This is a genomic window from Methylocystis sp. IM3 (genome assembly GCF_038070105.1).
Classification (GTDB): domain Bacteria; phylum Pseudomonadota; class Alphaproteobacteria; order Rhizobiales; family Beijerinckiaceae; genus Methylocystis.
Genome location: NZ_JBBPBZ010000002.1, coordinates 981375 through 1202630, shown reverse-complemented (window position 1 = coordinate 1202630; position 221256 = coordinate 981375). Strand labels below are relative to the sequence as shown.

Here is a 221256-nt window from a genome sequence, read left to right as displayed (position 1 = left end):
TCACTGATGATACACGGCGGCGCGGGTGCAATCGACGCGCCGGAACGCTACGCGCCATCGTTGCGCCGGATCGTCGAGACCGGCGCCGGGCTGCTCGAGAAAGGGGCGAGCGCCCTCGACGCGGTCACCCGCTGCGTCGCCCTTTTGGAGGATGATCCGCTATTCAACGCCGGGCGCGGCGCGGTGCTGAATGCGGCGGGGGAAAGCTGCTGCGACGCCTCCATCATGGATGGCCGCAACCTCGCAGCTGGAGCCGTCGCGGGGGTCAAGGGGGTGCGAAACCCCGTGCTGCTGGCTCGCCTTGTAATGGAAAAGACCCCGCATGTTTTCCTGATCGGCCCCGGCGCCGAGAATTTCGGGCGCGCCCATGGAATCGCTTTCGAAGAGCAGGATTATTTCGTCACCCCGGAGAGGCGGGCGCAGCTCGCCCGCGCGAAGGCGCGGCGTCAGATGTCGCTCGATCACGCCGACCCCCTGAGCGGCAAGCTCGGAACGGTCGGCGCGGTCGCGCGCGATAGCGCGGGCGATCTCGCCGCGGCGACTTCGACCGGCGGCCTTGTCAATCAGATGAGCGGACGCGTCGGCGATTCGCCGGTTATCGGGGCCGGAGTTTACGCCGACAACGCCTCCTGCGCGATTTCCTGCACGGGTGCAGGCGAGGATTTCCTGCGCACGTCGCTGGCCCGCACCGCCGCGCTTCTTGTTGAAAAACATGGACTTTCTGCCCCGCAGGCGGCGCAGGAGGCAATATCCTATCTCGTGCGCAAGGTGCGGGGCTCGGGCGGGCTCATCATCGTGGATCGCGACGGCAGGTGTGGCGCCGCCCGCTCGACGCCCGGCCTGCTGATTGCGCAGGCGGAAAACGGGATCGTTCGGGTTGGCATGGAGGCGCAGACATCAGCTTGACTGTCGAGCGCCACAGGAGGAGCCGCGGGAAGACGCTTCACGCGGCTTCTCCCGTCAAGTCAGCTAATTGTAAAAGGCCACGCAGACCCGGCGGCCCTCGTAATCCCAGCCCCATTTCGCGCAGCGCTGGGGCGGAGCTGTCGCGGCGCCCACGACCGCGCCCGTCGCCGCGCCGATCGCGGCGCCCGCGAGGGTGCCGCCCGCGCGGCCATCGGAGGCGAGCGCGCCGATGCCCGCGCCGCCCAGACCGCCGATCACGGCGCCGCCTGCGGCGCGCTCGCCCGGCGAATTGCAGCCCATCAGCGGCGCCGTCATGGCGACCGCCGCGGTCAGCAGCAGAACCTTCTTCATGCCTGTCTCCCGTTGGAGGATGACGCCCGAGGCGCGTTTGCCTGCGCCTGTCGAAGCGCGGCCGAAGGTTAAAGAAGGGGCGCGGCGATCGCTGTCGCCCAAATGCAACACGCCTGAGAATCCCCGCCTTCCCGGGCGCGCCCCGTTTGGGCGAGGATGAGAAGCCGCTGCGGGCCTTGGGCTTTGAGGCCAAATTTGCTAGCAGCAGGCGTTAGAGACATTCAGCAAAGGACAGGAAATGGACGCCGCCACTCGCGCCGAGGAATTTCGCCGCCGTCTGGACGCGGCCGCCGTGGCGACGGAAGCGACGCTGGACGCGCTTCTCTCGCCGACCGCGCTGCCGGACGAAATCACGCGGCCGGCGCGCTTGCTCGAGGCCATGCGCTACACAACGCTCGGCGGCGGAAAACGGCTGCGCCCCTTTCTGGTCATCGAAAGCGCGCGCCTCTTCGGGATCGAGGGCCCGGCCGCGCTGCGCACGGCCTGCGCGCTGGAAATGATCCATTGTTATTCGCTCGTCCACGACGATCTCCCGGCGATGGACGACGACGATCTGCGCCGGGGCCGCCCCACGGCGCATAAGGCCTTCGACGAGGCGACGGCCATTCTCGCGGGGGACGGGCTTCTCACCTACGCCTTCGACGTCGTCGCCGACCCGGCGACTCACGCCGACGCCGGTCTGCGCGCTGCGCTGGTGCTGGCGCTGGCGCGGGCCGCGGGGCTCGGCGGCATGGTTGGCGGCCAGGCGCTCGATCTTGCCGCGGAGACCGCCGCGACGCCGCTCGATCAGGCCGCGACGCTCGAGATGCAGGCCATGAAGACGGGCGCGCTCCTGCGGTTCGCCGTGGACGCCGGCGCCATCCTCGGCGCCGCCACGCCTGAGCAGGCCGAGGCGTTGCGGCGCTACGGCAAGGCGCTGGGCGCCGCCTTCCAGATCGCTGATGACATTCTGGACGCCGAGGGCGACACGGCGGCGCTCGGAAAACGCGCCGGCAAGGACGCAGAGCGCGGCAAGGCGACCCTCGTCGGGCTTCTCGGGCTCGAGGCCGCAAAGGCGCGCTGCGACGCGCTCGTCGATGAAGCGACTACGGCCCTCGCCGCCACGGGACTCGGCGACCGCACAGACACTCTGGCGGAAGCGGCGCGGTTCGTCGCCGCCAGACGCAGCTAAAGCGGCCGCCGATGTCGAGGGCGCCCGACGAAGACGCAAAAGGCCGGTCCCCGCTCCTTGCGCCATGGCGTATCCTCCGCGCCCATTACCGTCTGGCGCTCTGCGGCGTCGCCGGCGTCGCGATCGGCTGGGCGCTGCCCGCCACGGTCGACCGGTCCGCACTGGCGCTCGAATGGGCGCCCATGGAGCTCAGCGCGGTCACCCGCGGACTCATCGGCTGGGACGCCGCGATCCTCTTCTATCTGTTCGCAGCCGCGCGCATGATCATGCGTTCGACCCACGAGTCGATCCGCCGGCGTGCGATCCTGTCGGATGAAGGGCGCACCGCAGTTCTCCTTCTCACCGGCACGGCGACCTGCGTGGCCATCGGCGCGATCATCGCCGAACTCGGGCAATCGAAGAACCTGTTCTCCGATGAGAAGGGAGCGCATGTCACATTGGCGATCATGACGGTTTTCGGCTCATGGGCCTTCATGCATCTGATCTTCGCCTTCCATTACGCGCACGAATATTACAGCGAGGAGGCGATTGCGCCGCATATGGCGGCGGCGGCGCGCGGCGGTCTGCATTTTCCCAATACGCAGACGCCCCAATACATTGACTTCCTCTATTTCTCTTACGTGGTCGGGGTCGCCTGCCAGACGGCCGACGTCGAGATCTGTTCACGTACTATGCGCGCCGTCGCGCTGGTGCATGGCGTGGTGTCGTTCTTCTTCAATACCACCATACTGGCGCTGATGGTGAACATCTCCAGCCAGTTTGTTTGAACAGATGATCAAGTCGGCGTCTCAGGAAACGCGCGCCTGCCCCGCAATCCGTTCCTAACGCGCAAGCCTATCGAGAATAGACAAGACAGCCCTGAACCCCAGGAAACAGGCAAGAGTCGAGATGCTCAAATTAACGAGCGCTTGTCGTATATTGCCCATGCGGCGCAGGCGCATAAGTTCCGCCTGCAGCAAGAGCAAGGACACCACCACCGCGAAGACCAGGAGCGAAATATTTAATATCATTCACGAAGATCCTCTTCGCGTCGTTTTTACCGGGAGAGGCAATATTAACCTTAGCATTTTGCGTCATTCGTCGAAATAGACAAAATAGTCGCGGCGTCTCGGGCATCTCTAGTTTGTGGATCAACTATAACAATCGAGCGCCGCATCGTTGGCGGAAGCCTGAATCTGGATGGCGCATCATGGCGTTAGCCGCAAAAAGCCAAAGGATGAAAGCGATTGTCGTCGGCTCCGCCGGCAATCTGGTCGAATGGTACGACTTTTACGTCTATTCGGCCTTTTCGCTCTATTTTGCCGATGCTTTCTTTCCCGGCGACGATCCCCTGGCGCAGATGCTCTCGGCATCGGGGGTTTTTGCCCTTGGATTTTTCATGCGCCCGATTGGCGCCCTTGTCTTCGGCCGCATCGGCGACGGTCGCGGACGGCGACAGGCGCTGATGCTTTCCGTGCTGCTGATGTGCGCCGGCTCGCTCATCATTGCGCTAGCGCCGACATACGCGGCCATCGGCGCCGGAGCGCCGGCGCTGCTCCTCTTCGCAAGACTCCTTCAGGGCGTCAGCCTCGGCGGAGAATATGGGTCGAGCGCTGCTTATCTTGCCGAAACCGCGCCGGGCTCTCACCGCGGTTTCTATTCGAGCTTTCAATATGTGACAATGATCGCGGGACAGCTTCTCGCGCTCGTCGTGCTGCTTTTGATCCAGAATATATTCCTCGACGAGCAGGCGCTCCGCGAATGGGGCTGGCGCATTCCTTTCGTCATAGGCGCTCTGCTCGCGGTCGTGATCCTGCGAATGCGCCGCGACCTTGCCGAGACGCCCGCCTACGAGGCTCTGGATCAAAAATCCCGCAAGGGTTCGCTCGAGGGGCTGCTGGCCCACAAGCGCGAGACCGCGACGGTCGTCGGCCTGACGCTCGGCGGCACCGTCGCCTTCTATGTCTATACGACCTACATGCAGAAATTCCTGAAGCTTTCGGCGGGCCTCTCCGCTGCCGAGACGACCTGGATTTCAGCGGGCTCGCTTCTCTTCGCGCTTCTTCTGCAACCGCTTTATGGCGCGCTGTCGGATCGCATCGGGCGCAGGCCCATGCTTGTCGCCTTCGGCGTGTTGGGAACGCTCTTCACCACGCCCCTGCTCATGGCGATCGAAAAGACCCGCGACGCCTGGACGGCTTTCGCGCTCGTTTGCCTGGCCTGGCTGATCGTCGGGCTGTACACTTCGATAAACGCCGTGGTGAAAGCCGAACTATTTCCCGCCGCCATCCGCGTCACGGGCGTCGCCCTGCCCTATGCCGCGACCGTCTCGCTCTTCGGCGGTTCGGCCGAATATGTGGCGCTTTGGCTGAAATCGCGAGGTCATGAAAGCTGGTTCTACTGGTATGCGAGCGCTGCAATTTTCGTGTCGCTCGTCGTTTACGCAACGATGCCAGAGACGAAGAAGAGTCCGCGTATCTGAACAACCGCGATGGAACCGCGGCTCGACCGCCACTTTCAAGAGCGCGCCAATGCATGAATTGGCTCTGACCGAACACATTGTCGACATCCTGGAAGACGAGGCGCGCAAGCAGGGCTTCAGCCGGGTTCGCGTCGTAAGACTGAGGGTCGGCGCCTTGGCCCATGTGGAGCCGGAAGCGCTGAGTTTTTGCTTCGACGCCGTCTCCCGCGGCTCGATTGCGGAAGGCGCGAAGCTGGACATCATCCGCGCGCCGGGCGAAGGTTGGTGTCTCGATTGCGGGAAAAGCGTCCCGCTGACGGAACGGTTTGGACCCTGTCCGGGCTGCGGCGGGCGGCATGTGCAGATGACGTCGGGCGACGAGCTGCGCATCGAGGAGCTGGAGGTCGACTGATGTGCGCTGTGTGCGGCTGCGGAACGGCCTCGATCGACGCGGTGGAAGGACAAGCTGACAAAGAGGGGCCGGCGCTCGCGGGGCGCGGCGACGCACATCCTCGCCATCATCATGACGACAGCCATCGTCACGACCACCATCACGACCATGCGCATGGCGCCCTCGCGCACGACCACGCGCAGGGCGAATTGCTTGACTTCGGCGCGGGGATCGCCGGGGTCCATGCGCCGGGATTGAGCCAGGACCGCATCATCCGCATCGAGCGCGACATTCTGTCCAAGAACGACGCGCTTGCGCGTGAAAACCGCAGCCGTCTCGCCGCAAGGGGCGTGCTCGCCCTCAATCTCGTTTCGAGCCCCGGCTCGGGCAAGACGAGCCTGCTCGTGCGCGCGATTGGCGATTTGCAACGTAAGCATCCCGTCGCGGTCATCGAGGGCGACCAGCAGACCTCGAACGACGCCGAGCGCATCCGGGCGACCGGCGCGCCGGCGATCCAGATCAACACGGGAAAGGGCTGCCACCTCGACGCCCATATGGTCGGCCACGCGCTGGACCGTCTCACGCTGCCCGAGAATGGCGTTTTGTTCATCGAAAACGTCGGCAATCTCGTCTGCCCCGCGGCCTTCGACCTCGGCGAGGCGCACAAGATCGTCGTGCTTTCGGTGACGGAGGGGGAAGAAAAGCCGCTCAAATATCCCGACATGTTCGCCGCCGCCGATCTCATGCTGCTGAACAAGTCCGACCTCCTGCCGCATCTCTCCTTCGATGTCGGCGCGTGCCTCGCCAATGCGCTGAGGGTCAATCCACGGCTACAGACGCTCGTCGTCTCGGCCACGACCGGCGAGGGCCTGGCTGCGCTTTACGCCTGGATCGAGGCGCGCATCGTGCGGGCGGCCGCCGGAGCGGGCTGACGCATGGCGCGCGTGGAGCCTCGGGAGGCGTTGCGCGACTCTTCGGATCGGCTGCGCCTGCGCGTGCGCGGGGCCGTGCAGGGCGTGGGCTTTCGGCCTTTCGCTCGGCAGATCGCCATGCGCTACGGACTGTCCGGCTTCGTGCGAAACGACGCCGACGGCGTGCTCATGGAGATTGAAGGCGCGCGCTGCGACGCCTTTCTCGCCGCCTTGCGCGATGAAGCGCCGCCCCTCGCGACAATCGACGCCATCCAGGTGGAGCGACTGGAGACGCGCGGCGACGCCGAGACTTTCAAAATCGTCGAGAGCGTCGGCGGCAAGACGACGACGCGCATGGTCGCCGACGCCGCGACATGCCCCGCCTGTCTCGACGATCTCTTCGACGCCTCGGGCAGGTTCCACCTCTATCCCTTCGTGACATGCACCCAGTGCGGGCCGCGCTTCACGATCACGTCCGCCCTGCCCTATGATCGGACGCGGACCTCGATGGCCGCCTTTCCCCCGTGTCCCGCCTGCGAGGCGGATTATGGCGACCCCGGCAGCCGCCGCTTCCATGCCGAGGCCATCGCCTGTCCGCGCTGCGGCCCGCGGCTCGATCACGATGTCGAAACGATCGTCGCCGCCCTACGGCAGGGGGCCATTGTGGCGCTGAAAGGGATCGGCGGCTATCATCTGATGTGCGACGCGCGCAACGAGGACGCCGTCGCGTCGCTGCGCCGGCGAAAGCAACGCGACGCCAAGCCCTTCGCCGTCATGGCCGCCAATCTCGCCTCCGTCGAGATTTTCGCCGCGCCCTCATCCGCGGAGCGCGCGCTGCTCGCGCATTCCGCCGCTCCGATCGTGCTGATCGAGTCTCCAGGCGCGCTCGCCCCCTCAGTGGCGCCCGGATTGCGGCGCATCGGCGTCATGCTGCCCTATGCGCCGCTGCACCATCTTCTCTTTCACGCCGCCGCGGGCTCCCCGTCCTCGACGGAGTGGCGCACGGCGGCGCATGAATTCGCGCTGGTGGCGACGAGCGCAAACCCCGGCGGCGAACCGCTCGTGACGGACGACGACGACGCCCGGCGTCGGCTTGCCGGCGTCGCCGATCTCATCGTCGGCCACGACCGCGCCATCGTCGCGCGCGCGGACGATTCCGTCATGCGCGTGGTCGACGGCGCGCCGACCTTTCTGCGCCGCGCGCGCGGTTTCGTTCCCGATCCGGTCGATCTCGGTACGGACGGTCCCTGCGTCGTCGCGCTCGGCGGGGGTCTCAAAACGACGATAACTGTCACGCGTGGACGCGAAGCCTTCGTCTCCCAGCACATCGGCGACCTGGACGACGTCGAAAGCGCCCGCTTTTTCGAAGAATGCCTTCGCCATCTGGTCTCGATTTTGGATGTTGCGCCGGAGTCCGTCGCTTGTGATCTCCATCCGGACTTCTTCTCGACCCGCCTGGCCGAGGACATGGGTCCGCCCTTGCTGCGCGTGCAGCATCACGCCGCCCATGTCGGGGCCATCGCCGCGGAGCACGGGATCGGGACGCCCGTTCTCGGCGTCGCGCTCGACGGCTATGGGATGGGCGACGACGGCGGCGCCTGGGGCGGCGAACTCATGTTGCTCGAGGGCGCGCGCTGGACCCGCCTCGGCCATCTTGCGCCCCTTCCCCTGCCCGGCGGCGATCGCGCGGCGCGCGAACCCTGGCGCATGGGCGTCGCCGCGCTCGCGGCGATCGGGCGCCTTGACCTTGCCGACAAGCTTTTTCCGCGAGAGCCGCGCGTCGCGAGGCTCGCGGATCGGCTGCGGCGCAGCGCGACGCCGACGACGACCAGCATGGGACGGCTGTTCGACGCCGCCGCGGCGCTCGCCGGAATTTGCCTCGAACAGGGCTACGAAGGACAGGCCGCCATGGCGTTCGAGGCGCTGGCGCGCGCGCCCCGAAAGCCGGAAAGGGGCTTCTTGCTCGAAAACGGCGTTCTCGATTTCTCGCCCGTCCTGTCCGAAATCGCGCAAGGCGGGCTCGATCGGCGCGAAGCGTCGGAATATTTTCACGGCGCGGTCATAGATGGCTGCGCCGCCTGGATCGAGGCGCAGGCGCGGACGCGCGGCCTGACGCGGGTGGCGCTCGGCGGAGGCTGCATGATGAATCTGATCCTGGCCGAAGGCCTGAGCGACGCGCTGCGCGCGCGCGGGCTCTCGCCGATGCTTGCGCGCAAGGCGCCGTGCAACGACGGCGGCCTGTCGCTCGGGCAAGCGGCGATCGCGCGGGCAGCCTTGCAGAGCATGAAACAGAAAGAGAGCGCGGCATGTGTCTAGCGATCCCCGTGCGCGTCACGGAGCTTCTTCCCGACGATATGGCGAAGGTGTCGCTCGACGGCGTCTCCAAGACCATCTCCGTCGCGCTTCTCGATGGTCTCAGCGTCGGCGACTATGTGATCCTGCACGTTGGCTTTGCGCTCTCGAAAGTGGACGCGACGGAAGCCGAGCGCACCCTGGCCATGATCAGGGAAATCGCAGGATCGGCGCAATGAAATATGTGGACGAATTTCGCGACGGCGCGCTCGCGCGCGGCCTTGCGCGGCGCCTCGCGGAGATCGCCCGGCCGGATCGCGACTATCGGTTCATGGAGTTCTGCGGCGGCCATACGCATGCGATTTCCCGCTACGGCCTCGAAGATCTCTTGCCCGCCAATGTGCGCATGATTCATGGCCCCGGTTGTCCGGTCTGCGTTCTGCCCGTTGGACGCATCGATGCGGCGATCGCTCTCGCCCGTGATCCTGCGATGACGCTGTGCACTTACGCCGACCTCATGCGCGTGCCGGCGACGGGAGGCGACAGCCTCATGAAGGCCAAGGCGGCGGGCGCCGACATCAGGATGGTCTATTCCACGCTCGACGCCATACGCATCGCCGAGACGGAGCCAGGGCGGGAGGTGGCGTTCTTCGCCATCGGTTTCGAGACGACGACGCCGCCGACCGCCCTCGCCATCCGTCTCGCCGCGAGAAGGAAGCTTCGCAACTTCTCCATCTTCTGCAATCACGTGCTGACCCCCGCCGCCATGCGGGCCATTCTGAAAAGCGGCGGCGCGGGACCCGATCTCGACGGATTCGTGGGACCCTCGCACGTCTCCGCCGTTATCGGCGTCAGGCCCTATGGCTTCGTCGCGGAGGAATTCGGCAAGCCCGTCGTCATCGCGGGGTTCGAGCCGCTCGACGTCATGCAGGCCATCATCATGCTGACGCAACAAGTCAACGACGGCCGCCGCGAGGTCGAAAATCAGTACTGCCGCGCGGTTTCCATCGAAGGAAACCTGAAAGCTCAGGGCGAGATGCGCGATATTTTCGAATTGCGCGAGAGCTTCGAATGGCGGGGCCTCGGGATGGTCGAAGCGAGCGCGCTGCGGCTGCGGGACGCCTACGCCTTTTATGACGCCGAGCGCCGGTTCGGAATAAGGACGCCGACCGCGCGCGACAATCCCGCCTGCGCGTGCGGGGCGATCCTGCGCGGCGCGAAACGTCCGCAGGATTGCAAGCTGTTCGGCACTGTGTGCACGCCGGAGACGCCGATCGGCTCCTGCATGGTGTCCTCTGAAGGCGCCTGCGCCGCGCAGTGGACCTATCGGCGCTTCCGGGAGCAGCCCACGACGACGGCCGCCGAGAGGATGGCCTCGTGACGCGGGAGAAGGCCTGGCGCCGCAGACTGGATCTGCGGAACGGCCGCGTCGATCTTTCGCATGGTGCCGGCGGCCGGGCCATGGGCCAGCTGATCGCCGAAATATTCCATGCCGCTTTCGATAACGACTGGCTCAGGCAGGGCGACGATCAATCCATCTTCGAGACGCCCAGGGGCCGCATGGCGATGACGACGGACGCCTTTGTGGTCTCGCCCTTGTTCTTCCCCGGCGGCGACATTGGCTCGCTCGCCGTTCACGGCGCGATCAACGATGTCGCCATGTGCGGCGCGCGGCCGCTCTATCTCTCCGCAAGTTTTATCATCGAGGAGGGGTTTGCGCTCGCCGATCTCGCGCGCATTGCGCAAAGCATGGGCGCCGCCTCGCGCGACGCCGGCGTGCCGGTCATTACAGGCGACACCAAGGTCGTGGAGCGCGGCAAGGCCGACGGCGTGTTCATTACCACGGCCGCCGTGGGGCTCGTGCCGGAAGGGCTCGAACTCTCCGGCGACAAGGCGCGACCGGGCGATGTCCTTTTGCTCTCGGGCTCGATCGGCGACCACGGCGTCGCCATCATGTCGAAGCGCGAAAATCTCGAGTTCGATTGCGATATCCTGTCGGATTCCGCGGCATTGCACGGCCTCGTCGCGACGATGGTCGCCGCCGCGGGTTCGTCGCTTCGCCTCATGCGCGATCCGACTCGTGGGGGTCTCGCTGCGACCCTCAATGAAATCGCCCAGCAATCGGGCGTCGGGTTCCGCATCGAAGAAGCCGCCATTCCGGTGCGGCCGGAGGTCGCGGCCGCCTGTCACCTGCTCGGGCTCGATCCGCTCAATGTCGCCAATGAAGGCAAGCTCGTCGCGGTCGTCTCCGCCGACGCCGCCGAGACGCTGCTCGGGGCGATGCGCGCCCATCCGCTCGGCCGCAGCGCCGCCATCATCGGCGCCGCCGTGGAGGATGACCGGCGCTTCGTCCAGATGACCTCGTCCTTCGGCGGCTCCCGCATCGTGGACTGGCTCGCGGGTGAGCAATTGCCGCGGATTTGCTAATCACAAAAATTCAGACCCGCGCCAGGCTTGGCGCGGGTCGACCTACCACAAACGATTAACTGGCGTTCATCAATTCATCAGAGCGCCCTGGCGTTGCAGCAGCGAGCCATGCACCCAGCCTTCAAGGCCGTCGAAATCGACCTTGCACCAGCCCTGGAGCCAGGTGGTCGTGCATTTCTTCACATCAACCTGGCTGTTCGGCGTCAGAACGCCAACCACAGAGTAGCTCTGTCCCGGCCCGCTGCGCATATAGGCGGCGTTGTTCGTGACAATAGGGGCGACAATCACGTCATTGCCTGAGGGGGCAAGCGTGTTCGCGTTAACAAAACCGTCGATGCCCTGATATTTCACATGACACCAATTGGCTTTCCAGCCAGCATTACAATTGACGACGTCGACCTCGCCGCCAACAGGGATGCGCCCGAGAACCGGGTAGGAATTGCCCGGACCCTTGTGGATCGTCGCAATGCTTGCAAGCGTATCGGCGATCGCCGAGGAGCCGGACAGGACAACGGCGAATGCTGCACATGCCGCCCATAAGCTCGATTTTCTCATTCCATTCCTCCCTTGATACAATGTTTACACAGTTCAAAGAAGTCGGCGCTTTCCTGCGGTAAAGCAAGACGCGGGGTGGCCATTTTGATCAACAACCGCCAATCAACCTTAAAAGGTAAAATGCCAATCTTCAACGCGCTCGATTTCGCGCGATCATGGATGATCGGTTTTTCGGAGGGCCAGCCCTGGTCGAGAACTCGGAGTTCTCGCGCCGCGCTGGTGGTACGGGACCGCGGCGACGGCTCTGAACGGCTTTGTCATCCGAACGCAATGCCTATCGGACGCCGCGCTGCCGAGAGGCGCTTTGGGAAAACCGCGCCGGACCAAACATCAAAGAAGAGATGAAGCATGAAAACACGAGATTGCCATGGAGTTTAATATCTTGACTGCGTCGACGCTCCATCAGCTTTCCATTCGACCGCATAAAGGCTTGCTGGAATGTTTTATTCGAATATCATGACAAAATGGACATGGAGCAGAAACAGAAACGTGTTCAAGGGTCATGGAAAGACACGGCAGAACAGATTTTTTACGTTTTTTCATCGACGACCTGCCTACAGCAGTGGCGATGTTCGATCGGGAGATGCGCTACCTTGCCGCGAGTGGCAGGTGGATCGACGATTATAGCCTGCCAACGCCCATCAAAGGGCTGCGCCATTACGACCTTTTTCCCGAAATCCCGGAGCGCTGGAAAGAACTTCACAGAAGGGCGTTAGCCGGAGAGTGCTTCAGCGCGGCAGACGAACGGTTTGATCGCGCAGACGGCGTGGTTCAATATGTCAGTTGGTCGCTACGGCCGTGGCGCGATGCGAGCGGAGAAATCGGCGGCATTGTCATCGCCTCGGAAGACGTCACCAAACAGAAGCTGTCCCACGAAGCCCTGCGGGAGAGCGAAGAGCGGTTCCGGGCGCTTGTCTTCGCCACATCCCAGGTGCTCTGGACAACCGGCCCGGATGGCCTGGTTACCAAGGAAAAAGTGCACCCTACGTGGCTCCAGTTCACCGGTCAGACAGTCGCGCAAGCCGCCGGGTGGGGCTGGCTCGAAGCGATCCATCCCGACGACCGTGCGCGCGTCGAACCCGTTTGGCGGCGCGCAGTCGAAACGAAGACGCTCTACGTCGTGGATTATCGGGTGCGTCGGTGCGATGGCGAATATCGGTGGATGGCCGCAAAAGGGGTCCCACTGCTATACCCCGATGGCAAAGTGCGTGAATGGATCGGCGCGAACACCGACATCAGCGAGCGTGAATTCGCCATTCAAGCCCTGCATGAGGCCAACCAGCGCAAAGATGAATTTTTGGCGACGCTGGGGCACGAACTACGAACGCCGCTCGCGACGATCCAACTAGCAATGGATGTAATGGGAAATGATTCGACCATAAACAAGAAATTCCAGACATTGTTTTCGAGGATGCAGAGACAGGTCCGGCATCTGACCAGGGTGGTGGAAGACATTTTCCAAGTGTCACGCATGGCATGCGGGCAAATCGATCTCAGGAAGGAACAGCGCGATCTCAATGAGATGGTGGCTCTCATCGAGGACTCTCACAAGGCCCAGTTCGAAAAGAAAGGCATAAAGCTGAACGTCATTCTCGCAGACAAGGCGTTGCCAATCAGTTGCGACGATGTTCGGATTAGCACCCAAGCAATCAGCAATCTCCTGGATAACGCCGCCAAATATACTGATCCAGGCGGGACGGTCGATTTGACCGTTTCACGCCAGGCCGACGAGGCATTGGTGAGTGTGCGCGACACCGGCGTCGGCGTTCGACCCGAGCAGATCAAATGGATCTTCGGACTGTTCAATCAAATGAAAAACGGTTCTGACAGAACTCATGAGGGGATCGGGATCGGCTTGGCGCTCGCACGAAAACTTATCGAACTGCATGACGGAACAATCGAAGCAAAAAGCGAGGGTTTGGGAAGAGGGAGTGAATTCATGGTTCGCCTCCCCCTGGCAATTCCCTGAGACTGCGGCAAGAAAGACGGCCAAAGCGAGCAGATAGGCCCGCAATAAAGATGCGCCGGGGCGTCGAGCGCGCGACGTGGCGCATTCGTCCTGATGGCGGCAATGGCTTCGCCTGTTTCAGCAAAGCTGAAGCGCCGCCGTGACAAATTGCTCCCGTGCGCCGGAAATGCGGTTCATTGTCGGAGAACCGAGAGGCTGCGAGACGGCGCGTCCTCAATTATCCAGGAAGCTTCGGAGCTTCCGGCTTCGGCTCGGATGTTTGAGCTTCCTGAGCGCCTTCGCCTCGATCTGGCGAATGCGTTCGCGCGTCACCGAGAACTGCTGCCCCACTTCCTCGAGCGTATGGTCGGTGTTCATGCCGATGCCGAAACGCATGCGCAGCACGCGCTCCTCGCGCGGCGTGAGAGAGGCGAGGACGCGAGTCGTCGTCTCGCGCAGATTGGACTGGATCGCCGAGTCGATGGGCAGAATAGCGTTCTTGTCCTCGATGAAATCGCCGAGATGCGAATCCTCCTCGTCGCCGATCGGCGTCTCGAGCGAGATCGGCTCCTTGGCGATCTTGAGGACCTTGCGCACCTTCTCGAGCGGCATGGCGAGCTTTTCGGCAAGTTCCTCCGGCGTCGGCTCGCGGCCGATTTCATGCAACATCTGACGCGACGTGCGAACGATCTTGTTGATCGTCTCGATCATGTGCACGGGGATGCGGATCGTGCGCGCCTGATCCGCGATCGAGCGCGTGATCGCCTGCCTGATCCACCAGGTGGCGTAGGTCGAGAACTTGTAGCCGCGGCGATATTCGAACTTGTCCACCGCCTTCATCAGGCCGATGTTGCCTTCCTGAATGAGGTCGAGGAACTGAAGGCCGCGGTTCGTATATTTCTTGGCGATGGAGATGACGAGGCGCAGATTGGCCTCGACCATTTCCTTCTTCGCCTGACGCGCCTCGCGCTCGCCCTTCTGCACCATGTGCACGATCTTGCGGAACTCGGAGATTTCGAGGCCCGTCTCGGTCGCCAGCGCATGGATCTCGGCGCGCAAATCCTTGATGCGGTCCTTCTCCTCGGCGACGAATTCCTTCCAGCCCCGCGAACCGAGCTTTGCGACGCGCATCACCCATTTCGGATCGAGTTCCGAGCCGTGAAACTTGTCGATGAAATCCTCGCGCGCGACGCCATGGCTGTCGGCGAGACGCAACAGCTTCGTCTCATAGCCGATCAGGCGCTTGTTAATGTCGTAAAGTTGCTCGACCAGCGCCTCGATGCGGTTCTGGTTGAGCGACAGGGACTTCACGTCCGTGACAATCTCTTTCTTTAACTGTTTGTATTTGCGCTCCTGCGCGGGCGTCAGCGTCTCGTTCTTGAGCTTGTTCTCGACATTCTGGTCCTGAAGGCGGCGCAGCTTCTTGTAGGCGTCGGCGACGCGCGCGAAGGTCTCCAGAACGCGCGGCTTGAGCTCCGCCTCCATGGCCGAGAGCGACACGGAATTTTCCATGTCCTCCTCTTCCTCGAAGGATTCCTCGGCGGGCGCGCCCTCGGCGAGCCCGGCCGGCGGCGTGCGCGGGGCGGTGGCGGGGGCCATTTCATCGCCCTCCTCTTCCTCGCCCGCGGCCTTGGCCGCCTTGCCCTCCGGTCCGGCGTAGGTCGCCTCGAGATCGATGATGTCGCGCAGCAGAACCTTTCCGGCCTCGAGCTCCTCGCGCCAGATGATGATGGCCTGGAAGGTCAGCGGGCTCTCGCAGAGGCCGGCGATCATGGCCTCGCGTCCGGCTTCGATCCGCTTGGCGATGGCGATTTCGCCCTCGCGGGAGAGCAGCTCGACCGAGCCCATTTCCCGCAGATACATGCGGACGGGGTCATCTGTGCGATCGGCGGGCTCGGAGGCGCGGGTCGCGACGGCGGTCGTCCGCGTGCTCTCGACGAGGTCGCCGCTCTCGGCCTCCTCCTCTTCCGCGGCCTGCTCCTCCTCCACGTCGTCAGGATCGTCGCCCTCGGAGACGGTGATGCCCATCTCGGACAGCATGGCGTAAACGTCCTCGATCTGGTCCGAAGACACCTCTTCGGACGGAAGGACGGCGTTCAACTCGGCGTAGGTGACGAAGCCGCGCTTCTTGGCGAGCTTGATCATCCGCTTGACGGCGGCGTCATTGAGATCGAGAAGCGGACCGTCGGCGGCGTCTACTGTCGCGGCGGCCTCGTTTTCGATCTTGTCTTCGTCTTTCTTGGCCATTCACAGCTCCACATGGTCCGCCCGCCGCCCTCCCTCACGGGGGTGCGGCGCGGACCTCGAACCTCTTCGACATGTTCCGGAGACTGCCAGCTCCGGCCCCTCCCCCGTTCGGCGCCGCGGCGGACGGCCTCGCGCCGATAGTCCTCACATTGCTCTTGGGGTCTTAACGCCCCGCTAACCACATTCAAATTGCGCTGTGGCCCCAGAAGTCAAAGCGCGCGCGTCGACCGTCCTGAAGAGGCGCCGAAACCCTCGAGGGCCGCCTCAGCGCCATCTAGGGCGGTGAGCTGCGTGTGGATATCCTTCAGGCGCGCCAAATCATGCTCGCTGGAATTTTCGGCCAGTCGGGCCTCAACTGCGCGAAGCTCCTTATTTAGCGCCCAAAAACGCCGATGCAAGACCAAAGCCTGACGCAGGCTTTCCGCCGCGTCGGCCGGAGCCGCGTCGGGGCGCACGCTCCAGAGCGCTGCATGGGCGACCATGCCGGAGAGGCGGCCGGCGACGGCGGCGAGCCCCGCCTCCTCGAGCGCCCGCAAGAGATCGGCGCGCGCGCCGCCGCCCGCCTCGGCGAAGCGCAGCAGGGCGTCGCGCAAAGCCGAGGCGTCGGGCGAAGCGAATTCGAGGCCCGCCACGTCTTCGAGCTGCGCCGCGAGCACCTCCGGGTGGTTCATCAAGATGAGCAGGATCAGCGCGTCCCGCGGCGCAATCGGCGCCTTGACGCCACGAAAGAGTGGCGAATTGGCGAGCGCCGCGCTGATTCGGACCGGACCGCCCTCCGACTCGCCCCGGCGGGAGAAAGCGCGGCGACGAGGCGAAAAGTCGCGCCCCCGCCCCGGAGCCGCAGGCGCGGGGCCGAGAAGGCGCGCCAGCCGGTCGCTCAATTCCTGGCCATAGTAGCGGCGCAGCGTCTCGTCGCCGATCTGGGCCGCGACCTCCCGCAAGCGGCGCTCCAGCCCCGCGCGCCGTTCGGGCGTGTCGAGCGGCGCGCCTTGCGTTTCGCGCACCCAGAGCAGATCGACGAGCGGCAGCGGCTTGTCGAGGGCCTGCGCCACCGCCGCCGGGCCGCCGGCGCGCAACAACTCGTCCGGGTCCTGTCCGTCCGGAAGGAGCGCGAAGCGCAGCGTCCGGCCGGGGCCAATGAGCGGCAGCGCCGTGTCCACGGCGCGATAGGCGGCCTTGAGCCCTGCCTTGTCGCCGTCGAAACAGAGGATCGGCTCCTCCGCCATGCGCCACAGCAGTTGGCACTGATCCGCCGTCAGCGCCGTCCCGAGCGGCGCGACGGCATGGGGGAAGCCCGCCGCCGTGAGGGCGATCACGTCCATATAGCCCTCGACCGCGATCACCGCGCCGGCGTCATGCGCGGCCTTGCGGGCGTTGTGCAGATTGTAGAGCGTCGCGCCCTTGTGGAAGAGCGGGGTCTCGGGGGAGTTCAGATATTTGGCCTGGGCGTCGGCCTCCAATGCGCGTCCGCCGAAGGCGATGACCCTGCCGGCGCGGTCGCAGATCGGGAACATCAGGCGGTTGCGGAACCGGTCGTAGGGAACCGCAATGTCGGGGCCGTGGATCAGCAGCCCGGCCTCGATCATCGTCTCGGCCGTCGCGCCCTTGCCGGCGAGATGGTCGCGCAGCGCGTGCCGGTCGGGCGGCGCATAGCCGAGCCGGAATTTGTCGCGGGAGACGGCCGAGACCTGCCGGCGGTCGAGATAGGTCCGCGCCTCTCGACCGGCGGGGCTCGCGAGCTGCTTTTGGAAGAATTCGGCCGCCCATTCGAGCGCCTCGCCGAGGCTCGCGCGGCGCACGTCCTGCTCGCGCTCCTCCCGCGTCTCGACGGGCATGGGAAGGCCCGCCAGCGCCGCCAGCCGCTCCACCGCCTCGGGGAAGGTCAGTCCCTCCGTCTCCATCAGGAAGGCGAAGCCGTCCCCATGCTTGCCCGAGGAGAAATCGTGAAAGAAGCCCTTCTGGTCGTTCACGTAGAAGGAAGGCGTCTTCTCGGCGTTGAAGGGCGACAGCCCGCGCCACTCGCGCCCTTCCTTCTTGAGCTTCACCTTCTGACGCACGACCTCCGACACGGGAACGCGCGCCCGGATTTCGTCGAGGAAGGTGGGAGAGAAACGCATGGGCGGCTTTTAACACAGGAGCGCCGAGAATCATCCTGCGAGCCCGAGCGCGAGGGGCTCGGGGGCCGGCCACCGCGAGACGGCGGCGCCGCAATCGGGCGCGGCCGTCTCATTCCCAGAATTTGACGAGCTTGAACGGTTCGGTCACGTCGGGGGTGTTGTTGATGAGCGTATCGTAATTGAGCGGTCCGCTGAAGGTCAGCCGCCAGGTCGGCGGCTCGACGGGATGGCCATGCACATCCATCACGCCCACCCCGCAATTGGCCGCTGAAGCCGGCACGTTGATCAGGCCGTTGCAGGCTTGATACAGCGGGTCCGTGGGAATGAGCGACCCATAGCCGTATGCGATCGCCTGCGAGCGGGAATTGAACATGTTGAAGACGTCGAGCTGCAGCTTCCAGCCGTCCTTCCAGCGGTAGCCGGCGCGGGCGTTGACCACGCCGATCGCGGGGCTTTGCAAGAAACCGTCGGCGGTCAGGGGGCGCTGCGAAATGTAGCGATATTTGAACGCGCTGAACCAGCCCGTCGACTCGCCGAACTCCACCACCGCCGTCGCCACGATCGGCGGCGCGTTCACCAGATAATTGCCCGGCGCATTGCCGAGGAAGGTCCCCCACGCGATGCTGTCAGGCTGAAGCAGCTGCTGGTAGAGGGCGGCCTGTTCCTGGTCGAAGCCGATGAAGCGCGAATAGGTCGCGGTGACGTCGCCCTCGAAGCTCAACCACGACAGCGGCCGGTAGTGATTGGTGAACTCGACGCCGAGGCGCCGGCTCGGCGGTCCGAAGACGGTATTGCCCGAGTCGCCGGCGAAGACGTTTTCCGATCTCAGCTGAATCCAGAACAGCGTCAGCGCCGACTCGAGCCGGTCGATCGCCTTGGTCTTGACGCCGACTTCCGCCGCGGTCGAGGGGGACAGCAGCGGACGCTTGGCGACCCACAGATAGCCGAGATCGTCCGTCGCTTCGTTGGTGGAATAATTCTGCGTCGTGCCGCGCGCGTCGGTCGAGTGGAAGCCGCGGCCGAAATTCAGGTAGAAATCCGTCTTGTCGTCGAAGGGATTGATGATGACCGAGGCTTTCGGGCTGATGAGCTGCGCCGCGCTGGCGCCGCTGTTGTACGGCGCGGTCCAGAGCTTCACCGGCTGCGCCGGGTCTTCGTTGAGATAGCCGACGATCGGAGCGGCGTATGGCGATTGCAGGCCGTTGACGCTGGCCCAGTAATAGTCGTAGCGCGCGCCGACGATCGTCGTGAGCCAGGGCGCCCATTTGGTCTTCACGTCCGTCAGGAGGCTCATATTGCCTTCCGCCACGGCGTCGTTGCGGATGGCGTCGTAGGCCGCGCGGCGGAAGGTGTCCTGCAGGCCGACGCGAATGTCGTCCCAGCGCGTCTGATAGCCGAAGCGAAGCTCGGACGGAAAGTCGAGAAAATTGAACCTGATGCCGTGGATGCCGTTCGAGCCCAGAATGGTGCGGCGGTCGAACTGACGGAACTGGTCGCCCAACACCGGATTGGTGAGGAAATAGGTGAAGTTGTTGTAGAGCTCCAGCGTCGAATGGATCGCATAGGCGTTGACGCGGGAATAGTTGTTCTCGCCTTCCCGGTTCCAGTGGCCGGACAGGCTGAAGCGCGTGGTGTCGCCGCCGTCCGTCGGGCTGAGGGAGCCCCATCGCGAGATGAGCCCCGTATCGACGGCCCGAAGCGGAAGCTGGTCCGTGGAGGTCCAGTGGTTGGCGTAGGCCATGCCGGTCACGCCGAAGCCATTGGCCTCGTCGCCGCGCGAGTAGCGCATCACGGCGTTGATCTTGCGGACATTGTTCGGCACGACCCAGGGGCCGTTGTAGATCGTCGCCTCGGCCGCGCCCAGAATGTCGCCGCCCATGAAGCTCCAGGACTTCATGCCGAACTGGCGGCCATAGCCGAATTCGCCGGCGCTCGACGTGAAGACGCCCTGCGGCACTCTCTTCAGATATTGCATCCGGATGGTGCCGGCGTTCGAGAAATCGCCGTCTTCGACATTGTAGGGGCCCTTGCGCGCATCGACCGAGGCGAGCAGCTCGGGCATGACAAAATTCGCGTCCGCATAGCCCTGGCCATGACCATGCGTGCGCATGTTGAGCGGCATGTCGTCGAGATAGAGCGCAAGATCGGTGCCGTGATCGAGGTCGAAGCCGCGCAGATAATATTGGTTCGCCTTGCCCTCGCCGCTGTGCTGGGTGACCGCGAGACCCGGCACGATTTCGAGCGCCTCGCCCGGCCGGTAGAAGGGGATGGCGTTGACCTGGCCGCCGGTAAAGAACCGCTCGCTCGACGAGGTCATCTGCTTCGGGCCGGTCGGATAATCGATCTTCGGGCCGAGCGCGGTGTCCTGCTCCGTGCTGGGCTCCACCGGTCCCGGCGCCGGTTGAGCGGCCACCACCGCGGGAACCGCGCGCACCGGAGCCTGAGTTCGCGGCGCCGGCTTGCTCGCCACCCGGCGCGGCTGACGCCCGCCAACGTTGATCGTCGGCAGGGTTGCCTGCGCAAAAGCCTCGCCTGCGCAACAGGCGGCCAGGAGCGCGGCGAGGGAGATTTGCGTGCGGCGGGCGAACATCCTGGCGGTCTCCACAAATTGGCGCAGCTATTTTTTTCTTTGCCTTACGCTGATTTGAGCGGTCGTGCGCGCCTGCGCCTCTATTGGCGAAGAGGCGTTCTCTCCGCAGAGAGCCATGGACCTGACCTCGGACTTTGCTTTGGGCGGTTCATTGTCGCTCCCGACGGTCGTTGTGATTTTTCCGAAAATTTGTCTTACGGGGGACGCGACTGTCAATCGGGCCGCCAAGAATTGGCGGGCGAGTAACTTTTTTGCAACAGAAGCTTAAGGAGGTATTAATCATGAGCGTGCGGGTGGTCCGGCGCGGTCTGGCTGGCCGCCGGATCGCCGTCTTCCGCCTCGGCCGGGACAACGACAAGCTGGCCGTAGCGCACGCCGCGCTCGCCGATCAGATGGCTGGCGAAGTGTTCGACCTCGGATTTCTGGCCCTTGAGCAGCGAGACCTCCAGGCAGCTCGAGGCGTCGAGATGCACATGCAGCGTCGCAATGGACATGTCGGCGTGGGTGTGGTGGTCGTGGACGAGCTTCCTGGAGAGCTGGCGCGTCTCGTGGTCATAGACATAGACCAGCGCTGCGATGCAGGGCCGCGCATGGTCGTCGGCCCTGGGCTCTTTGAGCAGGCCGGCGCGCACGAGATCGCGCACCGCCTCGGAACGGTTCTGATGCCCGCCCGCCTCCATGTAGCGATCGAGCGCGCTCATCAGCTCGTCGTCTATCGTCACCGTCACGCGCTGCATCGCCGCCCCTGCTCCGGCCCGTCGCCTCTTACGCTTTCTACCGGCCAGCGCCGTCGCCCGCAACGAAGCTTTGTTTACACGGTCTTGTCCGGGCCCTGCGCCTTTGGCATGGTGCGCGCCAACCAAAACAAAAGGAAACGTTGAAGATGACGGGGTTCTGGAGGAGGCTGGCCGCCTCGGCGCTGTTGTGCGTCGGCGCGGTCGTGGGAATGGCGGCGCCCGCTCTGGCGCATACGCCCGATATATCGACGGGCAAGATCGCCCCGGCCGGCGAGCGCGTCTATGTCGTGGACGTTGGCTTCCTCGCCACCGATCTCGAGCGCATGTTCCAGGAGACGATGGACGAGCGCGCGAGCGTCGATCTGTCGCCGCCCGGCGTGCTGGAGGAGGAGATCGGCAAATTCGTCGGCAAGCGCGTCGCCATGCGCGACGAGACGGGCCGCGCCTGCATGGCCAAGGTCGAGAAGGCGGGCGAGGACCCGACCAACCAGGACAGCGCGCTCGTCGTCATGCGCTTCGACTGCTCGGGAACGACCGGCAAGGTCTTCTATGACCCGACCAAGCTGCTGGCGGCGCAGGGGTCGAAAGGCAAGCACCTCATCTCTCTGACGGGGACGCCAAACGCCGGCGAGACCATGCGCTATCCGCAGGACCCGCCGCTCGACCTCGCGCAGCCCATGGAGACGACGGCGCAGCTGATGAAGAAGTTCTTCGAGGCCGGCGTCGAACATATCGTCACCGGCTACGACCATCTGTGCTTCCTCTTCGCGCTGATCCTCTGGGCCCATCGCGTCTGGCCGGTGGTGAAGATCGTCACGGCCTTCACCATCTCCCACTCGATCACGCTGTCGCTCGCGGCGCTCAACATCGTCACCCTGCCCTCGACGCTGACGGAGGCGCTGATCGCTCTGTCGATCGTTTACGTCGCGGCGGAGAACTTCTGGTCGAAGAACGTCGACAAGAGGTGGCGCAACACCTTCCTCTTCGGCTTCATCCACGGCTTCGGCTTCGCCTCGGCCCTCACCGAAATGGGCGTGCCGCAGGGCGCCGTCGTGCCGGCGCTCGCCGCCTTCAACATCGGCGTCGAGGCGGGCCAGATCGCCATTGTGATGGCCGTGCTGCCGGTGCTGCTCTACATCGACCGCCACACCGACGGAAAACGCCACGACAAGCTCGTCTATGCGCTGTCCGCGCTCATCGGCCTATTCGGCGCCTTCTGGTTCCTGCAGCGCATCGGCGTGATCCCCGGCGCCTGACCGGAACAAAAACAAAGCGCGGATGGCGAGCCATCCGCGCTTCGAAACGACAGTAAAAAGCCCGGCCTTATTTCTTGGCCAGAAGCTCTTCCACCTTGGCCGCGCCCTGCTTGGTGAGCGCAATGACGCGCGGCGTCGCCCAGGCGATGAACTCCTTCGTCAGCCTCACCGCCATGCAGCCGACCATCGTCACCGTTTCGACCGTCTTGTCGAACCAGGGGAGCATGGGGCTGTCCGCCGGGATCTTCGCGCGCAGCCAGGCGACGGCGGCCTTGGTCTTCTCGGTGGCGAGCGCCGTGAGCAGCGCGACCGGGTCGGCCGAAGGCGTATTTTCGATCGCGGCGCGCAGGCGCGCGATCTCCTCGGCCGCCTCGTCGGCGCGGCGATTGGCGTCGTCGGCCAGGCGGGTCAGATTCTGCACCAGCGCCGTAGCGGAGGCTTTCTCCTGGGCGAGCCGGTCGCGCTCGGCGGCGGCCGCGGCAAGCTGCTCTTTCAGTTCGTCCCGCTCCTTGGCGTAGACGTTGGCCTTGGCGACAATCTCCGCTCTTTCGAAATTCTGGCGGTCGCGATCGCCCCGGATCGCTTTCAGCTGCTCCCGAAGGCTCTCGAGCTCGGCGCGGGTGACTGTCTCTTCAGGTTGCGCAAGTGATTCGTCGGACATGTCCGTCTCCTTGATGCGGTTGCGCAACGCGGGTTGCGGCGGAAAGGCGGGGAAGCGGTTCGGCTTCGAGAAACGCTCGTCAACGAGATCAAGGAATATGGTTAATTTTTTGATTACGGCCAAATCGTCTTTTTTCGGAACGCTCAGGCTTGCGCCTGTCGTTTTGGCTCGCTCCAAAGGTTAACGCGCCCGCGCCGCGCCTTGATAATGTTGCAGCAGGGCGGCGCACTCACGGGGCGCGGCGAGGCATTTGTCGCGTGCGGCGGCGACGAGGGCGTCCGCCCCCGCCTGAGCCAGCTCCCGCGCGCCCAGTTCGACCGGCGCCCGCCGCTGGGATTTGGCTGCCGCTGAACTCGCCCGCGACTGCGTTGAATCTGACGGGCCCTCGGCCCCGCGCCAGCCGAGCGCGAACAGTACGAGCGCGATGCAAGCGACGCATTTGAGGAGAAAAAACAAGGGCTGATCTCCGCCGGATCGGGCGCCTGAGAGAACACGCCGTCCGTAACCTTTGTCGCGCTCGGGGATTGAGCAGAAGTAAACGCGCCCCCGCCTCGCAAAATGGCAGGGAGACAACCAAAATAAAACCTTTGCTCTTGCGCCGACGCCAGAGGGCCGTCCTCGCGCAGAACCGCTCAGCACTCATTAAGACTGCTCAGCCACCTTCCTGTCGAGCAGGAGCGCGCCGTTGCGTATTTTGGTTACCCAATCGATGTCCCCGGAAGGTCCGTTGCGTTTTCTCGACCATCTCATCCACGAAAGCGCGGGCGGAAACCCGCTCGAACGCGCGCGCCATCGCTTCTTCATGCTGCCGCGCCTCCTTTTTGCCGGCTGCGCGCTCGCCAGCGCGCCAATGTGGCTCTTCGTCTACGGGCCGCCGACGCCTCACGAGGCCTTGATCTTCCTTCTTGCGCAGACGCCGCTCGTCGCCGTCGCCGCGTTCGCGCGCACGGGTCGGCTCGTCCTTGCGCAGAGCATCTCCATTTTCGGCTGGCTCGCCTTGTCCTCGGCGCTCTATGCGGGCGCGGGCGCAACAGGCCCCGCCGTGGCCTCACTGACCATCGCGCTCGTGGAAGCCGCGCTGGCGGCCCCGGGCGTCGCGCCGATCGTCCTCGCCGAGGCGGCGGCCATCGCCGCGATCACGGCGGGTCTCGCTGTGAAAGACTTCGGCGGCCTCGACCTTTCCGCAGCTTTCCCGATCTTCGCCGCGCCGCTCATCCTCTACGCCGCCTTTCTCGCGCGCTGCGCCGTGCGCGCCGAGAGCGGCGAGAAAAACCCGGCCGAAGCGGCGAGCGCGCGGGATCTGCGCCTGCTCACCGGCGCGCTCGGCGACATCGTCCTGCATCTCGACCGCAGCGGCGCCGTCGTCGCGCCCATCGGCGACGCGCACAAGTCCTATGGGCTGGAGCGCGGCGACCTCGTCGGGCGCGGCTTCTTTCAGAGGGTTCACATCGGCGACCGTCCGGCTTTTCTCAAGCTCGTCTCGGACGCCGCCGCGCAAGGCGCGCCCTGCGCCGCCGTTCTGCGCGTCCAGGTCGGGCTCGCGCCTTCGGCTTCGGGCGACTACGCCGAGCCGGTGTTCAACAATTTCGAGGCGCGCATGCGCCGCGCGGATGCAACGGCCGGGGAGACGGACGGATCGACGGCTCCCGTCGTCTGCCTTCTGCGTGACGTGACGGCGCAGACGCGCGCGGAAGAGGCCATCGCGGCGGCGCGGGCGGAGAGCGCGCGCGCCGCCGCGATGAAGGAGCGCTTCCTCGCCAATGTCAGCCATGAATTGCGTACGCCGCTCAACGCGATCATCGGCTTTTCGGAGATGCTCGCCAATCCGGCGCTCTCGCCCGCGGATCCGGTCAAGCAGCGCGAATATGCGCGCATCGTCGCGGATTCGGGCAATCACCTGCTTCAGATCGTCAACACGATCCTCGACATGTCCAAGATCGAGGCGGGCGCGATGCAGCTCAACCCTGAGCCCTTCTCGCTCCCCGAGCTTCTCGACCAGTGCTGCGACATGATGCAGCTCAAGGCCGACGAAGGCGGCGTGCGGCTCCTGCGCGACTACGGCCGCGACTCGGCGCAGCTCGTCGCCGACAAGCGCGCCTGCAAGCAGATCACGCTCAATCTTCTGTCGAATGCGGTGAAATTCACGCCGGCCGGCGGTCGTGTGAGCGTGCGCGTCGCGCCCGAGGGCAACCTCCTGTCCCTGACGGTGGCCGACACCGGCATCGGCATTGCGCCGACCGATCTCCCGCGTCTCGGCGACCCCTTCTTTCAGGCGAGCGCCACGCACGGCCGCGCCTATGAAGGCACCGGGCTCGGCCTTTCCGTCGTGCGCGGTCTCGTCGGGCTGCACGGCGGCGCCATCGTCATCGAAAGTGCGCCGAAGAAGGGCGCGGCCGTGACGGTGCGTCTGCCGCTCGACTGCCGCGCGCTCGCGTCTGCCCCTGGCTCTGCCTCCGGGGCCGCCGCCAGGATCGAAACCATTCCGCGCCATGGCGCCGCTTTTGGCGCGGTCATTCGCCACGACGAAGAGACGGTGAAGAAAATTGCGTGACGTTTCTCTCAGCGACCAGAGGTTCGACGACTTCCCCGAGGAACGCGCCGCGTCGCCCAAGCGCCGCGGGGCGGGCGCCGCCCCCTCCCCCGCGCGGGCGCCCAAGAAAAAGCCCGCGCGCGGCGGCATGTTCGAGAAGCGCCGCCTCGGCGTCCTGACGCTCGTCGGCATCGGCGGCCTCGCCCTCGTCGGCGTGCCGATGAACGCGCTGTTCTTCCAGGACGGCCGCCATCCCGCACCCCTCTTCTCGGCGCATGTGGTCACGCCCGAGAAGAGCCCCGTCGCGGAAACGCCGACGCCGCCGGCCCGCCCGGCGAAAATCGAAGCCGCCGCGCGCGAGGCCGAGGCCGTCAAGACCGAGGCGGCGCCCCGGATCGGCCCGAAGGCCGCAGCAAAGCCGGAGCCCGCGAAGGTCGATCCGCTCGCGGCGCTCCTGAAAACCGACCCCGCCCCCGCTGCCAAGCCGGAAAAGAAGCAGCCTGCCGCGAGCCGGGACCAGATCGGCTCGCTGCTCGGAAGCGACGCCAAAAAGTCCCCCGCCGCCCCGGCCGAAACGCCGGCGGCGGGGCCCGACCGCAATGTGCTCTCCGCGCAGCGCGCCCTGCAACGGCTCGGCTATGTGGTGAAGCCGGACGGGATCATGAGCCCTGGCCTACGCAAGACCATCGCGAAGTTCGAGCAGGACAACGGCCTCTCCGCCACGGGCGAACTCACGCCAAAGGTCGTGAAGGCCATCGCCGCGAAGGCGGGGGCGGGGGCGGGGCGCCCTCAGTGACGGGCTTGGACCAGAGGCGCGTCGCGCACTAAGTTGGGCTGATGCGTCTACGATCCGACATTTTTGCCGCCGCCCTCATCCGCCGGGCCGAAGCGCAAGGCGCCGTCGCCATGCTGCGCCGGCGCGGCTCGGCCGAGGCCGGCGCCCTTTTCATCAAGCTCGATCGGCTCGACGGCCGCGCGGCCGTCTATGGTCCCGCCCCGCAAAGCGAGGCGCTGCCGGAGGGCGTGGATCGTCTTTTTTCCAAGGTCCATGCGGGCGATTGGGTCGATTCCGCCGAGGCGGAGGCGCGCCTCAAGCGTGAGATCATGTTCGACCCCGACCTCTGGATCATCGAGATCGAAGACCGCGACGGGCGCGTCTTCGTCGATCTCGCCGCCTGAGCCTCTCACGCGGACCGATCGGCCTTGCGCAGCGGCGCGGGGCCGAGAACCTGCGCCGGACGCCGCCAGCCGGGCGCCGCCGCGAGATCGTCGCGTCCGCTCACGCGCCGTGCGGCCTCGCGCTCGCCTTTCAGCCCGCCGACAGTCGCGGCAATGATCTGCGTTGCGGCGCGCTGCGGAATGGCGCGCACGAGCGCAGAGAGCGTGGGCGCCCGGTTCGCCTCCTGAGCCAGGAAGATGCGGGAGGCCGCATCGGGATCGACGCCGAGCGCCGCCAGCGCCAGCGCCAGCGGTTCGCCCTGCGCGTCGGATAGGATCGCCGCGGCGCGCTCCCGGCGACAGTCGAGGGCTTCGGCGAGGATCGCCACCATGCCCGCGCGGTCGCTTTCCAGGGCGGCGGCCTCGAGCCGCACGGCAAGCGCCGGATCGGCGGGGCGGCGATCCGCCTTCCCTGTGGCCAGCGCCCGCCGGCATGCGTTCAGGATGATGTCCGTACGCTCGTGGCGCGTCGCGGCGAGAAAGAGGCCCTCGGCCTCGCCGCTGAAATCGTCGCGGTCGAGCAGGATGCGCCCCAGGCTCAGATCGTCGCGCGCCGCCAGGGCGAGCGCGCGCCGCGCGCCCGCGTCGAGCCGGAGGCTCCAGTTGGCGGCGAGGGCGCGAAAGGTTTCGGCTTCGCCACGCTGAATGAGCGCGTCGACGACATCTCGATCGAGCTCGGCGCGTCGGGCGACCGCGCAGGCAAGAGGCGCGCCGCCCTGCGCGGCGGCCAGCAGATCGGCGCGCGGGAGGGCGGGAGCAAATTGCAGGGCAAGCTCGGCGCAAGGCCCGCCCTTGGCGAGAAGACACGGAAAGACCGACGCCGGCGTCTCGGGATGCATGCATAAGGGACGGGCGATGCGCGCCGCGGCGTTGGCGTCGACGATATCGATGAGGCCAAGCGCAAGTTGTTCGAATTGCTTGATGTCGCCAATCGGATGTATCTGCCGCGCGACAAACTGGTCGACGATGGCGCCAAGAAGCGCGGCATGGTCGATCCGTCGCCCTGACATATCTCGATGCATGGATCGGCTACTCACTCGAACGCTTACGCAACTGGAGGAGAGAGACTAGCCCCGGGTCGTTAGCGGAACATTAACCCTCGCCGCCCCCTAATTCCGTTCAGAGTTGATTCATTTTGGACCAAAGCCGCCACGAAGAGGTCGACATGGGGGAGGTCATCGCCTTCGGATTGCGTGGGAACATCCCGCGCCGTGTGAGCGAGCCGCGCACCGGCGACGCTCAAATATTGTTCTTCCTCGGCGTGCGCTACCTGCGCATGGACGAGACGCCCGCCCTCGAGACGCACACGCCGGGCCGGGGGCCGCAGGGCGGCAAGAAGCGCAAGAGCCGCGCCAGGGGCTGAGGGAGCGTGATCTTGGCCATGGCGCCGGCCGACGACTCGCATTAAGGTCTCGTCGCGGGGGTCGGGATGAGCGACGCACGGGCGGCTGAACATCGGGAGCTTGGCGGCGGCGTTGTTTCGATCGCGCCGCGCCTCTACTGGCCGCCGGAGGCGCTACGGCGCGCCTACGCCGAGGAAGTCGAACTCAGGCGGCCCTTTCTGTGGCGCGCAGTCGGCGCCATTGGCGGCGTGGTCCTCTATTTCAGCGCCAACCGCGAGCCTTCGCTCACCCTTTGCTTCGGGGCGCTCGCCAGTGTCGTCCTGATCGCCTTTCTCACCCGCCGCCACGCGCGCGCCCATGGACTTTTTCTCGCCCTCGCCTTCGTGGCGGCCGGCTTTGCCGCGGGAGCCTGGCGCACGGCGCGGGTCGCGGCGCCGGTCGTCGCAAGGACGGGCGTCGGCGAATTGACGGGATTCGTCGAAGAGATCGACCTGCGCGCCAGCGGCGCGCGCTTCATCCTGCGCGTCGCGAGTGCGGAGGGTTTTTTGAATGATGTTGCGCCCGCGCGCGTGCGCCTCACAATGCGCGGCGAGCCGCATTTCGCCGCGGGCGACTTTATCGCCCTGAAGGCGCGGCTTCTGCCGCCCGCGCGGGCGGCGCTGCCGGGCGGCTATGATTTTGCGCGGGACGCCTATTTCGCGCGGATCGGCGGCGTCGGCAGCGCGCTCGGCCGCATCGAGACCATGCCGCCCCCCGATCCGGCGCCGGTGTCGCTACGTTTTTTCGCCGGGGTCGACCGCGTGCGAAATGCGCTCGCGCTGCGCGTCGACAGGACGATCGGCGGCGACGCCGGCGCGATTGCCGCGGCCATGGTCACGGGCAAGCGCGACTTTCTGTCCGAGAATGCCAAAGATCTCATCCGGCGCGCCGGCATTTTTCACATCGTCACGATCTCCGGCATCCAGATGACGCTCGTCGCCGGCATTTTCTTCGTCGGCCTGCGCCGTCTGCTCGCGACGTCGCAGACGCTCGCCCTCAACTATCCCATCAAGAAATGGGCGGCGGCGCTCGCCATCGTCGGCGCAATTCTGTACGACATCGCCACCGGCTCGCGCGTCGGGACGGAGCGCGCGCTGATCATGACGCTGATCATGCTCGCCGCCGTGCTGTTCGATCGGCCGTCGCTCTCCATGCGCAATCTCGCGCTCGCGGCCTTCTTCGTCGTCGCCTTCGAACCGGAGGCGATATTGGGCGCAAGCTTCCAGCTCTCCTTCGCGGCTGTCGCGGCGCTCATCGCCGTCTATGAATGGCGGGGCCAGCGTCTCGCCCACAGCCGCTCGGGGACGGCGCCTTCCCCGCCCGGACGTTTTGTGGAGTGGCGCGAAATTCTGGCCGAGCGTCTTTTGCATGGCCCTGGCGCGCTCGTGGTCGCGACGCTCTGCGCCACTTCCGCGACCGCCTCCTTCATGGCCTATGACTTCCACGAGATCAGCCCCTATGTGCTGATCGGCAATCCTCTGACGCTCGCCGTCATCGAGTTTTTCGCCGTGCCTTGCGCGCTTCTCGGCGCCGCGCTCTACCCCTTCGGGCTCGACGGCTTCATCTGGCGCTGGCTGGAGATGGGCATCCATCTCGTCACATGGCTTGCCGGCCTCATCGCCAGCGCGCCCGGCGCCAGCCTTCAGGTGAAGGCTTTCGCGCCCTGGGCGATCGTCTTTCTTGCCCTCGCCGTGCTCTCCGCGGTGCTCTGGCGGACCAGCGCGCTGCGCGCCACGGCCATTCCGCTGGCGCTGATCGGGCTCCTCGGCGCCAGGAGCGGCGCCGGATTCGATCTCGCCATCCCCGCGTCGGGAGACGCAGCGGCGATCCGTCTCGCCTCGGGAGAACTCGCTTTGCTCGCCAGGAGGCCCGGCGCCTTCGCGGCGGAACAATGGCTGCGCGCCGACGCCGACGGCCGAAGCGTCGTCGAAGCGAAAGACGGGACCGCTTGCGACGATTACGGATGCGTAGCCCGTCTGGCGGACGGGCGTTTTGTGGCGCTCGTCACCGCGCGCGGCGCTTTTCTCGAAGATTGCGCGCGGGCGGCGATCGTCGTCACGCCGCTGCGCGCGCCCGAAGGCTGCGGCGCGCCGCTCGTCATCGACCGTATCAGGCTCGCGGAAACGGGGGCCGTGTCCTTGCAGTTCGCCAAGGAAGGCGGCGTCCTGTGGACGACCGCGCGCGGGGTCGACGAGGACCGGCCCTGGTCTCCCCGCCCGCCGCCCGCGACCGGGCGCGCCGCGGCGCCCGAGGATGAGGAGAGCGAGGAAGCGGAACTCTCGGAACCGATGGAATGAACCACAGCGGCGCGAAAGCGTCGCGTCCCAGTCAAAACGACGGGGTTTGCGAGGGAGCGGAGCCGCCCCGCCCGCCTCACGTCGTCCGCCCGCGAGAAGCGGGATGGGCGAACCCCTTCAGAGCCGATATGACTATCCCTGTAAATCAGAGGGAAAGGTTCAATATTTCCGCAACAGGCTGACGAGCTTGCCCTGGATTCGCACCTTGTCGGGGCCAAAAATCCGGGTCTCATAGGCGGGATTGGCCGCTTCCAGCGCGATGGAGGCGCCGCGCTTGCGCAGCCGCTTCAGCGTCGCCTCCTCGTCCTCGATCAGCGCCACGACGATGTCGCCCGAGTCCGCGTGATCCTGCTTCTTGATGACGACCGTGTCGCCATCGAGAATGCCGGCCTCGATCATCGAATCGCCGCGCACCTCGAGCGCGAAATGCTCCCCATTCGAGAGCATGTCGGGCGGCATGCTGATCGTATGGCTGCGGCTCTGAATAGCCGAGATCGGCGTGCCCGCCGCGATGCGCCCCATGACGGGGATCGCCACCGGTTGATTGCCCGACTCCTCGCGTTCGCTCAGTGGGCGGACGCGACCGAGATTGCCCTGAATCACCGCTGGCGCAAATTTGCCCCCACGGGAGCCGGCGCCGCCCCTGGGCGTCGCGGACTCGGGCAGACGCAGCACTTCGAGCGCACGGGCGCGATTGGGCAGACGGCGGATGAAGCCCCGCTCCTCGAGGGCGAGAATGAGCCGATGGATGCCGGATTTGGATCGCAGATCGAGCGCGTCCTTCATCTCGTCGAAAGAGGGCGGAACGCCCGATTCCTTTAGCCGCTCATGAATGAAACGCAGCAGATCGCTCTGCTTTTTCGTCAGCATGGAACGCCCCTGTCGCCACGGTGACAGCCCCTTGAGAGCAGTCGCGCGTTACAAACAAATCATGAACGATTCTTAGACGTTCCCTTTGCGTTCCGCAAGGGCAAATGCGGCAGGGCGGTCGCCAGGAAAAGCCTCGCGCGCGCCGGCGAAGCGACGCCCGCCCGCTATTTCTTCAGCTTCAGCGCCCGCTTGATCGAAGACGTCGGACCATCGTCGGCGGTGGCGGCGAGCGCCGACATGTCCCGGCGCGTATCCGTCGACAGCGCCCGCGCGACGCTCGTCGTTTCCGCCGGGCGGGCCGGCGTCGCCGCCTTGGCGGCGGCCATGGTCACGACCGGCGATTTCGCGGCGAGCGGCGCAGGCTTGCCGCCGCGCGCCGCCTTGTCCTCGAGCGCGATCTCCTCCGGCGGCGCGACCGCCTCGGGCCGGCTCGTCTCGGCGACCTTGGAAAGGAAGCTCGGATGCATGCCGCCGTCCTGATACACGACGCGCACCGGCTTCACCTCCTGCGAAAGCTCGGCAATTTTCGCCTCGTCCTTCGCGGCCTTGGCGGAGACGCTGGCGACGATCTCGGGGTCCTGCCTGAGCGGCGGACAGGCGGAAAGCGGATCCAGATGCCCGTCCGATTCGGCGTTGAAGACATAGCGACGGCCACAGAAGGCGACCTGCGGCTCCTCCTTCGTCACCTCGAAGTGGTCGCTGCCTTCCTTGAGGTTCTTCCAGAAACCGATGTTGGGGTCGAGCCGGTGCTTGGCCAAATTGTCCGCTGTCATGCGGAATGGAAACGACTGCATCTGAATCGAGCGCTGGCCGCCCTCGAAGGAGGAGCGCGCGACGGCGTAGATTTCGGCGATCTGCGCGTCCGTCATGGAGAAGCAGCCCGCCGAGGAGCAGGCGCCGTGCACCATGATGGTGCCGCCGGTATGGCCCAGCGCCCTGTCGAGCTGGTTGGGATAGCCGACGTTGAAGGACAGATAATAGGACGAATTGGGATTCATCTGCGCCGGGCTGATCGAATAGAAGCCCTCCGGCACCTGACGGTCGCCCTCGCGCGTCTTGGGTCCGAGCTGGCCCGACCAGCGGCACATGGGATAGGTCTTGAGATGGACGTATTTGCCGTCGGCGCCCATCTTCCAGATCTCGAGCTCGGCCTCTTTCTTGTAGGCGCGGATCAGCATGGGCGATTCCTTGCTGGCGCCGACTTTCTCCATGAGGGCGAGGGTCTCGCGCGGGATCGGCGCGAGGGAGCGATGGGACAATCCGCTGTCCTGGCAGGCGGCAAGTGAGAGCGCGACAAGAGACAGCGCGGCGAAGGCGGCGGCCGATACGGCCGGCTTCAGGACCCGGTATGTCATGCTCTCGAGCTCCCTTCAGCGTCCCTGCCCGCCGCTCACGCAAGCCGACGGGCGAGGGCCTCCCAGCCCATCTGGCTGCTTAGTCCCAACATTGGGCGACAAAGTGTTCGTGGCGCCTCTGGAGGGGTTGGAACAAGAGCTTTTTACGCATTTACCTTAACGCTTCTCGTCGAGCTTGCGCCCCATATTGAGAAACTTTTCGGCGCGGGCGTGACGCAACTGCTCGCGCGACAGATTGGTCAGGCGCGAAAGCTCCAGCGAGACCGCGTCGCCGACGGCAGCAATGGCGGCGGCGGGATCACGATGGGCGCCGCCCGCAGGCTCCGCGACGATCAGGTCGATGATCCCGAATTTCAGCAGATCCTGCGCGGTGATCTTCATGCTGGTCGCGGCGTCCTGCGCCCTGGCCGAATCGCGCCACAGGATCGAGGCCGACGCCTCGGGCGAGGCGACGGTGTAAACCGCGTGCTCGAGCATCAGCACCTTGTTGGCGGCCGCGATGGCGATGGCCCCGCCCGAGCCGCCCTCCCCCACCACGACCGCGACATTGGGGACGCCAAGCTGAAGCGAGGCGTCCGTCGAGCGGGCGATGGCCTCGGCCTGGCCGCGCTCCTCGGCGTCGATGCCCGGAAAGGCGCCGGCGGTATCGACGAGCGAGATAACCGGCAGGCCGAAACGGTCGGCGAGCTCCATGAGGCGAACGGCCTTGCGATATCCCTCGGGGCGCGCCATGCCAAAATTGTGGTGCAGGCGGCTCGCCGTGTCGGAGCCCTTCTCCTGACCGATGATGCAGACCGGCTCCCCCCGGAAGCGGCCGAAGCCGCCGACGATGGCCGAATCCTCGCCGAAGAAGCGGTCGCCGGCGAGCGGCGTGAATTCGGTGACGAGCTGCTTGACGTAATCCGAGAAATGCGGCCGCTGGGGATGGCGCGCGACCTGAATCTTCTGCCAGGGCGTCAGGCCCGCATAGAGATCCGCGAGCGCCTTGGCGGCCTTCGCCTCGAGCTTGGTCAGCTCCTCGGCGATAGACACCCCTTCGCCTTTCTCGGCCAGCGTGCGCAGCTCCTCCACCTTGGTTTCGAGTTCGGCGACGGGCTTTTCGAAGTCGAGATAGGAGCGCATGGACGAGGGGGATTCCTTGCTTGAAAGCCTTCGGGCAGCCGGGGGCGGCTTCGCGCGCGCAAACTCGCCGCTCGGCGCTACGAAGTCAAGAAAAGGACGGCGCCGGGCTCGAACCAGCTTTGTGTAGCATCATCCACACATCGAAGTCGCTGGCGGGCGGGAATGGCGAGAGACACGAAAAAAGGCGCGAAAAGCGAGGTCCTTTCCATGCGCATGGACCCGGCGACGCGCTTCCTTGTGGATTTCGTCGCCAGATGCAAGGGACAAAGCATCTCGACGGTGGTGGAAAGAGCCATTCAGGAAACGGCAGACAGGATCAATCTTGCCGACGATCCCCGGACGGGGGAAATCAAATGGACGCATTTCTGGCATATCAACGAAGGCGTCCGCTCGCTGAAAATGTGGTCGGAGAAGAAGCTCTACCCGAACTATGAGGAGCAGTTCATCGTTTCCTTCGCCAACATGCACTGGCCGTTCTTCTACGTGACGGAAAAACGGACAGCCTACAAGGAAGCCTATATCGACATCATCTGGCCGCAGATCGACGAATTCGCAGAGATTTGGCGCAACACGCGGACGACGGACAGATGGGCGGCCGGAAGAGCCATGCGCACCGCTATTCTGAACGCCGGCGTTCAGCCGCCCGACTGGCCCCCGAAGCCGCCGGCGCCGCCCCCGGCGGCGGCCCAGAAGAACCCGCCCGGCCAGTCCGGCGAGGGCAAGGCTTCCTGATCGCAGTTGATCACCGCGCCGGTCGCGGTAGAAACACCCCAAAAAGGGAGTCCACCGCCTTGAGCTCGACCCGTCCCGCCGAAAGCCGTTTCGTCGCCGCCGCCGACGGTCTCCGTCTGCATTATCTCGATTACCCGGCGCCGGATGCGGCGCGCCTGCCGCTCGTCTGCCTGCCGGGCCTCGCGCGCACGGCCGATGATTTCTGGCGCGTGGCCGAGGCCGCGCGGGAGCGGCGGGTGCTCGCGCTCGATTATCGCGGGCGCGGGCGATCGGCGTGGGACAAGGACTGGCGCCGTTACGATCTCGATGTCGAGCAGGACGATATTTTCACGGTTCTCGTCGAGGCCGGCGTGACGCAGGCGGTTTTTCTCGGCACGTCGCGCGGCGGGCTGCATACGATGCGCATCGCGCAGGCGCGGCCCTCGCTGGTGCGCGCGGCGATTCTCAACGACATCGGCCCGAAGATCGAGAAGGACGGGCTTCTGCGCATCAAGCGCTATGTCGGCAAGCTGCCGCCGCTCTCGCGGCTCGCCGAGGCGATCGCGCTCATGCGCATGACGGCCGCGCCGCAATTCACGGGCGTCAGCGCCGAGGAATGGGAGATCTATGCGCGCCAGACCTTCGTCGAGACGGAGGGGCGAGTCGAGCTCCGCTATGATCCGGCGCTCAACCACACGCTCGACGCCGTCACGCCGGACGCGGAATTCGAGGAATTCTGGGAGCCCTTCGCGACGCTGTCGAAAGTCCCGATCCTCGCCCTGCGCGGCGAGACAAGCGATATTCTTTCTCAGGACGTCTTCAACGAAATGGCCCGACGCGCGCCGCTCCTCGAGCGTCATACCGTGCCGGGACAGGGCCATGCGCCGCTGCTCCTCGATCAGCCGACCCTTGCGCGCATCATGGCGTTCCTCGACGCCTGTCCCTGATCAGGGCGCATAGCCCTGCGCCTGATTGAGGCGCGAGATCGCCGCGCCGACGGCGACCGTCGTCGCCGCCTGGGCCCGCTGGGCGTCGAGCTGAAGCTGGCGGATCCGGTAAAAGTCGAGACCGCCGATTTCGCCCAGCGCAAAGGATTTGCGCGACAGTTCGAACTGTTCGTTGGCCACGGCGAGCCGCTTGTCGGCCAATCCCGCGGCGCGGCGCGCGGCGGCGAGATTGGCGCGGGCCGCGGCAATGTCGGCGAGCACGACGCGCTTGGCCTTTTCATAATCCGCCCGCGCGCGAGTCATTTCGGCGTAGGCCTCTGCGCGCCTCGGCTCCTGGCGCCCGTCCGTCGGTAGAGGGATGCGGAGGCGAACGCCGACCGTGGTGGCGTTGGTGAGCTGATCGGTGATCGGCTGCGAGAGGTCGGTCGAATATTGCCGGTTGTGCTCCTGCCGCCCAAAGACGGCGACGTCGGGGCTCTCGATCGGCGTCGCCTCGACGAGCTGGGCCTGAGCTTCGGCGCGGCGGAGCGCCGCGATCGGCGTGCGCAGCGCCGGATGATCCTCGATGTCGCCGGCGGGCTTCAGGGTTTCGAGCGTTCCGTCGGGCGGCGCGCCGCCGGTGAGCGCCTGATAGTTCACCCGCGCCACTTTTTCCGCGCCCTCCGCCTGCGCGAGCTCCGTTTCGGCGGCGAGCAGTTCGTTCTTCGCGAGCAGCGCGTCGGCCTCGGCCGCGTCGCCGAGCTCCACGCGCCGCGTCATGTCGGCGCCGATCTCGCGCGCCGTCGCCACGCGATTGCGCGCCACGCCCGCCTCCCGCACGGCGCGCTGGGCGTTCCACCAGGCGTCGCGCAACAGGCCCGCGACATCGAGGCGCCGCAAAGCGATGCGCTCCTCCACCTCTATGGCGCCCGTGGCGACTGTCGTCTCCATGGCGTCGCGCTGGCCGGGCAGCCACAGCGGCAGGCCGGCCTCGACCTCCGTTTCATTGTAATTTCGCAGATTTCCCGCGACCGCGTTGCGCTGCGTGCTCCCCAGATAGGGCGACCCCGGCGAGATCGAGCGCGTCGTGGCGTAGCGCGAGGTCACCGCGCCGAGCTGGGCCGCGAGCCCGACGCTCTGCGCGTCGATCGCCACGGCCATGTCGAGATGGCGCACGAGCTGATGGCCGAGTGGCTTCTTGCCCCGCTTCTCGACAGGCTGATCGCCCTTAACCGTCACTGCGCCGCGCGCCTTCGGCCCCGCGAGCACCGGGGCGGCAGGCGCGCAAAGCGCGGCGGCGACGAAGAGCGCCACGCGTCTCATGTACGGACCATGCGATGGGCGAGGCGGTTGCGTTTGGCGCGCAGACGCCAGCCGACGGCGCGATCATAGAGGATCGGCAACAGCACGAGCGTCAGCGCGGTCGCGGAAATCAGCCCGCCGATCACGACGATGGCGAGCGGGCGCTGAATCTCGGCGCCCGGCCCCGTGGCGAAGAGGAAGGGAATGAGGCCGAAGGCCGCGATGGTCGCGGTCAGCATGACAGGGCGCATGCGCCGCCGCGCGCCCTCGACGACGGCTTCGCGGGTCGTGCGGTTCCCCTCCGAGACCAGCTTGTTGATGTAGGAGATCAGCACCACGCCATTCAGCACGGCGATGCCGATGAGCGCGATGAAGCCGACCGACGCCGGAACCGAGAGGAATTCGCCCGAGAGCCAGAGCCCGAGAATGCCGCCGATCGCGGCGAAAGGCACGTTGCAGAAGACGAGCGTCGCCTGCAGCGCGGAGTTGAATGTGAAATAGAGCAAGAGGAAAATCAGCGCCAAAGCGATGGGCACGACGATGGCGAGCCGCGCGGAGGCGCGTTGCTGGTTCTCGAACTGCCCGCCCCATTGATAGCTGTAGCCCTTGGGCGTCTTCACATGCCGCGCGACGGCGGCTTTCGCTTCGTCCACGAAGCCGACGAGATCGCGCCCCTCGACATTGGCGAGGACGGTCGCGAAGCGACGGCCATCCTCGCGGATGACCTGGATGGGGCCGTTCTCCGCCTGCACCTCGGCAAGCTGGGAGAGCTCCACGACCTTGCCGTCGTTGGAGACCATGGGCAGGCGCGCGAAATCGACCGACGACCGCCGCGAGGTTTCGGAGCCGCGAATGACGAGCGGCGTGCGGATCGGGCCTTCGAGCACGATGCCGACCTGCTGACCGTCGACCCAGACGCGCAGGGCGTCCTGAATCTCGCCGGCGTTGAGGCCGAAGCGCCCGGCCGCCAGCCGGTCGACGCGCGCGGTGAGATAGCGCATGCCGTCGTTCTGGAGTCCGAACACATCGCGCGCGCCGGGGATTTTCTTGAGCTCCGCCGTCACCTCGCGGGTCAGGCGGTTGAGTTCGTTGATGTCGTCGCCAAAGATCTTCACGACCACGTCGCCGCGCGCGCCGATGATCATCTCCTGCACGCGCATGTCGATCGGCTGCGAAAACGCGTATGAAATGCCGGGAATGGCGTCGAGGACCTGGCGGATTTCGCCCACGAGCCAGTCCATGCCGTGCCCGCGCCACTCTTTCTGCGGAGCGAGCGTGAGGAAATTATCCGTCTCGTTGAGCCCGACGGGATCAATGCCCAATTCGTCGGCGCCGGCGCGGGCCATCATGCCTTTCACTTCCGGCATTTTCTCCATGATCTGGCGCTGGATCAGCTTGTCGGTCTCCGCCGCCACGGCGACGCTGATCGTGGGATGCTTGCGCACGGTGATGACCGGCGTCCCCTCGTCCATCACCGGCATGAAGGTCTGGCCGATGCGCGAGAAGGCCAGGCCCGCGACGACGAGGCCGAGGATCGCGACGCCGCCCACCGCCAGCGGCCGCGCCAGGGCGATCTCGAGCAAAGGCTCGTAAATCGCCGCGATCTTGCGCACGAGCCAGGGCTCGTCCGCCGCGCCGGGGCGCAGGAGCGACGCGCTCAACGCCGGCACCACGGTCAGCGACAGAACAAGCGCCGAGCCGAGCGCGAAGGCGATGGTGAGCGCCACCGGCGCAAAGAGCCGGCCTTCGAGACCCTCGAGAGAGAGGAGCGGCAGGAACACCGTGACGATGATGACGACGCCCGAGGCGAGCGGCGTCGCGACTTCGCTCGTCGCCTCCAGCGTCATGAAGATGCGGTCGGCGAGCGTCGCGTCATGGGCGTGGGCGAGCCGGTGCTCGACATTCTCCACGACGACCACCGCGCAATCGACGAGGAGGCCGATCGCGATGGCGAGGCCGCCGAGCGACATGATATTGGCCGAAAGGCCCCAGAGCCGCATGATGCCGAATGTCGCGAGCGCCGCGAGCGGCAGGATGACGGAGACGACGAGCGCGGCGCGCAGATTGCCGAGAAAGAGCGCGAGCAGGATCACGACGAGGACGATGGCCTCGATCAGCACTTTCTGCACGGTCCAGACCGCCTTGCCGATCAGCTCGCTGCGGTCGTAGAAAATTTCGATTTTCGCGCCCTTGGGCAGCAGCGGCTCGATCTCGGCGAAGCGCGCCTTGACGCCGTCTACGACCGTTCGCGCATCCGCGCCGCGCAGGCCCAGCACCAGCCCCCAGACAGCCTCGCCCTCCCCATTGCGGGTCACGACGCCGTTGCGCGGCAACGCGCCGAAGCGCACTTCCGCCACGTCGCCGACGCGCACGACGCCGGTCTTTCGCGACTCGATCACGACCGAGCGAATGTCTTCGAGCGACCGCAGCCGACCCTCGGCGCGCACCAGCAGCGCCTCCTCGCCGTCGCGGACGCGGCCGGCGCCGTCGTTGCGGTTGTTCTTGGAGAGCGCGGTTTCGAGCATGGCCACGGTGACGCCCCGCGCCGCCATGGCGGCGGGCGACGGCGCCACCTCGAAGGTGCGCACGAAGCCGCCGAGCACGTTGAGATCGGCGACGCCGGGAAGGCCGCGGATCGCCGGGCGGATCGTCCAGTCGAGCAGGCCGCGCTGCTCGGTCGGCGTCAGATCGCCGCCGACGAGCGTGAACATCAGCATCTCGCCGAGCGGCGTGACGATCGGCGCAAGGCCGCCGGTGACGCCGTCCGGCAATTGATCCTGAACCTGGGAGAGGCGCTCATTGACCTGCGCGCGCGCCCAGTAGATGTCGGTTCCTTCCGCGAATTCGAAGGTGATCAGCGTGACCGAGTATCGCGTCGTCGAACGCATGCGCACGAGCGAGGGAATGCCCTTGGCGGCGATCTCGATGGGCGCGGTCACGCGCGCCTCCAGCTCCTCGGGCGTGAGACCCGGCGCCCGCATGGCGACGAGCACCTGCACCGGCGCGACGTCCGGAAAGGCGTCGATCGGGAGCTTGAGATAGCTCACCGCGCCCCAGCCGGCGACGAACAGCGCGCAGAGGAAGGTGAGAAGCCGCTGGCGAAGCGAGAAATGGATCAGGCGCTCAAGCATGACGGGCGATCACTTGCTCTCGATCTCGGCCAGTTCGGCGAGAAGCGTCAGCAGCCCGCGCGTCGCCACCCGCTCCCCCACCTTGAGCGCGCCCTGCACGGAGGCGAATTGCGGCGTCTCTGAGACGAGCGTCACCGGAATGGCGCGGAAGCCCTCGGTTACGCGCACGAAGACCCAGTTGTGGTTGCGATGGCTGATCACCGCATCCGCCGGCACGCGCCACTGCGAGGCGCCGCCGCCCTTGACCCGGAGGATCGCCGTGACCGCCTGCCCCGGCCGCAGCGGACTGCGTCCCGGCCGGAATTCCGCCACCGCCGTCACCGACTGCGTCGCCGAGTCGACCGTATGGCCGATGCGGATCAGCCGGCCCTCGAGCCCTGCGGAGGGCAGATGGACCTTTTCGACGCTCTCGAGCGCGACCGCGCGGCTGAGCGGCACCTGCAGATTGACCCAGATGGGATCGAGCCGGGCGATGGTCACAAGCGGAGCCGAGGCCTGCACGCGCTCGCCCGTCGTGCCGTGCCGCTGGAGGATCGTGCCGCCGATCGGCGCGCGGACGAGCAGCGAGCTTGCGAGCTTGCGGTCCTTTTTCAGTTCGGCGATCTCGCTTTCGGTCATGCCGGCGAGCGCCAGGATCTGGGCGCGCTCGTCCAGCGTGGAGCGGGCCTGCGTCGCCTCGGCTCGGGTTACGATCAGCCGGCGCTCGGCGATGATCTTCTCCTTGAAGAGTTGCTCGTCGCGCCGAAGCTTTTCCGCCATCAGATTGGCGTCGGACAAGGCGTGGAGATAGGCGCGCTGGAATTCGACGAGCTCCGAGGATTTCAGCGTCGCGATCGGATCGCCCTCCTTCACGTCTTCATCCGGCGCGACGAGCAGCGTCTCGACGAGTCCGGCCGCCGGGGCGGCCACGATGCGCAACTGCTGTGGCGGCACGGTGACGACGCCCGGCACCACGATCTCGCCGACGCCTGATTCGGGCTCGACGGGCTGGGTCTCGATTCCCGCGGCATGAATCTGCGCCTCGGTCAGCGGGGCGACCATCTCCAGCGGGGCGGAGGGCTCGCTCGGCGCCGCCACGCCGGCCTGCCCGTTCGGCGCGGCGCCGAAGGCCGGCGCGGCGACAGTCAAGGCGAGGAGAAGGCTGAAGAGAAGATTCCACGGCATGTGAGGAGGCGACACTCCGGGGGGCGCGAGTGGCGGCGATCCAGGCTGACAGCGCCCACATGAGCCGCAATGACGCTGGTCGGCGTCCACTCCTTGACTTTGGCCGCCTTCGCAGGCGAGCTCAAGTCCTAACAGAAGATTAACGCGTCTTTCCAACGGAAAATAGTCTCCCCGAGGGCGGCGGGAGCGCGGCCGGTCGCAAATCGCTCGCGGCTCACTATATTTTGCGGCAACGACGATTCGCTCGCCCGAGGATTTCATGCGTCACCCCGAAAATGTGGCCGTCCGCCTGGCCGATTACCGCGCCCCCGATTTTCTCATCGACGCCATCACGCTCGACGTTTCGCTCGACCGGACGGCGACAAAGGTGGTCTCGCAGCTCTCGCTTCGGCGCAATCCCAAGGGCGCCCCCGGCGCGCCGCTGAGACTCGACGGCGACGAATTGTCGCTTGTCGGCGTGAAACTCGACGGACGCCTCCTCGGCCCGCAGGACTATACCGCCACCCCGGACGCGCTGACGCTCTCCTCGGTTCCCGACGCACCCTTTACGCTCGAGATCGAAACGCGGATCAATCCCGCCGCCAATACGCAACTTTCGGGCCTTTATCGCTCGGGCTCCGCCTATTGCACGCAATGCGAGGCGGAGGGCTTCCGCCGCATCACCTATTTCCTCGACCGGCCCGACGTTCTGAGCGTCTATACGACGCGCATCGAGGCCGAGAAGGGCGAAGCGCCCGTTCTCCTCGCCAACGGCAATCCGGGCGAAGCGGGCGACATTCCGGGAACCGGGCGCCATTTCGCCGTGTGGCGCGATCCCTTTCCCAAACCTTCCTATCTCTTCGCGCTCGTCGGCGGCGATCTCGGCGTATTGCGCGACAGTTTCACGACCATGTCGGGACGCAACGTCGCGCTCGCCATCTATGTGGAGCACGGCAAGGAGGACCGCGCCGGCTACGCCATGGACGCGCTGAAACGCTCCATGCGGTGGGACGAGGAGAAATTCGGCCGCGAATACGACCTCGACGTATTCAACATCGTCGCCGTCTCCGACTTCAACATGGGGGCGATGGAGAACAAGGGCCTCAATATCTTCAATGACAAATATGTGCTCGCCTCGCCGCAGACGGCGACCGACGCCGACTATGCGGGCGTCGAGGCGGTGATCGCGCATGAATATTTTCACAACTGGACCGGCAATCGCATCACCTGCCGCGACTGGTTCCAGCTCTGTCTGAAGGAAGGTCTGACGGTCTTTCGGGACCAGGAGTTTTCCGCAGACATGCGCTCGCGCGCGGTGGAGCGCATCAGCGACGTCAGGGGCCTCAGGCTGGCGCAATTCCCCGAAGACGGCGGGCCGCTCGCCCATCCGGTGCGCCCGGACGTTTATCACGAGATCAACAACTTCTACACGCCGACCGTTTACGAAAAGGGCGCCGAGATCGTGCGCATGCTGCGCACGCTGATCGGCGGAGAGGATTTCCGCCGGGGCATGGACCTCTATTTCGAGCGGTTCGACGGAACGGCGGCCACCGTCGAAGATTTCCTGTCCTGCTTCGCCGACGCCGCCGGCCGCGACCTGTCGCATTTCGCGCTCTGGTACAGTCAGGCGGGCACGCCGATCGTGACGAGCGAAAGCGCCTATGAGCCGGACGCCAAGACATTCGCGCTCGTCCTGCGGCAAACGACGAATCCGACGCCCGGCCAGCCCGAAAAGAAGCCCGTGGTCATTCCCATCGCCCTCGCCCTCTTCGGCGAGAACGGGGAGAAGCTCGATCTGACGAGCCGCGACGCACGGCCCGACGAACTGGCGCGCGGCCTCTTCGAACTCGCCGGGAGCGAACGCCGGATCGTGTTCGAGAACGTCCCCTCGCGTCCCGTGGCCTCGCTCCTGCGCGGTTTTTCGGCCCCGGTGCGACTCGAGCCCGCGCCCGGGAGCGCCGACCTCGAACGGCTGCTTGCGTTCGACGACGATTCCTTCAATCGCTGGCAGGCGGCGCAAAGCCTTGCGCTGCGCGCGATTTTCGAGCGCGTCGCCGCGGCGCGCGCCGGGCTCGCCGCGCCACAGGCTCAGGGCTTCGTGGCCGCGCTGCGCGCCCTGCTCGCGGGCGCCGACGCGGACCCCGCCTTCGCGGCGCAGGCCCTGTCGCTGCCGTCCGAAATCGACCTCGCCCGCGAAGCCGGGACGCATGTGGACCCCGACGCCCTGTTTTCGGCACGCATGGGGCTGCGCGCCGAGATCGGCCACGCGCTTCTTCTCGAGGCCGAGGCCGCCTATGCGCGATTCTCTGAAGACAGCCCCTACAGGCCCGACGCCGCCGGGGCTGGAAGGCGGGCGCTCAAGGCCGTGGCGCTCGACCTCATCGCCGCCGGCGCCCCCGAGAAGGGCGCAGCTTTTGCGCAGAGCCAGTTTGCCGCGGCCGGCAACATGACCGACCGCCTGTCGGCGCTCTCCACCCTCGCGCTCCTCGGCGGGGATGCGCGCGAGGCGGCGTTCGAGGCTTTCTACCGGCAGTTCGCCGACGATCCGCTCGTCCTCGACAAGTGGTTCGCGCTTCAGGCCACGATCCCCGAGCCCGCGACGACGGAGCGGGTCATCCGCCTCATGTCGCATCCCGATTTCGCCATGACGAACCCCAACCGCGTGCGTGCGCTGATCGGCGCCTTCGCCAACGCCAATCTCACCCGATTCCACGCGCTGGACGGCTCGGGCTACGACCTCTTGACCCGCGTGGTCCTCGAACTCGACCCGAAAAACCCCCAGCTCGCGGCGCGCCTTTTGTCTTCGCTCCGCGCGTGGCGCACGCTGGAGCCGCGCCGGCAGGCGCTCGTCGAGGCGCGTCTCAGACAGATCGTCGCACAGGAAGGCCTGTCCGCAGATACACGGGACATTGCAACGCGGGCGCTGGCTTGACGCCCGCGCCCCAACTTTTTCGAGGGGCGTTAACCGGCAATTAAGCTCTGGACAATTTCCGCTCGAGAGATTCGAATGGAGGTGATTCGGGCGCGTCCCAGCCCATTCGCAACATCGCCAGATTTCGGAGACATTGGATGGCGCGCGTCCCCGCAGCTCGGGCGATGAGTCACGCGGAAACGGTTTGGGGCGCCTCTCGGTTCGACGGCCAGGGCGAGAAGGAGCCCAAAGAGGGGCTCTGGCTCAAACGCGCCGCCTTCGCGGTCTCCGCCGTCTGCCTGATCTCGCTCGCGGCCTTCGCCTTCACGCTGACAAACGCAATGCAGGACCGGATCGTCGAGGAGACGACGGCCGATTTTGAGCTGTTCGCGCGCGCGGTCTGGCACGATCTGCGCGACCACATCGGGGCGGATCCGCGAAAGCCGCTCGGTGAACCTTTGGACAGGATTTTGCCCGGCCGCGCCACGGCGCGCGGGCGGCGCATTCTCGTCACCGACGACCGTGGCCGGGTCGCGGCCGCCTTTCCTCCGCTCGACCGCAAGAGCGTCACGCTGACCGATGTGCTGGGCCCCGAGCAGGTGCTGACCGAATTCGCCGACAAGGCGGGCGTCATGCGCATCAGGCTCGCCGATGGAACCCCTGCGCTCGCAACGGTGCAGAAACTCCCCGCGCCCTACGGGCAGGTCGCGTTGATCTACCCGCTCGACAATGTGCTCGGCGAATGGCGCGCCGTCGCCGCCCATTATTCGGTGATTTTCAGCCTTGCATCGCTGATGTTGCTTGCCATCGTCTACGCCTATGTCCGGCAATCGCGCCGGCGGCAGGCGGCCGAGGCCGTCAACGCCGTCATTCGCCGCCGGCTCGACGCGGCGCTGTCGCGCGGCCGCTGCGGCCTTTGGGATTGGGACATTGCGCGCGGACGCATCTACTGGTCCGACTCGATGTATGAACTTCTCGGGCTCCCGGCCGAGCGGCGCTGCCTCTCCTTCGGCGAACTCAACGACCTCGTGCATCCCCATGACGGCGACCTGTCCGTCATCGCCGAAATGGTGTCGTCGTCGCGCGGCAAGATCGTCGATCACGAATTCCGGGCGCGCCACGCCGATGGTCGGTGGATCTGGCTGCGCGCCCGCGCCGAGATCATGCAGGACCCGGACGGCCGCCACCTTGTCGGCATCGCCGTCGACGTCTCGGAGCAAAAGGCCCTCGCGCAGCAGACCGCCGCCGCCAACATGCGCCTGCGCGACGCCATCGACGCCATTTCCGAAGCCTTCGTCCTGTGGGACGCGCAGAATCGGCTCGTCGTCTGCAATTCCAAGTTCCTCGATCTCCACGGGCTCGCGCCCGACGCCGCCATCGCCGGCGAAAGCTATGCGCGGATCATGATGCATGCGAAGGCGCCGGCCGTGCAGACTGAGACCTCGCCCGCCGAGCGGCGCGCGCAGGACGCGCGCACCTATGAGGCGCGGCTCGCCGACGGGCGCTGGCTCCAGATCAACGAGCGGCGCACCAAGGACGGCGGCTATGTGTCGGTGGGCGCGGACATCACCGCCCTCAAACGCAATCAGGAGAAGCTCATCGAATCCGAGCGCCGCCTGACGGCGAGCGTCGCCGACCTCACGAGGTCGCGCCAGACGCTCGAAATGCAGGCCCAGCAGCTCGCGACGCTCGCCGAGCAATATCATCATCAGAAGGCGGAAGCCGAGGCCGCCTATCTCGCGAAGTCGGAATTCCTGGCCAATATGAGCCATGAGCTGCGCACGCCGCTCAACGCCATAATCGGATTTTCCGAGATGATGCTCGCCGAGCCCTTCGGCGCGCTCGGCTCGCCCAAATACGTCGAATATTGCAGCAACGTCCGTCAGGGCGGCGCCTATCTCAACGAAGTCCTCTCCGACATTCTCGACATGTCGCGGCTCGAGGCCGGGCTGGTGCGCCTCGCCGAGCGCGAGGTCGACGTCGCCGACGCGGCCCGCCGCGCCATCGAGGCCTGGCGGCCGCGCGCCGCCGAGAAGAAGATCACGATCATTCTCGAGGCGGACGAAAAACTGCGTTGCGTCGGCGATGAGGCGGCGATCGTCAAGGCGCTTGGCGTTTTCCTGTCGAACAGCATCAAATTCACTGACGCCGGCGGCTTCGTGCGGCTGCGCGTGCGCCATCACGGCGAGTCCATCGCCTTCTTCGTCGAGGACACCGGGCGCGGCATCGATCCGCTCGCTTTGCCCAAACTCGGCCGCCCCTTCGAGCAGAGCGCGGGCGTCATGGAGAATGGCATGAAGGGCTCCGGGCTCGGCCTCGCCATCGCCCGCGCGCTCATCGATCTGCATGGCGGCGCGCTGCGCATCCGCTCGCGGCTCGGCCTTGGCACGGTGACAATGATGCGGCTCGCCTGCGCGCAATGCGCCGGCCGGAACGTCACGCCCCTCGTGGCGCGGCCCGCCCAGAATGCGCCGGCGCAAGCCGCGCCCGCCCAGAATGCGCCGGCACAAGCCGCGCCCGCACAAGCGCCGAAAGGCCCGGTCTATGCGCGCTCGCGGGAGACGGCCGTCGCGGCGCGGGTCGCCGGCAGCGACAGCACGACACGCAAGCCCGGCCCATTGTCCTCGATGCGCAGCGCGCCATGATGCAGGCGGGCGACGGCCGCCGCCATGGAAAGGCCGAGGCCGGAGCCCGGCCGCGAGCGTGAATTCTCCAGCCGCACGAAACGCCCCACCACCCGATCGCGATCCTGCGGCGCAATGCCGGGGCCATGGTCCGCGACAGTGATCTCGACACGGTCCGCGACGCGCCGCGCGCCCACGTCGATGCGCGGGTTTTTGCCCGACGCGCCATATTTGAGCGCATTATCGACGAGATTGACGACGGCCTGGCCGAGAAGCTCCCGGCTGCCCGTGACGGCGAGGCCCAGCTCTGTCTTCGCCTCCAGCCGAACGCCCTGCTCTTCCGCGACCGGCTCGTACATTTCCGCGATGTCGCTCACCACGGCGTCAGCGTCATAGGTTGCAAGATTGTCGCTCGAATAGCCGGCCTCCGCGCGCGCGATCATCAGCAGCGCGTTGAAGACGCGGATGAGGCTGTCCGATTCTTCGATGACCGCCATGAGGGCCTCGCGATGCTCGCCGTTTCCCGAGGCGCCGCGCAGCGCCGCTTCGGCGCGGTTGCGCAGGCGGGTCAGCGGCGTCTTGAGGTCATGCGCTATGTTGTCCGAGACCTCGCGCAGCCCGGTCATCAATTCCGAAATGCGCTCCAGCATGGCGTTGAAATTCTCGGCGAGCCGGTCGAGCTCGTCGCCGGCGCCGGAAACCGCGAGCCGCTCGTGCAGATCGCCCGCCATGATGCGCCGCGCCGAAGCCGACATCACATCGACGCGTTCGAGCATGCGATGCGCGACGAAGAGGCCGCCGAGAGCGCCGACCAGCGCGAGCCAGAACAGCGAGACGCCAAGCGCCCGGCGCAAAATGCCGCGCAGCACTTCGTGGTCCTCGATGTCGTGGCCGATAAGCAGGCGGAAGCCGCCGGGAATGAGGAACAGGCGCATCAGCGCCGGATGCATTTCGCCGGGTTCGCCGCGCCGCTGATAGGGCGTTTCGACCAGCTTGGAGCCGCCGACGGGGCCTGCCGCCGGCGGTTCGATATTGCCGACGATCACCTCGCCCGAATGCGTGGTGAGCAGGTAGAGCGAGCCGCCCGGCGCGCGCACGCGCCGCTCCAGCGCGTTGGTGAGCTGATGCAGCCCGCCTTGCGCATATTGCTCCGAGAGCGCGCGGATCTCGGCGTCGACCGTCTGCTCGATCTGCTCGTCGAGCACCTCCTTCACCCGCGCGCCGACGCGGGTCAGCACGAGGCCGGCGCCGATGGAGAAGAGGATGAGATAGGCGAGCGACAGCTTGAAGGCGGTCGTCCGAAAGAGCTTGCCGACTTTTCCGATGAACAAGGGCGCTTTCCTGTCTCATGCCGGCGGGGGCCGGGCCGTTCCGCCACGATATGGGGAGCGGGCGTCGATTTTTCTCGGCGCGGGCGAGCGCCGCCGCGCGGTGGGAACTCTGTGCGCCTCGAAGACGTTGGTTGCCCGAGGGGCAGTCAAGGTTAATCGCCATGAAAAAGAGGCTCAAATCCACTCTACTGGGGCTTCTCTGCGCATCGACCGCGCTGAGCGCCCTGCCGCCCGAGGCCCTTGCGGGGCCGATGAGCGTCGCCTCGCCCGAAACGGTCGGCATCAAAGCGCCGATCACGGACGTGCACTACTATCGCCGATACTGGGGCCACCGCCATTGGGGATGGCACCGACATCGTTATTATCGGTGGGGATACTATCGGCCCTATCGCTGGGGCTACTATCGGCCATGGGGCTATTACCGTTCGGCCTACTATCCCTACTACGGTGGATACGACCCGGCCGGCGCCATATTCGCCAGCGCCGCGCTTGGCCTGATGGGCGCCGGCATCGCCGCCGCGACCGCCCCGCGCTGGGGTTGGGGATGGGGTCCCGGCTGGGGCGGCTGGGGCGGCTGGGGCTGGGGCGGCGGCTGGTGGTGACCCGCCGGCCCTGACATCCGCGACGGCGGCTACCGCATGCCGTCGCGGATCATGTAGCCCGCGCCCCTGATCGTGTGCAGCAGAGGATTCTCGCGCCCCTTGTCGATCTTGGCGCGCAGCCTGGAAATATGCACGTCGATGACGTTGGTCTGCGGATCGAAGTGATAGTCCCAGACATTTTCCAGCAGCATGGTGCGGGTCACGACCTGCCCGGCGTGTTTCATCAGATATTCGAGCAGCCGGAACTCGCGCGGCTGGAGCACGACCTCCTGCCCGCCGACGGTCACCTTGTGCGAGAGCCGGTCGAGCTCCAGATCGCCGACGCGGTAATGCGTGTCCTCGCCGCGCGGGCCGACGCGGCGGCGCACCAGCGCCTCGACGCGGGCGAGCAGTTCGGAAAAGGCGTAAGGCTTGGGCAGATAGTCATCGCCGCCGGCGCGCAGGCCCTTCACCCGGTCGTCGACCTGCCCCAGCGCCGAGAGAATCAGCACCGGCGTCTCGACCTTCTGCTCGCGCAGACTCGAGATGAGCGAGAGGCCATCCATCTTGGGCAACATGCGATCGACGAGGAGCACGTCATAATCGCCTTCGCGGGCGCTCGCATAGCCATCCAGCCCATCCGCCGCATGGTCGGCGACATGGCCCAGTTCGCGAAACGCCTTGACGAGATATTCAGCCGCTTCGCGGTCGTCTTCGATAATCAGGATGCGCATCGCGCCCATCATAACCGACCTTGTGAAAAAACGGCAGGCCGGCGCGGGGGCGCCGACCTGCCCACGACGGGCCAGGAGGGGACTGGCTACCGTCGCTCTCCTTTGCGCGGGACCGTCTGCGGGCGGGTGCAGTCTCGCGGTCCACCTCGCAAGAAGCTCCTTTTCAAGCTCGGCCTAGCCGGCGCTCTGCTTCACGGGCACGGCGATGAATTTCGACCCATCCGCGGATTTCACCCGCAGCAGAATCGAGCGCCGTCCTTCCTTCCGGGCGCCGTCGATGGCGTTGGAGAGATCGGACCGCGAATTCACCGGCTGGCCGCCGGCCTCCACGATCACGTCGCCCCGACGCAGACCCTTTTGCGCGGCGGCGCCGCTTGGATCGATGTCGGTCACATAGAGGCCTTCGCCGCGGCCGCCGCGAACCTCCGAGGCGGGCGCGACCTCGATCCCGAGGCTTGCGACCTGCGAACCGCCGGACGGTCCGCCCGTGTCCTCGTCATCGGCGCGCGCCTCCCGCTCCTCCGGGAGCTTGCCGAGCGTCAGTTTGGCGCTCTTCTCGGCGCCGTTGCGCAGATAGGTGAGATCGACCGTCTTGTTCGGCCCCATCGCTGCGATGCGGCGCGCGAGATCGCGCGGGCTCTCGATCTTGTCGCCATTGACCGCCACGATCACGTCGCCCGCCTTCAGACCCGCGGCCTCCGCCGGCGCGCCCTTCTGCGGCTGAGCGATGAGCGCGCCCTTGGTCGACTTGAGGCCGAGACTGTCGGCGATCTCCGGCGTCACCGGCTGGATCTTCACGCCGATCCAGCCGCGCGACACGACGCCCTTCTCCTTGAGCGCGGTGATGACGTCCTTGGCCACTTCGGCGGGGATGGCGAAGCCGATGCCGACCGAACCGCCCGAGGGCGAATAGATCGCCGTATTGACGCCGACCACGGCGCCGCGTTCATCGAAGGCCGGGCCGCCCGAGTTGCCGCGATTCACCGGCGCGTCGATCTGGAGGAAGTCGTCATAGGGGCCGGCGCCGATGTCGCGCCCGCGCGCCGAGACGATGCCCGCCGTAACCGAGCCGCCGAGACCGAAGGGATTGCCGACCGCGATCACCCAATCGCCGACGCGCGGCTGCGTCCCCGACCATTCGACATAGGGAAGCTTGGCGCCGTCACTCACCTTGAGCAGCGCGAGATCGGTGCGCTTGTCGGTGCCGATCACCTTCGCGGGCAGCGAGCGGCCATCGTCGAGCGCCACCTCCACGTCGCTTGCGTGCTCCACGACGTGGTTATTGGTGACGACATAACCGTCGGCGCTGATGATGAAGCCCGACCCCTGCGACTGGGTCATGTGTTTTTGCGGAACCTCGCCGCCGAAGCGCTTGAAGAAGCGATACATCGGATCGTCGGGCGAGAGCTCCTGCCCTTCGAAGGGGCTGTGAGACTCTTCATACGCCTTGACCTTGATTGCGACGACGGCGCCCTTCACGCGCTCGACGACATCCGCGAAAGAGGACGGACCGACGGGCGCGGACAGTGTCGCCGGCGCTTCAGCGAAAGCCTTTCCGACAGGCGCGCCAATGGCGGCGCCGAAAGCGAGCGCCCCGGCGGCGCCCATCAGCGCGAAGCGCGAGGCGCGGCGGCGCGGTTGCGCCGACATGCGGGAGCTGCGCTCGGTAATCGGATGATGCATGTCAAAAACTCTCCATTCCTGCGGCGAAGGCTTCGGGAAGCCCGGAGCGCATCGGCTCCTGCCGCCGCTGCAACAGGAAAATGGAGGCGAGGCGCTTGCCGTCCAATGGCCGCCGGATGAAACTTTCGTAAGGGGCGCTGGCTAAACGCTTTCAGCGGTCGTCGCGTCGCCGCTTACGCAAAAAACGCCGCCGCTTGCCGCAGGCACAGCTCGAAGGCTGCAAGATCCGTATAGCGGCCTTCAGGCGCCGCCTCTTGCGCCGCCACGTCGTGGCCCTGCGCACGGAGGGCCTCGGCGATCATGAGATTGTCGAACAGCCCGAAATCCTCGACGCTCAGCCCGTCGGCCGCGAAGAGCCTTTCTCCCGGCGCGTCCGCCGTATCGACGCAGCGCGCGGCATAGATTGCGGAAACATTGGTATAGGCGAAAACCTGTTTTTCCAGCGCGAAGGCCATGCCGACTTCAAATACTGTCCCGGCATCCGCGCTCGCGCCGCGAAAGGGCGTGAGATTGGCGATGACGCCGTCGCAGCGGCGGATCATGGCGACGTTGGCTTCGAAGATCGACCGCGACGAGGCTTCCTCCCCGGGGACGAACTCCGCGTCCAGCGGGAAGAGGCCTTCGAGCCCATAGGCGTCGCAAAGCTCCTTCTTACGCCGCCCCATGTCGAGCGCGTCGGCGAGAAACACCTCGGGACCTGCGAGATAGATGGAGGGCAAACGTCACCTCGCCCGATAGAGCGGAGAGCCGAGCGGGCGCGGCGCGCCGGGCGCATTCGGATGCAGGGCGGGATCGAAGGCGTCGCCGCGCCGATGGCCGCGCTTCCAATGCGCCTCGACATGCGCCGCGACGGAGGCAGGCCTGTGCGCATGCCCTTCAGGCCCTGCAACTCGGCTTTCCGCCGGCTCGGGGACGACATGCGTCTCCGCGCGTTTGGCCTCGGCCTCGCGCTGCGCCTCCTTGATCTGACCCGCGAGGGCGCCGACCTCAGCAGAGACGCCAGCCTTCATCTCGTCGATGCGCCTGTTCACCTCCTCGATCGACTGGTTATTTCTCGCCTCGTGGCCGCGGGCCTTCTCGAGCGCGTCGAGCCGCGCCTCCAGCGCCTGAATGTCGGCGGCAAGCTTCTGCGTCACGCGCCTGAACTCGGCCTCTTCCACGTTTTTCTGCGCCGATCCGAAAACCGAGAGGTCCGGCCAGGCGATATGAACGGGCCTGGCGAGATCGTAGAGATGCCAGCCGATCACGCCGGCGATCGCGTAAGCGGCGAAGGCGCGGCCTGCCCGGACGGCCCTGGAGAGGAAAGACGCTTCCGGCTTCACCCCGTCGTCTGGCTTCGCCTCGTCGAGCCTCGCGCCGCCTCCGGGCGCATCGGCGACGCTCACCCTCACCTCGGGGACGCCCCCTCCCCCGGCCGCCGCCGCGACAGGGCCGAACTCCAGGAGGGCGTGAGGGCGTTCCGTCGACATGGGGAGAGCTCGCGAAAAGGGAGCGGGGAGCGCAAGCCTCTCTCCGATATTGCTAAAATTGCACTAATACGCGCCCTGGGGCTCCGCCGGCCGCCCTTAACCTTCCGTTCATGTTCTCGCGCCTAGCCTCACCGTCGGGGAGTGGGCGACAGCGTCGATCGGAAGTTTCGCATCATGAAGAAGATGCTAGTGGTTGCGGCCGCCGTCGCGTCCGCATGGACGCTCGCGGGATGTTATTCGCCCGGCGAGCGCGCGCTCGGCGGCGGCGCCATTGGCGGCCTTGGCGGCGCGGGCATCGGCGCTGCGGTCTCCAACGGGTCGGCGACCGGCACATTGGCCGGCGCGGCGATTGGCGCCGCGAGCGGCGCGGCTCTCGGCGCCCTCACGGCCCCATCGCCCCCGCCGCCTCCGCCGCCGCCCCCCTGCGCGCAATGGGGCTGGGACGATTACGGCAACCGAATCTGCATCGGCTACTACTGAACTGGGCTCTAAGGCCGCGGCAGGCGGCCTCAAAAGGGAGCGCGCCATGGTGGAGGCCGTCGCATCATTTTTGTCTGACGCGTTGGGCCAGACGCCCGCGCCGCCTCAGTCTCGCGACGAGACGCAATCCGGCGTCGCGGCGCATGAAGCGGTCGCCGCCCTGGCCCGCGAGGCCGCGGCGCCGGAGGACGCGAGCGGGAAGAAGATCGTCGAAATCCGCATCACCCTCGATTCCGACGACGGCGCCCTGCTGAAAATTCTCTCCGCTCTCGATCCGCAGCGCCAGCCGGAGTCCGCGCTCAACCCCAGGTTCGATCTGCCCGTCCCCGCCCGCGACGACGCCCTCGCCCCCAAGGCCCAGCCCGAGCGCGGCCGGCGGCGCTCCCTCATCTCCCCGCTTGCGATTCTGGCCGCGCTGCTCATCGGCCTTGCGCTGCGCATCTCTTTCAAGGACGCCGGCTTCCCGACGACGCCGATGCAACCCTTGGCGTCGATGAAGCAGATGATCGACCAGATCGTCGCCACCGAGTCGCATGGCGACGCCGCCGCCAAAAACCCCCATTCCACGGCGCTGGGCGTGGGTCAGTTCGTCGAGGCGACATGGCTCGGCCTGGTAAAAAAACATCGTCCCGACATCGCTAACGGGCTGAACGACAGGCAAATTCTCGATTTGCGCAAGGATCCGGAACTGTCGCGCTTCATGGCGAGCCGCTACGCCGAGGAGAATACGTCTCTGCTCGCGCGTCGCGGTCTGCCGGTGACGCCGGGATCGCTCTATCTTGCGCATTTCGCCGGTCCCGCGGGCGCGGCCGCCATTCTGACGGCCCCCGAGGGCGCCGACGCGGCGGCTGTGATCGCCAATACCGACGCGAGGCCGAACATTACGCGCGAGAAGATCGTGAACGGCAATCCGTTCATGAAGAAATTCACGGCCAAAGATCTGAAAAACTGGGCCGATCTGAAGATGCAGGGCCTCGATCTCGTCGCGGGCGGACCGGGTGAAAAAGGCGGCGCGGGACGCGATTAGGTCCCGGCCTGCGTCAGAGCCATCCCGCCTTGCGGAAACGCCAGTAGAGAAACGCGCAGACAGACGAAATCACTGCAAGAACGACGTAATAGCCATACTGCCACCTGAGCTCGGGCATGTGCTCGAAATTCATGCCGTAGATTCCGGCGATTGCCGTGGGAACGGCGAGAATGGCGGCCCAGGCGGCGAGACGGCGCGAGATGTTGGTCTGCTGCATCTGCGCATTCATCAGACTCGCCTCGAACGCGAAGGCGAGCGTCTCGCGCAGCGTGTCGATGCGCTCCTCCGCGCGGCGCAGATGGTCCCGCACGTCGCGGAAATGCGGCCGCATCGCGGGATCGATGAAGACGATGTCGGTGCGCTCCAGCCGGCGGCAAACGTCGGCGAGCGGCACGACGGCGTTGCGCAGCCGCAGGAGATCGCGCCGCAGCATGTAGAGCTGTTCGGTCTCGGCGCGACCCATCGTCGTCGTCAGCACGTGGTCCTCGATGTCCTCGACCTGGTCGTTGATGCTGTCGAGGACTGGCGCATAATTGTCCACGATGAAGTCGAGAATGGCGTAGACGATGAAGTCCTCGCCTTCGGACAGGCGCTGGGCGCGGGCCTCGCTGCGCGCGCGCACCTCTGAATAGCTGCGCGATGGGCCGTGGCGCACGCTTACCACATAGCCTTCGCCGACAAAAAGATGCGTCTCGCCGAATGCGACGCGGCCCTCGACCATCTGCGCGGTGCGCGCGACGATGAACAGGCTGTCGTCGAATTCCTCGAGCTTTGGGAACTGATGCGCCTTGGCGGCGTCCTCGACAGCGAGCGGATGTAGCGCGAATTGCTGCCCGACCCGCTCCAGCAGCGCCATGTCCGGCTCGTAGAGCCCGATCCAGACGACGTGATCGGGCCGCTTCGCCCAGTCGCCCGCGGCGTCGAGGTCGATATCGGCGACCTTGACGCCCTTGCAATAGGCCACGGCCGCGACGAGTCCTTCGCCCGTCGGCGTTTCGGAGCTTGTCACGCCGCCCATCGGCCCGTTTCAGGCCCTGGGACCGCCGCGGGTCACGCCGACCTTGGCCGGACGCAGCACGCGCTCGCCGATCGTATAGCCCTGCTCGACGACCTGGGCCACCGTGCCGGCGGGCTTCGACTCGTCGGGAATTTCATAAAGCGCTTCATGGAGGTTGGGATCGAATTTGGCGCCCAGCGCCTCGATCTGCTTGACGCCGAAGCGGCCAAGCCTCGACATGAAATCGCGCTCGGTTACCCCGAGGCCCTCGAGCAGCGTGGCGGCGATCGGGTCAAGATTGGCGCGCGCCTCGGCCGGCACGCTCTCGGCGGCCCGGCGCAGATTGTCGGCGAAGGGCAGCATCTCACGGGCGAAATTCGCCACGCCATAGACCCGCGCGTCGGCGACCTCCTTCTCGGCGCGCCGGCGGATGTTTTCCGTCTCGGCCATGGTCCGCAGCAGCCTGTCCTTCAGCGCCGCGACTTCCGCGTGGAGATTCTCGAGCTCCGTGAAGGGCTCCGGTTCGTTGACGCTCGATTCCGCCGAAGGTTGCGCCAGGGAGGACGCTTGCGCCGCGCTCCCCTCCGCTCCGGGCGGCGGGGTCTGGGCGTTGCTGTCGGCGTTGCTCTGGTCGCTCATGCTCATGTCCGTCTTTTGTTCAAGGGGCGCTCTGTGAAAGGCCTCGATATCATCGCTCGATCAGGCAAAATCAAGTCGCCGCGACATTTGGCGCTCGCGCCGGGCGCCTCTCCGGCGCGGGCGCCAACACCTCGAGGAGCTGCTTCTTGATCGCCGTATGACGCTGTTGCGAAAGGATTTTCGCGCCCGTCAGGTCGGTGACGTAAAAGGCGTCGACCGCCCGCTCGCCAAAGGTCACGATATGAGCCGAGGCGATGTTGAGACTGAGTTTCGAAATGGCGTTGGTGAGGTCGAAGAGGAGCCCCTCGCGATCGAGGCCGGACACTTCGATGACCGTATAGACATTGGAGAGGCTGTTATCGACCACGACCTCCGGCGCGATGGAGAAGGCCGTATTGGCGGGTGCCTGCTTCGCCCGCGCCTTCACCGCGTCGGAGACGAAGACCTCGCCGCGCAGCGCCTTGGCGATGAAATCGGCGATGCGCCGCGCGCGGCGCAATTCGTCCTCGTCGAAATCGAAGGCGCGGGAGAAGAAGATCGTATCCAGCGCGAGCCCGTCGGCCGTGGTGAAAATATGCGCGTCCACGATATTGGCGCCGCTCGCCGCGCAGCCGCCCGCGATGATGGAGAGGAGGCGGCGGTGGTCGGGCGCGATGACAGTGAGCTCCACGGCGCCGCGTGTGCGGTCGAGTTCGACCGCGGTGGCGAGCGGCGTCTCGGCGCCCGTGAGCTTGGCGAGCATATGGGCGTGGCGCACCTTGCGCGCGACATCGACCTTGAGCCAATAGGCGGGATAATGCCGGCGCGCATAGGCGTCGTAGTCCTCGTCGCTCCAGTCCGGCAACGCCGCCCGCAACTCGGCGATGGCGGCGGCGACGCGGCTCTTGCGGTCGACCGAGGAATGGCCGCCGCCGAGCACGACCTCAGTCTCCCAGTAGAGCACGCGCAGAAGCTGGGATTTCCAGGCGTCCAGCACGCCGGGGCCGACGGCGTTGATGTCGCAGACCGTGAGCACGAAGAGCATTTTCAGGCGCTCCATCGTCTGGACGATGGAGGCGAAGCTCTCGATCGTCACGCGGTCCGAGAGGTCGCGGCTCTGGGCGAAGGTCGACATGGTGAGATGATGCTCGACGAGCCAGGCCACCGTCTCCGTCTCTCCCGGCGTGAAGCCCAGGCGCGGGCAGAGCGTGCGCGCCACCTCCATGCCGGCGAGGGAGTGATCCTCCTTGCGGCCCTTGGCGATGTCGTGGAGAAAGAGCCCGAGATAAAGAACCTTGCGATTGACGATGGTGGGCAGGATATCGGCCACGAGCTGCTGATGCTCGGGCATCCGACCGGCTTCGAGATCCGAGAGGCCGCCGACGGCGCGCAGCAAGTGCTCGTCCACCGTATAGTGATGATACATGTTGAACTGCATCATCGCCACAATGCGGCCGAAGGCGGGAATGAAGCGGCCCAGCACGCCCGTCTCGTTCATCCGCCGCAGCATGATCTCGGTCATGTTGCGCGACAGGAGAATTTCGAGAAACAGGCGGTTCGCCTCCTTTTCGGCGCGAAGATCGGCGTCGATCTCGCGCAGAGAAAGCGTCACCGCGCGCAGGGCGTCGGGATGCAGCGGCAGGCCGTGATGGTCGGCGAGCCAGAAGAGCCGGATGATGTTGACCGGATCGCGATGAAACACGCTCGCGTCGACGACGCTGATGCGGTCGTGCGCGATGAGGAAGTCGCCCTGCGGCCCCTTCCCGCGCCGGCGCCGGAAGGGTTGCAGGAAGCGATCGAAGATCGCGCGCGGCTTCGCCTGCCGCTCCTCCAGCGCTGCGCAGACGATGGCGGTGAGGTCGCCCACGTCCTTGGCCACAAGGAAGTAATGTTTCATGAAGCGTTCGACGCGCGAGAGGCCAGCGCGGTCGTGATAGCCGAGACGCTCCGCCATCATGGTCTGCACGTCGAAGGAAAGACGCTCCTCCGCGCGGCCGGTGGCGAAATGCAGATGACAGCGCACCCGCCACAGAAACTCCTCGCAGCGCTCGAAAAGGCTCAGTTCGGCGGAGGTGAACAGCCCCGCGGCGACGAGCTCCTTGGGATCGCGCACGCGATAGACGTATTTTGAAATCCAGAAGAGCGTATTGAGGTCGCGCAGACCGCCCTTGCCCTCCTTGACGTTCGGCTCCACGAGATAGCGCGAGGCGCCGGCGCGGCGCACGCGCGCGTCGCGCTCGGCGAGTTTCGCGGCGACGAATTCGCGCGCGTCGGAGCGCGCGACCTCGCGGTCGAAGGCCTCCTGCAATTCGGTGAAGAGATCCGTGCTGCCGAGAATGAAGCGCGCCTCGAGCAGGGTCGTGCGGATCGTCATGTCGGCGCGCGACTGCTTCATGCATTCGGCGACGGAGCGCGTGGCGTGGCCGACCTTCTGGCGCAGGTCCCACAGAATGTAGAGGATCGCCTCGACGACGCTCTCGCCCCAGGGCGTCTGCTTGTAGGGAAGCAGAAACAGAAGGTCGATGTCCGAGCCCGGCGCCAGCATACCGCGCCCGTAGCCGCCGACGGCGACGACCGTCAGGCGCTCGGCGAAAGTGGGGTTGTCGGCCGGATAGACGTAAGCGACCACGTAATCATAGATCGCGCCGATCAGCTCGTCCTGAAGGTTTGAAAGCTGCCGCCCGCAGGCGAGGCCGGAGCCCCGCGCCTCGAGCTGCGCGCGCGCGCGGGCGCGCCCTTCGGCGAGAGCGGAACGAAACAGATCGACGACGGCTGTGCGCCGCGCATGTCCCTTCTCGGCCTTGCACAGTTCCGCGACGGGAGCCGCGAGCGCCCCCCTCAGCCCGCGAAAGCCGTTCGCGGGATCGAGGCCGTCGAAAAGAGGCGCGCAGACCGATTCAGTCATGTTGTTCATCGGGCGGCGCGCAACGTCTCGAGGCGGGTTTCGATGGCGTCGAAGAGGGGAACCGCGAGGTCCGGCCCGCCGACGCGCTTCAGCGCGCGCAGGCCCGTGGGCGAGGTGACGTTGATTTCCGTGAGCCGGCCGTCGATGACGTCGATTCCAACGAAGATCAGCCCGCGCTTCTTCAGCTCCGGCCCGAGCCGGGCGCAAATCTCCTGCTCGCGCGCATCGAGTTCGGTCGCCGCCGCCGCGCCGCCGCGCACCATGTTGGAGCGGATGTCGTCTTGCGCCGGGACGCGGTTGATGGCGCCGAGCGCCTCGCCGTCGATGAGAATGATGCGCTTGTCGCCCTTCGCCACCTCGGGGAGAAACTGCTGCACCACCCAGGGCTCGCGGAAGGTCGTGTGGAACATGTCGAAGAGCGAGCCGAAATTGGGGTCGCGCGGCGTGACTTTGAAGACCGCCGCGCCGCCGTGGCCATAGAGCGGCTTCATGACGATGTCGCCCTGTTCGGCGCGAAATCGTTCGATCGCGGCGCGGTCGCGGGTGATGAGCGTCGGCGGCATGAGATCGGCAAAGTCCATCACGAAGACTTTTTCCGGCGCGTTGCGCACATGGCCGGGGTCGTTGACGACGAGCGTGCGCCCCTGGATGCGCTCGAGAAAATGCGTCGAGGTGATGTAGGCGAGGTCGAAAGGCGGGTCCTGCCGCAGCAGCACCACATCCATGCGCCCGAGATCGAGCTCGGTCGCCTCGCCGAGCGCGTAATAGCGCGACGGATCGTCGAACACGTCGATATGATGCCCGCGGGCGGTCAGGCGGGCGCCTTCGAGCGAGAGCTGGTCCGGTGTGTAGAACCACAGCCTGTGGCCGCGCCGCTTCGCCTCCAGCATGAGCGCGAACGTCGAGTCTCCGGCGAAATTAATTCGCTCGAGAGGATCCATTTGCACCGCGATTTCCAGCATCGCCCCTCCAGCCGCGACCCGCGCGGGCAAGCCCAAAGTCCTGGCGCCAGCCGCGCCGTCGACAGTTTATCCAGCCTGACCGCGCTCCCATAGCAGAAGGCGCGGCCTCCAGGCTCCTTCTATCGCTCGGCGAGCGCCTCCACCTCGACGCTTTCGAGAATCTCGGCCGGCTTGCGCGAGATCGCGTCGAGCGCGCTGACGCCGGCGGGCGCGGCGAGCCGCAACTCCAGCCGTTTGGGCTTCATGATATAGGCCGAGACCGCCCCGGCGATCTTCTTCGCCTTTTCGCCGCCGCCCAGAACCGAGGCGACGGCCAATCCGGCGCCCTTGGCGTATTCGGCGCGGGCCTTTTCGACGCTCGCCTTCTGCTCCCTGGCCTCGAGCGTCAGCAGCCGGTCGATGAGCCCGCCGCCTTCCAGAACCAGCTCGACGGATTTCAGCGACGCTGCCATGGCCGCCGCCTTGGAGACGATGGCCATGGACGAGAAAATTGCGCCCGAGACATTGCCGAAGGTGACTTTCAGCGTCGCCGCGCCCATGTCGCGGCCTTCGACGCGCAGCGGCGCGAAGATCGCCTCCTGCGTCTTCTCACGCCATTCGCCCGCGACTGCGGCGGAAAGGTCGAGATCGCGATAGCCGAGCGCGAGAAATTGCGCGGTGGACGGCGCCTCGCCGCGCGCCGCGAGGTCGATGGCAAGGCGGTCCATGCGGGCGGACAGCTTCGTCGGCGCAATCTCGCGGAACTCGCCGAAATTGGCCTCGACGCCCGCGAGGCTGAATTTCATCCGCGACGTCTCTCCGATCCTCGCGTCGGGAAGATCGGCCGCGAGCCCCTTGACCTCCACGCCCGCGAGCTGCGGAAAAGGCGCCTCCAGCAGCGAAGAAAGCCTGGCGTCGCGCAGGCCGAACCGGCTCAGGGACAGGAGCCCGCCGTCGGAGGACTGAAGCGAGAAACCCTCCAGCGCGAAATCCCCCACCGTCGCGCCGGCGGTCCGGTTCGCGGCGATCCGGCCGACCTTGATGGAATAGGGCTTCTCCGCCGGCTCCCCCTTGCCGGTCGCCGAGACGTCGCGGACCTCGAGCGAAGCCACGTCGAAAGAGGCCAGGGCCTCGATCAAATCCTTCAATAACGCCGGGTCGGCTTCCGTTTTGTCCGGATCGAGTTTTTGCAGCCGCTCCAGCAGCGCGGCGGGCGGCGCCGCAAGCGCCTTGCCCTTCACGCCGGCGAGGGTCAACCTCCCTGTCTTCGCGCTCAGGCCGCCGGTCTTGTTCTCGATCGTAAGCGATTCGACGCTTTCCTCCTCGATCAGCGGCTTGAGCGGCTCCTGACCGTCGCCCCGCGCGGCCATCGCCAGATGGGCGAGCTGGCGCAGTTCGATCCCCCTGGCAAGGCTCGCGCCCCAGACATATCGCTGCCCCTGGCCAGTCGGGTTTTCGACGGTCTGCTCGGCGGCGCCAGCCTTGAGCGTGGCTATACGCCCCGCGACGATCCCTTCCGCCGCAATGTCACGATAAACGGCGCGCTCGGTCGTGTCCGCGACTTTCCGCTCTGTCATCAACGACGGAATGACGAGGCGCTGCGCCGAGAGCCGGGCGAGGCGCGCATCCACAGCTTTCTCGTCGCCCGTGAACAATTGGGCGAGGTCGAGCGCGGAAAGCGACGCGCCCTTGAGCTCCAGATGCGGGATTTTGTACGTGACGCCGCCAACCGAAAAAACCAGATTGTCGAGGCCAAGATCGCTCGCAGCCGCGCCGGTCGTCGCCGGGGTCGCGCCAGCCGCCGCCGCGGCGGCGAGGGCGAACAGGCCCGAAAGAAAAGCACTTTGACGAGTAAGTTTCTGCATGTGTTAGACTTTCCGCCTGTCGCGGGAGAAGGGCGGCTTGGAACTTGCACCGCCATTGCGACGCGGTAAAGGCCCCGTGTTTTTTCGTCGCAGCCCGGCCGAGGCGCCGCTTGCGTGGATGGCATTCGGCGCGTTGCGTGATAGAGAGATTCCCATGCGACGTTTACTTCTATTGCGCCACGGCAAGGCGGACCGTCACTCGGCTGGAGGGGATCGCGAGCGCCCGCTCACGCGGCGCGGCGAGGAGGACGCGCGTCGCGTCGGGGAGTTTCTGCGCGAGTCCGGCATGACCCCTGATCTCGCCGTCGCCTCCAACGCCCGGCGGGCGAAGCAGACGCTCGAACGCACGCTTGAGGCCTTCCCCGGCCATGTGACGCATCTCATTGAGAATACGATCTACCTCGCCACTGTCGACCACCTCGTCGACGTGCTGCGGCAGACGCCGGACAAGACACACACGCTTCTCGCCGTGGGCCATAATCCCGGCTTCGCCGAGCTCGCCGTCTGGCTCGCGGGCGAAGGCGAGAAGGACGACCTCGAACATATGCGGTCGTCATATCCGACCGCCGCGCTTGCGATTCTCGACTTCGACACCGAACATTGGGCGGAAGTCCGGAAGGGCGCGGCCCGGCTCAATCGATTCGTGACGCCGGCGGCGTTGCGCGGCGACGTGGTCGACGATCCGGACTAGGAGTTTCTCGCCGGGAGCGCGCGGCGCATGCTGCTCGAAACGCTCGTGTTGCTGATGACGGCCGCCGCGCCCGCCCGGACGCCGTCCGTCCTCGTCGCGCCCGCCGCGCTCTTCTGGCGCACGCCTGCCCCCTCTTACCTGCCCGACAAGCGCGCCGTCGACAATTGGCGGATGGAGAGCGCGCTGTGGCTCGAGATGAGCCCTTCTGAAGCAGCGAAACGCGCAATGGGCGCAGAGGACGGCGACCCCGCCCGCTGCGTCAAACTCAACAACTACTGGTGCGTGAAGCGCGCGGGCTGGACGGGCGAGATCGCCTCGGACGCCGACGGCCATGTCGCCTTCGCCTCAGCCGAGGAAGGCGCGGCCGTCGCCGCGCTGCTGCTGCGGCGCTATTACGTCGATTACAAGCGTCATAGCGCGCGCGCCATCGTCGAGCGCTGGGCGCCGGCGCAATGTTCGCCCATGGTCGCCCGCCCGACGCCGGGGCTCCCCGCCTCGCGCGAGGGCTTGGCGCATATGATGCCGCAGCGCGTGGTGCCCATGGGCCTCGCGCCGCGCGGCGTTCAAAATACGCTGCGCGCCCGCTGGCTGGCCGCCCATGGCAGAGGCGGCGTCGGCCCGACGACGGCTCCAACGCGGGCGGCCGAAACGCCCGACCTCATCCCGACCCCTTCCATCATGGCTGGGATAGCCGAAGCGCGGCCCCGACGCGAAAGGCCGAAGTCGCCGCCGCGCGAGCCGGATATGGACGTGGTTGCGGGCCTGAAGCTTCTGCCGCCGCCCGCCCCGCTCACCAGGACGCCGCCGCCCTTGCCAACGTCCTTGCCGCCGCTCGACGGCGTGGCCGATTGTTCGGGCGAACTGGCGCGCATCTCGAATTACGCCACGCATCTCGCGGAAGGCGTGGCCGCCTCGCCCAACGACGATCTCCTGCTCTTCGACGCCGCCGGGCAGCCGACCGGCAATCTGGCGAAGGCGCTCGTCAATATGGCGGCGGTGGAAATCGGCCCCGATCGCCCCCGCATGGCGCTCGTCGCGGCGGCGGTGTCGCAACTGCGCAGGCTGCTCGCGGACCCGGCGAAAGCGGAAGCGCCCCCGGCTCCGCCGCCTGAACCGACCGCGCCCGAGACCGCCGAAGAGAAAAAGCCCAACGAACCGACAGGCGGGGCGTCAGCCGAGGCGGCTCACCAGCCCCAGTGATGGCCACCCTGTCCGCGCGGGCTGAAATGGCCGTGCCCCCCGACCCAATGAGCGCCATGATGGTGCGAGCCGGAATGGCGGCGATTGTCGTCGATCCACGCGCCGGTGCGGCTGTGCCGGCCGTGTCTGACGTTTCTGCTCTCGTTGCGGCCATGGTCCACGCTGACATCACGGGCCAGCGCGGGCGCGCAGACGAGGGCCGCGATGGCGGCGGCGGCGATTTTCCTGAGCATTTGCTGGAACTCTTTCTCAAAATAAACTTCGCGGTTACGACGCCTCGCCCGCCCGCGGAAGTCAAGGCTCGGCGTTTGACCCGCTCGCCCGCGCAGCCTAGAAGCCAAGCATGTCTCACAACAGTTTCGGCCATCTCTTCCGCGTCACCACCTTCGGGGAAAGCCACGGCCTCGCGCTCGGCGCCGTCGTCGACGGCTGCCCACCGGGCATTGCGCTGACCGAGGCCGACATTCAGGGCTTCCTCGACAAGCGAAAGCCCGGCCAGTCGCGCTTCACGACGCAACGCCGCGAGCCGGACGAAGTGAAGATCCTCTCCGGCGTCTTCGCCGCCCCCGGCGGCGCGCAGGTCACGACCGGAACGCCCATCGCGCTCGTGATCGAAAACACCGACCAGCGGTCGAAGGACTATGGCGAGATCACCAACAAATACCGCCCCGGCCACGCGGATTACGTCTATGACGCGAAATATGGCGTGCGGGACTATCGTGGCGGCGGGCGCTCCTCGGCGCGGGAGACAGCGGCGCGCGTCGCGGCCGGCGCCGTCGCACGCAAGGTCGTCCCTGGCGTCACGATCCGGGGCGCGCTGGTGCAGATCGGCCCGCACAAGATCGACCGCACCCGCTTCGACTGGGCGGAGGTCGAGCGCAATCCGCTGTTCTGCCCCGACGCCGTGATGGCGGCGCAATGGGCGGACTATCTCGACGAGGTGCGCAAGAAGGGCTCCTCCATCGGCGCCGTGGTGGAAATTGTGGCCGAGGGCGCGCCGGCCGGCTGGGGCGCGCCGCTCTATGGCAAGCTCGACGCCGATCTCGCCGCCGCGATGATGTCGATCAACGCCGTCAAGGGCGTGGAGATCGGCGACGGCTTCGCATCCGCCGAACTCTCCGGCGAGGAGAACGCCGACGAAATGCGCGCCGGCCCGACCTTCCTGTCGAACCACGCTGGCGGCGTGCTGGGCGGCCTCTCGACCGGCCAGCCCATCGTCCTGCGCTTTGCCGTGAAGCCCACCTCCTCCATCCTCACCCCGCGCCGCACCATCGACCGCGACGGCAATGAGACGGAGATCGTCACCAAGGGCCGCCACGACCCGTGCGTCGGGATCCGCGCCGTGCCGGTCGGCGAGGCCATGATGGCTTGCGTGCTGGCGGATCACTTCCTGCGGCACAGGGGGCAGATTGGCGGGTAGCCGCGAGGGGGGACGCTTTCGCCACCCGTCCATCCCTCCCCTTTACGGGGAGGGTCGCCCGCGCAACGGGCGGGGTGGGGTCCAGCTCACCCGCCGCGCCGCCCTCGCCGGCGTCCTGAGCCTCGCCGCCTCCCCCTCCCGCGCGGCCGCGCCGGGCACGCTCTTCGTCTCCCACCCCGCCGCCCTTGCCCATGATCCCGGCCCCGGCTGGCCGGACAGCCCCGAGCGGCTGCGCGCGCTCTTCTCCGCGCTGGACGCGCCCCGCTTCGCCGATCTGCTGCGCATGGAGGCCCCCAGCGCCGCGCACGAGGCGGTGCTGCGGGTTCATGCTCCCGCGCATCTCGCCCGGCTGGAGGCGCTCGCGCCGAAGAAGGGCCGCGCACAACTCGGCGCCGATGTCGTGATGAGCGCGGGGAGTTTCGAGGCGGCCCTGCGCGCCGCTGGCGGCGCCGTCGCGGCGGTCGACGCCGTGATGCGCGCGGAGGCCCGCAACGCCTTCACGGCGACTCGCCCGCCCGGACACCACGCTCGCGCCGACGCGCCCATGGGCTTCTGCTTCTTCAATAACGCCGCCATCGCCGCGCGCCACGCCATCGACGCGCATCGAGCTGAACGCGTCGCCATCGTCGATTTCGACGTGCATCACGGCAATGGCGTGCAGGAGATCTTCTGGAACGAGCAAAAGGTCCTTTATTGCTCGACGCACCAATCGCCGCTTTACCCCGGCACGGGCGCGGTCACGGAGACGGGCGCCCATGACAATATCGTCAACGCGCCGCTCGCCAGGGGCGATGGGGGCGCAGCGTTTCGCGACGCGCTGAAGACCCGCATCCTCCCGCGCCTCGACGCTTTCGCGCCCGACATGATCGTGTTCTGCGCCGGCTTCGACGCGCATCTGCACGATCCGCTGGGCGGCCTGCGCCTCATCGAAGAAGACTTCCGCGACGTGACGCTGCGCGTCATGGAGATCGCCGCGCGGCGCTGCCGCAGCCGCATCGTCTCGCTGCTCGAAGGCGGCTATGCGCCGAGGGATCTCGCCGCGAGCGCCGCCGCCCATGTCGACGCGCTGATGGACGCGTGACGCCGTCTATCTTCTTTCCGTCACCCCGATCATCGGCCCCATCGGATGAAAGCGATCGTGACGGTCGAGCGACGGCGCATAAAGGGCCGAGGCGGTTCCCCCGTCCAGAAAGAGCGCGTCGGCGCAGCCGAGCCGGTCGCGAAACAGAGTCGCGAATTGATGGAAGGTGACCGGCTGGTTGGAGATCGCGAAACGCGCCACATGCCCGTCGATCACGCAGACGCCATTGCGGAACTTCTCGGACGTCCCGCTTTCGTGGATATGCGGGTTGATGCGCCCGCCGGTCACGAGCATCGGCCCGGATTGCGTGGCGTAGGCCGGGCGCGCCCGCGACTTCAGAAAACGCTGCGTCTCGGTCACGCCCGCGCGCGCGCCGTCGACCCAGAAGACGCCGTTGGGCTTCATGTGGAAATTGCCCTCGCCGGGCGCCGCATTGGCGGCGTGGAGCACGCGCCCAGCCTCCACATAAAGCCCCACGGGCGTGAAATCCGGCGAATACATGCCCGCGTTCATGGCGAAGGCCAGCGTCTCGCCGTTGCGCGCGAGCGCCTCCGCAAGAGTGGAAAAACCGCCGTAAAGCGCGCCCGCGCCATCGCGCAGGAAGAGCCGGATCGACGCCTTTCGGGCGTCCATGTCGCAGACCGTATAGGACGCCCCGTCCTCGATCCTGTCGGCGCAGGGCGGCGCGGCCCCGGCCGTCGAGCAGACGAGAGCGGCGGCGAGCGCCGCGGCCAACCGGATGAGACGCGCCATTCCTTCCTCCCCGACACGACCGCAGCCCTATAGCTCAAAATGGCGCCGGCCAGGCGGATTTGAAACGGCGGCGCCGTGCGGCTAGATATGCGGTGACAGCGCCTGTCGGCGTTTCCGGAGACCCGCTTGCCCCATTTCATCACAGAGGCCATCGAGGCCATAGCGCGTGGCGAGATCGTCGTCGTCACCGACGACGACGACCGCGAGAACGAAGGCGATCTCGTCATTGCGGCGTCGCTCTGCACGCCCGAGAAAATGGCGTTCATCATCCGCCATTGCTGCGGCATCGTCTGCGCGCCGCTGACGCTCGAGGAAGCCCGCCGCCTGCATCTCGCGCCCATGGTGGCGCAAAACGACGCGCCGCTCGGCACCGCCTTCACCGTCTCGGTCGACGTGAAGCACGGGCTCACCACCGGCATCTCCGCCGAGCAGCGGTGCAATACGGTGCGCGCGCTCGCCAACGGCAACATGGGCGCGGCAGATTTCGTGCGCCCCGGCCATGTGTTTCCGCTCATCGCCCGCGACGGCGGGGTCTTGATGCGCTCCGGCCATACGGAAGCCGCCGTGGATCTGTGCAAGCTCGCCGGCCTCCCGCCCGTCGGGGTGATCTGCGAACTCGCCAATGACGACGGCACGGTGATGACCGGCCAGCAAATCGCCGCCTTCGCCAAGGCCCATGATCTCAAGCTGGTCTCGGTCGCCGATCTGATCGCTTTCCGGCAGGCGCGCGAGAAGCTCGTGGAGCGCGTTTCGACCTTCCCGGTTTCGACGGAGGTCGGCGATTTCGTCGGGCACGCCTATGTCACGCCCTTCGACAGCGTGCAGCATTTCGCCTTCGTGCTCGGCTCGATCGGAGACGGCCGCGACGTGCCGACGCGCCTGCACCGCGCCGACATCGTCTCCGATGTGATGGGCGGCGCGCCGACCATCAAGAAGACGCTCGCCCGCTTCGCCCGCGAGGGGCGCGGCGTGCTCATCTATCTGCGCGACGGCGCGGCGGGCGTTCCCACCAATATCGTGGGCCGCGCGCCGGAGAATGCGGAGGAGACGCGCAAGCGGCAATGGTTCGACGTGGGCCTCGGCGCGCAGATCTTGAAGGATCTGGGCGTGTCGTCGATCCGACTGCGGTCTTCGACGTCCAAGCCGCGCGCCTTTGTCGGACTGTCAGGCTTCGGCATCGAGATCACGGCCGTGGAGCCTGTGGAATAATCAGTCCGCGCGCGGATGCGCCGATTGATAAGCGTCGAGGAGGCGCTTGCGGTCGACGGCCGTGTAAATCTGCGTCGTCGACAGCGAGGCGTGGCCGAGGAGCTCCTGAATGGCGCGCAAGTCCCCACCGCGCCCCAGAAGATGGGTCGCGAAGGAGTGACGCAGCGCATGGGGCGTCGCGCTGTCGGGGAGGCCGAGCCCGCCGCGCAACCGCTGCATCGCGAGCTGGACGATGCGCGGCGACAGGGGCCCGCCCTTTGCGCCGACGAAGAGCGGGCCGCCTGAGAGATCATAGGGACACGCGGCGAGATAGGCCTCGATCGACCGCCGCACCGGCTCGATGACCGGAACGGTGCGCGACTTGCCCCCCTTGCCGAGAATGGTCACGCGGTCTCTGGCGCCAATCGGCGCGTCGCCGTGAGAGATCGACAGCGCCTCCGAGATGCGCAGGCCGGCGCCATAGAGGAGCGCGAGAACCGCGGCGTCGCGGGCCAGAACCCAGGGCTCGCGGGCCTCGCCGGCGCGCCTGTCGGGGTCGATGAGATCGCGGGCGTCGGCGACGGTGAGCGCCTTGGGCAGGCTGTGCGGCTTTTTGGGCGACCGCACCGCGCCGAAGAGGTCGGTTTTGGCGAGGCCCTTCTTTTCCAGAAAGCGCAGGAAGTTGCGGATGGCGGCCAACGCCCGCAGCAGAGAGCGGCTCGCCAGCCCTTCGCCGCGCCGCCTTGCGAGAAAAGCGCGCAGATCGGCGGGTTGCAGGGCGATCAAGGCCGCGGCGTCTGGCTTTGCGCCGAGGTGCTCGGTCAGAAAGGCGAGAAAGCCGGCCACGTCGCGGCCGTAGCCGTCGAGCGTATGGCGGGAGGCGCGCCGCTCCCCTGCGAGCGCCCCGAGCCAGAGCAGAGCTTCGGCGGCGATTTGCGGCGCGGCGCTGAAGCGCGCCGCGTCCGGAAGCAGCTTCCCGGCTGGCCGGGGAGAGGGAAGGAAGCCATTGCGCATGAGCGCATGCTTGCGGAAGAAAGCTTAAGATTCATCCGCGACCGCGCTGCGAGCCGTGGCCCGGCCTTACGCGCCGGCCTGAATCTCCGCCTTGGCCTTGGCCAGCATCTCGTCCATGGTGCGGCGGATCTGGTGCTCGGACTGCTCGACGCCAGCGGCCTCGAAGTCTTTCTTGACGGTCGCCACGACGCGCTCGTCGGCGTCGGCGGACACTTCCGCCGCGACCAGCGCCTCGGCATAGGCCTGGGCCTCGGCGCCCGACTTGCCGAGCTTCTCGGCCGCCCAGAGACCGAGGAGCTTGTTGCGGCGCGCCTCGGCCCGGAATTTCAGCTCCTCGTCACGGACGTAGCGTTTCTCGAAGGAATCCTCGCGCTGGTCGAAAGTGCTCATGTTCATCCTCAGCCGGGTTGTTTTCGTCTTTGTAATTTCCGCGGGCGAATCCGCTGCCGCATCTCGCGCGCCGGACGCATATAGGCGAAATTCGCCCGCGGCGCCAATGCCAAGCCGCCGGGCTGCGACATTCGCGCGCGGCGGGCGACAAAAAGCTGAATGAATCGCGCGTTGTGCCTATTTCCGGATTGGGCTAAATTGAAGCGGTCCGCGCATGGACGAGCGTTGGCTTGTCACTGGCCCCCAAAGACGTTAGGACCGCGCCTGTTGTGGTCGGTCGCCTGGACCCCGCCTCGCGACTCCGGACGCGGCGGGGATCATGTCAGGGAGCCGCGGCTGACCGCATGGATTTTCTCGAGCCCCGGTTGAACCCTATGAACCGCCGTCGCCGTATATATGAAGGCAAGGCCAAGGTCCTTTACGAGGGGCCGGAGCCTGGCACATTGATTCAGCATTTCAAGGACGACGCCACGGCCTTCAACGCCAAGAAGCACGAGGTGATCGACGGCAAGGGCGTCCTGAACAACCGCATCTCGGAATACATCTTCCAGCATCTCAACAATATCGGGGTGCCGACGCATTTCATCCGCCGCCTCAACATGCGCGAGCAGCTCATTCGCGAGGTGGAGATCATTCCGCTCGAGGTCGTGGTCCGCAATGTCGCGGCCGGCTCGCTCGCCAAGCGGCTCGGCCTCGAGGAAGGCACCCAGCTGCCGCGCTCGATCATCGAGTTCTATTACAAGAACGACGCGCTCGACGACCCGATGGTCTCGGAAGAGCACATCACGGCCTTCGGCTGGGCGACGCCGCAGGAGATCGACGACATCATGGCGCTCGCCATTCGCGTCAATGACTTCCTCTCCGGTCTGTTTCTGGGCGTCGGCATCCGTCTCGTCGACTTCAAGATGGAATGCGGCCGCCTGTGGGAAGGCGACATGATGCGCATCGTGGTCGCCGACGAGATTTCCCCCGACAGCTGCCGCCTGTGGGACATCAAGTCGAACGACAAGCTCGACAAGGACCGCTTCCGCCGCGACCTCGGCGGGCTCGTCGAGGCCTATACGGAGGTCGCCCGCCGCCTCGGCATCATGCAGGAAGGCGAATCCGTTCGCGTCGGCGCGCCGAAGCTGGTTCAATAGGAGCGACGACAGGAGGAGCCGATGGGCGTCCCCTTTCAGGACCCTCGCCCGATGAACGCGAAGGAATTCTTCGCGTTCACGGCCACGCGCCCGGACGAAGAAAAGTGGGAGCTGATCGAGGGGGAGCCGATCTTGAACGCTTCGGCGAGTTTTCTGCACCAACTTATTGCGCGCAACCTCATCGTTTTGCTCGACAGAGCAGCCTTCGGGAGAGGCGCCGCATGGGCAGCCGTGCCCGGGCTGGGAGTGCGCGTCTCCGAAATCAGCGTCCCTGTGCCGGACGTGCTGGTTCGCCCGAACGACGGGCTGATGGTCACCGAATGTGATGATCCCTTGATTGCGTTCGAGATCCTTTCGCCATCGACCGCGAATCGGGACCTGCGCTGGAAGCGCAAGGCTTACGCCGCGCTGCCGACCCTGTCGCAATATGTCGTCGTCGCGCAGGACGCGGTCGAGGTCGTTTCCTATGACCGCCGGAACGGCTTTGCGGAGCGCCGCTTCGAGACCGTCGACGCCGAGCTGGACCTGCCGCTGATCGGCGCCCGGCTGGCTCTGCGCGACATCTACCGGGACACCGGCCTTCTTTAGCCTGCGTGGCGAATCTCGCGCGATCAATGGCCGCCCCGCGCCTTGCCGCGTCTGGCCGGCCGGCTCACCCTCAATCTCTCACAGGAGGTTCGGATGAGCGCAAAAGACATTCTCCCCCCGGCCGCGAAATGGCTTGGCTATGCGGGCGCGCTTCCCTTCGTCGCCGGCGCCCTCGCCTCGGTTCCCCTCGCCGGCGCGCTCCGCCCCTTCGGCCTGACGCTGCTGCTCGGCTATGGGGCCATCATCCTGTCCTTCATGGGCGGGGTGCATTGGGGCGCGGCCATGCAGCGTGACGACCCGAGTCTCGGCGCGCTCGGCCGCAGCGTGGCGCCGTCGCTGCTCGCCCTTCCGGCCCTGCTCGTCGGCGGCGTTTCCGGCCTCGTCCTGCTCGCGGCGGGCTTCGCCGGCCTGCTCTTTTACGACCTCGCGGAGACGCGGGCCGGGCGCGCGCCGCAATGGTATCCCCAGCTTCGGCGCCCGCTGACGGCGATCGTGGTCTCCTGTCTCGTCGTAGGGGCGGCCTCGCAATCGTTCTGACGCCGCATCGGCGCTTGCCCTTTACGCGCCGGGCCGTTAACCGTGTGGCGGATTTCACACGGAACCCAAGGCCCATGAAAGCACGTGTCGTCGTCACCCTGAAGAACGGCGTCCTCGATCCGCAAGGCAAGGCGATCGAGGGCGCGCTGAAGTCGCTCGGCGTCGAGGGCGTCGAGAGCGTGCGCCAGGGCAAGGTTTTCGACATCGAAGTGACGGGCGCCGATGCGGCGGCCGCGAAGGCGCAGCTCACCGCCGCCTGCGAAAAGCTGCTCGCCAATACGGTGATCGAAAACTACCGGATCGAACTCTAGAGAGCGCCTCCATGAAAGCGGCCGTCATCGTCTTCCCCGGCTCCAATCGCGAAGGCGACATGGCGCGCGCGCTCGAGCAGGCGACCGGGCAGAAGCCCGCCATGCTCTGGCACGCGGACCATGACCTGCCGGCGGGGACCGATCTCGTCGTCCTGCCGGGCGGCTTCTCCTATGGCGACTATCTGCGTTGCGGGGCCATCGCGGGCCGGGCCGCGATCATGGACGCCGTGCGGGCGCACGCCGCACGCGGCGGCCTCGTGCTGGGCGTCTGCAACGGCTTCCAGATCCTTTGCGAGAGCGGCCTTCTGCCCGGCGTGCTGATGCGCAACGCCAATCTGCGCTTCGTCTGCAAGATGCAGCATCTGCGCGTGGAGCGGAACGACACGGCCTTTACCCGCCAATACGCCAAGGGCCAGGCGATCGAGGTCTGCATCGCCCATGGCGAAGGCAATTACGAAGCTGACGATGCGACGATCGAGCGCATCGAGGGCGAGGGTCTCGTCGCCTTCCGCTATTGCGACGCGAGCGGCCGTGTCGGCGGCGACGCCAATCCCAATGGCTCCCGCAACGACATCGCGGGGATCTATTCCGAAAAGCGCAATGTGCTCGGCCTGATGCCGCATCCCGAGAATCTCATCGATCCGCTTGTCGGCGGGATCGACGGCCGGGCGCTGTTCGAGAGCCTCGGCAGCGCGGCGTAAGCACCCAATCCTTGCCGTCCCCACAAGGACGATCTGTCCCCCTCCTCCTTGCGGGGAGGGGTTAAGGGTGAAGGCCGCCTCCCGCCATCCATCAACGCCGCCCGACAGCCTTCGCCACACGCCAGAGCGCCCGCTCGGCCTCCATCGGCGCGATATTCGCATTGGCGCGGGCGCGCGTCTGCGCCTCGCGCAGCGGCTCGATCAAGGCCGCGAGACGCGCCGAGGTCCAGCTCTTCAGCTGCTCCTCCATCAAGGCGCGGTGCATGAAACCGAAGCCCGAGCGATAGAGCATGTTCACACCCGCGTCCGGGCGCCCGCCCTCGCGCTCCATGGCGAGCCGGGCGCGATGCAGGGCCACGGCGTAGCGCAGGGCGCCGAAAAGCAGGCTGCCGGCGTCGCCGCCCTGCGCGAAATAGGCGTCGAGCGTCTCGGCCGCGCGCCCGGCAAAAGCCGCCGCCACAACGCGGTCGCTGGCGATGCTGGAGGCGTGGGCGACGATCGCCTCGACATCGGCCGCTTCGACATGCTCGCGGCCATGCATGTAGAGGACCAGCTTTGCCAGCTCGGCGCGACTCATCAGCCGGTCTTCGCCGAGCGCGGCGAGGAGCAGCGCGCGGGCCTCGGGCGTCGCCACGAGATTGGCCTCCCGCAGGGTGCGGTCAACCAGCGCATGAATGTCCTGCTCGGTATCCGGCAGGCATTCGACGCCGGCGCCTTGCTTGGCGCCCTCGACGAGCTTGCGCAGCGGCGCGTCCTTCTTCAGCGCGCCGGCGGTGAGCACCACCGTGCAGGCGGCCGGCGGCGCGGCGATGAGCGACGTAATCGCGGGAATGACGGATTTCGTCCCCGTCTCCACGAGGATCGCGCGGCGGCCGCCGAAAAGCGGCGTGGTGTTGGCCTCGTCGAGAAGGGTCAGCGGATCGGCCGAAACGGCGTCGCCTGAAAGTTCGACGAACTGGAACGGATCGCGCCGGTCGTCGACGCGCTTCCCGATGATGGCCTGCGCCCGCTCGCGCACCATTCCGGCGTCGGAGCCATGGACGAGGAAGAGAAAGACGCTTTCGGGCGGCGACGCGACGAAGCGTTCCGCGTCGCGGTTGGAGACGGCGACCATCTAGCCCCCTTCCCTGTCCCCTCCTGCGTCAGCGAACGAGGGTGGGCGCGGGCTCCCGCATGGCCATTTCCGTCGCTATGCGCGTGCGGATCGATTCGGCGATCACCTTCGCGTCCCGGATTTCGGCGTCGCGCGCGGCGCGGACGTTGGAGAAGCGGTTCGAGAAGCGGTCGTAGCTTGCGATGTTGAAGGCCGTGCCCTGTGTCACCACCACATTCTGCGGCCAGGTGACGAGCTTGTAATCGGCGTCGACGATGACAGTCGCGGAGGTGGCGCGGCCCGTGACCGTGTCGAGGATCGGCGTCTGCACGCGCTCGCGGAGAGTGACGCTCAGACGATAGCGGGGCGCCACCGCCGAGCCCGTGCCATTGAATCCGTAAATCAGGTCGTTGCGCAGATAATGCCCGATGCGGCCGGGAATTTCGTCGACCTCGATGGCCTGGAGTTCGGAGGCCAGCGGCGAGGCGTCGAAGGCGCCATTGGCGCCGTAAAGCGGCTGAATGCAGCCCGCGAGCGGAACCGCGGCGCCGAAGGCGAGAAAAGCGAGGAGCGTCCTCATCCCGCGGGCGGCGCCTTTCGGGCGCGCTTCCGGGCGAGGGCCGGCGTCGGCGTTGATCTGCGCCTTGTCACACGACCACATTGACGATCCTCTTCGGCACGAGAATGAATTTCCTGAGCGGCTTGCCTTCCATGGCGCGGATGACCCCATCCTGCGCCAGCGCCTCTTTGCGAATCGTTTCCTCGTCGGCGTCATGCGCGACGATGATCTCGGCGCGCTTCTTGCCGTTGACCTGCACAGGCAGGGTCATCGTCTCCTGGGCCACCAGCGCCGGATCGGCGACCGGCCAGGACGCTTCCGATACCAGCCCTTTATGGCCAAGATCGGTCCAGCACTCCTCCGCGACGTGGGGCGTCATCGGCGCGACGAGGCGGATGAGCGCGTCCGCCGCCTCGCGGAAGGCGAAAGCGGCGTCGGCGCCGACGGGCGTTTCGGTCACGGCGTCGAGCGCCGCCGTCAGCTCGTTGACGAATTCGCGAATGCGAGCGATGGCGCTGTTGAAGCGCAGCCGCTCGATATTTTCGCTCACCTGCGCGACCGTCTTGTGCGTGGCCTTGCGCAGTTTCAGCGCATCGTCGCCCATCTCGGCGGGCGCGGCGGCCCCGGCGGGCGCGGCGACGCGGCCGAGTTCGCCCGTGATGCGCCACAGGCGCTGCACGAAGCGCCAGGCGCCCTGCGCGCCCTCGTCTGACCAGATCACGTCGCGGTCGGGCGGGCTGTCGGAGAGGACGAAGAGCCGCGCGGTGTCGGCGCCATAGGCCGCGACGATGTCGTCGGGGTCCACGGTGTTCTTCTTGGACTTCGACATTTTCTCGATCGGGCCGATCTCGACCTCGGCGCCGCCGTCGATCAGGAAGGCGCGGCGCTTGCCGCCCTCGCTTGTTTCGATGCGGATGGCGGCGGGAGAGACCCAGCCGGCGGGACCCTTATAGGTCTCATGGACGACCATGCCCTGGGTGAAGAGCCCCGCGAAGGGCTCCGGCGCGGCGCTATGGCCGGAGTCGCGCATGGCGCGCGCGAAGAAGCGCGAATACAGGAGATGCAGAATCGCGTGCTCGATGCCGCCGATATATTGATCGACCGGCAGCCAGCGCGCGAGCGCCTCCGGCGAGGCCGGCTCCTTGTCATTGTGCGGGTCGGTGAAGCGCGCGTAATACCAGGACGAATCGACGAAAGTGTCCATCGTGTCGGTCTCGCGGCGGGCCGGCTTGCCGCAGGAGGGACAGGGGACGTTCTTCCAGCTGGGGTGGCGGTCGAGCGGATTGCCCGGCTGGTCGAAGGTCACGTCCTCGGGGAGCCGCACCGGCAGATCGGCGTCGGGAACCGGCACGGGACCGCAGGTCTCGCAATGGATGATGGGGATCGGGGAGCCCCAATAGCGTTGGCGCGACACGCCCCAGTCGCGGAGCTTGTAATTCACCTTGCGCACGCCCTGCGGGGCGTTGAAGAGCGCCGTCGTCTCGAGCCTGTTGGCGACATGCTCCTTGGCCTCGGGAACCGTGAAGCCGCTCAGGAAGTCCGAGTTCACGAGCCTGCCGTCGCCGTCGAAGGCTTCGCCGCTCTCCGAAATCTTCTTTTCCAGCGCCGCGGCGTCCTCGCCCTCGGGGCAGACCACGACCTTGAAGCCGAGCCCGTATTTGGTGGCGAAATCGAGGTCGCGCTGGTCATGCGCCGGGCAGCCGAAGATCGCGCCCGTGCCGTAATCCATCAAAATGAAATTCGCGACATAGACGGGAAGCGTCCAGTTCGGATCGAAAGGATGGACGACCCGCAGCCCGGTGTCGAAGCCCTGCTTCTCGGCCGTTTCGATTGCTTCCGCCGAGGTGCCGCCGCGCCGGCATTCCTCGCAAAAGGCGGCGAGCGCCGGATTTTTCCCGGCCGCCGCCCTGGCGAGCGGATGATCGGCGGCGAGCGCGACGAATTTCGCGCCAAAGAGCGTGTCGGCGCGGGTGGTGAAGACCTCGACCTCCTGCGCGTCGTCCAGGGGCCGGGCCAGCGCGAAGCGCACCAGCATGCCCTCGGAGCGGCCGATCCAGTTGCGCTGCATGAGGCGCACCTTCTCGGGCCAGCGGTCGAGCGTATCGAGCGCCTCGAGAAGCTCGGCGGAATAGCTCGTGATCTTGAAAAACCACTGGGTCAGTTCGCGCTGCTCGACGAGCGCGCCCGAGCGCCAGCCGCGTCCGTCGATCACCTGCTCATTGGCGAGCACGGTCATGTCGACAGGATCCCAGTTCACCTTGGATTTCTTGCGATCGACGATCCCCGCCTTCAGGAAATCGAGAAAAAGCTTCTGCTGGCGCCCGTAATATTCCGGGTCGCAGGTCGCGATCTCGCGCGACCAGTCGAGCGACAGGCCGAGCGTCTTGAGCTGGGCGCGCATGGCGGCGATATTGGCGTAGGTCCATTTCGCGGGATGCGCGCCGGTCTGCGCCGCGGCGTTCTCCGCCGGCAGGCCGAAGGCGTCCCAGCCCATGGGATGCAGCACGTCGAAGCCCTTGGCCCGCATGAAGCGGGCGATGACGTCGCCCATCGAGTAATTGCGCACATGGCCCATGTGGAGGCGTCCCGATGGATAGGGGAACATCTCCAGCACGTAATATTTGGGCGCATCGGGCTTGGCCCCGGCCTCGAAGACTTGGCCCTCCTCCCAGACCTTCTGCCATTTCGGCTCGGATTCGGCGAAATTGTATCGGTCGGGTCTCATGCTGGGCGGCTGTCCGGTCAAAGCGTCGGGATTTGCGCTCCTAAATGCCGGTCAGAAGGGGGGATGTCAAAGGGAGAGCGCCGCCCGCCTGCGCTAGGAGGCCCGCCGCTCCTCCGGCTTCGCTGCGAGCCCCATGGCGACCCAGCCGATCCCTTCGAAAAGCAGATTCACGCCCAGGAACAGGCCCAGCACATAGAGCCCCGAGGTCGGCCATTCGGCGAGAATCAGCACGCCCAGAAGCAGGCTCAGCCCGCCCGCGGCGGCGAGCAGCTCGAAGCGCGCCAGATGGCGCAAGTGGTAGGCGAGCACGAGCTTCATGGCGCCGCAGGCGACGAGCAGCACCCCGACCAGCGCCGTGAAGGAGGCGGCGGCGAAGACGGGGAAGCGCGCGGCCGCGACGCCCGCGAGGAGGGTCAGCGTCCCGATGACGCCGAGGAGCGCCGCCCGTCCCCAGGGGCGAATTTGAGAGGCCGTGACGATCTGCCAGCCGCCCGCCACCACCATGGCCGCGGCGATATAGACGATGGCCACGATGGTGGCGGCGAAGACGTTGAAGAGGGCGACGGCGCCGCCAAGGATGAAAAGCGCGCCGAGCGCGACAAACCAGCCCCATTTGCGGTTGAAATGGGCTGTCGCCAGCGCCGGGGGATGGGTGGTGAACGCGTCGCTCGCCATGGTCAGACCTTCCGCCGCGCAGCCCCGCAACGGGGCGGCGAAAATTGCAAACAAGCAAACGGCCGCCGCTCGAATCGGTTCCCGCGCGCAGAGACCTTCCAGCTTGCCCTCTCGGCCCGAGCGCCTTAACCAGCGCATATGACCATCATCGACCGCCTCGAAGGCGCCAGAGCCGCCATTCGCCGCGCCGCTGAAGACTGCGGACGCGACCCCGCGAGCGTCACGCTCGTCTGCGTGACCAAGACCTTTCCGGCGGAGGACATTCTTCCGCTGCTGGAGGCTGGCCATCGCGTCTTCGGCGAAAACCGCGTTCAGGAGGCCATGGGCAAATGGCCTGAGCTTCGCGCGCAATTCGACGGGGTCGAGCTCCACCTGATCGGCCCGCTCCAGTCGAACAAGACCCGCGAGGCGGTCGAGACCTTCGACGTGATCCAGAGCGTCGACCGCGAGAAGATCGCCGCCGCGCTCGCGGATGAAATGAAGAAGCAGGGCAAGCGCCCGCGCCTCTTCGTGCAGGTCAACACCGGGGCCGAGCCCCAGAAGGCGGGCGTGCTTCCACAGGAGGCCGACGCCTTCATCGCCCTCTGCCGCGAGACATATGGGCTCGAGATTTCCGGCCTGATGTGCGTGCCGCCGGTCGAGGAGCAGGCGTCGCCGCATTTCGCGCTCCTCGCCGACATCGCCGCGCGCAACGGGCTGAAGGAGCTCTCCATGGGCATGAGCTCGGATTTCGAGCTCGCGATTCAGCTTGGCGCGACCTATGTGCGGATCGGCTCCGCGATCATGGGCGCGCGCGACTATTCGGCGGGTTGAGCCCCCGCATCAGCGGACCGCGATGGCGACGTTGCGCGCGAGCCTTGGCAGCAGCCGCGCCATGTCCCGCGCCCGCAGCGCCACGCAACCCGCCGTCGGGCCGAGGTCCGCCGTCGCGATGTGAAAGAAGATCGCGCTGCCGCGACCGCGCGTGCGGGGGAGGACGTTGTAGTCCAAGACGCCGACGACATCGTAGAGCGTGTCGTCGCGCCACATCGCTTCGTGGCTGAGCCGCAAGGGCGCGCGCGTCTTTCGATTGTAAAGAAAGGAGCGCGGATCGTCGCACCAGACATCGTCGCGGCGGATCGGCCGCCAGGGGCGAGGCGTGGGAGCGGCGCGGCGCAAATAGAATGAGGACAGCCGCCAGCGCCCGGCGGGCGTCGCGCCGTCGCCCTCGCGTTTGTCATGCGAGACTCCGGCGCGGCCGATGGCGCAAGGAATGACGACAGGCCCCGCGATCATGCGCGCTTCATGCGGCGCGCCGCCGATTCGCCGGGCGACGCGCAGGGTGGTCAGCCGTGTTGAATGTCGGTAGCCCATCGGCGAAGATCGTCCGAAACTGGTTTCTCGCCCTCTTAGCAGAGATCGCCCTGGTCGATGAGCCGAAAATTATTCGTTGCCGGGAGCCCTCAGCTCGTGGCGAGCCTCGGCGAGCACATCGGTTCGCTTTGCGGCTATGAGCCCCGTGCGTTCGACGTCGCCCGCGATTTGACCATTGAGCCGGACGCCCGCCATGCGGCGGCCGCGCTTCTCGACGTCGATTTCTGCGACGCTCCCGCCGTGGCGCGCAGCTTGCGCGCGCAGGGCTTCATGGGCCCTATCGTCATGATCGGCGCGGCTTCCGATGACGCCGACGCCAGTCTGACGCGCCCCTTCCGCTTCGCCGATCTTGCGGCCAGCCTCGCCGCGGGACCCCGAAGCGGCCGCACTAGCGCGGATTTCGGCGTTCGTCTCACTGAAAAAGAGGCGGCGATCCTCGCACGGCTCGCACAGGCGTGCGGCGCCGTTATCTCCAAGGAGACGCTGCTCGCGGACGTGTGGGGCTATGGCCCGAATGTCACGACGCGAACGCTCGAGACCCACATCCATCGCCTGCGGCGCAAGATCGAGAAAACGCCCTCGCGCCCACGGAAGTTGTTGACAGAAGACGGAGGCTACCGCCTCGCAAACACGCGCGAATAGTTAAAAAACCTTTGCGTTCTATCGCCGCCGGCCGCAAAAATACGACCGAATCGGCGCTTGAAGAACGAAATGACTCTCGACGACGAAATTGACAATCTCAGGCGCATTCCGCTCTTCGCGATCTTCGAGGTCAGCGCCTTGCAGAGGCTCGCTTTCGCGGGCGAGACGCGCCTGCTGCGCTCGGGCGATCCGCTGTTTCAGCGCGGCGACGAGTCGGATGGCGGCTTCATTCTGATGCTGGGCTCGATCGGTCTGACGACGCGGGACGCCCAACTGCCGGCCCATGTGTTGCGGCCATGGGCGCTGATCGGGGAAATGGCGCTCGTCGCCCCGTCCCTGCGCCCCGTCGGCGCGCGGGCGCTGGAGCCGAGTACCGTTTTGAGAATCCGCCGCGCGCTTTTTCTTCAGGTTCTGGAGCAATATCCGCTGACCGCCGCAAGGGTGCGCGATTTTTTCCGCGAACGGCTCGTCGATTTCACGCGCCATGCCGCCTCCGGCTACGAGGCGCGAGACTGAGGCGTGTTTACGCTACGCGCCAAAATGACACAGAAATGCCACTCGACTCGGGAGGATTCCGGTCTAGATTTTGGTTGTCGTTGCGTTGGCTCGGCGGGCAAGGCGCGCCGCGTCGACCGCACCCGCCAACGGGAGGTATTGTTCATGCGTAAAAGCCTTAAGCTGGCGCTTTCCGGCGCGCTTCTCGGCGCCATGGCGGCGACGTCCGCCCCGACGGAAGCTTTCGCCGGCCCGATGGCCGTGGCCGCGCCGTCAACGGTCGGACTCTCCGCCCCGATCGACAAGGTCGGGTACCGCCGCTGGGGCGGCTATGGCTATCGCCCCTATTACCGCGGCGGCTATTATGGCGGCTATTACCGCCGCTATAATCCGGGCGCGGCGATCGTCGCTGGCGTCGGCCTCGGACTGCTCGGGGCTGGCCTCGCGGCGGCGAACAGCGGCTATTACTATGGCGGCTACTACCCTTATTACGATTACGGATATTATCCGTATTACGGTTACGATTATTACAGCTACCCCTACTGGGGCTGGTGAGGCTCTCCGCCAGAAAGACGTTCGGCGGCGCGACAAGGCGCCGCCGTTTTTTTATCCGACCGACTCCATAAATAGACAAATTGGCTCGAAAGGCGCGCAGAGGCAGGAATGATCAAGGAAATCGCCACGACCCCCTATGCGGACCAGCGCCCCGGCACCTCGGGCCTGCGCAAGAAGGTTCCCGTCTTCCAGCAGCGCCATTACCTTGAGAATTTCGTGCAAGCGATCTTCGACTCGCTTACGGGCTTTGCGGGAGAAACGCTCGTCGTCGGCGGCGACGGCCGCTACTATAATCGCGAAGCCATCCAGAAAATTTTGAAGATCGCGGCGGCCAATGGCTTCGGCCGCGCCGTGGTCGGCAGGGGCGGCATATTGTCGACGCCCGCCGTTTCGGCGCTCATCCGCACGCTGAAAGCCTTTGGCGGGGTGGTTCTCTCGGCGAGCCACAATCCGGGGGGCCCCGATGGGGACTTCGGCATCAAATACAACATCGCCAATGGCGGTCCGGCGCCGGAGAAGGTCACGGACGCTATTTACGAACGCACCAGGACGATTTCGTCCTTCAAGATCGTCGAAGCGGCGGACGTCGACATCGACGGTCTCGGGACGACGCAGCTGGGCGGGATGCGGGTCGAGATCGTCGACAGCGTCGAAAACTACGCCGCCCTGATGCGGACGCTCTTCGACTTCGACCGTATAAGAGAGGCCTTCCGCAGCGGTTTCACCATGCAGTTCGACGCCATGTCGGCGGTGACGGGCCCCTATGCGAAGAGGATACTGGAAGACATGCTCGGCGCGGCGCCGGGCAGCGTCATCAACGGCGAGCCTCTGCCCGATTTCGGCGGCCATCACCCCGACCCCAATCTCGTGCACGCCAAACATCTCTACGATCTCGCCATGTCGGCCGCCGCGCCTGACCTCTGCGCGGCGTCGGACGGCGACGGCGACCGCAATCTCATCATCGGGCGCGGGCGCTTCGTCACCCCTTCCGACAGTCTCGCCATTCTCGCCGCCAACGCCCATCTCGCGCCGGGCTACCGGAACGGCATCGCGGGCGTCGCCCGCTCCATGCCGACGAGCGGCGCGGCGGATCGCGTGGCGGAAAAGCTGGGCGTCGCCAGTTACGAGACGCCGACCGGCTGGAAATTCTTCGGCAATCTCCTCGACGCCGGCCTCGTCACCATCTGCGGCGAGGAAAGCGCCGGCACCGGCTCGAACCATGTGCGCGAGAAGGATGGCCTCTGGGCCGTGCTGCTGTGGCTCGATATTCTCGCCGCGCGCAAACAGAGCGTGGACGAGATCGTGCGCGAGCATTGGGCGATCTATGGCCGCAATTATTATTCGCGACACGATTACGAGGAGGTCGACAGCGACGGCGCCCATGGGCTGATCGCGGCGCTGCGCGACAAATTGCCGGCGTTGAGGGGAAAAAGCTTCGGCGCGCTCGCCGTGCAGGACGCCGACGATTTCGCCTATCACGACCCGGTCGACGGGTCCGATTCGCGCCATCAGGGCCTGCGCGTGATGTTTGCGGATGGCTCGCGCATCGTCTATCGCCTCTCCGGCACCGGCACGGCAGGCGCGACGCTGCGCGTCTATATCGAACGCTACGAGCCCGATCCGGCGAAGCAGCTCGTGGAGACCCAGCAGGCGCTCGGCGATCTCGTCTCGCTCTCGCGCGAACTGGCGGACATCGAGCGATACACCGGCCGCGCGGCGCCGAGCGTGATCACCTGATTCACGCCTCGCCTCCCGTGGTCTATAAGAGCGGCCACAGGGGGCGAAGATGAACGAAGCGGCAGCCGTCACGCAGTGGGTCGAGCACGAATCGCGCGCGGCGATTCTCGCCGAGCTTCATGCCCGGCCCTTTCTGCCGCTCGAGGTTCCCCGGCGCATCTATCACTTCGCCTTCGCCACGAGTCACGAGGAGGCGGACGCCGATCGCGCCGCCCTCGGGCGGCTCGCGTCGGCTCATGGAGAGGAGCCGCCGGCGCCCGACGCCAAATTCCACTACTTCGCCTTTGGCGACTGGCGTCTGCGCTGGGAGCAGCATACGGAATTCACGACCTACACCTGGGCGACCGGAGAGGAGGCGGCGACGCCCTTCAGCCATCCCGATCCGGCAGCGGCAGGCGAGATTTCCTTCCGCCCGCCGGGGCGCCTCATCGTCGCGACGCATCTTTGCGTCGTCGACCGAGAGATCCCGCTCGAGGAGATTGCCGCGCTTTTCAATTCGCAAAGCCTGTGCGTCATCGGGCTCGGCAAGGAGGCGGCTCATGCCTTCGCCGATTTCGCCCTCGACGCGCAGGGCTTCACCCGCATGGCGATCCGGCTACTGCATGCGCCGCCGATGGAGGCGGGGCGCTTCGCGCAGCGGCTTCTGGAAGTCGAGACCTACCGCACCATGGCGCTGCTTGGCCTGCCGCTCGCCCGCGCCATTTCGCCCGATCTCGCGCGGATGGAAGAGGAGCTTTCCGACATCACCCACGCCCTCCGGGGGGCGCAGGATTCGCAAGGCAATCATCATTTGCTCAAGCGGCTCTCCGATCTGCTCGCCGCCAATGAGGCCCTCGCGACGCGCGCCGCCTTCCGCTTCGGCGCAAGCCGCGCCTATCACGCGCTGGTGAAGAACCGGCTCGATCTCCTGCAGGAGACGAAGGAGGGGCAATATCCCACCGTCTCCAATTTCCTGAGCGCCCGCCTCGATCCGGCGATCGAGACCTGCAACGCCGTGGAGGCGCGGCAGACCCGCTTCTCGACCGACGTGGCGCGCACCACCAATCTCATGCGCACGGGCATCACGCTCGACATGGAGCGCCAGAACGGCGCGCTGCTCGACGACATGGTGCGCCGCACGCGCTTGCAGATGCGGCTGAACCGCATGGTTCAGGGCATCTCGGTCGCGGGCCTCGCCTATTATCTCGTGGGCCTCTTCGCCTTCGTCGCCAGGGGGCTGAAAGAGGCGGGGATCATTCCGGCGGCGATGTCGGCGGACATGGCCGACTCCATCGCCGTGCCTTTCGCGGTCCTGCTGTCATGGGCCTTCATGGCCCGCGTGCGCCGCCTCTCGACCCGCGCCGCCAAGGAAGAGCAGGTCGAGTGATTATTCGACGTCGAGCGGCGCGACGCCCTTCGGCGCGCCATTCTCGCCCAGCGTGATCTTCTCGACGCGCGCCTCGGCCTCCGCAAGGAGCTTCTCGCAGCGGTCCTGCAGAGCCTTGCCCCGCGCATAGAGGCGCACGGAATCGTCGAGCGAAACGGAGCCTTTCTCCAGTTCGGCGACGATGCGCTCCAGCTCCTGCATGGCCTTCTCGAACGGCATGGCGGAGAGGTCTTCGGCGGCGGCGGCGTTCTCGTTCGTCATAAGCGGCTTTCTAGCCCAGCCGCGCGCCAATGGCTATTGCCGGGGGTCAATGATCGGCGGGCTCCGCATGGCCGACGATGCGCAGGATTTCGGGGAACCGCTCACGCACGCGGCGCTCCAGCTCGTCCACGGCGGCATGGACGGTCTCGACCGGAACGGCCGCATCGACGGCGCAGTGATAATTCACCACGAGGCCGCCGGCCGTCTCCCGCACCCGCACGTCGTGTATATTGGCGATGTAGCCGACGACGCCGCTGTAGCTGTCGAGGGCCGCCGCAATGTCTCCGGCGAGCGGCGAGGCGAGGTCGCGCCCGATGAGGACATGGGGCGCGAGCGGCTCGATATGGGTCTCGATTTCGACGTCCGCGCCGAACTCGTCGCGGATGGCGCTTTCGAAATCCGTGGCGATGGCGTGGGCGCGGCCGATGGGCATGGCGCCGTCGAGTTCGATGTCGAGGCCGATGGCGAGCCGCTCGCCGATCTGCTGGGCGATGACGTGATGCGCCATCAAGTGGCGGCGCGCCGCGACGAGCATGATGCGCTCCACGACCGTCTCGTCGTCGAGCGCCAGCGCATCGGCCGTCACGGTGATGCGGGCATGGGGCGCGACCGCGAGGATGGCGTCGGAAACCGCCGCCTTGATCCGCGCGGCCTGCTCCACCCGCAGCGTGCGGGCGACGGCGATCGTCGCCTCGCCGATCACCTCCGCGCCGGCGCTGCGCAGCCGCAGCGTGTCGAGCGCCATCACGCCGGGCACGTCGAGAATCGCCCGCTCGATCTGCGGCGTGAGGTCGCGCGGGGCGGCGTCGAGCAGCGTGTCGATGGTGCGCCGGCCGAGGCGATAGCCGGCGACCGCGATGAAGGCCGCGACGCCGAAGGAGGCGAGCGCATCCCCTTGAGGAAAACCGTAATGCGCCGCGGTCACCCCGATCAGTGCGAGGATCGAGGAGACGAGATCGCTGGCGAAATGGATCGCGTCGGCGGCGAGCGCGTCGCTGCGCTCCTCCTTTGCAATGGCGGCGAGCTGCCGGGAGCGGACGAAATCGACGAGGATGGAAACCAGGAGCACGCCATAGGCCGGCCAGCCGGCCAGAATTTCCACATGAGGCTCGCCAAGCCGTCGGATGGCCTCGCCCACGACGATCAGCGCCAGGCCGAAGAGGAGACCGGTCTCGACAAGCGCGGCGAGCGCCTCATATTTTCCATGGCCATAGTGATGTTCGGCGTCTGCCGGCTTCTCGGCCTCGCGCACGGCGTAATAAGTGAGGGCCGTCGCGCCGGTGTCGACGAAGCCGTGGCCCGCCTCGGAGAGGAGCGCGAGCGACCCCGACCATAGGCCCGCCGCGAGCTTGGCGGCCGCCAGGAGGGCGCTGGCGGCGATGGAGGCGCGGGCGGCGGCGAGCTTGCGGCTGGCTCCGGCGGCGTCGAGCGCTCTGGTTTCGGTCATGCTGGCCCTCTATAGGCGCAAAGGTCGACGGGGCGCTGCCTAGCAAGACCGCCGCCCGGCGGCAAACGGCTGAAGCCGACGATCGGCTCATTCGATGGGAGTTGTGAGGGATGAAATTTCTGCATTCGATGATCCGCGTGGGCGATCTCGACCGTTCGCTGCATTTTTTCTGCGACATTCTGGGACTGAAGGAAGTGCGACGCACCGAGAATGATAAGGGCCGCTATACGCTCGTCTATCTTGCGGCGCCCGCTGATCTGGATGAGGCCAGACGAAGCGGCGCGCCGACGATCGAGCTGACCTATAACTGGGACGAGCACGAATATGGGGGCGGCCGCAATTTCGGCCATCTGGCGTTCGCGGTGGAGGACATTTACGAGATTTGCGAAAGGCTTCAGAAAGCAGGCGTGACCATTTCCCGCCCGCCGCGCGACGGCCACATGGCCTTTGTGCGCACGCCGGACGCCATTTCCATCGAACTGCTGCAAAAAGGCGAGCCGCTGCCTCCCAAGGAGCCCTGGGCCTCGGCCGCCAATGTGGGCGCCTGGTGAGGCTCAGGGACGCTGCGCCGCACAAGCTTCGCTGACTGGTCTGCTTTTCGCATGCGCAGCGACGAATTTTTACCTTCCGCATGAAACTTCGGCGCAAGTGGCGCGTTGCGTTCATACGGAGGCGCTGCATGGGCGCGTAGCGTCTCCTCGTCGTACAACTTGTCGCTGCTCGTCGTACCCCGGTCACAGTGGGAGCGTAGAGCGGTTATGCGTCGCGAACCATGAGTTTGCCAACGAAGCTCTTGGCTCGACCGATGCGCCCGGCCTCTTTTCGAGGCCAGGTTTTTCCAAGGTGGACGGCTCGATGCACTGGCGCGCGGGCTGTTCGGCTTTTCATCGAAGCGCGCGAGAAGCGCGCCAATGAAGAGGGCAAAAGAGGCTGAAACAAGTAAGAGAAGCGGAGGACACCATGCTGGTTGCGGATCTCATTCATTCCTGCTCCAACGAGATGGTCGCCCAGGCTGCGCTTTCGTGCATCGGCGGCCGTTTCGCCGAGCGCGTGCGCGTCGCCGCGCATCAGAAGGGCATGGGTGTGGGGAGATTCGTCGCCGCGGTTGTACGTGAGTTTGCGCGCCGGGCGGATGATGGCGTTCGCGATGCGCTGCGGGAGAGGATAACGGGCGACGACCAGCCTTTGCTCATGGGCCTGCGCGCGGTGCTCGAACCGGCGCTCGAGGACGGAGCGCTCTTCTTGGATGACGACGTCGTTCTCGGCCGGCCCCTGCCGATCGAATTGAGCTGCCTGGGCCTGCATCAATATCAGTAAAAAACACTCCGGCTTTACGCATCGAAAGCGGCGCCGTCGGGCGTCGCTTTCTTGATTCAAGGGCCTATATCTACCGGCAGCGAAGCTTTCGAGCGCCGGTCGAGCGACGGCTCCCGCCGGTTTTCGCCGAGCGAGGTAGCGGGGATGGGCCATTTTCTCGAGCAGGCGCAGATCGCCTCGGTTCTCTCGGCCTATGGCTATTGGGCGATTTTCGCCGTCGTGGCGCTCGAAAGCTCCGGCCTGCCGCTTCCAGGCGAGACCATGCTCGTCGGCGCGTCCATCTACGCCAGGCTCTCGGGCGCGCTGTCGATCGACGCCATCGTTCTGGCGGCCGCTGGCGGCGCGATCGTCGGCGATAATATCGGCTACTGGATCGGCCGCGAGTTCGGCTATCGCTTCCTCGAACGGCATGGTTGGCGCGTGGGAATCGGCGCCAGCAAGCTGCGACTTGGCCAATATCTTTTCTACAAATGGGGCGGCGCCATCGTCTTCTTCGGCCGCTTCGTCGCGCTGCTGCGCATTCTCGCGGCGCTGCTTGCAGGCGCCAATCGTCTGCCGGCGGGGCGCTTCTTCCTCTTCAACGCCGCGGGCGGCGTCGTCTGGGCGATGGTCTTCGGCTTTGGCGCCTATTACCTCACGGCGGGCTTCGAGAAGGTGCACGGCCCCCTCGCGACGCTTGGCGTCCTGTGCGCCATTGGCGGCGGCTTCATGCTGTGGCGCTATTACAAGGCGAACGAGGCGCGGCTGATGCGCGAGGCGGACGACATGCTCTCCCAGCGCGGCGGCGGCTCTAGCTGAAACGAGGACCGAGCCGGGCGGCCGCCAGCGCCCGGGACAGGTTTTTGGCGAGTTCCGCTTTCTGATCCGGCCCCAGAAAACTGCCGACCTCGACCGCCTCGCCGCGAAAGACCAGCGCCACGCTCTGCGTCCCGAATTCCTCGTGCACTTTCTGTTCGAGACGCACCCATGAGGGATTGAATCGCCATTCTCGCCGCCGCCCGCCGGCGCCGACCTTTGCGAAGACGAGTTCCAGCGGCGTCAGGTCGAGCGTCTCATAAGCGCGCGCGTCGCGGAAGCTGACGCGGAAGGCGACAAAGAGGGCAAGCGCGTCGAGCCCCATGAAGCCCGCGACCGGCCAGGCGCCCATGAAAAGAAAGGGGATGGCGAAGACGCCCTGCGCGACGCAAAAGACCACGATCAGCAAGTAGAAACCGCCGGGGGTCAAGGATCGGTGCGGCGTCAGGCGCGTCTGAAAGATGGGTTCGTCAAAAGGATCCGACATGGGCGAGCAGCGTCTTTCGTCCCTCCGAACGTAAAGATATAACGCGCCGATGGCAGGAAGAAACAGCGCAGGCTCGAAGAGCGCGGCGAGAGGGCGCAAGCGCGCCGCGGAGGCCGCACGCATCGAAGCGATCTTCGCCCGCCTCGCCGAGGCCAATCCCGAGCCGAAGGGCGAACTCCATTACACGAATCCCTTCACCCTCCTCGTCGCCGTCGTGCTCTCGGCGCAGGCGACGGACGCCGGGGTGAACAAGGCGACGCCTGCCCTCTTCGCTCTGGCCGATACGCCCGAGAAAATGGTCGCGCTCGGCGAGGAGCGGGTTCGCGAGGCGATCAAGACCATCGGCCTCTTTCGCACCAAGGCGAAGAATGTCGTGGCGCTGTCGCAGATGCTGATCGAGCGGCACGGCGGAAGAGTGCCTCGAACGCGCGAGGAGCTGATCGCCCTGCCCGGCGTCGGCCGCAAGACGGCGAATGTGGTGCTCAACATTGCATTCCATCAGCCGACCATCGCGGTGGACACGCATATCTTCCGGGTGTCCAACCGCCTGCCGATCGCGAAGGGCGCGACGCCGGAAGCGGTCGAAGCGGGACTCGAGGCGGTCGTGCCGGAAAAATACCTGCTGCACGCGCACCACTGGCTCATTCTGCACGGGCGTTATGTGTGCAAGGCCAGGAAGCCGGAATGCGCGCGGTGCATTCTCTATGAGTTGTGCACGTTCAAGCAGAAGACGGCTTGAAAAGGCGGATCGAGAAGCGCCCATGCGCCGCAGAGGTGGCGCCCCCGCCCCTATCCCGCTCCCTCCAGGAGCCGCATCGCCGCCGCGCGCGCTTCGTCGGTGATCGCTGCGCCTGAGAGCATGCGCGCGATCTCCTCGCGCCGTTCGGCCTCGGCCAGAACGGCGACGCGCGTCGCCACGCGCTTTTCCTTGCCCTTCGCCGGGGCGCCCTTGCTGATGCGCAAATGCCGGCTCGCGCGGGCGGCGACCTGCGGCGCGTGAGTGACGGCGAGAACTTGCGCGCGTAAGGCGAGCCGTGCGAGGCGCTGGCCGATGGCGTGCGCCACCGCGCCGCCGACGCCCGTGTCGATCTCATCGAAGACGAGCGTGGGCGCCGAGCCGCGATCCGCGAGCACGACCTTCAGGGCCAGCATGAAACGCGCGAGCTCGCCCCCGGATGCGACCTTGGTCAGCGGACCCGGACGCGAGCCCGGATTGGTCTGCACCCAGAATTCGACGCGGTCGATCCCCTCCGGCCCGGGATTCTCGGGGTCGCTCGTGATCTGCGTCGAGAAATGCGCGCCCTCGAGCTTGAGGGGCGCGAGCTCCGCGTCGACGAGGGCGTCGAGCGTCTTCGCCGCCTTTCGGCGCGCGGCGGAGAGCGCGCTCGCCGACTCGTCATAGTCGGCCTTGGCCGCCTCGAGCCCCTTGCCGAGCGCGACGAGCCGCGCCTCGGAGGCGTCGAGCGCCGCGAGGTCGTCTGCAAATTTAGCCGCAAGACGCGGCAGCTCCGGCACGGGAACCTGATATTTGCGCGCGGCCCCGCGCAGGGCGAAAAGCCGCTCCTCGACGCGCTCCAGTTCGGCCTGATCGAAACGCGTCTCGGCGAGGGCCTGCTCCAGCGCCTGTTCGGCGAGGCCGAGCGCGTCGACCGCCTGCGCCAAAGCGCGGGCCGGCGGCTCCAGAATCGTGGGCGCCTGCGTCAGGCGGCGTTCGAGCCGGCGCGCGGTTTGCGCGATCTCGGCCGCCGGGCCGCGCTCGTCGGCGAAAGCGGCGAGCGCGTCGCGAATGTCGGTCGCAACCTTTTCGGCGCGCTGCATGAACAGGCGCCGCTCGGCCAGCGCCTCCTCCTCGCCCTCCTGCGGGCCGAGCTTCGTCAGCTCCTCATGGGCGTGGCGGAGATAATCAGCCTCGGCCCGCGCCCTGGCGATGCGCGCCTCCTCCTCGGCGAGCAGGCGGCGCGCCGCCTGCCAGGCGCCATGCCTCGCGCGCGTCTCCCCCGCCTGCCCGGAAAGGCCGCCATGCGCATCGACCAGCGCGCGATGGGCGTTCGGATCGACGAGCGCGCGGTCGTCGTGCTGGCAGTGAATTTCGACGAGTTCGCCCCCGATGGCGCGCAGCGCCTGCGCCGTCGCCGGCTGATCATTGACGAAGCCGCGGGTGCGCCCGTCGGCCGCCTGCACCCGGCGCAGCACAAGTTCGTCCTCGGAGGAGAGGCCAAATTCGCGCGCCGCGAGATGGGCGGGATGATCGGGTGCCAGATCGAAGACCGCCGTCACCTGCCCCTGCTCGCAGCCCGCGCGCACGAGCGAGGCGTCGCCGCGCCCGCCGAGCGCGAGCATGAAGGCGTCGAGCAGGATCGACTTGCCCGCGCCCGTCTCGCCGGTGAGCGTCGTCAGCCCCGGCCCGAAGTCGAGATCGAGCGCATCGATCAGCACGATGTCGCGTATGGACAGACGGACCAGCATGACGCTCTACTTTAGTCGGCCGGCCGTCGCGGGGCGCGGCGCGGCGGCCATTATTCTGTGGACGGCAAAGGCGATTCGCCGCTTCGCGGGGAGGTTGGCATGGCCGATGACGAAATCAACCGTGTTCGCGCGCTCCTCGCCGCCAGGCCGCGCCCGGTCGGCTGGGCGGAGCGGCGCGCGCGGATCGAGGACGTCGGCGCCCATTGGCCGGTCGCGTCCGATATCGCCCTGACGCCCGTAACAATCGGCGGGCTCGCGGCCGAATGGTCGCTCGCGCCGGGCGCCGATCCGTCCCGGGTCCTGCTGTTCTTCCATGGCGGCGGCTATTGCTCGGGTTCGATCGTGAGCCATCGCCGCATGGTCACGGAAGCGGGCCGCGCCGCCGGGGCGCGCACCCTCGCGGTCGCCTATCGGCTGGCGCCAGAGCATCCCTTCCCCGCCGCGCACGACGACGCCTTCGCCGCCTGGCGTTTTCTGGAGGCGCAGGGACTTTCCGCGAAACACGTCGCCCTTGGCGGCGATAGCGCCGGCGGCGGACTTTGCGTGGCGCTGGCGATGCGGCAGCGCGATGGCGGCGCCGCGACGCCGGCCTGTCTGTGGCTCTCGTCGCCCTGGACGGATCTCACCCTATCGGGCGAGACGCTCGCAACAAAAGACGCCGTCGATCCGCTGATCCACAAGCCTTATCTCGAGGAGCTTGCGAGCGCCTATGCTGCGGGCGCCGACCGCAAGGATCCGAGGCTCTCGCCGCTCTTCGCCGATCTGGCGGAGCTGCCGCCCCTGCTCATACAGGTCGGAGCGGCGGAGACGCTTCTCTCGGATTCGACGCGCTTCGCCGAGGCGGCGGGCGCCGCGAATGTGGCGGTCACGCTGGAAATCTGGCCGCATATGATTCACGCCTGGCAGATGTGGAACGCCGGCCTTGCGGACGGCCGGCGCGCGCTGGCGCAGGCGGGCCGCTTCCTGCGAGCGCATCTCGCCCCGTAAGACCTCAGATGGCGTGCAGCGTCTTGCCGATCTTTGAGAGCCAGGAATCGGTATATTCGTGCGGCGCCAGCCCGTCGCTCTTCAGCAGCTCGACAGCGTCCTTGTACCACTGCGAATCCGGGAAATTGTGCCCTAGAATCGCGGCCGCGGTCTGCGCCTCATTGGTGACGCCCATGGCGAGATAGGCTTCGGTGAGGCGATAGAGCGCCTCCTCCGTATGTCGGGTGGTCTGGAATTTGGACAGAACCTCGTGGAACCGGTTGATGGCCGCGGGATAGTTCTTGCGCGTGAGATAGAAGCGGCCGACCTGCATTTCCTTGGCGGCGAGCTGGTCGCGGGCGACGCCCATCTTGTAACGCGCGTCGGCGACATATTCCGACTTCGGATATTTGGTGACGAGCTCCTGGAAGATCGAAAGCGCCTTTTCCGCAGACGACTGGTCGCGCATCACGTCCGGCACCTGATTATAATAGGACATGCCGGCGATGTAATAAACGTAAGGCGTATCGGCCGAGTTCGGATAGAGCCCGATGTAGCGCTGCGCAGACTGCACCGCATCGTCATAGGCGGGCTTTTCGAACTGGGCGTGGATCGTCATGAGCAGGCCTTTGCGCGCCCATTCGGATGACGGATAGGTCTTCTCGAGCTCGGAGAATCTCTTCGCGGCGCCCTCGTAATCCTTTGCTTTCAGCTTGGCGAGGCCCTGGTTGTAGAGTGTGTCGGCCGGAACGTCGGGCGTGACTTCCATCTTGTATTTTTCGCCGCCGCCGAGAAGCCCGAAGCCGCTGGTGATCGAATCCATCAGATCGGCGCGGGCGGGCGCAGCGGAGAAGGCCAGGGCGGCTGCGACGAGCAAAGCGGACGAGCGGAAGGAAGCGTTGGAAAGCGACATATCAAGTGCCCCTTGCGGCAATGAGCAGCAGCCCCCGACGCTGCCGCGCGACGTTTTAGCCTAATCCGCCGCGCCCCGCCACTCGCGGCGCCGGCGGCCGGCCCGCGTCATCGCGGCGCTGGCTGCGCGTTGCGACGGAGAGTGATCTGCGAGAAGGAAGGATTTTCTTCTGGCGAGATTATGGCGAGGGCTGAAGCATGGGCCGCTCGCTGGCCTCTGCGGCCTCCGCGCGCGCCAGCGCGCCCGCCTGCATCGCCGCCTCGAGCAGCGCCATATTGAGCCCGTGTCCGCCCCTGAAGGAGCGAAAAGCGCCGACGATCGGGGCGCCGGCCAGGGCGAGGTCGCCCACCACGTCGAGCATCTTGTGGCGCAGGCATTCGTCGGCGTAGCGCAATCCTTGCGGATTCAACACAGTCTCGCCATCGAGCACCACGGTATTTTCCAGAGTGGCGCCGAGCGCGAGCCCCGCCCGCCACAAACGCTCCGCGTCGCGCAGGAAGCCGAAGCTGCGGGCGCGCGCGAGTTCGGCGCGAAAGCTCTGGGGCGTCAGCGCCAGTCTGCGCCGCTGGCGGCCGATCGGCCCCTCGAAGGCGATCTCCACGTCGAGACTCAGGCCGCGCGCGGCCGGCATCAAGGCCGCCCAGGCGGCGCCCTGCGAGACCCGCACGGGCTTGACGACGCGCAGGCAGGCGCGCGGCGCGGCGAGCGCGACGACGCCCGCCTCGTCGATCGCCTCGACGAAAGCCTGAGCCGATCCGTCCATGGCCGGAACTTCGTCGCCTTCGACCAGAACGAGCGCATTGTCGAGGCCGAGTCCGGCGAGCGCGGCGAGAAGATGCTCGACGGTCGAGACGCTCGCCTCGCCGGACGAGAGGCGCGTGCGCATCTGCGTGGCGTCGACCCCACGCCAGTCGGCGCGCAACTCGGCTCCGCCGACGCTGAACGCCACGCCCGAATTTGCGGCGGCGGGAAGAAGCGTCACCCTGGCTGGCCGGTCGCCATGCACGCCCCGGCCCGAGAGAACCGCGGGTCTGGCAAGCGTGGTCTGCGCCGCGCGCGCGAAAAGGCTCGAAACCGATGAGGGTCGGGACTTCGGGCGAATGAGAAAAATCCTCCCCCGTGAGGCTTGGCCGACGATCCGGATTTACCGCGAAGATTAGCGCAATCGGGCCGCCGGGCTCCAGTAACGCTTTCTTACAGTTTATTACAGACCGGGAAGCCCCGCCAAAAACAAAGGCCCGCGCAAAGCGGGCCCTTGTCGAGGCGGGCGCCTGATGGTCAGTGGCTCGACTGCCGGCGCAGGAAGGCCGGGATTTCGAGATGGTCGTCCTCGGCAGGGCGCGGCTGCGCCGGACGGCGGCCATGCGGGTCGAGCGCGGCGTGCGCCGGCTGCGGCGCGCCGGCCGGACGCTTGCCATATTCCGACACCGTCGAGGGCTGCTGCGCCGGGGCGCGCGGCGGCGCCGGGGGCTGATGCTGCGGCGCAGGGGCGCCCGGCATCCCGTCCTCCTGACGGCTCGCGCCGAAGGAGGCGAGGCGCTCGAAGATCGACTTACGGCGCGGGTCGTGGACCGCCTCGCCGCGATGCTGGCGCATCTGATCCTGAACCGGCTTGGGGAAGTCCTCGATCGACGGCATGCGCGGCGTGCGCGGCATTTCCGGCGGCGGCGGCACATAGCCCGTCGGCGCGGGCTCGGCCATCATGCGCTGCGCCGGCTCCTGCATGCGCGGGTCGCCATAGGTCGGGCGGGCGCCGACCGGCTCGAGATAGACGCCGTTGGTCGTCATCTGGGGCGGCGCGGCCGGCGCCGGCTCGGCGTAATAGGACGCCGGCGCCGGCTCGCGCATTTCCGGCTGATAGGCCGGCGCAGGCGCGCGCTCGGGCATGGCGTAGACCTGCGCCGAGGTTTCGACGACCGGGATGGCCGAGGGCTGCGGCTTCGCCTGCTGCTGCAGCTGGGCGCGCATGCGCTCGGCCGCCTCCGCCATACGGGCCGCGCTCGTCGGATCGTCGGCGGTGATCGCGGCGAGATCGATGCCGGTGGCGACGACCGAGACGCGCACGACGCCCTCGAGCGCCGAGTCGAAGGTGGCGCCGAGGATGATGTTGGCGTCCTCGTCCACTTCCTGACGGATGCGGCTCGCCGCCTCGTCGACTTCATAGAGCGTGAGGTCGTGGCCGCCGGTGATCGAGATCAGCAGGCCGCGCGCGCCCTTCATGGACACTTCGTCGAGCAGCGGATTGGCGATCGCCGCCTCGGCGGCGAGATTGGCGCGGCGCTCGCCCGTGGCTTCGCCCGTGCCCATCATGGCCTTGCCCATGCCGCGCATGATCGAACGCACGTCGGCGAAATCGAGATTGATGAGGCCCTCTTTCACCATGAGATCGGTGACGGAGGCGACGCCCGAGTAAAGCACCTGATCCGCCATGGCGAAGGCGTCCGCGAAGGTCGTCTTTTCGGTCGCGATGCGGAACAGGTTCTGGTTCGGGATGACGATCAGCGTGTCGACGCATTTCTGGAGTTCGCAAATGCCGGACTCGGCAATGCGCAGGCGGCGCTGGCCTTCGAAATGGAAGGGCTTGGTGACGACGCCGACGGTGAGGATGCCCATCTCGCGTGCGATCTGGGCGATCACCGGCGCCGCGCCCGTGCCCGTGCCGCCGCCCATGCCGGCGGTGACGAAGCACATATGCGCGCCCTGGAGCTGCTCGCGAATTTCCTCGCGCGCCTCCTCGGCGGCGGCGCGGCCGACTTCCGGCTGCGCGCCGGCGCCGAGACCCTCGGTCACCTGCAGGCCCATCTGGATGACGCGCTCGGCCGGCGACGAGGCCAGCGCCTGCGCGTCCGTGTTGGCGACGAGGAAGTCGACGCCAGAAAGACCGGACGAGATCATGTTGTTGACGGCGTTGCAGCCGCCGCCGCCGACGCCGCACACCATGATGCGGGGCTTCAATTCCCTCAATTCGGGCGCTTTGAGATTAATCGTCATTTGCCAGGCCTCTCGGAATTTACACAGCTCTTCGGCGTCGGTTGTTCCAATCCTTGGACGCCCCGTCGCCGAACGCTTCGTCCTCGGTTATTTGTTCGAGGCCCGGCGTTTCAGGCCGGATTGCCTCAATGGGGAGAATCACTTGGCCGCGATTCTAGAAGCTTTCCTTTAACCATCTACCCACTCGCCTCATGTAGCCGTCCGTTCCCGTCGCCGTTCGCTCGGCGCGGTGGGGCTCGAAATATTCGCGCGCCGCGACTTGCGGAAAGACGAGCAGTCCCGCCGCCGCCGCAAAGGCGGGCGAGCGCGCGGGATCGGGAAGACCTTCGACGCCGATCGGGCGTCCGACGCGGACCTGGCCGCCGAGAATGCGGCGCGCAGACTCCGCCGCGCCGGTGAGTTGGCTGGCGCCGCCGGTGAGAACGATGCGGCGGCTCGGGCCGGACGGATGACCAGCGCGCGCCAGACGGTCGCGAAGAAATTCTAAAGTCTCCTCGATGCGCGGGCGGATGATTCGCACGAGGTGGGACTTTGGCGCGTGAGCCTTGTGGTGGCCGTGCTCCCCGACGTGTACGAAAGAGACCGTCTCTCGCTCGTCCGAGGTCGAGGAAATGGCGGAGCCATGAAACGTCTTGAGGCGCTCCGCGTCGGCGAGCCGCGCGTCGAGGCCGCGGGCGATGTCCATGGTGACATGATTGCCGCCGAGCGTCACGGCGTCGAGATGCGTCATCTCGCCATGCGCGAAGACCGCGAGCGAGGTCGAGCCCGCGCCCATGTCGACGACGATGACGCCCATTTCGGCTTCGTCCGGCTCGAGCACCGAGAGGCCGGCGACATAAGGCGCGGCGGCCATGCCGGCGACGCCGAGGTGGCCGCGCTCGACCGCGAGAAGAAGATTGCGCGCCGCGGCGTGATCGCAGGTCGCCACATGCAGATCGACGCCGAGTTCCTCGCCGATCATCGCCTTGGGCTCGCGTATGCCGTCGACGCCGTCGAGCGAGAAGCCAGTGGGCAGCGAATGCACGGCGACCCGGCCGCGATGCAGATGATGCGCCGCCGAGGCCTCCAGCACGCGGTGAATATCGGCCGCCGCCACCTCACGCCCGCCGATAGCGCGCTTAGCGGTGAAATGCTCGGAGGCCAGCCGCCCGCCGGAGGCGGTGACGATGACGCGGTCGATCTGGACGCCGGCCATGCGCTCGGCGGCGTCGACCGTCTGGCGAATGGCGCGCTCCGCCTCGTCCATGTCGATGACGAGGCCGTTCTTGACGCCGAGCGACCGCTGATGGCCGATGCCCAGCACGCGGACCCGATGGGTGCGCCAGTCGCCGGGCGCAGTCTGACTCGCCGGCGTGAGGCGGGCGATCAGGCAGGCGATCTTCGACGTGCCGACGTCGAGCGCGGCGAACGTCGCAGAGCGACGCGACGCGAGGGGCTTCAAACGCGGCAATACGAGTTGGGGCTTCATAACGCTAACCACCCGTCTTCTTGGATTTGTGCGGAAGCGCCGCCTCACGCGCGGCGGCGGCCTCCTCGGTCAGGCGCACGGCGACGCGATCAGGCGCGCGCAGGTCAATCGACATCACATCCTTCTCGAGAATTCTCGCCTCGCGCTGGAGGCGCAGCAGAGTTCCCACGGCGCGCGCGGGATTTTCCTCCGGCAGCTTGATCAGCATGCCGTTGGTCATGTCGAGGTCCCAGCGGCGGCCGGACACCAGCACGCCGGCCTTCACGCGCTGCGCCAGATCGCCGAGACCGGCCATCAGTTGCAGGAATTCCGGCAGCCGCTTCTGCGCGCCCTCGCCGACGACGAACGGCAGGCCGAGGTATCTTTCGTCGCGCAGTTCGTCGATGGCGACGCCGTCGTCCGCGACGACCGTGATCCGGCCGTCCTGCTGCCAGAGCGCATGCGGCCGACGCTCCTCGATCGCGATGACGAGTCGATTGGGATAGAGCTTCATCACCCGCGCCGATTTCACAAGCGGGATCGCCATCAGCCGCTCGCGTACCTCGGCGGCGTCCATGAAAGGCAGCGAGTTGCGGGCGTCGACGCCCCCGGCCCGGAGCAACTCCTTCTCGGTCAGCCGCGACTGGCCGGTGATGGTCACCCCCGCAATATCGAAGCCGATGGCGCGGGCGGCGATGTCCCAGGGCTGGCCCTCGCGCGCGACGAGCGCGTCATAGCCGCCGTTCTGCACCATGCCGGCGAAGCCGACGCCGCCAAAAAGCAGGGCGAGGCCGAAAAGGCCGACGCCGGGCCGCCCCAGAAAGGCGAAGCGGTCGAGAACAGGCAGGTCCGCCGCGCGGCGGCGTGGAACGGCGCGGGGAGGAACGGCGTTGGCGGCGGACGCGGCGGCGGGAATGGGGCCGCCGGCGACGGCGGCCTGGGGCTCGGCGGCAGGAAAATGAACGAGCGGAAGGGCAGTCGTCTGCCCTAACGATCGCAGGATGCGTCTTCCACCATCCATTTGACGAGCTCGCCGAACGAAAAACCTGCAAAAACCGCCATTTCTGGCACGAGCGAGGTCTCCGTCATCCCCGGCTGCGTGTTGACCTCCAATACGACGAGTTCCCCCGTGCCTTCGGGGCGGTCGTCGTATCGGAAGTCGGCGCGGCTGACGCCGCGACAGCCGAGAGCTCTGTGAGCCTCGATCGCTAAATGTTGGACCTCTTGGTAAATTTTCTCTTTAAGATTTGCCGGAAGAAGGTGTTTCGAGCCGCCTTTCGCGTATTTTGCGTGGAAGTCGTACCAGCCGCCGTCGGCGGCGAGGATCTCGATCACGTCCAGGGCGCGATCGCCCATCACGGCGCAGGTGAGTTCGCGGCCGTCCACGAACTGCTCGGCGAGCATCAGATCCCCGTGCTCCCAGTCCGCGGCGGCGAGCTCCGCGGGCAGCGGCGCGCTGTCGTCCCGAATGATGAAGACGCCGAAGGAAGAGCCTTCCGAGACCGGCTTGAGCACATAGGGCGCCGGCAGCGCATGGGCCCGCGCGGCGTCGAGCCGATGCACGACGCGACCTCTCGGGACCGGGACGCCCGCCGCCGACATCACGAGCTTGGCCACGTCCTTCTTCATCGCCATGGAGGAGGCGAGCACGCCGGAATGGGTGTAGGGAATGCGCAGGAGCTCCAGCACGCCCTGGATGCAGCCATCCTCGCCATATTTGCCGTGCAGCGCGTTGAAGGCCACGTCCGGCTTCAGCTCGCCCAGAACGCTCGCGGCGTCGCGCCCCACGTCCACCGACGTGACCCGATAGCCCTGCTCCGCCAGCGCCTTCGCGCAGGCCGCGCCGGAGCGCAGGGAAATCTCGCGTTCGGCGGAGAGTCCGCCCATCAGAACGGCGACGTGTTTGGTCATGAGGCTCTCGTTGAATCAGAAAGTGACAGGGGCGTCCCCAGGACGGCCGGCGGCGCTTTGCCGCAGGCGGGGCGAGCGCGCTCGCCTGCGCGAATCTCTTTGGCCAGAGGCTACGTTGCGGCGCCTGGGGGCGCAACGCCGTCAGGGGGCCTTCCGGGTCCAGATCTCGACCTCTTCCACCTGCCCCGTCTTTTCATAGCCATCGAGCGCATGCGTTGTCTCGGGCTGCGCCAGCGTCCATTCGCGCGTCGCCCTGTCCTCGACGATGATCGCATCCGGCCGCCCGGCGCGGACATCCTCGGCGAAGCCCGCGAGATCACGTCGCCGGTAGCCCTCGAGCCGGGCGCGCCAGGCCGGGTCCTTTGCGCCCGGCAGAAGATAGCCGGCAAGGCTCGCCAGCCAGAGCGCATTGGGGCGACCGACCCATGTTCCGCCGAGCTGGCGCGTGACAGGATGGCCAAAGGAAAGTTCGCGGGCGAGGGCAATGAGACGCGGATGCGCCGGCGCCACGCGGGCGATCCCGGCGTCGAGACCCGGATGCTCCTCGAAATCCCCCAGCATCGCGCCCGCTCCGAACATGGCCGGGGCGGAGAGGAAGAGCGGCAGGAAGACGAATTTGAACAGCCGGCCGTCTCGGGCCGCGCGGGCGCGCGGATGCGGGTCGAGCGCGAAGAAGCACCAGGCGAGGAGCGCGAGCGCGAGCCCCGGATAGGCGTGATTCATCCAGCCTTTCCCTTGCAGGAGAAAGGCTGCGAGAAAGCCGAGCGACGCGAAGGCGCAGACGCGCGCGGCCGCCGGCGCCACGAAGCCCGGCGCCGCCGGCGGATGCGCGAAGCCCTGCGCCGACGCTGCGGCGAGCGCGACGAGAAGGGCGACGTTGAAGGGCGCCAGACTCAGCGCGAGCCTGGCCCAACTCTCCCGAGCCGGCTGATAAACGTCCGCGATCAGGGGCAGCGCATCCCGCGCATAGGCCGGGAAGAAGACGAGCGTGAGGGCGCCATAGAGCAGGACGAGCGCGGCGGCGGCCGCCGTCTCTCCGGAGAGCAACAGGCGCGGCGAACGCTCCCTTGCGGCCAGCGCCAGCGCCGGCAGCAATATGGCGAGCGCGAAAAACGGCTTGAAACAGACGGCCAGACCGCCCCCGAGACCGGCGAGGAGGCGCAGCGGCATGGGCGCCCGCCCGCCCTCGGCGCGCGCCGCGAGCATCGCCAGCAGGGGCATGAGCGCCAACAGCGCCATATGTTCCCGCTCTGCGAAGACATGCGCGGGCGCCACGAGCAACAGGAAGACCGACGCATTGAGCAGGAGCCCCCGATCCTCGCGCGAGCGCGGGGCGCCATAACGGACGATCGCGGCGGCGCTGAACGTGAGAGACAGGAAGCCGGCGAAAAAGACGAGCGCGGCGACGACGGGCTCGACGGCGAGACCGAGCGCCCGCGCCAGCCTCACGGCCGGCGCCAGAACCAGAAAGGCCGCCGGCGGGTTGGGGTCCGTCACGTCGACATAGGGAACGGCCCCGTCGACGACCTTCTCGGCGAAGGTGATGAACCAGGAAACGTCGCAGTCGATATGGCCCGCGGCCTGTAACGCAATCGCCGCCGCGATGAGCAGAAGCGTCGTCAAGGGGCTGGCGAGAAAGGCCGCGACGCGTGGCGTCTCGCGAGAGAGGGGCAGGCTGCGGGACGTCAGGAAGCTCATTCTCTAGGGAATCCCGATGCGTTTGATTTCCCAGTGCAGATCGACGCCGTTCGTCTCCCTGACGCGGCGGCGGACGGTCTCGCCCAGGGTCTCGATGTCGGCGGCGGTCGCCTGCCCGCGATTGATGAGAAAATTGCAATGCATCTCGCTGACCTGCGCGTCGCCGACGACGAGCCCGCGGCACCCGGCCGCGTCGATCAGCTGCCAGGCCTTGTGGCCTTCCGGATTCTTGAAGGTCGAGCCGCCGGTCTTTTCCCTGATCGGCTGCGAGGCTTCGCGCGCCTGGGTGATGCGGTCCATTTCGGCGAGAATGGCCTGCGGATCGCCGGGCCGCCCCTGAAAGAGCGCCTGCGTGAAGATCACGTCCTCGGGCGCGGCGCAGTGCCGGTAGCTATAGCCCATGTCGGCGTTGGCGAAGATGCGGATATTGCCCTCGCGGTCGACGCCGCGCGCTTCGATGAGCGCATCCTTCGTCTCGCCGCCATGCGCGCCCGCGTTCATGCGCAGCGCGCCGCCGATCGCGCCGGGAATGCCGCGATAAAAGGCGAGGCCGTCTATCCCCGCCTCGGCCGCCGCCCGGGCCGCCTTCACATCCGGCGCGGCGGCGCCGACGCGCAGCCGGCATCCGTCCTCGACGGCAATCTCGCCGAAGCCCTTCGCCGACAGGCGGATGACGACGCCCGCGACGCCGCCGTCACGCACGATGAGATTGGAGCCGAGGCCGATGACGACGACCGGAATCTCCTTGGGCAGCCGCGCGAGGAAATAAGCGAGATCGGCTTCGTCTGCGGGCATGAAGAAAAGCTGCGCCGGCCCGCCGACGCGAAACCAGGTGTAGGGCGCAAGCGGCTCGTTGGCGGAGAGCTTGCCGCGAAGCTCCGGCATGCGCGCGGCGATGTCCGCGCCGAGATCGGGGAAGGTCATGACGCGCCGCCCGAGGCAAGCTGCTCCGGCAGCGCATAGGCCCATTGCGTGATATTGCCGGCGCCCAGGCAAACGACGTAATCGCCCGGCGCCACGATCTCGCGCACCATGGCCGGCAGCACTTCCGGCGACGGCAGACCCATGGCGCGGCGATGGCCATGGGCGCGGATGGCGTTCACCAGCGCGTCGCGGTCGACGCCGGGAATGGGCTGCTCGCCCGCCGCATAGACATCGGCGACGATCACCACGTCGGCGTCGTTGAAGGAGGTCGCGAAGGAATCAAAGAGCGATTGCAGGCGCGTGAAGCGATGCGGCTGCATCACCGCCACGACCTTGCCTTTCGTCGAGGCCCGCGCGGCGCGCAGCACCGCGGCGATCTCCACCGGATGATGGCCGTAATCGTCGAAGATTTGCACGCCGTTCCACTCGCCCGTGCGGGTGAAGCGGCGCTTGACGCCGCCAAAGCCCGCGAGCGCCTTGCGGATCTGATCGGGCGAGAGGCCCAGCTGATAGGCGACCGCCACCGCCGCCGTGGCGTTCAGCGCATTGTGATGGCCGGGCATGGGCAGCAGCAGATTTTCCAGATAGGTCGCCTGCGCCGTCTTGCGGTCGCGCAGCAGAATGTTGAAGCGCGAGACCCCGCCTTCGAGATCGACGTCGAGCAGCCGCACGTCGGCCTGCGGATTTTCGCCATAGGTGATGACGCGGCGGTCCTCGATCTTGCCGACGAGCTCCTGCACCGTCGGATGATCGAGGCACATGACCGCAAAGCCGTAGAAGGGAATATTCTCGATAAAGGCGCGGAAGGCGTCCTTGATCGCGTCGAACGTATGGAAGTGATCGAGATGCTCGGGATCGATATTGGTGACGATCGCGACATCGGCCGGAAGCTTGAGGAAGGTGCCGTCGCTTTCGTCGGCCTCGACCACCATCCACTCGCCGGCGCCCAGTCGCGCATTGGTGCCGTACGCGTTGATGATGCCGCCGTTGATGACCGTCGGATCAAGCCCCCCGGCGTCGAGCAGGGTCGCGACGAGCGAGGTCGTCGTCGTCTTGCCATGCGTGCCGGCGATGGCGACGCACTGCTTGAGGCGCATCAGCTCGGCGAGCATTTCAGCGCGGCGCACCACGGGCAGGCGCTTTTCGCGCGCCGCCGCGAGCTCGGGATTGTCGCGCTTGATCGCCGTCGAGACCACGACCACCGCGGCGTCGCCGAGATTTTTCGCGTCATGGCCGACAAAGACGGTCGCGCCCTTTTCCGACAGGCGCTTCACATTGGCGTTTTCGGTCGCGTCGGAGCCCTGCACCTTGTAGCCGAGATTGAGCAGCACCTCGGCGATGCCGGACATGCCGATGCCGCCGATGCCGACAAAGTGAATGGGGCCGAGATCGCGCGGCAGTTTCATGACTGTCTCCGTTACGACGCGCGGCGTTGCGCGACGGTTAAAACCAGATCCGCAAGTCTCTCGGCCGCATCGGGAACGCCGACGCGCTTCGCGGCCTCGGCGCGCTCTGCGAGGTCGTGCGGCGCGTCGATGAGCGCGGCTAGACGCGCGGAGAGAAAGGCCGGCGTGAAGTCGGTCTGCCGCACGGTCTCGGCGGCCCCCGCCTGCTGCAGAAAGGCGGCGTTCGCCGCCTGATCCTGATCGAGCGCATGGGGGAGCGGCACGAGCATCGCGGGCCGGCCGATGACCGCGAGCTCCGACACCGTCGAGGCGCCGGCGCGGGCGATGATGAAATGCGCCTGCGCCATGCGCAGCGGCAGATCAGTGAAAAAAGGCGCGGTCTCGGCTTCCACATTGGCGCGGGCATAGGCCGCCCCGACACGGTCCATGTCTTCCGCGCGGGTTTGCTGCACGAGCCGGATGCGGGCGCGCCGGTCGGCCGAAAGCGCGGCGATCGCCTCCGGCACGATGTCGGCCATCACGCGCGCGCCTTGCGAGCCCCCGGTGACGAGCAGACGGAACAGGCCGTCCTCGAAACCGGGATAGGGAAGCTTCGCGGCTTCGAGCACATTGGGCCGCACCGGATTGCCGGAGACGACGACCTTGCCCTGCAAGGGCGCGGGCACGGCGAGATTGGCGAGCCCCGCGGCGATGCTGTCGACATGACCGGCAAGGAAGCGGTTCGCCTTGCCCATGACGCCGTTCGACTCGTGCAGCACGCTCGGGATCTTCAGAAAAGAGGCCGCGAGCAGCGGCGGCACGGTGGGATAGCCGCCAAAGCCGATGATGGCGCTCGGCTTCAACGCCCGCAGCAGCGCCGCCGCCTGCGCCGTTCCATAGGCGAGGCGCCCGACCGCCCGCGCGCGCTCGATGAGCGAGCCGCCCCGCGGGGTCGCCGCGGGAATACAGTGCATGGCGCGGGCCGGAAAACCGCCGCCATAGGCGAGCGCGCGCTCGTCGGTGACGAGATCGACGACGACGCCGCGCGCGGCGAGGGCGTGGGCGAGCGCCTCGGCCGGGAACAAATGGCCGCCGGTGCCGCCGGCGGCGAGGAGGATCGGACCCTGCGTCATGTCACGCCGCCGCCGGAACAGGCGCGCCGCTCGCGGCGACCTCGGTCAGGACGCGGGTGCGCGGGCGCTTACGGGTGACGGCAAGCAGAAAACCCATGCCGAGCGACAGCGAAATGAGCGAGGAGCCGCCATAGGAAACGAAGGGCAGCGTCATGCCCTTCGCGGGCATCAGATGCACATTCACCGCCATATTGATGCAGCTTTGCAGGCCGAACAGCATGACCAGCCCGGCGGTGGCGAAGCGGCAGAAGGGGTCTTCGTTGCGCGCCGCCAGAAACAGCCCGCGTACCACGATGAAGGCGAAGACCGACGCCAGCAAGATGCAGACGATGACGCCGAACTCCTCGCCGATGACGGCGAAGATGAAGTCCGTATGCGAGTCCGGCAGGATGCGCTTCACCGTGCCCTCGCCCGGCCCCTTGCCGAACCACGAGCCGGCGATGAAGCTTTCGAGCGCGGTCTCGGACTGGAAATTCGCGGGCACGCCCGCGACGGGCGGCGGCGGCTCCAGAAAGGCCTCGATGCGCGCATGGACATGCGGCACGAATTTATAGGCGAGCAGCGCCGAAAGCAGCGCCGCGCCGCCGAGCCCCACGACCCAGATGATATGAAGGCCGGCCATGAAGAACAGGGCGCCCCAGACGATCGAAACCAGCATGGTCTGGCCGAAATCGGGCTGAAGGATGAGCGGGCCGATCGTCAGCGGGAACAGGAGTATCGCAATCACATTGCCCGGCACGTCCTTGCGCCGGGCGCCTTCCGAAAAGGCCCAGGCGACGACCACCACGAAGGCGGGCTTCAGGAATTCCGACGGCTGAATGCCGAAGATCCAGCGTTTGGCGCCCTTCACCTCCTGCCCGAAGAACAGCGTGCCGACGACGAGCGCGAGGGAGATGATGAAGATGACCAGCGCGGCGCGGCGTACATGGCGGGGCGAGAGGAAGGACGTTCCGATCATCACCGCAAGCGCCGGCAGGAGATAGGCCACCTGCCGGTTGACGAAATGGAAGGTCGGCAGATGCAGTCGCTCGGCGACCGGCGGGCTGCCCGCCATCGCGAACACGAGACCCGAGATGATGAGCAGGCCGATGCCGGCCAGAAGCCAGCGGTCGACCGTCCACGCCCAGTCCGAAAATGCGGTTCGCTCGGCGCGCGAAATCATGGGTTTCCTCCTCTGCGGGCAGAGAGTTTGGCGGGCAGTTCCTGCACATGCCTGCGGAACGCGTCGCCGCGCACCTCGAAATTCTTGAACTGGTCGTATGAGGCGCAGGCCGGCGACAGCAGCACGATCGGCTCGGCGGCGTCGCCCTCGAGCGCGTCGCAGGCGGCGCGGAACGTGGCGACGTCCAGCGTCTCGCACCGCTCATAGGGCAGCGCGCCGTCGAGCGTGCGGGCGAAATCATCGCTCGCCGCGCCGATCAGATAGGCCTTGCGGATTCTCGGGAAATGATCGCGCAGCGGCGCGATGCCGCCTTCCTTCGGCTTGCCGCCGATGATCCAGTAGATATCGGTAAAGCTCGCCAGCGCCTTCTCCGCGGCGTCAGCATTGGTCGCCTTCGAGTCGTTGACGAAAAGCGTCCGCTCGATGCGGCCGACCTCCTCCATGCGGTGCGGCAGGCCGGGATAGCTTTGCAGGCCGCGGGCGATCTCTTCGTCCTCGAGACCGCACTCCCAGGCCGCCGCGGCGGCGAAAGCGGCGTTCTGCGCATTGTGCGCGCCGCGCAGCGCCCGCGCGCCGGCAAGCGAACCGAGAAGCTCCGCCTCCTCCGGCGGATGTCCCTGTTCGCGGAAATGGACCTCGCCCTTCTCGACATAGAAGCCCCAGTCGAGCGCCCGCGCGCCGGAGACCGGAACGATGCGCTGGCCGTCGCGTCGATTGGCGGCGAGGCGCGCGCCAATGGCGTGGGTAAAGGCGTCATCGACGCCGACGAGCGCCACTTCGGCCCCCGTCACGAGCCGCTCCTTGACGGCGGCGTAATTCTCCATCGTTCCGTGCCGGTCGATGTGGTCGGGCGTCAGATTGATCAGCACCCCGATCGTCGGATCGAGCGAGGGCGTGAGATCGATCTGGAAGGACGAGCACTCGATGACGTGAATGCGCTCATCCGACGGCGGCTCGAGATCGAGGATCGGCACGCCGATATTCCCGCCGAGCTGCACGTCCCGGCCCGCCTCGCGCAGGATATGCGCGATCAGCGCGGTCGTTGTCGATTTGCCATTGGTGCCGGTGATGGCGATGAAGGGAGAGCCGCCCGTATGCGCCCTGCGCTCACGGCAGAACAGCTCCACGTCGCCGATGATCTCGACTCCCGCCGCGCGGGCGAGCGACACGGTCCAGTGCGGCTCGGGATGCGTCAGGGGCACGCCGGGCGTCAGGATCAGCGCGGCAAAACGCGACCAGTCGCTCTGCGACAGATCCTCGAGCGGCACGCCCTGGGCGACGGCCTTCAGCCGTCCGGCTTCGCCATCGTCCCAAGCGCAGACATGGGCGCCGCCGGCAATCAGCGCCCTGGCGGTGGAAAGGCCCGAGCCGCCGAGGCCGAAAAGCGCGACAGTCCTGCCCCTGAAGGTCGTGACGGGCGTCATGCTCACCTCAGCTTCAGGGTGGCGAGACCCGTCAGGGCCAGGACGAAGGCGATGATCCAGAAGCGGATGACGATCTGCGGCTCCTTCCAGCCCTTCTGCTCGAAGTGATGGTGGATGGGCGCCATCAGGAAGATGCGCTTGCCGGTGGTCTTGAAATAGGCGACCTGGATGATGACCGAGGCGCCTTCCAGCACGAAGAGGCCGCCGACGATGGCGAGCACGAATTCCTGCTTCACCGCCACGGCCACCGTGCCGAGCAGCCCGCCGAGCGCGAGGGAGCCGGTGTCGCCCATGAAGATCTGCGCCGGGGGCGCGTTGTACCAGAGAAAGCCGAGCCCCGCTCCGATGAAGGCGGAGCAGACGATCGTCAGCTCGCCGACGCCGGCGACGTAGTTGACGCCGAGATAGTTGGAGAAGATCGAATTGCCGACGAGATAGGCGAAGATCGCGAAAGTCCCCACCGCAATCATCGAGGGCACGATGGCGAGGCCGTCGAGGCCGTCGGTGAGATTGACGCAATTGCCGGCCGAGACGATGACGAAGGCGCCGAAGACGAGGAAGAACACGCCCAGAGAGCCGACGTAGCCCTTGACCATCGGGATGGCGAGCTTCGACATGTTCTCGCCGCCGACCTTGGTGAGAAAGTAGCAGGCGATGGCGGCGATGACGAATTCGAGCGCCAGGCGAGCCCTGCCGGAGAATCCGGCGTGGGACTGTTTCGTGACTTTCAGATAGTCGTCATAAAATCCGATCGCGCCGAACGACACGGTGACGAAAAGGACGATCCACACATAGGCGTTGCTGAGCTTCGCCCACAGCAGCGTCGCGACGACGAGGCCCGAGAGGATCATGAGCCCGCCCATGGTCGGCGTGCCCTTCTTGGTCAGGAGATGCGATTGCGGCCCATCCGTGCGAATTGGCTGTCCCTTGCCCTGACGGACGCGCAGCGCCGCGATGGTTTCGGGCGCGAAGAAGAAGACGCAGAACAGCGCTGTCGCCGCCGCCATCGCGGCGCGGAAGGTGATGTAGCGGAAAATGTTGAGCGGACTGAAATAGGAAGACAGTTCCGCAAGCAGCGTGAGCATCTATCGGCTTCCTCAGCTGGCCTTTTCGGGCGCGAATTTTTCTCTCGTGGCGGCGACGATGCGTGAGATGCGCGACCCGTTCGAGCCCTTGACCATGACCACGTCGCCCGGCCGAATTGCGGCGAGCACGGCCTCTTCCAGTTCGAGCGGCGTGGCGCGGTGGGCGCCGCGCATGGCCTCGGGCGCGGCGTAATACAGCCGCGACATCAGCGGGCCCGACGTGAACAGAAGATCGACCCGCGCCCGTTCGAGATCCTCGGCGAGGCCGGCGTGAAGCTCGCCCGCCTGCGGACCGAGCTCCAGCATGTCGCCGAGGATGGCGATGCGGCGGCCGCGGGCGCCCGGCGCCGTGGCGCCCAGCAAATCGAACGCCGCGCGCATCGAGGTCGGATTGGCGTTGTAGCTCTCGTCGATGAGGGTGAAGACGCCCTCGCCCGTATCGAGCGTCTCGCGCCGGCCGCGCCCCGGCGTCGGCGCGAAATCGGCGAGAGTCGCCGCGGCCTTCTCCACGTCGATGTCGAAGGCGACGGCGATCAGCAGCGCGGCGAGCGAATTCATCGCGATATGCTTGCCGGGCGCGCCGATGCGATAGACGAGGCGACGCCCGAGAATATCGGCGGAGACTTCCTGCCCGTCGCCGACGCTCCTGCAAGCAAGCAGCCGCGCCTGTGCGCTCTCCGACTCGCCGAAGTCGAAGATATGCCCCGCATAGGGCGAGGCGGCTTCCGCAAGACGGGCGTAATGATCGTCGTCGCGATTGATGACGGCGACGCCGCCTTCGAGACCCGTGAAGATTTCCGCCTTGGCGTCGGCGATCCCCTCGATGGAGTCGAAGAATTCGAGATGGACCGGCGCGACGCGCGTGATGACCGCCACATGCGGGCGCACCTGCGCCACAAGGCCGGCGATCTCCCCCGCATGGTTCATGCCGAGCTCGAAGACGCCGTAGCGCGTCGAGGCCGGCATGCGCGACAGCGTGAGCGGCACGCCCCATTGATTATTGTAGGAGGCGACCGAGGCGTGGGTGTCGCCGAAGCCCGACAGCATCAGCCGCGTCATATCCTTCGTCGAGGTCTTGCCGACCGAGCCGGTGACGGCGGCGATGAAGGCCGCGGAGCGGTCGCGCGCGCGCATGCCCAGAAGTTCGAGCGAACGCTGCACGTTCTTGACGACGAAAAGCGGTCCGGCGCCGGCGAGATCGAGCGCATGCTCCTCGTCGATGACCGCGGCGGCGGCGCCCTTTTCGAAAGCCGCGCGCACGAACTCATGGCCGTCGCGGGCCTCGCCACGGATGGCGAAGAAGAGATCGCCGGGTTGCAGCGTGCGCGTATCGATCGAGACGCCCGTCGCCTCGCGCGCCAACGCGCCGCTGACCCGCGCCTGTAGGGCGCCGACCAGCGCCAGCCCCGACCAAAGGGGTTCCTGCCTCATGAACCATGCTCCTGCAGCGCCTTGACGACTGCCTCGTGATCGGAAAAGGGCAATATGCGATTGCCGACAATCTGGCCAGTCTCGTGGCCCTTGCCGGCCACGACGAGCGCGTCGCCCGCGCGAAGGTCCGCCACGGCTCGGGCGATGGCCTCGCCACGGTCGGCGATCTCGATGACCTTCGCGTTCCCCGCGCCCCGCGTCCCGGCGATGATTTCCGCCCGGATCGCGGCGGACTCCTCGCTGCGCGGATTGTCGTCGGTGACGATGGCGACATCTGCGGCGCGCGCGGCGATTTCGCCCATGAGTGGTCGCTTGCCCCTGTCGCGGTCGCCGCCGCAGCCGAAGACGACGATGAGCCGCCCCGGGGCCAGGGGACGCACCGTCGCGAGAACCTTCTCCAGCGCATCGGGTTTGTGGGCGTAATCGACGAAGACCGGCGCGCCATCACGCGCGCCGACGAGCTCCAGACGGCCGGGCGCGCCTTTCAGATCAGCGAGCGCGGCGAAAACGCGAGCCGGCGCGTCGCCCGCCGCGATGGCGAGGCCGGCGGCGACGAGCGCATTGGAGGTCTGGAAGGCGCCGGCAAGCGGAAGCTCGACATGATAGGTCTCGCCAGCATGTTCGAGCGTCAGGCGCGTCGCAAGGGCGCTCGGCGAAGCCCCCTTCAACCTGATAGCGTCGCCGTTCTTGCCGGCGCTGAAAACATCGAGACCGCGCGCCGAGCAAAGCGGCGACACCCGCGCCACAATATCGGCGTCGGCGTCGATCACCGCGGTCTGGCCCGGCTGCAACAGCGTGTCGAAGAGACGCATCTTCGCCGCGAAATAGTCTTCCATGTCGCGGTGGTGGTCGAGATGGTCGCGCGAGAAATTGGTGAAGGCCGCGGCTTTCAGCCGCACGCCGTCGAGACGGCGCTGATCGATGCCAAGCGACGACGCCTCCATGGCGAGATGGGTGACGCCGCGTTCCGCAAGGTCATCGAGGATCTTGTGTAGCTCCACCGGCCCCGGCGTCGTCAGCGCGCCATAATGCGCGCCGGAAGAATCCACAACGCCCACCGTGCCGAGAGACGCGGCCTCGTGGCCGAGCGCCGCCCAGATCTGGCGCAGGAAGGCGACGACGGATGTCTTGCCACTCGTGCCGGTGACGGCGACGATCGTTTGCGGCTGTCGCGGATAGAAGCGCGCCGCCGCATGGGCGAGCGCTGCGCGCACATCCTGGACGACGACGAGGGGCAGCGGACATTCGGCCGCGCGCTCAGCGATCACGACCACGGCGCCGCGCGCCTTCGCATCGTTCACAAAGGAAAGGCCATCCCCCGCGTGGCCTGGGATAGCGAAAAAGGCGAAGCTCTCGCCGGCCGCGCGGCTATCCGCCGTGAGGCCGTCGATCTCCAGCCCCGCAAGGGCGGGGTCGAGGTCGTCCATGGCGAGCAGCTTGTCGAGACGCATCAGTGGCCATGGCCTCCGGTCGCGGGAACATTGGCCATGCCATAGCCGAGTTTGGCGAGCAGCGGGAAGGGCAGATGCGGCGGCTCGAAGCGCGGGGCGAGGCCGAGGATCGGCCCGACGCGCTCGATGATCTGCCCCGTGACGTGGCCCGAATTATAGGCGGCCGTCGCATAGCCGCCGGTTTCGGGCAGGCCCTGCGGCTCGTCCATGATGGTGAGGAAGAGATATTTCGGCTTGTCGGCGGGCGAGACGGCCATGAAGGTCGTGAACAGGCGGGTTTTGGAGTAATGGCCGCCGATCACCTTTTCGGCCGTGCCGGTCTTGCCGCCCACGTAATAGCCGTTGATGTCGACTTTCTTCGCCGTGCCGATCTCGGCGTTGAGCCGCATGAGATAGCGCATGGCTTCGCTCGTCTCAGGCTTGATCACCTGCACGGCGTTCTTCATCGCCTCTTCCGGCGTGCGCTTCAAAAATGTGGGCGTCATGAGATAGCCGCCGTTCATCAGCGCGCCGACCGCCATCATCGCCTGCAGCGGCGCCACCGCCAGGCCGTGGCCGAAGGCGATGGTCATCGTATTGAGCTCGCCCCAGTTCCTGGGCACGATCGGCTCGGCGCTTTCGGGCAACTCGGTGCGCATGCGCGTGAGCTGGCCCATCTTGCGCAGAAAGGCCTTGTGCTTCTCGACGCCCTGCCCCATCGCCATGCGCGCGGTGCCGACGTTCGATGAGTAAGTGAAAACCTCCGGCACGGTCAGCGCGCGGTTCTGAGCGTGATAATCGTGAATCTTGAAGCGCCCGAAGGAGAGCGCGCCGCGTGCGTCGAGGCGGGAGTTCAGATTGACCTTGCCCGAGTCGAGCGCCATGGCGATCGTGAGCGCCTTGAAGGTCGAGCCCATCTCATAGACGCCGACATTCATGCGGTTGATGTGGATCGGATCGAGCGCCTCGGTCGGCTTGTTGGGGTCGTAGTCGGGATAGGAGGCGAGCGCGATCAGCTCGCCTGTATTGACGTCCATGATCGCAGCGGCGCCGGCCTTGGCCTTGAAATGCTCGACGCCTCTCACGAGCTCGTCGCGCAGCGCATGGGTCGCCCGAATGTCGAGCGAGAGCGTAACCGGCTGAAGCTCGTCCGGCGTCCCGCCGAACCCGAGATTGTGCAGATCGGCGAGGCCCTGCCCGTCGATGTATTTCTCGATGCCGGCGATGCCCTGGTTGTCGACATTGGCGAAGCCGAGCACATGGGCGCCAATCGGACCATTGGGATAAACGCGTTTGTTTTCCGCGATGAGGCCGACGCCCGGAAGGCCCAGATGAAACACCTCGTCGCGCTGATGCGGCGAGACTTCGCGCTTCACCCAGACGAAGCCCTTCTTCGAACCCAGCCGGTCGCGCAGCTCCTTGGAGTCGACATCCGGCAGGACGGCGGTGAGCAGCTCCGTCGCTTCGTCCTTGTCGATGAGCCGGCGCGGCTCGGCGAAGACCGACATGACTTTCACGTCGCTCGCCAGCACTTCGCCGTTGCGGTCGAGAATATCGGGACGCGAGGCCGCGACGGCCTCGGCGGCGGCGCGGCGGGTCGTGGCCGGCTCGGGCCTGAAGCCGAGATAGACGAGCTTGGCGCCGATGACGCCGTAAAGCGCCAGAAAGCCCAACGCCGCGAGCCGCATGCGCGGTCCGCTCTTGTCGAGGCTCGTCGAAAAGACGCTGCGAACCATGGCCCGCCAGCGTGACGGCTTCTGCGCCTCGGCGGCGAACGCCATTTCGGGCTCCACCGTCGTCTCTGGCGTGTTCTCTGGCTTGCGCGAGGGCTCGGTCATGGCTTTTTCGGCTCCTGGCTCGAAGCGGACGGGCCGGCGTTCGGCGCCCGGGCGGCGTTCGTCACTTTCGGCGTCGCGCTTTTCGCCTTCGCCGGTTCGGATTTCGGCGTGGTCGTCGGCGCGGCCGGGATTGCGGGTGGCGTCGCCGACACGCTGAGGCCGATCTCGCTGAGCTTGGCCCCGATCGAGTCCGTGCGCGTCTTTTGCGGCAACGCCTGCGCCGGGACGAGCTGCGTCACCTGAAGCGGCTTCATGTCGGGCAGATATTGATCCGCGAGCGGCTGCAATCGTTCGGGCCGCGTCATATAGGCCCAATCCGCCCGCAATACGGCGATGGCGTCGCGCTCGGCCTTGATTTCGAGCTTGGTCTTGGCGATCTGCTCGGCCCGGTAGCTCGTCTGATATTTGATCGTATAGGCGTAGACGGCCGAGCCGACGAGCGCGCTGATCGCAACGATGTTGAGGAGCCGGATCATTTAGGCTTTTCCCTTGTCGCGCGCCGGAAGCCGGACGAGCCGCACGAGTTTGTCGGTCAAAGGAAAGGGCGGCGCAGCGGTGCGCGTCCCATGGCGCAGCTTGGCGGAACGGGCGCGCGGATTGGCCGCCGTCTCCTCCTGCGTCGGCGCGACGGGTTGCCGCCCCTCGCAGACGAAGCTCGGCGGCGGCGGCGCGCGCTCGCCGGGAAGACGGCGCGACCCCGTCTCGCCCCGCCCGCACCGCTCCGAGAGAAACTGCTTCACGATCCGGTCTTCGAGCGAATGAAAGGTGACGACGGCGAGGCGCCCGCCTTCCGCCAGCACGCGCTCGGCGGCCGCGAGACCGTCGAGCAATTGGCCGAGCTCGTCGTTGACCGCGATGCGCAAAGCCTGAAAGCTTTTCGTCGCGGGGTGGATGTCGCCGGGCCGGCCGGGCGCGACGCGGGCGATCATCTCGGCGAGCGGCTTCGTCGAGAGAAAAGGCGCAAGCTTGCGGTCGTGGGCGATGGCGCGCGCGATGCGGCGGGCGGCGCGCTCCTCGCCGTAGAAATAGAGAATATCGGCGAGCGTCTCTTCATCCGCCTCGTTCACGATCTCGGCGGCGCTGACGCCTTTGCCCTCCATGCGCATGTCGAGCGGGCCGTCGCCGCGAAAAGAAAAGCCGCGCTCGGCCTCGTCGAACTGCATCGAGGAGACGCCGATGTCGAAGACGGCGCCGTCGAGCGGCGCGAAGCCCTGCGACGTCGCGACCGTTTCGAGCTCCGAGAAACGCGCCTCGACGAGGGTCAGGCGGCCAGCCGCCTCCGCCACCAGATCGGCGCCGGCGGCAATCGCCGTCGGGTCGCGATCGAGGGCCAGCACTTTCGTATCGGCGGCGGCGAGAAGGGCGCGCGTATAGCCGCCCGCGCCGAAGGTCGCGTCGAGGTAGCGGCCGCCGTCGCGCGGGCGCAGCGCCGCGACCGCCTCCTCGAGCAACACCGGCACATGCCGGACGGATCCGCCCGCCGCGGGGTCGAGGTCCGCGCCTCTGTCGCCGCCCATCGCGCTCATCCTCGCATTTGTTCTTGCGGCCCGCCCGACGCGCCGCGCCGCCGCAAGGCCTTCGCCGGCCCGTGTCGCGGTGGGGGAGCGTCGCGGCAAAATTGTCTGGCGGGCCATCGTCTGTTCAAAATGGGCTCTAAGCGGCGGCGCGCCGCAGCGCCTGCACAAAGGCGCCAGAAGCCATTAAGCTTTGTTAGTCTTAAGGGAGCGTTTACGCAGGCGCGCCGCGCGCGTCCTGTCCCGGACAAAAAAGCGAGAGCCAGCCGGCCTGTAAGCCGGGTTCTGTATGGCGCGCCCGCAGTTGCCCGCGAAACGCGCGTGACGGCCATTCCTCTGGGACGGTCGTCGCCGACCGCCTCGAGCAACCAACCCGGGCGACATCCCGGAGACGGGTTGAAAGCCTGTCGCCAGGCTCTCGGTCGCCCCTATTCGGTTTTGCTCCCGGCGGGGCTTGCCATGCCCTGAGCGTTGCCGCCCAGGCGGTGCGCTCTTACCGCACCCTTTCACCCTTGCCGGGCCAAAGCCCGGCGGTTTACTTTCTGTGGCGCTTTCCCTGGGGTCGCCCCCGCCGGACGTTATCCGGCGCCGTGTCTCCGTGGAGCCCGGACTTTCCTCTGCATGACGCAGCGGCCGTCCGGCCGACTGGCTGTCACGAGGGATAGGGAGCCGGACGCGGAAGGTCAAGCCGCATCCACGGGCGCCCGAAATGAGCATGCAGGCGCTTGGCCTCCCGCAGCGCATGGCGCATGAGGGGAAAGCGGCCAAATCTCATGCGGGCCGGAAGGAGGCAATGCCATGAAAAGGTTCTGTGTGCGCTTCTGCGCGGCTGCGACAGTTGGCGCGATCATTCTGAGCCAGACGGCGGACGTCCTCGCTCTGCCCGCCGCGCCTGCGCCCGAGACGGCGGCTCAACCGACACAGATCCAATACCACGGCGGCAGGCCAGGCGGCGGCCATGTACGGCCGCCGGCGCATGTCCGCCCGCCCGTGCATCGCCCGCCGGCCCATATCCGCCCGCCGGCCTATCGGCCCGGCCATGCCGTGCGGCCCGGCTTCCATGGCGGCTATTGGGGCGGATGGCGTCGTCCGCATTACGGCTGGCGTCCCGGCGGCGCCATCGCCGCGGGGGCGGCGCTCGGGTTCCTGGGCGCGGCCGCTGCGGCCGCCTATGCGACTTCCGCCGCGCCGGCCCCGGGCCTGTGCTGGTACTACACCGACGCCTCGCGCCGCGCCGGCTTCTGGGACGCCTGCCCCTAAGCCCGAATGGCGCGCAACAGACGGAGGGGGCTCGTCCCTCTCCATTTCAACCGCGCCGGGTCCCTCAGGCGCGCGGACGCCATCGCGCCCCCCGCGAGACCGAGGGTGAAGGCGAGATAGGGAACGGGCAGTTCCGCCTTGCTGAACAGGAGCTCCCAGCCCGGCGTGAAACGCCTGGGCGTCGCGCCGTAGTCGATCGCGGCGGCGATTCCCGCCATGGCCGCCGAGTCGCGCAGCAGGGTGGAGAAGGAGCGCGGCGGATTGGCCGCGAGCCAGGCCTCGAAGGGCGCGGCCCAGAAAATCGCCGACGCCACATGCGTGAGGAAGCCGACCAGCGTATGGCGCGCGGTCGGCAACTCGACATTGGCCGCGGGATCGCCATTGAGCCAGTGGCTCGTGGCGTTCATCGGCTGAAGCGCTCCTTTCCCGTCGATCTTCGCGAGAGCGGCGAGCGCGGCGGAGGTCGCGAGCGCCGCCACCACGCCCGTCACCGCCGCCGACCGGCCGATATCTGTCCAGTTCCCGTCCCTTGCCTTTTCCATAGGAGCCTCCGGCCGCCTTCCGTGGCAGATGCAACCGCGCGCGGCGCCCTTCGTTCCGCCGCTTCCGGCGCGTCGCTTTATGCTTTAAGCCCGCCCCCATGAGCGCGGCGCCGGATCAATCGAAGGGGGCGCGGGTCGTCGATGTGCTGGCGCCCGTCGCCGTCGATACGACCTACAGCTATCTCGCGCCCGCCGCCCTTGCGCTTCGGCCCGGCGACAGCGTCAAAATCCCGCTCGGCCGGCGCGAAGCCTATGGCGTCGTCTGGTCGGTCGAGGAAACGCCCGCCGCCGCGCCGTCGAATCTCAAAACGGTCGCCGCGCGGCTCGATCGGCCGCCGCTGCCCCGCAAACTCCGCGACTTCATCGACTGGCTGGCGCGCTACACGCTGACGCCGCGCGGCATGGCGCTGCGGCTCGCGACCCGCGCGGCCGAGGAGGCCGCTCCGGAAGCGCCCCGCACGCTCTATCGCGCCACCGGCGAGCCCCCCGGCCGCCTCACCCCCACCCGCGCGCGCGTGCTGGCGGCGGCGGAAGGCGGCATGGCCTTCTCGAAAAAAGCGCTCGCCGAGGCCGCCGCCTGCACGGCGGGCGTCATCGACGCCCTCGTCGACGAGGGCGCGCTCGTCGCCGTCGCGGCGGCCCCGGAGCCTGTGGCGCGCCCGCTCGATCCCGATTTCGCCGCGCCGCGCCTCGAGCCCGCGCAAGGCGAGGCGGCGGAAACGCTCGTCGAGGCGGTGCGCCGCAGGACTTACGCGCCTTTCCTCCTCGAAGGCGTCACCGGCTCGGGAAAGACGGAGGTCTATTTCGAGGCGGTCGCCGCCGCGCTGAAGGAGGGCGGGCAGGCTCTGGTGATGATGCCGGAGATTGCGTTGACCGCGCAATTTCTCGAGCGTTTCGCGGCGCGTTTCGGCGAGAAGCCGGCGGAGTGGCACTCCGGCGTGAGCCCCAGGAAGCGCGCACGTATCTGGCGCGCGGCGGCGACGGGGGAGGTCAAGGTCGTCGCGGGCGCGCGCTCCGCCCTGTTTCTGCCGTTCAACGATCTGCGGCTGATCGTCGTCGACGAAGAGCATGAGGGCGCCTACAAGCAGGATGACGGCGCCTCCTATCACGCCCGCGACATGGCGGTGGTGCGCGCGCGCTTCGAAGAGGCGACCATCGTTCTCGCCTCCGCGACGCCCTCGATCGAAACGCGCGTCAACGCGATGCGCGGGCGCTACGGCCATCTTCGCCTCCACGCACGCGCCGGCGCGCGCACGATGCCGCTTCTCGACCCGATCGACATGCGCAAAGAAGGGCCGCCGCGCGGGCGCTGGATCGCGCCGCGCCTCGCCCTCGCCATTGGCGAAACCCTTGCGCGCGGCGAGCAGGCGCTGCTCTTTCTCAATCGCCGCGGCTATGCGCCGCTCACGCTCTGTCACGACTGCGGCCATCGCTTCCGCTGCCGGCAATGCGACGCCTGGCTCGTCGAGCATCGCTTCCGCCGCGCCCTCGTCTGTCACCATTGCGGCCATGTCGAGCGGCGTCCCGATACATGCCCTGAATGCCACGCGACCGACTCTCTTTCCGCCTGCGGCCCCGGCGTCGAACGCCTCGCCGAAGAAGCGGCGACGCTTTTTCCGGACGCGCGGATTCTGGTTCTCTCGTCGGATTTCCCCGGCGGCGCCGAGAGGCTGCGACGCGAACTCGACGAAATCGCCAAAGGCGCCTTCGACATCGTGATCGGGACGCAGCTCGTCGCCAAGGGCCACAATTTTCCTCAGCTCACCCTTGTCGGCGTGGTGGACGCCGATCTCGGTCTGGGTAGCGGCGACCCGCGCGCCGCCGAGCGCACCTTCCAATTACTCAATCAGGTGACGGGACGCGCGGGACGCGGCGAGAGGTCGGGGCGCGCGCTGATCCAGACGCATCAGCCGGATCACCCCGTCATCGCGGCGCTGCTCTCGGGCGACGCCGAGAAATTCTATGCACAAGAAATCGCGCTGCGCGAGCGCGCGGGCCTGCCGCCTTTCGGCCGCCTCGCCGCGCTCATCGTCTCCGGCAAGGACGCCGCGGCCGCGGAGGCCCACGCCCGCGCGCTCGCGCGCGCCGCCCACGATCTTGCGCCGACGCCGCGTTATCGCGTCGCCGCGCCGGGCGGCTTGCCGGATGCCGACGACACGCTGCTGCTCGGCCCCGCCGAAGCGCCGATCGCCTTCATCCGCGGGCGCTTTCGCTACCGCCTGCTCGTCAAGGCGCCGCGCGGCGCCGATGTGCAGGGCTTTCTGCGCGATCTCATCGCCGCGGCGCCGAAACCAAGCGGCGGCGTGCGCGTACAGATCGACGTCGATCCCCAAAGCTTCATGTGAAGCTAATGCTTTACAGTAAGCTTAGCTTGATCGGAGTCATATTGTCGTGTTAATGGATTAGTTAGTTTCAAATGGTGTTTGCGAGGCGTTGGTCGTGCGCGTCCAGCTTCTTTACAGGCTTTTGAGCGGCGCCGGCTGTCTCGCGGTCTTCTCCGTCATACTTGTCTCCGGCGCGCCCGCACGAGCGGATTTTCTGGACGATCTTTTTGGCGGCGACGGCGCCCCGCAGCCCGCCCCTGTTCGGATGAAAGCTGCTCGAAGGGCGGTGCGCAATTTCTCCATTCGGCCGCTCGATGAGCACAGGCTCCAGCGAGCGGCGAAGGAGCCAGGCGACGGCGGCGATGCAGGCCACGGTCCCTATGTCGCTGGCTCGCGACCCCAGAAGGCCGCGCTCTGCGATACGGCCGGTCCCGTCAAGCTCGACAGTTCGAGCGCCTATCTCCGAGACGAAACGTTACGCGCCGGCGATAGCGTCGTAACCGACGGCGCGATCGTGGTCTTCAAGGGAAGCCGCGCCTGTCCCCACAGCGCGTCCGATTTCGTGTCCGTCGCGAGAGCCGATTTGCCAAAGGCGAAGCGCAACGCGCTCGCTGCCCTCGAGCAAGGCATGCGGTCGCCCCAGCGCGGCTTCGTGATCGAGGCGGACCAGCCGAAAATCGCCCGGGACACCCATTGACGCGGGCGGCCCCGCCGTCCGCCAGCCCGCTGGTCTTGCTATTCATTCGTCCCGCAAGGTGCGGTCCTGGGCTTCCTTGCCCTCGGCTTCAGCCTCGGCTGTGTCTCCCTTGCGCTCCTTTTCCTTCGTTTTCCTCAGGTTCTCCCTGTTCTTTGCGGGGGGTTCCTGCTTCGTGGCGCCGGCTTCGTGCAAGGCGATGGCCATGGCCTGCCGCGGATTCTTCACCTTGGCTCCCGCCCGCCCTGTCCGCAACTCGCCATGCTTGTACTCGTGCATGACGCGGTGGATCGTTTCCTTCTGTTCCCTGGTTTCTTTTGGCACGATAAAACGGCTCCGTCATTCCTGAAGGGAGTCCCTCAGAAATGGCGCGGCGCCGGATCACGAGAAGCGCCACGCCGCGTAGAGCCCGGAAAATCTCCCAGGCGCCGCCGAGGCTGCGCTCACACAAAAAAGCTCGCTCCCCGCTTCGCTTTGCGCGGCTGCGCTCTACCATCTCCAATATCGTTTCCGCTTCGATGCGCCTTTGGAGGCCGCCTTGGCCCCATTTCGACAATTGGACAATCTCGAACCGGGGATCCATAGCGATCTCGCGGGCAAGATGGATTATGCGAGCTATCTGAGGCTCGACCAAGTCCTGAGCGCGCAGCGTCCGCTTTCAGCGCATCATGACGAGATGCTGTTCATCATCATGCATCAGGTCGCTGAACTGTGGTTCAAGCTCGTGCTCCATGAGCTGCGGGCCGCTCGTGAACATATTTGCGTCGACGACATCGAGCCATGCGAAAAAATACTGTCGCGCGTGAAAGCGACACAAAGACAATTATTCGAACAATGGGCGGTTCTCGAAACGCTGACCCCGAGCGAATACGTCCAGTTCAGGCATTTACTGGGACCCGCGTCGGGCCTCCAGTCCCGCCAGTTTCGCCTGATCGAGTTCATCCTTGGCAACAAGCAGGCCGAAATTCTTGCGCTTTATGCGCATGATGAGCCAGCGCGACGCGAACTGCAGGCGGAACTCGAGCGCCCAACCCTTTATGATGAGTTTCTGCGTCATCTCGGCAGATGCGGACATCCCGTGCCGCGATCCTGCATCGAACGCGACTGGAGCAGGCCGCATCAACGCAACGCCGAACTCGTCAAGGTGTTCGCATGCATCTACGCTGAGCCGGAAGCCTATTGGAAGGAATACGCCTTATGCGAAAAACTGGTCGATATAGACGAACACTATCAGCTCTGGCGCTTTCGCCATATGAAGACGGTCGAGCGCATCATCGGCTATAAGCCCGGCACCGGCGGATCATCGGGCGTCGCCTTTTTGAAGAAAATCGTCGACCGCGCCTTCTTTCCCGAATTGCTCGACCTCAGAACCGCCATCGGCGCTGAGCCATGAGCTCTATGAATGCGTCTGTCGCCACCCTGGGCGATCGCCCCTTGCAGGAAAATGATCTGCGCGAACACATCGACCCGTTGTTCTCACGCGTTCTGCGCAAAGGCGGTGACTCAATCTATCTTGCAAATCATTCGCTCGGCCGCCCGCTGGACCGCACGGAAGACGATGTGCGCGAGGGACTCGGCCTCTGGTATTCACATCTCGACGGCGCCTGGGAGGGATGGCAGGCCGAGACGCTCGGCTTTCGCCAGCGCGTCGCCGCGCTGATCCATGCGGCGGGCGCGCATTGCATCATTCCCAAGGCAAGCGCGGGTCAGGGCTTGCGCGCCGTCCTGAACAGGCGCGACAGACCCCTGCGCGTGATCGCCTCCCGTAGCGAGTTCAACTCGATCGACGTGATCCTGAAGGCCTATGAGGGACGCGGACGCATTCAAATCGACTGGGTAGGCCCGGACGCGCGCCGGCTCTATCGACCAAATGATTTTATCGCTGCGCTCGAAGCGCGCCCAGACCTGCTCGTTCTCTCGCTGGTATTCTACGATACGGGGCAGTTTTTTGCCGACATCGCGGCCGTCATCGACGTCGCAAGGGCGTGCGGGGTCGAGATCCTGCTCGATCTTTATCACGCAGCCGGCGCCCTTCCGGTCGACGTCGGCGCCCTCGACGTCGATTACGCCGTCGGCGGCTGTTATAAATATCTCAGAGGCGGCCCGGGCGCCGCGTGGCTCTATGTGCATCCGCGGCGCCTCGACGAAGAGCCGAGAACCCTCGATACGGGCTGGTTCGCTGTCGCCGCGCCATTCGGCTTCGAACGGGCGGGCGCCACGCGCTTTGCGCAAGGCGGAGATGGCTGGCTCGAGTCGACGCCGGCAATCCTGCCGTTCTATCAGGCGCGCGCAGGGCTGGAATTTGCCTTGGTGATCGGCGTGGAGCGGTTGCGCGCCTATTGCCTGACGCAACAGAGTCTCTTTCTGGCCGAGCTGAGCAAGCATAGGGTCGCCTGTTTCGCCCCAGAGCAACCGCGCGGCGCATTCGTCGCGATTCCCCATTCGGGGGCTGCGTCCATTGTCGATCGTCTTGGGGCGGAAGGCATAATCGCCGACGCCCGCGAAGGCTTCCTCCGCTTCTGTCCCGATATTTTGAATTCTTCTCGGGAACTTTGCGAGGCCGCCAGGCGTATCGCCGGCGTGGTGCGACGTTAAGGACGAAGCCGCCGCCTGCGAAAGAGGATAGGATTTTCGCGCAAGCAACAAACAGCCTCTGGAGCTTGTCAGTCGTTCTGGCTTCATCGCGTCAGGAAGGAGTCGCCACATGAAAACTGAGCCGCAAATCGATTTTCAGGGAATGGAGCCTTCGGCCAGCTTCCGCGACGAAATCATACGGCATATCGAACGGCTCGAGGACCGTTACGGGCGGATGACCGCCTGCCGGATCGTCGTCAAGGCGCCGGGCGGCCATCATCACACCGGCGGCCTCTATGAAATTAACATCCATCTCGCGCTGCCCGACGAACGCGAAGTCGCCGTCGAGCGAACGCCCCATCAGGACGAGCGTTTCCAACGGTTCGAATTCGCCCTCGGAGACGCATTCGACCGCGCCGTGCGTCAGTTGCAAGACCAGGTCGGACGCATGCGCGGAAAGGTGAAGCAACACGAGGACATGTCTTCAGGCGTCATCAGAAGGCTCATGCGCGAGGATGGCTACGGCTTTCTCGAAAGCGCCGATGGCCGGGAAATCTACTTTCATCGAAACAGCGTCCAGGATTCGGGATTCGACCATCTGAAGCCCGGACTTCGCGTGCGTTTCAAGGAGGAGGAGGGCGCGAAGGGGCCGCAGGCCAGCCGCGTGACGCCCCTTGCCGAGCAGGCCCCGGAATAGACCCGGAGGGTCAACGCGCGCGGCGCCGCTCGATGTCGCCATCCGCGGCGCGAGCGGCTCTGCGAGAGGGACGTCGTCCCAGGATTTGCGCAGGCGATTGCGTCGACGTCGCCGATGCTCGCCTGCGCGGCCAAGAGGCTGCTCGTGAGATTTCAGGCCGCCCGGTCGTCCGTGACGGCCGCGGGGAATGTCATGGCCTCCCCATCGATCTCGATGCCGATCTCCAGTACGGACATTTCGTCTTTCCGGTGGACTTTCACCTCCACCTTGTCGGGCTCCACGGCGACGTGCTTGGAGATCGCCGCGAGCACTTCCTTGTGAAGGACCGCGAGAAGGTCCGGCTTGCTGGAGGAGCTGCGTTCATGCGCCAGGAGGATCTGGAGACGCTCCCGCGCAATGGGCGCAGAGGCCCCGCGGTTGAAGATGCGGAAGAGATTCATGCCGCCCTCCTGCCGAACAGGCGGCCGAGGAGGCTCTTCCTGTCGCTTGGAATATTCATGGGCACGTCGCCGCCGCAAAGCCTCTGCGCCGCATCGGCATAGGCCCGCGCGGGCGCGCTCATCGCATTGTGGAGCACAACCGGGGAGCCCATGTTGGAGGCGCGCAGCACCTCTTCGCTCTCGGGCACGATGCCGATGAGGGGGATGGAGAGAATTTCGAGAACGTCATCGACGCTCAGCATCTCGCCCCGGCCGGCGCGGCCGGCGTCATAGCGCGTCAGCAGAAGATGCTTCGCCATGCGCTCGCCCTTTTCAGCCTGCTCGGTCTTGGCGTCGAGCAGGCCGATGATGCGATCAGAGTCGCGCACAGATGAAACTTCGGGGTTGGCGACCACGATTGCAACGTCGGCAAAGCGCATGGCGAGGGTGGCGCCGCGCTCGATACCTGCCGGGCTATCGCAAAGAACCCAGTCGAACTTCTCGCGCAACTCGCCAATCACGGCGCGCACGCCCTCTTCGGTGAGGGCGTCCTTGTCGCGCGTCTGCGAGGCCGGCAGAAGGAAAAGATTGGGCAGCCGCTTGTCGCGAATGAGCGCCTGGTGGAGTTTCGCATCGCCTTGCGCGACATTGATCAGATCATAGACGACGCGCCGCTCGGCGCCCATGACGAGATCGAGATTTCGCAGGCCCACGTCGAAATCGACGACGGCGACCTTTTTGCCCTGTTGGGCGAGCGCCGCGCCGAGCGCGGCCGTCGACGTCGTCTTCCCGACGCCGCCCTTACCCGAGGTGACCACTACGATTTTGGTCATTTTCAATTATCCTCTCTCAATCGAGCCGCGCCACTTTGACATCTTCTGAATCGAGCCAGATCTGCACGTTATGGCTCAGCATTTCCTTGTCGATTTCATCGGCGGTGAGATAGACCCCTCCCACCGCGAGAAGCTCCGCCTCGAGACGTCGGCAGAAGATGCGCGCGCGCATCTCGCCATAGGCGCCCGCCATCGCGCGTCCCCGCAAGGTTCCGTAAACATGGATCGACCCGCCTGCGATCACATCCGCGCCCGAACTCACCGAGCCGATGACGATGACGTCGCCCTGGGGGTAGAAGACGGTCTGGCCCGAACGCACAGGGGCCTCGATGACGAGCGGCGAATGGGTCTGCTCCGGAGTCACGGCGGCCGGCGGCTCCTTCGCTTCTTTGGACTCGCCGGGCTGGGCGAGCGCGCCCGCGATCTGCTCGAAGGCTGCGCGCTCGTCGGCCGTCAGCTCGGCCTTTTTAGGAGAAGCTTCGGCGGCGGCCGCGTCGGGAACGGCAGCCGGGCGCCCGCCCGTGAGAATGGGCGGCAGATCATCGGCGGCCCAGGCGGGGTCAACCCCGGAGACGCCGAGTATTCGAATTCCCCTCCCGATCAGCTCGCGCAGAAGCGCACGGAGTGCGTCGCGATCGAGATCGAGTTTGGATACATCGACAACGATCGGCTTTTTGGCGAAGAAAGCTGGCGAGCAGGCCAGATAAGCGTCGAGCCTCGCCATCCAGTCCGCGAGCGGCGCGTCGAGCTCGAGCGCGAGAGTGGGAAACGAACGTCCGCGAAAGCGGATGTGGCGGGAGACGGTCTGCGTCACGGCGAACTCGTTCGATTGATTGAGTTTTCCTTAATGACTGCGTATGGTTAACGAAGCATTAACCGGTCATGCGCGCTTCAGGCAAAATTAACGGTTGCGTTCACGTTCCGCGCTCGCCAGTCCGGAAACGAAGCGATTTTTTTGGCCGCAGTTCACCGCGCCTCGAAACGCTCTAAATCCCCCCGATCATCGGAGAGACGGCCATGACCGCGTCCAGGACGAACGCGCCGCAAACGGACGACTTTCGCATCGAGCGCCGGGCCGGCGAGTGGGTCATCACCTTCACGCCCACAGGCGCGCGATTTTATTTCGGCGACGACGGCATGGAGACGCGCTCGAGCGACTCAGACGTGCCGCCGGAAGATTTGCCGATGGATTACGATCCGCTCGAGGTGGAGCGCATGGCCGCGCTCGTCGCCTATGCGGCGCGCGGCCACGCCACCTGAGCCTAGCTTCTCACACGGACATACTCGCCCGGCGCGTCGCAAAGCGGCGGGAGCTTGCCGCCGCCCGGCGTGCGCGCCTTGACCTTGCCCGGCGCTTGCGCCGTGATCCACAAAAGCCAGTGCGGCCACCAGGAGCCCATCGTCTCCTTGGCGCCGGCGACCCATTCATCGAAGCTTCCCTTCACGGGCCCGCCGGTCAGGTGATTATATTTGCCCTTAGACGGCGGATTGATGATCCCGGCGATATGGCCGGAGCCGCCGAGAACATAGGTCACGTCGCCGCCGAAGAACTTCGCCCCACGGAAGACCGAGCGCGCTGGCGCGATATGGTCTTCCCTGGTGGCGATCTCATAGACCGGAATCTTCACCTGACGCAGATTGAGCCGCACGCCGTCGATCACCATCTCGCCGCGCGCCAGCCTGTTTTCGAGGTAGCAGCTGCGCATGTAGAAGGAATGGTTGGCGCGCGGTATGCGCGTCGAATCCGAATTCCAATAGAGAAGATCGAAAGCCGCAGGCTCGACGCCCTTCATGTAATTGTTGACGACATAGGTCCAGATCAGCTCGTTCGGCCGCAGCATGTTGAAGGCGTTGGCCATCTTGACGCCATCGAGATAGCCGGTCTTGGCCATCGCATCGTCGAGCGCCTCGAGCCGCGCGTCGTCAATCAAAATTTGGAGATCGCCCGCTTCGCTGAAATCGACCTGCGTGGCGAAGAATGTGACGCTATCGATGCGATCGTCGCCCTTGGCGGCCATATAGGCCAGCGTGAGCGCGAGCAGCGTGCCCCCGACGCAATAGCCCGCAGCCGCCACCTTGCGCTCGCCCGTCGCCTTCTCGATGACATCGAGGGCGGTGAGCACGCCTTCGTGCATATAGGCCTCGAAACCCTTCTCGGCCTTGCTCTCGTCGGGATTGATCCAGGAAACAATGAAGACGGTGAAGCCCTGATTCACCGCCCATCGCACGAAGCTCTTCTCGGGATTGAGGTCGAGCACGTAAAATTTGTTGATCCACGGCGGCGTGATCAGCAGCGGGCGCGCATAGACCTCCTCGGTCGTCGGCGCATATTGGATCAGCTCCATCACGTCGTTGCGCCAGATCACCTTTCCCGGCGTCGTCGCGAGATCGACGCCGAGGCGGAACTTGGTGTCGTCGCTCTGGCGGATCTTCAGCATGCCGCCGCCGGCGTTGATGTCCTCGGCGAACATCTTCATGCCGCGAATGAGGTTCTCGCCCCTGTTCTCGATCGTCGCGCGCAAAAGCTCCGGATTGGTCGGCACGAAATTGGAGGGCGAAACCGCGCTCGAGATGAGGCGCGTATAAAACGCCGCCTTGGCGCGCGTGTGGGGATCGACCCCCTCGGCCCTTTCCACCATATCCCCAGCCCAGCGGGAGGCGTAGAGATAGGACTGGCGCAGCCAGTCGAAAAAGGGGTTCTGCTCCCATTCTGGCGAGTCGAAGCGTTTGTCGCCCGGTTCCGGCGCCACCACCGGCGGCACGTCCTCGCCTGTATAGCGCCGCATGGTCTGGCGCCAGATCTCGCTCAACCCCCCGTATAGCTCGGCCTGTGCGACCGCGGCCTTCTCCGGCTTGGCGAGCCAATATTCCGCCACGACGCCGAGCGTCTTGGTGGCGTCGGCGACATTGGCGGCAAGTTCGCTGCGCGGCCCGCCGGCCTCGGCGTTGCCGATCGCCGCGGCGAGCGCCTTGCGGCCCTGATCGACGAGCTGGGCCATATTCTCCGCCATGACCTCGAAATCGACGGCCGTCAGCGGAGACGGGACCGGGGGAGCGGCAATCCTGGCGGCGTCGATCCTGGAGGACGCGGGCTTTTTCGCCGCGCGCGGTTCCGTCGGCGGGGCGCTTGCAGGGGCCTTCGGCGCCTCTGCGGCGGGAGCGGCGGCCGGCTCGACCTTTTCCTTGGCTTTCCTGCCGGATTTCCTGACCGTCTTGGCCTTGCGCTCCGAACCTCCGCCGGTCTTTTGGGGGGCCTTCCGCCCCTTGACCGTGGGCTCGTCGTCGCGGCTCATCGTCATGCTCTTTCCCGTCCTTTTCGACCGGCAGCCCTCCGAGACAGTATGCCCGCATCGGCTCGCCGCGTCTCGACTTAATATGTTTCGGCGACAAAAAACCGCCGCGCGCCATCCGGCCGCCGCGTCAGAACGCCCACTTATACGCCACCAGGTCAGGGCCAGAAAAGCGCCGCGGGGCCGCCAAGATGTCGCGGCCGGAAGGCTTCACGCCAGCCTGTTCCCTCAAAAAGGGAGCAAGACAACCCCGGTCCCGGCGGAGGAAAAATGTTCTTTATCGCGCGCGGCCCGCTCGCGCTTTGCGCCCTGCTCGGCCTCGCCGCCTGCGCGAAGCAGCACGACGCGATCGCCCCCGAGATCATCGAGCCCGGCGTCTATGCCCAGGCGACCTGCCCGCAGCTTGCGCGCATGCATGCAAAGACCATGCGCAGCCTCATCTTTGCTGAACTCGTTCAGGACAAACATCACGCCAACGATCGCATTCGGACCTTCGGCGTGCCCACGCCCCTGGCGACGCTTTTCGACGAGGACGTGGCCCCCGAGGTTGCGCGGCTGAAGGGGAACGCCCTTGCGCTTGCAGCGCAGATCGAGCGCGCTGGCTGCATCCTCCCCTCGAGGTGACGCAGAAATTGCGCAGGGCTTGCGGAGCCCCGCGAGACGAAGAAACCGGCAGGCGTTTGTTAGGCGCCGCGCTGGAAAGTAACCCGTGCAGTAGGCGTATCGGAGGCGGCATGAGTATTGGAAGAGGAGCCGGGATGACGGTCATGTCCATCGAAGAATGTCAAAAGCTCGACGAGCCTCTCCGTCAGGACCTCGAACTGCTCGATTACGAGGTGCGCAGCATCGTCGCCCGGATTCGTAGCGAAGCGCGCGACGCCGGCTCTGACGACGCGACTTTCGTAAAAGCCTCCACGACGGTGCTTCTCTCGATCGCGGCCGGCCTTCTCGCACGCGCTGCGGAAGATCAGCGCGCCCCATTCGACGCCGGCTCCTTCGCCGCCGGCGCCAACAGCGCCGCGAAATGGGCGGCGCAACGCCGATTGCGTTATTTCGTGGCGGGCGAAGCGTGAAAGATCACAGAGCGTAATAACGACCGCTCATTCGCTTCACGGCTTCCTCCTTGCCATGCAATGGCTCGAGCGTCAGGCGGCAGCCAACAATATCGCCCTGCCGCCAGACGACTGAACCCGCAAAAAGCGCGGCTTCCGCATCGTCGAAAAAATGGAAGGATGTCGGGAGCGCCAATTTGCGGGCAAGACGCAGACGCGCGCCGCCATGCGAGCGGTTCAACACGAGGCAATCGCACAGGAAGCGGTCGGACGTATCGAGCGCCTTGCCCCAGTTGAGACTCACCCCGCGCCGCTTGTCGCTGCGCCGCTCGTCGCCGCCGTCCGCAGGACTTTCGGACGGAGACGCGCGCCAGCGCGCAAGCGCCGATCCGGCAACCCGATATCTCGACATTCCTCTCGTTCTTTCGTCGGCCATGAGGCGCCCCGGCTTCGTCTCCAACAACCCGAGACAGTCTTAACCATACCCCTACCTACGGGCAACGGCGCGCGAACCACGCCTGAAAGCTTCGGACAAGCCCTTTCGCGTCTAATCTTCTCGGGTCAATTTCTCAGGTTGATGTGATGACGATCTTTGGTCTCTTCAACACCTCCATGATGGGCATGTCCGCGCAATCGAACGCGCTGTCCAATCTTTCCGAAAATATCGCGAATTCGAGCACGACCGGCTACAAGCGGGCGACGACGCAGTTCCTCACCGTCCTCAACGGCTATCAGGATTCCAACCAGGCCGGCGGCGGCGTTTACACACGCAGCCGTTACGAGGTGACTTCGCAAGGCACGATCGCGACGACTGGAAACGCCACCGATCTCGCCATACGAGGAAACGGATTCTTCGTCGTGTCGGACGCCTCCGGCGCGATCTTCCTCACGCGAGCAGGCTCCTTTTCTCCGGACGAACAGGGAAAACTCGTCAACTCGGCGGGCTATTATCTGATGGCCGCGCCAGCCGGAACGCAGCCCGACTCGCTCGGAAATCTGCAAGTGGTGCAGGTTCACAACGACCGGCTCTACTCGGATCCGACGACGAACGGTACGCTCTCCGCCAATCTCCCGTCGACAGCCGCGATAACAGCCGCCGCAAATCTGCCCTCGACCAACGCCGCCGGCGCCGCCTACACATCGAAATCCTCTCTCACGGTTTTCGACAATCTCGGGGCGTCGAAGGTGCTCGACGTCTACTTCGCCAAATCGGCCGCAAACACCTGGGAAATGTCGATCTACGACTCCGCAGGCGCGACCAACGGCGGCTTCCCCTACGCCAGCGCGGCGCTCGTGACCCAGACGCTGACCTTCAACCCCGCCAATGGATCGATCGCGACCGGCGCCTCGGCGACATTCACGCCGACAGGCTCCTCGCAGATCACGCTGGATCTCAGCAACACGACGCAGCTCGGAGCGCCCTTCGTCGTCAATTACGTTCATGCGGACGGCAATGCAGCTGGCGCCGTCCGCATGGTGAACGTCTCCTCGGATGGCGTTCTCAATTATCAGCTCGATAATGGCCAGCTGGTCTCGGCCTATACGGTGCCGATCGCCGATGTCAGGGCGCCGACGGAGCTCTTCAACTTTACGGGAAATGTCTACGTGCCCAATCGAGCCTCGGGCGAGATATCCGTCTCCTCTCCGGGCGTCGGCGGCCGAGGCTCGATCGTCGCCTCGTCGCTCGAATCATCCGCCGTCGATCTCGCCACCGAGCTCTCGGCCATGATCATTGCGCAGCGCTCCTACACGGCCAACACGCAAACCTTTCAAGTCACCTCCGAGATTCTGCAGGTGCTGAACAACATCAAGTAATCAACGGAGCCGCCGCATGTCACTCACCTCAGCCGGCGCGATCGCCACCAGATCGCTCGGCGTCATTTCCGACCAGATCAACCTGACATCGCGAAATGTCGCGGGAGCCGGCGTGGCTGGCGTTACGACCAAACATGCAAATCTCGAGTCCGATGACGCCGGCGTCGATTTCATTGGCGTGGGGCGCGCGACGGACACCGCGCTTTTCCGAAATCTCCTTTCTGCAAGCGCATACAACGAAGCAGCCGGCGCCGTCTCCGACGCACTTTCGCGCATAGACAAGGCGCTCAACCTTTCCGACTCTTCCAATAGCCGTTCTGCGGCATCGCTCATCTCGAAACTGAAGGGCGCATTGCAGACCTACAGCGCGACGCCCCAGAACCAGACGGCGGCGCAGCTTGCGATCTCTGCCGCGCAGGACGTCGTCGGGGCGCTGCGTAACGCGACGGCCGCTGCTCAGCAGGAACGTCGCGCCGCGGATGAGGGAACCGCCAATGCGGTCTCCGAGGTCAATGAACTTCTCGTAAAATTCGGCGACCTCAATACTGAAATTGTTCGGGGTACAGTTGCGGGCGCCGACATGACGGACGCGCTCGACCGCCGCGATTCGTTGCTCGCGGAAATTACGAAGCGAATTGGCGTCACGGCCGTTAACCGAGCAAACAACGACACGGTGATCTACACGGATAGCGGCGTCACGCTGTTCGAGACCACTCCTCGCCAACTCACTTTCCGGCAAACGCCGACACTGTCGCCAGGCTCCACCGGAGCCGCCGTCTATATCGACGGTGTACAAGTCACCGGCGCCGGCGCCCCTCTCGCCTTGCGCGCCGGCGCCATCGTCGGATTAATGCAGATTCGAGACGATATCGCGCCGCTCCTCCAAAATCAGCTCGATGAAGTCGCACGCGGCCTTGTCGTCGCCTTCGCCGAGAGGGATCAGACCGGCGCCGGCGGGCCCGACCTTCCTGGCCTCTTTACTTACGCCACCGCGACCCAGGCCCCCGCCGCGACGCTCCTGCCGGGACTTGCCGGCCAAATCGCTCTCAACGCCATCGTCGATCCTGGGCAAGGCGGTGACGCGTCGCGCTTACGCGACGGCGGGATTTCCGGAAATCCCGCCTATGTCTACAATACAACCGGCGCACCGGGATACGCCAATCGACTAATCGAACTCGTCAACGCGACGTCCAAGACCCAAAGTTTCGATCCCGCCGCCGGCCTCGGCGCCAGCGCCTCCGTCGACATGCTAGCGGCCGGCTCCAACGGCTGGATTGCAGCGAGGCGGCAGCAGACCGAAAGCTCCACGACTTACTACGGCGCCATCGTGTCACAAACGACGCAGGCGTTGTCCAACGCGACCGGCGTGAATCTCGATGATCAGATGTCACAGATGCTCGCCCTGGAGAACTCCTATCAGGCGTCCGCCAAGTTGCTCGAAGCGGTGAATTCGATGTTCAACGCGCTATTCGCGGCGCTCCACGCGTGAGAATGTCCATGTATATGTCAACCTCGACCTTTTCCATGACCGCATCGCTACGGCGGACGCTCGGCCTGCTCCAGACCGATCTGGCGCGAGGCCAAAAGGAAGTTTCGACCTTGCGCCACGCCGATCTCGGCTCCGCGACATTAAAGCCTTAAGCAATTGTTCTTAATTGCAGTAGATCGGCAATAGCTTAGCTCCCCCACAGTTTCGCCTACAGTCTGGACGCGGGAACCGGCCCGGAGTAGCTTCGCGCATCCTCGGACGGAGCGCGCCATCGAGATTATCGGGCTTGCAGAAAACACTCGCGAGATCGCCGGGCTGCTTGATCTGAGACGGCGCGAGCTGGGGCTCACCTGCGGCGCGGTTGGCGATGTTGCCGCCGATCACGCTACGCCATATCGGCGACATTGAGCGCATGGACAGATGGACAAACCCGCCCATGATGCTCCCCCCGCCTCACGCCGTCTTCGCCGCCATCCCCGGTGCGCCCCGCAAAGACGAGCCGGCCGTCATCGAGCTGCCTTCGTGGGAGCGGATCGACAGGCCCACGCGCTGACGCAGCCCGCCACAGCCGCGCCCTCGGCTCTCGGATGGTCGCGCCCTCCTGGCGCGAGACCCCCACCCCCATGCCGGTGGGGAGGAAATTCGCAAACGAAATCAGTGATCTGGTGGTCTCCGCTCACGAGTTCAGCCCCGAAACACTCGGCCCCTAAATTTTGGTTCCGGCCCCAAAACATTCCGACGCAAAATCCGCTCGTTCGCCCGCCGCCATAAATTTCGGCCGCCCGCAACATTCACGGACGGCCTGCTGTTAATTCGACCTTCCGGCGTTCTGCGGAAATTTCACCCGCTCGAAACATTCCCGCGCAGCAAGGTTGGTTCGGCCGATTTTGCACCAGTGTTTTTGTGCGCAGAGAGGCATCCGGGGCTACCAACGAGGCAGTGGAGACGCCTCGCCTACCGTCCTTTGGCTTTCGCTTGGACATACGACGATAGACCCCGGACGAACATAAAAGGCTCCCCTTATGGAGAGCCTTCTAAAGGATTTGAGAAATCTTGGCTGTGCGCCAAATCACTCGCCGCGCCGCATCTGGTCATACGTCTCCAGCCCTTCGGTCACCGCCGCGCCGGCAGCCGGGTTCTCAGTGATGACGCCGGTGACAACGCCAGCCCCGTAATTGACAACATGGTCGACGGGACGGCCCAAGCTGTCATTCACGGCGTCTCCCACATCCCCGGAACCAGGAACGATCTGGTTGGCGATGCAACCAAAGAAGCCACAAGCATTAGCACTCGGGGTAAGCGCCATAACGAACGGGATGCTAACCAGCGCCGAAAAGGTGATGTTGCGAAAAGTATACATTTTATTTCTCCACGCGTTGATCCTCGAAAGTCTCTTGGTAGGAACCTTCTCGGAAGGGCCTCGAAGTCGCCTTGGTAGAGCGCTTCGATGTTGTGTGTTGTCGCACATATGTCCCATTCAGGATGTGCGGCTTCGCACAGACGTTAACTATTTGTTAACCGTATCTGAGCTGTATCGCTCGCTATTATCTGTCTTTGAGCTTCCCCATTGAGGCGCGCGAAAGCGGCTCGGGACTGCGCTCTCTGCGGGGCTTGGAAAATTCTTCGGGGATTTTCATTCCTGCGGCGCGCATCATGGTGACAACGCCGCCGATTGGCAGCTCGAACCGACGCGCGGCCTGCGGAATTGTCATCTCGCCCTTTTTGATCGCGCGCAGGATTTGGCGCTTTTCGGGGTGAGGTCCGTATTCAAAACGCGCCACCTGATGGCCTCCATAATCGTCTCGTTGCGCTGAATTTTTGCGGCGGCCTGTGCTGTTGCGAGGCATTGCGCGAAGGACCAACCGAGACGAAGACGCTGGCCCTCGCGATAGCGTTTGTGCGCGTCAGCCATGACGGCTTGCCGGTCGAGGTCGCCGCGTGGTGTCAGAAGTCTTGTCGGCATGGTCTGCTCCGATCAGAAGGGAGGGTCATCGAGTTCCGGCTCGGTTGATCCGCCCCAATGCCGAGGCTGGTGGCCGTAACCGTGTGCTGTCCCGCCGTTCCCGGCCTGCTCTGCGAGGGACCTACGGCGCCCTTCTCTGGCTCTCCAATCACTCGCCCGGGCCGCTTGGGTCTGGCGCTGCGGCTCGTCCTCGCCCTGGTCTTTGCGTTCCCTCTTGCGCTTGGCTGGCAGGATCGCATCCGCGACCATCGACAAACTGATGCGCGCCTCGCCGCCTTCGGGCCGGTAGAGCTCAGCCTTCATGGCGCCCTGCGCGGACACGGCGTCGCCTTCGCCGAGCTGCATGAGCTCTTCGCCGGCCGACTCGCTAAAGACTGTAATTCGCCAGAACGTGAAGCCGTCGCCGTCTTTGGCTTTCAGGGTCGCAATGAAATATGGCTTGCCACTTTTTCCGACGCGGCGCTCGGGGGCGCGGGAGAGAATGCCGGTGATGAGGGCGAAGCATGTCATTGGGTGGCGCTCCGATGAGGTCTGCATGCGCCGCAGAACCATTTCGCTGCGGATGGGTTGGCGACGGTCCAGCCGATACCGAACAGAGCGTGCTGGCTCCCACATGTGGCGCATTGGTGGGGCTCATAGCCTGTCGGCGGGCTGAAACCGGCAGCATCGTTTTTTAAAAAGCCCCTACCGGGCTCACTGCCATTACTGCCAAAAGCAGACTGCGATTTTGAAAAGCCTATACCTGCGTCACTGCCAGAGCTGTCAAAAGACCCTTTTGGCAGTAATGGCGGTTCTTGGGGTATATGCTTTTCACGATTGAGTGCCCGGAGCCGCGCGAGGTAGTCGGTCACGGCTCGCCCCTGGGGTTGATGTCGTATTTGACGAGCGGGCGTCCTCCTGTCTTGGCCTCGGTCTGATCGAGCCATGCGAGGTCCACGAGAAGCTCAATGCCGGCCTTCACGGCGTCCAGGTCGGTCAATCCTGTCCACTGGTTGCGCCATAGCTCTCGGGCGGTGAAGCCGTCCTTGAGGTCGCCGTTACGAATGCGGAATAGGATCGCCATCGCGGCGGCGCTCTCGGCCTCAGTCCCCGCGCCGTAAGCGCGCCGGGCATGGCTTTCGAGGTATTGGGCGAACGCGAGCGCCCGTAGGATGGCGGCCTCCGCAATAGGGCCTTCGCCATGGTCCGCCAGATGGTTCACAAGCGCCAAGCTCGGGACGAGCTTTCTGTATTTGGACAGGTGGCTTTCGAGGGCCGGATGCAGCTCACCGGCGCGCAGCCTGTGCTCCAGGTCATTGCGCCATCCAGCAAAGACTTCCTGGGCGGCGTCATCGAACCGAAGAAAGGGCAGCCCGTCGAAGTCGTCCACCTGCGCGCCAACACGCATAGGGTCGAGACTGTCAAAGCTGCCGAAAGCGTCCCAAGCGGCCCGCCGGGCCTCGCTATCAGGCCATCTGTCAACGTCGCGCCATTCGGGCGACTGGTCCGGCCAGGAGATCAAGCTGAACCGCTGTATGAGCCCGTCGTCCGCCGCGCCGCCTGCGATCGCACGCCGCATGTATTCGGCAATCCTTCCGGGCTGTGTCGAACCGAGAAGGGACAGGCAAGCGGCCTCGATGCGCGTCTTGCATCGAATGATACGATCGAACGTGTAACCGTCTGTACCATTCCATGCGGTGAGGAAAAACCCACGCGTGGCAGCGTATTCTTCTCGATCTAGCGTCTTGAGAAGAGAAACGAGTTCGTCGCGGAATGCGAGAACGCCATACGGATTGGCGGCGAGAATTTCACCAAGGCTCTCGTAACTTGTATCATTAGTAATGTATCGTCGCGATGTCGGTTGCTCGGGCTCCTCAATGTTGAATAACCCCTCTGTCGATAATCCCTTTTTGAGAGCGTCTTTGGCTTTTTTCTTCGCTTCATCTTTGCGAAATTTCACGAGTTCGAGATCGGCAGCATATTTCTGCATTGCGCTCTCTGCCTGCTTTTCAGCTTGGGCCTCAAGGCGCTGCAAAGGCTTGATGACTTGACGCATAGCAGGCGATTTGAGTGCGCCAGGCCGGCCGATGATGCATCCCCAAAAGTTGGGCACTTCCGTCCAGTCCGTCGAACGCTGTGGCCTTATCGCGATCTTGCGACCGAGCGCCGCGCCGAGCGAAACAACGGCTGGGATGCCGACAAAATCCGGCGGGCATTGCATCCTTTCGGCAATGTCGGAGGTCCAAGGTCCAAGGCTCGCGGGAAGATAGTCGAACTGGAACGGCATGACCGGCAAAAGCCCATTAGGTATTGGCTTCGGCTTCGGCCAGTTCTTGGTCGCGTTGCTGTGATCCATGCCATTGACGCGGATAACGGAGGCATTGCGCAGCAGGTTGGCGCGATGCTCGGAATATTCCTGCTCGGTGAGATATTCTGGCTTGCTCACGCGTTTTCCTTTCGGGCGAAATCTTTCACGCGGTCGCAAAGTCCCTGATTGGCGCCGGCAAACCAGGCGTCACGGCGAGCTGCGGACCATGTGGCGAATGATTGCGGATAGGCCTTAGAGCCTGTGAAGCCGGCTCGGGCTCCTGCGGTCCATTCCTGCGGATACGCGCGTTTGATGGCTTCACGCTGCGCTCGCGTCTTGGGGCTGGGCTCGTCTCCGACGCCGTGCCATGTGGCCGGCAAGGCGCGCGCCGGCCGCTCGGAAGCGACGTGTTGCGCACGTTCGCGGCGATATGCATCCTCATAGACCTGGCTGAAATTGCGCGTGTCAGTCGCTAGTGAAACGCGGTCGCCGAGTTGTCTATGGTACTCTCGCGCCGCTTCGGCGAGCAGCTCGGGCGACGGCCCACGCGGATGTTGCCCATAGTCGAAAGCCGCGTTGAACGCGTCCTTAATGCCCTCTACTGACGCGAAAACGTTCTCGGCGCGCCTCTGGATCGCGTCAGGATCACCTGCACGGATCGCGCGCTCTAACGTGGCTCCATCGCACTGGATGCGGCAGGCTCTTTCGGCGAGACTCGCGAGCCATGCGCTGCGCTCTGCTTCGATGTCGTTCGAAGGCCCGCGGTGCGCTGGACAGGTTGGGGAAATCTGGATATTCATTCGTCTGCCTGAATGAAGTTTGCGCCGGACGTGGCCCGCTAAGCCGCTCCGGCGTTTTTTATGACTAAGCGGCGGCGACCTGGGCCAAGCCCATGTAGCGCTTGAGGCTCGGGCCCGGGACCGAGGAGGCGCTGCCCCTCTTGATGATTTGGACGAGCCCCTTCTTCACGTCGTTGTAGAATTTCGTATTCGAAACGCCCGCGAGCGACTGCGCCTCACGGACCGAAAAGCTTCCGTAGTCGAGCCTCTCCTCGATGCTGAACGGCTCGGGGCCGCGCTGTTTCTTGCCGGTGATTTCGGGACGCGCCATCTGCTGAAAACCTCGAAGAATTGCGAAGCACGGCGAGGATGAGCCAGCGTCGTCTCACAGATAAAGCCCCCTATTTTTCTGGTGACTTTTCGTGAGAAAGCCGGGCGATGATCTCGGGCGCTTCCTCAGTGATCTGCTCCAAGCTTTTGCCGGCTTCTATCCCGTCAAGAATAATGCGTGCGAGGAGTCGGCTTGCTCCCTTATCGAGTCGCGAAAGGTCATTTTGGATCGTGCGCGCTATCTTTTGCGCGTTGGCTTTCGTTGGCCTCCGGCCTTCACGCTTGGCTAAGGCGCGCTCTTCGTGGTCTGCGAGTTCCCGCGCAAGCCTGGCTTTCGCTCCGCGCTCGCCGTATTTCTCGGCTGCGCCTTCCAGGAGTAGAAGCATCTGGATGTCGAGCGCAGCCGGCTTCTTCGGGCGCCCGATCGGCTGGCGCAGCTCGATCTGAAATCCTGGAACATGCGCGCGTGCCAACGCCAGGCAGAGCAATAGCGGGCCACGGAGCTCAGACAAATCGATTCCGTAATGGCTAGCTAGCGCGGGGAGCTTTGCGTCGCATTCTCCCAAGGCGTCGAAAATATCCTGCTCCGTGGCAGGCATATGGACGACGACGGGCTCGGCGAGCTCGCCCGCATATTTTTTTTCTGCCTTGTTCGTCATATCGCGAGCCCTCGCGAGCGCCCTTTGGGAGCGCATGAGCAACGAGAGGGCTTTCTCGCTTTCGCCTGGCCGGGCTAGCTCACGCGCGTTCGGTAATCTGTCACGCGGCCGGAGGTGCTGGCTCGCCTCTCTTGGCTTGTCCACAGGCGGCGGCGCTCGGCCGCGCTGTGAGGGCCCCGAAAATCGCGGCCGTCTCGAACGCGAAAAAGGCGATTGCCAGCACCTGGAAGGGCGCGGCGGCGAGAAGGGTGACGGCGGTTTTCCAGTCCATTGGGCGAACCTCGGGCGTTCACCGGAAAGGGCCTCCCCGGCGGCGGTTTCGCTTTGGTTTCGGTAGGCGCTGTGCTATTGTCACCTTATGGTGACACACGCACAATAACAGAGCGGCTTCATGGTGACAAGCGCACAAATCAGGGCCGCACGGGCACTGCTGAATTGGACAGTCCGCGACCTAGCGGAGCGCGCCGGGGTTCATCGCAATACGGTGACGCGCGCGGAAACCGATGCGACAGGGCCAGGTCACGCGACGGCGGCCATCCGCTCGGCCCTGGAAGCGGCGGGCGTCATCTTCGTGGAAGAAAACGGAGAAGGGCCTGGCGTGCGTTTAAAAAAGGTCAGGCAGGACAATGCGGCCCGGACGATCCCGCTCGAGGATCTCAACGCTGAGAATGATGAATAGGTCCAAGGCTATTCGAGAGAGCCAGCCTGAAGGAGCCGGTATGAATCAAGATTTGATCGACGCGGCCATCGACGCCGCAACTCGAATGGCCGCTGATCGCGGGATTAACCTCGACCAAGCCGCGTTGGTGCGCGCTGTGCTTGCTGTCACCGGAGCATGCAACGGGCAAGATGATCCTGAGGAAATCGCCGAGGACGCATTGGAGCTAATGGGCAAAGTCCTCGGTCCCGCTTCCTCTCGTCGGGGACGCAGACCATTCTAGCCGCCGCCTGCATTCACAGGCGGCGCGGCGTATGCAGGAAGCTTCGGCGCGCGGGAAAGCTTTGCAGAGCAGCCACTTGCCACTCAACCTGTGGAAAGTACGGATGGCAGGCGGGAGGGGCGCAGGGCTAACGAAGGCTAGGGTGGGGGAAAAATGATGGCCGGAGAGAACGTGCCGGAAGGCACACTGACGCGCCTCGATTTGCGAGAGGCCACCCACAGGGCTGTCCCGTCCATCTCGCGGGACGATGCGCGCAATATCGTTGACGCTACTCTGGAGGAAATTAGCGAGGCCCTGGTGCGCGGCGAGACCGTCAGCCTCCGAGCCTTCGGCAATTTCAAGGTTCGCGCCAAGCGCGAGAGATTGAGCAGGAACCCGAGGACAGGCGTTGAAGCGAAGATCACCTCGCGCCGTGTCGTTACCTTCAGGGCGTCCCCACTGGTGCTCAAGAAGATAAACGGCCTTGGACTGAGTGCGCGGCTTCGGAAGCCGAAGGCGCAGTGACCGAGCCGCTGAGCGCCGAAGCCATTTTCGAACAGCTCCGAGCCATGGGGCTTTTCGAGGTAGAAATGAGCCGCGATGATACTAGCCGCGGTTGGCGCATTCGCGCGGATGGCGGTCCCGTCGTGCACATTCACGACAACGGGAAACTTCTAATCTGTGGAAAGAAAGCGCGCGTTCTGCGTAAGGTTCTTGGGCTAACCGGTAAGCGCAATTCTTGCTGCGCCAGCCCTAAAGGGGTCCCGGGGGTTCAGGCTAAGTAACCCATCCTGATATTAGGGCTCCTTCGGCCGCCCACCGCCACGCGAAGCATGGCCGCCTTTAGCTCCCGCCTTGGAAGCAAGCTCAGGGTCTCTCGCGAACGCCCTCTTGGCCGGATTGACGGACAACCCTCCCTTGCGACCAGCCGCCACAGCTAACTCCGTATCCTGGGAATAGGCGCGCTTAGCTGCCGGAACGCTCTTCCCGCCCATCCGGGCAATCTCACTCCGGCGCTCGGGGCTCATCGAAGCGAACCCCCGCAGGCTCTTTGGTCTATCGGCTTCCGTCACCCCCAACCCCTACTTTCGCCGTCAACTAATCTCAAGCCTAGCTGTTGGCAAGCAGACGCGCCAGTGAAAAATCCGCCGAGCCTGGCGGGTGCGCTGCCTGATCCGGCGCGATGGGCTCTTATCGGCACATGGGGGCTTTGCCGCGCCCCCTCTCTTCCGGCGGCGACCGAGGAGCTGGCCGGCCCCGTGATAAGGGCCGGCCTTTTCTATCTCAGGCGGCGATCTGCGCCGCGCCCGGCGCAGCCTCTCCCGCATCGCCAAAAACCTTTTCGGCCTCTTCGTCGGAAAGTCCGAGATATTGCTCGATCAGCACAGCTACATCGCTGAGGTCAAAGCCATTGTCCGGGTCGCCCCAAATCTTGCGCGCACGAAGCGTCAGGTATCGAAGCGCGTGAAGAAACTCCGCATCGCTCTTCATTTCCATAGTCGCAATCTTCCGAGCGGCGCATTCTTCCGCCACCGAAAGCCTATACGCCTGATCGTGCGGCAAACAGTCGATGTCGGGGTGGTTGAAAAAGCCGTCGAAGGCTTTGCGCTGCTTGTTGATCGCGCGTTGCAGCTTTTTGCTGACCATTTGAAAAATCCCTCGGCTAAATAACTTCTGCGCGGCCTATTACAAATCGGCCACAGCAATAAATATGCACTAATCGGCCCGCTTGTAAACAGCGCAAGCCTCTGTTTTTGCAGTAGAAAATCTACGCTGGTCTGTAGTATTTTTACACCCTACTTTCACAAGTTCATTCAATGCGATGCGTGCGTGGCGTGAATAAATTCGGCCTCTTCGACGGGCAGAGCGCGATGCTTTGGAGTAGATTTTTTACACTTTGCCGCGCGCCGCCGCGCCGATCGTCAATAACGCGCGTACGGATCGGGCTGCGCGAACATCCCGTTCAGCGCCTTTAAGAGTCCGCCGCCCGCCGACAACAGCCCATTCATTTCCAGATTGTTTGCGTTCTGATCGGCCAAGCTCATCGCTCTCATGCCGGAGAGCTGATACAACATCGCGGCGTTTCTCTTCGCTTGCGCATCGAGACGTATGTTGGTTGTCGCGTTGACGCGCGCCTCATCACTCAGGTTCTGGTAACGATTGCGAACTGCCCATGTGCTTGGGCTATCGTCTGCCGCGCCGCTCAATGCGCTGACAGCGTCGATGTTCGCCATAACGCCTTCTTGCTGGCGTCTCATGTAAAGACCGGTCTGCGTCGCGCGAAGCTCGCCAACTTGAGCGGCGAGCGCGGCTTGCTGGCTGTCATAGAAGCGCGAGATTGCCGTGTCTTTGCCCTGCTGGCGCATGTTCGATGCGGCGGTACGGCGCTGCTCGTAGGAGCCGAATGCAGCGAGCCCCGTGGCGCCGAGTGATAAGGCGGTCGCGATGCCCATGTTCAGCCCTCCCCTTCAACGGGCGCGGCGATGAGCGCGGCAAGGCGAGCCTGCTGCGCGCTGTATTCGAGGATGTCGGTAGGCGGGAGCCGGCCGATCGACGCAAGGTCTGGCTGGTGTCCCTCGTGCCGGAGGGGCGGCGGGGGAGCCTCCAGCCATTGCCGCATCGCGTGCGAGAAATATCCGGCGAAGCGTTGCGGGTGAAGCATCGCCACGATGAACGGAACGGAGGGGAGCGTTACAGCGATCAAGTCGCCAAGCTCGTCTGCCGACATGCTGTCCTCCGTCTTCGCGATGTAGGTGTAAACCTGCTCGCTCATGCAATCGAGAATGCTCGGATGGCACAGCAACACCGCGTGCAAGTCCGCGATGCCGGCGCGCGGCGGATCAATGGTGATAAGTAAAACCCGCATCGCGCCGCCCTCGTCATTACGCCGCGTTACCGAACTGGGTTCCAACATCGCGCGGCTGCATGGTGCTGCCGGTCGGAACGCGTTCCATTGCCTCGATAAGCAAGAGCTGCAATGGAAGAAACTCGATCGAGTTCAGCACGCGCCGAAAGAGCTTTTCGTCGATGTGCGCGAACTGCTCTTCGAGCGCGGCAATGTCACTCTCGTTAAGCTTCGAGCCGTGATATTCCGCCGTCTTCTGGATCGCGCGAAGAATGCCGAGCGGAGAATTTGTCGATGCAAAAACCTTCGTCTCTCCAAATGCAGTTTGCAGAAATCCGCGTTCGCCAGCCATGTTTCTTCTCCGTTCAAACTCTTCGTTGGATGCCGCGCGCCCTCGGCGGCGGTTTTGGTTTCTCGTCGCGGCGACGAAGATTGTCCTCAAGATGCCGTCGCCAGATTTCATCAGCGGTTGGGGGCGGAACCGAATGCAGCGGGACAACGCGCTCGCACGGCGCCCACGAGCTGGCGGGCGTGTCGATCTGCTTGGGCGCGTCGTCGTCGGTCATCAGCCAATGTCGCCATGGTGTGATTGCCAATGGCCGCCATAACTATCTGCCGTCGCGCGACCGTCCGGGGCTTCGAGAACCTGGCTTGTCTGATCGCAGAGCGCCGGCTGGCTTTTCACAGCGTTCGCAAGTCGGCGCCAGGTCTCACCATCTGCGGCGGAAAGAGCGGCGTCCAGGGCGGCATATTCCTCGGCGGTGACGCCGGCGCGCTGTAGCAGCGTGACGTGATCGAAACCGAGCCGGTCGGCTTTGGCCTCGATCGCGTCTAGGAAGCCGGCCGGCGAGCGGAGTGTTGCGTCGATGACGGCCATGTTCATGCGCCTTTATTCGGAGCGAAATTCCGGCCGTCGCGGATTTCCTTGAGCGCCTGGGGGCTGGGCGCCCGCGCCGGCATGTTTCCAACGGTCGAAGTTTTATCGAGCAGCGCGCCGGTCTTTCCGCGCGTGACGGTGTAAGGCGTTGGCTTGTTGGCCAGAATTTTTTGCGTTGGGCTTTTCATTGCGTTCTCCTACTTCCCGTTGCTCCACGAGCGGCGGAACGATGGCTTCGCCCCCGCGATCTGATTGCGCTTCAAGAGCCTCGTCAATTCCTCGCGGAACTGCTGCTGATCTGCGGCGCTGAGTTTCGCCAAGCGGGTGTCCACTTCCGCCTTGCGGCGTTCGAGCGCGCCGAAATCCCGCTCGGCGTCGGCGGCAAGTTCCTGGGCGAAGAAGCGCGGGTGATCTGTCATTGGCTGTCGCGCTCCGTCAGCAAAGCAATCGCGCGCTCGATGCGCATGGCGACGCTAACTGTGAGATAGACGAGAAACTGAATGGCCGTCATTGCTCGCCCTCGTCGGCGTCGGCGTGGATCGGAGTTGCGTCGATGACGGGGAGCGCGCGTTGTGTCGAAAACCGGTCTGTCTCAATGCGCGATTGGCCTGGCTCGTTGCGTTCGAGCGGGGGGCTGGCGACGCTGTTGGGAAGTCTTACGACGATGCCCGCCTGTAGAACCGGGCCGTTGTTGACGTTCACGGTGACCCCGCCGTTGCGCTGTTCCTCGCCAAGGATCGCGTTCGCGCATTTCACGCGGACATTCTTCGTCGCCGCCGAACCGTCGCCCTCGTCCTCCAGGATCGCGCCCAAGACGGCCATGGCGCGGGCCTTCATGCCAGAGCGTAATCCCTGGAGCTGACGGGCGAGCTCCTTTTGCGCGGCGGGGCTCTGCATGATTTCGCGAGCGCGCCGGCGACGGATGCGCAGCAGGTCGGCCGCCTCGTCCAGCTTCATCGGCTCGCCAGGCTCCAGCGGCCGGCGGCGGTCGGGCTCCAACTCGGTCGGGCTGGCGCGGGTGATCTGGCTCACCCACGGATGCGGACAGCCCGTCGCCATGTATTCGATAAGAAGCTTCACCTTAGCGTTTAACTCGACGATGGGCTTTCGCTTCGCAGCGGACAGGTGATGCCCGAGGCGCGCCAGGCGGTTCGAGTGGGCCTTCTGCGTCGTGTCGGCGGTGTCGGCCAAGGGATTGTCGCTCCGGTCTATTGCGACGCGCGCGTAAGCATGGCCGCAGAGTAAGCGCACAATCAGAAATAGGTCAACATTGCTGACCTATTTATGCAGACCCAAAAAAACCCGGCGACGGGCGCCGGGTCGATTTTGACAGACGAAGGAACCAGTTGCTGACGCTGGTTTGCTCTAGAACCCGCTAAGGCCGGAGGTTGTTCCGTCAGCGGGTCTCGCAGACGGTCACGGTCTTCATGCCAGCCTCGGCGTCAACTCGGCTCGGATAGCCGTGTGGCGAGACCACAATCAGGTCTTCAGTCATGGGCCTTTGGTCAACTACGGCACACAGCTTCGTTTGTGGGTCCTGCACGATATACCATTGATCGACAGGCTGCGCCGAGACGGAGAAGCTGGTTGCCAAAACCGCTGCAGCGGCGGTGATCGTCAGGCACTTCCGGGACACGGTCGATCCTCCATGCGCCCCGCGCGGAAACCCGCCGGCAGCCCCTCTGTTCCGCATTGCGCGCCAAGCGCTCGCCTTCCGCAAAAAAGGCCCGACGCGAGCCGGGCCAAGGAGAAGAGCCCCCTGGGAGGGGGATATGGGAGCAACTCGCAGACAGGAAACAATGTTCCGGGGGTGCGACGCATAGCCCGCCAGGGACACTGGGGAGTGGCTCCGGGACAAGCCAGGGGCTACGCGTCGCGCCGGTAGAACCAATCGACCAAGCGGATGTTCCACTAGCTGCCCATCAATCAAAAAGCCCGGCACAAGGCCGGGTGAAGAAGCATTGAAATAACCTTTCCCCCAACGTGCCGGAAACTCGCCTGGCTGGCTGTTGTTCCAGCGGGTCCGTGGGTGGATGGACGGGCGAGAGTGGCAGAGGTGGTGCCTCACGGGAGCAAGCAAGCCCGCCGGACATTTCCGCCAGCCGGATCGAGGGCGCGAGCGCACTTCAAGCAGCGTCTTAATCCGGTGGCTGGGAGGCTACCTTTTGGCAGCTTTGGCAGCTCGTCGGGTATGTGCTTTTCAAAATTGCATGCCCTGCGGATGGAGACACGAAGGCTTCTGGCAGCTTTAACAGTAGTGCCGGTGTGTGTTTTTCTCCGTCGAGACGACTTTTGGCAGCTTTGGCAGTAGGGCTGTTGCTGCGTTGTTTGTTGTGTGTCCTGTGATGGTGTGTGTGCTTGCTACGCCCTGCGCATGGGGATGACGTTCTCTCCTGGCGTCCGGTCGAGATATGCGGCCCAGGCGTCGAGGGCCTCTCGCCGGCGGTCGAGCATGTCCGATCGCTGGTAGGCTCGTTGAACGGCGGTTCCGACCTGGTGGGCCAGGCAAGCTTCGGACACGTCATCCTGGATGCGGGCAACCTCGGTGGCCCACACCTTGAAGCTGCTCCGGAAGCCATGGGGCGAGGCGTTGGTGACGGCCATATACCTGAGCTGCCAACGCAGGCTCGATGCGCCCACGGGCATTCCTGGCGCGACGCCGGCGAAGACGAACGGTCTGCCGTCGCTGCGGGCGCGCATCTCCTCCAGGATCGCCAAGGCCCGATCACAGAGCGGGACGCGGTGCGATCTGCTTTTATCCTTCATGCGGGCGGCAGGGATCGTCCACAGCCGGCCGGCGATGTCGAATTCCTCCCACCTGGCCCCCCTGCCCTCCTCCGTGCGCACGCATGTCAGGATCAAGAATTCCTGACAGAGCGAAAGGACTGAATCCCGCTCGCGTAGCCGCTGGATAAAGGCCGATATTTCCTCATAGGGCATGGCCGGGTGGCGTTTCTGCTCGCCTTTTGGAGGCGGGCCGTAATGGTTCGCGAGATGGTCGCGCCAGCGGGCAGGATTGACCCAATTGGCGTCAAAGAAATGATTGCGGCTGTCGCTTTATCGCGCCGCGCTCAGGATTTTCTCGATGCGATGACGCAGCCGGATTGCGGTCTCGTTCTTCGAATGCCACAGCGGGTCTAGGATTGCGTAGATATCGGCCGCGTCGATCTTGTTTGTCGGCTTGTCGGCTATGGGCTGGCAATAGTCGCGGATGGTCCGGACCCATTCTCTAAGGCTGCCTTGACTCCAGCCATCTCGGCGGCGCTGGATGAATTCTACGGCCGCTTCTCCAAACGTCGGCGCACCTTTCTCTCTGGCATTGACCGCGATCTGTGCGGCCTGCTCTGCCTTGCGCTGCTCAATGGGGTCGATCTTGCGCTTCACTAGGCGGCGCGCGTCTTCTGCAATGTCTCGCGCCTGAGCAAGGGACACGCTATCGAGGTTCCCCAGAAACATCGTGCGGCTGCGGTTGGCGATCTGGAAGCGAAATTCCCAGGTGCGCGAGCCGGTGGGCGAGACGTTGAGCCAAAGCCCCTTACCGTCCCCGTGTCGGCCCGGCCCGGCGGTCCTAACCTTGCGGTCGCTGAGCTTCTCTTTGAGCTGCTTGGCCACGCAAATCCCCCACAGTTTCCCCCACAGTTTTTAGGCGCATTGGGGAGAATGAGCAAGGACGAAGAAGGAGAGGCGCTATCGCTTCCATCTATGATTTGCAAGGTTTTGTGAGGCTGTCGCGGATGCCCTCAAATGCCGAAGGATGTCTCTATCGCCGATCTCGGCACGGCGTTGGGCGTGCGCGCCAGCCAGTGTTTCTCGGTCGCAGGCCTTCGCGACACGATTGATGCGACACTCGCCTCCAACCAGGTCGTCGCAACACGCCTCGACACGACCCAGGTCGCACTTTCCGCCCTGCGCGCCGACGCGCAAAACATGCGCGCGACTTTGATGTCGGCGCAAACCGACGGCGGTGAGCCGACAGCGATCATCAAGCAAGCCGACCAAGCCCTCGCGACATTGATGGCCAAACTCAACAGCTCGAATGCAGATGGATTTCTCTTTGGTGGAATTAGCATCATGCAGGAGCCGATCGCCGATTATTTCGCCAAGCCCAGCCAACCGAACAAACTTGCCCTGGACGCGGCATATGAGACGGCTTTCGGCTTCACGCAGTCCAATTCCGCGGTCTCATCGATCTCGCCGACTCAGATGCAGGGATTTCTTACAGGCGCCTTTGCACAGCTCTTTTCAGATGCAGGCTGGAAGAGCGACTGGTCGAGCGCTTCGGACAGCGTGCTGCGCGCCCAGGTCAGCCTCTCGGTGACCATGGACGCCTCAGTGAGCGCGAATGAGCCAGCCCTACCGAAGATTGCATCTGCATACGCCATGTTGACCGATCTCGGCGCCGAGCGATTGAATAGGGACTCCTACGCTGTTCTTTTGAAGGCGGCGATGGACACGCTGGACATCGGCGTCGGCATGCTGACAAACATCCAGGCCCGCGTCGGCGTCATGCAGAACTCGGTGAAAAACGCAAGCGACGTCATGTCTATCCAGAAAGATGGTTTGGACACTCAATTGAGTGAGCTCGAATCGATCGACCCCACGGAAGCCGGCGCGAGAGTCAATGAATTAATGACGCGCATTGAAACCGCCTACACCCTCACCGCCAGGATCAGCCAGCTCAGCCTGACCAAATATCTGTGAGATCGCGCCGGATGTATCATCAACGCTACGCAGAAATCGCAAGCGACTCCTCGAATATTTGCAGGGCTCGTGAAAAAGATGCGCTTGAGAGAGCCGTCTCCAAACTCGCCATTGCGAAGTCCCGGGGACCGCTCACGCCCGAAGCTTTCGAGGCGACCGACTTCGTGCGCCGACTTTGGTCGATCTTCATCGCGGATCTCTCCAATGAGGAAAACGGGCTCCCAGAGGAGCTTCGCGCCTCCCTCATCTCGATCGGAATATGGGTACGAAAGGAAAGCGACCTGATAGATCGTGGCCAGTCGGCGAATTTCGACGGTCTCATCGACATCAACAAGCTGATCGCCGACGGGCTGGCCTGACATGAACATTTCTCTCCGCCGCGGCGAACGAATCTTCATCAATGGCGCAGTTCTCAAAGTCGATCGAAAGGTCTGCCTGGAGCTCCTCAATGACGTGACGTTCCTCCTTGAAAATCATGTGATGCAGGCAGACAGCGCCAACACGCCCCTCAAACGCCTCTACTTCATCATCCAGGCTATGCTGATGTCGCCCAACGATTGCGAAGCTCCGCTTCAACTTTGCCGTGAAATGTTCGTGTCGCTCAGCAGCGAACCGCTCGACCCGCGCATCATGGAGGGCTTGCGCGCCGCTGTGCGCAATATCGAAGACAAGAGGATGTTCGACGCTTTGAAAGTCGTACGGTCCCTCTTCCCACTCGAAGCAGAACTTCTTGCGCTGGTCGAAACCGACGCGGCACGCGAGGTTGCCTGAAGGAGCGATCAATGACCATCTCCCCCGTCCAATCTGCAACGGCCGCGACAGGCTCTACGCTCAACAAGGCCGCTACCAAAGCGTCCGGCGATTACAATACCTATCTTCAGTTACTCGTGACTGAGCTCAAGAACCAGGATCCCACCAAGCCGGTCGATCCGACGCAGACCGTCACTCAACTTGCGACGTTTTCCTCGCTGGAGCAGGCGGTCCGAACCAACGACCTCCTCGCTGCGTTGAACCAGCAGGGTTCGTTCTCTCAGGGAGCCGCCCTTATCGGGCGCACAGTCACCGCTGCCGATGGCTCGGTGACAGGCAAGGTTGCTTCTGTGACGCTCTCGGAAACCGGCTTGATCGTCAAGCTCACTGACGGCGGCCAGCTGCAGCTTGGCCTAGGCGTTTCGATCGCCTAGACGATGAACGAAGCAGATGCTCTCGAGATCATCCACCGCACGATAACGACGATACTGATGGTCTCCGGCCCTCTCGTGGGGGCCGCCATGGCTGTCGGGATCGCTGTCGCGCTTCTTCAAGCTCTGACGCAGGTGCAGGAAATGACTCTCACCTTCGTCCCCAAGATCGTAGCGATGATCGCCGTTCTTGGACTAGCGGCCCCACTCATCGGGTCGCAAATCAATATGCTCGCACAGTTCGCCTATTCGAAGATCGAAAAAGGCTACTGAGCCTCGCGCGATGGAGCGCATAACATGTCGGATCTCATCGCCGCCAGCAGGCCGAAACTCGGAGTGGAGGGGAGCTCGAAAGACATCGGCTTCGCCCTGTCGATCATCTTCATCCTGTGCATCTTCTTCCTTCCAATTCCCGCGTTTTTGCTCGACGCCGGCCTTGCTTTCTCGATCGGCCTCTCTGTTCTCATCCTTATGGTGGCGCTCTGGATTCAGAAGCCACTCGATTTCTCGTCTTTCCCAACGGTTCTTCTGGTGGCGACGATATTGCGCCTTTCACTCAATATCGCGACCACGAGGCTGATACTGTCGCATGGATCCGAGGGATCCACTGCCGCGGGCTATATCATCAGTGGATTCTCCAAACTGGTGATGAGCGGCGACTTCGTCATCGGCCTCACCGTTTTCTCGATCATCGTAACGGTAAATTTCCTCGTGATCACCAAAGGCGCCACCCGCATTGCGGAGGTTGGCGCCCGCTTCACGCTCGACGCCATCCCCGGCAAACAGATGGCGATCGACGCTGATCTTTCCGCCGGCCTTATCGATGAGCGTGAAGCGCAAGCTCGCAGACGCGAACTCGAGGAAGAAAGCGCTTTCTTCGGATCAATGGATGGCGCCTCGAAATTCGTTCGCGGCGACGCCATCGCGGGCCTTATCATCCTCGCGGTCAATATATTCGGCGGAATCATCATCGGCGTCACCCGTCACGGCATGACCTTGGCCTCGGCGGCTGATGTCTACACAAAGCTCTCGGTCGGCGACGGACTCGTTTCACAAATTCCAGCGCTGATCGTATCCCTCTCTGCCGGTCTTCTGGTCTCGAAAGGCGGCACGAGAGGATCAGCCGAGCAAAACATCCTCCGCCAGCTCGGCATGTATCCACGGGCGCTCTTCGTCGCGGCCTTGTTGATGTTCATCCTTGCGCTCATCCCCGGCCTTCCGCTTGCTCCCTTCGGCGCTCTTGGCGGCGTCATGGCCTTCGTCGCCTATGTCATCCCGAAGCAGGCCGAAAAGGCGCGCCTGCTCCAGGATGAAACCGAACGCGCCGTTGAACGCCAGGCCAAACAGGAGTCCAGGGACTCCGCGCGGGAACTGTTGCGCATCCAGCCGGTCGAACTTCTGCTCGGCAAACAGCTTTGGGCGGGGCTCCTGCCCCATCAGGGCGAACTCGGACAGCGTGTTTTGCGCATGCGCCGCAATTTTGCTCGCGACTACGGCTTTGTCTTTCCCGACATCAAACTGGCGGATGATCTCGATGTCGGGCCGAAACGCTATCAAATCAGAATACAGGGTGCGCTCGTTGCCACAAGCGAGTTGCAGCTCAAGCGACAGCTTGTCATTTTGGGCGACGGACCCCTCCCCGACCTCGCCGGGGAAGAAACCACCGACCCCGCCTTCGGCATGCGCGCTATCTGGATTCCGGACGCGATGACGGAAGAAGCGAGGCGGCTCGGTTTCACGCCGATCGACCCAGTCTCCGCCTTGCTCACGCATCTTTCCGAAACCCTGCGCAGCAATCTGGCCCAGTTGCTGACTTATAAAGACATGCGAATTCTGATTGATCGCCTGGAGCCCGATTATCGCAAGCTCATTGACGATATATCGCCGAGTCTCATCACACAATCGACTCTACAGGGCGTCTTCAAACTCCTACTCGCCGAGCGCGTCTCAATTCGCAATCTCGAACTCATACTCGAAGCAGTCGCAGAAGCGGCTCCCTTCGCAAGACGCGCGGAAGCGATCGTCGAGCATGTTCGCGTGCGCCTCGGCTCACAAATATGCAGCGATCTCTCGGTTGAAGGCGTTCTGAACGTGCTGCGCCTCGGATCGCGATGGGATCTGTTTTTTCATGAACGAATGAAGCGCGACGCGAAAGTCGAAATCGTCGGGTTCGATGCCGATCCGGCGCATATAGAGAAATTCTCCCTTGAAGCGTCGGCGGCGATCCGCGAGCGGATGGAGAGAGGCGAATCCTTCATCATTCTCACGACCCCCGAGGCGAGGCCCTACGTTCGCTTGTTGCTCAGCCGGCCATTTCCTTCACAGGCGGTGTTGTCGCATATGGAAGTCGGCGGCGGCGTTCACGTTAAATCCGTGGGGTCGATTTCCTGATGCCTCTCGACAACCCTATTTTTCCTTTCTTCATCCTCTTCTGCCGGGTCGGGGGCTGTCTGATGACAGCCCCGGGCTTTTCGAGCGAGCGCATTCCCGTGCAGCTTCGCCTTTATATTGCAGGCGCGATAACGCTCGCCATCGCGCCGCCGCTCATGGAACGCCAGCAATCCGCTTTTGCTGCGCTGCCTCCACAACAGATTTTCATCACGATCCTCGCCGAACTCGGGGTCGGCGTGACGCTCGGATTATTGGCGCGTTACTACTTTTTCGCATTGGAAACGCTCGCTACAGCGGTCTCGATGTCGTTTGGCCTCGGCAATATATTCGGGACTGTGATAACAGAGCAGGAGCCAGCGCCGAGCCTATCATCATTCGTCGCCCTTGGCGCCCTGATGCTCGTCTTTTGCGCGGATTTGCATCTCGAACTCGTTCGCGCGATTTTTCTTTCGTATGACACCACGCCCTTGTTCACGGAACCGAGCGCCGGCGCCTTTCTCGACGAAGTCGCCCGCATCCTGACACAGGCGCATTTGCTCGCTTTGCGGATATCAAGTCCGTTCCTGCTTTTTGCCCTCGTCATGAATATTGCCCTTGGCCTCCTTGCCCGCCTGACTCCTCAGCTGCAAATTTACTTTGTTTCAGGGCCAATTGTAATTTTTGCGGGCGTTTCGACTTTTTTCGTCTTTGGCTGGGACTTCTTCTCGGCTTTTGTCTCCTATTATGGCGCTTGGGTGATAAAGGGCTGAAGATGAAAAACCGCGAGAAACGCCTCGAGCGGGCGGCGGCTATTGGCGAAAAGCTTTGGCGCTTGCAGAAAATGCGCCTTTCGTCGGCGGAGGGGGAACTGCTTGCGCTTCGCGCCGCAGAAGCAGCCGCTTTTGAGGCCCTGGCCCAGGGCGAACCGTCACTCGTTCTCGCTTACATCGACGACCTCGCGGCAAAGCGTTTCGAGGCTGAGAAGGCGCTGCTCGAGGCACAGGAGAGCGCGCGCGATCATGGGCGGCGGGTGAAGCTGACCCGGAAATTGCAGAAGGCGGCGGAGCGCCTCTCCTAGATGAAAGAGTGGGCGTCGACGTCAGCGCAGCGTAACTCGTGAGTATTAATATCGCTGAGCCGTGGAGGGAATGCATGTCCATTTTTCCCGCAACAGATATAGTTTCCGATGTGGCGCGCGCCGCTGACCCGGGCAAGTCCAGGCTCGCAATGAAACGGCTCGAGGAAATCGGCGGAGAAAAGGCGCAGGGGACCGGTAATTCATTCGTTGTCGCCACCCGCGCTCCCCCACCCCCTTCGGCTACACCGCCAACGACGATAATCGACAGCGGCGTTCCAAATGTCGCCCGGTCAGACACTCTGAGCCCGACACAGAAATTCGAGGCTTTTCTTCTGCAAAGCTGGCTCGAAAATGTGATGCCAAGAGGAGACGGCGTTTATGGTGCGCAAGCAGGCGCCGACATCTGGAGATCGATGATGGCGGATCAGATCAGCTCCCAGCTCGCACGAGCTGACGTCATGGGCCTGCAAAAACTCCTCGAACACCCAAACAGCGCAGTCTCGGCGAAGCGCGCATAACAGGCATTGACATGAAGCTCCAGCCAACAGATGACGAGAACGAGGGCCTCTCCGGAGATGCGTTTTTTCGCTGCATCGGCAGACTCAAGGAAATCATCGAGGCTGAGACCGGAGTCCTGAAGGAGGGCAAGGGTGTCGACTTTGAAGCCCTCAACCGCCGCAAGTTGCATGCTCTGCTCGAATTCATGCAGGTTTCACGAATGGCGGCGCCTCGTGCTGAGAGTCTCACCACGGACCGCATGCGAGATCTGCAAAGTCTCCTGACGGAGAATGCTCAACTCCTGGAACGACGTTTGCAGGCGACGCAGGAGATCACCGATCTCATTGTGCGTCATATCCGTGAGAGCGGCTCCGACGGCACGTATTCAATTCGATCACAGTGGGCGAGGCTGAAATGAAGCAAACGATAATAGTTGGCCTCTGGGCCTGCGCCGTCACCCTCGGCGGCGCCTATGGCGGAGCTACCTGGCGACTGCGCGCCAACAATGCGCCTACGCCGCCGCATGAGGAGAAACTCGAAACGCATAAGGTCAAGCCTATCACGGTGCCGATCATTTCTGAGGGCGTACTAAAAGGTTACATAGCAGCAGAGTTCAGCATGCTCTCGCCAAAGACCGACGCTCATGGAGGACACGAAGCCGGCCTCGATCCGGAGGGCTATTTCATGGACGAGGCCTTCCGCCTGATATACGCGGAGAGCAAGATCGATTTTACCCAAATACAAAAGACCGATCTCGCCGTTTTGACGAGCCGTATAACGACCAATGTCAACAAGCGACTCGGACGCGACGTCATAAAGGAAACGCTCGTCAAGAGTTTTGCCTTCGTCCCCCGTGACGATCTGCAGCAATGACGGGGGCGCGCGGCTCTTCGACCGCGCGCACGGCATTTCAGGCTACTCGGTGGACCGGCAGATAGCTTCCGTTCTTGACGATCGAGGCCGGGCTCGATTCGCCCTTGAGATGATTTTCGATTGCCTGCGCGATTTTTCGGTTTGGCTCGTCGGTCTTGATCGCGAGCGTATCAGAAGGTCCTTCGTAGATAGATGACAGATCTGCAATAAAGCGCTCCGTCGCTTTCAAGGCGCGATATTGGGGAATCTGTGTCAGCTCTTCGGCCATCTGGCGGCGAAGCTGATCAAGTTGTGTCAAGGGGTTCATGAGGCAGCCTCTCTTTTTGGGACAGGACTACGGTAACGGATCAAGCTTTCATGAGACTTGCGCTTTTTAATTTCTTATTTACCTTGGTCACGAGGGAGTTCAGTTTCAGGCAAAAAGATCAATTTAGGCTCGGCATGTTAGTCATTCTTCGGGAAGAGCCATGCCTGCGCACTGGTTGCCGCAATTCGATCTCTCGGAATTCGGACTGAAACTCGTTGGCCTCTCACTCGCAACCGGCAGCATCGTATTTGCCGGCTACATGATGTCCGGCAACGACGGCGGATCGCGAATCAGCGGAATTGAACATCTCGCGATTTATTCGAAGCCTGCTACGCAGCTGGCTTCTCGTCAGCGCGACAAGCTCATGACCGTCGTCGACGGCATGCCTGTCGGTTCGATTGGAAAAAGCGAAACCAGCTTGGCGCCGGCCGGCTATCAAATGCTCGAGGGGTCGAGCGACTCCGCGCTGGTGCGACTGCCGCAAGGCCGGATCATGCGGGTCTCCCGAGGCAGCCGGATCGCAGGTCTCGGTGCGGTCGTTGCGTTGGAGCGGCACGGGGATAAATGGTCGCTTGTAACGGAAGGCGGCGTTATTCGCGCGGGCCGTTAAAGGAACAGTTGGCCAGAGCCGCGTCGATCGCGGCATTCACTTCCGAAAAGGAGATGGGCTCTACAGCGGCGCCTATCTTTTCCCGGTCCGGGTGCAGACGCCATGCGAAGCGCCGTCTCAACGCCCTAAGATGCGGCGCCGAATCACGCGCTTCCATCAATAATTTTGGAAACTCGTCTTCAATGCGTGGCGCCAACTCTTCCTGGAGGCGTTGATAGACGGCATGGGCTTGCGGAGCCGCCGAGATATTGGATTGCCGGGGGAGAAAAGGTTCGATCAACCTCATGCGCGATGGCTCTGGCGACGCGCCAGTCTCTTCCTGATGGTTTCCCAGCTCGGCGAGAACTTTTGCGAACGCAACCATGGTCTGCCTCGCCTCGAACGACAGGCGAAGGATGACGCCGCGGCTTTAAGATGGGGTTATCGGCTGCGCAGACGGTATAACACTTCGACGAGATCGCGAGCCACCCATATGCGCATGATTGGAACGCGAAACCAATTTCACAGGACGGGAGTTTAGAAAGAACCTCCAAATCCAAGAACAATCGTGATTATGCCTAAAAAACTTTGGCCCGCAATCAACGCCCTACCCTGATCAAGATCTTCAACAGCAATAGACTTTCCTAGTTCTGCGAAGCTGGACGTACGGGTGACTTTCGGATGATAAGGCAAGACCGGCTCGACCTCAACTGGAGCAGGCCATCTGGCGCTCTGACGCCAGTGAGCGTGCCCCTCACGCCGAGGATCCCGTATTTTCAGGGATCGAAGCACGGAGGGATTAGGCTCTATGTCAACGATCAGGCGGGGCGGTCCCGTCTGCTTGCGTAAACCAAGCAGACTCCGACTGGTGTAAGCTCGGCGGTAATAGGCGCCGCGACCGGTGGGCTGTCCATCAACTCATTCAGCCAAACCGCCGATGGCTCTCAGCCGGCGGCGCGCAATTCATCCCGCTGCGGCCCGGTCGCCGGGGGCGCGACGAGCAGATAACCGAGGAAACGCTGCGAGTCGATCGGATCATAGCCGAGTCGAGCACGTAATTTCTTGCGCAGTTTGCTGATGTGGCTCTCGATGACATTTTCCTCCACGTCATCGTCGAAGAGACCATAAACGGCATTGAAGATCTGGGACTTTGTAAGTCTGCGGCCGCGGTTGACGAGGAGATACTCCAGAATGCGCCTCTCACGGCGCGGGAGCGACAGAACCTCACCGTTCACGATGGGATCGCTGCCGTTGAAGAACACCTGAATGCCGCCAACGGTCGCGCAGTCCTGGCGCGCCTCGGCGCGGCGGCGAATAGCGTTTACACGGGCGAGTATTTCACGCACATGGACCGGCTTGCGGACGACATCGTCCACGCCCGCACTGAAGAGGCCGAGCGTCTGTTCCAGCGACGGCGCGTCATTCATCGCGATGACGGGCGCCTGCGAGCGGCGGCGAATGAGACGCGGGATCTCTTCACGCTCGGGACATTCGCCGATCAGGAAGGCCTCGATCGCCTGAACGTCGCCCTCCACGGCGGAGGCGACCCAATCGCGGAACTGGCCGGGGCGGAACCCGGTCGAGGCGATGCCCTCCTGACCAAATCGACTGGCGTATCCACTCGTTACGAGGTCCCGCTCGTCGACGATGATGAACATGCTTTGCCTCCTGATGGGTAAAACTGCGGCGCCGCTTCGAATCGGCCGATGACTCAGTTAAATTCGCCGAATAGCTTGGGTCAACTTAATAGTAATAGTAAACGCGCCAATGATTTATAGTTGTTTCTCTTTCAAGACAGTCAAATGTCAACCTTTAACACTTTATTAACCTTGTTTAACGTCACAGGAAGGCGTTGAAGGGGAGCCCATGCGCGGCCGCGACCGGCGCCGAGACGACGACCCCGTCACTGATCTCGAGACCTGCGCGCAAATGCGGATCGTCTTCCAACGCCTTCCGCCAGCCTTTGTTGGCGAGCGCCAGAACAAAGGGCAACGTTGCGTTATTGAGTGCGAAAGTCGATGTGCGCGGCACGACGCCGGGCATGTTCGTCACACAATAGTGGAGAACGCCATCGACGACGTAAACCGGCTCGGAATGACTCGTCGGCCGCGAGGTCTCGCATGAGCCGCCCTGATCAATGGCGACGTCGACGATCACCGAGCCGCGCTTCATTGTTCTCAGCATCTCTCTGGTGATGAGAATGGGCGCGCGAGCGCCAGGCGTCAGCGCCGCACAAATCACGACATCCGCGCGGCGGATGGATTCGGCAATGGAGATTCTTGTCGAGTAGATCGTCCGCACCGCCGGACCGAGCGTCGCGGAAAGGCGGCGCAGCGCGTCGGTATTGCGATCCGCAACGAGTACATTTGCTCCCATTCCCATGGCGATCGCCGCCGCCTGCGCGCCGACGCTACCCGCCCCGAGAATGAGAACATCGGCGGGGGGCACGCCGGGGGCGCCGGACAGCAAAACGCCCCTGCCGCCTTCCTGCCGCTCGAGGAAGCGCGCGCCCATTTGCGGCGCCAGGCGACCGGCGATCTCCGACATGGGCGCCAGCAGCGGCAGACCGCCGTTTGGCGATGTCACCGTCTCATAGGCGATGCAATGGGCGCGGCTTTCCATGAGCGCGCGAGTCAAAGCGGCGTCCGCGGCAAGATGAAGATAAGTAAAAAGCGCCTGACCGGGTCGCAGCATTCTTACTTCCTGCGGCTGCGGCTCCTTTACCTTCACGATCAGCTCCGCCCTTTCAAAAAGCTCGGCCGCGCTCTCGATGATCGACGCGCCGGCCGCGACATAGTCCTCGTCGGAAATTCCCGCGCCTTCCCCGGCGCCCCTTTCCACCAGGGTCTCGTGCCCGGCCAGCGACAATTCGGCGGCCGAAGAGGGCGTCAGTCCGACGCGGTATTCGTTGTTTTTGATTTCCTTTGGCGTGCCGACACGCATTTGCCGCTCCCGCTCGAACACTGCGAACCCTTCGCAACTTGTCCGCGGTGTTTATATGAAAACAGGGGTAGCGCCCGACAAGAGCCACGGCGAAGCCGAAGGCCGTATTGGGGAGAAACGAGCATGCCGACGATCAACACGGAAAAGGTCTGCTTCATCGTTGTGAAGGCCCGCGAGCTCGAAAGCGAGGACGAGGGAATGGACGCGGACGCCTCCAATGCGACGGACGATCGCTTTGTCAGCGTTCTCACCGAAGAAGCCTATGACACCGTTCGCACCGAAATCGCCTCCTTCATCGACAATATGGACGAAGAGGAGCAGGCGGAGCTCGTTTCGCTCGTCTGGATCGGTCGGGGAGACTTTTCCGCCGACGAGTGGGACGACGCGATGCGCGAGGCGCGGGCGCGTCGACAGGGCTTGACCTCCGCCTATCTGCTGGGCGTGCCGCTTCTCGCCTCCTACCTCGAAGGCGGCCTCAACGAATTCGGCGAAAGCTGCGCCCTTTTCGCCGCCGACAGGCAATAGGCCACAGGGCTGGAATCAGCGTTCAGGCGCGCCATATAAGGAGCGGCGGACCGCTATTTCGAGGAGACTATCTATGAACCGTCGCGTTTTCGCTCTCGCCCTTTCGCTTGGCCTCGGCCTGTTCCTCGCGCCGCGCCTCGCGGTCGCCGCCGAGGACCATCTCGGCGAAGCGATCACCCATACGAAACAGGCGATCGAGCATGGCAAAATGGGTCACGCGGACGTGCTCGTCACACATGCCGAAGAGGCTTTGAAACATGCCAAGGCCGCCGAGAAGGAGAAGGCGAACCCGCATGTCAAGGAGGGGATTACCCACCTCGATCAGGCGATCGAGCACGGCAAGATGAAGCATGCCGATGTCGCGACGAAGCACGCTGAAGAGGCGCTCACGCATCTGGAAGCGGCCGGCAAGTAACTGGCACAGCACGTAACGCACCGAAAGAGCGGCCGCAGCGCCGCTCTTTTTTTGCCCGCATGACAGCGCCCACGCAATTGCTTATGTGAAGCCCAAGCAAAAGGGGACGGCACATGGGGCTTCGTGAGCTCGGTCGCGTCAAATCCATCGACGCGCTCGCATCTGAGACCGGCGGCTCGGGCTTTCGCCGCGTGCTCGGCGTCTGGCAACTCACCAGTATCGGACTGGGCGGGCTGATCGGCGTCGGCATTTTCGTGCTGACGGGCGTGGTCGCGGCGACGCAGGCCGGCCCGGCTGTCGCGCTCTCCTTTCTCATCGCAGGCGTCGCGAGCGGCGCGGCGGCGCTATCCTACGCCGAATTCGCCGGCCTCATTCCGGTTGCGGGTAGCGCCTATACTTACGCTTATGCCGTGCTCGGCGAACTCGCCGCCTGGATCATCGGATGGGATCTCCTGCTGGAATATGCGCTGGTCGTCGCCGTGGTGTCGATCGGCTGGTCGGCCTATCTGCAATCGCTGCTCGGACAGCTCGGCGTCCCGCTTCCCCCATGGGCCGCCGGGGCGCCGGGGACAGGCGAAGGACATGTGATCGACCTTCTCGCGGCGCTGGGCGCCCTCGGCGTATCCGGGTTGTTGACGCTGCGCATCGAATGGGGCGCGCGTTTCAACGCCGCCATGGTCGTTCTGAAGGTCGCCGCCGTGATCTTTGTCATTGCCGTCGGCCTGCCCTATGTCCGCCTCGAAAACTGGCGGCCCTTCATGCCTTTCGGCTTCTCGGGCGTCACCGAAGGCGCGGCGGTCGTTTTCTTCGCCGTCTTCGGTTACGACACGCTCACCACGGCCGCCGAGGAGGCGCGCGATCCGCAACGCGATCTGCCGCGCGCCGTCCTGCTCTCGCTCGCCATATCGCTGACGCTCTACGTCGCCATGGCGCTCGTTCTCACGGGAATCGTCCGCTACGACACGCTCGACAATCCCGCGCCGGTCGTCACCGCCTTCGCCTCGATCGGCTTGTCCTGGGTCGCCTTCATCGTTTCGGTCGCGGCCGTCGCCGGCATCACGAGCGTCATGCTCGCCTTTCTTCTTGGCTGTGCGCGCATCTGGTTCGCCATGAGCCGCGACGGGCTCCTGCCGGCATGGTTCGCTGTCCTGCATCCGCGTTTCCGCACGCCGCACCGGCCGACGCTCATCGCGGGCGCGCTCACCGCGGTCGTCGCCGCGCTCTATCCGATCAAGGAGGTCGCCGAACTCGTCAACATCGGCACGCTCTCCGCCTTTGTCGTGATCTGCCTGGCGGTGATCGTATTGCGACGCGCCCGACCCGATGCGACGCGCAGCTTCCGCGCGCCCTTCGTGCCCTTCACGCCGCTCGTCGGCGTCGGCTTTTCGATCTGGCTGCTGTCCCGGCTCCCTGTTATCGCCTGGGAGCGCTTCATCGTCTGGCTGGCGATCGGCCTGGCCGTGTATTTCTTATACGGCAAACGCCACAGCCGCCTTGCCGGAGAGGCGACGCGAGACGCGCCTGCGCCGAAATGATCATCTCATGATGCACCGAACCCGCGCATATTCTCCTTCTTTCACGCCGGCCTCGCCGGTCAGCTGGGCCATATACTGGCTCGGCACGCCGCACATCACGCTTTCGACCTGACGCTTGATGACGGCGCGCGCCGTATCGTCGTTGCACTGGTCCCGCGCAATGGCGTTGGCGCAAATGTAAATGACGATCAGCATTGCGCTTCGCCTCTCTTCCCGGAGCTGACTCTCAACCGGGAAGGTAAGGCGTGGCGCGCGGCCTTGTCGGGCGTAAGTCGCCAAAGACCGCGCCGATTCCGGCCACATCGATCTGAACCGACGCGCGCGGCGCTCAATGCGGCGACGGATGCGGATGATGCGGGCGGTGGTGGCCGGGATGATAAGGGTTGAGGTGCTTGCGCTCATGGTGCGGACAGGGGCTGCGCCAATGACGGATGCCCTTGGTGTTGTGCGTCGCCGAGGTGGTGACGAAACAGCCCGATCCCCTGTGATGCGCGCCATGATGGCTTTCGTGCAGAAAGGCGGCGGCGGGCGAGACGCTCGCGGCGACGCCGGCCATTGTCACGGCGCCGAAGAGCAGCGTCGTGGGAATAAGCTTCTTCATGTTCATGTCCTCGTCCGTGCGGTTGATGGTCCGCCTCCGCCTGAGCTAGGCGCCGCGCGACGGGAAGACATGAAGCCACGCCGACAAAATCCGATGGAGCCAGGGGCGCGTCTGGTTACGCGCAGGGGGAAGACGTTTTCTATGCAAAAGGCCGGCGTGGTGCGGGCGGCCGGAATCGAACCGGCACAGGCCTCGCGGCCCTACGGATTTTCGTACCCGCCACGGCTTTCGCCGCCCCGCGAATGCGGGTTTGGGGTCTGGACTATCCCTTCGCCCTAGCGCCTTCGCGCCTTAGGCGCCGCCCGTCTAGTCTCTACACCTTCCCGCCCAAACGGCGGGCTTGGCTCGGGATCGCCACTTGCGAGGTTTCCCCGACTTTGAGCGGTTCTACTCCGGCGGTTTCCCGTCTGGAGCACTCAAATTGCTTCAAGTCCGTTGCGTCTACCAGTTTCGCCACGCCCGCACGAACGCGACGCGCCTCTTATAGGGCGCTCCCTGCAAGGGCGCCAAGCTCAGATTTCCGGACGACGAGTCAGCGCCGGATTTTCTGGCGAAAATCCTCGGCCTTGCGAATGGGCGCCTGAAAGGAGAGGCCTGTGTCCCAGGGAAAATAAATCCACGTGTCCTGCGAGACTTCGGTCACGAAAGTGTCGACCGCCGGCAGACCCTGCGGCTTGGCGTAGACGGTCGCGAAATGCGCCCGCGGCAGCATCTCCCGCACCGCCCGCGCCGTTGCGCCCGTGTCCACGAGATCGTCCACGATGAGCACTTCCTCGCTCGGCCGCAACAGGATCGTCTCGGTCAAGGGCTTGAGGATCTGAATGGCCTCGCGCTCGGTCTCCTCGTGGTAGCTCGCGACGCAGATGGTCTCGATGACGCGAATGCCGAGTTCTCGCGCGATGATTCCGGCCGGCACCAGCCCGCCGCGGGTGACCGCGACAATGGCGGAGAAACCGCCGATGGAGGCCAGGCGCCAGGCAAGGGCGCGCGCGTCCCTGTGGAACATGTCCCAGGAGACGGGAAAGGTCTTTTCCGACAGAGCCTGCATGTTCGAGCTCCTCATGGCTTAGCGGGCGGCTGCGAGCTCGTCGAGAAGCGCGCGCACGGCTTTCGTGGCGGCGGCGAGCCCGGCGGCGTCCCGGCTGCGCAGCACGATCTGATTGCGAAAGCCCTGCCCCGTGAAGCTCGGATAGGAGCCGATGCTCACGGTCTCATGGGCATGGGCGATCTCTTCCAGGCCCTTGGCGTAGCTTCCCTCGGGAATCGCCCCCGCTTCGATCGTTTCGACGACCACGCGCGCGCCCGCCCTCAGCTGCGGGCCGACCGTGTCCATCATGGACTGCATGATCATCGGCACGCCCGCCATCACGATCACATTGCCGATCCAGAATCCGGGCGCCTTCGACGCCGCGTTGCGAATGAGTTCGGCGCCCTTGGGGATTCTCGCCATGCGGCGGCGCGCCGGGTTCAGCTCCTCCTCGCTGAAGCGCTCGCGCAGCATGGCGATGGCGCGGGGGTCTTCCCCGGCCTCGACGCCGAAGGCCCGGGCGATCGCGTCGGCGGTGATGTCGTCGTGGGTCGGCCCGATTCCGCCCGTCGTGAAGACATAGTCGTAGCGGGCGCGAAGCGCGTTCACCGCCGCGACGATCTCTTCCTCCACGTCGGGCGCGACCCGCGCCTCGCGCAGATCGACGCCGATTTGCGCCAGATAATTGGCGATGTAACGCGTATTGACGTCCTGCGTCCGGCCGGACAGGATTTCATCGCCGATGACGAGAACCGCCGCCGTCGCCGGCTCCTCGCCCGTTCCGGTTTCCATCATCCGCTGCGCCTCCCTGGAGGGCGTGATTATGGCGACGGCGGGTCGAAACGCCAAGCCTCGCAAAACGGCAAAGAAGGCGCCGTCGTGGGAGCCAAAGAGAAAAGCTAGGCGTCAGGCGGGCTTGGAGACCGAGACTCGCACGCTCGGCCCGGCTGAGCCGAAGCTTGATCGGCGTCCTTGCTTTGGCCGTTGAAATCACTACCTTGTCGATCAATTCCGCCCATTCTCAAAAAAGAGCCCGCATGACCTTCATCGAATCCCATCTCGCCCCCGCCGGCCGCAAGAGCGGCCACATCAAGCTGCACGGGCCTGAGGATTTCGAAGGCATGCGCAAGGCGGGCCGGCTCACCGCCGAGGCGCTCGACATGCTCCTCCCCCACGTCAAGCCGGGCGTGACCACCCAGCAGCTCGACGATCTCGTCTTCGATTTCGCCCTCGCGCACGGGGCCTATCCGGCGCCGCTCGACTACAGGGGCTATCGCAAGTCGATCTGCACCTCGATCAATCACGTCGTCTGCCATGGCGTGCCTGATAACAAGCCGCTGCGCGACGGCGACATTGTCAATATCGATGTGACCTTCATCGTCGACGGATGGCACGGCGACGCGAGCCGCATGTTCGGGGTCGGCGACATTCCCCGCAAGGCGCAGCGGCTCATCGACGTGACCTTCGAATCGCTGATGCGGGGCATCGCAGCCGTAAAGCCGGGTGCGACGACGGGCGACATCGGCGCTGCGATCCAGCAATACGCCGAAAGCGAGCGCTGCTCGGTCGTTCGTGATTTCTGCGGCCACGGCCTCGGCCGCGTCTTCCACGACGAGCCGAACATCCTGCACTACGGCGTGAAGGGACAGGGCGTCGAGCTTCGCCCCGGCATGTTCTTCACCATCGAGCCGATGATCAATCTGGGCAAGCCGCAGGTGAAGATCCTCTCCGACGGCTGGACGGCGGTGACGCGGGACCGCTCGCTTTCGGCGCAGTTCGAGCATTCGATCGGCGTGACCGAGACGGGCGCGGAAATCTTCACCCTCTCGCCCCAGGGGCTGGACAATCCGGCGGCCGCTCCCGCGGCCACATGAAAAAGCGCGGCGTCGGCGATCTGGATGTGGCGGTGGCGGGCCTGGAGGAAGCTCCGGTCCCGCATTATCACGGCCATCGCCAGCGCCTGCGCGAGCGTTTCATGGAGGCCGGCGATCAGGCCCTCGCCGATTACGAGCTTCTCGAGCTTCTGCTCTTTCGCGCCATTCCGCGACGCGACGTGAAGCCGCTCGCCAAGGCGCTGGTCGAGCGCTTCGGCTCCTTCGCCGAGGCGATCGCCGCGCGTCCCGAGCGCCTGCGCGAGATCCCCGGATTGCCGGATGGCGCGATCGTCGATCTGAAGGTGGCGGAAGCGGCGGCGCGCCGCCTCGCCCGCGGCGCGCTCGAGAAGCGGAAGGTTCTCTCCTCCTTTTCGGCCGTGACAGATTACTGCCGCACCGCCATGGCCTACGCCGAGCGCGAGCAGTTTCGCATCCTTTTTCTCGACAAGCGCAACGCTCTCATCGCCGACGAGGTGCAGGGCGTCGGCACGGTCGATCACACGCCCGTCTATCCCCGCGAGGTGGTGCGCCGCGCGCTGGAGCTCGGCGCGAGCGCGCTCATTCTGGCCCATAACCACCCCACTACAACCTTTAAAGTCACGCTGGATCACGCTCAATACCGCTGAATCATCAAGCAAATAGTGGATTTTTGCGCATTGCGTACAGGAGGCGGTTATGGCAAGTTGGGGGCGGTTAGAGGGATTGAAAACGGCTTTCCGATCCCAGCAAACGATCCCCGTTTCTCCTCGACCGATCCCAGTTGGGGACCAGGAGAAACGCCATGCCAAGCCTGACCGACACCGCAATCCGGCACGCACTGAAGCGTGTCGAACTGGGCCAAAAGCAGGAGAATCTCGCCGACGGCGAAGGACGCGGCACTGGCCGTCTGGTGCTCGTGCTCAAGCCCATGCCGAAGCGAGTTACGGCCGATTGGATGGCGCAGCAATGGCGAGACGGGAAACGCTCGAAGAAGAAACTCGGTTCGTATCCCTCAATGTCACTCGCTCAAGCGCGTGAAATTTTCAAACGCGACTTCGCTGACGTGATCCAGAAGGGTCGCAGTATCAAGATCGCGACGGACACTCGGCCGGGGACCGTCGCGGATCTGTTCGAAGGCTACGTTGCAGGGCTGAAAGCTGCCGGCAAGCCCTCCTGGAAGGAAACGGAGAAAGGCCTCAACAAGATTGCCGACACGCTCGGACGCAATCGCCTCGCCCGCGAGATCGAGGCCGATGAAATCGTGGAGCTGATCCGGCCGATCTATGAGCGCGGCGCTCGATCGATGGCTGATCATGTCCGGTCCTATATCCATGCTGCCTTTAGCTGGGGGATGAAGTCGGACAACGATTACCGGAACACATCTCCTCGCCGCTTCCGGCTTCCCTTCAACCCGGCCTCAGACATCCCGACTGAGCCGAAGGTCCAGGGCACACGCTGGCTCAGCGAGGATGAGTTCGTCCAGCTCTATCGCTGGCTCGATTGCCCCGACACTCCTGTCCACCCCTCATATCCGCGCGCCGTGCAGCTCATCATGCTCACCGGCCAGCGCGTTGAGGAGATCGCGCGACTTCATGTCGATCAGTGGGACACGGCCGAGCGGATCATCGACTGGTCAAAGACCAAGAACCTTCAACCGCACGCCGTCCCGGTCCCATCGCTTGCAGCCGAGCTTATCGAGTCGATCAAGCCGAACGAATTCGGCTGGTACTTTCCTTCGGCGAAGGATCCGTCGAAGCCGGTCAGCCACGGCACGCTCTACAGCTTCGTCTGGCGGCAGCGCGACCGCGGCGTCATCCCCTACGCGACCAACCGCGACCTGCGGCGGACGTTCAAGACGCTCGCCGGCAAGGCGGGGGTGCCGAAAGAGATTCGGGATCGCCTCCAGAACCACGCGCTGCAGGACGTCAGCTCCAAGAACTATGATCGCTGGAACTACATGCCCGAGAAGCGCGCCGGCATGGTGCGCTGGGACAAGTTCGTCCGCGCGCTCCTGAAAAAGAAGAAGGGCAACAGCGCGTTGAAGGCTGCCGCGTGAGCCGCCGGTCTTTCCTTCTCGCCGGCATGCTTGTCTTCTTCTGCTCGGTCGCGCCTGCCTATGCAGATCCGTGCAAAGCGCCTCCACCAGCCCAACCCGGTGTGCGGTTCTTCGGCACGGTCCGATACGTTGGCGACGGCGACGGCCTGTGCGTCGGCAGGACGGCCGACCCCAACGAGTGGATAGAGGTTCCCCTCGCCGATTTCGATGCGCCTGAGCTTCACCAAGCCGGCGGCACAGCGGCCAAGGTGGCACTTGAGCGCATAGCCCTACATCGCGAGATCACATCCACGGCGGAGCGCGGCCAGAGCGGCCGTGTCGTCTCATTCGATCGCGTGATCGCCCGCTGCCGGATTGGCACTGACGGCATCGGAGACCTTCTTCTCCAGGCCGGCGTTGTCGCGGGTGGTAACTGATGCCGGCACATTCGCCCTTGACCCGACATAGCTTAGAAGCTATATGAACTGGGAGGTCAGACTGCATGATGCCTTCGAGGCGGAGTTTCTGGCTTTCGAGCGCGGGGTCCAGACCGAATTGCTGGCCGTCGCGAAGCTGCTCGCCGAATACGGCCCGCAGCTGGGTCGGCCCTATGTCGATACGCTCAAGGGCTCGAAACACACCAACATGAAGGAAATGCGTTTCTCGGCCGCCGACGGCGAATGGCGCGTAGCCTTCGCGTTTGACCCCGAACGAGAGGCTATCCTTCTCGTCGCGGGCGACAAGTCGGGCGTTAGCCAAAAGCGCTTCTACAAGCAGCTTATCGCGAAGGCGGATAGCCGGTTTTCCGACCATCTGGAAAACCTGAAATCCGTAAAGAAGGGATGATCCTATGGGACGGAGCCTGGATGAAGTCATAGCTTCGCTGCCCCGCGACCAGCAGGAGCAGATCGAGGCTCGCTACGACGAACTCCGGCAGGAAGTCGAAGGACTCCGCGAGCTGCGCCAGATCGCCGGCAAAGCCCAGGAAGACGTCGCGAGCGCATTGAACATCAAGCAGCCCTCGGTCTCCAAGATCGAGAAGCAGGCGGATATGTATCTCTCGACGCTGCGCAGTTATGTCGAGGCGATCGGCGGGAAGCTCGAATTGACGGTGAAGCTTCCAGCGCGCCCTGTGCTTCGGCTGCACAGCCTCGGCGATGTCGGCGTCGAGAGGAGTGCCCCAGTTCGCACCGTAGCGCGCCGTCGAAAGCAAGCCGGCGCCCGATGACTGAGAACTGCCTAAGGCGCTGGCCGACACAAAAACGGCACGGGGGACAAGATGGCTGAAACCCAGATCGAGTGGACGGACGCCACTTGGAATCCCGTCGCGGGATGCTCAATCGTAACCACCGGCTGCACACATTGCTACGCCATGGAGATGGCCAAACGCCTCGAGGCGATGGGTGTGCAGAAATACGCCGACCTGACTCGCAGAAGTGGAAAACGCACCGTCTGGAATGGTGTCGTGCGTGAGGACCGTGAGGCGCTCTCGATTCCGCACCGCTGGCGCAAGTCCCGCAAGATATTTGTAAACTCGATGAGCGACCTGTTTCATGAACGGGTTAGCGACGCGTTCATTCGCGACGTCTGGCAGGTTATGCGCGACACACCGCATCACAACTATCAGATCCTCACGAAGCGTCCCCAACGCATGGCCAAGTTGGTCGCCACCCTCATCGGCGACGTCCTGCCCAATGTCTGGCTCGGCACGAGCATCGAGAACGCGGCCGTGGTCGGTCGCGTAGAGCACCTGCGCCAGGTGCCGGCAGCCATTCGATTCATTTCCTTCGAGCCCCTTATCGGAGCCGTTGGCACTGTCGACTTCCGGGACATCCATTGGGCGATCGTCGGCGGCGAAAGCGGGAAGGCAGCTCGGCCAATCCGTGAGGAGTGGATCGACGAAATCTATGTGCAGTGCTTGTCCGCCCGGACAGCCTTCTTTTTCAAACAGTGGGGCACCTGGGGCAAAGACAACAAGAAGCGGTCAAAAAAGGCCAACGGGCGCGAATATAGGGGGCGGACCTGGGATGAGATGCCCACCGTTCCCTCCGCTGTTCCTTGAGGCGCAATACGGTCGGGGGGCGACGTGGTCGAAAAACGATATGAATGGGCTGATGGCGCAAAGCTCAAAGAGCATTCAAAGCGCAAACATAAAATCCTGCACGAATACGTCTTCGACTATCTGACCGTCCGCTGCAGGCTGCCTCAACAGGAGCGCTTTCGGCTAGCAATTGTCGATGGATTTGCCGGTGGTGGACGATATCACTGCGGTACGTCTGGGTCGCCACTGATATTCATCGAAGAGCTGAAACGTGCCGTCGAGGCAGTGAATACGCATCGTGTAGTTCAAGGCCTCGGCGCCATCGAGGTCGAGTGTCTTGTTATCTTCAACGATGCTAGCCGCGATGCCATAGAATTGCTGAAGACACATGTTGGGCCGATGCAAGCGGACATTGTTCAGACGTGCTCAAGGCTACACCTTCGCGTGGAGTACCTGAACGAGTTTTTCGAGGCTGCGTATCCAAAGATCAAGACGTTCCTGGAGCAAGGACGCTACAAAAGCGTGCTCTTCAATCTGGATCAATGTGGCGACAGCCACGTCGAGCGGGATACGCTCCTTGACATTATGCGCTCCTATCCTGCCGCCGAGATCTTTTACACCTTTATGATCAGTTCACTTCTGGCATTCCTACAGAAGAGCCAGCCGGAGCAGCTAAAGGTCCGGCTTGCTCACCTTGGGCTAACGAGCGCGAATGTCGATGCGCTCAATGGACTCATGAGCAAGAACGATTGGCTAGGGACGGCGGAGAAGATCGTCTTTGACACCTTCCGTCTATGCGCGCCCTATGTCAGTCCCTTCTCGATCAACAATCCGGGCGGATGGCGGTATTGGTTGATCCACTTCGCCAACGCCTATCGGGCGAGGCAGGTTTACAACAACATCCTTCATGACAATGCGAGCATTCAGGCTCATTTCGGTCGGTCCGGCCTCGACATGCTGTCATATGATCCGAGGCACGATGAGGGCATGCTCTATCTCTTTGACGATAGCGGTCGCGCGTCCGCGAAGAACCAGCTCTTGGGGGATATTCCGCGCCTCGTGACGGAATCAGGCGACGCCATGTCCGTCGTGGACTTCTACGGGAGCATTTACAACATCACCCCCGCGCATGCGGATGATGTGCATGCAGCAATCATCGAGAACCCCGACCTGGAGGTAATCACGCCGGCAGGTGGAGAGCGACGAAAAGCCAACACGATCGCAGCCAATGACGTCATCAAGGTGAAGACGCAGCGAAGCTTCTTCCCCATGTTCCTGAGCGCGGGAACAGGGAGGAGTGACAAGCAGTGACCGTCCGGCGTCGTCAAGATCCCGAATGGCGCGAATTCGAGCGTTTGGTTGCGCGCATCGAGGCGGACGCTGGCCCGCGTGGAATCGTTGTGAAATCCCCTGATCGTATCAGGTGCAAGATCACTGGCCGGCTGCGGGAGGTCGACGCAAGCATCCGCTCTCGGATCGGCACGGCCGAGATGCTTGTTACCATCGAGTGCCGTCGGAGAACGAAGATTCAAGACGTCACTTGGATCGAACAACTTGCTACCAAAAAGAGCGCGATCGGCGCCGACCGAACGATAGCGGTGAGTGCGGCAGGATTCACAGAATCCACAAACTCACTTGCTGATCAGAATGGCATCTCTCTTCGGAAAATATCGGATATCACGGCCGACGATATAAATTCTCTGTTGCGTTTAGACTTCGTGCTCTTTTGGCACAAAGCTTGCGCCATCTCACGAGTTGGTATTCGTAAATTTCGTTCCCTCGATTGGAAAATGCCCTCCCCGGAAGATGTTGACTTCGTCCTGCCTGGGAACACCGATCCGTTCGCGCCAATCTTCCGCAACGATGAGACCGGCGGGACTTGGTCTTTGAACGATCTTTGGCTCCAATTACAAGAGGCTATCGATCCATTTGAAGGGATTGAGAAGGCGCAGCCACCCGCACTCCGTACCGCGTGCTTTCCCTATCCTGGAACAGTGACCCTCGTTTCCGCGGATGGACCCTGCCTGCTTGGCGATGTCATCGTTACCATGGCGCTTTGGATAGAGGCTGAGCACGTCTTTCTCGATGCCGCCAAGAAGGTTGAATACACCTCCGACGAGACGTCAGCGATCCAGCGCGTCGAATTTGCTTCGCGCCAGTCAAAAGAAAAGGACTGGCGCATCTCATTGCAGATTCCCAAGAACTCAACCGACATCGCTGACCTTCGAACTGGTGGCAATTGGCCAGACAGCGAGGATCGGTCGTGACCATTCATAACACCTCCTCGCCCACCGGCTCCCAACCGCTCACCAATTCGGACCGCTATCGGAATCCGGACAACGACCCACGCGGCCCCTATCTGCTTGCCGATCTCACAGTGCTCGGGCGGCGCCCTCACCTCCAGTACGCCTGGAGAGGACATGTGCCCCCAAACGGCAGACACTGGCGATTCACGCTGGAACGAGCCGAGGCCGAAGACACCGACGGCCGAATTGTGTGGTCAGTCAACGGCGGCGGCCCCCGTCTCAAGCGCTATTTTGCAGACGCCGCAGATGGACAGGAAACATCGCCAGATCACGAAGCCATTCTTGGCGCACTTGTGGAACGCGCCCTGCGTTCGATGTTGCAGGTCCTGGCTCAGGAAATCGTCCGTTGCCAAGATTACCTTGTCCATGTCGAGTGGCGCGACCTCGAACGATTGATGGGCGAGGTTCTTTCGGTCTTGGGTTTCGACGTTCTTGTAACTCGCCCTGGGCGCGATGGTGGCTTCGATTTAGAGCTACGCTGCAAAGAACACGATCAACCCGCAATCTATCTCGTAGAGATTAAGCACTGGAGAGCGCCTTCCAGGCCAAACCCCGACATTCTAGAACGATTTTTCGAGGTCGTGATAGCAAAGCGCGCAATCCGAGGGCTTCTGTTGTCCAGCTCCGGATATAGCGCGCCGGCCCTTACTGGGCGTTCCGAAATCGCGCGCCAACTCGTTCGCTTAGGGGATTCCGACAAGATAGTTGCCGTTTGCCAATCGTACGTCAGGCAGGTGCACGGGGCTTGGACTCCTACGCACACCCTCCCGAACATTCTGTTCGCAGACACGTATTAGTCGCCTCACAACGCGACGAAAACCACTGTTGAGAATCCTACGCGCCGCTCGGACTGAAGCGCAGCAACAAGAAGCAGGACAATGTTCGGACCGCAGCACCTTACCCACGTAATAAGATATCTTGACGGCGTGGACTACGCTCTATCTCAGCGAATGCTCCGGAAGCATCCGCCAGATGAGCCCGCTCTCACCAATGAGCTTTGTGCGTTGCTCGACGCCGACACTCAACGCGCGGAGGAAAGCCTTCCCTATAACATTGATCAACTCAACGCCGACCTTGCCGCAGTCGAGGACGGCCTCGACTTCGAGGTCACGCTGGACACATATCCGCACAACACAGCGATGGAGCGCCACGTCTCACAGTCCGATTTCGGGCTTGTGCTCACCTACGATAATCGGATCCTTCCGGAGGAAAGCTGGTCCACAGCTTATCTCGTCCAGGCGAAGCGGCTCTTTCGAAACGCTCATTCGGGCGAATACGACCAGCGAGCAGGCTTTCAGGCCGTGAACGCGGATCAGCAAACACGAATGGACCGGCTTTCCGCGATCCTCGGCAAAGGCGCGCTACGATATGGTCTCTATTGTCCGCAAACAGGGTCGATTCCAGATCAAACCCGTATGAAGGTGCGCGCCCTTCATACGCGGAATCTGGGTGATCAGATTTTCGACTTTGGAGCAGGCCTTGCGCTGAGGGACGCCTTGCTTTCGAACGGCGGCATTGATGCTGGCATTTGGCTGACGTCGACAGACGGCAAGCCCACAGGCCTTCTCGGGCTGCATAGCGAGGCGTTTCGTTCGGCCCTACCCCTCACATGGTTCCTCATCGGGCACTTCACCCCGCGAGCAACGCACGGAGCCTTCGCGGGCTTAACGCGCAGGGGCCCCATTCTGTCGGAGACCAGGGACGACGACCGGGTAAAGCGCATCGTCACAGGAGACCAGCAGGCGGTCCGTGAACTGATCGACGAACTCGCGACGGCCGGCGAGGACGGCGAAGCGCCAGCCACCATCACCGTGCTCCCCCGCCATACGATAACCGTCAGGGTCACGGTCGGAAAGTCGCTGCCGGCAGATACCGCGCGGGCGCAGTTCGACTGAGCTGGCCTGCGAGCTGGACGCCATCTTGCCATGGCACAAGCAAGCCATTTCACCGCTGGCGGATCGTGCTCGAATCCAGTGGGAGCGACTTAGGCACTGCACAATGATCGCTTCCCGCCGTTTGCCGCCGCCTCGGCCCGGGAGGCGGCGATCGTGCCAAAAGTGCAGGAACCCCGGAGTCGCGGAGTCGCGCTCAGACGGCCTCCGGTGAAGTCGTTGAGGACTATCACCATGTTGGCCTGTCGCGTCGACGCCACCCCCTGGCCGATGCATTGTGGAATGGCCGCAGTGCGCGTCGGCGCGGTAGCGGACAAGGTTGGAGCAGGCTGTTATGCTAACAATCAATAAGAAACGGGGTATTGGGGGCATGTTGTGCGAATCGCTCGCGTTCATCTCGAGAATTTTCGGGGTATAAGACAAGCCGACGTTCATTTTTCCGGAACATCCGTTCTCCTCGGCGATAACAACACCGGAAAATCGACAGTATTCGAGGCTATAGAACTCGCCATCGGTCCCGATCGCCTGGCGCGCACGCAAGCGATCGACGAGCACGACTTTTATGGCGGCGACTATCTACCCGTCGAAGGGGTGCCACCGAAGCATATTGTCGTCGAAGTCGTCATCGCTGATCTTGACGAGCAGCACTGCACGAAGTTCCGAAACAATCTCGAGTTCTGGCGGCAGGCCGATCGCTCGCTCCTCGGGCCGGGCCAGGGCGCAAACTTAGGACAGCCAGGGATCGAACCCGCAGTTCGCATCCGCTTCGAAGGCGCCTACGACCCCGAGAATGACGATTTCACCGCCAAGACCTGGTTCGCCGTGCCGCGACGCGAAGACGGCGCGCCCATCAACGAGTGCCGCTCGAACGACAAACGTGAATTCGGGTTCCTTCATCTCCGGGCTCTGCGAACCGGAAACCGCGCACTATCCATGGAACGCGGGTCGCTCCTGGACATCATCCTCAAAACCTACGAGGTCCGCACGCGCATGTGGGAGGGTCTGCTGAGGCAGCTCCGCGACCTCGATGTCGTCGGCGACAACGATCCGGAATTCGGGCGCATCCTGACGGCCGTCCGCGACGCCATGCGCGACATCGTTCCCGGCGAATGGGCCGATGCGCCCCACCTTCGCGTCTCGGATCTCACTCGCGAGGACCTTCGCCGCGTCCTGAAGTCCTTCCTCGCTACCGGCGTGCCCGGCTACGCCGCTCCCTTCCAGCATCAGGGATCGGGCACGATCAACGCGCTGGTACTGGCAATGCTTGGCCTCATCGCTGAGCGACGCAACGGCCGTGTCATCTTTGCGATGGAGGAGCCCGAACTCTCACTTCCACCGCATGTGCAAAAGCGCGTCGTCGACAAGGTCAGAGGAATCGCCGCCCAAGCCTTGTTCACCTCCCACTCACCCTATGTGATCGAGCAGTTCCAGCCCGAGCAGATGATGGTGATGACCCGCAATGCGGCCGGTTGCCTGACCGCGTCGAACATCGCGCTTCCCGACAACCTGAAGCTCAAGACCTTCCGCGACGGCTTTCGAACCCGCTTTTGCGAAGCACTTCTTGCCCGTCGCGTCATCGTCGTTGAGGGGAAGACGGAGCTCGTCGCCTACAGCGCGGTCGCGCGTCGCGCGGCTGAACTTGCGCCTGCGACCTATCAACGGCTGGACGCCCTCGGTTGGGTGCCGTTCGATGCGGGCGGTCAGACAGCGGTCGCCTCCTTCGCTACGTTCTTCCGCAGCCTCGGCAAGACCGTTGCGACCATCTTCGACCAACAAGCCCAACCCGAACGTCAAGCCATCCTCGCATCGTGCGACGCCGCATTCGAGCAGCCCTACGCGGGATTCGAACACCTGCTGGCCGCGGAGGTATCGGTTCCGATGCAAGCCTGGTTCGTGCGGTTTTTCGTCGGCGCCGGCGAATGGCCCCAGGCACTGAACAACCTCGTGCCACCGCAAGGATCGCCCGATGAGACCTATCGCGCTGCCTTCCTGGCACTGTTCAAGCACAAGAAGGGGGATGACTATCTCACCGTCTTCTTCGAGCAATGCCAGGTCGGCCATTTTCCGCAGACCATGCTCGGGATCATCACGGCCCTGAAGAATCTGGCTGCGCCGCCACCGCCAGCACCTCCCGCACAAGCCAATATCTTCGGGTGATCGTCATGGCGTTGGTCCTATGCGAACAGAGACAACGCCTGCTGCGCACGGACGGCAATATCCTCGTCCGCGGTGGTGCCGGATCCGGCAAGACGACCATCGCGCTCGCGAAGGCATGCGCCGATCTCGACGGCGCGCGGCTCGGTCCGTTGGGAAAGGCCTTGTTCCTCAGCTTTGCGAGAGCGACCGTGGCACGTATCGCCGAACAGGCGACCGCCACGCTGCCTCGGGCGCTGATCTCACGCATCGAGATCAACACCTATCATGGCTTCGCCTGGACGATATTGAAGAGCCATGGCTATCTCCTATGCGCCAAGCAGGGTGTGTCGCTGCTTCTCCCAGCCCAGGCGCGGGCGTACCTCGCCGGCCTTGATGCTGACGCCCGACCCGCTCGGCAACGAGAACTGTTCAACAGGGATGGCCTGGTCGCCTTCGATCTCTTTCCGACCCTGCTGACGGAGCTATTCCAAGTCGCCCCGGCGCTCGCGACGGCTTACGCAAGAGCCTATCCGCTGATCATCGTCGACGAATTTCAGGACACGAACGCCGAAGAGTGGCAGATGATCACTCAGCTCGGGCGGCACAGCCGCCTCATAGCATTGGGGGATCCCAAGCAGAGGATCTACGACTTCAAGGGTGCACATCCTCGCCGGTTCGATGAATTTATCGCAGCCTTCAACCCCACGCCTTTTGATTTTGCTGGCGAAAACAATCGAAGCCCCGGCACGGCGATCGCGCAGTTCGCCAACGACATCATCGCAGGCGAATACACAGCCCCCGGCTATTTAGGCGTTGCGGTCTCGCGCTATCGTGGGCGTAGCCTCAGACCGCTCAAACAGGAAATCCTCAGAGCTGCGGCCCGCCTGCGCCGCAACGCCGAATGGTCGCTTGCGGTACTCGTTCCCGCGAACGTCCTGGCTGTCAGCGTCTTCGAATACATGGCCGAAGCCACCCACGGCCTTCCCGCCTATCCGGTGGACATTCTCGTCGCTGCCGAGGGCCCAATGCTCGCCGCAGACCTGATCGCCCTCCTGATGGAGCCGCGCCCGAGCGAGCAGCATCATGCCGCCGCCGTTCTGGACGGCCTTGCCGCGTTCGAACTCGGGCGCAGCGAAGAGGCCTCTGCGACCGCGATCCGAAAGGCGGCTCGCTATCGGGAAATTGCCCAAGCCGTCCGTGTGCGAGGGCTGGACGGGCTCGGTGCTCGCGGCATTGGTCCCGGCGTCCGAAGTCTTTTGGCCAACGTCGCAGCCCTTGATCTGACCGGGGATCCCATGACGGATTGGCGCGCAATCCGTGGCCAGCTCGACGCGAGCGACCGAGCTGAGTTTCAGGCGCTCGCCAAGGAAGCCCGCCACATGCGCCTCCTGCGGCGCGGCGCCCAGATCGAATCCAAGCTGGCCGAAGCCTGGCGCACCCATGGGACTTACAACAGTGCCCGCGCCCTGCTCGCTGCGGCCGTCGTGGACGACCAGTTCGCAGCAACGACCCGCCCGCAACAGGGCGTCACTGTGATGACCATTCACAAGGCCAAGGGAAAGGAATTCGACGAAGTGATCGTCTTCGAAGGCTTGTTCTCGCGCTACATCCAGCGGCCCGGCGCCGATGGCGAACGGTCCGCGCGCTTCAATCTCCATGTCGCCGCCACCCGCGCTCGTCGCACGGTGACGATCATGACCCCGGAAATCCAACCGTGCCATCTCCTTCCTTAAGGAACGACCGTGACCGACAAGCCGCGCAAACATCACTTCGTGCCGCAATTCTGGATACGCAGGTTCGCGGGCGCCGACGGCAAGCTCTGGGCCTATGATCATCAGACCGGTCGAACCAGCGAGCGTTCGTCCAAGCAACTGATGCAGATCTTCAATCTCTACACGGTGCAGCCGTCTGGAGCCGACGACACGACGCTGGAAACCGTCGATCTCAACAAGATCGACTCCCCGGGGCAGCGCGACATTCGACCGTGTCCTGAACGGTGACCATAGCCAGTCCGCCAGGGAAGAATTCGCTTCGTTCCTCGCCGCCCAGGTCCTGCGCGATCCGGATGTCATGACGTCCTACAATCCCAGAGCTCAAGAGCTGACGCTAAGTCTTCTGGAGGCATTTGACGCCCCCGATTTCGATACCTTCCGTCAGCGCTGGGAGACCCGCTTTCCCGGCACCACCGTCACTGAGGACGAATTCAAACATATCTACTCGCTGGGCCTGCAGGGCGCCGAGGATGCGCTGGAGCAGATCATCACGGCACTCGATGCCACAGAAGGCCTTCCGGAGCTTCCGTTCACCGATGCCGTGCGCAGCTCCGATGGTCGCGACATCGTTCGTACGAAGCTGCTGAACTTCGACTGGACCCTGAAAACGGACCGCTCAGGGCACTTCGTCCTGGGCGACACTGGGGTGCTCTACAACAAGGGGCATATGCAGAGCCTCGCCGTTCCCCTCTCTCGCAGCGCGGCGCTGTATCCCACCCCTTCCGATCACCCAAAGCCGGGCATCTCTTCGATCGTGGCGGCCGACCATGACGTCGAGAACCTCAATCTCGAGAGCGCCGCGCGCTCGCGTCGCTGGATCGTCGGCGATCCAAGCGTACTGAACCGACTTAGCCCACAGGTCGGACGCAACCCGCTTCCCGGCCCTAATCAACAATGATCCGCCGATGACACAGCGTCCGATCGACGTCTGGAACGTCGAAACATTCGACAAAGATCTCACCGCGGTCTTGGAGAAAAACGCCGATCTGATCCAAGCCTATATGAAGACGGACCGTGAAATCTTCCTCGCGTATGATCACTATAGCGGCCCCGATCATCCGCTCGCCCGGCCCGATAACGCTTACGCCACACGCTTCTACGACTTTCAGGAAATGGTCGGCGAACAGATGCGGGCCCCCGTCATTCGCGCCTTCCACTACACGCGCATGACGGATGCCGAAATCGCCATCCTGCGTCGCCAGGGCATTCACCTCTCCACACCGGAGACGTTGCGCGCCCGTCTCGATGCTCTCGTCGCAACGGCAGCCTCTCTCGCGGGACGCCCTACGTGCTCTAGGATGCCAGCCCCTTTCACAGCGACCAGCTTGCGTCGCGGTCGCACAAGTTCTGGATGATCTCTCATCCGCTCGCGATCCACGACTCCGGCGTTGAGCCACTGATGTCGCATTGGGGCGGCGAGTTCGCGTCCATGTGGATGCGAGATCCGGGTCTTCTCGCCTAACTGGCGACAATCGGTTCGGCCCGCGTCATCGAGCTTGCCATACCGGTGGCTGCCACGAACCACCGCTATTCCGCCGGGAACGCCGTCGTCGCGACCTTTGGATGATCGCGCGGCTGCATCCCGGACAAGCACGCATTCGACCTCTACGCGTCGCAACCGTTGCCGCCCGAAGCCATTCTGGCCGTCCACAGCAACGGCGAGCCCAACTTTATCCGTATGGCGCAGGGCTATCCGGCTGGATTTGTCGATGTCAGCATAGGGCGGTGGAAGGAGCTGACCGGCGAGGATGACTAGTGTTCGCGTGCCGGAAAGCTCAGCCCGCGGCCGTCCGTTGCGGCGGCCGCCGGGGCTAGCCTCGGCGAACCCCACGCCTGCCCGCGTAAAGCGGCATTGCGCCCTCGATCCCCGTCCCGTGCCGTCCGGGCTCGATTCTTCCGCCTTGACTCTTTAGCTCGAAAGCTGGAACAAATAGAGAACATGATGCTGAACCCGCCCCGGAGGTCAACAACGAGCTTGCGGCCCGAGCCCGCCAAGGTGAAGGCGCGGAATTTTCGATGACTCGCACCAGTGCGGCCGCCTACCCGGCGATGGTCAACGTCGGAATGAAGCCTCCGACAGAACGATTCTGATCATAGATATGCAGCGGCAGATCAGCCTTCGGCATCAGCACTCGTCCCACTTCGACCGCCGCCGAGTTCGGCACCGCCGGAAAAACGTTGATCGTCGCTTTCTCACCATGGACAGCCTTGATCCGATCGAACAGCCGCCGAAGGTGACGCTTGAACTCGACCAGGTCTTCGGGTCGCCGCATGATATCGTTGTGCGGATTTTCGGCGATGAGAGACCAGATTGCGACATTGCCTCCCAGCACCGCCCGGATCCGATCGTCCGTGATCGTTGCGCTGAGCGCCAGCTTGAGCGCAATAGGCACATCTCGCGGACCAGAATAGTCTCCGACTTGAAACGTGATCGCGGGCTGTTCAGCTTGCCAACGCCACGTCGCCGGCTCGCGGTATCGCTGATGAACCGTGACCGGGACGACATCACCCAATAGATGCCCGAGCTCGATGAGCAGCGGCTGCGGCGCTAAAGCGAAGACGCTGAGCTGTCTTATCTCCTTCTGCTCAATTCGCTCTTTCACCTTGCGGGCGAAAACGCGCCGCAGGTTGTCCTGCTGGACGGTCCAGTAATTCGCTTCATGATCGGAATAGTCGCATCCGACCAACTCGATATCGATCGTTCGCCCCTCTGCAGGATGCCTGTCCGGCGGCATCGCCATGAAAATTGACCGCGTCGAAACGAGGGCGTCCCTCTGTCCGATGTCTGCAGCGAACCGGAGCACGTGAGCAGCCCGTTCCTGCGCCATGCCCGTGACGATGGCGATGCGGTCCTCGTGCTCCGCCTTCATCTCAAGAAGGACATCCTCGGGATGATCCGCGAGATAATCGACGTCCACGCCCTTATGGTGCTTCGCACAAAGCAGCATAAGATTGCTCAGGTCCTTTGCGAGCAACGGCGACCGAATCACATCGCCGCGTGGGCCGTCGGCGCTGTCGGCGACGATATGGGCAATAAAGCCGAACTTGCCATCCTCGCGACCTGCGATGAGGTCGCCGATGAGATCCTCATTGCAGCCACGGTACTCGCAGCGCCCGGCGGCCTTCGCCCAGAGGGCGACCTGAATTTTGTTTGGGATTTGTGTTTTTGCCATGGTGAAGTTCCGATCGAGTTCAGTATAATGTTCACGTTTTATCTTCAAAGCTCAACCGCGCAGTTCGACAATCCACATGCGGCGCCTGGGCTTCATCTGGGAGGCCGATGGTGGACAAGCAGACGCGTACCCGCGAGAGCGAGGAATTTCTCGATGATCTTGCCGAAGAACTGAGCGTGCCGCCCAGCCGGTATGAGCAGGCCGAGCGGAGCTACAAGTCGTTGGGAGATTGGCTGCACCGTGACGCATCGAGCGTCAGGCGGTACGGCCCGAAGGTCTATGTGCAGGGGTCTTTTCGCCTCGGCACGACCATCCGGCCTTCGAACGACGCCGAGGAGTACGACGTCGATTCGGTTTGCGAGCTTCAGAAGCTGGGCAAGACCTCGCTGACGCAGCAGCAGCTCAAGACCCTGCTCGGCGCGGAGATCGAAGCCTATCGCAGGGCGCAGAGCATGAATAAGCCTCTTCGCGAAGGTCGTCGCTGCTGGGTTCTGGACTATGCCGACGGTGCCCAGTTTCACATGGATGTGGTGCCCGCGGTTCCGAATGGCCAAAGCGCCCGCATCCTCCTGGAATCCCGCGGCCTCGACGCTCGCTGGACCACAACCGCCATCGCCATCACCGACAACGAGGGGCCGACCTACACCGCCGTTACAGACGACTGGCCGCGCTCGAACCCGAAGGGGTATTGTGAGTGGTTCAAGAGCCGGATGGCGGCCGCTCTCGAACGTCGGAAGCGCATGCTCGCTGAGAGCGTGAAGGCAAGCGTCGAAGATATTCCGGACTACAAAGTACGCACGCCTCTTCAGGCCGCTGTTATGATCCTGAAGCGCCACCGGGATCATACCTTCGAGAGTCGCAAGGAAGACCGACCGATCTCGGTGATCATCACCACGCTCGCGGCGCACGCCTATAGCGGCGAAGAGACGATCGGCGAAGCGCTCGCGGTCATCCTCGCGGGAATGGACAAACATATCCTGTGGCACGACAACCGGTACTGGATCCCGAACCCCACCGACCCGCTCGAAAACTTCGCCGACAAATGGGCCGAGCACCCTGAGCGGGCTGCCGCCTTTGCCGAATGGCTGCAGAAGGCGAGGACCGAGTTTGCCGAGGCAGCGCGTTCGAGCGACAGGACCGTGATCACCGAGACGGTTGGACGCGGCGTCGGCGGGTCGCTCGCCGGTCGCGCGGCACGCCGGCGCCAGCCGCCAGCACGATCCCCGCTGCTGAAAACCGCGTCGGTGGCGCCGGTGAGCGCCGGTCTCTCCTTTCCGGACAAAAGCCGTGTTCCGACCAAGCCTCAGGGGTTCGGCGGCGCGGAATGATTTGGTGGCTTGAGAACCCGGCACGAGCGCGATCCGAGCGCCAGAGCGTCGTTGATCTCGCAGAGCGCGTAAGCTGGCTGAGAGGCGTGCGCTGGTATCTCTCGGACGGCGCCGCATTCGCCGTCGACTTCGAGATCGAACACGACGGGGATAGCATTCCGCTCACGATGACCTATGCGGAATTCCACCCCAATGCCCCGCCCATCGTCGTGCCCCGAGACGGCAGCCGCCTCTCGAGTCATCAGTACGGCGCCGGTGGAAATCTTTGCCTCGAATATCGCGCCGACAACTGGGAGACGACGATCACCGGGGCGATGATGATCGAAAGCGCGCGTCGTCTGATCGCCGGTGAGCGCGATGCCGATGGTCCCGAACTGCCGTCGGCGCACGCTGTTTCCCTCGGCCAAAGCGTCCGCGGCTCATACTTCCGGTTTCTGCTGACGCTGCCGATCGAGGAGCGCCTGAAGGCGCTCGAACCCGGTCAGTTCATCGAGATCGGCATTGCTGAGAAATATCACGCTGAAACCTTCACCGTGACGATCGCCGAGATCGATGGCGTCGCCGATGCGCGCGCATGGCCTACCGGCATTCGCGAGACGACAAAACGAGGCCATGCCATTCGACTGCCACAGGGAACCGCCATGCCAGCGGCAGCGCAAGAGAGCATCGCAAATCTGCTCAGTAATCTCGGCCTCGCGCCCCTCCGCGAGCAGGCGCTTGCCGCCACCGGCGAGATGGACCTGGTGCTGGTCTCCGAGACCGAGATCGCGCATTTCTATGCCTATGACGGCAGCCAGAAACGCTACTTCGGTCGATCGCGGATTCTGAAGGTCACGGCCGGCAGCCGGCTCCCGGATGACTATGCCGTTCTTCTCGGCAAAAGCGTTGGCATTGTCGGGTGCGGCTCGCTTGGCTCCAAGGTCGCCGCGATGCTTGGGCGCGCAGGTGTGCGCAAGTTTACGCTCGTTGATGACGACGTCATGTTCGCGGAGAACCTGGTGCGGAACGAGCTTGGCGCTGCGGCGGCGGGTGTTCACAAGGTCGACGCTGTCCGCGCCCGCCTCATAGAGATTGCAGGAACAATCGATGTCACAGTGCGACGTGTCGCGCTGGGCGGCCAGGAAAGTGCCCATTCGACAGACTCGGTGATGTCTGTGTTGCGGGCCTGCGACGTCATCATCGACGCCACCGCGGACGCGCATTGCTTCAATTTCTGTGCCGCGGTTGCGAAGGAAAGCCTGAAGCCGTTCGTCTGGGGCGAGGTGTTCGCCGGGGGCATCGGCGGCCTGGTGGCGCGCGTTCGGTCAGGCCATGAGCCTGAACCTCAGACGGCCCGCAACCAGATCAACGCCTGGTGCAATGCGCACGGCGTGCCCGCCCCGCTCGCCGGTCTCTCGGCACCATACGCGGCACCAGCCGAGAGCGGCGGGCCGCTTGTCGCTGACGATGCGGAAGTTTCCGTCATTGCAGGACACTTGGCACGCCTGGCGACCGACGTGCTCATGCGTCCAGAGGACAGCGCTTTTCCCATGCCAGCCTATGCAATCGGCCTACGTCGGGCCTGGATTTTCTCCCAGCCGTTCGAAACCTGGCCGATCGAACTGGCCGGCTCCGAACCCTGGAAGGTTGAACAGGACCCCGCCTCTGTCGCAGAGAGCCTTGCCCTGCTGCGCGAACTCTTGCCGACGGCAGTCGATGGTAACGATCAATCTTCCAAGTAGCCAGAGGGCGCGACTTCGCAACTGCCTGAGACGTGCCGGCCGGCGTGAAATCGGCGGCATTCTCATGGGCGAGCAAGTCGCGCCGGACCATTTTCGGATCATCGACTTCTCGGTCGACGACAAGACCGGGACGGCCGCTCATTTCGTGCGCAGCCCTGAACATCATGCGGAAGCGCTCGAAAGCTTCTTCCAGAAGACCGGATCTGATTTCAAACGCTACAACTACCTCGGCGAATGGCATTCGCATCCCAGCTTTCTGGTCCGGCCGAGCCAAGAGGACATCATGTCGATGCAGAGCCTGGTCCATGGCGAGCGCGACATCGATTTCTCCGCTCTCATGATCGTCAGATTGCGGTACTTTTTCCGCGTCGAAGCCGCTGCCTACATGTTCGCCCGACATGCCGCGCCTGAGGAGGTCGTGCTCACAACCTGATCTGAGGTTTACGGCCGTATCTGCAGCAGAGCGCTACATGCGTCGCCGAACGCCACAACGCCTTCGCCGCTCATAGTCGCGCCCACATGTTCGAACCTCCAAGATGAGGACGCGGGATTTTCGGTAGCATATGAGGTAAGGTAATATTGCCTCGACACATTGCCCCGTCTGGATAGAGAACCGTGGACACTGGATTTGTAGACCTCGACATACTGCTCACCCGAATTCGGCATCCGCAGTCGAAGCTGTACTTTCTGGACGCCGTGAAAGCCTACAAGGCGGGCGCGTTGCGTGGCGCACTTACCTCCGCATGGGTCGCCCTCGTCTATGATCTGATCGCCAAGTACCGCGAGCTGAGCGCCATGGGCGATGCGGCCGCGACGGCTTTTCTTCAGTCGTGGGACAATGCGACCGTCTCAGGCGATATCGCCAAGCTGCTTCAGCTTGAAGGAGGCATCCTCGAAGACGCGACGGCCAATACCCAGGTCGTCAATCGCATCGCCCGAACGCATCTGGAGCGCCTGCGCGAAGATCGGCACCTCTGCGCCCACCCGGCCTTCTCGGCCGAGGCCGATCTCTTCGAACCATCGCCGGAGCTCGTGCGACTCCACCTCGTCAATGCGGTCGATCTCGTGCTGTCGCAGGAACCCCTGCAGGGCAAGGCGATCTTCGACCTCTACGACGTCGACGTGCAGTCGACAGGCTTTCCGACGGCTTATGAACGCATCCTCGACTATGTCGAGCAACGCTACCTCGCGCGCGTCCGCGCCCAGAACGTCCGCAACTTCGGTACGGTGCTCGCGAAATCCCTGCTCAAGGGCGTGCCCCCGCAATGGGAACCGCTCCATCGCAAGATCATCCCCTCGCTGGTCGCGGTGCGCGACCGCGCCGCTCCCGCCTGGCCGGACGTCGCTCAGGCAATCATCAGGCTGATCGACAATCTCGAGCCGGCGAACCGACCGCGCGCAATCGCTTTCATCGCCGCTTTTCCGGATTTCTGGCCCGAGCTTCAGGAACCGACGCGCACCGCGCTGCAGGCGACGATCGACAATGCTGACCCCGCGGCGCTCACCGACTATCGAATCCTGGCGGGCGCGACCGTCCCGCAATTCCGCGCTGCGGTGTTGCCCCTCATTGCCGGCCTCAGCCGCGAGCACCTAGCGGCCGCGATCGCCTCTCAACCGCTCGCCGACCTTTGGCCGCGCGCAGTCGAAGAATATCAGGGCTCCGGCAGTTTTCGAGGATCCGAGGCGAATTTCAGCGACCTCATCACGCCCTACGCCGGCCGTCTCGGCAGCCAGCAGCTCGACCAGCTGCTCGATGCCGTCATCGACAACGGGCAGAACTGGGATGCGGCAGAGACCGACACCCTCTTGCTCAGCGTGCTCCGCAACGCGACGCTCGCCGACCGGCCGACGCATGACGCGCGGAATCGCTTCTATCAGCACATTCAGCGCATGCGCCGCACCGACAAATATGAGGACGTTCTCACCTTCCTCCAGTCCGACGGATGGGTGCTGTCGCCGCCGGAGCGGCCGGCTGACGAGTGAGCCGGCGTCAACACAGGCCGCGCACAACAAGGCGCGCATAAAATTCAGCCTCAGACAGACAGCTCAGGCTCGCTGCGCGTCTTGTCGTCCGGCGTCTGAATCCGCCCCAGCAGAAGCGGCAGCTTGCTGTTCTTGAAATCCCAATCCGAGAGCGGCGCGAACCATTCCGGCGCCGCGTTGCCATGGAGCTGGATCACCTGGTCGCCATCGATGGTCTGCGCGGCATAGTACCGGCTGAAAATGCGACTCGCCCAGCCAATGCCATCCCAGCCCTGATCGGAGGGCTCCTCAGGCGTCGCGACGAACTCGACACCCGCAAACTCGCCGCCGTCGGTGACGGCAAGCGGACCTTCGGTGGACCACTCGCCGTAGAAAAGCAACACCTCTGCGAGCTTGCGGTCTCTGGGATCGATCAGCTCGACGTCACCGCTGAAGAGTTTCGCCGATCCGATGATGAAGTTGGCCAAGCCCTCCGGGCTCAGCGACCGCGGCATATCAGTCGCCGCTCCAAGCACGAGCCGCAGCGGCGGCTTGGTCATGATGATCACCTCGCCGAGCCGCTCGGACTCGTTGGCCAGAAGGGCGTCCTTCATCGTCACCCGAAGACCTCCATTCCGAGTGCGAAAGCGATCCGGCGAAATCACCGTCCAGATGTTCCAGCGCGACCAGAAAATCGCCAGCTTCAGCGGCGTGCCGACCATATCCGCATAGGCCTGGAGCGAGGCGAGATAGGCCGCGGACATCCGCGTCTCCTGCTTGAACGGCTCCTTGATTCGGACATTCTTGACCTCGACCAGCCACTGCTCGACGTCGTCGAGGACCACCCGGAAGTCCGGAGCGCGGAAGGTGCCGGCGGCATGGACGCGGCCGGCGTCCTCGCTCTTCAGCAAACGAAAACGCCCGAGGCTCAGAACCGTCGCCTCGAACAGGCGCTCGGTTCGCGAGCCGTGGATCAGCGCCGGGTCGGCCAACGCCTCCTTCAGCTTGGGTCCCGCGTCCGCAATGAAGCGCTCCACCAGCGACGGATCGTTCAGCGCAATGCCCTGTTCGCGCGCAAACGTGGCCAACGACGCGAGCAGGTCGAAGGCCTTGGTCTTCGGCGGTCTTGGCGGCTGGTCGCTCATGATCCCATCAGCCGCCCAGCACCTCGACATCGGGCGGGTTCATGTACGCTCGGAAGCCGGCGAGATCCTCGTCGCTCGGATTCTCCGCCTCGGGGATGAACCGGATGGTCTCGGCGATGTCGCGGCGCGTGACGTAGCTGATGATCGCGCCACCATTGCTCAGCTCATATTCCATCGAGCCACACCAGCGGTTGGGACGCGCGAGACCCGGCGCGAAGGCGATCGGCTTCTTGTTTCCCTTCTTGCTCACCTCGTGCTTGGCGAGCGCCACCCGGATGAATTCGAGCGTGGTGAAGCCCATCTCCGTGCGCCGCAGGTCGAGGTGCATCTGCTCGACAAGTTCCGGCCGCTCCTGGGCGTCGCGCAATTGCTGGGCGCGCAGCTCGCGATCATAGTGGCGATACCCCAGCTCTCGCTCCAGATGGGCGGCCTTGAGCCCGATGCCCGAATTCTCAGCAAGCTTGATGACCTCCTCGCAGCGCTGACGCCAGGTCCGCTGCAGCTCGTAGGCGGCATAGATCCACATCGGCGAGAGCGCACCCAACAACGCGATCTTCCCACGCGGAGGCTCATCGTCGAACTGATGGCGCATGACCTCCTCCTCGAGCGCATTCAGCGAATTGTCGACGAGGCAAAGCTGGCTCGCCTGCATCGCGAGATAAGGGTTCTCGGCAAAGCCGGCCAGCCCCATAAGGGCTTCATAGAGCTCACTCGTTCCGATCTCGGCGACGTCACGGTAGCGGGGCTGATCGTCCCGTTCATCGTCAAATTCCTCCGCGTCCGTCATGCGATGTCCCCGCCCCTTGCCTCGACTTGATAGGGTGGATCGGTCACCGCCATCGGCAGCGGATCGGCCAATCCCCAGAACCGCGTGGTCGCCCGGATGTAGCGAACCAGGTCGCGCATCCGGATTCTGAGGTGCTCGCTCGGGATGCGCGGCCCCGCCAGGAGATCGTGAAAGTCGTTGGCGGCGGCGTCCCAAAGCGCGGGCGCGGTCGTCTTCAGCTTCTCGCACGACGCCCCTTCGCCGTGGCGAACGACGTTGGCGACCATGAACATCTCGGTCAGATCGGCTCCCAGAGCACCCCGCTCGATGTCGATGCCAGCGCGCCTGGCGCAGAGCATCAGGAAGTCCTGGAAGCCGCGCAGCTTCGGCAGGTCGATCGCTTCATCGCGATAGACGGCGCGCGCCCAGATGCTCAGTTGCCGCTCGAAGACCGCGGCGAGGGTCAGCGTGAACACCTTGGCCGCCTCGTTGGCAGTGTAGTTGTCGACCTGCGCAGCCGCGCGATCGAGAAATTGTTCCATCGTCGCCGCTTCGCCGCATTCGAGCGACGCATGGACCGGCAGCGCCGCCATCGCGGGCTGAATCACCCGCTCGAACAGCCGCGCGAGATTGGCCTGGAAGATGCGAGGCAACTGATCGCTTGTCTGCAATGCCCCCCCTTGTGGCGCGGGGACGGCAACCAGCCCCTCGTGCCTATGCGTGATGTGAATGCCAAGACATTGCCGCCCCCGCGATTCAGGCGCCGTCCTTCGGCATTGGGCCATCACGGTTTCCCGCTAATGGCGCGCCATCCAGAAGGCGAGAAGCAACATCCCCGCCAGTTTAGTCGCTTCAAAGAAAGTGTCGACCGCCTCGAAGTAGGTCTCGTCAGGTCGATGGGGATCATGACCGCTGATCTGGAAATAAGCCATGCGCGTTTCATAGTCGGTGCGGGCGATCGACACCTCGAAATGCTTGCCCGATAGATGCACGAAGTCCGATGTGCGCTCGTACACCGGGCTGATCCAGGGATGTGTTTCCGCGAACTTCTTGCGAATATGCGCGTCCGAAAGCTTGTTCCCTTCCCGGTCCTTGAGCCGGTTGAACTGCTCGCCGTCGAGGACAGCCTTGCACGCCGCGTCCGCGTCATCGAGGATCGACAGCGCATTGACCCGCATCGCCGTGTCGAGCTGCAAACGCAGAATGGCAGCCGCGCAGAGGAAATTGCGCGCATTGATCAGGTCGCGGAAACCGCGCGCCTGCGCCAGCGTCCGGCGCATCGCGCCAAAGATGAAGAAGTCGGCGTGCGACAGGTCGGCCCCGGTGCCGAGGATGCCCGCACCCTTTTGGATCAGTTCATCCTCGAGCTGCTCTAAGCGCTTCAGTCGATCCGCAGGGTCAAGGTCGGCCATGCATTTACCCGTGTTCGAGGTCATCCATCAGGACGACATGTGCTCTAGCCGACCTGTTCGACCTGCAAAGCGCCAGCCGCGAGCGGCCGGATCAACGACTGCGCCGGCACGGAGGGATCGAGCCAATCCGCCCAGGCGTCGCGTTCGAGGATGACGATCTGCCGGTCATGATACGGCGCGATGTCGGGCCCGGGCTCCATCGTCAGCATGGTGAAAGCCTCGCCGACATCCTTCGCCTCGCGCCAGATGCCGGCGATGCAGAAGATCGGCTCGTCGCGCTTGGTGAAGAGCCACTTTTCCTTGCGCTTCTTTCCCTTCTCGGTGGGATCGGTGAACTCGTAGAAGCCGTCGGCAACGATGAGGCAGCGGTTCAACGTGAACTCGCGGCCCTCCGACCTGAAATTGTAGACCGGGCGCTTGTTCTGGCCCGGCCAGCTCCATCGCCGCTGCACCAGGTCGCCTTCGCCGCGCACGCCATCGACCGTGCGGATGATCGGCGCGACATCCGTGATCTTGATGTCGTCCCGCGCCTCGATGTTCGGGGTGCCTTCGCCGAAGCGGACCTTGATCTTCAGGCCGGCGAAGTCCTCCATGATCGAGGCCACATCCACCTTCAGTCGATAATCATTGCACATCGGTCCTTCGTCTCGATCGCCATTGCCTTGCGACCGTGTTCTTGTTATGTTCGCATGTCATGAGCGCGAAGGCTTTCGATTCCGACGCATCGCTCGACGAACGCCGTGTCATCATAAGGCGTGACGGCGGCGATGTTGAGATGGTGGAACTGCCGTGGGGCCTTCAGCCCCGCGAGCGCGGCGGCCGGCGATTCACCGTGGTGCGCGCCGAGGGCCGCACCTTCCCAGCCTATCGCTGCCTTGTACCGGCTTCCGAATTCCGCCATCGCAGCCACGGAAAGCATTACAGCTTCTCTCTTGCCAACGGCGACTGGTTCTATTTCGCCGGCATCTGGCGGCCGGCGACGCTCGACTGGCCCGAGGCCTACGCGATCCTGACGACCACGGCCAACGACGACGTCGAACCCTATCACGACCGGCAGATGGCCGTGCTGCGCCGGGACCAGCGCATGGCCTGGCTCGACCTGACCCGCCCGGAAGACGATCTGCTGCGTCCCTTGCCGGCGGGCAGCTTCCGTGTGTCGTGGCTGCGTGAGGCGCAGGCGTCGCTCGCCTTCTGAAATCCTGAAAGCCGCTTATGCGGATTTGCGATTTTAAGGGGGAAAGCCTTCCCCTGCGGCCGAGTCTTACGTCTCGGCCGCCCCCTTCTGCGGGGAGACCCCGCAACGCCCCCTTAGAGTGAGAGTGCGGACCGGCTTTGCCGTGACGGGTTGAGGGCTGGGAGAGAGGCTTCCGGCGCCCGTCGCGGAGATCCGCGATGTCCAGAAAGACCGCAACCGCTCGCGCCGGCCGGGACCGGACGAGCCTCTATGACGAAATCACCGGCAAAATCATCGGCGAGCTGGAGGCAGGACGCGTCCCCTGGGTCCAGCCCTGGGGAACCGCGGCGACGAAGGCGCCGCTCGCCATGCCGAGGAACGCCGCCACCGGCCGGCATTATTCCGGGATCAACGTACTGATCCTCTGGGGCGCCGTCATCGAGCACGGCTTTCCCGGCCAGAGCTGGCTTACCTTTCGCCAGGTGCTGGCGCTCGGCGGCAATGTCCGCAAGGGCGAGCGCGGCACGACCGTCGTCTATGCCGACCGCTTCGTGCCCGACGACAAGAAGCGGCGGGCCCGCGAAACCGGCGACGAGGCCCAGGCGATCCCCTTCCTGAAGCGCTTCACGGTGTTCAACGCCGCGCAGTGCGAGGGCCTGCCGGAGGACGTCGCGGTCGCAGCGCCGCCGCCGGTGCCGGGCCTGATAGAGCCGCAGGTCGAGGCGCTGATCCGCGCCGCGGGCATAGACTTCCGCATCGGCGGCAATCACGCCTTCTACGTGCCAGCGCTCGACTATGTGCAGGTCCCGCCGCCCCAGGCCTATTTCGAGCCGATCAACTGGCACCGGACCGCGCTGCACGAGCTGGGTCACGCCACCGGCCATCCGTCCCGTCTCGACCGCGACATGACCGGCGGCTTCGGCACCAAGAAATACGCGCTCGAGGAGCTGGTCGCCGAAATGAACGCCGCCTTCTGCTGCGCCTCGCTCGGGATCGTGCCGACGGTGCGGCACGCCGACTACATCGGCTCCTGGCTGGAGGTGCTGCGCGAGGACAATCGCGCCATCGTCCGCGCCGCCAGCCAGGCGAGCAAGGCCGCCGACTGGCTGCTCGGCTTCGTGCCGGCCGATGGGGCCGCGCTGTCGGCCGAGCCTGCGATCGACAGGAGGGCCGCATGATCCTCCTGACCGACGAGCTGCGTGAGCAGCTCCTGGCCAACGGCCGCGACCGCGACGCCGACCACTTCCCCGTGGTGAAATTCTTCAATCCCCTCGGCGAAGGGGTTTGGCTCGCAACCGAACTCGACGAGGAGGGCGACACCTTGTTTGGCCTGGCCTATCTCGGCGAACCCGAGCTCGGCTCCTTCAGCCTCGCCGAGATGATCGCCGTGCGACTGCCGATGGGTCTCGGCATCGAGCGTGACATCCTGTTCGAGGGCCTCTATCCGATCTCGGCCTGGGCCGAGGCGGCGCGCCAGACCGGCGGCATCCGCGAGGCCGAACGCGTGCTTCACGCCGTTCATCGCGCGAGGCCCGACCCATCCGCAAAAGCGTAAATCCATGGAGGTGTGCCTGCGGTTTTACACTTCTCGCCATTTACGACGAGACGCTGTCCTTCGGCAGGCCCGCCTAGACGGCGAGGATCATGCCCTCCAGGTCATCATCCTCGCCGACCACGGCGCTGAAAATGCCGAGCAGGTCGGCGAATTCCCTGACGTCGAGATGGCCGCGCGCCTGCAACGCGGTCACCAGCATCGTCAGCGCCTTTCCGTTGGCGCCGATCAGCGCGCGCTCGACCTTCGACAATCTCGGCCGCGATCGCCTGCGGCCGAGCATCGCCAGCCAATCGCGCCAGGGCGTCTGCGCGCCGTCCTTCACCGCCGTGTCCATTGCTTCCTCCGATCGCCCCGAGCGCCGGGCGATCCGAACACGCGCGAACCTGGCGGGCGCGTTTTCCTCTCCAGCCACACCAAGGGCGACTATTATAGTCGCCTTTCGTCAATGCCAGAGGCTTAGCGCGACGAACGTGTCCAGATCGGTCCGGTCGCCGCGCCCAAGGCACCGGCCAGGAGAGAGTGAGAGGGAGGACGGGATCTTCGTGACGGGTTGGAGGTCGAGAGAGAGGTTCTCGGCCGCCCGTCGCGGAGTAATCCCCGATGGCTACTGCAGTTCAGAAGATCGTCCTGTCGTCCTCGCGCGACATCCCCTTCAACAAGCTGGTCTTGAGCCAGTCCAATGTCCGGCGCGTGAAGGCCGGTGTCTCGATCGAGGACCTGGCGGCCTCGATCGCGCGATGCGGCCTGATTCAGAGCCTCAGCGTCATCCCCGTGGTCGACGCCGAGGGCCAGGAGACCGGCATGTTCGAGGTGCCGGCCGGCGGCCGCCGCTTCTGCGCGCTGGAGCTGCTGGTCAAGCAGAAGCGCCTCGCCAAGATCGCCCCGGTGCCGTGCGTGGTCCGCAAGCGCGACGACGAGGTCCTGGCCGAGGAAGTCTCGCTGGTCGAGAACATCGACCGCGCGCCGCTCCATCCGCTGGACCAGTTCCGCGCCTTCCAGGACATGCGGGTGAAGGGCAAAACCGAGGAGGAGATCGCCGCGGCGCTCTTCGTGCCGGTCCAGGTGGTCAAGCAGCGCCTCCGCCTCGCGGCCACATCACCCACCTTGCACGACGTCTATGCCGAGGACGGGATGACGCTCGACCAGCTCATGGCCTTCACCGTCTCCGATGACCATGCCCGCCAGGAGCAGGTCTGGGAGGCGATCAAGGACGCCTGGTCGAAGGAGCCGTATCAGATCCGCCGCATGCTGACCGAGACGACGGTGCGCGCCTCGGACAAGCGCGCCGTCTTCGTAGGCGTCGAGGCCTACGAGTTGGCCGGCGGCGGCGTCATGCGCGACCTGTTCCAGTCCGACGATGGCGGTTGGCTGCAGGATGCGGCGCTGCTCGATCGGCTGGTGGGCGAGAAGCTGAAGGCGACGGCCGAGACGATCGCCGCCGAGGGCTGGAAGTGGATCGAGGTCGCGGTCGGCTTCCCCTATGACGCCACTCGCGGCCTGCGTGCGCTGCAGGGCGAACCGCTCGACCTGACCGTCGAGGAACAGGCGACGATCGAGGCGCTCAACGCCGAGTACCAGAAGCTTGAAGCGGAATATGAAGGCGCCGACGAGCTGCCTGACGAGGTCGACCAGCGGCTCGGCGAGATCGAGACGGCGCTGTCGGCCTTCGATAACCGTCCGGTCCGCTTCGAGGCCGACGACATCGCCCGCGCGGGCGTGTTCATCAGCATCGCCCACGACGGCAGCGTCGCCATCGATCGCGGCTATGTCCGGGCCGAGGACGAGGCTCCCGAGCCCGGCATCGAGGCCGATGGGGACGATACCGAGCATCAGCCGGGCGAGCCCGTTACGCCGGCCGTGCAGCGCGCTGTCATCACGATCGGCGGCCAGCCCGTCGAGCCGGAGGACGACGAGGACGATGCGTTCAAGCCGCTGCCCGAGCGCCTGGTCATCGAGCTGACGGCCTACTGCACCCTCGCATTGCGCAATGCCGTCGCGGAGAATCCGCACATCGCCATGACCGCGCTCCTTCACAAGCTGGTCTCGGACACCTTCATGACCCACATGTATACGGGCGCCATGGAGGCCGGGGTGAAGCACGTCTTCTTCCCGGCGGAGGACGATGCGCTGAAGGACAGCCCTTCCGCCCGCGCGGTGCATGACCGCCACGCCGCCTGGGCCGGCGACATCCAGAAGGACGACGATACCCTGTGGGACTGGCTCGCGGGCCTGGACGACGCCAGCCGGATGGCGCTGCTGGCGCATTGCGTCAGCTATGGCGTCAACGCGCTCTATGAGCGGCCGAACCCGCGCAGCGCCGGCGGCGTTTCGCAGCACACGCTCGATATGCGGCTCGCCCAGGCCGACCGCCTGACCAAGGCGACGGGGCTCGACCTAGTGGAGGCCGGCTGGCGCCCGACCTTCGGCAACTACCTCAACCGGGTCACCAAGCCCCGCATCCTGCAGGCGGTCCGCGAAGGCGTCGGCGAGCAGGCCGCGCAGCTCATCGACCACCTGAAGAAGGGCGACATGGCCAAGGAGGCGGAGCGGCTGCTCGCCGAGACCGGCTGGCTCCCGGAACCGCTGCGCCTGATCGCCGAAACCGAGACTTCAGGGACCGAGACGCAGACCGGCGGCGAGGATGACGGCGCGGCGCTGCCCGACTTCCTCGCAGGCGATGACGAGGAGGCCGCCGGCGAAGAAGATGAGCGCCACCCCGTCGCGGCCGAGTGAGCGCATGCGGAGCGGCTTTGGCCGCTCCGCATATTGGCCATCCGCTCCCGGCGACCATACATCGGCTCTTCGCGCAATCGCCGCGGCCTAAGCTTTTCGCGGCACCAGATTGATCTGCGGGGAGAGGAAGACCCTCTCTTTTCCGTTTAAATTGTTTTGCGCCCAACGCCGCACGCTCGCGAAATGCTTGAACGTGTCGCGAAACTCATCGTCTTCAAAGAATCCGACGAGATCCCAAGAGTCGCGATCCGAAAACGGAACTGCGAAAACGTAGAGGTAGCAGCCCAATCGGAACTCACCGACGAGATGAGGCAAGCGCAAGTTGTCGTCTTTCCGGCGATAGATGGTTATTTGCGCCGACGGATTGGGCGGCAAGTCAACTAGGGTGGCCGCAACGTTCGGAAGCACGTGGTCGCTGTGCTTCCCCTCGCGCAGCCACGCGATCGTTTTCTTGAGATGCAAGAGCTCCTGCGCGTCGACCACAGAAAGCACGATCTTTACCAGAGCTTTGTAAGCCGCGACCGGGATCATCGGCGCGCCTTTGCCGAGCTGCACCGAAATCGTTTTGGTCGACGCGTCCTCCGACACGTCCTTCGACGTGATGTTTAGCTTCTTTCCGTCGTGAAAGAGCTTGCCCTCCGCAAACTTCAGTTGCGGACGGCCTCCCCGCCCCTCAATGCCGAGAAAGCCTCGCTGAATATCCAACAACGCCACGAGGGATGGCTCGGTTTCTTCCCCGAAATAGGCGTTGCAGTCGTCGCACTCGTTGGCGACCTTCAGATGATCGTTTCCCAACGCGGTCGGAATCGCGTGGGCCACTTTCTTGAAGGTCGCGCCTTCAGCGGCGGTTCGATCGCAAAACCGACACTTTAAATGAGCGCGGTCCATCTTCCCGATGACGGTCAGCCTATCGGTTCGCGGCGACCTCATATCGTAGCGCGCAAGCAATGCCCCGAAGAGATCGTCCATCCCGTCGGTTTCATCCTTCTCATCGGGATGATTCAGGCGATAGACCAAGCGCTCGCGCGCGAGCTGTTCAGCCGTTGAGGCAGCTTTCTCGGGAAGCAGAAGGAAAAACTCGTCATCGCGCAGCGCCTGCACGAATTTCTTCAGCTTATGGAGCTGGGGAGCAAGGGAGCTGTGCTTTGCGACAAGGTTCGCCAAACTCTGCTTGAGAGCGACCGACGCCGATTGCACCGCGTCGAACGACGCCTGACCGCCTTCAACCTTCCCAAAGACGGAAAGCACCTCGGAAACCGCGTCCGCTGCCTCGACAGTGTAATGGAGCTGCAGCTCAGCCCCGTTGCTCTCGCTCATGAGATGAAGGCTGAGCTGCTGCAGCAGCGAAGCGCCACCCGGCGTGAACCGCACACCCGCCGCCTCCAAAGCCTCACGCATGGCTTTCAGATTATTCGACATCGGAACGCGCTGCCACTTTTCGAACTCCGCGATCGTGGAAACGGCGACACCGGCCGCCTTCGCCAAATCAGTTTGCGACCATTGCAGAAGCGCGCGCGCAGAGCGCGCTTGCTCGGCAGTGAGGACGGGTTGTTCACTAGTCATTTTTCTCACCTCAGTGATTTTCACTGACATTATCGAATTTCTCAGTGGAGATAAAGCGCCCTCCCCGCCTGAGTGAGAGGGTGGCCGGGACGGGTTTGAGCCCGTCCGGTCGAGAGAGAGCGCCGGGCCGGCTTACCCTTGTCCCGCTCTCCGAGGTTCCCCTTATGCTCCATGCTCCGATCCCCGCCGCCGAGGCGGCATCACTTCCGCTCGCGCCGTCCGCGCCGCCGGCCGCCGCCATCCTCGCCGCCGCCGAGCACATCTTCTCCCACCTCGAACAAGGCCACACCGTCGATGCCGCCACGCTGCGCGGCGCCATGGAGTGCGCCTTCAACGCCTCCGACGCGTCCGGCGCCTGGGACTGGAAAGCCGCCTATGACGCCTGCGAGGCGGCGACCGTCCTGTTCCTGCGCAAATACGGAAAGGCGCTTTTCCGCAAAGCCGGATCGCCGGCTTTACTGTTGGCAGCCCTCGCCAAGATCGTCGGACTGTTGCCAACCCACACGCGCCGATCCGAGGAGGCGCAAGCCTTCCAGCAATTCTCGACGCCGACCCCGCTCGGCCTTGCCGCGCTGACGGCGGCAACATTGACGCCGGCCGACCGCGTGCTGGAGCCGTCGGCCGGCACCGGGCTGCTCGCGGTCCTTGCCGAGACCGCCGGCACGTCGCTCATCCTCAACGAGCTGGCCGAGACCCGCGCCGATCTTCTCGCTTCTCTCTTTCCGGCCACGCCCGTCACGCGCTTCGACGCCGCCCAGATCGACGACCATCTCGATCCGGCCGCCGTGCCCAGCGTCGTCATCATGAACCCGCCGTTCTCGGTGATGGCGAACGTCACCGGGCGTGTCGCCGACGCCGCATATCGCCATATCGCCTCGGCGCTCGCCCGGCTGGCCGATGGCGGGCGCCTGGTCGCGATCACCGGCGCGAGCTTCTCGCCCGAGCTTCCGGCCTGGCGAGAAGCCTTCGTCCGCCTCCAGGGACGCGGCCGCGTCGTGTTCACCGCGGCGATAGCCGGCTCGGTCTATGCCAAGCACGGCACGACCATCGAGACCCGCCTGACCGTCATCGACAAGGCGCCGGCCGAGGACCCTGAGCGCTTCCCGGACTCTGCCGGGATTGCACCCGACGTCGCGACGCTGCTCGGCTGGATCGACGCGCGGCTTCCCGCGCGCCTGCCTGTCTCGATCGCGCGGCCTGTCGCGATGTCGGCCGCCACGCCACGCCCGGTGCGGGGCTATCTCGCCCGCGTGGCGACGGCCCAGCCCGCCCGTCGCATCGCCCAGCTCGAAGGCGTGCCGCTCGCCTATGAGACCATCGACTGGATGCCGCCGGAGAGCGGCAACCTGTCGGACTCGATCTATGAGGCCTATGCGCTCCAGTCGATCCGCATCGATGGTGCGCAGCCGCATCCGACCAAGCTGGTGCAGTCCGCCGCAATGGCCTCGGTCGCGCCACCGAAGCCGAGCTATCGGCCGACGCTGCCGGCGCCGATCGTCTCTGGCGGCATCCTGTCCGACGCCCAGCTCGAGACGGTGATCTATGCCGGCGAGGCCCATGGCGAATATCTCGCTGGGGCCTGGACCGTGGACGAGACCGGCGATCTCATCACCGCGGCGGCGGACGATGCGCCAAAGGCGGTCCGCTTCCGCCGTGGCTTCATGCTCGGCGACGGCACCGGCGCCGGCAAGGGCCGCCAGTCGGCCGGCATCATCCTCGACAACTGGCTCCAGGGACGCCGCAAGGCCGTCTGGATCTCCAAGTCGGACAAGCTGCTCGAAGACGCCCAGCGCGACTGGTCGGCGCTCGGCATGGAGCGGCTCCTGGTCACGCCGCTGTTGCGCTTCCCGCAGGGCTCGGCCATTCGGCTGCCCGAAGGCGTCCTATTTCTAACCTACGCTACGCTACGCTCCGACGACAAGGCCGAGAAGCTTTCGCGCGTCAAACAGATCGTCGAATGGTTGGGCTCCGATTTCGACGGAGTGATCATTTTCGACGAGAGCCATGCGATGCAGAACGCCGGTGGCGGCAAAGGAGAACGGGGCGACGTGGCTGCGTCGCAGCAGGGCCGTGCGGGCCTTCGGCTCCAGCACGCGCTGCCGAATGCCCGCGCGGTCTATGTCTCCGCCACCGGCGCCACCACGGTTCATAATCTCGCCTATGCCCAGCGGCTCGGCCTGTGGGGCGGTGAGGATTTTCCTTTCGCCACCCGCGCTGAGTTCGTCACGGCGATCGAGGACGGCGGCGTCGCGGCGATGGAGGTGCTGGCGCGCGATCTTCGTTCGCTCGGCCTCTACACGGCCCGGTCGCTCTCCTATGACGGCGTGGAATACGAGTTGGTGGAGCACCAGCTCACCGACGAGCAGCGTCGCATCTACGATGCCTATGCCGGCGCCTTCGCCATCATCCACAATCATCTCGACGCGGCGATGCGGGCCGCCAACATCACCGGCAGCGATGGGACGCTGAACCGCCAGGCGAAGTCCGCCGCGCGCTCTGCCTTCGAGAGCGCCAAGCAGCGTTTCTTCGGACATCTACTTACAGCCATGAAGACGCCGACGCTGATCCGCTCAATCGAGAAGGATATCCAAGCGGGCCATGTCGCGGTCATCCAGATCGTTTCGACCGGCGAGGCGCTTATGGAACGCCGGCTCGCCGAGATCCCGACCGAGGAATGGAACGACGTGCAGGTCGACATCACGCCGCGCGAATACGTCCTCGATTACCTCGCCCATTCCTTCCCGGTGCAGCTCTATGAACCGTTCACGGATGGTGAAGGCAATTTATCGTCGCGGCCCGTCTTTCGGGATGGCCAGCCCGTCGAAGGCCGCGAAGCCGTCGCCCGCCGCGATGAGTTGATCGAACAGCTCGCTTCGCTCCCGTCGGTGCCTGGCGCGCTCGATCAGATCGTCCAGCGCTTCGGCACGGACATGGTGGCCGAGGTGACGGGGCGTTCCAGACGCATCGTCCGCAAAGGCGAACGCCTGACCGTCGAGAACCGCGCGCCTTCCGCCAATCTCGCTGAGACGGCCGCGTTCATGGATGATCTGAAGCGCATCCTCGTCTTCTCGGACGCCGGGGGGACCGGGCGCAGCTATCACGCCGAACTCTCGGCGCGGAACCGCCGCTTGCGTGTCCATTATCTGCTCGAACCCGGTTGGAAGGCCGACGCCGCCATTCAGGGGCTCGGTCGCACCAATCGGACCAATCAGGCGCAACCGCCCTTGTTCCGTCCCATCGCCACCGATGTGAAGGCGGAGAAGCGGTTCCTTAGCACGATCGCCCGTCGTCTCGATACGCTCGGCGCGATCACGCGCGGTCAGCGCCAGACCGGCGGTCAAGGCCTGTTCCGGCCCGAGGACAATCTCGAAAGCACCTACGCCCGCGACGCGCTGCGCCAGCTCTATCTCCTGCTGGTTCGCGGCAAGATCGAAGGCTGCTCGCCGGAACGCTTCGAGTCCGCCACGGGCCTCAAGCTGATGGACGCCAACGGCATCAAGGACGAGCTACCGCCGATCACCACGTTCTTGAACAGGTTGCTCGCGCTGACCATCGAGCTGCAGGGCATTCTCTTCACCGCCTTCGAGCAATTGCTCGACGCCAAGGTGCAGGGCGCCATCGCCAGCGGCGTTTACGATGTCGGACTGGAAACGCTGACGGCGGAGAGCCTCAAGGTCACGGACCGCAAGACGATCTACACCTATCCAGCGACGGGCGCGCAAACGCGGTTGCTCACCCTCACCGAACGGCGGCGCAATCGGCCGATGACCTTTGAGGACGCCTTGGCCTATCTCGACGATGGTTCGGCTAAGCTGCTCGTCAACGCCAAGTCGGGACGTGCCGCCGTTCAGGTTCCGGCCCCGTCACTCATGCTGGACGACGGCGAAATCGAACGGCGTATGCGGCTGATCCGGCCCATGGAGCACCATCATGCTTCGCTGAAGATGATGGCGGAGAGCCATTGGAACGAGGTTGATCGTTCCACCTTCGCGGCGGCCTGGCGGCGTGAGATGCTGGAGACGCCGCCATTTACCGAGAGCACGATCCACATCGTTGCCGGGTTGCTCCTGCCGCTATGGAAGCGGCTACCCAATGAATCGACGCGCGTCTATCGGCTTCAGACCGATGACGGCGAACGCATTATCGGTCGCCGCGTCTCGCCGGCCTGGGCGGCGAATGCAACGGCGACCACCGGGGCGGCGAAGCTCTCCGCGGAGGACGCCCATGCCGCGCTTATCGACGGCCAGACCATCGTCGATCTCGCCGAAGGCCTCCAACTCCGCCGCGTTCGCGTCATGGGCACCAATCGCATCGAACTGACCGGCTTCACGGAAACGATGCGCGAGCGCCTGCGCGCCTATGGTCTCTTCACCGAGATCATCTCGTGGAAGCTGCGTTTCTTCATTCCCGTCGATACCACTGGCGTCGCCGTGCTCGCCAAGCTGCTCGATACCTATCCGGTGACGCGCATCTCCGAGCGGGAGGCCGCGTGATGTCCCGTCACGATGCTTCCGATCTTGCGCACCGTCTCGGCCGACAGGCCGAGGCGGTGTGCCGTCATTATCTCAGCGCCGGCCGACGCCAGGGCAATTATTGGCAGGTCGGTGATGCCCGCAACACGCCCGGCCGCTCGATGTTCGTGCGGCTGAAGGACTCGCCAAAGGGGTTGGCCGGTAAGTTCACCGACGCCGCCACGGGGGAGCACGGCGATCTGCTAGACGTGATCCGCGAAAGCTGCGGATTGGTCGATTTCACCGATGTCGTCGAAGAGGCCCGAGGCTTCCTCGGCCTGCCGCATCCCGAACCAGACCCGCCGCCGAGGAAGCGTGCCACCGCGTCGGCGCCATCAGGCTCGGTGGAAGCCGCCCGCAGACTGTTCGACATGTCGCAGCCTATCACGGGCACGCTCGTACAATCGTATCTCCGCAAACGCGGCATCACGGATTTACGCGGAACCGGAAATCTCCGCTTCCACCCGCGCTGCTACTATCGGCCCGATGAGCATTCGCCGACAGAGACCTGGCCCGCGATGATCGCAGCCGTCACCGACCTTGCCGGCAAGATCACCGGGGCGCATCGGACCTGGCTCGATCCGCAACGCGGGGACAAGGCGCCGCTCGACACGCCGCGCCGAGCGATGGGCGATCTTCTTGGGCATGCGGTCCGCTTTGGCGCAGGCGGCGAAGTCATGGCGGCCGGCGAAGGCATCGAGACCGTGCTGTCCGTCAGACAGGTCTTGCCCGACATGCCGATGCTGGCGGCGCTCTCCGCAGCCCATCTCGCCGCCGTCCTGTTCCCGGACACGCTGCGGCGGCTCTACATCCTGCGCGACGACGATCCGGCCGGTGACGGTGCGCGTGACAGCCTGGTCGAACGGGCAAACGCGGCCGGGATCGAGGCGATCGTCATCTCGCCCAGGCTCGGCGACTTCAACGAGGATCTGCGCACCCTCGGCCTCGATGCACTCCGCAGCCAAACCCGGGTGCAGATCGGGCCACAAGACGTGGCGCGCTTTATGGCGCTCGCGGCATAGCCGGCAGGGAGGAAGGTGGCGGCGGTCGCGCCATGCCCGTCCGGATGCGCCAGACCGTCTGGGAGGACCGCGCCTCGGCCTTCGAGAGGGCGATCGGCCCACAGTCGGGCCGGCTCGGCAATGGCTGTGGCCGACTATTTTCCGGCGGCCCTACAGGCCTTTCCATCGCGAGGCAAAATAGCCGGCCTTCGCCATCCTCCGCTGGCGCTTCGTCCCTCTCGCTTCGCTTCGGGTGCAGCGCCGTCCCGCCGGTGGACTTCGTCGCCATGAAGGCCGCGACGGTCGCGGTCCAACCGACGGAGCATCCCATGAGCGAGCACGACGACTTCGACGCCACCCAAACTTCTTCTCCGACCGAGCATCTCCTCAACGAAATGCAGCTTTACGGCTACCGGCCCTTCGCCGACGAACCCGACCAGCGGCTTCTGCCGGACGGCAATGCGGTCGCGGGTGCAGTCGCCGACATCTTCGACACCCTGATTGCGACGCTGGAGGACACGCGTCTCGAACCCGATCTCGACGATCTCCTCTGGTCGACCGTCAACGTCTTCCATCGCGCCACCGAACGGATCGCACGAGAGCTTGACGACAACGAGCAAGCCCAGAAGCGCTCGCAACGGGAACAGGACGGCAGCGAGGTCAAGTCGGTCGAACTCGAGCGCCAGATCGCTGAGGGCAAGACGCTCATCGAACGCCAGAACGCTTTCGAGCTGATGCGCGACCAGGCAGCCGAACACTACGCACGCCACGTCGGAAAACCGTGGCTCCCGCGCAGCGGATCGAAGGTCAACCATCGCAACCTCACCTCGGCGATGATCGACAGCCGCGACTTCCTGATGGCGAAGAAACGTGCCGAGCAGGAAATCCTTCTGCCTCCCGGACCGAAGATCGTCGTCACCGGCGGACTCGACTTCAACGACCACCGGCTGATCTGGGCCAAGCTCGACCAGGTGCATGCGAAGCACCCCGACATGGTCCTCGTTCACGGCAAGTCGCCGAAGGGCGCGGAGAAGATCGCCTCGCTCTGGGCGACGAACCGCAATGTGCCGCAGATCGGATTCGCACCCGACTGGACGAAGCACGGTCGCGCCGCGCCCTTCAAGCGCAATGACCAGATGCTGGAGATCGTGCCGAAGGGCGTGATGCACTTCCCCGGCACGGGCATCAACGACAACCTAGCCGACAAGGCCAAGAAGCTCGGCATCCCGGTCTGGAAGTTCGGCGGCGCGTAAGCGCCGCCATTCCCTATCTCACGCTGGCGCTGCGCCGGCTGTTCGTCTGCGGCATAGGACGGCTCAGCGATACGCTCATTAGAGTGCGACCGCTTTGTCCCAGTAGTTCAGTATGGCGGCGGTGAAGTCGCTCTCCCGGACGGCAGCACGAATGTCGGCCCCCGTGAGCGGCACCACGAGTAACTCCTCGCGACTGCCTCGCAGCATCTCTTTCGTTACCGTCTCGGCGAACCCATTCCAGGAGACGAGAAACCCGAGCGAGCAGCGCCGGCTTCGGTTCTGCATCTTCTCATGGAAAATGACGAACTCGTTCTTACCGCAACGGCCCGACCAGTTCTTGCACTCTACGAGGATCACCGCTCCCTCGCGTGCGAGGCGAGGCTCGATGCTCCCGTTCACGACCGAAATGTCAATTTCCTCGGTCTCAGTCCGGATTCGTTGTTTTACGACAAATCCGGGGACCAAAGAAAACATGCGGGCACAAAGTTCTTCGAGCGCTCGACCTTTCTCGTCAGCGCTTGTCGCCCGTTCTACAGCGTCGACCAAACCGTCGAGAGTGTTGACTCCCCAGCCTGAGAGTCGTGCCGCAACCTCGGCAATTCTAGCCCCCACTTCATCGGCTGCCTGCTCGGCAGCTTCGGCTATTTCCGCGTCGATCTTGACAACCTCGTCGTAGGCTCGGTCCAACCTGCTATCCGTCGCGGCAATGCGATAGCGCAGATGGATGTAGGCTCCGTCGTCGTCGTGATCGACAAGCGCGACATCGCCTCGTACACGCTGCCGCACCTCGACAGCTCGGCGCACCAGATCGAGATACTGCTCAAGGCCAAGCGGAGAGTGCCAATATTTGCGCGTCCAAGTATGGTCGGCTTCACCGAACACCTTGCCATTCTCGACAGTGAAGGAGCCGTTCCAAGCCAGGCGAACAACGCCGTCACCCATAGTTCCGATCTCGTACCGCACACCTTTCGGTACATCGTCGACTGTTAGTTTTCCCAGCATGGACACGCCGAGCAGCACAGGCTCCTCTTCACCCACCGCGCCTGCGAGCGCGCATTTCGCCGCTTCCGGAGTCATTCAGTCACCAGTCGGGTTCTCGCTATAGCCAATCTCGCTCGCAACGCTACCGATCGGCGGCAGCAGATGTCCATAGTGGGCGCAAAATATGCGTAAGTTCTTTGTATTGATCGGGCTCGCAAGTCCGAGCGGACCACCTTCCGCTTCTTTGCGCTGATCCTTGGTCAGACTGGTCGCTTGTCGCCATCAACCCGTGAAGGGTCGGCTATGCGAGCATGCCGCCGCTGCGGCTACGCCTCACGCGGTGATTGCAGCGATCGGTCCGACACATCGGGCGCCTGTCAGCGGGGAATGGTCCTCCGCTCAAAACAGGAGCCCGATCGATGTACCTCAACGACGCCCACGCCTTCGCCTTCAGCCTCGCCACCACGCTGATGGTCGCCACCATCATCTTCCAGGCCGGCGACGGCACGCTGTCGGTCACGCCCGCCAGCGAATATGGCGGCGACACCGTCGCCATCGTCCATGAGATCGATCCCTTCGCCCCCTAATCGGGGCGACCCGACCGCTCGGGCGGAAATCACCGACGATTTCCGCTCCCGGCGCGTGCGCTCTTGCGCTATATTTCGTGCGCGCCGTGGTGGTGGTGGAAGGCGCGACCGTCAGACTTTGTCCTTACGGAGGCCACCACCATGATCATCCTCGCAATTCTTACGTCACTCGCAGCGATCGGCCTGCTTTGCTGGCTGCTGTTCAAGCTGGCCGTCTTGGCGCTGCCGGTGTTCGTCGGCGTGACCGTAGGTGCCTGGGCGTACGGCACCGGAGCCGGCGTCCCCGGCGGCATCCTCGTCGGCGCCGTCGCGGCGGCCATCACGCTCGCCGTCGGCAATCTACTCACCACCTTCGTTCGGCCCATGTGGCTGAAGCTGATCGTGGCTGCAGCCTTCGTCGCGCCGGCGGTGATCGCCGGATTCCATGCGACCCATGGCATCGTGAAGCACCTCATGCCGTCCGACGCATGGCAAATCACGTTTTCCGTCATCGGCGCGGTCGCGGTTGGCATCACCACGTTCGTGCGGGTCGCTGGAATGGCGGCGACACCGGGCCCGTCGGGCCGGGAACTTGCGCGGGCCTGATTTTCGCCATCGCCATCAAGAGGATCAGAGCAGCAGTGGGCGTGGCCTCTCTCCGCCGTCTCATGTGGGAGCGATGGGCGTTTGTGGTGCGGATCAACGCTCGGCCAAGGAAAGCGGCTCTCGTTGGAGCGCTGCAGGCAGGGCCATGTTTCGGCGGTGCATCCGGATATCTGGCGCGGCGATCTCCCTGAGGGCGGCGGAAGGCCAGGATGCCGCCGCAATGGCCTGCTGGGAGGAAACGAAGCCGATGAGCCTAGGGTAACGCCGGTTTGCCGATGCGGGGCGGCCTCCATTTTCTCCGCTTTCTGATCGTGCCTCGACCGCTCCAAACGGCCTCTTCAATGGCCTGATCTGGCTGAAGGTCGGCTGCGCCTCGATCGCCTATGACGCAACGGCCGCGTCAAACTTTCTTCCCCTGCCGGCTGCGCCGCCATTCCTCGCGAGACAAGAAAGCCCTCCTTGGCTGTCAGGCCCCTTCTGGGTGCGTCGTCGATCGCCTCCGGCCTGCCGATCGCCATCGAGGCCGCAATGGTGCGGGCTCGAGAACGGAAAACGGAGACTTACAATGGCGACCATCGGCACCTTCAAAAAGACCGACTCGAACGAGTTCACCGGCGAAATCTTCACTCTCAGCGTCCAGGTCAAGAACGTGCGCATCGTCCCCGACCAGCGCGCCACCGGCGAGAACGCGCCCAGCCACCGGGTCCTGGTCGGCCGCGCCGAGATCGGCGCCGCCTGGTCCAAGCGCTCCAACGAGGGCCGCGACTATTTGGGCCTCAAGCTCGATGATCCGAGCTTCAACGCCCCAATCTACGCCAACCTCTTCGACGACGAGGACGGCGAAGGCTACAGCCTCATCTGGTCGCGCAGCCGCAAGGCCAATGGCGACTGACTGCAGGCATCCCGCCCGAGAGATCGGGCGGGACATTTTTATGCCAGCTTTTCTGGCCTCTCCCGGGCACGCGACGCCCGAGCTTTATCCGGGGCCTTATTCTTCGTCAGAGTGGGGTCCTTCGCCTTCGTGCGTTCGGTTCCTCGGCCGCGCTTGCCCTCTTCCGCGCGCCGCGCCTCTTCCTCGCGTGCCTCCTCATCCGGATTGACCAGGGCCACCTGGTCGACGCCCAGCGCCAGGGCGATTTCGTAAAGGCTTACGATAGTCGGATTCCGCCTTCCACGCTCCAGATCACTTAAATATTGCTGCGTGAAGCCAGATCGCTCGGCGAACTGTTCCTGCGTCAGCCCCTTCTCGAGCCTGATTCGTTTTAGATTTCTGCCGACCAGCTTGCGCATGTCCATGCGAACAGGCTGGACCGCTACATACTTTTGGGTTTATCTACTTTAATATGTATACGGCACTAATATCGCGCGAGACGGTCTCAGGGGAAATTGAGTAGATTGCCTAAAAGAAGTCATAAATCGCTCCAGGGAACTCCTATCGTGCCGCCTGGCGACGCAATGCCGATTGCCGATATCGCGCCGACGAATGCGCATATCGTCGATTACGATCGCGCCCAAGGCATTGTCTATCTGAGGCTTCTCGACGCCGAAAAGGAAGGGGCAACATGGGAAGAGGCGGCGAAAATCATTCTCGGCATCGATCCGACACGCGAGCCCGAGCGCGCAAAGCGTGCCTATGATACGCATCTTGCCCGCGCCAAATGGATGACGAAAAGCGGCTACAAAGACCTGCTTCGTGGACCGGCGTAATTTCCACTCGGCGGACCAGCCGTTTTGTCGACGTCAGTTCAAGATTGAGAAGAAAGTCGATCTTTCGGCTTTCCTGTGGCATAGCGCTATGCCCGCGACGGGTAGCCAACTGACCAAAAACCGCCAGACATTTTTGTAAGCTTCGACGTCGCCACTCCACGTCGAGCTATTCCATGACCAATGGCGATTGGCGCTCTGCGAGCGCATATGAATATTTGCGAGAGTCCGGCTGGCATAGTTACGCTTGGGAGTTCCTCAGGCGCAACGATGACTATCGGGCCACATACGCCGACCCGATCAGGCGCGCGGAGCTCGACGCCGGAATAGGGTTACGAGGTCAGTGTTGGGGGATTCGATTTCGCGGTTGATCCGTCGATCGACGCATCGGAAGCCGACGTCTTCTGGCGTCCAGACATATGCGCAAGCGTAGTCATTTTGACGAATCGCGTCGTCGTTCCTTCCGATCTCACCTTTCATCCCGACCGATGGCCCAACATCCGCGCACGGCGGGTTGCGACCGATGGCGCCTATTTCCTTTTCGGTCGCGGGCGCGACGAGCATCATGCCTGGCTGCCCGGTCCGCCCGACGAGGGGTCTTTGCTCTCGGCGCTGATTCCTATCGATGACATGAAACAGCGACGTTCTGAGGCGACGCTCCGGCTGATCAAACGCCTCAATGGCACCACGACGACCGAGGCGCAAATAGGCGATTGGCGCCTTCGGCTGTCGCTCCGCGCCCTCGACGGCGTCCGAGACGGAGCCTCCTACCGACAAGTCGCCGAATCGCTGTTCGGTCGCAAACGACTCGACCGCGAGTCCTGGAAGACGTCGTCGATCCGCGCCCGCACGATCCGCCTTGTTCAGGGCGGCCTGGAGCTCATGCGCGGCGGCTATCGAAAGCTCCTGAGACGATAGCCTGCCTTCGCATCGCCCGCTCACGTGATTGAAGTCCTGTCGTTCCCGCCGCGACCGTCCAGGGTGACGAATTCTCATCACCCGATCTTCGTCATCCCTCCCACTCCATTCCCTCCGCCATGGTGGTCGAGCCAAGCCGCCGATAGCCGGTGGCGCGCCACGATCTGCCGAGGCTCATCCATGTCCGCACAAACAGCGCCCCTGCCGCCGCGCTACCTTCGCACGCCCGAAGCCGCGCGATTTCTTGGCCTTTCGGGCCGCACGCTCGAAAAGCACCGCACCTACGGAACCGGTCCTCGCTATTCGAAGCTCGGCGGCCGCGTCGTCTACCGCGTCGAAGACCTGCAGGCCTGGGCCGATCGTGGCGCCAAGGCGTCGACCTCCGACCCCGGCGTCGGGACCGTTCTCCCCGCGCGGCGGCACGCCGAAGGCCTCGCGCAGCGCGCCGCTCAACCGCGCGGCTGACCTGATGGGAGCGGTGAAAATGACGCCCCGACACCGGCAATCGCGCATCTGCGGCGACGAACGGGAGCAGCTCGAACTCTTTCGAGCGCTGCCCGGCGAGCTCGCGCCACGCGATGCGCAGGACCTCATGGCCTATCCCTTCTTCAGCCTCGCCAAGTCAAAGCGAACGGCGCCCATCGACTTCAGCACGGCCCAGATCGCGATCAAGGTCGAAGCGACCGCCGAACACGGCATGGCGACCATCTGGGATGCCGATGTGCTGATCTGGGCGGCATCTCAAATCGTTCAGGCGCGCGACAAAGGTCTCAAAACCTCGCGCCTGATGGCGACGACGCCCTATGAGATCCTCACCTTCACTGGCCGCGCCACGGGCGCGCGCGACTATCAGCGCCTGCGCGCCGCCTTTGACCGGCTGCAGTCGACCAGCATCGTCACCTCGATCCGTCAAACGACCGAAAGACGCCGCCAGCGCTTCTCCTGGATCAACGAATGGAAGGAGACCGCCGATCCAAGCGGCCGGCCGCTCGGCGTCGAACTCATCGTCCCCGACTGGTTTTACGAAGGCGTCCTAAACGAAGCCTTGGTGCTCACAATCGACCGGGCCTATTTCGGGCTGAAGGGCGGTCTGGAGCGCTGGCTTTATCGTCTCGTTCGCAAGCACGCCGGCAATCAGCAGGGCGGCTGGAGCTTCGATTTCGCGCATCTCCACGCCAAGTCCGGCGCGCTCTCGCCGCTCAAACATTTTGCCTTCGATCTCCGCGACATCGTGCGGCGCCAGCCCATTCCCAATTACCGGCTCGACATTCGCCGGGGTCCGCTCGACCGCGAACTTCTCATCTTCACGCCGCTCACCACCGATCGGCTCGAGCGCGCCGTTCAGCGCCTCGATCGACGTCTCGCCCCGGGGGAAAAACTGTGAATAGGCTCGTGCTATCGGGGACCGGAACTATCGTGCTATCGGGGACCGGATCCTCGTGCTATCGGGGACCAATTTGGCGCTCAAGTCATTGTCACTGCGTCATTCACGGCGCGCTTAACTTACTAACTTCGGAATCCTTCGGATTCCTTTTAACGGCGGGTGCCCTTCCCCCGACCGCCGCCGAGCGAGCGAAATGCCAGCCGGGAAAAGAAGAAGCCGCGCGCCCATCCCGGCGTTCGCGACGCGCGCGCAGAGCCGACCATCCGGCCGATAGCGACGCGGTCTTCGCCTCGCGACAATGGGCCCTCGCACTCCGGCTATTTAATCGAAATCGGCGCGCATCGTCTCCGTTCGATCATGACCTTGCTGGAGGTCGGTCATGAGCGCACCGACCGAAGTCGAACTCTATTTCGTCAAAGGCAAGATCGAACGCTGGATTCGATTCGGCAAGCCGATCAGCGAGCGAACGCTCGATCGCCGGCGGCGCCTCGCGACATTCGCGCCGGGCGACACCTTCGCCTTCATCCGCTGGGCGTCGAATGCGCATGGAACGCTCGTCTCGCGCATCGATATTCTTCGCGCTTGCGACGACGGGGAGCCGTGCTCCACCGTTCCGGGGGTGAAGCCCGGAGCAGAGATTTTGCTGCGGACCGTCGGCTGGGAGAAGGTCCAGCGCGTCCTTCGCACCATCGACGCCGTCGAAGCGTTTGGCTTTCTCCCACAGGAAATTTGTCCCGACTATTGGCGACACGTGCACAGCCGTCTTGCAGCCGGGCTGCCGCCGCGCGCCTATTCGCGCGAGCGCCATCGCGCCTGGCTGCTGCGTGTTGGCTTGGAGCGACGCCCATGAGGACGCTCACTCTCGCCTTCTTCGCCGTCTGCGCAATCGCGTCGAACTTCGCCGGGAGTCGTGTGCCGCTTCTCATCTGGAATGCATCGGCCAGCGTGCCCATCGGACTTTACGCCATTCGACCGATTGGCGGCCTCGCTATCACCGATCTCCTCGTCGCTCGGCCGCCCGAGCACCTCGCAAACTGGCTAGCGACGCGCGGCTATCTGCCCAAGGGCGCACTGCTCTTCAAGCGAGTGGCGGCGCTTCCCGGACAGAAAGTCTGCCGAACCGACTTCACAATATCCGTCGACGGAAGCTTCGTCGCCGAGGCGAATCCTCGAGATCACACAGGCTGCGAGCTGCCGCACTGGAGCGGGTGTTTCACGCTCAAGCCCGGGGAAGTCTTCCTGCTCAACTGGGACAATCCCGCCTCGCTCGACGGACGGTATTTCGGGGCGCTTCCAGTCGATACCATCGTCGGCCGTGCGCAGCCCATCTGGACGGAGGCGGAGTGATGATCGATGCATCACTTTGCCGCGACGCACCTTGCAATCGCGCTTGCGTCGGTCGGCGCTCAGCAAGGCTTCGAACAATTGCGCTCCCCTTGCTCTGCGCCTTATCCGCGCTTCCCGCATACGCTGAGACCGCGCGGTCCGAGCCAATAGCGAACGAAACATCCCACCGTCTCGTCATCACAAGCGCGCTTACGAAGGCGTCCAATCGCTTCCGTCTTCCCGTCCATTGGCTGCGCGCCGTCATGCGCGCAGAGAGCGGCGGCGATGCCAAATCCGTCTCCAACAAAGGCGCAGTCGGCCTCATGCAACTCATGCCGGCGACCTACGCCGAGTTGCGCACGCGCTACGGCCTCGGCACCGATCCTTTCGATCCATACGACAACATTCTGGCTGGAGCCGCATACCTTCGCGAGCTGCTCGACCAATATGGCGAGCACGGCTTTCTGGCGGCGTATAACGCCGGTCCGAGGCGCTATGAGGACTATCTTCGCGGTCGCCCTTTACCAGCCGAAACGACAGATTATGTTCAAAGAATTGCGTCCGCAATTTCGTTCGGCGAAGGTTCCGCGACGCCTTATTCGGCTTCCTCGGGCAACCCCGCCTCTCCGATCTTCATGGCGGTCATCGAGTCGGAAGGGCATTGCAATACTCAGCTGAGATACAGCGTCGACACCGGTCTCAGACCCGAAGGATCCGCACGGCGCTCACTCATCCGGTCGCAGCCAGACGTCAGATTATTTTCAATCGATTTGCACGCAGCGAACGGTCCGAACGCTTCATCGCCTGCTGCTCTTTCGCGCGGTTCCAGCCTTTTCGCCGTTCGCCGACCTTTAGGAGCATCCCAATGACGCGGCTCTCCTCTTTTCGCAGAATAGCGCATGTCCTCGCGCCGTTGTGCGCGAGCCCCGCCGAGGGAGCGCAAGCGATCGAGCTAAGGCAGGATAAAAGGGACAGCCTGCGGCTTTGTCCGGCGGTCGGTTTGTCGTTGAACTTCAATGCATTCGCACAGGCTGCGATTTCGATGCGCAGCCTTTCGGCCCTTGCAAGTCGTTGCAACGACGCATCAATTTCCACCTCATCTGCGATTTGCTATGACGCGTGACGACGATATTCGCATCCGACCCGGCCCCATCCGCTCGACGAAGCCAGGAAGATCAAGGAACTTTGTGTCTCGCGTGCTGGCCGCGACACAGAAGGCGGGTGGCCTGCATCATTCGGGCGCGCGCGGAAAGGGGCATGGCTCCTTCGGCCGCGGCCGGGCTGCGAGCCTCTCCGCGCTGCGCGGCCTGACCTCCCGGTCGCGCGGCGTTGTGGTCAAAGCGCGCATTGTAAGGCACCGTCCGAAATCGACGCCGCTCACGACGCATCTTTCCTACCTGCAACGCGACGGCGTCACCCGCGACGGCGCGCCCGGACGAATGTTTGACGCCGCTGGCGACGAGGCGAATGCGTGCGACTTCGCGGGGCGCTGCCAGAGCGACCGACACCATTTTCGGTTCATCGTTTCACCCGATGACGCGCGGGAGCTTTCCGACCTTCGGGCGTTCACCCGTGACCTCATGGGAGAGATGGCGCGCGATCTCGGGACCACACTCGACTGGGCGGCGATCGACCATTGGAATACCGAGCATCCCCACATCCACGTCCTGGTGCGAGGCCGGGCCGACGACGGCGGCGATCTCGTCAGCAGCCGCGACTATATCAGCCGCGGGCTTCGCGCCCGCGCCGAGCACCTTGTCACCCTCGAGCTCGGCCCCCGCAGCGAGCAGGAGATTCGTCAGGGTCTCGAGCGGCAAGTCGACACCGACCGCTGGACGGCGCTCGATCAGACGCTGGCGCGCGAAGCGGGGAAGCAGGACGGCCTCGTCGACCTTCGGCCGGACGCCGGCCAGCAGAACGATGTCGAGCGGTCGATACTGCTAGGTCGGGCGCGGAAGCTCGAAAAGCTTGGCCTCGCCGCACCGCTCGGCCCCGGCCAGTGGATGATCGGCGAGGAAGCCGAGAGCGTCCTGCGCGCGCTTGGCGAACGCGGCGACATCATCAAACGCATCCATCGCGGCCTCAGGGAGCGGGGCGTGGAGCGGGCGACCGCCGACTTCGTCTGGCATAGCGAAGCGCGCAACGAGCCAATTATCGGCCGCCTCATCTCGCGCGGTCTGGACGACGAACTCAGGGGCTCGGCCTTTGCGATTATCGATGGTGTCGACGGCCGCGCGCATCATGTTCGGCTCAGAGACATCGACGCCACGAGCGACGCCGCCCCCAGCGCCATCGTCGAGATAAGGCGGCTTCCTCCCCGCGACGGCGGGACGCCCCATCTTGTCCTCGCCGTTCGATCCGACCTTTCGATCGAGGAGCAAATCAACGCGACGGGCGCGACCTGGCTCGATCGACGCCTGGTTGCCAGGGAACCCATGCCATTATCGGAATCGGGCTTCGGCGGGGAGGTCCGGAACGCCATGGAAGCGCGCGCCAACCATCTCGTCGCCGAAGGGCTCGCCCACCGCCAAGGCCAGCGCCCGGTCTTCGCCCGGGATCTTCTCGACACGCTACGGTCACGCGAGCTGAATGAAGCTTCCGCCCGGCTGACATCGCAGATAGGCCTTCCGCGGCATGCCGTCGCCGAGGGCGAGATCGTCGCCGGCGTCTATCGACAGCGCCTGACTCTCGCGTCGGGCCGCTTCGCCATGATCGATGACGGCCTCGGCTTCAGTCTGGTCCCCTGGTCACCGTTGCTGGAAAGGGAACTCGGCCGGCAGGTGTCGGGCGCAATGATGCCAGGGGGCGGCGTGGATTGGAGCTTTGGACGGAAGAAAGGAATCGAATTGTAGGCGGACGGAACCCGTGTTGCCCTGGATGTCCTCGCTCTCGCAGTCCCTGGGGCGCACCTTGCCCGGTATTTGCACGCCGTAGCGCGACAGGCCGCGACACCTGATCAATTCGTCTTGCCGGCGCGAGCGACGACCCCACAAGCTGACACCCATGTCCGCCACCCGTATCCTCTGGGGCCAGATCCTCGTCGTCTGCGCCATTGTGCTCGCGACCACATGGGGCGCGACGCAATGGACGGCATGGCGACTGGCGCATCAGCCGGAGTTGGGGCCGCCCTGGATCTTAGTCGGAGTGTGGCGTCTATATCCGCCCCCCGCCTTCTTCTGGTGGTGGTATCATTTCGACGCCTATGCGCCGAATGTTTTCGTCGAGGGCGCAATCATCGCCGCCTCGGGCGGCTTCGTCGCCATCGCCGCCGCCATCGCCATGTCCGTGCATCGTGCGCGGGAAGCGCCAAACGTCGTCACCTATGGCTCGGCGCGCTGGGCGACGCCGGAAGAAGTCGATGCGGCCGGGCTTCTCGGGCCGGACGGCGTGGTGCTCGGAAGATTGCAGGAAAACTATCTACGTCACGACGGCCCCGAACATGTCCTCTGCTTTGCGCCCACCCGCTCCGGCAAGGGCGTGGGCCTTGTCGTTCCGACGCTGCTCACCTGGCCCGGCTCCGTCATCGTCCACGACATCAAGGGCGAGAACTGGACCCTCACCGCCGGCTGGCGAGCGCGTTTCGGCCGCGTGCTGCTCTTCGATCCGACCAACGGCGAGTCTTCCGCCTATAACCCCCTGCTCGAAGTTCGGCGCGGACCCGCCGAGGTGCGGGACGTCCAGAATGTCGCCGACATTCTCGTCGATCCTGAAGGAGCCCTGGAGCGGCGCAATCATTGGGAGAAGACCAGCCACTCGCTGCTTGTCGGCGCCATTCTCCATGTCCTCTACGCCGAGGCTGACAAGACGCTCGCCGGCGTCGCCAACTTCCTGTCTGATCCCAAGCGCCCGATCGAAACGACGTTGCGCGCCATGATGACGACGAAACATCTTGGCGACGCCGACCCGCACCCCGTGGTGGCGTCGACCGCGCGCGAGCTCCTGAACAAATCTGAGAACGAGCGCTCAGGCGTTCTCTCGACCGCCATGTCCTTTCTTGGCCTTTATCGAGACCCCGTCGTCGCGAAGGTGACGCGGCGCTGCGACTGGCGCATCGCCGACCTTGTCTCGGCCGAGAAGCCTGCAACGCTCTACCTCGTGGTGCCGCCCTCCGACATTTCCCGGACCAAGCCGCTCGTGCGCCTGATCCTGAACCAGATTGGGCGGCGACTGACCGAGGAACTGGAATCGAGACAACGGCGCCATCGCCTGCTACTCATGCTCGACGAGTTCCCGGCGCTGGGACGGCTCGACTTTTTCGAGTCCGCGCTCGCCTTCATGGCAGGATACGGCCTAAAGAGCTTCCTCATCGCCCAGTCGCTCAACCAGATCGAGAAGGCCTACGGCCCCAACAACGCCATTCTCGACAATTGTCATGTCAGGGTGTCCTTCGCGACCAATGACGAACGCACGGCCAAGCGCGTCTCCGACGCTCTCGGCACCGCGACGGAAATGCGCGCGATGAAGAACTACGCTGGCCATCGGTTGAGCCCCTGGCTCGGGCACCTGATGGTCTCGCGCCAGGAAACCGCGCGGGCACTGCTAACTCCGGGAGAGGTGATGCAGCTGCCGACTGCCGACGAAATCATCCTCGTCGCCGGCCTGCCGCCGATCCGTGCCAAGAAGGCGCGCTACTATGAAGATCGTCGATTGCAGGGGCGGATACTGCCGCCGCCGAAGCGCGTGGTAATCGACGACGGACGATTGGCTTTAAATTCCGCCGACCCTAACGTGGGAGACGATTGGTCTGCCTTGCCGCCGCCCAAACCGGGAGCTGAATCCGACGAAGATCCCGCAAACAGTGGAATCCGCCGCGAGCCGGAACTTCCGGAGCACGAGGACGTCGCGCCGACCGAACCGAACCAAGCCCTAAACCTCCAAGCTTTCACGCTCGATGAACCGGATGACGAAGAAGCGATCAAGGCTCGCCTGCTCCGCAGCCAAGGCCGCGCACTCGCACGACAGACCGCGCTCGATCCCGACGACGGCATCGCTTTATGAGGTGAACCGATGGCGGTTAAGCAGCGTCTCTCTGTCTATCTCGACGCCGACATGATGGCGCGGCTGGAAAATCTTGCCGCAAAGGAGCGCGCGCCGAAATCGTCGATCGCCGAGGCGGCGATCATTTCTTTTTTGACTGCAGACGACGCAGATCGATGGGAAGCCGCGCTGACACGGCGGCTCGACAGGCTAACGTGCTCCGTCAACCGCGTGGAGCGCGACCTCGAATTCTCGGTCGAAGCACTGGCGCTCTATATCCGTGCCTGGCTCACGGCCACGCCGCCTTTGCCCGAAGGCGCGCAAGCGGCGGCGCAGGCCAAGGGGCGGGAGCGATACGAGAGCTTTATCGAGGCTTTAGGGCGGAGGCTGGCAAGGGGGCAGCGATTGGCGAAGGAGGTTTTGGAGGAGATCCAGCCCAAAGCCAATGACGATACCTCGTGAAAAGGTTGCATCGAGCGCTCTCCCTCAGAGGGACAAAAAATTTCAACACGGCCCGCTCATGACCTTGGTTGTATGAAACGCGTTCTGGTAGGACACCCGCCGACATGTGCCTAAAGCTGGGGGTGGCGGTGGGCATTTCGTCATATGCGTCTTGGGCCCTCGGCGGGTCGCGCGATGAGGGCGCGACCCTGTATCGCCGCCACCAGCGGCCTTACGCCCATGATATTCAAGACGCGCGTGAGATTGTTCGCGAGCACGTTCAACGCCATTTCGCTAGCGACGTTCGGCAGCCGCTTAATTAGGAAACGGGTGGCGCCTATGCGGACCTTAATTGTGCCAGAGGGGTGCTCAACTGTCTCTCTTCGCGTTCTCATAGTCTCGGGATTGGTATCGAGCCGTCGTTGGACTTCTTCGACCACATGTTCATGCTCCCGCCGGGTGATCCGGCGTTCCTTGTAAGGCGTGCATTGGTTCTTGATCGAGCAGGCCCAGCAGGCGGTCTTCGACCCGTAAGGACGCAAGAAAATCCCCTCTCTACAACGGTATAACTATAGGGAAGCAGTTCGCCAGTCGGACAACGATACACATCTAATTCCACCAGATAGGCGAAGTCTTGCTTGCCAAACCGCCCCTCCGCCTTTGCGCCTGAGGTCATAGGTTTCGGCAGAATGACTGTGACGCCAACTTCGATGCACGCGAGGATCTCATGGCCATCGAAGTAGCCGCGATCGGCGACGACATCGAGTCCGTCTACGCCTAGCGCTTCCCCTTAGCCAGCTTCGACATCCGCGCGAGTCGCCCACTGTCCTTGCCCGTCATGGGTAGCGATTAGATGGTGTTCCGGGTCGACGGCAACTTGGACGTTATAGCAAACCACGCCCGAGCCCCGCTCGCTCATGGCCATTGAACGAGCGGGGCTCGGTGCAGCGAGACGTCGCTGGCGTTCGCCCTGTTGCCGATTGCGCTGCGTCTCAAGGTACGGGGCAGCGGCGGCGAGATAGGGCGTGGCCTCAGCCGAGGGCGTGCATCGCCAGCGCAAAGGCGATCCAAACGAAGCCGAGGGAGGAAACGACGAAGCTCACCGCCGTGTAGACCCGCCACAGCGGCTTGTCCCAGAAATTGGGATCGAACGACGCGATCGTGAAGACGGTCGGGTTGGAGAAGCCGCCCACCGCGACGCACCAGCAGGCGATGACGGGAAGCTCCACCCCCGAGCCGTAGAAGCCGACGCCGAACAGCGCCATCAGCGCATAATCGACATGCGCCCGGATCATGGTCTTATAGTCGATAACGAAACGATCCACGGCGGCGATCGGAAACCATTTTGCAAATGTCATCAGCCATGCCGTCGTGATCAAGGCGACGATGCAGGCGGCGGAGCCGATCAGCAGGATTTTCATTCAAGCCTTCCTCGTTTCAGGTCGATAGGTCGGCTCCTCCCACGGGGCAGGGTTCGAAGCCTCAGAGATTCTCCCGCCCGGTTTTGGGCAATTTGCCCGACGGCGGCTTCTGCGCCGATCGCCTCCTTGCAACGAGCAGACGCCACACTCTAAACTCCAGCTTCCCGCCTCCGGAGCCCGAGCATGCAATTGATGGCCCGCCTGATCCTTCAACTCATCGGCGTCGTTCTGCTGTGCCTCCTTGTGACTGCCGGCGGCGTGATGACCAATGTCCATCGCTCGATCGAGGAGGAAACGGCGGCGTCGAGCGAACGGGTCGCCCATGGGCTCGCCAATCTGTTCTGGCGGGAGATCCTCTGGCGACAGAGCCTGCGCGGCGACCGACTGCTCCTACCGTCCCCCGAGTGGGAGACGCTCTCGACGTTGAAACTGGTCTCCCCCGGAGTTTGCGTGACCTTCCACCCTGCCGAACCGCAAGCGGCCCGGACCTTGTGCAGCCAAACGGAAGGAGTCGGAACCCCGGCGCCAGAGTGGTTCTCGATGGCCTATCGAGGCTTCTTCGGCCCGGAGCCATCCGTCGCCACGCCTGTTTCTATCAAAGAGCCCGGTGCCGTCGTCATCGCTACGCCTGAGCCCGCGGCGGTGGTTCGACAGGCGTGGCGGCAGGTGTCCGTCATCCTTACGATCGCCAGTGCCATGGCCATTGGCATCTGCCTTCTCGCTGGCGCCGTCATCGCACATACCTTGGCGCCGACCGAACGGGTCGTCGGGGGGCTTCGTCGCCTCGCGGATGGCGACTACCGGCATAGAGTGCAAATCGACTCGAAAGGAGAATTCGGACTGATTTCCCGCGCGGTGAACGATCTGGCGAGCAGGCTCGCCCAGGCGAGCGCCGAACGCGTGGCGCTCACGAAGCGTCTCTTCGAGGTGCAGGAAGAGGAGCGGCGCGCTCTCGCCCGCGATCTGCACGACGAATTCGGTCAGTGCCTGACAGCCACCATCGCCTTCGCCTCCTCGATCAAGGCAAGGGGCAGCGACCGTCCCGATCTCGCGAAGGATGCGGACGCTGTCATTGGGACGGCGAAGCGCATGATGACGACGCTGCGCGAGGCCCTCGCCCGTCTTCGCTCACAAGATCTGGAGGAGGTCGGACTGGAAGCGAGCCTCGTTCATCTCGTTGGGGATGGAACGCGCAGGCGGCACCCTCCGCCATGGTCCATCTCGATCTCCTTGGCGATCTCGACACCCTGCCGCAACCTGTCTCGACGAATATCTACCGAATCGCGCAGGAATGCCTCACCAACGCGATGCGCCACGGGAAGCCGGGCGACATCCGTCTCAGGGTTGAGCGCCTGATCTCCGAGGAAGGATTCATCGCGCTGACAGTGGAGGACGACGGCGGCGGAGACCCCTCGCGGCTCTCGGCCGCGCCAGGTCACGGCATCCTCGGCGTTCAGGAGCGCGTGGCGGCCTTTGGCGGCAGCGTCCGGATCGGACCCTCGACGCGTGGCGTGCGCGTCTCGGCCCGCATCCCGCTGACGGCGTCCAGTAGGCAAACGACTCGCGTTGCGGCGTGAACGTGCTCTCGATCCTGCTCGTCGATGACCATCCCGTCGTGCGGGAAGGATATCGCAGGCTTCTTGAAAGCCAGCCCGGCTATCGGATCTTGGCTGAGGCGGAGGACGCTGCGGCGGCCTACCGCGCCTACAAGGAGGTGACGCCAGATGTCGTGATCATGGATATCTCCCTTCCGGGCGCCGGGGGGCTCGAGGCGGTCCGACATATCAGGCAATGGGACAGAGGCGCGAAGATCCTCGTCTTCACCATGCACGCCAACACCGCCTTCGCCTTGAAAGCCTTCGAGGCCGGCGCCATGGGCTACGTCACCAAGAGCAGCGACGCCAGCGAACTCATCCGCGCCGTAGGAATCGTCGCACGCGGCGGGCGGGCGCTGAGCGACGATATCGCCCATGCTGTCGCCGCCGAGCGACTCAGCGCCGATCGCCTGCCGACGGACGAGCTTAGCCCGCGCGAGACGGAGATATTGAGACTTTTGGCGTTTGGCCGCACGACGGACGAAATCGCCGATCTGCTCAACATCAGCGCCAAGACGGTGCAGAACTATCATTACCAGATCAAATCGAAGATCGGCGCGCGGACAGACGCGCATCTGGTCTGGCTCGCCGTCGGCGCTGGCCTCGTCAACGCGGGTGGGCCTACCTAAGGATATTAGTCTTGCGCGATCCGCTTTTGGGATTGTGTTGAAAAAGCTCGGCTGTTGCCGGGTGCCGGGACTCGCGATTCACTTTCCCTGCTGATTCGCAGGAAACGCGGCAATGATCGGGACACAAGCCACAGCCGCTCGGTTTTGCTACGATTTCTGCCTCGGCGATCATTACTCGATCGCGCTGTTATCCGACTGCCGCGGATCCTTGGCGACGCCGTCGGTGACCACCACCGTCTTGATGTTCACGAATTCCTTGATGCCATAATGGGAGAGCTCACGGCCGTAACCGCTCTCCTTGACGCCGCCAAAGGGAAGCTTGGGATCGGACATCACGGTCGCGTTCACGCAGACCGAGCCCGCCTCGATGGCCTCGGCGGCGATGCGCTCTCCGCGCTTCAAGTCACGGGTGAACACTCCGCCTCCGAGGCCGAAGACCGAAGCATTTGCAGCGGCGACGCCCTCGGCCTCGTCCTTGACGGGAATGATCGAGGCAACCGGACCGAACAATTCCTCCTCATAGGCAGGCATGCCCGGACGCAGGTCGGTCAAGACCGTCGGCGGATAGAAAGCGCCGGGGCCGCCCGGCACCGTGCCGCCCAGCAGACACCGCGCGCCCTTAGCGATGCTGCTCTCCACCTGCTCATGCAGCGCGTCGCGCAGATCCACGCGGGCGAGCGGGCCGACCGCCGTCTCCGGCAGCGTGGGATCGCCGACCCTGGTATCGGCCATCACCTTCACGAAGGCTTCCTCGAAAGCCTCGCGCACGCTCTCGACCACGATGAAACGCTTGGCTGCGATGCAGCTTTGCCCGGAATTGATGAGCCGACCGGCGGCACAGGCGCGCGCAGCGAACGGGATGTCAGCATCCTCCAGCACCAGGTAAGCGTCGGCGCCGCCGAGTTCGAGCACCGACTTCTTCAGCATTTCGCCAGCCTTTCGCGCCACGGCGCGCCCGGCTGGTCCGCTTCCGGTGAGCGTCACGGCGCGCACCAGAGGATGGGCGATGATCCCGTCGATCGCGCTCGAGCCAACCAGCAGCGTCTTGAACAGGTGCTCGGGAAAGCCCGCCTTGCGGAACACGTCCTCGATCGCGAGCGCGCACCCGGGCACATTGGATGCATGCTTGAGAAGGCCCGCATTGCCCGCCATCAGTGCAGGCGCTGCGAAGCGGAAGACCTGCCAGAAGGGAAAATTCCACGGCATAACGGCTAGCACGGCGCCGATGGGCTGGAACGTAACGAAACTCTTGTTCGCATTGCCTTCCACTGGCTCAGGCGTCAGGAAGCTCGCCGCGTTGTCAGCGAAGTAGTCGCATGCGGCTGCGCATTTCTCTGCTTCGGCAATACCCTGCTGGATCGGCTTGCCCATCTCTTCGGTCATTAGCCGCCCATAGGCGGCCTTGTTGTCGCGCAGCACGCCAGCCGCGGCCTTCATGAGGCGCGCGCGCTCGGCATAGTCGCTGCGGCGCCACTTGCGGGACGCTGCGTCTGCCTTCTCGATGGCGGCCGTGATCTCGCCCTCGGGCGTCGCCTTGTAGCGGTTGCCTTCGCGTCCGGTGGCCGGGTTGATGACGGTAAACGACATGAGAACGCCTCCTTGGTCGAAGACGGGGAACGCCGCGATGGCGGGACGCCAGGTGTTGGACCGATTTTTCGAAAGGCACTCTGAGCTCCCGGCCGGTTTCGCGCCGCCGTCCCCTGTGGACGCCGATCGCGGCCGTGCGTGTCCCCTGGGTGACGTAATTCTGCTCGGCAAAGGCGAAATTCTCAAAGTCTTTGTTGACCGGCGCAAAAACCATCTCGACGATTTTGTCGGGACCGATGACGACGTCCGCATAGTATGGCGTATGCTCAGCTTCGAGCCATTCGACTCGTGGGCTCATCAGCGCGACGGCTCCTGCGACGTCGCCGCGAACGAGCGCCGCGTATAGGTTGCGCACGACGCTTTATAAGGTTTCGCCGCGCGAAGCTATCTTTAGATAGATAGAGGCGTAATTGTGACAGCAATGATTTCGCGCCTTTTCTCGGAAAGGGCGCCGACCAAACCAACTCCGCGTCGTGGCAATCGCGATACCCCGCGTTTAGCCGCCTCACTATCGAGGTCGATGACTTGGTGAGCGGAAAGCGCGATTACGAAGCGGCGAACCTATGTCGCCGGTGCTTGGGAATGTCGTGATTGCGCCAGTAGCAGCCCATCGCTATCGGCTCAGTTCCATTTCAATGAGACGGTTAGCGCAAGGCGGATCATTGCTGCTCGGGTCAAGGTGCTGAAAGCGGAGGCCACGGCGCGCCCGATCCAAATCCGGATGGGCCGACGCCGCAGCCGCACATCCTCCGGGTCTTCGACGCGAGCGAAGCGCGGTCACGATCGGCGAGAGTGCATCCGCGCTATCACGACCAACGGCAAGCTCTTCGGGGACAACAGCGTTCGCTCGTCGTCTGTGTTGATGGCGGCGGCCCCGGCAGCCACGCACCTCTCGACCGCAATGACCGACAACGGCATTTCGATCATGCCGATCCGCCGCCGACATCCCGGGCCACGCAACCCCGCTTTTCCTGAACCTCTCAGGACCATCGCCCCGGCTGACATTCGCTGGCGGGCCGATGCCGCGCGCCCTCACCACAGGATAAAGACTTTCGTCCTTCCGCCGCAATTCGGCCGGCTGGCCCTCCCAGCGACGCAAAAATCATGCGGTGACGAATGCCAAAGAGCCCCACCATAGTGTCCTATTGATAGATAGATTAAAATCGTTGTTTTTGATCGCCAGAAGCCCTACCTATCGAGAGATAGCCACGGGAGCAGGCCCTAATGAGTGATGTCGCTGCCGCCATCATGGACGCCGCCGAGCGGCGGATGCGGAAAGGCGGCTTCAACGGTTTCAGTTATCGCGAGATCGCTGCTGACGTTGGCGTGAAGAGCTCCAGCGTGCACTATCACTTTCCTACCAAGGAGGATCTCGCTGCGGCCGTCATCAAGCGCTACACGGGAGAGACCGCGGAGCTGATCGAGCGCGAGCTTCAAAAAGAAGACAACCCGATCAAGGTGTGGGTGAAGGCGTTTCGAGGGACTCTTCACTCCGAGGACCGGATGTGCCCGTGCGCCGTGCTGGGGGCATCATCGCGGGACTTGCCGCCAGAAGTGGCAGCCGAGGTGAAGCGTTTCTTCAAAATGTGCTACGACAAAATCGTCAAGGAGGGTCTCTCGCCAGATGAGGCCTCTCAGTTGCTCTCGACAATCACCGGTGCTCTCGTCGTCGCCAATGCGGTCAACGATTTCGCCATCTATGATCGTGCCACTCGTGAATTCACCAAGGCCAGAAAGCCGGTGGCTGCAAAAGGTCAGCGCCACTCCAAGTAGCGATTAGAGGCGGGCGGCAGCCTGAAAAATGGTGGAGTCAGGAACCGTCGCGGGAAGAAGGCTCTTCTATAAGAAGGCGCACGGATAAATTTTCGCTAGCCAAAGCTACACTCATTGTCTATCTATCGATAGACAGGAGAGACTCGTGAGTGGAACTGCCAAGCGTTTGATGGATCTCGCCGAGGCCCACATCCGTGAGAGCGGGTACGCCGGGTTCAGCTTTCGCAATCTCGCGGCCGAGGTCGGCATCAAGAGTGCCAGCGTCCATCACCACTTCCCGACAAAGGCTAAGATGGCCGCCGCTGTCACGCGCCGTTACGGTGAACGATTTCTTGCGTCGGTCGTAGCTGAGCCAAATGAAAACGCCGAGGACGCAATTGCCGCCTATCGATCAGCGTTCCGAGGCGCGCTCGAGCGGGATGGTCGCATGTGCCTTGGCGGCGTCCTCGGCGCCGAGGCTGGCGTCCTGGCGCCGGAGGTCAGGGCCGAGGTACAATCATTTTTCCGCGGCTGCATCGACGACCTTGCCCGGCGACTGGGAGGCCCAGGGGCTACAGCTCGAGCGTATCATATCATGGCTACGCTCGAAGGCGGTATGGTGCTGGCGCGCGCTTACGACGACATCGATGCTTTCGATCAGGCGACGTCCACACTGGTACGGGCCTCGAGCGTGGACACGGCCTGAACCCGGCAATCACAATGTCAGGCATCCCTCAAAGCGAAGCTATGCGTTGACAGGACTGCCTGCTCAATCTTGCGTGCCTATTCGAATCCCCCTCGGTGTCGGGAGGCGTAGTTCCAAAGCTCACATACCTCGCCGTCCGAGCTGATTGCATGCAAAGCAATTCCCTGACTTTGGTTGAGAGCCACACGAGCTTCTACGTCGTGATTAGCGGGCTTGACGAGTCCTCTGGCGAATTTCTGCCCGCGCACAAAGGCCATGAGCCGAAGCAGCTCCTGTATTCATAAACGGCGACAGGAGACAAACGTTGAACTCATAGACTCTTAGGCCGTCAGGGTCATCTTACGTCCTTGCTTTCCTTATCCTCGGGACTGCAATCGTGACCAGCACTATGGGTACGCCAAACATCGGAGTTTAAGCGCTGGACTGTTGCCCGTGAGGGCTTGCGCGATATGATTGTTGCCACTCATGAGATCCGGCGGAGCGGGTCGAGCGCGGAGTGCCTTCTCACTCGTTTAGCGCGGCCTTCTTGGCCCTTGTCGTGAACGTCTCCGCGTGGCATGGGAATTTTGGAGACGGCGCTTAGCTCAGCCTGGTTGTTGACCAGATTCTGATTTGATATTGCGGGCTGCCCAGTAATCGAAAGCCCTTTCTTGAATCGCTCGCACGAACGCTGCTGCATCGGGGCCGGTTCGCGAGCCTGTATATCCGTGTTCATCGGGGGGCGATGTCCACCACCCCTGGCCGGGGAGGCGATCGCTTTCTCGCACTACTAATACCGCCATCTGAGGTTCGTCCATCACGGCAGCCGCGATATCGATCGAGCTCAATGTTTTGCAGAGTGCGCGCATCTTGGGTCGGCTGAAGCGATAGCCTAGTGTGGCGAGTAGTTCGGAGTAGCTGACCGTTCGCCGATCGCGCGCCGCTGCCACCAGCAATGCGCGCACACGACTGACGTCGGCTATAGCGCTGCCTCTCTTCGTTAGCGCATTTTGCTCGGTTCTCTGCAAGGCATCGTCCTGGGGCGAAGACTCTCCGTGTCGTCACATCCCCTCTGGAATCGGGTAGACTCGGGACCTATTCTCAGCCAATCTAGGCACCGGGAGGCTCTTGGTCGATCGCCCGGTGGCTCACATGTGCGTGATCAATCAGTCGGCCGGTCGAAATCTGCGGCATCGTGTCGCTCTCTCAGGGCACCGAATAGATCGCCCTGCGTCTTGTTGACTTTGCGACCGCGTTGCACAGCAGGTCGAGAGGCGAGTTTCTCTGACCAGCGGATCACGTTTGGATACTCCTTTACGTTGAGAAACTCCGCGGCGTCGTAATTCCATCCCAAAACTAGCCCGCCATACCAAGGAAAAATCGCGATGTCGGCGATGGTGTAGTCCTCCCCGACAACGAACGGCCGTCCCGCTAGCCATCGATTGAGGACATCAAGCTGCCGTTTCACTTCAATGGTAAAGCGGTCGATGGCATATTCCAGCTTAATCGGTGCATAGACGTAAAAGTGCCCAAACCCGCCGCCGACGTAAGGCGCGCTTCCGACTTGCCAAAAAAGCCATGACAGACACTTCATACGCTGAGGCATGTCCTTTGGCAGGAAGCGGTCGAACTTCTCGGCCAAATAGAGCAGGATCGCGCCCGACTCGAA

General features: G+C 64.7%; 230 protein-coding genes, 1 other RNA gene and 1 pseudogene (2 of these 232 running past the window's edge). 122 read left to right on the top strand and 110 right to left on the bottom strand.

Annotated features, from left to right (window positions below; genetic code table 11):
- Positions 1–906 carry the 3' portion of an isoaspartyl peptidase/L-asparaginase family protein gene (locus WOC76_RS07665; protein ID WP_341107853.1) on the top strand. The gene continues 39 nt to the left of window position 1, outside the view, so only the last 906 of its 945 coding nucleotides appear in the window; the start codon falls outside the window, past its left edge; its stop codon occupies positions 904–906.
- A gap of 63 nt (positions 907–969) precedes the next feature.
- Here the strand turns inward: WOC76_RS07665 and WOC76_RS07660 are convergent, their stop codons facing one another.
- A complete protein-coding gene (locus tag WOC76_RS07660; protein WP_341107854.1) occupies positions 970–1257 on the bottom strand; it encodes a hypothetical protein in 288 nt (95 codons plus the stop codon).
- A gap of 238 nt (positions 1258–1495) precedes the next feature.
- On the opposite strand from WOC76_RS07660, the gene WOC76_RS07655 reads away from it, so the two are divergent.
- The 9 genes from WOC76_RS07655 (at position 1496) to hypE (ending at position 10889) form a co-directional block, all read left to right on the top strand.
- Positions 1496–2428: a polyprenyl synthetase family protein gene (locus WOC76_RS07655; RefSeq protein WP_341107855.1), complete on the top strand. Its 933-nt coding sequence runs from the start codon at positions 1496–1498 to the stop codon at positions 2426–2428.
- A gap of 11 nt (positions 2429–2439) precedes the next feature.
- Positions 2440–3195: a DUF1345 domain-containing protein gene (locus WOC76_RS07650; protein WP_341107857.1), complete on the top strand. Its 756-nt coding sequence runs from the start codon at positions 2440–2442 to the stop codon at positions 3193–3195.
- A gap of 449 nt (positions 3196–3644) precedes the next feature.
- Positions 3645–4889 (top strand): MFS transporter, encoded by a 1245-nt coding sequence (locus WOC76_RS07645; RefSeq protein ID WP_341107859.1) that lies wholly within the window; start codon positions 3645–3647, stop codon positions 4887–4889.
- Positions 4890–4938: 49 nt separating this feature from the next.
- Entirely contained in the window at positions 4939–5280 is a 342-nt protein-coding gene (gene hypA / locus WOC76_RS07640) for a hydrogenase maturation nickel metallochaperone HypA (protein ID WP_341107860.1), read from the top strand.
- Positions 5280–6191, top strand: a complete 912-nt coding sequence (gene hypB / locus WOC76_RS07635; protein WP_341107862.1) for a hydrogenase nickel incorporation protein HypB — start codon at positions 5280–5282, stop codon at positions 6189–6191. Before hypA ends, hypB begins: the two co-directional genes overlap by 1 nt.
- Before the next feature lie 3 nt (positions 6192–6194).
- Positions 6195–8486 (top strand): carbamoyltransferase HypF, encoded by a 2292-nt coding sequence (gene hypF / locus WOC76_RS07630; RefSeq protein ID WP_341107863.1) that lies wholly within the window; start codon positions 6195–6197, stop codon positions 8484–8486.
- Positions 8477–8701, top strand: a complete 225-nt coding sequence (locus WOC76_RS07625) for a HypC/HybG/HupF family hydrogenase formation chaperone (protein WP_341107865.1) — start codon at positions 8477–8479, stop codon at positions 8699–8701. Before hypF ends, WOC76_RS07625 begins: the two co-directional genes overlap by 10 nt.
- On the top strand, positions 8698–9843 hold the full coding sequence (hypD, locus tag WOC76_RS07620; protein WP_341107867.1) for a hydrogenase formation protein HypD: 1146 nt from the start codon (positions 8698–8700) through the stop codon (positions 9841–9843). The genes WOC76_RS07625 and hypD overlap by 4 nt, the downstream gene beginning before the upstream one ends.
- The gene (gene hypE / locus WOC76_RS07615) at positions 9840–10889 is read left to right on the top strand and encodes a hydrogenase expression/formation protein HypE (protein ID WP_341387857.1); all 1050 of its coding nucleotides are present in this window, start codon (positions 9840–9842) and stop codon (positions 10887–10889) included. Before hypD ends, hypE begins: the two co-directional genes overlap by 4 nt.
- A 69-nt stretch (positions 10890–10958) precedes the next feature.
- Here the strand turns inward: hypE and WOC76_RS07610 are convergent, their stop codons facing one another.
- Positions 10959–11444, bottom strand: a complete 486-nt coding sequence (locus WOC76_RS07610; protein WP_341107869.1) for an SH3 domain-containing protein — start codon at positions 11442–11444, stop codon at positions 10959–10961.
- Between the two features lie 75 nt (positions 11445–11519).
- Here WOC76_RS07610 and WOC76_RS07605 point away from each other — a divergent pair, with 75 nt between their 5' ends.
- The gene (locus tag WOC76_RS07605; protein WP_341107871.1) at positions 11520–11789 is read left to right on the top strand and encodes a hypothetical protein; all 270 of its coding nucleotides are present in this window, start codon (positions 11520–11522) and stop codon (positions 11787–11789) included.
- A gap of 157 nt (positions 11790–11946) precedes the next feature.
- Complete coding sequence (locus WOC76_RS07600; RefSeq protein ID WP_341107872.1) at positions 11947–13413, top strand: sensor histidine kinase; 1467 nt, start codon at positions 11947–11949, stop codon at positions 13411–13413.
- 213 nt (positions 13414–13626) lie between these two features.
- Here the strand turns inward: WOC76_RS07600 and rpoD are convergent, their stop codons facing one another.
- The 4 genes from rpoD to nikR all read right to left on the bottom strand — a co-directional run bounded on the left by rpoD (position 13627) and on the right by nikR (position 21083).
- Positions 13627–15639, bottom strand: a complete 2013-nt coding sequence (rpoD, locus tag WOC76_RS07595) for an RNA polymerase sigma factor RpoD (protein WP_341107873.1) — start codon at positions 15637–15639, stop codon at positions 13627–13629.
- A 209-nt stretch (positions 15640–15848) separates the two neighbouring features.
- A complete protein-coding gene (gene dnaG, locus WOC76_RS07590) occupies positions 15849–17756 on the bottom strand; it encodes a DNA primase (protein WP_341107874.1) in 1908 nt (635 codons plus the stop codon).
- A gap of 109 nt (positions 17757–17865) precedes the next feature.
- A complete protein-coding gene (locus tag WOC76_RS07585; RefSeq protein ID WP_341107875.1) occupies positions 17866–20346 on the bottom strand; it encodes a TonB-dependent receptor in 2481 nt (826 codons plus the stop codon).
- A 275-nt stretch (positions 20347–20621) separates the two neighbouring features.
- The gene (nikR, locus tag WOC76_RS07580) at positions 20622–21083 is read right to left on the bottom strand and encodes a nickel-responsive transcriptional regulator NikR (RefSeq protein WP_341107877.1); all 462 of its coding nucleotides are present in this window, start codon (positions 21081–21083) and stop codon (positions 20622–20624) included.
- Positions 21084–21229: 146 nt separating this feature from the next.
- Between nikR and WOC76_RS07575 the strand changes: the two genes are divergently transcribed.
- A complete protein-coding gene (locus WOC76_RS07575; RefSeq protein ID WP_341107878.1) occupies positions 21230–22339 on the top strand; it encodes a HupE/UreJ family protein in 1110 nt (369 codons plus the stop codon).
- A 67-nt stretch (positions 22340–22406) separates the two neighbouring features.
- Here WOC76_RS07575 and WOC76_RS07570 read toward each other — a convergent pair whose 3' ends face one another.
- Positions 22407–23000: a hypothetical protein gene (locus WOC76_RS07570; protein ID WP_341107879.1), complete on the bottom strand. Its 594-nt coding sequence runs from the start codon at positions 22998–23000 to the stop codon at positions 22407–22409.
- A 180-nt stretch (positions 23001–23180) separates the two neighbouring features.
- Entirely contained in the window at positions 23181–23456 is a 276-nt protein-coding gene (locus WOC76_RS07565; protein ID WP_341107880.1) for a hypothetical protein, read from the bottom strand.
- Between the two features lie 229 nt (positions 23457–23685).
- On the opposite strand from WOC76_RS07565, the gene WOC76_RS07560 reads away from it, so the two are divergent.
- From WOC76_RS07560 to WOC76_RS07550, 3 genes are read left to right on the top strand one after another with little or no spacing between them, the layout of a single operon-like run.
- Complete coding sequence (locus tag WOC76_RS07560) at positions 23686–25551, top strand: sensor histidine kinase (RefSeq protein WP_341107881.1); 1866 nt, start codon at positions 23686–23688, stop codon at positions 25549–25551.
- Positions 25544–26326 (top strand): peptidoglycan-binding domain-containing protein, encoded by a 783-nt coding sequence (locus WOC76_RS07555; RefSeq protein ID WP_341431352.1) that lies wholly within the window; start codon positions 25544–25546, stop codon positions 26324–26326. The genes WOC76_RS07560 and WOC76_RS07555 overlap by 8 nt, the downstream gene beginning before the upstream one ends.
- A 41-nt stretch (positions 26327–26367) precedes the next feature.
- Positions 26368–26709, top strand: coding sequence for a DUF1491 family protein (locus tag WOC76_RS07550; RefSeq protein WP_341107884.1), 342 nt, complete (start codon positions 26368–26370; stop codon positions 26707–26709).
- A gap of 5 nt (positions 26710–26714) precedes the next feature.
- On the opposite strand, the gene WOC76_RS07545 is transcribed toward WOC76_RS07550, so the two are convergent.
- Positions 26715–27770 (bottom strand): DUF2336 domain-containing protein, encoded by a 1056-nt coding sequence (locus WOC76_RS07545; protein WP_341107886.1) that lies wholly within the window; start codon positions 27768–27770, stop codon positions 26715–26717.
- A 143-nt stretch (positions 27771–27913) separates the two neighbouring features.
- Between WOC76_RS07545 and WOC76_RS07540 the strand changes: the two genes are divergently transcribed.
- Positions 27914–28111: a hypothetical protein gene (locus WOC76_RS07540; protein WP_341107888.1), complete on the top strand. Its 198-nt coding sequence runs from the start codon at positions 27914–27916 to the stop codon at positions 28109–28111.
- Positions 28112–28177: 66 nt separating this feature from the next.
- Positions 28178–30427, top strand: a complete 2250-nt coding sequence (locus tag WOC76_RS07535; RefSeq protein ID WP_341431351.1) for a ComEC/Rec2 family competence protein — start codon at positions 28178–28180, stop codon at positions 30425–30427.
- A 159-nt stretch (positions 30428–30586) separates the two neighbouring features.
- On the opposite strand, the gene lexA is transcribed toward WOC76_RS07535, so the two are convergent.
- The 3 genes from lexA to WOC76_RS07520 all read right to left on the bottom strand — a co-directional run bounded on the left by lexA (position 30587) and on the right by WOC76_RS07520 (position 33774).
- Positions 30587–31297 (bottom strand): transcriptional repressor LexA, encoded by a 711-nt coding sequence (lexA, locus tag WOC76_RS07530; RefSeq protein WP_341387847.1) that lies wholly within the window; start codon positions 31295–31297, stop codon positions 30587–30589.
- Positions 31298–31461: 164 nt separating this feature from the next.
- On the bottom strand, positions 31462–32652 hold the full coding sequence (locus WOC76_RS07525) for a L,D-transpeptidase family protein (protein ID WP_341107893.1): 1191 nt from the start codon (positions 32650–32652) through the stop codon (positions 31462–31464).
- Positions 32653–32808: 156 nt separating this feature from the next.
- Complete coding sequence (locus tag WOC76_RS07520) at positions 32809–33774, bottom strand: acetyl-CoA carboxylase carboxyltransferase subunit alpha (RefSeq protein WP_341431350.1); 966 nt, start codon at positions 33772–33774, stop codon at positions 32809–32811.
- 162 nt (positions 33775–33936) lie between these two features.
- On the opposite strand from WOC76_RS07520, the gene WOC76_RS07515 reads away from it, so the two are divergent.
- Both WOC76_RS07515 and WOC76_RS07510 read left to right on the top strand, forming a co-directional pair.
- Positions 33937–34506: a hypothetical protein gene (locus WOC76_RS07515; protein ID WP_341387844.1), complete on the top strand. Its 570-nt coding sequence runs from the start codon at positions 33937–33939 to the stop codon at positions 34504–34506.
- 59 nt (positions 34507–34565) lie between these two features.
- A complete protein-coding gene (locus tag WOC76_RS07510) occupies positions 34566–35432 on the top strand; it encodes an alpha/beta fold hydrolase (RefSeq protein ID WP_341107896.1) in 867 nt (288 codons plus the stop codon).
- On the opposite strand, the gene WOC76_RS07505 is transcribed toward WOC76_RS07510, so the two are convergent.
- From WOC76_RS07505 to WOC76_RS07495, 3 genes are read right to left on the bottom strand one after another with little or no spacing between them, the layout of a single operon-like run.
- Positions 35433–36734 carry a TolC family protein gene (locus WOC76_RS07505; RefSeq protein WP_341107899.1) on the bottom strand — a complete coding sequence of 434 codons (1302 nt, stop codon included), beginning with the start codon at positions 36732–36734 and terminating at the stop codon, positions 35433–35435.
- Positions 36731–39844 (bottom strand): efflux RND transporter permease subunit, encoded by a 3114-nt coding sequence (locus WOC76_RS07500; RefSeq protein ID WP_341107901.1) that lies wholly within the window; start codon positions 39842–39844, stop codon positions 36731–36733. The genes WOC76_RS07505 and WOC76_RS07500 overlap by 4 nt, the downstream gene beginning before the upstream one ends.
- A gap of 9 nt (positions 39845–39853) precedes the next feature.
- The gene (locus WOC76_RS07495) at positions 39854–41008 is read right to left on the bottom strand and encodes an efflux RND transporter periplasmic adaptor subunit (RefSeq protein WP_341107902.1); all 1155 of its coding nucleotides are present in this window, start codon (positions 41006–41008) and stop codon (positions 39854–39856) included.
- 259 nt (positions 41009–41267) lie between these two features.
- Here WOC76_RS07495 and pepN point away from each other — a divergent pair, with 259 nt between their 5' ends.
- Both pepN and WOC76_RS07485 read left to right on the top strand, forming a co-directional pair.
- Positions 41268–43919 (top strand): aminopeptidase N, encoded by a 2652-nt coding sequence (gene pepN, locus WOC76_RS07490; RefSeq protein ID WP_341387841.1) that lies wholly within the window; start codon positions 41268–41270, stop codon positions 43917–43919.
- Between the two features lie 137 nt (positions 43920–44056).
- Entirely contained in the window at positions 44057–46543 is a 2487-nt protein-coding gene (locus WOC76_RS07485; RefSeq protein WP_341107904.1) for a PAS domain-containing sensor histidine kinase, read from the top strand.
- On the opposite strand, the gene WOC76_RS07480 is transcribed toward WOC76_RS07485, so the two are convergent.
- Complete coding sequence (locus tag WOC76_RS07480) at positions 46441–47847, bottom strand: sensor histidine kinase (protein ID WP_341108823.1); 1407 nt, start codon at positions 47845–47847, stop codon at positions 46441–46443. The two genes, WOC76_RS07485 and WOC76_RS07480, sit on opposite strands and share 103 nt — an antisense overlap.
- 167 nt (positions 47848–48014) lie before the next feature.
- On the opposite strand from WOC76_RS07480, the gene WOC76_RS07475 reads away from it, so the two are divergent.
- Positions 48015–48455, top strand: coding sequence for a hypothetical protein (locus tag WOC76_RS07475; protein WP_341107906.1), 441 nt, complete (start codon positions 48015–48017; stop codon positions 48453–48455).
- A gap of 29 nt (positions 48456–48484) precedes the next feature.
- On the opposite strand, the gene WOC76_RS07470 is transcribed toward WOC76_RS07475, so the two are convergent.
- From WOC76_RS07470 to WOC76_RS07455, 4 genes are all read right to left on the bottom strand, one after another.
- A complete protein-coding gene (locus tag WOC76_RS07470; protein ID WP_341107907.1) occupies positions 48485–49168 on the bottom strand; it encodes a response regulator transcription factor in 684 nt (227 codons plus the stop codon).
- Between the two features lie 174 nt (positions 49169–49342).
- A complete protein-coding gene (locus tag WOC76_RS07465; protein ID WP_341107909.1) occupies positions 49343–50851 on the bottom strand; it encodes a Do family serine endopeptidase in 1509 nt (502 codons plus the stop codon).
- A gap of 173 nt (positions 50852–51024) precedes the next feature.
- A complete protein-coding gene (locus WOC76_RS07460) occupies positions 51025–51570 on the bottom strand; it encodes a nucleoside 2-deoxyribosyltransferase (protein ID WP_341107911.1) in 546 nt (181 codons plus the stop codon).
- A gap of 3 nt (positions 51571–51573) precedes the next feature.
- The gene (locus tag WOC76_RS07455; protein WP_341107912.1) at positions 51574–52320 is read right to left on the bottom strand and encodes a hypothetical protein; all 747 of its coding nucleotides are present in this window, start codon (positions 52318–52320) and stop codon (positions 51574–51576) included.
- Positions 52321–52494: 174 nt separating this feature from the next.
- Between WOC76_RS07455 and WOC76_RS07450 the strand changes: the two genes are divergently transcribed.
- Both WOC76_RS07450 and WOC76_RS07445 read left to right on the top strand, forming a co-directional pair.
- Positions 52495–52800 (top strand): hypothetical protein, encoded by a 306-nt coding sequence (locus WOC76_RS07450; RefSeq protein WP_341387838.1) that lies wholly within the window; start codon positions 52495–52497, stop codon positions 52798–52800.
- A gap of 46 nt (positions 52801–52846) precedes the next feature.
- Entirely contained in the window at positions 52847–53827 is a 981-nt protein-coding gene (locus tag WOC76_RS07445) for a hypothetical protein (RefSeq protein WP_341387836.1), read from the top strand.
- A gap of 13 nt (positions 53828–53840) precedes the next feature.
- On the opposite strand, the gene corA is transcribed toward WOC76_RS07445, so the two are convergent.
- The 5 genes from corA to WOC76_RS07420 all read right to left on the bottom strand — a co-directional run bounded on the left by corA (position 53841) and on the right by WOC76_RS07420 (position 61153).
- Complete coding sequence (corA, locus tag WOC76_RS07440; protein ID WP_445730643.1) at positions 53841–54845, bottom strand: magnesium/cobalt transporter CorA; 1005 nt, start codon at positions 54843–54845, stop codon at positions 53841–53843.
- Between the two features lie 9 nt (positions 54846–54854).
- Positions 54855–55469, bottom strand: a complete 615-nt coding sequence (gene grpE / locus WOC76_RS07435; RefSeq protein ID WP_341107918.1) for a nucleotide exchange factor GrpE — start codon at positions 55467–55469, stop codon at positions 54855–54857.
- Between the two features lie 64 nt (positions 55470–55533).
- Positions 55534–58347: a [protein-PII] uridylyltransferase gene (locus WOC76_RS07430; RefSeq protein ID WP_341387833.1), complete on the bottom strand. Its 2814-nt coding sequence runs from the start codon at positions 58345–58347 to the stop codon at positions 55534–55536.
- Positions 58348–58352: 5 nt separating this feature from the next.
- Entirely contained in the window at positions 58353–59309 is a 957-nt protein-coding gene (gene gshB / locus WOC76_RS07425; RefSeq protein ID WP_341107921.1) for a glutathione synthase, read from the bottom strand.
- 119 nt (positions 59310–59428) lie between these two features.
- A complete protein-coding gene (locus tag WOC76_RS07420; RefSeq protein WP_341107923.1) occupies positions 59429–61153 on the bottom strand; it encodes a hypothetical protein in 1725 nt (574 codons plus the stop codon).
- 154 nt (positions 61154–61307) lie between these two features.
- Between WOC76_RS07420 and WOC76_RS07415 the strand changes: the two genes are divergently transcribed.
- A complete protein-coding gene (locus WOC76_RS07415) occupies positions 61308–61844 on the top strand; it encodes a SixA phosphatase family protein (RefSeq protein ID WP_341107925.1) in 537 nt (178 codons plus the stop codon).
- 27 nt (positions 61845–61871) lie between these two features.
- On the top strand, positions 61872–63044 hold the full coding sequence (locus WOC76_RS07410) for a hypothetical protein (RefSeq protein WP_341431349.1): 1173 nt from the start codon (positions 61872–61874) through the stop codon (positions 63042–63044).
- Here WOC76_RS07410 and WOC76_RS07405 read toward each other — a convergent pair.
- Positions 63029–63277, bottom strand: coding sequence for a hypothetical protein (locus tag WOC76_RS07405; RefSeq protein WP_341107928.1), 249 nt, complete (start codon positions 63275–63277; stop codon positions 63029–63031). The genes WOC76_RS07410 and WOC76_RS07405 overlap by 16 nt on opposite strands.
- Before the next feature lie 110 nt (positions 63278–63387).
- On the opposite strand from WOC76_RS07405, the gene aroC reads away from it, so the two are divergent.
- Together aroC and WOC76_RS07395 are read left to right on the top strand one after the other, a co-directional pair.
- On the top strand, positions 63388–64464 hold the full coding sequence (aroC, locus tag WOC76_RS07400; RefSeq protein WP_341107929.1) for a chorismate synthase: 1077 nt from the start codon (positions 63388–63390) through the stop codon (positions 64462–64464).
- 115 nt (positions 64465–64579) lie between these two features.
- Positions 64580–65545: a histone deacetylase family protein gene (locus WOC76_RS07395; protein ID WP_341108825.1), complete on the top strand. Its 966-nt coding sequence runs from the start codon at positions 64580–64582 to the stop codon at positions 65543–65545.
- 6 nt (positions 65546–65551) lie between these two features.
- Here the strand turns inward: WOC76_RS07395 and WOC76_RS07390 are convergent, their stop codons facing one another.
- Positions 65552–66298: a phosphodiester glycosidase family protein gene (locus tag WOC76_RS07390; protein ID WP_341107930.1), complete on the bottom strand. Its 747-nt coding sequence runs from the start codon at positions 66296–66298 to the stop codon at positions 65552–65554.
- A 126-nt stretch (positions 66299–66424) separates the two neighbouring features.
- Between WOC76_RS07390 and ribB the strand changes: the two genes are divergently transcribed.
- Positions 66425–67507, top strand: a complete 1083-nt coding sequence (ribB, locus tag WOC76_RS07385; protein WP_341107933.1) for a 3,4-dihydroxy-2-butanone-4-phosphate synthase — start codon at positions 66425–66427, stop codon at positions 67505–67507.
- On the opposite strand, the gene WOC76_RS07380 is transcribed toward ribB, so the two are convergent.
- Together WOC76_RS07380 and WOC76_RS07375 are read right to left on the bottom strand one after the other, a co-directional pair.
- On the bottom strand, positions 67508–68500 hold the full coding sequence (locus WOC76_RS07380) for a tyrosine recombinase XerC (protein ID WP_341107936.1): 993 nt from the start codon (positions 68498–68500) through the stop codon (positions 67508–67510).
- A 66-nt stretch (positions 68501–68566) separates the two neighbouring features.
- Positions 68567–68890 carry a DUF1476 domain-containing protein gene (locus tag WOC76_RS07375; protein ID WP_341107938.1) on the bottom strand — a complete coding sequence of 108 codons (324 nt, stop codon included), beginning with the start codon at positions 68888–68890 and terminating at the stop codon, positions 68567–68569.
- A 344-nt stretch (positions 68891–69234) separates the two neighbouring features.
- On the opposite strand from WOC76_RS07375, the gene purC reads away from it, so the two are divergent.
- The 5 genes from purC to purQ all read left to right on the top strand — a co-directional run bounded on the left by purC (position 69235) and on the right by purQ (position 72166).
- The gene (purC, locus tag WOC76_RS07370) at positions 69235–70029 is read left to right on the top strand and encodes a phosphoribosylaminoimidazolesuccinocarboxamide synthase (RefSeq protein ID WP_341107939.1); all 795 of its coding nucleotides are present in this window, start codon (positions 69235–69237) and stop codon (positions 70027–70029) included.
- Positions 70030–70050: 21 nt separating this feature from the next.
- Positions 70051–70617 (top strand): Uma2 family endonuclease, encoded by a 567-nt coding sequence (locus WOC76_RS07365; RefSeq protein ID WP_341431348.1) that lies wholly within the window; start codon positions 70051–70053, stop codon positions 70615–70617.
- Positions 70618–70710: 93 nt separating this feature from the next.
- Complete coding sequence (locus tag WOC76_RS07360) at positions 70711–71154, top strand: DUF3429 domain-containing protein (RefSeq protein WP_341107942.1); 444 nt, start codon at positions 70711–70713, stop codon at positions 71152–71154.
- A 74-nt stretch (positions 71155–71228) separates the two neighbouring features.
- A complete protein-coding gene (gene purS, locus WOC76_RS07355) occupies positions 71229–71465 on the top strand; it encodes a phosphoribosylformylglycinamidine synthase subunit PurS (RefSeq protein ID WP_341107943.1) in 237 nt (78 codons plus the stop codon).
- A gap of 11 nt (positions 71466–71476) precedes the next feature.
- On the top strand, positions 71477–72166 hold the full coding sequence (gene purQ / locus WOC76_RS07350) for a phosphoribosylformylglycinamidine synthase subunit PurQ (protein WP_341107945.1): 690 nt from the start codon (positions 71477–71479) through the stop codon (positions 72164–72166).
- Positions 72167–72257: 91 nt separating this feature from the next.
- Here the strand turns inward: purQ and holA are convergent, their stop codons facing one another.
- The 4 genes from holA to WOC76_RS07330 form a co-directional block, all read right to left on the bottom strand.
- On the bottom strand, positions 72258–73280 hold the full coding sequence (gene holA / locus WOC76_RS07345) for a DNA polymerase III subunit delta (protein ID WP_341107946.1): 1023 nt from the start codon (positions 73278–73280) through the stop codon (positions 72258–72260).
- Positions 73281–73308: 28 nt separating this feature from the next.
- On the bottom strand, positions 73309–73920 hold the full coding sequence (locus tag WOC76_RS07340) for a hypothetical protein (protein ID WP_341107947.1): 612 nt from the start codon (positions 73918–73920) through the stop codon (positions 73309–73311).
- Entirely contained in the window at positions 73907–76543 is a 2637-nt protein-coding gene (gene leuS, locus WOC76_RS07335) for a leucine--tRNA ligase (protein WP_341387818.1), read from the bottom strand. Before leuS ends, WOC76_RS07340 begins: the two co-directional genes overlap by 14 nt.
- A gap of 93 nt (positions 76544–76636) precedes the next feature.
- A complete protein-coding gene (locus WOC76_RS07330; RefSeq protein WP_341107949.1) occupies positions 76637–77218 on the bottom strand; it encodes an HdeD family acid-resistance protein in 582 nt (193 codons plus the stop codon).
- A 138-nt stretch (positions 77219–77356) separates the two neighbouring features.
- On the opposite strand from WOC76_RS07330, the gene WOC76_RS07325 reads away from it, so the two are divergent.
- Positions 77357–78031: a YggS family pyridoxal phosphate-dependent enzyme gene (locus tag WOC76_RS07325; RefSeq protein WP_341107950.1), complete on the top strand. Its 675-nt coding sequence runs from the start codon at positions 77357–77359 to the stop codon at positions 78029–78031.
- 9 nt (positions 78032–78040) lie between these two features.
- Here the strand turns inward: WOC76_RS07325 and WOC76_RS07320 are convergent, their stop codons facing one another.
- Entirely contained in the window at positions 78041–78571 is a 531-nt protein-coding gene (locus WOC76_RS07320) for a L,D-transpeptidase family protein (RefSeq protein ID WP_341387815.1), read from the bottom strand.
- 96 nt (positions 78572–78667) lie between these two features.
- On the opposite strand from WOC76_RS07320, the gene WOC76_RS07315 reads away from it, so the two are divergent.
- From WOC76_RS07315 to WOC76_RS07295, 5 genes are all read left to right on the top strand, one after another.
- The gene (locus WOC76_RS07315) at positions 78668–79213 is read left to right on the top strand and encodes a winged helix-turn-helix domain-containing protein (protein ID WP_341107954.1); all 546 of its coding nucleotides are present in this window, start codon (positions 78668–78670) and stop codon (positions 79211–79213) included.
- Positions 79214–79282: 69 nt separating this feature from the next.
- On the top strand, positions 79283–79729 hold the full coding sequence (locus tag WOC76_RS07310; protein WP_341107955.1) for a cyclic nucleotide-binding domain-containing protein: 447 nt from the start codon (positions 79283–79285) through the stop codon (positions 79727–79729).
- A 144-nt stretch (positions 79730–79873) separates the two neighbouring features.
- On the top strand, positions 79874–80263 hold the full coding sequence (locus tag WOC76_RS07305; RefSeq protein WP_341107957.1) for a hypothetical protein: 390 nt from the start codon (positions 79874–79876) through the stop codon (positions 80261–80263).
- Positions 80264–80371: 108 nt separating this feature from the next.
- Positions 80372–82000 (top strand): alpha-D-glucose phosphate-specific phosphoglucomutase, encoded by a 1629-nt coding sequence (locus WOC76_RS07300; RefSeq protein ID WP_341387812.1) that lies wholly within the window; start codon positions 80372–80374, stop codon positions 81998–82000.
- Positions 82001–82049: 49 nt separating this feature from the next.
- Complete coding sequence (locus WOC76_RS07295; protein ID WP_341107959.1) at positions 82050–83366, top strand: DUF3422 family protein; 1317 nt, start codon at positions 82050–82052, stop codon at positions 83364–83366.
- On the opposite strand, the gene WOC76_RS07290 is transcribed toward WOC76_RS07295, so the two are convergent.
- Positions 83367–83627 (bottom strand): exodeoxyribonuclease VII small subunit, encoded by a 261-nt coding sequence (locus WOC76_RS07290; protein ID WP_341107961.1) that lies wholly within the window; start codon positions 83625–83627, stop codon positions 83367–83369. It abuts the gene before it with no gap.
- Positions 83628–83673: 46 nt separating this feature from the next.
- Positions 83674–85074, bottom strand: coding sequence for a cation diffusion facilitator family transporter (locus tag WOC76_RS07285; RefSeq protein ID WP_341107962.1), 1401 nt, complete (start codon positions 85072–85074; stop codon positions 83674–83676).
- Between the two features lie 110 nt (positions 85075–85184).
- Between WOC76_RS07285 and WOC76_RS07280 the strand changes: the two genes are divergently transcribed.
- Positions 85185–85625 carry a VOC family protein gene (locus WOC76_RS07280; RefSeq protein WP_341107965.1) on the top strand — a complete coding sequence of 147 codons (441 nt, stop codon included), beginning with the start codon at positions 85185–85187 and terminating at the stop codon, positions 85623–85625.
- Positions 85626–85830: 205 nt separating this feature from the next.
- Here the strand turns inward: WOC76_RS07280 and WOC76_RS07275 are convergent, their stop codons facing one another.
- Entirely contained in the window at positions 85831–86451 is a 621-nt protein-coding gene (locus tag WOC76_RS07275; protein WP_341431347.1) for a hypothetical protein, read from the bottom strand.
- A gap of 84 nt (positions 86452–86535) precedes the next feature.
- On the opposite strand from WOC76_RS07275, the gene WOC76_RS07270 reads away from it, so the two are divergent.
- Positions 86536–87189 (top strand): DedA family protein, encoded by a 654-nt coding sequence (locus WOC76_RS07270; protein WP_341107968.1) that lies wholly within the window; start codon positions 86536–86538, stop codon positions 87187–87189.
- On the opposite strand, the gene WOC76_RS07265 is transcribed toward WOC76_RS07270, so the two are convergent.
- Positions 87182–87673 carry a DUF2244 domain-containing protein gene (locus WOC76_RS07265; RefSeq protein ID WP_341107969.1) on the bottom strand — a complete coding sequence of 164 codons (492 nt, stop codon included), beginning with the start codon at positions 87671–87673 and terminating at the stop codon, positions 87182–87184. The genes WOC76_RS07270 and WOC76_RS07265 overlap by 8 nt on opposite strands.
- Positions 87674–87722: 49 nt before the next feature.
- On the opposite strand from WOC76_RS07265, the gene nth reads away from it, so the two are divergent.
- Positions 87723–88412, top strand: a complete 690-nt coding sequence (gene nth / locus WOC76_RS07260) for an endonuclease III (RefSeq protein WP_341107970.1) — start codon at positions 87723–87725, stop codon at positions 88410–88412.
- 50 nt (positions 88413–88462) lie between these two features.
- Here nth and recN read toward each other — a convergent pair whose 3' ends face one another.
- A complete protein-coding gene (recN, locus tag WOC76_RS07255) occupies positions 88463–90139 on the bottom strand; it encodes a DNA repair protein RecN (protein WP_341107972.1) in 1677 nt (558 codons plus the stop codon).
- 99 nt (positions 90140–90238) lie between these two features.
- Here recN and WOC76_RS07250 point away from each other — a divergent pair, with 99 nt between their 5' ends.
- On the top strand, positions 90239–91126 hold the full coding sequence (locus WOC76_RS07250) for an alpha/beta hydrolase (RefSeq protein WP_341107974.1): 888 nt from the start codon (positions 90239–90241) through the stop codon (positions 91124–91126).
- A gap of 4 nt (positions 91127–91130) precedes the next feature.
- Here the strand turns inward: WOC76_RS07250 and WOC76_RS07245 are convergent, their stop codons facing one another.
- The 19 genes from WOC76_RS07245 to rnpB form a co-directional block, all read right to left on the bottom strand.
- Entirely contained in the window at positions 91131–92018 is an 888-nt protein-coding gene (locus tag WOC76_RS07245) for an outer membrane protein assembly factor BamD (protein WP_341431346.1), read from the bottom strand.
- 178 nt (positions 92019–92196) lie between these two features.
- A complete protein-coding gene (lpxC, locus tag WOC76_RS07240; RefSeq protein WP_341389795.1) occupies positions 92197–93120 on the bottom strand; it encodes a UDP-3-O-acyl-N-acetylglucosamine deacetylase in 924 nt (307 codons plus the stop codon).
- Positions 93121–93296: 176 nt separating this feature from the next.
- A complete protein-coding gene (ftsZ, locus tag WOC76_RS07235; RefSeq protein WP_341107977.1) occupies positions 93297–95009 on the bottom strand; it encodes a cell division protein FtsZ in 1713 nt (570 codons plus the stop codon).
- A 154-nt stretch (positions 95010–95163) separates the two neighbouring features.
- On the bottom strand, positions 95164–96477 hold the full coding sequence (gene ftsA, locus WOC76_RS07230) for a cell division protein FtsA (protein ID WP_341431551.1): 1314 nt from the start codon (positions 96475–96477) through the stop codon (positions 95164–95166).
- A 4-nt stretch (positions 96478–96481) separates the two neighbouring features.
- A complete protein-coding gene (locus WOC76_RS07225) occupies positions 96482–97477 on the bottom strand; it encodes a cell division protein FtsQ/DivIB (RefSeq protein ID WP_341107979.1) in 996 nt (331 codons plus the stop codon).
- A complete protein-coding gene (locus WOC76_RS07220) occupies positions 97444–98367 on the bottom strand; it encodes a D-alanine--D-alanine ligase (protein ID WP_341107982.1) in 924 nt (307 codons plus the stop codon). The genes WOC76_RS07225 and WOC76_RS07220 overlap by 34 nt, the downstream gene beginning before the upstream one ends.
- A 141-nt stretch (positions 98368–98508) precedes the next feature.
- A complete protein-coding gene (locus WOC76_RS07215) occupies positions 98509–100065 on the bottom strand; it encodes a hypothetical protein (RefSeq protein WP_341387804.1) in 1557 nt (518 codons plus the stop codon).
- Positions 100066–100068: 3 nt separating this feature from the next.
- The gene (gene murB / locus WOC76_RS07210; RefSeq protein ID WP_341107984.1) at positions 100069–100989 is read right to left on the bottom strand and encodes a UDP-N-acetylmuramate dehydrogenase; all 921 of its coding nucleotides are present in this window, start codon (positions 100987–100989) and stop codon (positions 100069–100071) included.
- Positions 100986–102395 carry a UDP-N-acetylmuramate--L-alanine ligase gene (gene murC, locus WOC76_RS07205; protein ID WP_341107985.1) on the bottom strand — a complete coding sequence of 470 codons (1410 nt, stop codon included), beginning with the start codon at positions 102393–102395 and terminating at the stop codon, positions 100986–100988. Before murC ends, murB begins: the two co-directional genes overlap by 4 nt.
- An 11-nt stretch (positions 102396–102406) precedes the next feature.
- The gene (locus WOC76_RS07200) at positions 102407–103507 is read right to left on the bottom strand and encodes a UDP-N-acetylglucosamine--N-acetylmuramyl-(pentapeptide) pyrophosphoryl-undecaprenol N-acetylglucosamine transferase (RefSeq protein ID WP_341107986.1); all 1101 of its coding nucleotides are present in this window, start codon (positions 103505–103507) and stop codon (positions 102407–102409) included.
- A gap of 1 nt (position 103508) precedes the next feature.
- Positions 103509–104669 (bottom strand): FtsW/RodA/SpoVE family cell cycle protein, encoded by a 1161-nt coding sequence (locus WOC76_RS07195; RefSeq protein ID WP_341107987.1) that lies wholly within the window; start codon positions 104667–104669, stop codon positions 103509–103511.
- Positions 104666–106093 carry a UDP-N-acetylmuramoyl-L-alanine--D-glutamate ligase gene (gene murD, locus WOC76_RS07190; protein WP_341108827.1) on the bottom strand — a complete coding sequence of 476 codons (1428 nt, stop codon included), beginning with the start codon at positions 106091–106093 and terminating at the stop codon, positions 104666–104668. The genes WOC76_RS07195 and murD overlap by 4 nt, the downstream gene beginning before the upstream one ends.
- A 2-nt stretch (positions 106094–106095) precedes the next feature.
- Positions 106096–107178 (bottom strand): phospho-N-acetylmuramoyl-pentapeptide-transferase, encoded by a 1083-nt coding sequence (mraY, locus tag WOC76_RS07185; protein ID WP_341107988.1) that lies wholly within the window; start codon positions 107176–107178, stop codon positions 106096–106098.
- 12 nt (positions 107179–107190) lie between these two features.
- On the bottom strand, positions 107191–108609 hold the full coding sequence (locus tag WOC76_RS07180; RefSeq protein WP_341387801.1) for a UDP-N-acetylmuramoylalanyl-D-glutamyl-2,6-diaminopimelate--D-alanyl-D-alanine ligase: 1419 nt from the start codon (positions 108607–108609) through the stop codon (positions 107191–107193).
- Complete coding sequence (locus WOC76_RS07175; RefSeq protein WP_341107990.1) at positions 108606–110060, bottom strand: UDP-N-acetylmuramoyl-L-alanyl-D-glutamate--2,6-diaminopimelate ligase; 1455 nt, start codon at positions 110058–110060, stop codon at positions 108606–108608. Before WOC76_RS07175 ends, WOC76_RS07180 begins: the two co-directional genes overlap by 4 nt.
- Entirely contained in the window at positions 110060–111820 is a 1761-nt protein-coding gene (locus WOC76_RS07170; protein ID WP_341108828.1) for a peptidoglycan D,D-transpeptidase FtsI family protein, read from the bottom strand. The genes WOC76_RS07175 and WOC76_RS07170 overlap by 1 nt, the downstream gene beginning before the upstream one ends.
- A gap of 53 nt (positions 111821–111873) precedes the next feature.
- Positions 111874–112353 carry a cell division protein FtsL gene (gene ftsL, locus WOC76_RS07165; protein ID WP_341107992.1) on the bottom strand — a complete coding sequence of 160 codons (480 nt, stop codon included), beginning with the start codon at positions 112351–112353 and terminating at the stop codon, positions 111874–111876.
- Positions 112354–113394 (bottom strand): 16S rRNA (cytosine(1402)-N(4))-methyltransferase RsmH, encoded by a 1041-nt coding sequence (rsmH, locus tag WOC76_RS07160; protein ID WP_341107994.1) that lies wholly within the window; start codon positions 113392–113394, stop codon positions 112354–112356.
- A gap of 255 nt (positions 113395–113649) precedes the next feature.
- Positions 113650–114040: RNase P RNA component class A (gene rnpB, locus WOC76_RS07155), an RNA gene on the bottom strand.
- A gap of 149 nt (positions 114041–114189) precedes the next feature.
- Between rnpB and WOC76_RS07150 the strand changes: the two genes are divergently transcribed.
- Complete coding sequence (locus WOC76_RS07150; RefSeq protein WP_341107995.1) at positions 114190–114651, top strand: hypothetical protein; 462 nt, start codon at positions 114190–114192, stop codon at positions 114649–114651.
- On the opposite strand, the gene WOC76_RS07145 is transcribed toward WOC76_RS07150, so the two are convergent.
- Positions 114648–115193, bottom strand: a complete 546-nt coding sequence (locus WOC76_RS07145) for a hypothetical protein (protein WP_341107996.1) — start codon at positions 115191–115193, stop codon at positions 114648–114650. The genes WOC76_RS07150 and WOC76_RS07145 overlap by 4 nt on opposite strands.
- Before the next feature lie 98 nt (positions 115194–115291).
- Between WOC76_RS07145 and WOC76_RS07140 the strand changes: the two genes are divergently transcribed.
- Together WOC76_RS07140 and WOC76_RS07135 are read left to right on the top strand one after the other, a co-directional pair.
- A complete protein-coding gene (locus tag WOC76_RS07140; RefSeq protein WP_341431345.1) occupies positions 115292–117538 on the top strand; it encodes a primosomal protein N' in 2247 nt (748 codons plus the stop codon).
- Positions 117539–117632: 94 nt separating this feature from the next.
- Positions 117633–118214 carry a hypothetical protein gene (locus WOC76_RS07135; protein ID WP_341107997.1) on the top strand — a complete coding sequence of 194 codons (582 nt, stop codon included), beginning with the start codon at positions 117633–117635 and terminating at the stop codon, positions 118212–118214.
- Between the two features lie 42 nt (positions 118215–118256).
- Here the strand turns inward: WOC76_RS07135 and WOC76_RS07130 are convergent, their stop codons facing one another.
- Positions 118257–118535 carry a DUF6496 domain-containing protein gene (locus WOC76_RS07130; RefSeq protein WP_341387800.1) on the bottom strand — a complete coding sequence of 93 codons (279 nt, stop codon included), beginning with the start codon at positions 118533–118535 and terminating at the stop codon, positions 118257–118259.
- Positions 118536–118749: 214 nt separating this feature from the next.
- Between WOC76_RS07130 and WOC76_RS07125 the strand changes: the two genes are divergently transcribed.
- From WOC76_RS07125 to WOC76_RS07115, 3 genes are all read left to right on the top strand, one after another.
- A complete protein-coding gene (locus tag WOC76_RS07125; protein WP_341108000.1) occupies positions 118750–119604 on the top strand; it encodes a tryptophan 2,3-dioxygenase in 855 nt (284 codons plus the stop codon).
- Positions 119601–120806 (top strand): aminotransferase class V-fold PLP-dependent enzyme, encoded by a 1206-nt coding sequence (locus WOC76_RS07120; protein ID WP_341108002.1) that lies wholly within the window; start codon positions 119601–119603, stop codon positions 120804–120806. Before WOC76_RS07125 ends, WOC76_RS07120 begins: the two co-directional genes overlap by 4 nt.
- Before the next feature lie 109 nt (positions 120807–120915).
- A complete protein-coding gene (locus WOC76_RS07115; protein WP_341108003.1) occupies positions 120916–121482 on the top strand; it encodes an HPF/RaiA family ribosome-associated protein in 567 nt (188 codons plus the stop codon).
- Positions 121483–121634: 152 nt separating this feature from the next.
- Here the strand turns inward: WOC76_RS07115 and minE are convergent, their stop codons facing one another.
- Genes minE through minC form a run of 3 tightly spaced genes read right to left on the bottom strand, consistent with a single transcriptional unit; the run spans position 121635 to position 123548 of the window.
- Positions 121635–121922, bottom strand: a complete 288-nt coding sequence (minE, locus tag WOC76_RS07110) for a cell division topological specificity factor MinE (protein ID WP_341108004.1) — start codon at positions 121920–121922, stop codon at positions 121635–121637.
- Positions 121919–122734, bottom strand: a complete 816-nt coding sequence (gene minD, locus WOC76_RS07105; protein ID WP_341108005.1) for a septum site-determining protein MinD — start codon at positions 122732–122734, stop codon at positions 121919–121921. Before minD ends, minE begins: the two co-directional genes overlap by 4 nt.
- Before the next feature lie 16 nt (positions 122735–122750).
- Entirely contained in the window at positions 122751–123548 is a 798-nt protein-coding gene (gene minC / locus WOC76_RS07100; RefSeq protein ID WP_341108006.1) for a septum site-determining protein MinC, read from the bottom strand.
- 203 nt (positions 123549–123751) lie between these two features.
- Between minC and WOC76_RS07095 the strand changes: the two genes are divergently transcribed.
- A complete protein-coding gene (locus tag WOC76_RS07095; protein ID WP_341108008.1) occupies positions 123752–123994 on the top strand; it encodes a hypothetical protein in 243 nt (80 codons plus the stop codon).
- Between the two features lie 2 nt (positions 123995–123996).
- Here the strand turns inward: WOC76_RS07095 and WOC76_RS07090 are convergent, their stop codons facing one another.
- A complete protein-coding gene (locus WOC76_RS07090) occupies positions 123997–126033 on the bottom strand; it encodes a PHA/PHB synthase family protein (RefSeq protein ID WP_341431344.1) in 2037 nt (678 codons plus the stop codon).
- A gap of 261 nt (positions 126034–126294) precedes the next feature.
- Here WOC76_RS07090 and WOC76_RS07085 point away from each other — a divergent pair, with 261 nt between their 5' ends.
- Together WOC76_RS07085 and WOC76_RS07080 are read left to right on the top strand one after the other, a co-directional pair.
- The gene (locus WOC76_RS07085) at positions 126295–126648 is read left to right on the top strand and encodes a hypothetical protein (RefSeq protein WP_341108013.1); all 354 of its coding nucleotides are present in this window, start codon (positions 126295–126297) and stop codon (positions 126646–126648) included.
- A gap of 134 nt (positions 126649–126782) precedes the next feature.
- A complete protein-coding gene (locus tag WOC76_RS07080) occupies positions 126783–127097 on the top strand; it encodes a hypothetical protein (RefSeq protein WP_341108015.1) in 315 nt (104 codons plus the stop codon).
- A gap of 4 nt (positions 127098–127101) precedes the next feature.
- Here WOC76_RS07080 and WOC76_RS07075 read toward each other — a convergent pair whose 3' ends face one another.
- A complete protein-coding gene (locus WOC76_RS07075) occupies positions 127102–127488 on the bottom strand; it encodes a hypothetical protein (protein ID WP_341108016.1) in 387 nt (128 codons plus the stop codon).
- A 170-nt stretch (positions 127489–127658) separates the two neighbouring features.
- Between WOC76_RS07075 and WOC76_RS07070 the strand changes: the two genes are divergently transcribed.
- The 3 genes from WOC76_RS07070 (at position 127659) to WOC76_RS07060 (ending at position 130933) form a co-directional block, all read left to right on the top strand.
- Positions 127659–128891, top strand: a complete 1233-nt coding sequence (locus WOC76_RS07070; protein WP_341108017.1) for a flagellar hook protein FlgE — start codon at positions 127659–127661, stop codon at positions 128889–128891.
- Between the two features lie 16 nt (positions 128892–128907).
- Complete coding sequence (gene flgK / locus WOC76_RS07065) at positions 128908–130380, top strand: flagellar hook-associated protein FlgK (protein ID WP_341387792.1); 1473 nt, start codon at positions 128908–128910, stop codon at positions 130378–130380.
- Positions 130381–130747: 367 nt separating this feature from the next.
- On the top strand, positions 130748–130933 hold the full coding sequence (locus WOC76_RS07060) for a hypothetical protein (protein ID WP_341431343.1): 186 nt from the start codon (positions 130748–130750) through the stop codon (positions 130931–130933).
- Positions 130934–131449: 516 nt separating this feature from the next.
- On the opposite strand, the gene WOC76_RS07055 is transcribed toward WOC76_RS07060, so the two are convergent.
- The 8 genes from WOC76_RS07055 to WOC76_RS07020 form a co-directional block, all read right to left on the bottom strand.
- Positions 131450–131740 carry a hypothetical protein gene (locus WOC76_RS07055; protein ID WP_341108023.1) on the bottom strand — a complete coding sequence of 97 codons (291 nt, stop codon included), beginning with the start codon at positions 131738–131740 and terminating at the stop codon, positions 131450–131452.
- Between the two features lie 184 nt (positions 131741–131924).
- The gene (locus WOC76_RS07050) at positions 131925–132161 is read right to left on the bottom strand and encodes a hypothetical protein (RefSeq protein ID WP_341108025.1); all 237 of its coding nucleotides are present in this window, start codon (positions 132159–132161) and stop codon (positions 131925–131927) included.
- 194 nt (positions 132162–132355) lie between these two features.
- Positions 132356–132967: a single-stranded DNA-binding protein gene (locus tag WOC76_RS07045; RefSeq protein ID WP_341108027.1), complete on the bottom strand. Its 612-nt coding sequence runs from the start codon at positions 132965–132967 to the stop codon at positions 132356–132358.
- Between the two features lie 223 nt (positions 132968–133190).
- Positions 133191–134543, bottom strand: a complete 1353-nt coding sequence (locus WOC76_RS07040) for a YfjI family protein (RefSeq protein WP_341431342.1) — start codon at positions 134541–134543, stop codon at positions 133191–133193.
- Positions 134544–134764: 221 nt separating this feature from the next.
- Positions 134765–135430: a hypothetical protein gene (locus WOC76_RS07035; RefSeq protein WP_341108030.1), complete on the bottom strand. Its 666-nt coding sequence runs from the start codon at positions 135428–135430 to the stop codon at positions 134765–134767.
- A gap of 64 nt (positions 135431–135494) precedes the next feature.
- Positions 135495–135740, bottom strand: a complete 246-nt coding sequence (locus tag WOC76_RS07030; protein WP_341108032.1) for a hypothetical protein — start codon at positions 135738–135740, stop codon at positions 135495–135497.
- 70 nt (positions 135741–135810) lie between these two features.
- A complete protein-coding gene (locus WOC76_RS07025) occupies positions 135811–136398 on the bottom strand; it encodes a hypothetical protein (RefSeq protein WP_341431341.1) in 588 nt (195 codons plus the stop codon).
- 100 nt (positions 136399–136498) lie between these two features.
- Positions 136499–136669: a hypothetical protein gene (locus tag WOC76_RS07020; protein ID WP_341108034.1), complete on the bottom strand. Its 171-nt coding sequence runs from the start codon at positions 136667–136669 to the stop codon at positions 136499–136501.
- 120 nt (positions 136670–136789) lie between these two features.
- Between WOC76_RS07020 and WOC76_RS07015 the strand changes: the two genes are divergently transcribed.
- The 3 genes from WOC76_RS07015 (at position 136790) to WOC76_RS07005 (ending at position 137843) form a co-directional block, all read left to right on the top strand.
- The gene (locus WOC76_RS07015; protein ID WP_341108035.1) at positions 136790–137077 is read left to right on the top strand and encodes a helix-turn-helix transcriptional regulator; all 288 of its coding nucleotides are present in this window, start codon (positions 136790–136792) and stop codon (positions 137075–137077) included.
- Positions 137078–137117: 40 nt separating this feature from the next.
- Positions 137118–137339 (top strand): hypothetical protein, encoded by a 222-nt coding sequence (locus WOC76_RS07010; protein WP_341108036.1) that lies wholly within the window; start codon positions 137118–137120, stop codon positions 137337–137339.
- Between the two features lie 156 nt (positions 137340–137495).
- On the top strand, positions 137496–137843 hold the full coding sequence (locus WOC76_RS07005; protein WP_341108038.1) for an integration host factor subunit alpha: 348 nt from the start codon (positions 137496–137498) through the stop codon (positions 137841–137843).
- A 272-nt stretch (positions 137844–138115) separates the two neighbouring features.
- Here WOC76_RS07005 and WOC76_RS07000 read toward each other — a convergent pair whose 3' ends face one another.
- The 13 genes from WOC76_RS07000 to WOC76_RS06940 all read right to left on the bottom strand — a co-directional run bounded on the left by WOC76_RS07000 (position 138116) and on the right by WOC76_RS06940 (position 144652).
- On the bottom strand, positions 138116–138391 hold the full coding sequence (locus tag WOC76_RS07000; RefSeq protein ID WP_341387780.1) for a general stress protein: 276 nt from the start codon (positions 138389–138391) through the stop codon (positions 138116–138118).
- A 211-nt stretch (positions 138392–138602) separates the two neighbouring features.
- Positions 138603–138965, bottom strand: coding sequence for a hypothetical protein (locus WOC76_RS06995; protein ID WP_341108044.1), 363 nt, complete (start codon positions 138963–138965; stop codon positions 138603–138605).
- Between the two features lie 275 nt (positions 138966–139240).
- Complete coding sequence (locus WOC76_RS06990; protein ID WP_341387777.1) at positions 139241–139771, bottom strand: hypothetical protein; 531 nt, start codon at positions 139769–139771, stop codon at positions 139241–139243.
- A 2-nt stretch (positions 139772–139773) separates the two neighbouring features.
- The gene (locus WOC76_RS06985) at positions 139774–140184 is read right to left on the bottom strand and encodes a hypothetical protein (protein WP_341108047.1); all 411 of its coding nucleotides are present in this window, start codon (positions 140182–140184) and stop codon (positions 139774–139776) included.
- 16 nt (positions 140185–140200) lie between these two features.
- A complete protein-coding gene (locus WOC76_RS06980) occupies positions 140201–140515 on the bottom strand; it encodes a hypothetical protein (RefSeq protein ID WP_341108048.1) in 315 nt (104 codons plus the stop codon).
- Between the two features lie 13 nt (positions 140516–140528).
- Positions 140529–140729 carry a hypothetical protein gene (locus WOC76_RS06975; RefSeq protein WP_341108049.1) on the bottom strand — a complete coding sequence of 67 codons (201 nt, stop codon included), beginning with the start codon at positions 140727–140729 and terminating at the stop codon, positions 140529–140531.
- Positions 140729–141040 carry a hypothetical protein gene (locus WOC76_RS06970; protein WP_341108050.1) on the bottom strand — a complete coding sequence of 104 codons (312 nt, stop codon included), beginning with the start codon at positions 141038–141040 and terminating at the stop codon, positions 140729–140731. The genes WOC76_RS06975 and WOC76_RS06970 overlap by 1 nt, the downstream gene beginning before the upstream one ends.
- A 2-nt stretch (positions 141041–141042) precedes the next feature.
- Positions 141043–141228 carry a hypothetical protein gene (locus WOC76_RS06965; RefSeq protein WP_341108052.1) on the bottom strand — a complete coding sequence of 62 codons (186 nt, stop codon included), beginning with the start codon at positions 141226–141228 and terminating at the stop codon, positions 141043–141045.
- A 9-nt stretch (positions 141229–141237) separates the two neighbouring features.
- Positions 141238–141459 carry a hypothetical protein gene (locus tag WOC76_RS06960; protein WP_341108054.1) on the bottom strand — a complete coding sequence of 74 codons (222 nt, stop codon included), beginning with the start codon at positions 141457–141459 and terminating at the stop codon, positions 141238–141240.
- An 88-nt stretch (positions 141460–141547) separates the two neighbouring features.
- A complete protein-coding gene (locus WOC76_RS06955; protein ID WP_341108055.1) occupies positions 141548–142231 on the bottom strand; it encodes a hypothetical protein in 684 nt (227 codons plus the stop codon).
- Between the two features lie 205 nt (positions 142232–142436).
- Complete coding sequence (locus WOC76_RS06950) at positions 142437–142676, bottom strand: hypothetical protein (RefSeq protein WP_341108056.1); 240 nt, start codon at positions 142674–142676, stop codon at positions 142437–142439.
- 725 nt (positions 142677–143401) lie between these two features.
- The gene (locus tag WOC76_RS06945) at positions 143402–143980 is read right to left on the bottom strand and encodes a site-specific integrase (protein WP_341108058.1); all 579 of its coding nucleotides are present in this window, start codon (positions 143978–143980) and stop codon (positions 143402–143404) included.
- Positions 143981–144097: 117 nt separating this feature from the next.
- Positions 144098–144652, bottom strand: a complete 555-nt coding sequence (locus WOC76_RS06940) for a tyrosine-type recombinase/integrase (RefSeq protein ID WP_341108059.1) — start codon at positions 144650–144652, stop codon at positions 144098–144100.
- A gap of 132 nt (positions 144653–144784) precedes the next feature.
- Here WOC76_RS06940 and WOC76_RS06935 point away from each other — a divergent pair, with 132 nt between their 5' ends.
- The 11 genes from WOC76_RS06935 to WOC76_RS06885 all read left to right on the top strand — a co-directional run bounded on the left by WOC76_RS06935 (position 144785) and on the right by WOC76_RS06885 (position 151741).
- Complete coding sequence (locus tag WOC76_RS06935) at positions 144785–145741, top strand: flagellar hook-associated family protein (protein ID WP_341108061.1); 957 nt, start codon at positions 144785–144787, stop codon at positions 145739–145741.
- Between the two features lie 11 nt (positions 145742–145752).
- Positions 145753–146100, top strand: coding sequence for a flagellar biosynthesis regulator FlaF (gene flaF / locus WOC76_RS06930; protein ID WP_341108062.1), 348 nt, complete (start codon positions 145753–145755; stop codon positions 146098–146100).
- A 1-nt stretch (position 146101) separates the two neighbouring features.
- Positions 146102–146512 carry a flagellar biosynthesis repressor FlbT gene (gene flbT / locus WOC76_RS06925; RefSeq protein WP_341108063.1) on the top strand — a complete coding sequence of 137 codons (411 nt, stop codon included), beginning with the start codon at positions 146102–146104 and terminating at the stop codon, positions 146510–146512.
- Between the two features lie 11 nt (positions 146513–146523).
- On the top strand, positions 146524–146925 hold the full coding sequence (flgD, locus tag WOC76_RS06920; protein WP_341108064.1) for a flagellar hook assembly protein FlgD: 402 nt from the start codon (positions 146524–146526) through the stop codon (positions 146923–146925).
- Between the two features lie 3 nt (positions 146926–146928).
- On the top strand, positions 146929–147195 hold the full coding sequence (locus WOC76_RS06915) for a flagellar biosynthetic protein FliQ (RefSeq protein WP_341108065.1): 267 nt from the start codon (positions 146929–146931) through the stop codon (positions 147193–147195).
- A 24-nt stretch (positions 147196–147219) separates the two neighbouring features.
- Complete coding sequence (gene flhA / locus WOC76_RS06910; RefSeq protein ID WP_341108066.1) at positions 147220–149313, top strand: flagellar biosynthesis protein FlhA; 2094 nt, start codon at positions 147220–147222, stop codon at positions 149311–149313.
- Positions 149313–150062: a flagellar biosynthetic protein FliR gene (locus tag WOC76_RS06905; protein WP_341108067.1), complete on the top strand. Its 750-nt coding sequence runs from the start codon at positions 149313–149315 to the stop codon at positions 150060–150062. Before flhA ends, WOC76_RS06905 begins: the two co-directional genes overlap by 1 nt.
- A 2-nt stretch (positions 150063–150064) precedes the next feature.
- The gene (locus WOC76_RS06900) at positions 150065–150370 is read left to right on the top strand and encodes a hypothetical protein (protein ID WP_341108069.1); all 306 of its coding nucleotides are present in this window, start codon (positions 150065–150067) and stop codon (positions 150368–150370) included.
- 74 nt (positions 150371–150444) lie between these two features.
- Entirely contained in the window at positions 150445–150888 is a 444-nt protein-coding gene (locus tag WOC76_RS06895; RefSeq protein WP_341108070.1) for a rod-binding protein, read from the top strand.
- An 11-nt stretch (positions 150889–150899) separates the two neighbouring features.
- Entirely contained in the window at positions 150900–151286 is a 387-nt protein-coding gene (locus WOC76_RS06890) for a hypothetical protein (protein WP_341108071.1), read from the top strand.
- A complete protein-coding gene (locus tag WOC76_RS06885) occupies positions 151283–151741 on the top strand; it encodes a flagellar basal body-associated protein FliL (protein ID WP_341108072.1) in 459 nt (152 codons plus the stop codon). The genes WOC76_RS06890 and WOC76_RS06885 overlap by 4 nt, the downstream gene beginning before the upstream one ends.
- Positions 151742–151778: 37 nt before the next feature.
- Here WOC76_RS06885 and WOC76_RS06880 read toward each other — a convergent pair whose 3' ends face one another.
- Complete coding sequence (locus WOC76_RS06880; protein WP_341108073.1) at positions 151779–152048, bottom strand: hypothetical protein; 270 nt, start codon at positions 152046–152048, stop codon at positions 151779–151781.
- Positions 152049–152223: 175 nt separating this feature from the next.
- Here WOC76_RS06880 and WOC76_RS06875 point away from each other — a divergent pair, with 175 nt between their 5' ends.
- The gene (locus WOC76_RS06875; RefSeq protein ID WP_341108074.1) at positions 152224–152658 is read left to right on the top strand and encodes a hypothetical protein; all 435 of its coding nucleotides are present in this window, start codon (positions 152224–152226) and stop codon (positions 152656–152658) included.
- Here the strand turns inward: WOC76_RS06875 and WOC76_RS06870 are convergent.
- The 3 genes from WOC76_RS06870 to ald all read right to left on the bottom strand — a co-directional run bounded on the left by WOC76_RS06870 (position 152639) and on the right by ald (position 155580).
- Positions 152639–153022, bottom strand: a complete 384-nt coding sequence (locus tag WOC76_RS06870) for a hypothetical protein (protein ID WP_341108075.1) — start codon at positions 153020–153022, stop codon at positions 152639–152641. The two genes, WOC76_RS06875 and WOC76_RS06870, sit on opposite strands and share 20 nt — an antisense overlap.
- Positions 153023–153581: 559 nt before the next feature.
- Positions 153582–154295 carry a response regulator transcription factor gene (locus tag WOC76_RS06865; RefSeq protein WP_341108076.1) on the bottom strand — a complete coding sequence of 238 codons (714 nt, stop codon included), beginning with the start codon at positions 154293–154295 and terminating at the stop codon, positions 153582–153584.
- 181 nt (positions 154296–154476) lie between these two features.
- The gene (gene ald, locus WOC76_RS06860; protein WP_341108077.1) at positions 154477–155580 is read right to left on the bottom strand and encodes an alanine dehydrogenase; all 1104 of its coding nucleotides are present in this window, start codon (positions 155578–155580) and stop codon (positions 154477–154479) included.
- A 123-nt stretch (positions 155581–155703) separates the two neighbouring features.
- Between ald and WOC76_RS06855 the strand changes: the two genes are divergently transcribed.
- From WOC76_RS06855 to WOC76_RS06845, 3 genes are all read left to right on the top strand, one after another.
- The gene (locus WOC76_RS06855) at positions 155704–156105 is read left to right on the top strand and encodes a DUF3775 domain-containing protein (RefSeq protein ID WP_341108078.1); all 402 of its coding nucleotides are present in this window, start codon (positions 155704–155706) and stop codon (positions 156103–156105) included.
- Positions 156106–156178: 73 nt separating this feature from the next.
- Positions 156179–156520, top strand: coding sequence for a small metal-binding protein SmbP (gene smbP / locus WOC76_RS06850; protein ID WP_341108080.1), 342 nt, complete (start codon positions 156179–156181; stop codon positions 156518–156520).
- 113 nt (positions 156521–156633) lie between these two features.
- Positions 156634–158055: an amino acid permease gene (locus WOC76_RS06845; RefSeq protein WP_341108082.1), complete on the top strand. Its 1422-nt coding sequence runs from the start codon at positions 156634–156636 to the stop codon at positions 158053–158055.
- Here the strand turns inward: WOC76_RS06845 and WOC76_RS06840 are convergent, their stop codons facing one another.
- The 4 genes from WOC76_RS06840 to WOC76_RS06825 all read right to left on the bottom strand — a co-directional run bounded on the left by WOC76_RS06840 (position 158056) and on the right by WOC76_RS06825 (position 160478).
- Positions 158056–158250 (bottom strand): hypothetical protein, encoded by a 195-nt coding sequence (locus tag WOC76_RS06840; protein ID WP_341108083.1) that lies wholly within the window; start codon positions 158248–158250, stop codon positions 158056–158058.
- A gap of 133 nt (positions 158251–158383) precedes the next feature.
- Positions 158384–158656 carry a hypothetical protein gene (locus tag WOC76_RS06835; protein WP_341108084.1) on the bottom strand — a complete coding sequence of 91 codons (273 nt, stop codon included), beginning with the start codon at positions 158654–158656 and terminating at the stop codon, positions 158384–158386.
- Positions 158657–159188: 532 nt separating this feature from the next.
- Positions 159189–159704, bottom strand: coding sequence for a xanthine phosphoribosyltransferase (gpt, locus tag WOC76_RS06830; RefSeq protein ID WP_341108085.1), 516 nt, complete (start codon positions 159702–159704; stop codon positions 159189–159191).
- Positions 159705–159722: 18 nt separating this feature from the next.
- The gene (locus tag WOC76_RS06825; protein ID WP_341108086.1) at positions 159723–160478 is read right to left on the bottom strand and encodes a competence/damage-inducible protein A; all 756 of its coding nucleotides are present in this window, start codon (positions 160476–160478) and stop codon (positions 159723–159725) included.
- 242 nt (positions 160479–160720) lie between these two features.
- On the opposite strand from WOC76_RS06825, the gene map reads away from it, so the two are divergent.
- The 16 genes from map to WOC76_RS06745 all read left to right on the top strand — a co-directional run bounded on the left by map (position 160721) and on the right by WOC76_RS06745 (position 175073).
- Positions 160721–161557, top strand: coding sequence for a type I methionyl aminopeptidase (map, locus tag WOC76_RS06820; protein WP_341108087.1), 837 nt, complete (start codon positions 160721–160723; stop codon positions 161555–161557).
- Positions 161554–162183, top strand: a complete 630-nt coding sequence (locus WOC76_RS06815; protein ID WP_341108089.1) for a JAB domain-containing protein — start codon at positions 161554–161556, stop codon at positions 162181–162183. The genes map and WOC76_RS06815 overlap by 4 nt, the downstream gene beginning before the upstream one ends.
- Positions 162184–162338: 155 nt before the next feature.
- Positions 162339–163592 (top strand): tyrosine-type recombinase/integrase, encoded by a 1254-nt coding sequence (locus tag WOC76_RS06810; protein WP_341108091.1) that lies wholly within the window; start codon positions 162339–162341, stop codon positions 163590–163592.
- Positions 163589–164008: a nuclease gene (locus WOC76_RS06805; protein ID WP_341108092.1), complete on the top strand. Its 420-nt coding sequence runs from the start codon at positions 163589–163591 to the stop codon at positions 164006–164008. Before WOC76_RS06810 ends, WOC76_RS06805 begins: the two co-directional genes overlap by 4 nt.
- 43 nt (positions 164009–164051) lie before the next feature.
- Complete coding sequence (locus WOC76_RS06800; RefSeq protein WP_341108094.1) at positions 164052–164417, top strand: type II toxin-antitoxin system RelE/ParE family toxin; 366 nt, start codon at positions 164052–164054, stop codon at positions 164415–164417.
- Positions 164418–164421: 4 nt separating this feature from the next.
- The gene (locus WOC76_RS06795) at positions 164422–164799 is read left to right on the top strand and encodes an XRE family transcriptional regulator (protein WP_341108096.1); all 378 of its coding nucleotides are present in this window, start codon (positions 164422–164424) and stop codon (positions 164797–164799) included.
- A gap of 51 nt (positions 164800–164850) precedes the next feature.
- The gene (locus tag WOC76_RS06790) at positions 164851–165633 is read left to right on the top strand and encodes a DUF5131 family protein (RefSeq protein ID WP_341108098.1); all 783 of its coding nucleotides are present in this window, start codon (positions 164851–164853) and stop codon (positions 165631–165633) included.
- 24 nt (positions 165634–165657) lie between these two features.
- The gene (locus WOC76_RS06785) at positions 165658–166923 is read left to right on the top strand and encodes a three-Cys-motif partner protein TcmP (protein ID WP_341108099.1); all 1266 of its coding nucleotides are present in this window, start codon (positions 165658–165660) and stop codon (positions 166921–166923) included.
- The gene (locus WOC76_RS06780; protein WP_341108101.1) at positions 166920–167879 is read left to right on the top strand and encodes a restriction endonuclease; all 960 of its coding nucleotides are present in this window, start codon (positions 166920–166922) and stop codon (positions 167877–167879) included. Before WOC76_RS06785 ends, WOC76_RS06780 begins: the two co-directional genes overlap by 4 nt.
- A complete protein-coding gene (locus WOC76_RS06775) occupies positions 167876–168715 on the top strand; it encodes a restriction endonuclease (protein WP_341108102.1) in 840 nt (279 codons plus the stop codon). Before WOC76_RS06780 ends, WOC76_RS06775 begins: the two co-directional genes overlap by 4 nt.
- An 81-nt stretch (positions 168716–168796) precedes the next feature.
- Complete coding sequence (locus WOC76_RS06770) at positions 168797–169813, top strand: hypothetical protein (protein ID WP_341431340.1); 1017 nt, start codon at positions 168797–168799, stop codon at positions 169811–169813.
- A gap of 372 nt (positions 169814–170185) precedes the next feature.
- On the top strand, positions 170186–171967 hold the full coding sequence (locus WOC76_RS06765; protein ID WP_341108104.1) for an ATP-dependent nuclease: 1782 nt from the start codon (positions 170186–170188) through the stop codon (positions 171965–171967).
- Between the two features lie 5 nt (positions 171968–171972).
- Positions 171973–173679 (top strand): UvrD-helicase domain-containing protein, encoded by a 1707-nt coding sequence (locus WOC76_RS06760; RefSeq protein WP_341387755.1) that lies wholly within the window; start codon positions 171973–171975, stop codon positions 173677–173679.
- Positions 173680–173688: 9 nt separating this feature from the next.
- Positions 173689–173946 (top strand): DUF4238 domain-containing protein, encoded by a 258-nt coding sequence (locus WOC76_RS06755; protein WP_341387753.1) that lies wholly within the window; start codon positions 173689–173691, stop codon positions 173944–173946.
- Positions 173947–174016: 70 nt separating this feature from the next.
- The gene (locus tag WOC76_RS06750) at positions 174017–174616 is read left to right on the top strand and encodes a hypothetical protein (RefSeq protein ID WP_341387751.1); all 600 of its coding nucleotides are present in this window, start codon (positions 174017–174019) and stop codon (positions 174614–174616) included.
- Between the two features lie 7 nt (positions 174617–174623).
- Complete coding sequence (locus tag WOC76_RS06745; protein ID WP_341108108.1) at positions 174624–175073, top strand: hypothetical protein; 450 nt, start codon at positions 174624–174626, stop codon at positions 175071–175073.
- Between the two features lie 684 nt (positions 175074–175757).
- On the opposite strand, the gene WOC76_RS06740 is transcribed toward WOC76_RS06745, so the two are convergent.
- Positions 175758–176891: an SAVED domain-containing protein gene (locus WOC76_RS06740; protein WP_341387749.1), complete on the bottom strand. Its 1134-nt coding sequence runs from the start codon at positions 176889–176891 to the stop codon at positions 175758–175760.
- A 110-nt stretch (positions 176892–177001) separates the two neighbouring features.
- Here WOC76_RS06740 and WOC76_RS06735 point away from each other — a divergent pair, with 110 nt between their 5' ends.
- The 4 genes from WOC76_RS06735 (at position 177002) to WOC76_RS06720 (ending at position 181923) form a co-directional block, all read left to right on the top strand.
- Positions 177002–178219, top strand: coding sequence for a nucleotidyltransferase domain-containing protein (locus tag WOC76_RS06735; protein WP_341431339.1), 1218 nt, complete (start codon positions 177002–177004; stop codon positions 178217–178219).
- Positions 178216–179940, top strand: a complete 1725-nt coding sequence (locus tag WOC76_RS06730) for a ThiF family adenylyltransferase (RefSeq protein ID WP_341108114.1) — start codon at positions 178216–178218, stop codon at positions 179938–179940. The genes WOC76_RS06735 and WOC76_RS06730 overlap by 4 nt, the downstream gene beginning before the upstream one ends.
- Complete coding sequence (locus WOC76_RS06725; protein WP_341108115.1) at positions 179915–180373, top strand: Mov34/MPN/PAD-1 family protein; 459 nt, start codon at positions 179915–179917, stop codon at positions 180371–180373. The genes WOC76_RS06730 and WOC76_RS06725 overlap by 26 nt, the downstream gene beginning before the upstream one ends.
- 182 nt (positions 180374–180555) lie before the next feature.
- Complete coding sequence (locus tag WOC76_RS06720) at positions 180556–181923, top strand: hypothetical protein (protein WP_341108116.1); 1368 nt, start codon at positions 180556–180558, stop codon at positions 181921–181923.
- A gap of 50 nt (positions 181924–181973) precedes the next feature.
- On the opposite strand, the gene WOC76_RS06715 is transcribed toward WOC76_RS06720, so the two are convergent.
- The 5 genes from WOC76_RS06715 to WOC76_RS06695 form a co-directional block, all read right to left on the bottom strand.
- Positions 181974–183047 (bottom strand): hypothetical protein, encoded by a 1074-nt coding sequence (locus WOC76_RS06715; protein ID WP_341108118.1) that lies wholly within the window; start codon positions 183045–183047, stop codon positions 181974–181976.
- 7 nt (positions 183048–183054) lie between these two features.
- On the bottom strand, positions 183055–183834 hold the full coding sequence (locus WOC76_RS06710) for a hypothetical protein (RefSeq protein WP_341108119.1): 780 nt from the start codon (positions 183832–183834) through the stop codon (positions 183055–183057).
- A complete protein-coding gene (locus WOC76_RS06705; RefSeq protein WP_341108120.1) occupies positions 183831–184484 on the bottom strand; it encodes a hypothetical protein in 654 nt (217 codons plus the stop codon). The genes WOC76_RS06710 and WOC76_RS06705 overlap by 4 nt, the downstream gene beginning before the upstream one ends.
- 126 nt (positions 184485–184610) lie before the next feature.
- Positions 184611–185225 carry a hypothetical protein gene (locus WOC76_RS06700; protein WP_341108121.1) on the bottom strand — a complete coding sequence of 205 codons (615 nt, stop codon included), beginning with the start codon at positions 185223–185225 and terminating at the stop codon, positions 184611–184613.
- Between the two features lie 44 nt (positions 185226–185269).
- Positions 185270–185860, bottom strand: a complete 591-nt coding sequence (locus tag WOC76_RS06695) for an SOS response-associated peptidase (protein WP_341108123.1) — start codon at positions 185858–185860, stop codon at positions 185270–185272.
- A gap of 59 nt (positions 185861–185919) precedes the next feature.
- Here WOC76_RS06695 and WOC76_RS06690 point away from each other — a divergent pair, with 59 nt between their 5' ends.
- The 3 genes from WOC76_RS06690 to WOC76_RS06680 all read left to right on the top strand — a co-directional run bounded on the left by WOC76_RS06690 (position 185920) and on the right by WOC76_RS06680 (position 187954).
- The gene (locus WOC76_RS06690) at positions 185920–186420 is read left to right on the top strand and encodes an SOS response-associated peptidase (protein WP_341108125.1); all 501 of its coding nucleotides are present in this window, start codon (positions 185920–185922) and stop codon (positions 186418–186420) included.
- A gap of 197 nt (positions 186421–186617) precedes the next feature.
- Positions 186618–187577 carry an ArdC family protein gene (locus WOC76_RS06685; protein WP_341108126.1) on the top strand — a complete coding sequence of 320 codons (960 nt, stop codon included), beginning with the start codon at positions 186618–186620 and terminating at the stop codon, positions 187575–187577.
- Positions 187574–187954, top strand: a complete 381-nt coding sequence (locus WOC76_RS06680) for a DUF2958 domain-containing protein (RefSeq protein WP_341108127.1) — start codon at positions 187574–187576, stop codon at positions 187952–187954. The genes WOC76_RS06685 and WOC76_RS06680 overlap by 4 nt, the downstream gene beginning before the upstream one ends.
- Positions 187955–188027: 73 nt before the next feature.
- Here the strand turns inward: WOC76_RS06680 and WOC76_RS06675 are convergent, their stop codons facing one another.
- Entirely contained in the window at positions 188028–188288 is a 261-nt protein-coding gene (locus WOC76_RS06675; RefSeq protein ID WP_341387739.1) for a hypothetical protein, read from the bottom strand.
- Positions 188289–188554: 266 nt separating this feature from the next.
- Between WOC76_RS06675 and WOC76_RS06670 the strand changes: the two genes are divergently transcribed.
- The gene (locus tag WOC76_RS06670) at positions 188555–190687 is read left to right on the top strand and encodes a ParB/RepB/Spo0J family partition protein (RefSeq protein WP_341108129.1); all 2133 of its coding nucleotides are present in this window, start codon (positions 188555–188557) and stop codon (positions 190685–190687) included.
- Between the two features lie 87 nt (positions 190688–190774).
- On the opposite strand, the gene WOC76_RS06665 is transcribed toward WOC76_RS06670, so the two are convergent.
- Positions 190775–192280 (bottom strand): helix-turn-helix domain-containing protein, encoded by a 1506-nt coding sequence (locus WOC76_RS06665; RefSeq protein WP_341108130.1) that lies wholly within the window; start codon positions 192278–192280, stop codon positions 190775–190777.
- Between the two features lie 134 nt (positions 192281–192414).
- Here WOC76_RS06665 and WOC76_RS06660 point away from each other — a divergent pair, with 134 nt between their 5' ends.
- The 3 genes from WOC76_RS06660 (at position 192415) to WOC76_RS06650 (ending at position 199015) form a co-directional block, all read left to right on the top strand.
- Positions 192415–196743 carry a strawberry notch family protein gene (locus WOC76_RS06660; RefSeq protein WP_341108132.1) on the top strand — a complete coding sequence of 1443 codons (4329 nt, stop codon included), beginning with the start codon at positions 192415–192417 and terminating at the stop codon, positions 196741–196743.
- A complete protein-coding gene (locus tag WOC76_RS06655) occupies positions 196743–197783 on the top strand; it encodes a DUF7146 domain-containing protein (RefSeq protein WP_341431338.1) in 1041 nt (346 codons plus the stop codon). The genes WOC76_RS06660 and WOC76_RS06655 overlap by 1 nt, the downstream gene beginning before the upstream one ends.
- A 308-nt stretch (positions 197784–198091) precedes the next feature.
- A complete protein-coding gene (locus tag WOC76_RS06650) occupies positions 198092–199015 on the top strand; it encodes a DUF2493 domain-containing protein (RefSeq protein WP_341108831.1) in 924 nt (307 codons plus the stop codon).
- 78 nt (positions 199016–199093) lie between these two features.
- Here the strand turns inward: WOC76_RS06650 and WOC76_RS06645 are convergent, their stop codons facing one another.
- Complete coding sequence (locus WOC76_RS06645; RefSeq protein ID WP_341108135.1) at positions 199094–200092, bottom strand: restriction endonuclease; 999 nt, start codon at positions 200090–200092, stop codon at positions 199094–199096.
- 323 nt (positions 200093–200415) lie between these two features.
- Between WOC76_RS06645 and WOC76_RS06640 the strand changes: the two genes are divergently transcribed.
- The 3 genes from WOC76_RS06640 (at position 200416) to WOC76_RS06630 (ending at position 202060) form a co-directional block, all read left to right on the top strand.
- On the top strand, positions 200416–200583 hold the full coding sequence (locus tag WOC76_RS06640) for a hypothetical protein (RefSeq protein WP_341108136.1): 168 nt from the start codon (positions 200416–200418) through the stop codon (positions 200581–200583).
- 141 nt (positions 200584–200724) lie between these two features.
- On the top strand, positions 200725–201168 hold the full coding sequence (locus tag WOC76_RS06635; protein WP_341108138.1) for a hypothetical protein: 444 nt from the start codon (positions 200725–200727) through the stop codon (positions 201166–201168).
- A 565-nt stretch (positions 201169–201733) separates the two neighbouring features.
- On the top strand, positions 201734–202060 hold the full coding sequence (locus WOC76_RS06630; protein ID WP_341108139.1) for a DUF736 domain-containing protein: 327 nt from the start codon (positions 201734–201736) through the stop codon (positions 202058–202060).
- Between the two features lie 38 nt (positions 202061–202098).
- On the opposite strand, the gene WOC76_RS06625 is transcribed toward WOC76_RS06630, so the two are convergent.
- Complete coding sequence (locus WOC76_RS06625; RefSeq protein WP_341108141.1) at positions 202099–202458, bottom strand: helix-turn-helix transcriptional regulator; 360 nt, start codon at positions 202456–202458, stop codon at positions 202099–202101.
- Between the two features lie 165 nt (positions 202459–202623).
- On the opposite strand from WOC76_RS06625, the gene WOC76_RS06620 reads away from it, so the two are divergent.
- The 12 genes from WOC76_RS06620 to WOC76_RS06570 all read left to right on the top strand — a co-directional run bounded on the left by WOC76_RS06620 (position 202624) and on the right by WOC76_RS06570 (position 211939).
- Positions 202624–202875: a DNA -binding domain-containing protein gene (locus WOC76_RS06620; protein ID WP_341108142.1), complete on the top strand. Its 252-nt coding sequence runs from the start codon at positions 202624–202626 to the stop codon at positions 202873–202875.
- A gap of 173 nt (positions 202876–203048) precedes the next feature.
- Positions 203049–203243, top strand: coding sequence for a transcriptional regulator domain-containing protein (locus tag WOC76_RS24290; RefSeq protein ID WP_445730645.1), 195 nt, complete (start codon positions 203049–203051; stop codon positions 203241–203243).
- 67 nt (positions 203244–203310) lie between these two features.
- Positions 203311–203790 (top strand): DUF2285 domain-containing protein, encoded by a 480-nt coding sequence (locus tag WOC76_RS06615; protein ID WP_341108143.1) that lies wholly within the window; start codon positions 203311–203313, stop codon positions 203788–203790.
- A 180-nt stretch (positions 203791–203970) separates the two neighbouring features.
- Positions 203971–204255, top strand: a complete 285-nt coding sequence (locus tag WOC76_RS06610; protein WP_341108144.1) for a helix-turn-helix transcriptional regulator — start codon at positions 203971–203973, stop codon at positions 204253–204255.
- A 19-nt stretch (positions 204256–204274) separates the two neighbouring features.
- Complete coding sequence (locus WOC76_RS06605; protein WP_341108145.1) at positions 204275–205174, top strand: replication initiator protein A; 900 nt, start codon at positions 204275–204277, stop codon at positions 205172–205174.
- Between the two features lie 379 nt (positions 205175–205553).
- Entirely contained in the window at positions 205554–206024 is a 471-nt protein-coding gene (locus WOC76_RS06600; protein ID WP_341108147.1) for a DUF2840 domain-containing protein, read from the top strand.
- Positions 206021–206521, top strand: coding sequence for a S26 family signal peptidase (locus tag WOC76_RS06595; protein ID WP_341108149.1), 501 nt, complete (start codon positions 206021–206023; stop codon positions 206519–206521). Before WOC76_RS06600 ends, WOC76_RS06595 begins: the two co-directional genes overlap by 4 nt.
- A 242-nt stretch (positions 206522–206763) precedes the next feature.
- On the top strand, positions 206764–207369 hold the full coding sequence (locus WOC76_RS24285) for a lytic transglycosylase domain-containing protein (RefSeq protein ID WP_445730646.1): 606 nt from the start codon (positions 206764–206766) through the stop codon (positions 207367–207369).
- Positions 207366–207623, top strand: a complete 258-nt coding sequence (locus WOC76_RS06585; RefSeq protein WP_341387732.1) for a hypothetical protein — start codon at positions 207366–207368, stop codon at positions 207621–207623. The genes WOC76_RS24285 and WOC76_RS06585 overlap by 4 nt, the downstream gene beginning before the upstream one ends.
- The gene (locus tag WOC76_RS06580; RefSeq protein ID WP_341108150.1) at positions 207613–209352 is read left to right on the top strand and encodes a relaxase/mobilization nuclease domain-containing protein; all 1740 of its coding nucleotides are present in this window, start codon (positions 207613–207615) and stop codon (positions 209350–209352) included. Before WOC76_RS06585 ends, WOC76_RS06580 begins: the two co-directional genes overlap by 11 nt.
- Before the next feature lie 151 nt (positions 209353–209503).
- Positions 209504–211498, top strand: a complete 1995-nt coding sequence (locus WOC76_RS06575) for a conjugal transfer protein TraG (protein WP_341108151.1) — start codon at positions 209504–209506, stop codon at positions 211496–211498.
- Between the two features lie 9 nt (positions 211499–211507).
- Positions 211508–211939 carry a ribbon-helix-helix protein, CopG family gene (locus WOC76_RS06570; protein WP_341108153.1) on the top strand — a complete coding sequence of 144 codons (432 nt, stop codon included), beginning with the start codon at positions 211508–211510 and terminating at the stop codon, positions 211937–211939.
- A 140-nt stretch (positions 211940–212079) separates the two neighbouring features.
- On the opposite strand, the gene WOC76_RS24280 is transcribed toward WOC76_RS06570, so the two are convergent.
- Both WOC76_RS24280 and WOC76_RS06565 read right to left on the bottom strand, forming a co-directional pair.
- Positions 212080–212460, bottom strand: coding sequence for a transposase (locus WOC76_RS24280; protein WP_445730647.1), 381 nt, complete (start codon positions 212458–212460; stop codon positions 212080–212082).
- A 489-nt stretch (positions 212461–212949) separates the two neighbouring features.
- A complete protein-coding gene (locus tag WOC76_RS06565) occupies positions 212950–213339 on the bottom strand; it encodes a hypothetical protein (protein ID WP_341108154.1) in 390 nt (129 codons plus the stop codon).
- 183 nt (positions 213340–213522) lie between these two features.
- On the opposite strand from WOC76_RS06565, the gene WOC76_RS06560 reads away from it, so the two are divergent.
- The 3 genes from WOC76_RS06560 to WOC76_RS06550 are packed head-to-tail and all read left to right on the top strand — an operon-like array spanning position 213523 to position 215563.
- The gene (locus WOC76_RS06560) at positions 213523–214695 is read left to right on the top strand and encodes a histidine kinase (RefSeq protein WP_341431337.1); all 1173 of its coding nucleotides are present in this window, start codon (positions 213523–213525) and stop codon (positions 214693–214695) included.
- Positions 214647–214916 (top strand): hypothetical protein, encoded by a 270-nt coding sequence (locus tag WOC76_RS06555; RefSeq protein WP_341431336.1) that lies wholly within the window; start codon positions 214647–214649, stop codon positions 214914–214916. Before WOC76_RS06560 ends, WOC76_RS06555 begins: the two co-directional genes overlap by 49 nt.
- 2 nt (positions 214917–214918) lie before the next feature.
- Entirely contained in the window at positions 214919–215563 is a 645-nt protein-coding gene (locus WOC76_RS06550) for a response regulator (protein WP_445730679.1), read from the top strand.
- 171 nt (positions 215564–215734) lie between these two features.
- Here WOC76_RS06550 and WOC76_RS06545 read toward each other — a convergent pair whose 3' ends face one another.
- Positions 215735–217150, bottom strand: a complete 1416-nt coding sequence (locus tag WOC76_RS06545; RefSeq protein WP_341108161.1) for an NAD-dependent succinate-semialdehyde dehydrogenase — start codon at positions 217148–217150, stop codon at positions 215735–215737.
- Positions 217151–217283: 133 nt separating this feature from the next.
- Positions 217284–217448 (bottom strand): annotated as a pseudogene (locus tag WOC76_RS24275) (hypothetical protein); the annotation flags it as partial.
- A 926-nt stretch (positions 217449–218374) separates the two neighbouring features.
- Between WOC76_RS24275 and WOC76_RS06535 the strand changes: the two are divergent.
- Complete coding sequence (locus WOC76_RS06535) at positions 218375–218923, top strand: TetR/AcrR family transcriptional regulator (protein ID WP_341108165.1); 549 nt, start codon at positions 218375–218377, stop codon at positions 218921–218923.
- A 169-nt stretch (positions 218924–219092) separates the two neighbouring features.
- Positions 219093–219608, top strand: coding sequence for a TetR/AcrR family transcriptional regulator (locus WOC76_RS06530; protein ID WP_341108167.1), 516 nt, complete (start codon positions 219093–219095; stop codon positions 219606–219608).
- A 584-nt stretch (positions 219609–220192) separates the two neighbouring features.
- Here the strand turns inward: WOC76_RS06530 and WOC76_RS06525 are convergent.
- Both WOC76_RS06525 and yghU read right to left on the bottom strand, forming a co-directional pair.
- Positions 220193–220615 (bottom strand): hypothetical protein, encoded by a 423-nt coding sequence (locus WOC76_RS06525; RefSeq protein WP_341108168.1) that lies wholly within the window; start codon positions 220613–220615, stop codon positions 220193–220195.
- Between the two features lie 134 nt (positions 220616–220749).
- Positions 220750–221256, bottom strand: the 3' portion of a protein-coding gene (gene yghU, locus WOC76_RS06520; protein WP_341108170.1) for a glutathione-dependent disulfide-bond oxidoreductase. It continues 348 nt past the right edge of the window; 507 of the gene's 855 nt are visible here — the last part of the coding sequence; its start codon lies off the right edge, out of view; the stop codon is at positions 220750–220752.

Bases quoted from the DNA above. Each gene is read 5' to 3' on its own strand.
- WOC76_RS07150 (WP_341107995.1), top strand. From the start codon at position 114,190: ATGAAAAGGTTCTGTGTGCGCTTCTGCGCGGCTGCGACAGTTGGCGCG.
- rpoD (WP_341107873.1), bottom strand. From the start codon at position 15,639: ATGGCCAAGAAAGACGAAGACAAGATCGAAAACGAGGCCGCCGCGACA.
- nth (WP_341107970.1), top strand. From the start codon at position 87,723: ATGGCAGGAAGAAACAGCGCAGGCTCGAAGAGCGCGGCGAGAGGGCGC.
- WOC76_RS07390 (WP_341107930.1), bottom strand. From the start codon at position 66,298: ATGGCGCGTCTCATCCGGTTGGCCGCGGCGCTCGCCGCCGCTCTCGTC.
- WOC76_RS07515 (WP_341387844.1), top strand. From the start codon at position 33,937: ATGGCGAGAGACACGAAAAAAGGCGCGAAAAGCGAGGTCCTTTCCATG.
- WOC76_RS07365 (WP_341431348.1), top strand. From the start codon at position 70,051: ATGGGCGTCCCCTTTCAGGACCCTCGCCCGATGAACGCGAAGGAATTC.
- WOC76_RS06800 (WP_341108094.1), top strand. From the start codon at position 164,052: ATGAACTGGGAGGTCAGACTGCATGATGCCTTCGAGGCGGAGTTTCTG.
- leuS (WP_341387818.1), bottom strand. From the start codon at position 76,543: ATGAGACCCGACCGATACAATTTCGCCGAATCCGAGCCGAAATGGCAG.
- WOC76_RS06635 (WP_341108138.1), top strand. From the start codon at position 200,725: ATGATCATCCTCGCAATTCTTACGTCACTCGCAGCGATCGGCCTGCTT.
- WOC76_RS06980 (WP_341108048.1), bottom strand. From the start codon at position 140,515: ATGGCTGGCGAACGCGGATTTCTGCAAACTGCATTTGGAGAGACGAAG.
- ftsL (WP_341107992.1), bottom strand. From the start codon at position 112,353: ATGATCCGGCTCCTCAACATCGTTGCGATCAGCGCGCTCGTCGGCTCG.
- WOC76_RS07340 (WP_341107947.1), bottom strand. From the start codon at position 73,920: ATGTGGTCGTGTGACAAGGCGCAGATCAACGCCGACGCCGGCCCTCGC.
- WOC76_RS07465 (WP_341107909.1), bottom strand. From the start codon at position 50,851: ATGCATCATCCGATTACCGAGCGCAGCTCCCGCATGTCGGCGCAACCG.
- WOC76_RS07030 (WP_341108032.1), bottom strand. From the start codon at position 135,740: ATGGCGCGTCCCGAAATCACCGGCAAGAAACAGCGCGGCCCCGAGCCG.
- lexA (WP_341387847.1), bottom strand. From the start codon at position 31,297: ATGCTGACGAAAAAGCAGAGCGATCTGCTGCGTTTCATTCATGAGCGG.
- WOC76_RS07570 (WP_341107879.1), bottom strand. From the start codon at position 23,000: ATGTCCGACGAATCACTTGCGCAACCTGAAGAGACAGTCACCCGCGCC.
- WOC76_RS06595 (WP_341108149.1), top strand. From the start codon at position 206,021: ATGAGGACGCTCACTCTCGCCTTCTTCGCCGTCTGCGCAATCGCGTCG.
- WOC76_RS06620 (WP_341108142.1), top strand. From the start codon at position 202,624: ATGCCGATTGCCGATATCGCGCCGACGAATGCGCATATCGTCGATTAC.
- flaF (WP_341108062.1), top strand. From the start codon at position 145,753: ATGTATCATCAACGCTACGCAGAAATCGCAAGCGACTCCTCGAATATT.
- WOC76_RS07600 (WP_341107872.1), top strand. From the start codon at position 11,947: ATGGAAAGACACGGCAGAACAGATTTTTTACGTTTTTTCATCGACGAC.
- hypD (WP_341107867.1), top strand. From the start codon at position 8,698: ATGAAATATGTGGACGAATTTCGCGACGGCGCGCTCGCGCGCGGCCTT.
- WOC76_RS07320 (WP_341387815.1), bottom strand. From the start codon at position 78,571: ATGGGCTACCGACATTCAACACGGCTGACCACCCTGCGCGTCGCCCGG.
- WOC76_RS06665 (WP_341108130.1), bottom strand. From the start codon at position 192,280: ATGTCAGTGAAAATCACTGAGGTGAGAAAAATGACTAGTGAACAACCC.
- WOC76_RS06935 (WP_341108061.1), top strand. From the start codon at position 144,785: ATGCCGAAGGATGTCTCTATCGCCGATCTCGGCACGGCGTTGGGCGTG.
- WOC76_RS06945 (WP_341108058.1), bottom strand. From the start codon at position 143,980: ATGCCCTATGAGGAAATATCGGCCTTTATCCAGCGGCTACGCGAGCGG.
- WOC76_RS06845 (WP_341108082.1), top strand. From the start codon at position 156,634: ATGGGGCTTCGTGAGCTCGGTCGCGTCAAATCCATCGACGCGCTCGCA.
- WOC76_RS06795 (WP_341108096.1), top strand. From the start codon at position 164,422: ATGGGACGGAGCCTGGATGAAGTCATAGCTTCGCTGCCCCGCGACCAG.
- WOC76_RS06855 (WP_341108078.1), top strand. From the start codon at position 155,704: ATGCCGACGATCAACACGGAAAAGGTCTGCTTCATCGTTGTGAAGGCC.
- WOC76_RS06570 (WP_341108153.1), top strand. From the start codon at position 211,508: ATGGCGGTTAAGCAGCGTCTCTCTGTCTATCTCGACGCCGACATGATG.
- WOC76_RS07505 (WP_341107899.1), bottom strand. From the start codon at position 36,734: ATGAGACGCGTGGCGCTCTTCGTCGCCGCCGCGCTTTGCGCGCCTGCC.
- WOC76_RS07485 (WP_341107904.1), top strand. From the start codon at position 44,057: ATGGCGCGCGTCCCCGCAGCTCGGGCGATGAGTCACGCGGAAACGGTT.
- WOC76_RS07075 (WP_341108016.1), bottom strand. From the start codon at position 127,488: ATGTCGAGATATCGGGTTGCCGGATCGGCGCTTGCGCGCTGGCGCGCG.
- WOC76_RS07575 (WP_341107878.1), top strand. From the start codon at position 21,230: ATGACGGGGTTCTGGAGGAGGCTGGCCGCCTCGGCGCTGTTGTGCGTC.
- WOC76_RS06645 (WP_341108135.1), bottom strand. From the start codon at position 200,092: ATGACTCCGGAAGCGGCGAAATGCGCGCTCGCAGGCGCGGTGGGTGAA.
- WOC76_RS07525 (WP_341107893.1), bottom strand. From the start codon at position 32,652: ATGACATACCGGGTCCTGAAGCCGGCCGTATCGGCCGCCGCCTTCGCC.
- rsmH (WP_341107994.1), bottom strand. From the start codon at position 113,394: ATGGGCGGCGACAGAGGCGCGGACCTCGACCCCGCGGCGGGCGGATCC.
- WOC76_RS07325 (WP_341107950.1), top strand. From the start codon at position 77,357: ATGACCATCATCGACCGCCTCGAAGGCGCCAGAGCCGCCATTCGCCGC.
- WOC76_RS06975 (WP_341108049.1), bottom strand. From the start codon at position 140,729: ATGACCGACGACGACGCGCCCAAGCAGATCGACACGCCCGCCAGCTCG.
- ald (WP_341108077.1), bottom strand. From the start codon at position 155,580: ATGCGTGTCGGCACGCCAAAGGAAATCAAAAACAACGAATACCGCGTC.
- WOC76_RS07380 (WP_341107936.1), bottom strand. From the start codon at position 68,500: ATGCGCAATGGCTTCCTTCCCTCTCCCCGGCCAGCCGGGAAGCTGCTT.
- WOC76_RS07645 (WP_341107859.1), top strand. From the start codon at position 3,645: ATGAAAGCGATTGTCGTCGGCTCCGCCGGCAATCTGGTCGAATGGTAC.
- WOC76_RS06745 (WP_341108108.1), top strand. From the start codon at position 174,624: ATGACACAGCGTCCGATCGACGTCTGGAACGTCGAAACATTCGACAAA.
- WOC76_RS06530 (WP_341108167.1), top strand. From the start codon at position 219,093: ATGGATCTCGCCGAGGCCCACATCCGTGAGAGCGGGTACGCCGGGTTC.
- smbP (WP_341108080.1), top strand. From the start codon at position 156,179: ATGAACCGTCGCGTTTTCGCTCTCGCCCTTTCGCTTGGCCTCGGCCTG.
- WOC76_RS06835 (WP_341108084.1), bottom strand. From the start codon at position 158,656: ATGAAGAAGCTTATTCCCACGACGCTGCTCTTCGGCGCCGTGACAATG.
- WOC76_RS07410 (WP_341431349.1), top strand. From the start codon at position 61,872: ATGCTGCTCGAAACGCTCGTGTTGCTGATGACGGCCGCCGCGCCCGCC.
- WOC76_RS07095 (WP_341108008.1), top strand. From the start codon at position 123,752: ATGACCGCGTCCAGGACGAACGCGCCGCAAACGGACGACTTTCGCATC.
- WOC76_RS06730 (WP_341108114.1), top strand. From the start codon at position 178,216: ATGATTTGGTGGCTTGAGAACCCGGCACGAGCGCGATCCGAGCGCCAG.
- WOC76_RS06710 (WP_341108119.1), bottom strand. From the start codon at position 183,834: ATGACGGACGCGGAGGAATTTGACGATGAACGGGACGATCAGCCCCGC.
- WOC76_RS06600 (WP_341108147.1), top strand. From the start codon at position 205,554: ATGAGCGCACCGACCGAAGTCGAACTCTATTTCGTCAAAGGCAAGATC.
- grpE (WP_341107918.1), bottom strand. From the start codon at position 55,469: ATGAGCATGAGCGACCAGAGCAACGCCGACAGCAACGCCCAGACCCCG.
- WOC76_RS07375 (WP_341107938.1), bottom strand. From the start codon at position 68,890: ATGAGCACTTTCGACCAGCGCGAGGATTCCTTCGAGAAACGCTACGTC.
- WOC76_RS06810 (WP_341108091.1), top strand. From the start codon at position 162,339: ATGCCAAGCCTGACCGACACCGCAATCCGGCACGCACTGAAGCGTGTC.
- WOC76_RS06670 (WP_341108129.1), top strand. From the start codon at position 188,555: ATGGCTACTGCAGTTCAGAAGATCGTCCTGTCGTCCTCGCGCGACATC.
- WOC76_RS06815 (WP_341108089.1), top strand. From the start codon at position 161,554: ATGAAAAAGCGCGGCGTCGGCGATCTGGATGTGGCGGTGGCGGGCCTG.
- WOC76_RS07475 (WP_341107906.1), top strand. From the start codon at position 48,015: ATGAAAAAGAGGCTCAAATCCACTCTACTGGGGCTTCTCTGCGCATCG.
- WOC76_RS07015 (WP_341108035.1), top strand. From the start codon at position 136,790: ATGGTGACAAGCGCACAAATCAGGGCCGCACGGGCACTGCTGAATTGG.
- WOC76_RS07215 (WP_341387804.1), bottom strand. From the start codon at position 100,065: ATGAGCTTCCTGACGTCCCGCAGCCTGCCCCTCTCTCGCGAGACGCCA.
- WOC76_RS07145 (WP_341107996.1), bottom strand. From the start codon at position 115,193: ATGGAAAAGGCAAGGGACGGGAACTGGACAGATATCGGCCGGTCGGCG.
- WOC76_RS07195 (WP_341107987.1), bottom strand. From the start codon at position 104,669: ATGATTTCGCGCGCCGAGCGAACCGCATTTTCGGACTGGGCGTGGACG.
- WOC76_RS07010 (WP_341108036.1), top strand. From the start codon at position 137,118: ATGAATCAAGATTTGATCGACGCGGCCATCGACGCCGCAACTCGAATG.
- WOC76_RS07175 (WP_341107990.1), bottom strand. From the start codon at position 110,060: ATGCGTCTCGACAAGCTGCTCGCCATGGACGACCTCGACCCCGCCCTT.
- WOC76_RS07660 (WP_341107854.1), bottom strand. From the start codon at position 1,257: ATGAAGAAGGTTCTGCTGCTGACCGCGGCGGTCGCCATGACGGCGCCG.
- WOC76_RS07625 (WP_341107865.1), top strand. From the start codon at position 8,477: ATGTGTCTAGCGATCCCCGTGCGCGTCACGGAGCTTCTTCCCGACGAT.
- WOC76_RS06825 (WP_341108086.1), bottom strand. From the start codon at position 160,478: ATGATGGAAACCGGAACGGGCGAGGAGCCGGCGACGGCGGCGGTTCTC.
- WOC76_RS07070 (WP_341108017.1), top strand. From the start codon at position 127,659: ATGACGATCTTTGGTCTCTTCAACACCTCCATGATGGGCATGTCCGCG.
- map (WP_341108087.1), top strand. From the start codon at position 160,721: ATGACCTTCATCGAATCCCATCTCGCCCCCGCCGGCCGCAAGAGCGGC.
- WOC76_RS06680 (WP_341108127.1), top strand. From the start codon at position 187,574: ATGATCCTCCTGACCGACGAGCTGCGTGAGCAGCTCCTGGCCAACGGC.
- WOC76_RS07200 (WP_341107986.1), bottom strand. From the start codon at position 103,507: ATGACGCAGGGTCCGATCCTCCTCGCCGCCGGCGGCACCGGCGGCCAT.
- WOC76_RS07140 (WP_341431345.1), top strand. From the start codon at position 115,292: ATGAGCGCGGCGCCGGATCAATCGAAGGGGGCGCGGGTCGTCGATGTG.
- minE (WP_341108004.1), bottom strand. From the start codon at position 121,922: ATGAATCTCTTCCGCATCTTCAACCGCGGGGCCTCTGCGCCCATTGCG.
- gshB (WP_341107921.1), bottom strand. From the start codon at position 59,309: ATGCTGGAAATCGCGGTGCAAATGGATCCTCTCGAGCGAATTAATTTC.
- WOC76_RS07250 (WP_341107974.1), top strand. From the start codon at position 90,239: ATGGCCGATGACGAAATCAACCGTGTTCGCGCGCTCCTCGCCGCCAGG.
- WOC76_RS06605 (WP_341108145.1), top strand. From the start codon at position 204,275: ATGACGCCCCGACACCGGCAATCGCGCATCTGCGGCGACGAACGGGAG.
- WOC76_RS06630 (WP_341108139.1), top strand. From the start codon at position 201,734: ATGGCGACCATCGGCACCTTCAAAAAGACCGACTCGAACGAGTTCACC.
- WOC76_RS06560 (WP_341431337.1), top strand. From the start codon at position 213,523: ATGCAATTGATGGCCCGCCTGATCCTTCAACTCATCGGCGTCGTTCTG.
- flbT (WP_341108063.1), top strand. From the start codon at position 146,102: ATGAACATTTCTCTCCGCCGCGGCGAACGAATCTTCATCAATGGCGCA.
- WOC76_RS06895 (WP_341108070.1), top strand. From the start codon at position 150,445: ATGTCCATTTTTCCCGCAACAGATATAGTTTCCGATGTGGCGCGCGCC.
- WOC76_RS06890 (WP_341108071.1), top strand. From the start codon at position 150,900: ATGAAGCTCCAGCCAACAGATGACGAGAACGAGGGCCTCTCCGGAGAT.
- WOC76_RS06655 (WP_341431338.1), top strand. From the start codon at position 196,743: ATGTCCCGTCACGATGCTTCCGATCTTGCGCACCGTCTCGGCCGACAG.
- WOC76_RS07470 (WP_341107907.1), bottom strand. From the start codon at position 49,168: ATGCGCATCCTGATTATCGAAGACGACCGCGAAGCGGCTGAATATCTC.
- WOC76_RS24290 (WP_445730645.1), top strand. From the start codon at position 203,049: ATGACCAATGGCGATTGGCGCTCTGCGAGCGCATATGAATATTTGCGA.
- WOC76_RS07290 (WP_341107961.1), bottom strand. From the start codon at position 83,627: ATGACGAACGAGAACGCCGCCGCCGCCGAAGACCTCTCCGCCATGCCG.
- WOC76_RS07545 (WP_341107886.1), bottom strand. From the start codon at position 27,770: ATGCATCGAGATATGTCAGGGCGACGGATCGACCATGCCGCGCTTCTT.
- WOC76_RS06700 (WP_341108121.1), bottom strand. From the start codon at position 185,225: ATGGCCGACCTTGACCCTGCGGATCGACTGAAGCGCTTAGAGCAGCTC.
- WOC76_RS06555 (WP_341431336.1), top strand. From the start codon at position 214,647: ATGCGCCACGGGAAGCCGGGCGACATCCGTCTCAGGGTTGAGCGCCTG.
- purS (WP_341107943.1), top strand. From the start codon at position 71,229: ATGAAAGCACGTGTCGTCGTCACCCTGAAGAACGGCGTCCTCGATCCG.
- nikR (WP_341107877.1), bottom strand. From the start codon at position 21,083: ATGCAGCGCGTGACGGTGACGATAGACGACGAGCTGATGAGCGCGCTC.
- WOC76_RS07035 (WP_341108030.1), bottom strand. From the start codon at position 135,430: ATGAATATCCAGATTTCCCCAACCTGTCCAGCGCACCGCGGGCCTTCG.
- purC (WP_341107939.1), top strand. From the start codon at position 69,235: ATGGATTTTCTCGAGCCCCGGTTGAACCCTATGAACCGCCGTCGCCGT.
- WOC76_RS07120 (WP_341108002.1), top strand. From the start codon at position 119,601: ATGAGCTCTATGAATGCGTCTGTCGCCACCCTGGGCGATCGCCCCTTG.
- WOC76_RS07500 (WP_341107901.1), bottom strand. From the start codon at position 39,844: ATGCTTGAGCGCCTGATCCATTTCTCGCTTCGCCAGCGGCTTCTCACC.
- WOC76_RS07270 (WP_341107968.1), top strand. From the start codon at position 86,536: ATGGGCCATTTTCTCGAGCAGGCGCAGATCGCCTCGGTTCTCTCGGCC.
- WOC76_RS06690 (WP_341108125.1), top strand. From the start codon at position 185,920: ATGAGCGCGAAGGCTTTCGATTCCGACGCATCGCTCGACGAACGCCGT.
- WOC76_RS07495 (WP_341107902.1), bottom strand. From the start codon at position 41,008: ATGCCGTGGAATCTTCTCTTCAGCCTTCTCCTCGCCTTGACTGTCGCC.
- hypB (WP_341107862.1), top strand. From the start codon at position 5,280: ATGTGCGCTGTGTGCGGCTGCGGAACGGCCTCGATCGACGCGGTGGAA.
- WOC76_RS06880 (WP_341108073.1), bottom strand. From the start codon at position 152,048: ATGAACCCCTTGACACAACTTGATCAGCTTCGCCGCCAGATGGCCGAA.
- WOC76_RS06580 (WP_341108150.1), top strand. From the start codon at position 207,613: ATGACGCGTGACGACGATATTCGCATCCGACCCGGCCCCATCCGCTCG.
- WOC76_RS07305 (WP_341107957.1), top strand. From the start codon at position 79,874: ATGCGTAAAAGCCTTAAGCTGGCGCTTTCCGGCGCGCTTCTCGGCGCC.
- murD (WP_341108827.1), bottom strand. From the start codon at position 106,093: ATGACGCCCGTCACGACCTTCAGGGGCAGGACTGTCGCGCTTTTCGGC.
- hypA (WP_341107860.1), top strand. From the start codon at position 4,939: ATGCATGAATTGGCTCTGACCGAACACATTGTCGACATCCTGGAAGAC.
- WOC76_RS06770 (WP_341431340.1), top strand. From the start codon at position 168,797: ATGTTCGGACCGCAGCACCTTACCCACGTAATAAGATATCTTGACGGC.
- flgK (WP_341387792.1), top strand. From the start codon at position 128,908: ATGTCACTCACCTCAGCCGGCGCGATCGCCACCAGATCGCTCGGCGTC.
- WOC76_RS07585 (WP_341107875.1), bottom strand. From the start codon at position 20,346: ATGTTCGCCCGCCGCACGCAAATCTCCCTCGCCGCGCTCCTGGCCGCC.
- WOC76_RS06870 (WP_341108075.1), bottom strand. From the start codon at position 153,022: ATGGTTGCGTTCGCAAAAGTTCTCGCCGAGCTGGGAAACCATCAGGAA.
- flhA (WP_341108066.1), top strand. From the start codon at position 147,220: ATGTCGGATCTCATCGCCGCCAGCAGGCCGAAACTCGGAGTGGAGGGG.
- WOC76_RS07295 (WP_341107959.1), top strand. From the start codon at position 82,050: ATGAACGAAGCGGCAGCCGTCACGCAGTGGGTCGAGCACGAATCGCGC.
- WOC76_RS06695 (WP_341108123.1), bottom strand. From the start codon at position 185,860: ATGTGCAATGATTATCGACTGAAGGTGGATGTGGCCTCGATCATGGAG.
- WOC76_RS06685 (WP_341108126.1), top strand. From the start codon at position 186,618: ATGTCCAGAAAGACCGCAACCGCTCGCGCCGGCCGGGACCGGACGAGC.
- WOC76_RS06610 (WP_341108144.1), top strand. From the start codon at position 203,971: ATGTCCGCACAAACAGCGCCCCTGCCGCCGCGCTACCTTCGCACGCCC.
- WOC76_RS07300 (WP_341387812.1), top strand. From the start codon at position 80,372: ATGATCAAGGAAATCGCCACGACCCCCTATGCGGACCAGCGCCCCGGC.
- WOC76_RS06965 (WP_341108052.1), bottom strand. From the start codon at position 141,228: ATGAAAAGCCCAACGCAAAAAATTCTGGCCAACAAGCCAACGCCTTAC.
- gpt (WP_341108085.1), bottom strand. From the start codon at position 159,704: ATGCAGGCTCTGTCGGAAAAGACCTTTCCCGTCTCCTGGGACATGTTC.
- WOC76_RS07450 (WP_341387838.1), top strand. From the start codon at position 52,495: ATGAAGAAGATGCTAGTGGTTGCGGCCGCCGTCGCGTCCGCATGGACG.
- WOC76_RS07420 (WP_341107923.1), bottom strand. From the start codon at position 61,153: ATGCAGAAACTTACTCGTCAAAGTGCTTTTCTTTCGGGCCTGTTCGCC.
- WOC76_RS06545 (WP_341108161.1), bottom strand. From the start codon at position 217,150: ATGTCGTTTACCGTCATCAACCCGGCCACCGGACGCGAAGGCAACCGC.
- WOC76_RS06715 (WP_341108118.1), bottom strand. From the start codon at position 183,047: ATGAGCGACCAGCCGCCAAGACCGCCGAAGACCAAGGCCTTCGACCTG.
- WOC76_RS06865 (WP_341108076.1), bottom strand. From the start codon at position 154,295: ATGTTCATCATCGTCGACGAGCGGGACCTCGTAACGAGTGGATACGCC.
- WOC76_RS06750 (WP_341387751.1), top strand. From the start codon at position 174,017: ATGACGTCCTACAATCCCAGAGCTCAAGAGCTGACGCTAAGTCTTCTG.
- WOC76_RS07655 (WP_341107855.1), top strand. From the start codon at position 1,496: ATGGACGCCGCCACTCGCGCCGAGGAATTTCGCCGCCGTCTGGACGCG.
- WOC76_RS07550 (WP_341107884.1), top strand. From the start codon at position 26,368: ATGCGTCTACGATCCGACATTTTTGCCGCCGCCCTCATCCGCCGGGCC.
- WOC76_RS07285 (WP_341107962.1), bottom strand. From the start codon at position 85,074: ATGACCGAAACCAGAGCGCTCGACGCCGCCGGAGCCAGCCGCAAGCTC.
- WOC76_RS07025 (WP_341431341.1), bottom strand. From the start codon at position 136,398: ATGACGAACAAGGCAGAAAAAAAATATGCGGGCGAGCTCGCCGAGCCC.
- WOC76_RS07090 (WP_341431344.1), bottom strand. From the start codon at position 126,033: ATGACGATGAGCCGCGACGACGAGCCCACGGTCAAGGGGCGGAAGGCC.
- WOC76_RS07415 (WP_341107925.1), top strand. From the start codon at position 61,308: ATGCGACGTTTACTTCTATTGCGCCACGGCAAGGCGGACCGTCACTCG.
- WOC76_RS06995 (WP_341108044.1), bottom strand. From the start codon at position 138,965: ATGGTCAGCAAAAAGCTGCAACGCGCGATCAACAAGCAGCGCAAAGCC.
- WOC76_RS06565 (WP_341108154.1), bottom strand. From the start codon at position 213,339: ATGAAAATCCTGCTGATCGGCTCCGCCGCCTGCATCGTCGCCTTGATC.
- WOC76_RS07220 (WP_341107982.1), bottom strand. From the start codon at position 98,367: ATGACCAAACACGTCGCCGTTCTGATGGGCGGACTCTCCGCCGAACGC.
- WOC76_RS07085 (WP_341108013.1), top strand. From the start codon at position 126,295: ATGTTCTTTATCGCGCGCGGCCCGCTCGCGCTTTGCGCCCTGCTCGGC.
- WOC76_RS06625 (WP_341108141.1), bottom strand. From the start codon at position 202,458: ATGCGCAAGCTGGTCGGCAGAAATCTAAAACGAATCAGGCTCGAGAAG.
- WOC76_RS07045 (WP_341108027.1), bottom strand. From the start codon at position 132,967: ATGCGCCACATGTGGGAGCCAGCACGCTCTGTTCGGTATCGGCTGGAC.
- WOC76_RS07115 (WP_341108003.1), top strand. From the start codon at position 120,916: ATGAAAACTGAGCCGCAAATCGATTTTCAGGGAATGGAGCCTTCGGCC.
- WOC76_RS07040 (WP_341431342.1), bottom strand. From the start codon at position 134,543: ATGCAATGCCCGCCGGATTTTGTCGGCATCCCAGCCGTTGTTTCGCTC.
- WOC76_RS06585 (WP_341387732.1), top strand. From the start codon at position 207,366: ATGACGCGGCTCTCCTCTTTTCGCAGAATAGCGCATGTCCTCGCGCCG.
- WOC76_RS07360 (WP_341107942.1), top strand. From the start codon at position 70,711: ATGAGCGCAAAAGACATTCTCCCCCCGGCCGCGAAATGGCTTGGCTAT.
- WOC76_RS06740 (WP_341387749.1), bottom strand. From the start codon at position 176,891: ATGGCAAAAACACAAATCCCAAACAAAATTCAGGTCGCCCTCTGGGCG.
- flgD (WP_341108064.1), top strand. From the start codon at position 146,524: ATGACCATCTCCCCCGTCCAATCTGCAACGGCCGCGACAGGCTCTACG.
- WOC76_RS06985 (WP_341108047.1), bottom strand. From the start codon at position 140,184: ATGCGGGTTTTACTTATCACCATTGATCCGCCGCGCGCCGGCATCGCG.
- WOC76_RS07055 (WP_341108023.1), bottom strand. From the start codon at position 131,740: ATGTATACTTTTCGCAACATCACCTTTTCGGCGCTGGTTAGCATCCCG.
- WOC76_RS07455 (WP_341107912.1), bottom strand. From the start codon at position 52,320: ATGTCGACGGAACGCCCTCACGCCCTCCTGGAGTTCGGCCCTGTCGCG.
- WOC76_RS06970 (WP_341108050.1), bottom strand. From the start codon at position 141,040: ATGGCCGTCATCGACGCAACACTCCGCTCGCCGGCCGGCTTCCTAGAC.
- WOC76_RS07060 (WP_341431343.1), top strand. From the start codon at position 130,748: ATGTTGCCGCCGATCACGCTACGCCATATCGGCGACATTGAGCGCATG.
- WOC76_RS07020 (WP_341108034.1), bottom strand. From the start codon at position 136,669: ATGGACTGGAAAACCGCCGTCACCCTTCTCGCCGCCGCGCCCTTCCAG.
- WOC76_RS06960 (WP_341108054.1), bottom strand. From the start codon at position 141,459: ATGACAGATCACCCGCGCTTCTTCGCCCAGGAACTTGCCGCCGACGCC.
- WOC76_RS07610 (WP_341107869.1), bottom strand. From the start codon at position 11,444: ATGAGAAAATCGAGCTTATGGGCGGCATGTGCAGCATTCGCCGTTGTC.
- WOC76_RS06640 (WP_341108136.1), top strand. From the start codon at position 200,416: ATGTACCTCAACGACGCCCACGCCTTCGCCTTCAGCCTCGCCACCACG.
- murB (WP_341107984.1), bottom strand. From the start codon at position 100,989: ATGACCTTCCCCGATCTCGGCGCGGACATCGCCGCGCGCATGCCGGAG.
- WOC76_RS06575 (WP_341108151.1), top strand. From the start codon at position 209,504: ATGTCCGCCACCCGTATCCTCTGGGGCCAGATCCTCGTCGTCTGCGCC.
- WOC76_RS24285 (WP_445730646.1), top strand. From the start codon at position 206,764: ATGCGCGCAGAGAGCGGCGGCGATGCCAAATCCGTCTCCAACAAAGGC.
- WOC76_RS06760 (WP_341387755.1), top strand. From the start codon at position 171,973: ATGGCGTTGGTCCTATGCGAACAGAGACAACGCCTGCTGCGCACGGAC.
- WOC76_RS06990 (WP_341387777.1), bottom strand. From the start codon at position 139,771: ATGGGCATCGCGACCGCCTTATCACTCGGCGCCACGGGGCTCGCTGCA.
- WOC76_RS07280 (WP_341107965.1), top strand. From the start codon at position 85,185: ATGAAATTTCTGCATTCGATGATCCGCGTGGGCGATCTCGACCGTTCG.
- WOC76_RS07430 (WP_341387833.1), bottom strand. From the start codon at position 58,347: ATGACTGAATCGGTCTGCGCGCCTCTTTTCGACGGCCTCGATCCCGCG.
- WOC76_RS06885 (WP_341108072.1), top strand. From the start codon at position 151,283: ATGAAGCAAACGATAATAGTTGGCCTCTGGGCCTGCGCCGTCACCCTC.
- WOC76_RS07535 (WP_341431351.1), top strand. From the start codon at position 28,178: ATGAGCGACGCACGGGCGGCTGAACATCGGGAGCTTGGCGGCGGCGTT.
- WOC76_RS07225 (WP_341107979.1), bottom strand. From the start codon at position 97,477: ATGGATGGTGGAAGACGCATCCTGCGATCGTTAGGGCAGACGACTGCC.
- WOC76_RS06535 (WP_341108165.1), top strand. From the start codon at position 218,375: ATGAGTGATGTCGCTGCCGCCATCATGGACGCCGCCGAGCGGCGGATG.
- murC (WP_341107985.1), bottom strand. From the start codon at position 102,395: ATGAAACTGCCGCGCGATCTCGGCCCCATTCACTTTGTCGGCATCGGC.
- WOC76_RS06915 (WP_341108065.1), top strand. From the start codon at position 146,929: ATGAACGAAGCAGATGCTCTCGAGATCATCCACCGCACGATAACGACG.
- WOC76_RS07650 (WP_341107857.1), top strand. From the start codon at position 2,440: ATGTCGAGGGCGCCCGACGAAGACGCAAAAGGCCGGTCCCCGCTCCTT.
- aroC (WP_341107929.1), top strand. From the start codon at position 63,388: ATGTCTCACAACAGTTTCGGCCATCTCTTCCGCGTCACCACCTTCGGG.
- WOC76_RS06840 (WP_341108083.1), bottom strand. From the start codon at position 158,250: ATGCTGATCGTCATTTACATTTGCGCCAACGCCATTGCGCGGGACCAG.
- WOC76_RS07170 (WP_341108828.1), bottom strand. From the start codon at position 111,820: ATGGCGTTCGCCGCCGAGGCGCAGAAGCCGTCACGCTGGCGGGCCATG.
- WOC76_RS06725 (WP_341108115.1), top strand. From the start codon at position 179,915: ATGGTAACGATCAATCTTCCAAGTAGCCAGAGGGCGCGACTTCGCAAC.
- holA (WP_341107946.1), bottom strand. From the start codon at position 73,280: ATGGTCGCCGTCTCCAACCGCGACGCGGAACGCTTCGTCGCGTCGCCG.
- WOC76_RS07540 (WP_341107888.1), top strand. From the start codon at position 27,914: ATGGGGGAGGTCATCGCCTTCGGATTGCGTGGGAACATCCCGCGCCGT.
- WOC76_RS07265 (WP_341107969.1), bottom strand. From the start codon at position 87,673: ATGTCGGATCCTTTTGACGAACCCATCTTTCAGACGCGCCTGACGCCG.
- WOC76_RS06790 (WP_341108098.1), top strand. From the start codon at position 164,851: ATGGCTGAAACCCAGATCGAGTGGACGGACGCCACTTGGAATCCCGTC.
- minD (WP_341108005.1), bottom strand. From the start codon at position 122,734: ATGACCAAAATCGTAGTGGTCACCTCGGGTAAGGGCGGCGTCGGGAAG.
- WOC76_RS06675 (WP_341387739.1), bottom strand. From the start codon at position 188,288: ATGGACACGGCGGTGAAGGACGGCGCGCAGACGCCCTGGCGCGATTGG.
- WOC76_RS07245 (WP_341431346.1), bottom strand. From the start codon at position 92,018: ATGTCGCTTTCCAACGCTTCCTTCCGCTCGTCCGCTTTGCTCGTCGCA.
- WOC76_RS07005 (WP_341108038.1), top strand. From the start codon at position 137,496: ATGGCCGGAGAGAACGTGCCGGAAGGCACACTGACGCGCCTCGATTTG.
- mraY (WP_341107988.1), bottom strand. From the start codon at position 107,178: ATGCTCACGCTGCTTGCGGAACTGTCTTCCTATTTCAGTCCGCTCAAC.
- WOC76_RS07520 (WP_341431350.1), bottom strand. From the start codon at position 33,774: ATGCGCTCCTATCTCGACTTCGAAAAGCCCGTCGCCGAACTCGAAACC.
- corA (WP_445730643.1), bottom strand. From the start codon at position 54,845: ATGGGCGGCGTGACAAGCTCCGAAACGCCGACGGGCGAAGGACTCGTC.
- pepN (WP_341387841.1), top strand. From the start codon at position 41,268: ATGCGTCACCCCGAAAATGTGGCCGTCCGCCTGGCCGATTACCGCGCC.
- WOC76_RS06905 (WP_341108067.1), top strand. From the start codon at position 149,313: ATGCCTCTCGACAACCCTATTTTTCCTTTCTTCATCCTCTTCTGCCGG.
- WOC76_RS07445 (WP_341387836.1), top strand. From the start codon at position 52,847: ATGGTGGAGGCCGTCGCATCATTTTTGTCTGACGCGTTGGGCCAGACG.
- recN (WP_341107972.1), bottom strand. From the start codon at position 90,139: ATGCTGGTCCGTCTGTCCATACGCGACATCGTGCTGATCGATGCGCTC.
- ftsZ (WP_341107977.1), bottom strand. From the start codon at position 95,009: ATGACGATTAATCTCAAAGCGCCCGAATTGAGGGAATTGAAGCCCCGC.
- ftsA (WP_341431551.1), bottom strand. From the start codon at position 96,477: ATGAAGCCCCAACTCGTATTGCCGCGTTTGAAGCCCCTCGCGTCGCGT.
- WOC76_RS07405 (WP_341107928.1), bottom strand. From the start codon at position 63,277: ATGCTCAGGAAAATCGCCGCCGCCGCCATCGCGGCCCTCGTCTGCGCG.
- WOC76_RS07330 (WP_341107949.1), bottom strand. From the start codon at position 77,218: ATGGCGAGCGACGCGTTCACCACCCATCCCCCGGCGCTGGCGACAGCC.
- WOC76_RS06660 (WP_341108132.1), top strand. From the start codon at position 192,415: ATGCTCCATGCTCCGATCCCCGCCGCCGAGGCGGCATCACTTCCGCTC.
- WOC76_RS07310 (WP_341107955.1), top strand. From the start codon at position 79,283: ATGACTCTCGACGACGAAATTGACAATCTCAGGCGCATTCCGCTCTTC.
- dnaG (WP_341107874.1), bottom strand. From the start codon at position 17,756: ATGCGTTTCTCTCCCACCTTCCTCGACGAAATCCGGGCGCGCGTTCCC.
- WOC76_RS06650 (WP_341108831.1), top strand. From the start codon at position 198,092: ATGAGCGAGCACGACGACTTCGACGCCACCCAAACTTCTTCTCCGACC.
- purQ (WP_341107945.1), top strand. From the start codon at position 71,477: ATGAAAGCGGCCGTCATCGTCTTCCCCGGCTCCAATCGCGAAGGCGAC.
- WOC76_RS07080 (WP_341108015.1), top strand. From the start codon at position 126,783: ATGACGGTCATGTCCATCGAAGAATGTCAAAAGCTCGACGAGCCTCTC.
- WOC76_RS06900 (WP_341108069.1), top strand. From the start codon at position 150,065: ATGAAAAACCGCGAGAAACGCCTCGAGCGGGCGGCGGCTATTGGCGAA.
- WOC76_RS07180 (WP_341387801.1), bottom strand. From the start codon at position 108,609: ATGAGGCAGGAACCCCTTTGGTCGGGGCTGGCGCTGGTCGGCGCCCTA.
- hypF (WP_341107863.1), top strand. From the start codon at position 6,195: ATGGCGCGCGTGGAGCCTCGGGAGGCGTTGCGCGACTCTTCGGATCGG.